This is a genomic window from Streptomyces sp. NPDC043427, from assembly GCF_056436655.1.
In genome coordinates this window covers 22,726-221,753 of sequence record NZ_JBWKCC010000002.1, presented here as the reverse complement: position 1 = coordinate 221,753, position 199,028 = coordinate 22,726, and the positions used below count along the sequence as shown (strand labels likewise).

175 protein-coding genes, 2 tRNA genes, 5 pseudogenes and 1 riboswitch are annotated in these 199,028 nt (G+C 71.0%); of the genes and pseudogenes, 89 read left to right on the top strand and 93 right to left on the bottom strand.

The features are described 5' to 3' along the window. Window positions 1-94 precede the first annotated feature (94 nt). From AC067M_RS04870 to moeZ, 4 genes are all read left to right on the top strand, one after another. Entirely contained in the window at window positions 95-1,258 is a 1,164-nt protein-coding gene (locus AC067M_RS04870; RefSeq protein ID WP_478695987.1) for a hypothetical protein, read from the top strand. Between the two features lie 150 nt (window positions 1,259-1,408). Next, entirely contained in the window at window positions 1,409-2,368 is a 960-nt protein-coding gene (locus tag AC067M_RS04865) for an NAD-dependent epimerase/dehydratase family protein (RefSeq protein ID WP_478695543.1), read from the top strand. Further along, window positions 2,356-3,105: a spherulation-specific family 4 protein gene (locus AC067M_RS04860; protein ID WP_478695542.1), complete on the top strand. Its 750-nt coding sequence runs from the start codon at window positions 2,356-2,358 to the stop codon at window positions 3,103-3,105. The genes AC067M_RS04865 and AC067M_RS04860 overlap by 13 nt, the downstream gene beginning before the upstream one ends. A 63-nt stretch (window positions 3,106-3,168) precedes the next feature. Further along, window positions 3,169-4,347, top strand: coding sequence for an adenylyltransferase/sulfurtransferase MoeZ (moeZ, locus tag AC067M_RS04855; protein ID WP_478695541.1), 1,179 nt, complete (start codon window positions 3,169-3,171; stop codon window positions 4,345-4,347). A 113-nt stretch (window positions 4,348-4,460) separates the two neighbouring features. Here the strand turns inward: moeZ and AC067M_RS04850 are convergent, their stop codons facing one another. Continuing rightward, window positions 4,461-4,634 (bottom strand): hypothetical protein, encoded by a 174-nt coding sequence (locus tag AC067M_RS04850; RefSeq protein WP_478695540.1) that lies wholly within the window; start codon window positions 4,632-4,634, stop codon window positions 4,461-4,463. A 415-nt stretch (window positions 4,635-5,049) separates the two neighbouring features. On the opposite strand from AC067M_RS04850, the gene AC067M_RS04845 reads away from it, so the two are divergent. Both AC067M_RS04845 and AC067M_RS04840 read left to right on the top strand, forming a co-directional pair. After that, window positions 5,050-5,712: a hypothetical protein gene (locus tag AC067M_RS04845; RefSeq protein ID WP_478695539.1), complete on the top strand. Its 663-nt coding sequence runs from the start codon at window positions 5,050-5,052 to the stop codon at window positions 5,710-5,712. 8 nt (window positions 5,713-5,720) lie between these two features. Then, window positions 5,721-6,137: a hypothetical protein gene (locus AC067M_RS04840; RefSeq protein WP_478695538.1), complete on the top strand. Its 417-nt coding sequence runs from the start codon at window positions 5,721-5,723 to the stop codon at window positions 6,135-6,137. A gap of 121 nt (window positions 6,138-6,258) precedes the next feature. On the opposite strand, the gene AC067M_RS04835 is transcribed toward AC067M_RS04840, so the two are convergent. Then, window positions 6,259-6,498 carry a hypothetical protein gene (locus AC067M_RS04835; protein WP_149548085.1) on the bottom strand — a complete coding sequence of 80 codons (240 nt, stop codon included), beginning with the start codon at window positions 6,496-6,498 and terminating at the stop codon, window positions 6,259-6,261. Between the two features lie 103 nt (window positions 6,499-6,601). After that, window positions 6,602-7,804, bottom strand: a pseudogene (locus AC067M_RS04830) (IS110 family RNA-guided transposase). 413 nt (window positions 7,805-8,217) lie between these two features. Here AC067M_RS04830 and AC067M_RS04825 point away from each other — a divergent pair. After that, window positions 8,218-8,520, top strand: a pseudogene (locus AC067M_RS04825) (site-specific integrase); the annotation flags it as partial. Between the two features lie 71 nt (window positions 8,521-8,591). Here the strand turns inward: AC067M_RS04825 and AC067M_RS04820 are convergent. The 3 genes from AC067M_RS04820 to AC067M_RS04810 form a co-directional block, all read right to left on the bottom strand. Next, the gene (locus tag AC067M_RS04820; RefSeq protein WP_478695537.1) at window positions 8,592-10,160 is read right to left on the bottom strand and encodes an alpha/beta hydrolase; all 1,569 of its coding nucleotides are present in this window, start codon (window positions 10,158-10,160) and stop codon (window positions 8,592-8,594) included. A gap of 135 nt (window positions 10,161-10,295) precedes the next feature. Continuing rightward, window positions 10,296-11,840 (bottom strand): alpha/beta fold hydrolase, encoded by a 1,545-nt coding sequence (locus AC067M_RS04815; protein WP_478695536.1) that lies wholly within the window; start codon window positions 11,838-11,840, stop codon window positions 10,296-10,298. A gap of 104 nt (window positions 11,841-11,944) precedes the next feature. Then, window positions 11,945-14,689: a lysylphosphatidylglycerol synthase transmembrane domain-containing protein gene (locus AC067M_RS04810; RefSeq protein ID WP_478695535.1), complete on the bottom strand. Its 2,745-nt coding sequence runs from the start codon at window positions 14,687-14,689 to the stop codon at window positions 11,945-11,947. 186 nt (window positions 14,690-14,875) lie between these two features. On the opposite strand from AC067M_RS04810, the gene AC067M_RS04805 reads away from it, so the two are divergent. The 5 genes from AC067M_RS04805 (at window position 14,876) to nudC (ending at window position 25,084) form a co-directional block, all read left to right on the top strand. Further along, window positions 14,876-15,262 (top strand): MGMT family protein, encoded by a 387-nt coding sequence (locus tag AC067M_RS04805; RefSeq protein ID WP_478695534.1) that lies wholly within the window; start codon window positions 14,876-14,878, stop codon window positions 15,260-15,262. A gap of 293 nt (window positions 15,263-15,555) precedes the next feature. Next, window positions 15,556-18,963, top strand: coding sequence for an ATP-dependent helicase (locus AC067M_RS04800; RefSeq protein WP_478695533.1), 3,408 nt, complete (start codon window positions 15,556-15,558; stop codon window positions 18,961-18,963). Window positions 18,964-18,998: 35 nt separating this feature from the next. After that, window positions 18,999-22,562 carry a UvrD-helicase domain-containing protein gene (locus AC067M_RS04795; protein ID WP_478695532.1) on the top strand — a complete coding sequence of 1,188 codons (3,564 nt, stop codon included), beginning with the start codon at window positions 18,999-19,001 and terminating at the stop codon, window positions 22,560-22,562. 10 nt (window positions 22,563-22,572) lie between these two features. After that, a complete protein-coding gene (locus AC067M_RS04790) occupies window positions 22,573-23,985 on the top strand; it encodes a dipeptidase (RefSeq protein WP_478695531.1) in 1,413 nt (470 codons plus the stop codon). A 157-nt stretch (window positions 23,986-24,142) separates the two neighbouring features. Then, window positions 24,143-25,084, top strand: coding sequence for an NAD(+) diphosphatase (gene nudC, locus AC067M_RS04785; protein WP_478695530.1), 942 nt, complete (start codon window positions 24,143-24,145; stop codon window positions 25,082-25,084). An 81-nt stretch (window positions 25,085-25,165) separates the two neighbouring features. On the opposite strand, the gene AC067M_RS04780 is transcribed toward nudC, so the two are convergent. Then, window positions 25,166-25,408: a mycoredoxin gene (locus AC067M_RS04780; protein ID WP_478695529.1), complete on the bottom strand. Its 243-nt coding sequence runs from the start codon at window positions 25,406-25,408 to the stop codon at window positions 25,166-25,168. A gap of 96 nt (window positions 25,409-25,504) precedes the next feature. Here AC067M_RS04780 and AC067M_RS04775 point away from each other — a divergent pair, with 96 nt between their 5' ends. From AC067M_RS04775 to AC067M_RS04755, 5 genes are all read left to right on the top strand, one after another. Continuing rightward, complete coding sequence (locus tag AC067M_RS04775; RefSeq protein WP_478695528.1) at window positions 25,505-27,811, top strand: ATP-dependent DNA helicase UvrD2; 2,307 nt, start codon at window positions 25,505-25,507, stop codon at window positions 27,809-27,811. 165 nt (window positions 27,812-27,976) lie between these two features. Further along, on the top strand, window positions 27,977-28,300 hold the full coding sequence (locus tag AC067M_RS04770; RefSeq protein ID WP_478695527.1) for a hypothetical protein: 324 nt from the start codon (window positions 27,977-27,979) through the stop codon (window positions 28,298-28,300). A 176-nt stretch (window positions 28,301-28,476) separates the two neighbouring features. Beyond that, window positions 28,477-28,854 (top strand): WhiB family transcriptional regulator, encoded by a 378-nt coding sequence (locus AC067M_RS04765; RefSeq protein ID WP_365672506.1) that lies wholly within the window; start codon window positions 28,477-28,479, stop codon window positions 28,852-28,854. Continuing rightward, complete coding sequence (locus tag AC067M_RS04760) at window positions 28,851-29,174, top strand: hypothetical protein (RefSeq protein ID WP_478695526.1); 324 nt, start codon at window positions 28,851-28,853, stop codon at window positions 29,172-29,174. The genes AC067M_RS04765 and AC067M_RS04760 overlap by 4 nt, the downstream gene beginning before the upstream one ends. A 147-nt stretch (window positions 29,175-29,321) precedes the next feature. Further along, entirely contained in the window at window positions 29,322-29,534 is a 213-nt protein-coding gene (locus tag AC067M_RS04755) for a hypothetical protein (protein ID WP_478695525.1), read from the top strand. Between the two features lie 19 nt (window positions 29,535-29,553). Here the strand turns inward: AC067M_RS04755 and AC067M_RS04750 are convergent, their stop codons facing one another. Together AC067M_RS04750 and AC067M_RS04745 are read right to left on the bottom strand one after the other, a co-directional pair. Continuing rightward, window positions 29,554-30,936, bottom strand: a complete 1,383-nt coding sequence (locus AC067M_RS04750; protein WP_478695524.1) for an ABC1 kinase family protein — start codon at window positions 30,934-30,936, stop codon at window positions 29,554-29,556. 140 nt (window positions 30,937-31,076) lie between these two features. Further along, on the bottom strand, window positions 31,077-32,201 hold the full coding sequence (locus AC067M_RS04745; protein WP_478695523.1) for a TOMM precursor leader peptide-binding protein: 1,125 nt from the start codon (window positions 32,199-32,201) through the stop codon (window positions 31,077-31,079). 252 nt (window positions 32,202-32,453) lie between these two features. Here AC067M_RS04745 and AC067M_RS04740 point away from each other — a divergent pair, with 252 nt between their 5' ends. The 4 genes from AC067M_RS04740 to AC067M_RS04725 all read left to right on the top strand — a co-directional run bounded on the left by AC067M_RS04740 (window position 32,454) and on the right by AC067M_RS04725 (window position 36,410). Beyond that, a complete protein-coding gene (locus AC067M_RS04740) occupies window positions 32,454-33,050 on the top strand; it encodes a M48 metallopeptidase family protein (protein WP_478695522.1) in 597 nt (198 codons plus the stop codon). A 202-nt stretch (window positions 33,051-33,252) separates the two neighbouring features. Continuing rightward, window positions 33,253-34,944, top strand: coding sequence for a TerD family protein (locus tag AC067M_RS04735; RefSeq protein ID WP_478695521.1), 1,692 nt, complete (start codon window positions 33,253-33,255; stop codon window positions 34,942-34,944). 11 nt (window positions 34,945-34,955) lie between these two features. Beyond that, entirely contained in the window at window positions 34,956-35,636 is a 681-nt protein-coding gene (locus tag AC067M_RS04730; RefSeq protein WP_478695520.1) for an AIM24 family protein, read from the top strand. Between the two features lie 18 nt (window positions 35,637-35,654). After that, on the top strand, window positions 35,655-36,410 hold the full coding sequence (locus AC067M_RS04725; RefSeq protein ID WP_478695519.1) for an AIM24 family protein: 756 nt from the start codon (window positions 35,655-35,657) through the stop codon (window positions 36,408-36,410). 44 nt (window positions 36,411-36,454) lie between these two features. On the opposite strand, the gene AC067M_RS04720 is transcribed toward AC067M_RS04725, so the two are convergent. Both AC067M_RS04720 and AC067M_RS04715 read right to left on the bottom strand, forming a co-directional pair. Further along, window positions 36,455-36,970, bottom strand: a complete 516-nt coding sequence (locus AC067M_RS04720) for an NUDIX hydrolase (RefSeq protein ID WP_478695518.1) — start codon at window positions 36,968-36,970, stop codon at window positions 36,455-36,457. Next, complete coding sequence (locus AC067M_RS04715) at window positions 36,967-38,400, bottom strand: zinc-dependent metalloprotease (RefSeq protein WP_478695517.1); 1,434 nt, start codon at window positions 38,398-38,400, stop codon at window positions 36,967-36,969. Before AC067M_RS04715 ends, AC067M_RS04720 begins: the two co-directional genes overlap by 4 nt. 192 nt (window positions 38,401-38,592) lie before the next feature. Between AC067M_RS04715 and AC067M_RS04710 the strand changes: the two genes are divergently transcribed. From AC067M_RS04710 to AC067M_RS04695, 4 genes are all read left to right on the top strand, one after another. Next, window positions 38,593-39,705, top strand: coding sequence for an SDR family oxidoreductase (locus AC067M_RS04710; RefSeq protein ID WP_393620394.1), 1,113 nt, complete (start codon window positions 38,593-38,595; stop codon window positions 39,703-39,705). 128 nt (window positions 39,706-39,833) lie between these two features. Continuing rightward, the gene (locus tag AC067M_RS04705; protein WP_478695516.1) at window positions 39,834-40,292 is read left to right on the top strand and encodes a molybdenum cofactor biosynthesis protein MoaE; all 459 of its coding nucleotides are present in this window, start codon (window positions 39,834-39,836) and stop codon (window positions 40,290-40,292) included. Between the two features lie 291 nt (window positions 40,293-40,583). Beyond that, the gene (locus tag AC067M_RS04700; RefSeq protein ID WP_478695515.1) at window positions 40,584-40,748 is read left to right on the top strand and encodes a hypothetical protein; all 165 of its coding nucleotides are present in this window, start codon (window positions 40,584-40,586) and stop codon (window positions 40,746-40,748) included. A gap of 48 nt (window positions 40,749-40,796) precedes the next feature. Next, window positions 40,797-41,894, top strand: coding sequence for a YlbL family protein (locus AC067M_RS04695; protein WP_478695514.1), 1,098 nt, complete (start codon window positions 40,797-40,799; stop codon window positions 41,892-41,894). Window positions 41,895-41,969: 75 nt separating this feature from the next. Here the strand turns inward: AC067M_RS04695 and AC067M_RS04690 are convergent, their stop codons facing one another. Continuing rightward, window positions 41,970-42,515 (bottom strand): PPA1309 family protein, encoded by a 546-nt coding sequence (locus tag AC067M_RS04690; RefSeq protein ID WP_478695513.1) that lies wholly within the window; start codon window positions 42,513-42,515, stop codon window positions 41,970-41,972. 164 nt (window positions 42,516-42,679) lie between these two features. On the opposite strand from AC067M_RS04690, the gene AC067M_RS04685 reads away from it, so the two are divergent. From AC067M_RS04685 to AC067M_RS04670, 4 genes are all read left to right on the top strand, one after another. Then, on the top strand, window positions 42,680-45,649 hold the full coding sequence (locus AC067M_RS04685; RefSeq protein ID WP_478695986.1) for a UPF0182 family membrane protein: 2,970 nt from the start codon (window positions 42,680-42,682) through the stop codon (window positions 45,647-45,649). A gap of 41 nt (window positions 45,650-45,690) precedes the next feature. Continuing rightward, window positions 45,691-45,764: transfer RNA gene (locus AC067M_RS04680), tRNA-Met, on the top strand. Between the two features lie 227 nt (window positions 45,765-45,991). Further along, a complete protein-coding gene (locus tag AC067M_RS04675; RefSeq protein ID WP_478695512.1) occupies window positions 45,992-47,875 on the top strand; it encodes a tetratricopeptide repeat protein in 1,884 nt (627 codons plus the stop codon). A 273-nt stretch (window positions 47,876-48,148) separates the two neighbouring features. Beyond that, window positions 48,149-48,222: transfer RNA gene (locus tag AC067M_RS04670), tRNA-Met, on the top strand. A gap of 131 nt (window positions 48,223-48,353) precedes the next feature. Here the strand turns inward: AC067M_RS04670 and AC067M_RS04665 are convergent. Further along, a complete protein-coding gene (locus AC067M_RS04665) occupies window positions 48,354-48,770 on the bottom strand; it encodes a Fur family transcriptional regulator (protein WP_478695511.1) in 417 nt (138 codons plus the stop codon). Between the two features lie 80 nt (window positions 48,771-48,850). On the opposite strand from AC067M_RS04665, the gene AC067M_RS04660 reads away from it, so the two are divergent. After that, window positions 48,851-48,991, top strand: coding sequence for a hypothetical protein (locus tag AC067M_RS04660; protein ID WP_478696012.1), 141 nt, complete (start codon window positions 48,851-48,853; stop codon window positions 48,989-48,991). A gap of 63 nt (window positions 48,992-49,054) precedes the next feature. Here the strand turns inward: AC067M_RS04660 and AC067M_RS04655 are convergent, their stop codons facing one another. Together AC067M_RS04655 and hisN are read right to left on the bottom strand one after the other, a co-directional pair. Then, window positions 49,055-49,447: a CBS domain-containing protein gene (locus tag AC067M_RS04655; protein ID WP_478695510.1), complete on the bottom strand. Its 393-nt coding sequence runs from the start codon at window positions 49,445-49,447 to the stop codon at window positions 49,055-49,057. A gap of 170 nt (window positions 49,448-49,617) precedes the next feature. Next, on the bottom strand, window positions 49,618-50,418 hold the full coding sequence (gene hisN / locus AC067M_RS04650) for a histidinol-phosphatase (protein ID WP_478695509.1): 801 nt from the start codon (window positions 50,416-50,418) through the stop codon (window positions 49,618-49,620). A gap of 291 nt (window positions 50,419-50,709) precedes the next feature. Here hisN and AC067M_RS04645 point away from each other — a divergent pair, with 291 nt between their 5' ends. After that, window positions 50,710-51,324 (top strand): TetR/AcrR family transcriptional regulator, encoded by a 615-nt coding sequence (locus tag AC067M_RS04645; protein WP_478695508.1) that lies wholly within the window; start codon window positions 50,710-50,712, stop codon window positions 51,322-51,324. 36 nt (window positions 51,325-51,360) lie between these two features. Here AC067M_RS04645 and AC067M_RS04640 read toward each other — a convergent pair whose 3' ends face one another. From AC067M_RS04640 to AC067M_RS04605, 8 genes are all read right to left on the bottom strand, one after another. Beyond that, window positions 51,361-51,684, bottom strand: a complete 324-nt coding sequence (locus AC067M_RS04640; RefSeq protein ID WP_478695507.1) for a DMT family transporter — start codon at window positions 51,682-51,684, stop codon at window positions 51,361-51,363. A 121-nt stretch (window positions 51,685-51,805) separates the two neighbouring features. Further along, on the bottom strand, window positions 51,806-52,816 hold the full coding sequence (gene rsgA, locus AC067M_RS04635) for a ribosome small subunit-dependent GTPase A (RefSeq protein WP_478695506.1): 1,011 nt from the start codon (window positions 52,814-52,816) through the stop codon (window positions 51,806-51,808). A gap of 11 nt (window positions 52,817-52,827) precedes the next feature. Continuing rightward, window positions 52,828-54,144 (bottom strand): 3-phosphoshikimate 1-carboxyvinyltransferase, encoded by a 1,317-nt coding sequence (gene aroA, locus AC067M_RS04630; protein ID WP_478695505.1) that lies wholly within the window; start codon window positions 54,142-54,144, stop codon window positions 52,828-52,830. Window positions 54,145-54,265: 121 nt separating this feature from the next. Beyond that, on the bottom strand, window positions 54,266-54,988 hold the full coding sequence (locus tag AC067M_RS04625) for a M50 family metallopeptidase (RefSeq protein WP_478695504.1): 723 nt from the start codon (window positions 54,986-54,988) through the stop codon (window positions 54,266-54,268). Between the two features lie 153 nt (window positions 54,989-55,141). Beyond that, on the bottom strand, window positions 55,142-57,400 hold the full coding sequence (locus AC067M_RS04620; RefSeq protein ID WP_478695503.1) for a peptidase domain-containing ABC transporter: 2,259 nt from the start codon (window positions 57,398-57,400) through the stop codon (window positions 55,142-55,144). After that, window positions 57,370-57,945, bottom strand: coding sequence for a hypothetical protein (locus tag AC067M_RS04615; protein WP_478695502.1), 576 nt, complete (start codon window positions 57,943-57,945; stop codon window positions 57,370-57,372). Before AC067M_RS04615 ends, AC067M_RS04620 begins: the two co-directional genes overlap by 31 nt. Window positions 57,946-57,963: 18 nt before the next feature. Next, window positions 57,964-61,272 (bottom strand): type 2 lanthipeptide synthetase LanM family protein, encoded by a 3,309-nt coding sequence (locus tag AC067M_RS04610; RefSeq protein ID WP_478695501.1) that lies wholly within the window; start codon window positions 61,270-61,272, stop codon window positions 57,964-57,966. 88 nt (window positions 61,273-61,360) lie between these two features. Continuing rightward, a complete protein-coding gene (locus tag AC067M_RS04605; protein ID WP_478695500.1) occupies window positions 61,361-61,591 on the bottom strand; it encodes a mersacidin/lichenicidin family type 2 lantibiotic in 231 nt (76 codons plus the stop codon). 371 nt (window positions 61,592-61,962) lie between these two features. On the opposite strand from AC067M_RS04605, the gene AC067M_RS04600 reads away from it, so the two are divergent. The 10 genes from AC067M_RS04600 to AC067M_RS04555 all read left to right on the top strand — a co-directional run bounded on the left by AC067M_RS04600 (window position 61,963) and on the right by AC067M_RS04555 (window position 71,995). Next, window positions 61,963-62,778 carry an SOS response-associated peptidase gene (locus tag AC067M_RS04600; protein WP_478695499.1) on the top strand — a complete coding sequence of 272 codons (816 nt, stop codon included), beginning with the start codon at window positions 61,963-61,965 and terminating at the stop codon, window positions 62,776-62,778. A gap of 19 nt (window positions 62,779-62,797) precedes the next feature. Next, window positions 62,798-63,445 (top strand): alpha/beta hydrolase family protein, encoded by a 648-nt coding sequence (locus AC067M_RS04595; RefSeq protein WP_478695498.1) that lies wholly within the window; start codon window positions 62,798-62,800, stop codon window positions 63,443-63,445. A gap of 256 nt (window positions 63,446-63,701) precedes the next feature. After that, window positions 63,702-64,385 (top strand): RNA polymerase sigma factor SigR, encoded by a 684-nt coding sequence (gene sigR, locus AC067M_RS04590; RefSeq protein WP_478695985.1) that lies wholly within the window; start codon window positions 63,702-63,704, stop codon window positions 64,383-64,385. Further along, entirely contained in the window at window positions 64,382-64,702 is a 321-nt protein-coding gene (gene rsrA, locus AC067M_RS04585) for a mycothiol system anti-sigma-R factor (RefSeq protein ID WP_478695497.1), read from the top strand. Before sigR ends, rsrA begins: the two co-directional genes overlap by 4 nt. A gap of 143 nt (window positions 64,703-64,845) precedes the next feature. Further along, entirely contained in the window at window positions 64,846-66,150 is a 1,305-nt protein-coding gene (locus AC067M_RS04580) for an HD-GYP domain-containing protein (protein WP_478695496.1), read from the top strand. Beyond that, the gene (locus tag AC067M_RS04575) at window positions 66,147-67,424 is read left to right on the top strand and encodes an HD-GYP domain-containing protein (protein ID WP_478695495.1); all 1,278 of its coding nucleotides are present in this window, start codon (window positions 66,147-66,149) and stop codon (window positions 67,422-67,424) included. The genes AC067M_RS04580 and AC067M_RS04575 overlap by 4 nt, the downstream gene beginning before the upstream one ends. Before the next feature lie 107 nt (window positions 67,425-67,531). Further along, complete coding sequence (locus tag AC067M_RS04570; RefSeq protein WP_478695984.1) at window positions 67,532-68,512, top strand: tetratricopeptide repeat protein; 981 nt, start codon at window positions 67,532-67,534, stop codon at window positions 68,510-68,512. A 77-nt stretch (window positions 68,513-68,589) separates the two neighbouring features. Beyond that, the gene (def, locus tag AC067M_RS04565) at window positions 68,590-69,240 is read left to right on the top strand and encodes a peptide deformylase (protein WP_478695494.1); all 651 of its coding nucleotides are present in this window, start codon (window positions 68,590-68,592) and stop codon (window positions 69,238-69,240) included. 278 nt (window positions 69,241-69,518) lie between these two features. Continuing rightward, window positions 69,519-70,628 (top strand): epi-isozizaene synthase, encoded by a 1,110-nt coding sequence (gene cyc1, locus AC067M_RS04560; RefSeq protein WP_478695493.1) that lies wholly within the window; start codon window positions 69,519-69,521, stop codon window positions 70,626-70,628. Beyond that, window positions 70,625-71,995, top strand: coding sequence for a bifunctional albaflavenone monooxygenase/terpene synthase (locus tag AC067M_RS04555; protein WP_478695492.1), 1,371 nt, complete (start codon window positions 70,625-70,627; stop codon window positions 71,993-71,995). The genes cyc1 and AC067M_RS04555 overlap by 4 nt, the downstream gene beginning before the upstream one ends. A 4-nt stretch (window positions 71,996-71,999) precedes the next feature. Here AC067M_RS04555 and AC067M_RS04550 read toward each other — a convergent pair whose 3' ends face one another. The 4 genes from AC067M_RS04550 to AC067M_RS04535 form a co-directional block, all read right to left on the bottom strand. Then, window positions 72,000-72,962, bottom strand: a complete 963-nt coding sequence (locus AC067M_RS04550) for a GlxA family transcriptional regulator (RefSeq protein ID WP_478695491.1) — start codon at window positions 72,960-72,962, stop codon at window positions 72,000-72,002. 219 nt (window positions 72,963-73,181) lie between these two features. Further along, window positions 73,182-74,195, bottom strand: a complete 1,014-nt coding sequence (locus AC067M_RS04545) for a ribonucleotide-diphosphate reductase subunit beta (RefSeq protein ID WP_478695490.1) — start codon at window positions 74,193-74,195, stop codon at window positions 73,182-73,184. Continuing rightward, window positions 74,195-76,564 carry a ribonucleoside-diphosphate reductase subunit alpha gene (locus AC067M_RS04540; protein WP_478695489.1) on the bottom strand — a complete coding sequence of 790 codons (2,370 nt, stop codon included), beginning with the start codon at window positions 76,562-76,564 and terminating at the stop codon, window positions 74,195-74,197. The genes AC067M_RS04545 and AC067M_RS04540 overlap by 1 nt, the downstream gene beginning before the upstream one ends. 121 nt (window positions 76,565-76,685) lie before the next feature. Next, window positions 76,686-76,814, bottom strand: a riboswitch (cobalamin riboswitch). A gap of 52 nt (window positions 76,815-76,866) precedes the next feature. Continuing rightward, a complete protein-coding gene (locus AC067M_RS04535; RefSeq protein WP_478695488.1) occupies window positions 76,867-77,373 on the bottom strand; it encodes a GNAT family N-acetyltransferase in 507 nt (168 codons plus the stop codon). A gap of 146 nt (window positions 77,374-77,519) precedes the next feature. Here AC067M_RS04535 and AC067M_RS04530 point away from each other — a divergent pair, with 146 nt between their 5' ends. Further along, window positions 77,520-81,110 carry an NACHT domain-containing protein gene (locus AC067M_RS04530; protein WP_478695487.1) on the top strand — a complete coding sequence of 1,197 codons (3,591 nt, stop codon included), beginning with the start codon at window positions 77,520-77,522 and terminating at the stop codon, window positions 81,108-81,110. A 134-nt stretch (window positions 81,111-81,244) separates the two neighbouring features. Here the strand turns inward: AC067M_RS04530 and mctP are convergent, their stop codons facing one another. From mctP to AC067M_RS04515, 3 genes are all read right to left on the bottom strand, one after another. Then, the gene (gene mctP / locus AC067M_RS04525) at window positions 81,245-82,873 is read right to left on the bottom strand and encodes a monocarboxylate uptake permease MctP (RefSeq protein ID WP_478695486.1); all 1,629 of its coding nucleotides are present in this window, start codon (window positions 82,871-82,873) and stop codon (window positions 81,245-81,247) included. Beyond that, entirely contained in the window at window positions 82,870-83,142 is a 273-nt protein-coding gene (locus AC067M_RS04520) for a DUF3311 domain-containing protein (RefSeq protein ID WP_478695485.1), read from the bottom strand. Before AC067M_RS04520 ends, mctP begins: the two co-directional genes overlap by 4 nt. 142 nt (window positions 83,143-83,284) lie before the next feature. Then, window positions 83,285-84,049 carry a GntR family transcriptional regulator gene (locus AC067M_RS04515; RefSeq protein WP_393620348.1) on the bottom strand — a complete coding sequence of 255 codons (765 nt, stop codon included), beginning with the start codon at window positions 84,047-84,049 and terminating at the stop codon, window positions 83,285-83,287. A gap of 367 nt (window positions 84,050-84,416) precedes the next feature. On the opposite strand from AC067M_RS04515, the gene AC067M_RS04510 reads away from it, so the two are divergent. From AC067M_RS04510 to AC067M_RS04495, 4 genes are all read left to right on the top strand, one after another. Next, window positions 84,417-85,700, top strand: coding sequence for an extracellular solute-binding protein (locus AC067M_RS04510; RefSeq protein ID WP_478695484.1), 1,284 nt, complete (start codon window positions 84,417-84,419; stop codon window positions 85,698-85,700). Window positions 85,701-85,774: 74 nt separating this feature from the next. Next, the gene (locus AC067M_RS04505; RefSeq protein ID WP_478695483.1) at window positions 85,775-86,761 is read left to right on the top strand and encodes a carbohydrate ABC transporter permease; all 987 of its coding nucleotides are present in this window, start codon (window positions 85,775-85,777) and stop codon (window positions 86,759-86,761) included. A gap of 5 nt (window positions 86,762-86,766) precedes the next feature. Beyond that, window positions 86,767-87,627 (top strand): carbohydrate ABC transporter permease, encoded by an 861-nt coding sequence (locus AC067M_RS04500; RefSeq protein WP_478695482.1) that lies wholly within the window; start codon window positions 86,767-86,769, stop codon window positions 87,625-87,627. A 10-nt stretch (window positions 87,628-87,637) separates the two neighbouring features. Beyond that, window positions 87,638-89,155 (top strand): glycoside hydrolase family 3 protein, encoded by a 1,518-nt coding sequence (locus AC067M_RS04495; protein WP_478695481.1) that lies wholly within the window; start codon window positions 87,638-87,640, stop codon window positions 89,153-89,155. Window positions 89,156-89,368: 213 nt separating this feature from the next. Here the strand turns inward: AC067M_RS04495 and nagB are convergent, their stop codons facing one another. Beyond that, the gene (gene nagB, locus AC067M_RS04490) at window positions 89,369-90,154 is read right to left on the bottom strand and encodes a glucosamine-6-phosphate deaminase (RefSeq protein WP_478695480.1); all 786 of its coding nucleotides are present in this window, start codon (window positions 90,152-90,154) and stop codon (window positions 89,369-89,371) included. Between the two features lie 714 nt (window positions 90,155-90,868). Here nagB and AC067M_RS04485 point away from each other — a divergent pair. Beyond that, window positions 90,869-92,335: a sensor histidine kinase gene (locus AC067M_RS04485; protein ID WP_478695983.1), complete on the top strand. Its 1,467-nt coding sequence runs from the start codon at window positions 90,869-90,871 to the stop codon at window positions 92,333-92,335. Window positions 92,336-92,534: 199 nt separating this feature from the next. Here the strand turns inward: AC067M_RS04485 and AC067M_RS04480 are convergent, their stop codons facing one another. Both AC067M_RS04480 and AC067M_RS04475 read right to left on the bottom strand, forming a co-directional pair. Continuing rightward, window positions 92,535-92,792, bottom strand: coding sequence for a WhiB family transcriptional regulator (locus AC067M_RS04480; protein WP_003992873.1), 258 nt, complete (start codon window positions 92,790-92,792; stop codon window positions 92,535-92,537). 316 nt (window positions 92,793-93,108) lie between these two features. Then, window positions 93,109-94,077, bottom strand: a complete 969-nt coding sequence (locus AC067M_RS04475; RefSeq protein WP_478695479.1) for a diacylglycerol/lipid kinase family protein — start codon at window positions 94,075-94,077, stop codon at window positions 93,109-93,111. 116 nt (window positions 94,078-94,193) lie between these two features. Here AC067M_RS04475 and AC067M_RS04470 point away from each other — a divergent pair, with 116 nt between their 5' ends. Then, a complete protein-coding gene (locus AC067M_RS04470) occupies window positions 94,194-94,658 on the top strand; it encodes a hypothetical protein (protein ID WP_478695478.1) in 465 nt (154 codons plus the stop codon). Between the two features lie 29 nt (window positions 94,659-94,687). On the opposite strand, the gene AC067M_RS04465 is transcribed toward AC067M_RS04470, so the two are convergent. The 3 genes from AC067M_RS04465 to AC067M_RS04455 form a co-directional block, all read right to left on the bottom strand. Continuing rightward, window positions 94,688-95,806 carry an RNA polymerase sigma factor SigF gene (locus tag AC067M_RS04465; RefSeq protein ID WP_478695477.1) on the bottom strand — a complete coding sequence of 373 codons (1,119 nt, stop codon included), beginning with the start codon at window positions 95,804-95,806 and terminating at the stop codon, window positions 94,688-94,690. Between the two features lie 17 nt (window positions 95,807-95,823). Further along, window positions 95,824-96,237: an ATP-binding protein gene (locus tag AC067M_RS04460; RefSeq protein ID WP_004925829.1), complete on the bottom strand. Its 414-nt coding sequence runs from the start codon at window positions 96,235-96,237 to the stop codon at window positions 95,824-95,826. A gap of 260 nt (window positions 96,238-96,497) precedes the next feature. After that, a complete protein-coding gene (locus AC067M_RS04455) occupies window positions 96,498-96,758 on the bottom strand; it encodes a UBP-type zinc finger domain-containing protein (protein ID WP_478695476.1) in 261 nt (86 codons plus the stop codon). 60 nt (window positions 96,759-96,818) lie between these two features. Between AC067M_RS04455 and AC067M_RS04450 the strand changes: the two genes are divergently transcribed. Continuing rightward, entirely contained in the window at window positions 96,819-98,417 is a 1,599-nt protein-coding gene (locus AC067M_RS04450; RefSeq protein ID WP_478695475.1) for a Na+/H+ antiporter, read from the top strand. A gap of 10 nt (window positions 98,418-98,427) precedes the next feature. Here AC067M_RS04450 and AC067M_RS04445 read toward each other — a convergent pair whose 3' ends face one another. Then, the gene (locus tag AC067M_RS04445) at window positions 98,428-99,336 is read right to left on the bottom strand and encodes a 1-aminocyclopropane-1-carboxylate deaminase/D-cysteine desulfhydrase (protein ID WP_478695474.1); all 909 of its coding nucleotides are present in this window, start codon (window positions 99,334-99,336) and stop codon (window positions 98,428-98,430) included. Window positions 99,337-99,447: 111 nt separating this feature from the next. Then, a complete protein-coding gene (locus AC067M_RS04440; RefSeq protein ID WP_478695473.1) occupies window positions 99,448-100,038 on the bottom strand; it encodes an N-acetylmuramoyl-L-alanine amidase in 591 nt (196 codons plus the stop codon). Between the two features lie 307 nt (window positions 100,039-100,345). Between AC067M_RS04440 and AC067M_RS04435 the strand changes: the two genes are divergently transcribed. From AC067M_RS04435 to AC067M_RS04425, 3 genes are all read left to right on the top strand, one after another. Further along, window positions 100,346-101,752 (top strand): family 2B encapsulin nanocompartment shell protein, encoded by a 1,407-nt coding sequence (locus tag AC067M_RS04435; RefSeq protein WP_478695472.1) that lies wholly within the window; start codon window positions 100,346-100,348, stop codon window positions 101,750-101,752. A gap of 112 nt (window positions 101,753-101,864) precedes the next feature. Next, the gene (locus tag AC067M_RS04430) at window positions 101,865-102,998 is read left to right on the top strand and encodes a family 2 encapsulin nanocompartment cargo protein polyprenyl transferase (protein ID WP_478695471.1); all 1,134 of its coding nucleotides are present in this window, start codon (window positions 101,865-101,867) and stop codon (window positions 102,996-102,998) included. Between the two features lie 393 nt (window positions 102,999-103,391). Beyond that, on the top strand, window positions 103,392-103,985 hold the full coding sequence (locus tag AC067M_RS04425) for a GNAT family N-acetyltransferase (protein WP_478695470.1): 594 nt from the start codon (window positions 103,392-103,394) through the stop codon (window positions 103,983-103,985). 39 nt (window positions 103,986-104,024) lie between these two features. Here the strand turns inward: AC067M_RS04425 and AC067M_RS04420 are convergent, their stop codons facing one another. Then, entirely contained in the window at window positions 104,025-104,615 is a 591-nt protein-coding gene (locus AC067M_RS04420) for a TetR/AcrR family transcriptional regulator (RefSeq protein ID WP_478695469.1), read from the bottom strand. A 119-nt stretch (window positions 104,616-104,734) separates the two neighbouring features. On the opposite strand from AC067M_RS04420, the gene AC067M_RS04415 reads away from it, so the two are divergent. Genes AC067M_RS04415 through AC067M_RS04405 form a run of 3 tightly spaced genes read left to right on the top strand, consistent with a single transcriptional unit; the run spans window position 104,735 to window position 105,867 of the window. Beyond that, window positions 104,735-105,319 carry a dihydrofolate reductase family protein gene (locus AC067M_RS04415; protein ID WP_478695468.1) on the top strand — a complete coding sequence of 195 codons (585 nt, stop codon included), beginning with the start codon at window positions 104,735-104,737 and terminating at the stop codon, window positions 105,317-105,319. Between the two features lie 26 nt (window positions 105,320-105,345). Next, window positions 105,346-105,555 carry a hypothetical protein gene (locus AC067M_RS04410; protein WP_478695467.1) on the top strand — a complete coding sequence of 70 codons (210 nt, stop codon included), beginning with the start codon at window positions 105,346-105,348 and terminating at the stop codon, window positions 105,553-105,555. A 45-nt stretch (window positions 105,556-105,600) separates the two neighbouring features. Beyond that, window positions 105,601-105,867, top strand: coding sequence for a hypothetical protein (locus tag AC067M_RS04405; RefSeq protein ID WP_478695466.1), 267 nt, complete (start codon window positions 105,601-105,603; stop codon window positions 105,865-105,867). A gap of 101 nt (window positions 105,868-105,968) precedes the next feature. Here AC067M_RS04405 and AC067M_RS04400 read toward each other — a convergent pair whose 3' ends face one another. Genes AC067M_RS04400 through AC067M_RS04390 form a run of 3 tightly spaced genes read right to left on the bottom strand, consistent with a single transcriptional unit; the run spans window position 105,969 to window position 107,592 of the window. Beyond that, window positions 105,969-106,730 carry a VOC family protein gene (locus tag AC067M_RS04400; RefSeq protein ID WP_478695465.1) on the bottom strand — a complete coding sequence of 254 codons (762 nt, stop codon included), beginning with the start codon at window positions 106,728-106,730 and terminating at the stop codon, window positions 105,969-105,971. Between the two features lie 43 nt (window positions 106,731-106,773). Beyond that, window positions 106,774-107,190: a VOC family protein gene (locus AC067M_RS04395; protein ID WP_478695464.1), complete on the bottom strand. Its 417-nt coding sequence runs from the start codon at window positions 107,188-107,190 to the stop codon at window positions 106,774-106,776. A 9-nt stretch (window positions 107,191-107,199) separates the two neighbouring features. After that, window positions 107,200-107,592 (bottom strand): helix-turn-helix transcriptional regulator, encoded by a 393-nt coding sequence (locus AC067M_RS04390; protein ID WP_133927148.1) that lies wholly within the window; start codon window positions 107,590-107,592, stop codon window positions 107,200-107,202. Between the two features lie 102 nt (window positions 107,593-107,694). Between AC067M_RS04390 and AC067M_RS04385 the strand changes: the two genes are divergently transcribed. Both AC067M_RS04385 and AC067M_RS04380 read left to right on the top strand, forming a co-directional pair. Continuing rightward, window positions 107,695-108,855 carry an inorganic phosphate transporter gene (locus AC067M_RS04385; RefSeq protein WP_478695463.1) on the top strand — a complete coding sequence of 387 codons (1,161 nt, stop codon included), beginning with the start codon at window positions 107,695-107,697 and terminating at the stop codon, window positions 108,853-108,855. Between the two features lie 18 nt (window positions 108,856-108,873). Beyond that, the gene (locus AC067M_RS04380) at window positions 108,874-109,110 is read left to right on the top strand and encodes a hypothetical protein (RefSeq protein ID WP_478695462.1); all 237 of its coding nucleotides are present in this window, start codon (window positions 108,874-108,876) and stop codon (window positions 109,108-109,110) included. 172 nt (window positions 109,111-109,282) lie between these two features. Here the strand turns inward: AC067M_RS04380 and AC067M_RS04375 are convergent. Continuing rightward, window positions 109,283-109,486, bottom strand: a pseudogene (locus AC067M_RS04375) (Lrp/AsnC family transcriptional regulator); the annotation flags it as partial. Here AC067M_RS04375 and AC067M_RS04370 point away from each other — a divergent pair. Next, window positions 109,484-110,095, top strand: a pseudogene (locus tag AC067M_RS04370) (M20/M25/M40 family metallo-hydrolase); the annotation flags it as partial. The pseudogenes AC067M_RS04375 and AC067M_RS04370 sit on opposite strands and share 3 nt — an antisense overlap. A gap of 160 nt (window positions 110,096-110,255) precedes the next feature. Here the strand turns inward: AC067M_RS04370 and sodN are convergent. Beyond that, window positions 110,256-110,651, bottom strand: a complete 396-nt coding sequence (sodN, locus tag AC067M_RS04365) for a superoxide dismutase, Ni (RefSeq protein ID WP_478695461.1) — start codon at window positions 110,649-110,651, stop codon at window positions 110,256-110,258. A 145-nt stretch (window positions 110,652-110,796) separates the two neighbouring features. Between sodN and sodX the strand changes: the two genes are divergently transcribed. Beyond that, window positions 110,797-111,249 (top strand): nickel-type superoxide dismutase maturation protease, encoded by a 453-nt coding sequence (gene sodX / locus AC067M_RS04360; protein WP_478695982.1) that lies wholly within the window; start codon window positions 110,797-110,799, stop codon window positions 111,247-111,249. Here the strand turns inward: sodX and AC067M_RS04355 are convergent. Further along, window positions 111,135-111,782 carry a CGNR zinc finger domain-containing protein gene (locus AC067M_RS04355; protein ID WP_478695460.1) on the bottom strand — a complete coding sequence of 216 codons (648 nt, stop codon included), beginning with the start codon at window positions 111,780-111,782 and terminating at the stop codon, window positions 111,135-111,137. The two genes, sodX and AC067M_RS04355, sit on opposite strands and share 115 nt — an antisense overlap. A 100-nt stretch (window positions 111,783-111,882) precedes the next feature. Here AC067M_RS04355 and AC067M_RS04350 point away from each other — a divergent pair, with 100 nt between their 5' ends. Beyond that, window positions 111,883-112,653, top strand: a complete 771-nt coding sequence (locus tag AC067M_RS04350) for a class I SAM-dependent methyltransferase (RefSeq protein ID WP_478695459.1) — start codon at window positions 111,883-111,885, stop codon at window positions 112,651-112,653. Between the two features lie 59 nt (window positions 112,654-112,712). Here AC067M_RS04350 and AC067M_RS04345 read toward each other — a convergent pair whose 3' ends face one another. Genes AC067M_RS04345 through AC067M_RS04335 form a run of 3 tightly spaced genes read right to left on the bottom strand, consistent with a single transcriptional unit; the run spans window position 112,713 to window position 115,419 of the window. Then, window positions 112,713-113,474, bottom strand: a complete 762-nt coding sequence (locus AC067M_RS04345; RefSeq protein ID WP_478695458.1) for an amino acid ABC transporter ATP-binding protein — start codon at window positions 113,472-113,474, stop codon at window positions 112,713-112,715. Then, window positions 113,471-114,415, bottom strand: a complete 945-nt coding sequence (locus AC067M_RS04340) for an amino acid ABC transporter permease (RefSeq protein ID WP_478695457.1) — start codon at window positions 114,413-114,415, stop codon at window positions 113,471-113,473. The genes AC067M_RS04345 and AC067M_RS04340 overlap by 4 nt, the downstream gene beginning before the upstream one ends. A gap of 38 nt (window positions 114,416-114,453) precedes the next feature. Then, window positions 114,454-115,419, bottom strand: a complete 966-nt coding sequence (locus AC067M_RS04335) for an ABC transporter substrate-binding protein (protein ID WP_478695456.1) — start codon at window positions 115,417-115,419, stop codon at window positions 114,454-114,456. Between the two features lie 547 nt (window positions 115,420-115,966). Here AC067M_RS04335 and AC067M_RS04330 point away from each other — a divergent pair. The 4 genes from AC067M_RS04330 to AC067M_RS04315 all read left to right on the top strand — a co-directional run bounded on the left by AC067M_RS04330 (window position 115,967) and on the right by AC067M_RS04315 (window position 119,349). Beyond that, window positions 115,967-117,190 (top strand): NAD(P)-dependent malic enzyme, encoded by a 1,224-nt coding sequence (locus tag AC067M_RS04330; protein ID WP_478695455.1) that lies wholly within the window; start codon window positions 115,967-115,969, stop codon window positions 117,188-117,190. Window positions 117,191-117,498: 308 nt separating this feature from the next. Further along, window positions 117,499-118,467: a zinc-binding dehydrogenase gene (locus AC067M_RS04325; protein ID WP_478695454.1), complete on the top strand. Its 969-nt coding sequence runs from the start codon at window positions 117,499-117,501 to the stop codon at window positions 118,465-118,467. A 109-nt stretch (window positions 118,468-118,576) separates the two neighbouring features. Beyond that, the gene (locus AC067M_RS04320; RefSeq protein ID WP_067002878.1) at window positions 118,577-118,786 is read left to right on the top strand and encodes a helix-turn-helix domain-containing protein; all 210 of its coding nucleotides are present in this window, start codon (window positions 118,577-118,579) and stop codon (window positions 118,784-118,786) included. Further along, window positions 118,786-119,349, top strand: coding sequence for a Clp protease N-terminal domain-containing protein (locus AC067M_RS04315; RefSeq protein WP_478695453.1), 564 nt, complete (start codon window positions 118,786-118,788; stop codon window positions 119,347-119,349). The genes AC067M_RS04320 and AC067M_RS04315 overlap by 1 nt, the downstream gene beginning before the upstream one ends. Window positions 119,350-119,409: 60 nt before the next feature. Here AC067M_RS04315 and AC067M_RS04310 read toward each other — a convergent pair whose 3' ends face one another. Beyond that, window positions 119,410-120,468, bottom strand: a complete 1,059-nt coding sequence (locus tag AC067M_RS04310) for a PadR family transcriptional regulator (RefSeq protein ID WP_478695452.1) — start codon at window positions 120,466-120,468, stop codon at window positions 119,410-119,412. 1 nt (window position 120,469) lies between these two features. Next, window positions 120,470-121,552 carry a DUF4097 family beta strand repeat-containing protein gene (locus AC067M_RS04305; RefSeq protein WP_478695451.1) on the bottom strand — a complete coding sequence of 361 codons (1,083 nt, stop codon included), beginning with the start codon at window positions 121,550-121,552 and terminating at the stop codon, window positions 120,470-120,472. A gap of 138 nt (window positions 121,553-121,690) precedes the next feature. Here AC067M_RS04305 and AC067M_RS04300 point away from each other — a divergent pair, with 138 nt between their 5' ends. Beyond that, complete coding sequence (locus AC067M_RS04300) at window positions 121,691-122,542, top strand: hypothetical protein (protein ID WP_478695450.1); 852 nt, start codon at window positions 121,691-121,693, stop codon at window positions 122,540-122,542. A gap of 103 nt (window positions 122,543-122,645) precedes the next feature. On the opposite strand, the gene AC067M_RS04295 is transcribed toward AC067M_RS04300, so the two are convergent. The 5 genes from AC067M_RS04295 to AC067M_RS04275 form a co-directional block, all read right to left on the bottom strand. Next, window positions 122,646-122,825 carry a DUF6104 family protein gene (locus AC067M_RS04295; RefSeq protein ID WP_023586593.1) on the bottom strand — a complete coding sequence of 60 codons (180 nt, stop codon included), beginning with the start codon at window positions 122,823-122,825 and terminating at the stop codon, window positions 122,646-122,648. A gap of 89 nt (window positions 122,826-122,914) precedes the next feature. Then, window positions 122,915-126,718 carry a multifunctional oxoglutarate decarboxylase/oxoglutarate dehydrogenase thiamine pyrophosphate-binding subunit/dihydrolipoyllysine-residue succinyltransferase subunit gene (locus AC067M_RS04290; RefSeq protein ID WP_478695449.1) on the bottom strand — a complete coding sequence of 1,268 codons (3,804 nt, stop codon included), beginning with the start codon at window positions 126,716-126,718 and terminating at the stop codon, window positions 122,915-122,917. A gap of 292 nt (window positions 126,719-127,010) precedes the next feature. Then, window positions 127,011-128,117: a HAMP domain-containing sensor histidine kinase gene (locus AC067M_RS04285; protein WP_478695448.1), complete on the bottom strand. Its 1,107-nt coding sequence runs from the start codon at window positions 128,115-128,117 to the stop codon at window positions 127,011-127,013. Continuing rightward, window positions 128,114-128,854 (bottom strand): response regulator transcription factor, encoded by a 741-nt coding sequence (locus AC067M_RS04280; RefSeq protein WP_478695447.1) that lies wholly within the window; start codon window positions 128,852-128,854, stop codon window positions 128,114-128,116. Before AC067M_RS04280 ends, AC067M_RS04285 begins: the two co-directional genes overlap by 4 nt. A 123-nt stretch (window positions 128,855-128,977) precedes the next feature. Further along, on the bottom strand, window positions 128,978-129,655 hold the full coding sequence (locus AC067M_RS04275; RefSeq protein WP_478695446.1) for a spermidine synthase family protein: 678 nt from the start codon (window positions 129,653-129,655) through the stop codon (window positions 128,978-128,980). 164 nt (window positions 129,656-129,819) lie between these two features. Here AC067M_RS04275 and AC067M_RS04270 point away from each other — a divergent pair, with 164 nt between their 5' ends. Further along, window positions 129,820-130,791, top strand: coding sequence for a rhomboid-like protein (locus AC067M_RS04270; protein ID WP_478695445.1), 972 nt, complete (start codon window positions 129,820-129,822; stop codon window positions 130,789-130,791). Here the strand turns inward: AC067M_RS04270 and AC067M_RS04265 are convergent. After that, window positions 130,763-131,437: a GNAT family N-acetyltransferase gene (locus AC067M_RS04265; protein ID WP_478695444.1), complete on the bottom strand. Its 675-nt coding sequence runs from the start codon at window positions 131,435-131,437 to the stop codon at window positions 130,763-130,765. The genes AC067M_RS04270 and AC067M_RS04265 overlap by 29 nt on opposite strands. Window positions 131,438-131,603: 166 nt before the next feature. Here AC067M_RS04265 and lon point away from each other — a divergent pair, with 166 nt between their 5' ends. Together lon and AC067M_RS04255 are read left to right on the top strand one after the other, a co-directional pair. Beyond that, window positions 131,604-134,036, top strand: a complete 2,433-nt coding sequence (gene lon / locus AC067M_RS04260) for an endopeptidase La (RefSeq protein WP_478695443.1) — start codon at window positions 131,604-131,606, stop codon at window positions 134,034-134,036. Window positions 134,037-134,239: 203 nt separating this feature from the next. Continuing rightward, window positions 134,240-134,701, top strand: coding sequence for a MarR family winged helix-turn-helix transcriptional regulator (locus tag AC067M_RS04255; RefSeq protein ID WP_478695442.1), 462 nt, complete (start codon window positions 134,240-134,242; stop codon window positions 134,699-134,701). A gap of 147 nt (window positions 134,702-134,848) precedes the next feature. On the opposite strand, the gene AC067M_RS04250 is transcribed toward AC067M_RS04255, so the two are convergent. Next, window positions 134,849-135,637 carry a hypothetical protein gene (locus AC067M_RS04250; protein WP_478695441.1) on the bottom strand — a complete coding sequence of 263 codons (789 nt, stop codon included), beginning with the start codon at window positions 135,635-135,637 and terminating at the stop codon, window positions 134,849-134,851. A gap of 404 nt (window positions 135,638-136,041) precedes the next feature. On the opposite strand from AC067M_RS04250, the gene AC067M_RS04245 reads away from it, so the two are divergent. From AC067M_RS04245 to AC067M_RS04225, 5 genes are read left to right on the top strand one after another with little or no spacing between them, the layout of a single operon-like run. Next, the gene (locus tag AC067M_RS04245; protein ID WP_478695440.1) at window positions 136,042-139,770 is read left to right on the top strand and encodes a sensor histidine kinase; all 3,729 of its coding nucleotides are present in this window, start codon (window positions 136,042-136,044) and stop codon (window positions 139,768-139,770) included. Then, window positions 139,767-140,270 carry a roadblock/LC7 domain-containing protein gene (locus tag AC067M_RS04240; protein WP_478695439.1) on the top strand — a complete coding sequence of 168 codons (504 nt, stop codon included), beginning with the start codon at window positions 139,767-139,769 and terminating at the stop codon, window positions 140,268-140,270. The genes AC067M_RS04245 and AC067M_RS04240 overlap by 4 nt, the downstream gene beginning before the upstream one ends. Beyond that, the gene (locus tag AC067M_RS04235; protein WP_478695438.1) at window positions 140,267-140,677 is read left to right on the top strand and encodes a DUF742 domain-containing protein; all 411 of its coding nucleotides are present in this window, start codon (window positions 140,267-140,269) and stop codon (window positions 140,675-140,677) included. Before AC067M_RS04240 ends, AC067M_RS04235 begins: the two co-directional genes overlap by 4 nt. Beyond that, a complete protein-coding gene (locus AC067M_RS04230) occupies window positions 140,658-141,314 on the top strand; it encodes a GTP-binding protein (RefSeq protein ID WP_478695437.1) in 657 nt (218 codons plus the stop codon). Before AC067M_RS04235 ends, AC067M_RS04230 begins: the two co-directional genes overlap by 20 nt. A 14-nt stretch (window positions 141,315-141,328) precedes the next feature. Further along, window positions 141,329-142,582: a styrene monooxygenase/indole monooxygenase family protein gene (locus tag AC067M_RS04225; protein WP_478695436.1), complete on the top strand. Its 1,254-nt coding sequence runs from the start codon at window positions 141,329-141,331 to the stop codon at window positions 142,580-142,582. Between the two features lie 59 nt (window positions 142,583-142,641). On the opposite strand, the gene AC067M_RS04220 is transcribed toward AC067M_RS04225, so the two are convergent. From AC067M_RS04220 to AC067M_RS04205, 4 genes are all read right to left on the bottom strand, one after another. Further along, entirely contained in the window at window positions 142,642-143,763 is a 1,122-nt protein-coding gene (locus AC067M_RS04220) for a C40 family peptidase (RefSeq protein ID WP_478695435.1), read from the bottom strand. A gap of 112 nt (window positions 143,764-143,875) precedes the next feature. Then, on the bottom strand, window positions 143,876-144,199 hold the full coding sequence (locus tag AC067M_RS04215) for a hypothetical protein (RefSeq protein WP_478695434.1): 324 nt from the start codon (window positions 144,197-144,199) through the stop codon (window positions 143,876-143,878). Window positions 144,200-144,213: 14 nt separating this feature from the next. Beyond that, entirely contained in the window at window positions 144,214-144,867 is a 654-nt protein-coding gene (locus AC067M_RS04210) for a TetR/AcrR family transcriptional regulator (RefSeq protein WP_478695433.1), read from the bottom strand. Window positions 144,868-144,942: 75 nt separating this feature from the next. Beyond that, entirely contained in the window at window positions 144,943-145,881 is a 939-nt protein-coding gene (locus AC067M_RS04205) for an AurF N-oxygenase family protein (protein ID WP_478695432.1), read from the bottom strand. A gap of 364 nt (window positions 145,882-146,245) precedes the next feature. On the opposite strand from AC067M_RS04205, the gene AC067M_RS04200 reads away from it, so the two are divergent. Next, complete coding sequence (locus AC067M_RS04200) at window positions 146,246-147,601, top strand: VCBS repeat-containing protein (protein WP_478695431.1); 1,356 nt, start codon at window positions 146,246-146,248, stop codon at window positions 147,599-147,601. Window positions 147,602-147,712: 111 nt separating this feature from the next. Here the strand turns inward: AC067M_RS04200 and AC067M_RS04195 are convergent, their stop codons facing one another. The 7 genes from AC067M_RS04195 to AC067M_RS04165 all read right to left on the bottom strand — a co-directional run bounded on the left by AC067M_RS04195 (window position 147,713) and on the right by AC067M_RS04165 (window position 154,423). Then, window positions 147,713-148,222, bottom strand: a complete 510-nt coding sequence (locus AC067M_RS04195; RefSeq protein ID WP_478695430.1) for a DUF3291 domain-containing protein — start codon at window positions 148,220-148,222, stop codon at window positions 147,713-147,715. Between the two features lie 45 nt (window positions 148,223-148,267). Next, window positions 148,268-149,725 (bottom strand): penicillin-binding transpeptidase domain-containing protein, encoded by a 1,458-nt coding sequence (locus AC067M_RS04190; RefSeq protein ID WP_478695429.1) that lies wholly within the window; start codon window positions 149,723-149,725, stop codon window positions 148,268-148,270. After that, a complete protein-coding gene (locus AC067M_RS04185; protein ID WP_478695428.1) occupies window positions 149,722-151,092 on the bottom strand; it encodes an FtsW/RodA/SpoVE family cell cycle protein in 1,371 nt (456 codons plus the stop codon). The genes AC067M_RS04190 and AC067M_RS04185 overlap by 4 nt, the downstream gene beginning before the upstream one ends. Window positions 151,093-151,156: 64 nt before the next feature. Further along, window positions 151,157-151,528, bottom strand: coding sequence for an SH3 domain-containing protein (locus AC067M_RS04180; RefSeq protein WP_478695427.1), 372 nt, complete (start codon window positions 151,526-151,528; stop codon window positions 151,157-151,159). Between the two features lie 70 nt (window positions 151,529-151,598). Next, entirely contained in the window at window positions 151,599-152,867 is a 1,269-nt protein-coding gene (locus AC067M_RS04175; RefSeq protein WP_478695426.1) for an ATP-binding protein, read from the bottom strand. Next, window positions 152,867-153,817 carry a hypothetical protein gene (locus AC067M_RS04170; protein ID WP_478695425.1) on the bottom strand — a complete coding sequence of 317 codons (951 nt, stop codon included), beginning with the start codon at window positions 153,815-153,817 and terminating at the stop codon, window positions 152,867-152,869. Before AC067M_RS04170 ends, AC067M_RS04175 begins: the two co-directional genes overlap by 1 nt. Before the next feature lie 99 nt (window positions 153,818-153,916). Then, the gene (locus AC067M_RS04165) at window positions 153,917-154,423 is read right to left on the bottom strand and encodes a protein-tyrosine phosphatase family protein (RefSeq protein WP_478695424.1); all 507 of its coding nucleotides are present in this window, start codon (window positions 154,421-154,423) and stop codon (window positions 153,917-153,919) included. Between the two features lie 98 nt (window positions 154,424-154,521). On the opposite strand from AC067M_RS04165, the gene AC067M_RS04160 reads away from it, so the two are divergent. Continuing rightward, window positions 154,522-155,325 carry a nuclease-related domain-containing protein gene (locus AC067M_RS04160; RefSeq protein WP_478695423.1) on the top strand — a complete coding sequence of 268 codons (804 nt, stop codon included), beginning with the start codon at window positions 154,522-154,524 and terminating at the stop codon, window positions 155,323-155,325. Between the two features lie 111 nt (window positions 155,326-155,436). Here the strand turns inward: AC067M_RS04160 and ligD are convergent, their stop codons facing one another. After that, window positions 155,437-156,318: a non-homologous end-joining DNA ligase gene (gene ligD, locus AC067M_RS04155; protein ID WP_478695422.1), complete on the bottom strand. Its 882-nt coding sequence runs from the start codon at window positions 156,316-156,318 to the stop codon at window positions 155,437-155,439. 72 nt (window positions 156,319-156,390) lie between these two features. Between ligD and ku the strand changes: the two genes are divergently transcribed. Beyond that, the gene (gene ku / locus AC067M_RS04150) at window positions 156,391-157,425 is read left to right on the top strand and encodes a non-homologous end joining protein Ku (RefSeq protein WP_478695421.1); all 1,035 of its coding nucleotides are present in this window, start codon (window positions 156,391-156,393) and stop codon (window positions 157,423-157,425) included. Between the two features lie 81 nt (window positions 157,426-157,506). On the opposite strand, the gene AC067M_RS04145 is transcribed toward ku, so the two are convergent. From AC067M_RS04145 to AC067M_RS04135, 3 genes are all read right to left on the bottom strand, one after another. Next, window positions 157,507-157,971 carry a hypothetical protein gene (locus tag AC067M_RS04145; protein WP_478695420.1) on the bottom strand — a complete coding sequence of 155 codons (465 nt, stop codon included), beginning with the start codon at window positions 157,969-157,971 and terminating at the stop codon, window positions 157,507-157,509. A gap of 2 nt (window positions 157,972-157,973) precedes the next feature. Then, window positions 157,974-161,852 (bottom strand): hypothetical protein, encoded by a 3,879-nt coding sequence (locus AC067M_RS04140; protein ID WP_478695419.1) that lies wholly within the window; start codon window positions 161,850-161,852, stop codon window positions 157,974-157,976. Between the two features lie 75 nt (window positions 161,853-161,927). Beyond that, complete coding sequence (locus AC067M_RS04135; RefSeq protein ID WP_478695418.1) at window positions 161,928-163,175, bottom strand: aminotransferase class III-fold pyridoxal phosphate-dependent enzyme; 1,248 nt, start codon at window positions 163,173-163,175, stop codon at window positions 161,928-161,930. 189 nt (window positions 163,176-163,364) lie between these two features. On the opposite strand from AC067M_RS04135, the gene AC067M_RS04130 reads away from it, so the two are divergent. Then, window positions 163,365-165,254 carry a type I phosphoribosyltransferase gene (locus tag AC067M_RS04130; RefSeq protein ID WP_478695417.1) on the top strand — a complete coding sequence of 630 codons (1,890 nt, stop codon included), beginning with the start codon at window positions 163,365-163,367 and terminating at the stop codon, window positions 165,252-165,254. Between the two features lie 41 nt (window positions 165,255-165,295). Here the strand turns inward: AC067M_RS04130 and AC067M_RS04125 are convergent, their stop codons facing one another. The 16 genes from AC067M_RS04125 to AC067M_RS04050 all read right to left on the bottom strand — a co-directional run bounded on the left by AC067M_RS04125 (window position 165,296) and on the right by AC067M_RS04050 (window position 183,544). After that, window positions 165,296-166,090 carry a PIG-L deacetylase family protein gene (locus AC067M_RS04125; RefSeq protein WP_478695416.1) on the bottom strand — a complete coding sequence of 265 codons (795 nt, stop codon included), beginning with the start codon at window positions 166,088-166,090 and terminating at the stop codon, window positions 165,296-165,298. A gap of 19 nt (window positions 166,091-166,109) precedes the next feature. Next, window positions 166,110-167,129: a glycosyltransferase family protein gene (locus AC067M_RS04120; RefSeq protein WP_478695415.1), complete on the bottom strand. Its 1,020-nt coding sequence runs from the start codon at window positions 167,127-167,129 to the stop codon at window positions 166,110-166,112. Next, window positions 167,122-167,358 (bottom strand): DUF6137 domain-containing protein, encoded by a 237-nt coding sequence (locus AC067M_RS04115; protein WP_478695414.1) that lies wholly within the window; start codon window positions 167,356-167,358, stop codon window positions 167,122-167,124. Before AC067M_RS04115 ends, AC067M_RS04120 begins: the two co-directional genes overlap by 8 nt. Then, window positions 167,355-168,023 carry a histidine phosphatase family protein gene (locus AC067M_RS04110; RefSeq protein ID WP_478695413.1) on the bottom strand — a complete coding sequence of 223 codons (669 nt, stop codon included), beginning with the start codon at window positions 168,021-168,023 and terminating at the stop codon, window positions 167,355-167,357. The genes AC067M_RS04115 and AC067M_RS04110 overlap by 4 nt, the downstream gene beginning before the upstream one ends. Further along, window positions 168,020-168,931, bottom strand: coding sequence for a radical SAM family protein (locus AC067M_RS04105; protein ID WP_478695412.1), 912 nt, complete (start codon window positions 168,929-168,931; stop codon window positions 168,020-168,022). The genes AC067M_RS04110 and AC067M_RS04105 overlap by 4 nt, the downstream gene beginning before the upstream one ends. Window positions 168,932-168,943: 12 nt before the next feature. Then, on the bottom strand, window positions 168,944-170,587 hold the full coding sequence (locus AC067M_RS04100) for an FAD-dependent oxidoreductase (protein WP_478695411.1): 1,644 nt from the start codon (window positions 170,585-170,587) through the stop codon (window positions 168,944-168,946). Window positions 170,588-170,818: 231 nt separating this feature from the next. Next, the gene (locus AC067M_RS04095) at window positions 170,819-172,624 is read right to left on the bottom strand and encodes an ABC transporter ATP-binding protein (protein WP_478695410.1); all 1,806 of its coding nucleotides are present in this window, start codon (window positions 172,622-172,624) and stop codon (window positions 170,819-170,821) included. After that, window positions 172,621-174,633: an ABC transporter ATP-binding protein gene (locus tag AC067M_RS04090; protein ID WP_478695409.1), complete on the bottom strand. Its 2,013-nt coding sequence runs from the start codon at window positions 174,631-174,633 to the stop codon at window positions 172,621-172,623. The genes AC067M_RS04095 and AC067M_RS04090 overlap by 4 nt, the downstream gene beginning before the upstream one ends. Before the next feature lie 37 nt (window positions 174,634-174,670). Next, the gene (locus AC067M_RS04085; RefSeq protein ID WP_478695408.1) at window positions 174,671-175,960 is read right to left on the bottom strand and encodes a glycosyltransferase family 4 protein; all 1,290 of its coding nucleotides are present in this window, start codon (window positions 175,958-175,960) and stop codon (window positions 174,671-174,673) included. A 249-nt stretch (window positions 175,961-176,209) separates the two neighbouring features. Next, window positions 176,210-177,370 carry a 2-deoxy-scyllo-inosose synthase gene (locus tag AC067M_RS04080; protein WP_478695407.1) on the bottom strand — a complete coding sequence of 387 codons (1,161 nt, stop codon included), beginning with the start codon at window positions 177,368-177,370 and terminating at the stop codon, window positions 176,210-176,212. A 35-nt stretch (window positions 177,371-177,405) separates the two neighbouring features. Beyond that, the gene (locus tag AC067M_RS04075; RefSeq protein ID WP_478695406.1) at window positions 177,406-178,683 is read right to left on the bottom strand and encodes a DegT/DnrJ/EryC1/StrS aminotransferase family protein; all 1,278 of its coding nucleotides are present in this window, start codon (window positions 178,681-178,683) and stop codon (window positions 177,406-177,408) included. Window positions 178,684-178,763: 80 nt separating this feature from the next. Further along, the gene (locus tag AC067M_RS04070; RefSeq protein ID WP_478695405.1) at window positions 178,764-179,783 is read right to left on the bottom strand and encodes a zinc-dependent alcohol dehydrogenase; all 1,020 of its coding nucleotides are present in this window, start codon (window positions 179,781-179,783) and stop codon (window positions 178,764-178,766) included. Between the two features lie 236 nt (window positions 179,784-180,019). Further along, window positions 180,020-180,877, bottom strand: coding sequence for a serine/threonine protein kinase (locus AC067M_RS04065; protein WP_478695404.1), 858 nt, complete (start codon window positions 180,875-180,877; stop codon window positions 180,020-180,022). A gap of 337 nt (window positions 180,878-181,214) precedes the next feature. Next, on the bottom strand, window positions 181,215-182,366 hold the full coding sequence (locus AC067M_RS04060) for an MAB_1171c family putative transporter (RefSeq protein WP_478695403.1): 1,152 nt from the start codon (window positions 182,364-182,366) through the stop codon (window positions 181,215-181,217). Continuing rightward, the gene (locus tag AC067M_RS04055; RefSeq protein WP_478695402.1) at window positions 182,359-182,862 is read right to left on the bottom strand and encodes a hypothetical protein; all 504 of its coding nucleotides are present in this window, start codon (window positions 182,860-182,862) and stop codon (window positions 182,359-182,361) included. The genes AC067M_RS04060 and AC067M_RS04055 overlap by 8 nt, the downstream gene beginning before the upstream one ends. Window positions 182,863-183,046: 184 nt before the next feature. After that, window positions 183,047-183,544, bottom strand: a complete 498-nt coding sequence (locus tag AC067M_RS04050) for a hypothetical protein (RefSeq protein ID WP_478695401.1) — start codon at window positions 183,542-183,544, stop codon at window positions 183,047-183,049. Window positions 183,545-183,867: 323 nt separating this feature from the next. Here AC067M_RS04050 and AC067M_RS04045 point away from each other — a divergent pair, with 323 nt between their 5' ends. From AC067M_RS04045 to AC067M_RS04000, 10 genes are all read left to right on the top strand, one after another. Next, the gene (locus tag AC067M_RS04045; RefSeq protein WP_478695400.1) at window positions 183,868-184,608 is read left to right on the top strand and encodes a class I SAM-dependent methyltransferase; all 741 of its coding nucleotides are present in this window, start codon (window positions 183,868-183,870) and stop codon (window positions 184,606-184,608) included. A gap of 2 nt (window positions 184,609-184,610) precedes the next feature. Next, entirely contained in the window at window positions 184,611-185,306 is a 696-nt protein-coding gene (locus AC067M_RS04040; protein ID WP_478695399.1) for an ABC transporter ATP-binding protein, read from the top strand. Between the two features lie 19 nt (window positions 185,307-185,325). Continuing rightward, window positions 185,326-186,993, top strand: coding sequence for a hypothetical protein (locus AC067M_RS04035; RefSeq protein ID WP_478695398.1), 1,668 nt, complete (start codon window positions 185,326-185,328; stop codon window positions 186,991-186,993). Window positions 186,994-187,057: 64 nt separating this feature from the next. Next, a complete protein-coding gene (gene lxmK, locus AC067M_RS04030; RefSeq protein ID WP_478695397.1) occupies window positions 187,058-188,107 on the top strand; it encodes a class V lanthionine synthetase subunit LxmK in 1,050 nt (349 codons plus the stop codon). Between the two features lie 113 nt (window positions 188,108-188,220). Further along, a complete protein-coding gene (locus AC067M_RS04025) occupies window positions 188,221-189,216 on the top strand; it encodes a T3SS effector HopA1 family protein (RefSeq protein WP_478695396.1) in 996 nt (331 codons plus the stop codon). A gap of 126 nt (window positions 189,217-189,342) precedes the next feature. Next, entirely contained in the window at window positions 189,343-189,492 is a 150-nt protein-coding gene (locus tag AC067M_RS04020; RefSeq protein WP_478695395.1) for an LxmA leader domain family RiPP, read from the top strand. Window positions 189,493-189,658: 166 nt separating this feature from the next. Beyond that, complete coding sequence (locus AC067M_RS04015; RefSeq protein WP_478695394.1) at window positions 189,659-190,891, top strand: M16 family metallopeptidase; 1,233 nt, start codon at window positions 189,659-189,661, stop codon at window positions 190,889-190,891. Then, window positions 190,888-192,234: a M16 family metallopeptidase gene (locus tag AC067M_RS04010; protein ID WP_478695393.1), complete on the top strand. Its 1,347-nt coding sequence runs from the start codon at window positions 190,888-190,890 to the stop codon at window positions 192,232-192,234. The genes AC067M_RS04015 and AC067M_RS04010 overlap by 4 nt, the downstream gene beginning before the upstream one ends. A gap of 45 nt (window positions 192,235-192,279) precedes the next feature. Continuing rightward, entirely contained in the window at window positions 192,280-192,876 is a 597-nt protein-coding gene (locus AC067M_RS04005; RefSeq protein WP_478695392.1) for a flavoprotein, read from the top strand. Next, a complete protein-coding gene (locus AC067M_RS04000; protein WP_478695391.1) occupies window positions 192,873-193,790 on the top strand; it encodes a hypothetical protein in 918 nt (305 codons plus the stop codon). Before AC067M_RS04005 ends, AC067M_RS04000 begins: the two co-directional genes overlap by 4 nt. Window positions 193,791-193,814: 24 nt before the next feature. Here AC067M_RS04000 and AC067M_RS03995 read toward each other — a convergent pair whose 3' ends face one another. From AC067M_RS03995 to AC067M_RS03985, 3 genes and pseudogenes are all read right to left on the bottom strand, one after another. After that, a complete protein-coding gene (locus AC067M_RS03995; RefSeq protein ID WP_478695390.1) occupies window positions 193,815-194,195 on the bottom strand; it encodes a hypothetical protein in 381 nt (126 codons plus the stop codon). Between the two features lie 131 nt (window positions 194,196-194,326). After that, window positions 194,327-195,421 carry a barstar family protein gene (locus AC067M_RS03990; RefSeq protein WP_478695389.1) on the bottom strand — a complete coding sequence of 365 codons (1,095 nt, stop codon included), beginning with the start codon at window positions 195,419-195,421 and terminating at the stop codon, window positions 194,327-194,329. A gap of 209 nt (window positions 195,422-195,630) precedes the next feature. Next, window positions 195,631-195,937, bottom strand: a pseudogene (locus AC067M_RS03985) (hypothetical protein); the annotation flags it as partial. 250 nt (window positions 195,938-196,187) lie between these two features. On the opposite strand from AC067M_RS03985, the gene AC067M_RS03980 reads away from it, so the two are divergent. Then, entirely contained in the window at window positions 196,188-196,979 is a 792-nt protein-coding gene (locus AC067M_RS03980) for a GNAT family N-acetyltransferase (RefSeq protein ID WP_478695388.1), read from the top strand. Then, window positions 196,976-197,200 carry a translation initiation factor IF-1 gene (gene infA / locus AC067M_RS03975; RefSeq protein WP_010981942.1) on the top strand — a complete coding sequence of 75 codons (225 nt, stop codon included), beginning with the start codon at window positions 196,976-196,978 and terminating at the stop codon, window positions 197,198-197,200. The genes AC067M_RS03980 and infA overlap by 4 nt, the downstream gene beginning before the upstream one ends. A 433-nt stretch (window positions 197,201-197,633) precedes the next feature. Here infA and AC067M_RS03970 read toward each other — a convergent pair whose 3' ends face one another. Together AC067M_RS03970 and AC067M_RS03965 are read right to left on the bottom strand one after the other, a co-directional pair. Continuing rightward, the gene (locus AC067M_RS03970; protein WP_478695387.1) at window positions 197,634-198,350 is read right to left on the bottom strand and encodes a cupredoxin domain-containing protein; all 717 of its coding nucleotides are present in this window, start codon (window positions 198,348-198,350) and stop codon (window positions 197,634-197,636) included. After that, window positions 198,335-198,862: a hypothetical protein gene (locus tag AC067M_RS03965; RefSeq protein WP_478695386.1), complete on the bottom strand. Its 528-nt coding sequence runs from the start codon at window positions 198,860-198,862 to the stop codon at window positions 198,335-198,337. Before AC067M_RS03965 ends, AC067M_RS03970 begins: the two co-directional genes overlap by 16 nt. Between the last annotated feature and the right edge of the window lie 166 nt (window positions 198,863-199,028).

Here is a 199,028-nt window from a genome sequence, read left to right as displayed (position 1 = left end):
TCCCGCTCGTAAGCCGGGGGCCGACGATGTGCCTCTCGCTCGTAAGCCGGGGGCCGACGATGTGCCTCTCGCTCGTAAGCCGGGGGCCGACGATGTGCCTCTCGCTCGTAAGCCGGGGGCCGACGACGTGCCTCCCGTTCGCAAGCCGGACGCTGGCTCGTCCCGTCGTGGTGCCGTCGATCCCGTCAAGGTCCTGGTGCACCGGCACCGCGAGCTGTGCGAACGGGCGGTGGACCCCCTGGAGATCGCCGCCGGCCTCGAGGCCCACGGCATCACCGACAGGACCGCGGCCCGATTCCGCCACCGGGACGTCTTCTCGCTCGCGGAGGAGATGTACGCCCGTGTGCCCCGGGACGGCGCGACACCCCCGCGCCCCACGTCACCCGCCGCCACCAGACCCCGCGTCGACCGAGCCCTGCTCACCCTCCTCCCCGGCGCGCTCTGCGCCGCGACGATCGCCGGCGTACGCCTCACCCAGGGGCAGCCACGTCTGATCGTCGCCGCCGCCGGCATCCTCGCCGTCGCCCTGGGACTGCGCGCGGCCCTCCGCCGTGGACCTCTGGGCCCCCGACAGGGCACGCACCCACGGCGGCACGTCTCCAGCATCTGGACCTGCTGGCTCCTCGCCTACGCCACCCTCGGCGACGGTCTGCTCCGCGCCGCCCTCGCCGGAGGCCCCGACGGCCTGCCCACAGGAGCGCCGGACGGCCCGTGGCCACTCGCCACCACCCCCTTGGCCGCCCTCACCCTCGCCTGTGCACCCGCGGCCTGGACGACCCACCTGTTCAGCGTGCGCGTGCGACGCAAACTGGCCGCCAGCCGCGGCCTGGAGGAGTTCGCCACCTCCGTACGACCGCTGCTCTTCGGCACGTTCGCCCTGTACCTCGGCGCGCTGACAACCCTGCTCGCGCTGTGCGCGGCGGTCCTTGACGAGCCCGCCTCCTACGCGTCGGTCCTCACCCTGGGCGCCCTCCTCCTGCTCGCCCGCCTTCTCGCCGTGCATGGCCGCACCCATGCCCCGGCGGTCGTCCTGGCCGCCGCCGTCACGGCCGAGGCGGCCGCCCTCGCCACGGTCTTCACGAGCCGCCTGCCCGGCTGCGCCGCCCTGGCCGTTCCCGTCGAGACCCTCGTGGAGGTCTGGGGCCCTGTCGGTGTCCCGGCCCTCGCATGCGGAGCGGCCGCCCTCATCCTTCTGACCCACGCCGCCCGCACCCTGACCAGGGCCTCGGCCCACGCTCACGCGGACCACCCATGGTGACCCGAAGACCGGCTCCCGAGCCGTCGCCCGACACCACTGACACCCCTGCCACCCATAAGGAGACCGCCAGATGACCACCTCCCGACCCGGCGCCACCGCAGCCGCCGGAGCGCAGACCCCGGGAGCCGCTCACACCCCGGGAGCCGCACGATGAGGGTCCTGCTGATCGGAGCCAACGGCTACCTCGGCCGCTTCGTGGCCGACCGCCTGCTCGCCGACCCGGCCGTCCAGCTCACCGCGCTCGGTCGCGGTGACGACGCCGACGTCCGTTTCGACCTCGCGTCCGGCAGCCCCGGCGCGCTCACCCGCTTCTTCGACGCCGTCCACCCCGGTGTCGTCGTCAACTGCGCGGGCGCCACCCGCGGCGGCGCCCGCGAACTGACCCGGCACAACACCGTCGCCGTCGCCACCGTCTGCGAGGCTCTGCGCCGCAGCGGCTGCGGGGCCCGCCTGGTGCAGATCGGCTGCGGCGCCGAGTACGGCCCGAGCCAGCCCGGCTCCTCCACCGCCGAGGACGCCGTCCCCCGCCCGGGAGGCCCGTACGGCGTCAGCAAACTCGCCGCGACCGAACTCGTCCTGGGCTCCGGTCTGGACGCGGTGGTGCTGCGCGTCTTCTCACCCGCCGGACCCGGCACCCCCGCCGGCTCCCCGCTCGGCCGCCTCGCCGAGGCCATGCGCCGCGCCATGCAGTCCGGCGACGGTGAGCTCAAGCTCGGCGGGCTCGGCGCCCAGCGCGACTTCGTCGACGTACGCGACGTCGCCCGCGCCGTGCACGCGGCCTCGCTCTCCGCCGCGCAGGGCGTCATCAACATCGGCTCGGGACGCGCCGTGCGCCTGCGCGACGCCGCCGCGATCCTCGCCCGCGTCGCCGGGTACGGCGGCGCCCTCCACGAACTCGACGGGCACCACGGCCCCCTGCGGTCCACCATCGGGCACCCGCGCTCCGAGTCCGACCACGCGGCCCCCGTCGCGTATCCGTATCCCGACGGTTGCGGCAGTTGGCAGCAGGCCGACGTGCGCACCGCACGCGACCGGCTCGGCTGGCGCCCCCGGATCAACCTGGAGGAGTCCCTCGCCGACATCTGGATGGAGGCGGCATGTCGTATCTGACCAGCTCGGCGACGGACAGCGCGAGCACCGACGTCTGCTTCCGCTTCGGCGTCCCCGGCTTCGCGCACCCCCTCGTCGCCCGGGCCGAGTGGGGCGAGCTCACCCGCCCCGGCACCCCTTTGCACTGGGTGGTCCTGAACGTGGCCGACGGCCCGGGCGTCCGCCCCGACCCGCACTGTCTGGAGGCGGCGGGGCGGCTGCGCAACGCGGGCGTCCGCGTCCTCGGCCACCTCGACATCGCCCACGGAGCCCGCGCCTTCGCCGAAGTGGTCTCCGACGCGCAGCGCTACCTCGACTGGTACCAGGTCGACGGCTTCCTCCTGGACCGCTGCCCCGGCGAACGCGCGGCCCTCCCCGAGATCCGCCGCACGGTCACCACACTGCGCACCCTCCGCGACGGTGCCCACGTCGTCCTCGGGCACGGCATCCACCCCTACCCTGGCTACGCCGAGAACGCCGACCAGCTGGTGACCTTCTCCGGCCCCTGGAGCGACTACCGCTGGTCCCAGGTGGCCGAATGGACCGCCGACTACCCGCCCGACCGCTTCTGCCATTTCGTCCACGGCGTGCCCCGCGCCCACCTCGACGAGGCGCTGCGCGTCGCCCGCTGGCAGGGCGCGGCGACGATCTACTTCACCGACCGCACGGACCGCGACGGCCTCAGCGACCCCTGGGAGACCATGCCCGGCTACTGGGACGACATCGTCTCGCGTATCGGAACGGGTGTCTCGGAATGAAGAAGGCCATGGCAGTGTTACGGAGAGAACAACTGTAGTGATTGACCGACCAACGGAGTCCCCGTGTCGTTGCCACCCCTGGTCGAGCCCGCCTCCGAGCTCACCGTAGACGAGGTCCGCAGGTACTCCCGCCACCTGATCATCCCCGACGTCGGGATGGACGGGCAGAAGCGGCTGAAGAACGCCAAGGTGCTGTGTGTGGGTGCCGGCGGCCTGGGCTCGCCGGCGCTGCTGTACCTGGCGGCGGCGGGCGTCGGCACGCTCGGCATCGTGGAGTTCGACGAGGTCGACGAGTCGAACCTGCAGCGCCAGATCATCCACAGCCAGTCCGACATCGGCCGCTCCAAGGCCGAGTCCGCGCGCGACTCCGTCCTGGGCATCAACCCGTACGTGAACGTGGTCCTTCACGAGGAGCGGCTCGAGGCCGACAACGTGATGGACATCTTCAGCCAGTACGACCTGATCGTCGACGGCACGGACAACTTCGCGACCCGCTACCTGGTCAACGACGCCTGCGTGCTGCTGAACAAGCCGTACGTATGGGGCTCGATCTACCGCTTCGACGGCCAGGCCTCCGTCTTCTGGTCCGAGCACGGCCCCTGCTACCGCTGCCTCTACCCGGAGCCCCCGCCCCCCGGCATGGTCCCCTCCTGCGCCGAGGGCGGCGTCCTGGGCGTGCTGTGCGCGTCCATCGGCTCCATCCAGGTCAACGAGGCCATCAAGCTCCTCGCGGGCATCGGCGAGCCGCTCGTCGGCCGCCTGATGATCTACGACGCCCTGGAGATGCAATACCGCCAGGTCAAGGTCCGCAAGGACCCGAACTGCGCGGTCTGCGGCGAGAACCCGACCGTCACCGAGCTCATCGACTACGAGGCCTTCTGCGGCGTCGTCTCCGAGGAGGCCCAGGAGGCGGCCGCCGGCTCGACGATCACTCCGAAGCAGCTCAAGGAGTGGATCGACGACGGCGAGAACATCGACATCATCGATGTCCGCGAGGTCAACGAGTACGAGATCGTCTCGATCCCGGGCGCCAGGCTGATCCCGAAGAACGAGTTCCTCATGGGCACCGCCCTGGAGAGCCTGCCCCAGGACAAGAAGATCGTCCTGCACTGCAAGACGGGCGTCCGCAGTGCGGAAGTCCTCGCCGTCCTGAAGTCCGCGGGCTTCTCCGACGCCGTCCACGTCGGCGGCGGCGTGATCGGCTGGGTCAACCAGATCGAACCCGACAAGCCGGTGTACTAATCGGCCTTTCCGCTGACCAGCGGGACTGAAGAAGCCCATGGCTCTGACCAGCTCAGATGTCGTGGGCTTCTGTCGTTGTTGGTTGGCGTCGGGTGCCTCGCACGGCCCGGACGTCACCTATTGCAGGCGGCGACGACACCCAGAATCACCAGAGCGAGCAGGAACATCGCCACGCAGCCGCCTACGGCACTCTCCGTCTCAGCGATGATCCCCTTGGGCTTCGGCCGAGACCTCTCGTAGTCGCGCATGCCCCGCGCCACCGCGCGCTTGATCTCTTCTTCGTCCACGTGCTTGCCCCCGCGTCACACAGCGCCCCTGAACGACCACGGACAACCTACCCGCTACAGCACCGCTCCTCTGACTTCTTCGTCCCGAAGCAACTTGGACGGGCGTCTGGCCTTGAGGCACTGCACCTCTCAACTGCGGTGATAGGGCGTAGGTGCGCGTCCTTGTCCGCCGTCGTCCGCTGCGGTTGTCAGTCAGTTAGACACTCAAGGGTTCTCCTTCAGGCCGGGACAGCTCCGGCTCGCAACCACTCCACCAGCCCCGCGCCTGGTGTCAGCTAGGATCGCGCGAAAGCGCCCTGTGTCCAGGCAAGTTGGGGGAACCTTGGAAGCAGCGCGGGTCTTCTTCGGCCTGACAGCACCGTTGGTCCTGTCCTGGGAGCGTAAGTGGTTCACGGCTCGACCTGGGCTAACGGTCTTGCTCACGCTCGTGTACGGCACCTGCGCCATTGCGCCATATATCGACGACCTTAGGTCTTGGAGTGCGTTAGCAACAGCAACACTGCTCGTACTGGGCTGCATCCTGCTTTACCGATCCCCATCGACGCCATCTCTCGGGTTCTCGATCACGACTCCACTGATCACGGGAGTTAGTATCACCAAACGGCTAGGCGCCGTGACGGTGATGCTCGCGGTGCTAGCCGGCATATGGACGGCGGGGGCTACAGCCTCGAAGTTCGTCGAGCAGCTGCTACGAAATGACACGCTGGCCGTGATGCTCTCCGCCCTGCTCATTGCAGTCTTCGGTGGAGGAGCCTTAGTCAAGGCGGCAACCGACCCCGTGGTCGAAGAGGTCTACAGGCTGCCTAACGGGTCGAATAGGGATGCCGCCCTAGCGTTGATCCGTAGCGGTGGTCGGGGTATCGGCCTCATCGAGCGTGGGCTGCTGTTCGCCTTCCTTGCCGCTGGTCAGCCCGAGGCTGCCGCCCTGGTGTTGGCGGCCAAAGCGTTGGCGCGCGCCCCAGTCGATCACGTCAATCATGCATCCAAGTACTTCCTCATCGGTACGCTGGCAAGTGTCATCGCAGCATTGGCCATGAGTGTGGCTGCACGCGCGGCAGTGGGGCTGCCTGTCCTCTAGGAGGTTCTTTGGGACTCCGGCAGCACTCATTCATCCGCGAGCTGCTCACCCTGCATCTGCCCATCGGTGACTATGTGGTGGCCGGAAGCGGCCCATTGCTTGCTCATGGCCTCAGGCAGGACGTGAGTGATCTCGACATCGTGGCACGAGAGGACGCCTGGAAAATCGCATTGACCATGGCCGACGCCACGGTACCTCCGTCAGGCCATGGTCTGATGGTGGTGCTGTTCGGCGGCGACATCGAGATCTTCGACCGGTGGTTGCCGGGGGCGCAAGATGCTGACGAATTGATCAATTCGGCCGAGCTGGTGGATGATATCCCTTTTTGTCCGCTTTCTCGGGTCCTGGAGTGGAAAACACGCTCGAATCGAGAAAAGGACAAGCGGGATATTAAGCTAATCAGGGAACATATGGATGCAAAGTAAGCACTCCCTTTGATTCCTGTCTGCCCCTTTGATTCCTGTCTGCGTTACATGTGCAGGTTGATGCGTAGGTCGGCGGAGTCTCAATGGCCGAGTCAAGGCCTTTGCTGGGCCGCTGGCACTGTCAGGCGTCGTGGTCGGCGGCCTCTTCGAGCAGGTCCATGGCGTGGTTGTGGAAGCGGCGTTCGGCGTCGCGGCACGGGGCGTTGAAGAAGGCTCGTTGGGCTTCGGCAAGATCGCAGTGCAGCAGGCCCATGGTCACGAACACGGCTTCCACTCCGTGACACCCGTTGTCCTTGAGGAACTGCTGGAGTGCGTCCGTGTCGCCGGTTGCCTCCCAGACGGGCCGGGCGGTTTCCTGCATGGCAGCGATGCGCGCTGATCGTTCTGCGTCGAAGCCCACTGGGGTCCGCCTCTCTGGTTTGGCCCGCAGGCTATCGCCAGGTAGGCGGGGCGCGCTGGTCCGTTTAGGCGGCTGGGGCGGCGGGTGGATGGAGGGTGAAAGGCCTGTCGTCACGCAAGAGCGCCCACAGGACATCGGCACGTCGGCGAGCGAGGGCGATGACGGCCTGGACATGCTTGCAGCGCTCGGCCCGCTTCTTCACGTAGTAATCGCGGTTGGGGCCTTCGCGGATGATGCTGGTCTGGGCGAAGAGATAGAAGACGCGGCGGAGGCGTCGGCTGTAGCGCTTGGGGCGGTGAAGGTTGCCGGTGCGGCGTCCCGAGTCGGCGTGGAACGGGCACGAGGCCGGCGGCGGAGGCGAGGTGGCCTGCGTCTGCGCAGGTGCTCAGGTCACCGGCTGCGACGATGAACTCGGCTCCCAGGATGGGGCCCATGCCCGGCAGGGACTCGATGATGTGGGCTTGGGGGTGGGTGCGGAAGGTCTGCCGGATCTGCTGGTCGATGTGCTTGAGCCGGTCGTCCAGGGCGAGGATCTGCGCGGCGATGTCCGTGGCAATGCCGGCCGCGACATCCTGGCCGGGCAGCGTGACGTGCTGAGTCCCGGCGACCTGCAGGGCGGTGGCGGCGACTGCGTCGGGGTTGCGGACGTTGCATCCCCTGAGCCAAGCGGTGAGGCGGGCTTGGCCGTGACGCCGTATGGCTGCCGGGGTCTGATGCCGGGTGAGCAGGATGAGCGCGCCTTTGTGATCGGCGTAGTCGAAGGCCCGTTCCAGAGCAGGGAAGATCCCGGTGAGCACGTCGCGGAGCCGGTTGAGCATGCGGACGCGGTCGGCGATCAGATCGGTGCGGTGGGCGGTCAACAGAGCCAGATCGGCTGCCAGCTGGGCGGGGACTGTGATGAAGGTGAAGTCCCGCCGCAGCCGGGCCGTGTCTGCGATCACGTAGGCATCCCGGGCGTCGGTCTTGGCTTCACCGGGTAGGACCCCGACATCCGGTTGACCGTCCGGCCGGGAACGTAGAAGGCCTGTTGGCCGTGGGCCGCGAGTAAGGCCAGCAACAGTGCGGACGCGGTACCGGCGATGTCAACGGCCCAGTGCACTGTTTCGGAAAGGGCGAGGATCTCGCCGACGGCGGTCAGAATCGCGCTCTCGTCGTTGGCAACCTTCTTGCTCCAGATCGTTGCCCCGGTTTCGTCGACCGCGGCAAGCCATTGATGGGCTTTACCGGCGTCGATTCCGACCCATAGCTGGGTCAGCTGCTCGGCCATGTGTGCGTCTCCTCGGTTCAGGCAGCATGCCGTTCGGCCCGAGGAACACCCGCCGTCAGCTCCGTAAACAGCGATCATGCGCAGATCTCAATCAGCGGCCAGGCGCCCCGAAGGACCGGACGGCCACTCCAGCCAAGCCACGGTCGGCAAGCTGCTTTGAAGCCACATCCGGCCCTCCCGGGTCACCGAACAACTTACGGAGCTGCTTTGGGGCGAGTGATCATGGCCCCGTAAGCTTCCGGCGAGTCGGGCAGTCTGTGGACCTGCCTGTTAAAGCACGACGTTGGGGCCATGATCTTAGAGGCTCGCCCCAAAGTGGCTGCCTAAAGCCGCGGAGTCGACCGCCCCAGCCACAGAGGGTGTCTCCCACTTCATGCCCGCAGCTCGCCAGCGCGCCGCCGGGCGCGGCCAGCCGGGGCGCAGACAGGAGGCAGGCCGCGCCGCAGAGGCGGCGCGCGCCCGCGCCGTGCGCGGGCCTTGACGCGGGGGAGAGCATCAAGGCTCTGTCCGAGTACCTGGGGCACCACGATCCGGGCTTCACGCTACGCACATACATGCACCTGATGCCCAGCAGCGAGAAGCGGACCAGGGAGGCGGTGGACCGTGCCTTGCGGACGGCCCGGACACCGATGACGGCCCCAAGACGGCCCAGGAGGCGGGAGGCTAGAGAAAGACCCAGTTCAGTCCCTACGCCGCCTGACTTGCCGGTGTACTGAGCCGCGGCTCGTTTCGCTCTCCCCTCGGCGGGGGCTTCGCGCACCTCGGGTGCTCGAAGCCCCCGCCGAGGTCATGAGCAGACCTTGCCGTCCTTCGGGACCGTGCCCTCGAGGAGGTAGGAGTTCACGGTGGAGTCGACGCAGTCGCTGCCACTGCCGTACGCGCCATGTCCCTCGCCCTTCCAGGTGAGGACGATGCCGACGTTCTTGCCCAGCTCGTCCGCCATCCTGCGGGCGCCCTCGTAGGGGGTCGCCGGGTCGCCGGTGTTGCCGACGACCAGGATCGGGGCCGCACCCGGGGCGCTCACCTCCGGGGAGTCGTACTGACCGGGCACCGGCCAGTCGTGGCACCAGCCGGCCGTGTCCCAGGCCAGGAAGTCCCCGAAGACGGGGGAGATCCTCTCGAACTCGGGGAGCCGCTTCTTCGTCTCCTCCAAGGTGGGCCGCTGCTTGTCGTCCAGGCACGATATGACCCGCTGAGAGTGGGTCGTCGTGCCGTAGTGGCCCGAGGCCTCGCGCTCGTTGTAGCCGTCGGCCAGGGTCAGCAGCCCGGAGCCGTCCCCTTGTTCCGCCGCCTTCAGTGCGCTGGTCAGGCTGGGCCAGCCGGCCTCGCTGTACAGAGGAAGGACGATGCCGGTGACCGCGAGGGTCTGCGTCAGCTTCCGGCCCGACGACGTCGCCAGCGGCTTGGCGTCGATGCGCTTCAGCAGGTCGGCGATCTTCTGTGAGCCCTGCCGCGGGTCCTGGCCGGTGGACTTCAGGTAGTCGTCCAGGGCGCGCTGGAAGCCCCTCGCCTGGTTCTCGGCGTGGCCGACGGTATCGGCGCTCGGGTCGACCACAGCGTCCAGGATCACCCGCCCCACGTTCCGGGGGAACAGATGGGCGTATACGCCGCCGAGTTCGGTGCCGTAGGAGATGCCGAAGTAGTGCATCTCGCGGTCGCCGAGGACCTGGCGCATCAGGTCCATGTCGCGCGCGGTGTCGGTGGTCGACACGTGGGCCAGCCGGTCCCCGGCGTCCTTCTGGCAGCCCTTGCCGAAGTCGTCGGCGTCCTGGAAGTACGCCCGTTCCTCGGCCGTGGTGTCCGGGGTGGCGTCGATCTTCTCCTCGGCCGCCTGGATCTCCTTGTCGCTGCGGCAGCGGACCCCGCCCGAGGCACCGACGCCCCGCGGGTCCCAGCTGACCAGGTCGTACCGCTCGCGCAACTGCGAGACCGTCGACGCGTACGACGGCATCGAGGACACGCCGGAGCCGCCGGGGCCACCGAAGTTGAACAGCAGCGAGCCGATGCGGTCCTTGCCGCTGGCCTTGGTGCGGATCAGCGCGAGTTCGATCGTCGTGCCGTCCGGCTTCGCCCAGTCCAGCGGCACCTTCAGCTTCGCGCACTGCCATTCACTGCCTGGCGCGGGGGAGTCGTCGGTCGCCCGGCATCGACCCCAGTCGAGCTTCTGTGAGGTCAGGGACGAGGGCAGGGCCTTGGTTCCGGTGCCCGACGACGGCGCGGAGGCAGAAGGGCGGTCGCTGCCCTTGCCCTTCCTCCCCTTGCCGTTCTTGCCGTCGGACGACGAGCCGCCGCTACAGCCCGTCACCAGCAATGCGGCGGCGGCGCCCAACGCCGTCCACCGGACGAAACGACCCATGCCATTCCCCCTCGCAAGCCGTCCGCACTCCGGTCGCAGACGGTGGTCAGGCCATAGTAGGCGGGCCGCGCCGCACCTGCCGAAGCCTGTGGATAACCCTTTGACCTGCACTCTTCCCCGGCAACAGGCGTCTCGCTAGGAGCAGACGGTCCCGGCGGCCGGCACCTTCCCGTCCAGCAGATAGCCGTTCACCGCGCCCTGCACGCACTTGTTCTTGCTTTCGTACGCGCCGTGCCCTTGCCCCTCGTACGTCAGCTCGACCCCGACGCCCGGGCCTAGGGCGTCGACCATCTTCCTCGCGCCCTCGTACGGTGTGGCCGGGTCCCCGGTGTTGCCCACGACGAGGATCGGCGCCGATCCGGGAGCGCTGACGTCCGGGTGGTCGGCGGCGCCCGGCACGGGCCAGTCGGTGCAGCTGATGAGCCCCCAGGCGAGGTAATCGCCGAACAACGCCGAGACGGCCCGGAACTCGGGCTGTTTCTCCTGCACGTAGCCGGTGTCGTAGCGAGGCTTGTCGTCGGCGCAGCTGATGGAGACGCCGGCGGCGGTGATGTTGCTGTACTCGCCGTTCTCTCTGCGCCCGTTCAGTGAGTCGGACAGCAGCATCAGGATCCTGCCGTCCCCGTCGTAGGCCTGTTCAAGGCCCTCGGTGAGGTACTGCCAGAACTCCTTGGAGTAGAGCGCCTGGGCGATGCCGCTCGTGGCGGCGGTCTGGGTCAGCTCACGGGGGAAGACGCCCGGGATGGGCTTGCTGTCGAGGTCCTGGAGCAGCCGGGCGATACGGTCCTTCACGTCCTGCGGGGTGTCGCCGACCGGGCAGTCCTCAATCTTCGAAGTGCAGTCCTCGGCGTAGTTGTCGAGCGCGCGCTGGAAGCCCCTGGCCTGCCCCAGCGAGCCCTGTTCCGGCGTCTGCGTCGGGTCGACGACCGCGTCGAAGACGGCACGGCCCACGTTCCGGGGGAACAGGTGGGCGTAGACGCCGCCCAGTTCGGTGCCGTAGGAGATGCCGAAGTAGTGCAGCTTGTCGTCGCCGAGGACCTGGCGCATCAGATCCATGTCGCGGGCCGCGTCGGTGGTGCGCACGTGCGGCAGCACCTTCTTGGAGTGCTTCTCGCAGGCCTCGTTGAACTGCTTGGTGGTGTCGACGAACTCGGCGCGCTCGGTGGCGTCGTCCGGCGTCATGTCCTGCTGGAAGTAGGCGTCGAGATGTTGGTCGTTCTCGCAGAGGACCGGGTCGCTGCGGCCGACCCCGCGCGGGTCGAAGCTCACCAGGTCGTACCGGGTGCGCAGGGCCGCGTAGTCCTCGCCGAAGGCGGGCAGTGTGGTGACGCCGGAGCTGCCGGGACCGCCGAAGTTGAACACGAGTGAGCCGATCCGTCTGCTCTTGTCGCCGCTCGCCTGCGCCCGGATCAGGGCGATCCCGATGGTGTCGCCCTTGGGCTTGTCCCAGTCGAGGGGCGCCTTGAGGGTGGCGCACTGCCACGGGTCGCCGTCCGGCAGGGGCGACGGGGCGTTGCCGCCGCCCTCCGCCTGGGACGGCGACGGGCAGTCCTTCCAGCTCAGCTGCTGCGCCGGCAGGTCCGCGTCCCCCGCGTCGTCGCCGCAGGCCGCCGCCAGGGAGGACAGCAGGACGGCGACGGCGACCAGGGCGGCGGCCCGCGGACGGGAGGAGGTCGGCATGAACCCATCCTGCGGTCGGGCCCGGAAGGGCGCTCGGGGCACGGGCCGTCCGAGGTACGGCCGCCGCCGTTTTCAAACGCTCCCCTGGTCAGGCCGACGCCGTCCTAGAGCGCGCCCTTTCGGGTCAACTGGTTGAAGGCCAGCCAGCCCGGCAGCACCGGGATCCACAGCGTCAGCAGCCGGAACAGCAGGACCGCGGGTGCCGCGACCTCCTTGGGCAGCCCGACGGCGATCAGACCGACCGTCAGGGTCGCCTCGACCGCGCCCACACCGCCCGGCGTGGGCGCGGCGGACCCGAGCGCGTTGCCGGCGAGGAAGACGACGGCGACGCTGGCGATGCTGAGGTTGGTCGACTCGTCGCCGAACGCGCGGATCGACGCGTCCAGGCACATCACGAAGCAGGCGGTGAGCAGCAGCATGCCGCCGATGCCGGTGATCAGCTTCTGCGGCCGCTGGAGCACGTCCAGCATGCGCGGTACGACACCCGCGAACAGCGACCTCACGCGCGTGACGACGAATTTCCGCAGGAACGGCACCGAGGTCACCACGAGCACCAGGACCGCCACGGTGAGCAGACCCGCGATGACCGTCCGGGACGGCGACAACGACGGCGTCTTCTCGGTGCCGGTCAGATAGCCGAAGGACAGCAGCATCAGGATGTGGCAGCCGAGCCCGAACAACTGGGAGGCGCCCACGCTGGCCACCGCGAGCCCCGGCCGCACACCCGCACGCTGGAGAAAGCGTGTGTTGAGGGCGACTCCGCCGACCGCGGCCGGGGCGACGATCTTCACGAACGACCCGGCGACCTGCGCCGCCACCGTCCGCGGGAACGGCACCCGCTCCGGCACGAACCCCAGCAGACTCATCGCCGCGGCGACGTAGCTCAGCGCCGAGAACAGCACGGCCGCGGCCACCCAGCCCCACTGGGCGTTGGCGACGAGCGGGCCGAACTCGATGTGGGTGAGCTGCGTCAGCAGGAAGTACGCGCCGATGGCGCCCGCGATGAAGCTGATCAGCGTGCGCGGTCGCACCCGCTCCAGGCGGGCCGGCTCGACCGGGGCCTGCGGCCTGATCCGCAGCACCTGGTGCCGGATCTGCGTCAGCAGATCGTCCTCGCGCGCCTCCTCCAACGCCTCGTCGATGGCCCGCTTCTCGGCCCGTGCCTCCGCGCGTACGGCCTTCTTGTCGGCCTTGTCGGGTACGGACGCGGCCTCGTCGTCCCTGCCCGTCTCCAGCCGGGCCTGCTTGGCCTGCCGGGACGCCTCCAGGACCGCCTCGCGTTCGCGCTGGGCCCGCTCCCGGGCCAGTTTCCGCAGTGTCGCGCGCGTGGAGCGGCTGAGGGCGATGGGCTGGAGCATCGGCAGACAGCCCGCCACGCTGTCGGGGCCGAGCACGGCCACCGCCGCGTCCACCGCGCGCTCGGCGCCCACGCGCAGGCCCAGCGTCACCAGCAGCTGGGAGATGTCCATGCGCAACAGCAGGTCACCGGCCGCGATCTCGCCCACGCGCAGGTCGGTGAGGATCACCGTGCCGGAACGATCCACCAGAATCGCGTCACCCACGAGCCGGCGGTGCGCGATGCGCCGGGACTGCAGGGCCCGCACCTGGTGCCAGGTGTCCCGCAGCAGTTCGTCGGTGATCTCCTCGTCCGCCAGCGAGTCGAGGGTGCGGCCCCCGGTGTGCTCGTAGACGAGCATCACGGCGTCGGGACCGAGTTCGGAGGTCGCGATCAGCTTGGGCGCGTTGGCCCCGGCCGCGATGGCCGCGTAGGCGAGCAGCGCCTCCTGCTCCAGGGCCTGGCGCAGCGACTGCAGGCTGCTGCGCGTGGCGAAGCCGCGCAGGGTGAGATTGCGCCACGCGCGGTAGAAGAAGCCCTGAGCCTGCTGCTCACGGTCGACCACCGTCACGTCCAGTGGCGGCCCGTCCTCGAGGGTGACGAAATACCGCCGGCCTCGGTCGCCGGTCTCCGGGGTGTCCGCGAGCTCCTCGCGTGCCGCGGTCACCGGGTGGAAGCCGACATGCCGCAGGCCCGCCATCAGGTTCCGTCCGGTGGGGCGGACGTTGGGCGAGCCGACCGCGTACAGCGTGCCGTAGGCCACGGTCCAGCCGATCAGCACCGTCAGGATGATCGAGAACGGTGTCGTGTAGCCGGTGACCAGCATGGAGAAGGCGTCGAGGAGCAGCACGATCCACAGCACCGCGCGCCAGCGCGGCCTGCGCGACATGCCGACGGCCGTCATGTACGCGATGACCGGCGCGAGATAGCCGTGCACCGGGTCGGTGAGGGCATGGATGTCGCCGGGGGAGGGCTGGGTGAGCGCCTCCTGGATCGAGTCGGGAGCGGCCTTGGCGACCCACAGGTCGGTGGCCAAGGTCACTCCGTGCGCGAGGACGGCCGCGAGGACACCGTCGGCGATGCGCAGCCCGTCGCGTTTGATCAGCCGCTCGATGGCGAACGCCACCGGGACCAGCAGGATCGCGATGCTGGAGGCCAGTCCCGCGATCTTGATCAGCAGGTCGGGCGCCTGCCCGGTGCCCTTGTTGATGTCCTGTTCCAGGCCCGAGGTGGTGCCGTGCGCGAACGCGGCGATCCCGAGCAGGACGACGATCGCGAGGACACCGACCAGGAGTCGCATCAGGTCGGAGGGGCGGTGCACGCGCGCGGGGAGCAGTGGTTCGTCGCCCTCGACCTCGTCGGCGTGCACCTCGTCCACCACGTGGGCGTCCGTCTGCTTCTCTGCGGCGTTCGGGTCAGTGACGCCCTGCTCGCCCGCCTTGGGCGTGTCCGGGCGTGACGAAGCCGCAGAGGTGCCCTCCCGGTCCCCGGAATGCGCACCCTGCTGCTTCATCGTCTCTTCTTGATCTCGTATCACCGATCACCGCCCGCACGATGGTGGCATGCCCCACCGACACACGGGGGCATCAGGGTGCAAATGCGGGGGCGCACAGTCTGCCTGAAGCACCGCTCCCGGGCGAGGGTCACGCACCGTCGCCAGCATGTCACCTTGTCGGTGGGGTGGGGCAGGATGGGACGGATGAGCGAGCAGAGCCATCCGGACGACGCCGACGCGGAGCACGCGGACGCGCTTCCCGAGTACGCCGAGCGCGTGCTCGAGGTCGCCGAACTGATTCCGCGGGGGCGTGTCATGACGTACGGCGACGTCGCCGAGTGGCTGGAGGAGGGAGGCCCGCGCCAGGTCGGCCGGGTGATGGCCCTCTACGGCGGAGCTGTGCCGTGGTGGCGCGTGGTGCGCTCCGACGGAGTGCTCCTCCCCGGCCACGAACTGCGGGCACTCGACCACTACCGCGCGGAGAGCACGCCCCTGAGGGAGGCGAGCAGGGCCGCCGAAGGCCATCTGCCCCGTCTCGACATGCGGCGGGCGCGATGGGACGGCGGCGAACGCGCGACGGGTCACACCTGACAGCTTCCGCCATCGGACCGGGTCGAGGGGAGTCCGTGGTCCGTACGGGGGAGACGAGGCTCGTCCGAGGCATGACGTACGTTCGTGAGGCGAGGGACTCGCGTGGCATACGCGCCTTGTGGGGCTGCCGGGAAGAAGGGGAAGCTCTCCTTCCGGTCCGCCCGTCGGCGTAGCGTCGGCTGCACGTGTCCCTCTCACCCCGCGGTCACCGCCCGCACCGCACGGCGGCCCGCCCCCGGCGTTCGCGCCGGCAGCGACAAGCCCATGCACAACCACCAGGACCGGCGAACCACGTGAGCTCCTCTTCTTCCACCAGGCGCCTGTCGCACCCCCAGGTGCGACAGGGGAACCGTGGCGCTTACCGACTGCTACGTACCCCGCCGGCCCGCGTCGACCCCCCTCGTTTGGACGCCGCACAGCGCGCCGTGGTTGACCACATGTCCGGCCCGCTGCTCGTCCTCGCAGGTCCGGGCACCGGCAAGACCACCACGCTCGTGGAGTCCGTGGCGTCCCGCGTCGCCCGGGGCGGTGACCCCGCGCGGATCCTCGTGCTGACGTTCAGCCGCAAGGCGGCCGTCGAACTGCGCGACCGCATGGCACTGCGCACCGGAGCCGCCCGCGCGCCACAGGCGACCACCTTCCACTCGTTCTGCTACGCCCTGGTCCGCGCCCACCAGGACAGCGAACTCTTCGTGGAGCCACTGCGGCTGCTGTCCGGCCCCGAGCAGGACGTGACCGTCCGCGAGATGCTCGCCGGCCAACCGGACCTGGAACGGCTCGGCCTGGCGCACGTGCGCTGGCCGGACGAGCTGCGCGCCTGCCTCACCACCCGCGGTTTCGCCGATGAGGTCCGCGCGGTTCTCGCCCGTAGCCGTGAACTGGGCCTGGGGCCGGACGCCCTGGACGCCTTCGCCCGCCGCACGGGCCGCCCCGACTGGCGTGCTGCTGCCGCCTTCCTCGCCGAGTACCTCGACGTGCTCGACCTGCAAGGCGTGCTCGACTACGCGGAACTGGTCCACCGCGCGGTCCTCCTCGCCCGCCGCCCCGAGGTCGCCGAGCAGCTCGCCGCCCGGTACGACGCCGTGTTCGTCGACGAGTACCAGGACACCGACGCGGCCCAGGTACGACTGCTGCACGCCCTCGCCGGCGGTGGCCGCACCCTGGTCGCCTTCGGTGACCCCGACCAGTCGATCTACGCCTTCCGGGGCGCCGACGTGAACGGCATCCTGGACTTCCCCGGAGCCTTCCCGCGCGCGGACGGGCGTCCCGCTCCCGTCGAGGTGCTGCGCACGTCCCGCCGCTCCGGCGCAGCACTCCTGGCCGCGACCCGGCTGCTCACCCAGCGCATGCCGCTGACCCGGCTGCCGGCCGACAAGGTGCGCGCCCACCGCGAGCTCGCGCCCGTCCGGGACGGGGGCCGCGTGGAGGTCTACACGTACCCGACGCCGGGCACGGAGCTGGACAACGTCGCCGACATCCTCCGCCGCGCGCACCTGGAGGACGGCGTCCCCTGGGGCGAGATGGCCGTACTGGTGCGCGCCGGATCCCGCTCGATACCGACGGTCCGCCGCGCGCTCACCGCCGCAGGCGTCCCCCTCGACATCGACGGCGACGACCTCCCCCTGCGCCACGAACCGGCGGTGGCGCCCCTGCTGACGGCCCTGCGGGCGGTGGCGACGGCGGCGGTCACTCACTCCGATGTGCCGACGTCCGGGTCGGGAGTCGCTGCCGAGGTGCCGACGTCCGGGCCGGGAGTCGCTGCCGCTGTGCCGACGTCCGAGCCGGGGGCCCCTGCCGAAGGGCCGAGGCCGGATCCCTGCTGGCTCGACACCGAGACCGCCCTCGCCCTCCTCGCCTCGCCCCTCGCCGGTATGGACGCCGCCGATCTGCGTCGCCTCGGGCGTGCCCTGCGGGAGGAGGAGCGCGCCGCGGGCAACCCGCTGCCGCCGCCCTCGGACGACCTGCTCGCGCGGGCGCTCGCCGAGCCGGAGCGCCTGGTCGCGCACGACCCGACGTACGCGCGCGGTGCTCAGCGCCTCGGCGCGCTGCTCGGGAAGGCCCGTGCGCGCCTCGCCGGAGGCGGTACGGCCGAGGAGGCGCTGTGGGACCTGTGGGAGGGCACTCCTTGGCCCACCCGGCTGGAGAGGGCTGCCCGGCGGGGCGGCGCGGCCGGGCGCAACGCCGACCGTGACCTCGACGCCGTGTGCGCGCTCTTCGCGACCGCGGCACGCGCGGAGGAGCGCGTCGGTGGCCGGGGCGCCCTGAACTTCCTGGAGGAGATCGACTCCCAGGACATCGCCGCCGACACCCTCACCCGGCGTGCCGTACGCCCCGACGCCGTCCGCCTGATGACGGCGCACCGCTCCAAGGGGCTCCAGTGGCGCATGGTCGTCGTGGCCGGCGTCCAGGAGGGCCTGTGGCCGGACCTGCGCCGCCGCGGCTCCCTCCTGGAGGCTGACCGCATCGGTCGCGACGGACTCGCCGAACCGCTCACTCCCGGCGCGCTGCTCGCCGAGGAGCGCCGCCTGTTCTACGTGGCCGCCACGCGCGCGCGTGAACGCCTCGTCGTCACCGCGGTGAAGGCCCCCGCCGACGACGGCGACCAGCCCTCCCGCTTCCTGACGGAACTCGGCGTCGAACCCAAGGACGTCACCGGCCGCCCCCGCCGACCCCTGTCGGTCGCCGCACTCGTCGCCGAGCTGCGCGCCACGACGGTCGACCCGCATGCCTCCGACGCGCTCAGGGAGGCGGCGGCACGGCGGCTGGCCCGGCTCGCCGCGCTCGCCGACGAGGACGGGCGCCCGCTGGTGCCGTCCGCGCACCCCTACCGCTGGTGGGGCATGTTCGAGCCGACCGAGAGCAAGGTGCCGCTGCGCAACCGCGACCAGCCCGTCGTCCTGTCCGGCAGCGCCCTCGACCAACTCGCCAACACCTGCGCCCTCCAGTGGTTCCTGGGCCGCGAGGTGAAGGCCGACGCCCCCGCGACCGCAGCCCAGGGCTTCGGCAACGTGGTCCACGTCCTCGCCGACGAGGTCGCCTCCGGACACACCCCCGCCGACCTCGCCGTCCTCATGGAACGCCTCGACTCCGTGTGGAACGCGCTCGCCTTCGACGCGCCGTGGAAGTCGCAGCAGGAGAAGGAACACGCGCGCGTGGCCCTCGAACGCTTCCTCCAGTGGCACGTCATGGACCGCGCGGGACGCGCCCCCGTGGCGAGCGAGCACGACTTCGACGTCACCCTCGGAGCCGGTGACTACGAGGTACGCATCCGCGGCCAGATGGACCGCGTGGAGGCGGACGGTGAGGGCCGCGCCTACGTCGTGGACTTCAAGACCGGCAAGCAGCCCGTGAGTTCCGCCGAGGTGGAACGCCATCCCCAGCTGGCCGTCTACCAGCTCGCCGTGCGCGAGGGAGCCGTCGACGACGCCTTCGACGGCGTACGACCCGAACCGGGAGGCGCCGAACTCGTCCAGCTGCGGCAGGGGGCCGCCAAGCGGGACGGCGGAGAGACCCTGCCCAAGGTGCAGGCGCAGGAAGCCCAGGAAGGCGTGGCGGGGGAGTGGGTCGGCGAACTGCTGGCCACCGCCGCCGGAAAGGTGCTCGACGAACGGTTCACGCCCACCACCGGCCAGCAGTGCACCCACTGCGCGTTCCGGGCGTCGTGCAGCGCACGGCCCGAGGGGCGGCACGTGGTCGAGTGACACGAGTGTCAGTGCCCGCGGTTAGCCTCTCCGACATGCCCGCCCGTATCTCCGATCCCGAGCAGCTCAAGGAGCTCCTCGGGATCCCGTTCACCCCCGAGCAGACGGCGTGCATCGTCGCGCCTCCCGCTCCCCAGGTGATCGTGGCCGGAGCCGGGTCGGGCAAGACGACGGTGATGGCGGCCCGCGTGGTGTGGCTGGTCGGCACCGGCCAGGTCGCCCCCGAACAGGTCCTCGGCCTGACCTTCACCAACAAAGCCGCCGGTGAACTCGCCGAACGTGTCCGCAAGGCGCTGATCAAGGCGGGCGTCACCGACCCCGACGCCATCGACCCGGACAACCCTCCGGGCGAGCCGGTGATCTCGACGTACCACGCCTTCGCGGGCCGCCTGCTGACGGACCACGGTCTGCGCATCGGCCTCGAACCGACCTCACGCCTGCTCGCCGACGCGACCCGCTACCAACTCGCCGCGCGGGTCCTGCGCGAGGCCCCCGGCCCCTATCCGTCGCTCACGCGGTCCTTCGCCGACCTGGTCAGCGACCTCCTCGCCCTCGACGCCGAGCTCGCCGAACACCTCGTACGGCCCGAGGACCTGCGCGCGTACGACGCCGAACTGCTGGGCGCCCTCCAGAACGCCAAGCTCACCAACGCCGACCTGCGCAAGGTCCCCGAGGCGGCCGCCGCCCGCCGGGAACTCGCCGAACTGGTGCTGCGCTACCGGGCCGCGAAGCGCGAGCGGGACCTGCTCGACTTCGGCGACCAGATCGCCCTGTCCGCGCGGCTCGCGAGCCTGCCGGAGGTGGGCCGTGTCCTGCGCGAGGAGTTCCGCGTGGTGCTCCTCGACGAGTACCAGGACACGTCGGTGGCCCAGCGCGTCCTGCTCGCGGGCCTGTTCGGGGACGGCACCGGGCATCCCGTGACCGCCGTCGGAGACCCCTGCCAGGCGATCTACGGCTGGCGCGGCGCCTCCGTGGCCAACCTCGACGACTTCCCCGAGCACTTCGCGCACGTCGACGGTCGCCCCGCGTCCCGGCAGGCCCTCAGTGAGAACCGCCGCAGCGGCGGCCGCCTCCTCGACCTCGCCAACGGCCTCGCCGAGCCCCTCCGCGCGATGCACGCGGGCGTGGAGGCCCTGCGCCCGGCCCCCGGCGCCGAACGCGACGGCGTGGTGCGCTGCGCGCTCCTGCGCACCCACGCCGAGGAGATCGACTGGATCGCCGACTCCATCGCCCACCTGGTGAACACCGGCAAGGCCCCCGGCGAGATCGCAGTGCTGTGCCGCACGGCGACCGACTTCGCGGAGATCCAGGGTGCGTTGGTCGCCCGGGACGTCCCCGTCGAGGTGGTGGGCCTGTCCGGGTTGCTGCATCTGCCCGAGGTGGCCGACCTCGTCGCCGTATGCGAGGTCCTCCAGGACCCCGGCGCCAACGCCTCCCTGGTCCGCCTGCTGACCGGCCCGCGCTGGCGCATCGGCCCGCGCGACCTCGCCCTCCTCGGTCGACGCGCCCGGCTCCTCGTCGCCCACGCGCGCGGGGACGACGACCCCGACCGTCGGCTCGCCGAAGCCGTCGAGGGCGTCGACCCGGCGGAGGTGATCTCGCTCGCGGACGCCCTCGACACGTTCCTGGAGACACCCCTGTACGGCGACGCCGGCACCGGGGACGACGACGGACTGCCCTTCTCGCCGGACGCACGCGTGCGGTTCGCCCGCCTCGCCGCCGAACTGCGCGACCTGCGCCGCTCGCTCTCCGACCCGCTGATGGACGTCCTGCACCGCGTCCTGGCCGTCACCGGCCTTGAGGTCGAACTGTCGGCGTCACCGCACGCCTTGGCCGCCCGTCGCCGCGAGACCCTGTCGAACTTCCTCGACATCGCCGCCTCTTTCGCCTCCCACGAGAGCGAGGCGAGTCTGCTCGCCTTCCTCGGCTTCCTGCGCACCGCCGCCCAGTACGAGAAGGGCCTCGACAACGCGCTGCCCGGCGGCGAGAACACCGTCAAGGTGCTCACCGCGCACAAGTCCAAGGGCCTGGAGTGGGACGTCGTCGCCGTCCCCGGCCTGGTCACCGGCACGTTCCCCAGCAGCCAGGGCCGCGAGAAGTGGACCGCCCAGGCCAAGGTGCTGCCGCACGAACTGCGCGGCGACGCCGACACGCTGCCCGAGGTCGCGGCGTGGGACTCGCGGGGCCTGAAGTCCTTCCACGAGGAGATGAAGGAACACCAGCACACCGAGGAACTCCGCCTCGGCTACGTCACCTTCACCCGCCCCCGCTCCCTCCTGCTGGGCTCCGGCCACTGGTGGGGCCCCACCCAGAAGAAGCCCCGCGGGCCGTCCGACTTCCTGCTGGCCCTCCACGAGCACTGCGCGGCCGGCCACGGGGAGATCGAGGCCTGGGCGGACGAGCCCCAGGAGGGCGAGGAGAACCCGGCCCTGCACCGCGCGGGAGCCGACCAGGTGTGGCCCCTGCCCTTGGACGACGCCGCCCTCGCCCGCCGCCGCGCCGCCGCCCGGACCGTCCTGGCCCACCTGGAGCACCTCGCCTCCCCCGAGGACGGCCACTCCGCCGCCACCCACGCCACGGACACCTACGACGACCCGGACTGGCCGCCGCCCCCGGAGGACGCCGAGCCGCCGTACGACGAGGGGGACCCCGTCGATGAGGCCGACCCCTTCGACGAGGCGGGCCCCTTCGACGAGCCCTCCTACGACGAGCCTGCGCACGGCGAGGACGTCACCTTCGACGAAGACCTCTCCGACTGGGACGCAATGCCCACGGGCCGCCCCACGGTCCCGCACCAGGCGACGGCCCCCGAACCACCCGCCGACACGCTCCCCTCGCGCCACACCGCCGAGCCCCGAGCCGCGCGCCTCACTCCCGAGGAAGCCCGCGCCATCGCCTCCTGGGACCGAGACCTCGACGCCCTCGCAGGCGAACTCCTGCGCGCTCGTCAGGGCGTCACGGACGTCCCCCTGCCGACGACGCTGACGGCGTCCCAGCTGCTGCGTCTGGCCGCCGATCCGGACGGCTTCGCGCAGGAACTCGCGCGCCCCATGCCGCGCCCTCCCCAACCCGCCGCACGCCGGGGCACCCGGTTCCACGCCTGGGTCGAGGCCCGCTTCGAAGCGCTGACACTGCCCATGCTGGAGCCGGAGGAACTGCCCGGCAGCGAGGCCGAGATCGCCGACGAGCGGGATCTGGAGGCGCTCAAGGACGCCTTCGAGCGCACCGCGTACGCGCACCGCACGCCCCACCGCGTCGAGGCCCCCTTCCAGATCGAGATCGCCGGCCGCGTCGTACGGGGCCGCATCGACGCCGTGTACAAGGAGGGCGACGGTGAGACGGCGGCGTACGAGATCATCGACTGGAAGACCAACCGCGCCCGCACCGCCGACCCGCTCCAGCTCGCCCTGTACCGCCTGGCCTGGGCCGAGCAGGAGGGCGTGCCCCTGGAGTCGGTCACGGCCGCGTTCCTGTACGTCCGCGACGGCGAGGTCGTACGGCCGGACGACCTGCCGGGCCGGGCCGCGCTGGAGCGGCTGCTCCTGGACGGGCGTTCGTGTGACGAACCGCCCAGCGAGGATGCCGGTGCGGGCCGATAGGGTCGTGGCCATGAGCCAGCCCGTTGACAGTGCCGTCAGCGCCGTCCGTACGTACATCGAGCAGCACCGTGCCGCCTTCCTCGACGACCTCGTCGAGTGGCTGCGCATCCCGTCCGTGTCGGCCCAGCCCGTGCATGCGCCCGATGTACGGCGCAGCGCCGACTGGCTCGCCACCCGCCTCAAGGAGACCGGCTTCCCGACCACCGAGGTCTGGGAGACCCCGGGCGCCCCCGCCGTCTACGCGGAGTGGCCCTCCGGCGATCCCGAGGCGCCCACGGTCCTGGTCTACGGCCACCACGACGTGCAGCCCGCCGCCCGGGAGGACGGCTGGGACAGCGAGCCCTTCGAGCCCGTCGTCCGGGACAACCGCCTCCACGCGCGCGGGGCGGCCGACGACAAGGGCCAGGTGTTCTTCCACACGCTCGGCCTCCGCGCCCATCTCGCCGCCACGGGCCGCACCGCCCCCGCCGTGAACCTGAAGCTCCTGATCGAGGGCGAGGAGGAGTCCGGCTCGCCGCACTTCCGCGCCCTCGTCGAGGAGAACGCCGAGCGGCTGGCCGCCGACACCGTGGTCGTCTCCGACACCGGTATGTGGTCCGAGGACACCCCCACGGTGTGCACCGGCATGCGGGGCCTCGCCGAGTGCGAGATCCGGCTCCACGGCCCCGACCAGGACGTCCACTCCGGCTCCTTCGGCGGCGCCGTCCCCAACCCGGCGACCGCCGTGGCCCGACTGGTCGCCGCCCTGCACGACGAGCACGCGCGCGTGGCGATCCCCGGGTTCTACGACGGCGTCGTCGAGCTCACCGACCGCGAGCGCGAACTCTTCGCCGAGCTGCCCTTCGACGAGGAGCGGTGGCTGCGCACCGCCAAGTCCCGCGCCGCCCACGGCGAGGCCGGGTACACCACCCTGGAGCGCGTCTGGGCCCGCCCCACGGCCGAGGTCAACGGCATCGGCGGCGGTTACCAGGGCGCCGGGAGCAAGACGATCATCCCGTCCTCGGCGATGGTGAAGCTGTCCTTCCGACTGGTCGCGGGCCAGGACCCCGGCCGCGTCGAGAAGGCCGTCCGCGCGTGGGCCGCAGACCAGGTGCCCGCGGGGATCCGCCCCGAGATCACCTTCAGTCCCGCCACCCGCCCGTGCCTGACCCCCCTGGACCACCCGGCGCTGCAGTCCGTGGCCCGCGCCATGGGCCGCGCCTTCGAGACGCCGGTCCGCTTCACCCGGGAGGGCGGCTCGGGACCCGCCGCCGACCTCCAGGACGTCCTCGGTGCCCCCGTCCTCTTCCTGGGCATCTCCGTCCCGTCCGACGGCTGGCACGCCCCGAACGAGAAGGTCGAGCTGGACCTGCTCCTCAAGGGCGTCGAGACCAGCGCGTACCTGTGGAGCGACCTCGCGGAGAACTGGCGTCGTGCACCCTGACCGCTCCGAGCCGCCCTTGGCGGCGCCGCGCGCGGGGCACACTGAGAGGGCCGCCCCGACCACCCAGCACCCGCCGGACCCGGTCGCCTCCTGCCGTACGTCCCGCTGAACCGCCCGCCGAAAACCATCCGTGCCACCGGGGGAGATGCAAATACCCGTGACCGCCTGGACCGACCACACCGCCGACCGACCCATTTCGCTGACCGCGCCCAGTGGCATCGACCGGGCCGCCCACCACCGGCTCGACGAGGCCTGGCTCGCGGCGGCGTGGAGCCACCCCTCGACGCGCTGCTTCGTGGTCTCAGGCGGCCAGGTCCTCATCGACGAGACGCCCGACGGCCGGACCGAACTCGTCATGACCCCGTCTTTCGAGGCCCCTCTCACCGAGGCGCACCGCTACTTCCTGGGCATCGACGAGGACGGCGTCAGCTACTTCGCCCTCCAGAAGGACGGGTTGCCCGGCCGCATCGACCAGTCCGCGCGCCCGGCCGGTCTGCGTGAGGCGGGCCTGCTGCTGTCGGCGCGCGACGCCGGTCTGATGGTGCACGCGGTCGGGCTGGAGAACTGGCAGCGCACGCACCGCTTCTGCTCCCGCTGCGGCGAGCGCACGGTCATCGCCGCGGCCGGGCACATCCGCCGCTGCCAGGCCTGCGGCGCCGAGCACTACCCGCGCACCGACCCGGCCGTGATCATGGCGGTCACCGACGACGACGACCGCATCCTGCTCGGCCGCCAGGTCCACTGGCCCGAGGGCCGCTTCTCCACGCTCGCCGGCTTCGTCGAGCCCGGGGAGTCCATAGAGCAGTCGGTGCGCCGCGAGGTCTTCGAGGAAGCCGGCATCGCCGTCGGGCAGGTCGAGTACGTCGCCAGCCAGCCCTGGCCCTTCCCGTCCAGTCTCATGCTGGGCTTCCTGGCCCGGGCCACCTCCACCGACATCACCGTCGACGGCGACGAACTGCACGAGGCCCGCTGGTTCTCCCGCGACGAACTGCGCGCCGCGTTCGAGTCCGGCGAGGTCCTGCCGCCGTACGGCATCTCCATCGCGGCCCGCCTGATCGAGATCTGGTACGGCAAGCCGCTGCCGACGCGCAGCATCTGACGCGGTATGACGTGAAACACGGAAAGGGTGGCCGTTCCCGCTCGGGAACGGCCACCCTTTCCGTGTTTCACAGCGGTGTGGTCACACGCCGATCTTCTGCTTCACCTGAGCCAGCGAAGGGTTCGTCAGCGTCGAGCCGTCCGGGAAGAGGACGGTCGGCACCGTCTGGTTTCCGCCATTCGCCTTCTCCACGAACGCAGCGGACGCCGGGTCCTGCTCGATGTTGATCTCGGTGTACGTGATGCCTTCGCGGTCCATCTGGCTCTTCAGCCGACGGCAGTAGCCGCACCACGTGGTGCTGTACATCGTCACAGTGCCCGACATGTCTGTGTCGCTCCTTCGGCGGCTCGGGGTGCGTGGTCGCAGAGGTGGAACATACGGGAAGGGGCCGCCATTCCCGCCGGCGCCCTCGAATCGAACGTGACGCCAGTCCCCATCGACGTGACGCCTGCCGCATTAGTACGACTGCGAGCGGCTCCCTGTGGACAACCGACTCACCCGTCCCGGGCGACCTGGCAGCATGGCCGTGTGACAGCAGCAACGCACTCCACGCTCTTCCCGCAGGCACCGGACACTGCCGACGCGGTGCTCGAAGGGCTCGACCCCGAGCAGCGCGAGGTGGCCACCTCCCTGCACGGGCCGGTGTGCGTACTGGCGGGCGCCGGCACCGGCAAGACCAGGGCGATCACCCACCGCATCGCCTACGGAGTACGCGCGGGGATCCTCCAGCCGTCCAGTGTGCTCGCCGTCACCTTCACCAACCGCGCCGCCGGAGAGATGCGCGGGCGGCTGCGCCTCCTCGGCGCGCAGGGGGTCCAGGCCCGCACCTTCCACTCCGCCGCGCTGCGGCAACTGCAGTACTTCTGGCCGAAAGCCATCGGTGGCTCCCTGCCCCGGCTCGTCGACCGCAAGATCCAGCTCGTCGCCGACGCGGCCGCCGCCTGCCGTATCCGGCTCGACCGGGGCGAACTACGCGACGTGACCGCCGAGATCGAGTGGTCGAAGGTCACCCAGACCGTCCCCGCCGACTACGCGCCGGCGGCCGCCAAGGCCGGCCGGGACACGCCCCGCGACCCCGCCGAGATCGCCCAGCTCTACTCCGTCTACGAGGACCTCAAGCGCGACCGCGGCGTCATCGACTTCGAGGACGTCCTGCTGCTGACCGTCGCCGTCCTGCAGGACCGGCACGACATCGCCGAACAGGTGCGCGCCCAGTACCAGCACTTCGTCGTCGACGAGTACCAGGACGTCAGCCCCCTCCAGCAGCGTCTGCTGGAGCTGTGGCTCGGCGACCGGGACAACCTGTGCGTGGTCGGCGACGCGAGCCAGACCATCTACTCGTTCACCGGGGCGACCCCCGACCACCTCCTCGACTTCCGCACCCGCCACCCCGGCGCCACCGTCGTCAAGCTGGTCCGCGACTACCGCTCCAGCCCGCAGGTCGTCCACCTCGCCAACGGGCTGCTCGCCCAGGCTCGCGGCCGCGCCGCCGACCACCGGCTCGAGCTGGTCTCCCAGCGCGCCCCGGGGCCCGAGCCCGCCTACACCGAGTACACCGACGAGCCCGCCGAGGCGGAGGGTGCCGCCCACCGCATCCGTGACCTCATCGACGCGGGCGTCCCAGCCGGCGAGATCGCCGTCCTGTTCCGCACGAACGCCCAGTCGGAGACCTACGAACAGGCCCTCGCGGATGCCGGGGTGCCCTACCAGCTGCGCGGCGCCGAGCGGTTCTTCGACCGGCCCGAGGTGCGCAAGGCGGGCATCGCCCTGCGCGCCTCGGCCCGCTTCGGCGGCAACGACTCCCTCCTCGCCGACGCCGTCGACCTGCCCTCCCAGGTGCGGGCCGTGCTCTCCGGAGAGGGCTGGACCACGCAGCCCCCGGCCGGCTCCGGAGCCGTCAGGGAGCGCTGGGAGTCGCTGGCCGCGCTGGTGAACCTGGCGCAGGACTTCGCCGCCGTCAAGCCCGGCGCCACCCTGGCCGATCTGGTTGCCGAACTCGACGAGAGGGCGAACGCCCAGCACGCGCCCACCGTGCAGGGCGTCACTCTCGCCTCGCTGCACTCCGCCAAGGGCCTGGAGTGGGACGTCGTGTTCCTGGTCGGGGTCGCCGAGGGCATGATGCCGATCACCTACGCCAGGACCGAGGAACAGATCGAGGAGGAGCGCCGCCTGCTCTACGTGGGCGTCACCCGCGCCCGGGAGCGGCTGCACCTCTCCTGGGCGCTGTCCCGCTCGCCCGGCGGCCGCCCGAACCGCCGCCCCAGCCGCTTCCTGGACGGGCTGCGCCCCGGCTCGGCCGGTGCCGCCGGGCGCGGCGGCACGGCCGCCTCCGGGGGCGTCGAGCGCGGCTTCGCGGGCCGGGGACCGACAGCCGTGCCGCGGCGGACGCAGCGGGCCCCCGCCCGGTGCCGGGTCTGCGGGCGCACGCTGACCGACGCCGGTGAGATGAAGCTGATGCGCTGCGAGGACTGTCCCTCCGACATGGACGAGGGCCTCTACGAGCGGCTGCGCGAATGGCGCGCGGAGCAGGCGAAGCTCAGCGGGCAGCCCGGATTCTGCGTCTTCACCGACAAGACCCTGATGGCGATCGCCGAGGCCGCTCCCGACGACCCGGGCGAGCTGGCGCGGATCCCGGGGGTCGGCGCGCGCAAGCTCAACCGCTACGGGGCCGATGTCCTGGCCATCTGCGCAGGCAGAGGCCCCGGGGAGGACGATCGCCGGATCTGACGCGAACTCGTCGAAAAAATAGTTTGCGCATGCCCCAGCAATCCCCATAGGTTCTTAGCCACGGGGACGGAGGCCTTCTCGGGGGCCCCGATTCCGTGCTGTACTTGCATACCCGCGCGGACTGGTTCACCCCAGTCCCTGAGACGCCGAGAGGAGGCGATTCCAGTGATCAGCATCGAGACCAGCTCCATCAGCACCGCCAAAATGACCGATCGCTCGGTCGTCTCCCTGTGCCTGCTCGGCGACTCCCCTCTGGGCACCGGTCTGTCCGGCATTCGTGCCGTGCGTCCGGCGTCCGCCCTGTCTCTCTCGGGCCTTCCCGTCCGTGAGCGCAATGAGCGACCGACCAAGGCACTGGAAGCAGCAGTAAAGGCACAGGCGCAGGCCTATGCCTTCACGGCGACCGGTGCCGGATTCCGGAAGCAGACGACGCAGCACCACCTGATGTGGGCCTTCCGTGGGCCAGAACCCTGGAGTGATCCAGCCTGACAGTCGATCAGGCCGGCGCCTTCAGGGCCGCGGAACCCCACCCGGGATCCGCGGCCCTTCTGTTTTCCCCGAACGGGGACGACGGAGCGAAGGGGCCTCGGGACAAGAAAAGAACCCGGTACCAGCCGCCACCCGGTCCAACAGGACCGGAAACGACCAGACGAGGAAGACGAACCGTGCAACTCGAAGCGCACGCCCCGTCCGTACCGCCTTCCGAAACGATCCCCCCGCCCGGCCTCACGGAGGACTCCACCTTGACCCCGCTCACTCCGCTCACCGCGCTCACCGCGCTCGACGACGCCATCGAGAACCTCGGCGTACCCGTCCCCTGCCGCTCCTACGACCCGGAGGTCTTCTTCGCCGAGTCGCCGGCCGACGTCGAGTACGCCAAGTCCCTGTGCCGCACCTGCCCGCTGATGGAGGCCTGCCTCGCCGGCGCCAAGGAACGGCGTGAGCCGTGGGGCGTCTGGGGTGGCGAGCTGTTCGTCCAGGGTGTTGTCGTCGCCCGGAAGCGGCCGCGTGGCCGCCCGCGCAAGAACCCGGTCACGGCATGAACACCGCAGGAACGATCGACCGCCCCCTCACGCACGACCCCAAGAAGCAGGCCCCGATGAAGCCGTCCACCAGCGAGCCCGCCGGCTCCGCGACTGAAGACGTCACCACCACCGGCGCGAACGACTCGCGCCAGAACAGGACCCGAGAGATGCAACTCATCCCAGAAGCCCTGGCTCGTGCGCATATGCACGAGCGACTGCACGAGGCGGAGCGGGAACGCCGGGCCGTGCGCCTGGCGACCGCCCGCCGGATGCAGCGCCGGGCCGAGCGCGCCTCGATGCGCGCCCGCCGCGCGCTCGCCATGGCGGTCATGCAGTAAGGCCTCACTCACCTGAAGCGGTGGCCTCCCGGCCCAGGGAGGCAGAGCTCTCCCGCGGGGGCCGGTCCGACCGAACGGACCGGCCCCCGCGGTGCGTTGTGCGCGCCGGGCAGCCGATCAAGCGAGCGCGGCGCTATGGTCGCCAAGGTGACGAGTCTTCCCGGAGGCAGTGCCGACGTCGGCTCCGCGAAGGAGCCCCACCCCCTCGTGTGCGCCCGCTGCGGCACTCCGGCCGAGAGCGCGCAGCCCGCCACCTGGACCTGTTCCGTGGAGAACGGCGTGCGCCGTTACTTCTGCGAGGGCTGCGCCCGGGAGCACCTCAGGGCGATCGAGGGGCGGCTGGACTCGGGCTGGTGGTGACGGCTGCGGCCTGCGGGCCTCATGCCTCCGCCGCCGACTCCTCCTCGCCCATGTCCTCGTCCAGGTCCCCCTCCGGCACGAACCCGGGGAGCCACTCCTGCAGTTCCTCGCGCATCCGCACCGTCGCACCGAGCTGGCACAGCACGCCGATCGTGCTCAGCGTCACCCGGTGTATGAGGAGATAGGCCGGAGGCAGGTTGAGGCGCTTGCCCAGCTGGTAGGCGGGGGAGCGGGGGTCGGCGATGCGGGCGGCCTGGCTGCGCATCCAGCCGCGGGTGAAGGTGAACTCGTCGACCTGAGCCGGCTCGATGATCGGCAGGAGGTAGTCGAGGACCGCGTCGGGTTCCAGGTCGATGGACTCCTTGACGAATCCCTCGGCGCACAGGAGCTCGTAGACGGCTTCCGCCTCGCCGTCGAGCGTCATCCGCAGGGAGTCGCCGATGGGCGTCGGCAGGCCGCCCGGGAGGCGGTCGACCGTACCGAAGTCCAGGACGCCCAGACGCCAGGACTCCTCGTCGTCCGGTCCACCGGGCAGGAGACGGAAGTTGCCGGGGTGCGGGTCGGCGTGCAGGAGGCCGGTGCGGGCCGGGCCGGAGAAGAGGAAACGGGCCAGGAGCTGCCCGGCGCGGTCCCGCTGCTCCTGCGTGCCGTCGGAGATGATCTCCGACAGCGGGATGCCGTCGATCCACTCGGTGACCAGGATCTGATCACACTGATGGACCACCGCCGGCACCACGACGTCGGGGTCGCCCGCGAACTCCTCCGCATGGGCCTGCTGCGCCTGGGCCTCCAGTTCGTAGTCGAGTTCCTCGGAGACACGGTCCCTGAGCTCGGAGATCAGGGGCTTGATGTCCATGCCAGGAATGAGCGGGCCCAACAGCCGGGCGAAACGGCTCAGTTGGTTCAGGTCGGACAGCAGGGCGTCACCGGCGCCCGGGTACTGCACCTTGACCGCGACCTCACGGCCGTCGTGCCACACGCCCCGGTGAACCTGGCCGATCGAGGCCGCTGCGGCCGGCTTGTCCTCGAACTCCAGGAACAGGCTCTGCCAGTCCTCACTGAGCCGCTCCTCGAGCACGGCGTGCACCGTGCGCGTCGGCATGGGCGGCGCCGCCTCCTGGAGCTTGGTGAGGGCCGCGCGGTAGGGACCCGCGACTTCCTCGGGCAGCGCCGACTCGAAGACGGACAGCGCCTGCCCGAACTTCATCGCGCCGCCCTTCAGCTCGCCGAGCACCTTGAACAGCTGCTCCGCGGTGCGCTGCTGCAGCTCACGGCCGACGAGCTCCGCCGACTCACCCACGATCCGTTTGCCGAGCCCCCAGGTGGCCCGCCCGGCGAAGCCGAGCGGAAGCGCGGCGAGCTTGGCGGTCCGTGTGACCGCCTTCCGGGGAAGATCAGACATGCGCCCTCCAAGTCCCAGCCGGCCGCGCCGCGCCTGCCTTACGGCATAACTCCGTTGACGGCCGTTGCCCCGCCATTGTCGCGTGCGAGCCGTCGGTCTCCGAAGTGTGTTCTCCCTCAGCTTCTTTCTCAGCTACTTTCTCAGCTTGGTCCACGGCTCTCCGCAGCTTCTTCCTCTGCCTTCCGCGCGGCCCCGCACGGGCATGCGGGGTGCGCCCGGACCGGTCGCGCGTGCCACTGCAGGCCCGGCACGGAGACCTCCCAGCGGGCTCCCGCGCTCGACGGCAGGTGACCGTCCAGGAAGGCGAGCGCGTGCGCGGCGGCCAGTCCGGCGACGGTCGTGGCCAGCGCCAGATCGCAGGGGCGGACCTGGCGCGGCTTCCCGGAGCGCCACTGCGCGACCAGCCGCGGCCAGGTCGGATCCCGGTCGGCGCGTCCCTCCTGAAGACAGCCCGCGCAGCCCGTCTCCCCGGGCAGGACGAAGGGGCCGACCACGCCGGTCCCTTCCACGACGCCCGTATAGAGGTGCGGGGTGCCGGAGGAGACGAGCGGAGCGGCGCCGGACGGGCACGGTGAGTGCACGGCGACGTCGTCCCGTGGGGCGAGGATCACCAGGGAGAAGCCGGGGTCCGCCTCCTCGGGCCGCGGGCGGGTGCCGTGGCGCGATGGCCGGTCAGGGGCGGCACGGCGCGCCGCACGGCGGGCCGCCTCGTCCCGGCGCTCGCCGACGGCCTCGGCGGGCAGCCCGCCCGGTGCCACGTCCCACGGCTCGACCCGGCCCCCGTCGCGGACGTCGACCTCGCCGACGCCTGCTCCGGCCAGCAGCGAGGCCAGCACCGCGCCCACCCTGCCCGCGCCCCTGACCTGCACCCGCAACGAGCGGCGGGCGGCCAGCCGGACGATGGCGTCGCCCGGTTCCCTGGTGATCAGGGAGAGTGAGGCGAGGTCCGGGCGGAGCCGGTCGAGGGCCTGCTTCCTGCCGCGCAGGGCGTCGGCGGCGGCCCCGCCTCCCTTCGCGTCGTCGAGGAGTCCCGCCCGCGACAGCCGTTCCACCAGCGTGTCGACCTGGCCGTCCGGCAGGCCCACGCGGCGGCCCTCCTCACGCAGCAGCGCCATGCCGCAGGTGCCGTTGAGCCGGTCGAGGAATTCGCCCGTGGCTCTGTCCATCGGACCGAGTGTCATGGCGTGCGCCGGAGTCATCCCGAACTGCACGGTGTCGAGGTCGCGCCAGCCGCGCCGCAACGCGGGCTTCACCGTCGGATGCATGTGTGTCCCCCCGTAGCCCTGGTAACTCCCCGTGAGCCGACGGAGCGGGGGCGTGGGGGCGTCCTCGCCCCGCCGGCGAGTGCCAGCATGCCCGGCCGGGCCGACGGACGTCGGAAGTTGTCCACAGGCTGTGGGGAATCTTCGTACAAATCACTCTTCGTGTCGGTCGTACTCATCGAACGCGCGGTGGGCGATCAGAATCGAAACATTCCGGACCGGGACTTCCCTGTGTGCAGCGGGTAACGTCGGGGCGTGCCCGCCGAACCCCTGCACAGCGCCGGAACGCCACAGCGCAGCGCGACGAGCCAGCCGCCCAGCGGCTCGGGGGCGAGCGCGATCGAGGTCCGCAGGAGTACCCGGCGCCGCCGGACGGTCTCCGCGTACCGCGAGGGCGATCGCACCATCGTGCTCATCCCCGCCCGGATGTCCGAGGCGGAGGAGCAACGCTGGGTGAGCGTCATGCTCGACAAGCTGGCCGCCCAGGAGAGCAAGCGGGCGCTCGGCGACACCGAGCTGGCCGAGCGCGCCGAGCGGCTGTCGGACCAGTACTTCGCAGGCCGGGCCCGGCCCACCTCGGTCCGCTGGGTCACCAACCAGAACACCCGCTGGGGCTCATGCACTCCGGCCGAGGGCAGTATCCGCCTGTCGCACCGGCTGCAGGGCATGCCCGAGTACGTCATCGACTACGTCCTCCTCCACGAGCTCGCGCATCTGCTCGTGCCCGGACACGGGCCGCGCTTCTGGCGCCTGCTCGAGGCGTATCCGAGGACCGAACGGGCCCGCGGCTATCTCGAGGGGGTGGTCGCCGCCGACCGGCTGCCTCATCCCCCCGGCGCGCGCGACGACTGACGTCCCGCGCGCGTGGGCACGTAGGGCACTCGGCACACCCGCGTGGGCACGTAGGGCGCCCGGCGCCCGCCCGCGCTCTGCGCCCGCCTCGCCGCTGATCGCGGGTTGTGTACCGGGTCTGTACCGACTTCGTGCGATGTCGGAGTTAGCCGTTAGCCTGGCGCGACGCACTCGCATTCGGGATGGGGGACGGTCGTTACGCATGGCCAGGGAATTCCAACGCGGCCACAAGGCCAAGATCAGTGACCTCACGCCGGGCACGGATCTGTACGTAGGCGTGCAGATCTCCGGCCCGGGGCTGACGTTCGACATCAGCTGCTTCGGTCTGGACGCCGATGAACGGCTCTCGGACGACCGGTACTTCATCTTCTTCAACCAGCCGAAGTCCCCCGAGGAGTCCATCCAGCTCCTGGGTGCGCAGGCGGGTGACACGGAGTCGTTCCGGGTCACCCTCGACCGGATCCCGGCGCAGATCCACAAGCTGTCGTTCACGGCGACGGTCGACGGCGCCGGCCAGATGTCGCAGGTCGGCCCCGGATACATCCGGATCGTCGCGGGCGGCGAGGAAGTGGCCCGGTACTCCTTCGACGGCTCGGAGTTCTCCACGGAGCGGGCCGTGATGCTGGGCGACTTCTACCTCAAGGACGTCTGGCGGTTCGCGGCCGTCGGACAGGGCTTCGACGGCGGTCTCGACGCGCTGCTGAAGAACTTCGGCGGCGAGGTGCTGGAGGAGGAGACGCCCGCGGCCCCGCAGCAGCAGTCCGGCGCCGCTCCCGGCTTCGCCCCGCCCGCCCAGGCCACCGCCCCTCCCGCGTTCGGCGCCCCGTCCGCCCCGGCCCCGGCGCCCACCCCGCAGCAGCCGCAGCCTGCCGCGCAGGGCTTCGCGCCCCCGCCCGGAGCCACTCCGCCCCCGGCGCCCACGCCCGGGGTGCACGCCGCGCCGACCATTGTCGCGCCCATGACCCCGCCCGGCGGTGCCCCACCGCCCCCGGCTCCCGCCCCCGCGCCCTACGGCCAGCCGCCCCAGCAGCAGCCGTACGGCCAGGCCCCCGGCCAGACCGCCCCCCTGCCCCCGGGCTACGCCCAGCCCCAGGCCCCCCACGCCCCGACGCCGCCGCCCGGGTACGGCCAGCAGCCGACCCCGCCCCCGGGCTACGGCCAGCAGCCCCCGTTCGGGCAGGTCCCCGGCCAGCAGACCGGCGGCTACGGAGTGCCGCAGGGCGCGCCCCAGGGCGCCGGTGTGGCTGCCGCGCTGCAGCAGTTCAAGGAGACGCCGACCGGGCAGCGCTGGACGCAGCAGAACAAGAAGCTCATCCGCGTCGACCTCGGCATGGGCGGCCAGCCCGTGCTGGCCCGCCAAGGCAGCATGGTGCTCTACCAGGGCAAGGTCGACTTCAGCTACAAGGGCGCGGGCTTCGCCGGCCGGATCGTGGGCAACGCGACCGGCCAGGAGATGCAGCTGATGCGCTGCACCGGCCAGGGGCAGGTCTTCCTCGCCGAGAACTCCACGATGCTGCACCCCATCGAGCTCCAGGGCGACGGCATCTGCGTGTCCGCCGAGAACGTCCTCGCCTTCGACGAGAGCCTCCAGTACGAGGTCCGCCGCATCGAGGGCCACGGCATTCCCGGCGGCGCGCTGTTCACGATGCAGTTCACGGGCACCGGCACGATCGTCGTGAAGACGCACGGCACGCCGGTCGTGCTGCCCGTCACGCCGACGACGTTCGCCGACTGCAACGCCGTGGTCGCCTGGTCGGCCGCCTCCCAGGTCGTCGTCTCCAGCCAGGTGCGGATGCGCCGCAACGCCTACCCGGGCGACACCGGTGAGAGCGTCAACCTCCAGTTCCGGGGCGCGCCCGGCAACTTCATCGTCGTCCAGCCGTACGAGGTCTGAGGGAGCCCGTCATGAACCAGCCGCTCGCGGGCTACGCCCCCGCACCCGTCACCGCCCGCATGGAGAACCACGGCAACCACATGCTGAAGGTCGCCATGCAGACCGGAAACGACCTCTTCGCACGCGTGGGCTCGATGGTCGCCTACGAGGGCTTCGTCCAGTACGAGCCCAACCCGCCGGCCGTGCGCCAGATCGCGAAGGACTGGATGACCGGCGAGGGCGCGCCCCTGATGAAGTGCTCCGGCGACGGGCTGCTCTACCTCGCCGACTACGGGGCGAACGTCGTCGTGATCAACCTCAACGGCGACGGCATCTCCGTGAACGCCACCAACCTGCTCGCCTTCGACGCGCACCTCACGTGGGGCGTCGAGCGGGTGAAGGGCCTGGCGAAGTTCGCCGGACAGGGCCTGTGGAACACCAAGATCTCCGGGCAGGGCTGGGTCGCGCTGACCTCCCGGGGCAAGCCCATCGTCGTCGACTGCGGTGGCGGCGAGAACGAGACGTACGTCGACCCCGACGCGCTCGTCGCCTGGTCCCCCAACCTCAAGGTCAAGGGCAAGCGCAGCTTCAAGGCGCAGTCGCTGATCGGCCGGGGCAGCGGTGAGGCCTACCAGATGGCCTTCTCCGGAGAGGGCATCGTCGTCGTCCAGCCCAGCGAGGACAGCACCGACCGCCTCCGGGTGCGGGGCTGAGGGGGAGCCAGAAACGCCATGCAGAGCCCGCTTTTCGCCTACAACGACCAGCAGACCCAGGAGCGCTGGAGCCTGCAGAACAAGCAGATGCTCCGCGTCACCCTGGAGGGTCACGACGACATCCTCGCCCGCAAGGGCACCATGGTCGCCTACCAGGGCCTCGTCGAGTTCGACGCCGAGTACCAGAGCAACCAGCAGTCACGCGCGCGTGCGCACACCGGGGAGGGCCTCGATCTGATGCGCTGCCACGGGCAGGGCACGGTCTACCTCGCCAACCTCAAGCAGCACGTCCACCTGGTGGACGTGGAGCAGGACGGGCTCACGGTCGACAGCAGCTACGTCCTCGCGATGGACTCCTCGCTGCACCACGAGGTCATCGCCGTCGACAGCCTGTACGGCATCTCCGGCTCCGGGAAGTACCAGCTCAACATCACCGGCCGCGGCAGGGTCGCCCTGATGACCTCGGGCGCGCCGCTGATGATGCAGGTCACGCCCGACAAGTACGTCAACTGCGACGCTGACGCGATCGTCGCCTGGTCCACCGGGCTGCGCGTGCAGATGCAGGCCCAGACGCACTCCTCCGGGGTGTGGCGGAGGCGTGGCAACACCGGTGAGGGCTGGGAGCTCAGCTTCATGGGCACCGGCTTCGCACTGGTCCAGCCGAGTGAACTGCTCCCGCCGCAGAACGCCCAGATCGGCTCCGGCCTGGCCGCGCAGTACGGCATGGGCCAGCAAGGCGCCCGGGGGCAGAACCAGGGCAACGTCTGGAGTTGAGCACGGGTAAGGGGTGACGGCAATTGCAGTCACCCCTTACATGTTCAGAGCCTGGCCCGTGTCGCCTCCAGCAGTCGTACGACGGAGTCGTCCGCGACGTCCGCCACCTCGTCGTACGCGAACCACCGCAGGTCCAGGGACTCGTCGCTGATCGCCTCCACCGCGTCGGCCGGGGCGAGCGCCGCGTACTGCACGTCGAGATGCCAGGCGCAGGGCGTCAGGTGCCGGTCCAGCCGCACCGGGCCGCCCGGCAGCAGTGTCAGCCCGGGGATGCCCGACTCCTCCGTGCCCTCTCGAAGGGCCGCCGACGCGAGTGTGGCGTCGTCCGGCTCGCAGTGGCCGCCCATCTGCAGCCACATCCGCAGCTTCTTGTGGAGGGTCAGCAGGACCCGGGCCCGCTCGGGGTCGATCACCAGCGCGCTCGCCGTGATGTGCCCGTCCGCGCAGGCCTTCCACATGCCGTCCGGGTGCTGCGCCAAGTGGTCGAGGTAGGTCTGGCGCAGCTCTCCCTGGTCCTCGTAGCCCTTGAGCACGAGGACCGCGTCGTCGTACAGGCTCACTCGGTGTCGTCGCCCTTGCTGTCGCCCTCGTCCTTCTTCTTCAGGTCGGGCTTGTCCGCCGCCTCGCCGAGCATCTTGTCCAGCTCGGAGAAGTCCAGCTGCTCGCGGTGGACGAAGCCGTCCGGGTCGTCCAGGTCGGACGCCGTCGGCAGCATGTCCGGGTGGGCCCACAGGCCGTCACGGCCGTCGACACCGCGCGCGTCCGTGAGGGAGGCCCACAGACGGGAGGCGTCACGCAGCCGGCGCGGGCGCAGTTCCAGACCGATCAGCGTGGCGAACGTCTGCTCCGCGGGACCGCCCGAGGCACGACGGCGGCGCAGCGTCTCGCGCAGCGCGTCCGCCGACGACAGACGGGGCTTCGCGGCCGCGTGGACCACCGCGTCCACCCAGCCCTCGACCAGGGCCAGGGCCGTCTCCAGACGGGCCAGGGCGGCCTTCTGCTCGGGCGTGTCCTCCGGCTGGAACATGCCCTGCTGGAGGGCGTCCTGCAGCTGCTCCGGGTTCTGCGGGTCGAACTGGCCGACCACGTCCTCCAGCTTGGCCGTGTCGACCTTGATCCCGCGCGCGTATCCGTCGACCGCGCCGAACAGGTGCGAGCGCAGCCACGGCACATGCGCGAAGAGGCGCTGGTGGGCGGCCTCGCGCAGGGCGAGGTAGAGCCTCACCTCCTCCTGCGGCACGCTGAGGTCCTTGCCGAACGCCTCGATGTTCACCGGGAGCAGCGCGGCCTTCCCGGCCGGGCCGAGCGGCAGGCCGATGTCGGTCGACCCGACGACCTCGCCCGCGAGGACGCCCACGGCCTGTCCGATCTGCGTGCCGAACATGGCGCCGCCCATCGAGCGCATCATGCCGATCAGCGGGCCGGCCATGGCCTGCATCTCCTCCGGCAGGACGTCGCCCATCGCCGCGCCGACGCGCTCGGCGACCGGGTCGACGAGCTCCTTCCACGCGGGCAGTGTCGCCTCGACCCACTCCGCGCGGCTCCAGGCCACCGCGGAGGCGGCACCGGACGGCAGCGACGTCGCGTCGTCCAGCCACAGGTCGGCCAGGCGGACTGCCTCCTGCACCGCGGTGCGTTCGGAGGGGCCGACACTGGTGTCCTTGGTGCCGTCTGCGGTCCCCTGGGAGACCGTCTGGCGGGCGATCTGCTTGGCCATGTCCCAGTTCACCGGGCCGCCCTCGTAGGAGAGCATCTGGCCCAGCTGCTGGAACGCGGCGCCCAAGTCGCTGGGGTTCAGGGAACCGAACATGGCAGCGAGCGGGTTGTCCGCGCCGGGGCCGCCAAAGCCTCCGGCACCGGGCAGACCGCCGAAACCGAACGGGTTGGCGGGTCCCTGACCACCACCGCTCTGCTGGTCCTTCTTCTTGCCCTCGTCGCCGTCGTCCGGCTCCTCCGGCGGAAGGCCGAATCCGAATGGGGTGTCACTCACGGGAATCCTCGGCTGGTAAGGCCGCCGGTTCTCTCCGACGGCGCGACTGCCCGACAACACCACCCAGCGTAGACACCACCGGCCGTTAGGGCCTCGGTGCTTCGCCGAGTCACGGCCTGCGGCAGGATGGATGCCACCTGGTACGTACGCGTCACTCGCGCTCGTACTGAAGACAACCGCTGGAGACGCCCGGTGAGTTCCCCAGATCCGCAGGTTCGCGCACCGCGAAACAACTCGACCAGTCCGGCCATCCGCGGCCCCGTCGTCGCGGTCACCGGTGCAGCGTCCGGCGTCGGCGCGCTGCTGACCGAGCGGCTCGCCGCGTCGGGTGAGATCAAGCAGGTCGTCGCCATCGACGAGCGCAGGGGCGAGTGCGCGGCCGCGCAGTGGCACATCCTCGACGTGCGTGATCCGGCCATCGCGGAGAAGCTGCGCGGCGCGGACGTCGTGGTGCATCTGGCGCTCGACCTGGACCTGGGGTCCGACACTTCCGCCCGGACGGCCTACAACGTGCGAGGGACGCAGACCGTACTCACGGCCGCGGCCGCGGCCGGGGTGCACCGTGTGGTGCTGTGCACGTCCGCGATGGTCTACGGGGCGCTGCCGGACAACGAGCTGCCGTTGTCCGAGGACGCGGAGCTGCGAGCGACCGCGGAGGCGACCGGGGTCGGGGACCTGCTGGAGATCGAGCGGCTCGCGCGCAGGGCTCCGCGGGCGCATCCCGGGCTGAACGTCACCGTGGTGCGGCCGGCCGTGCTGGTGGGAGGTACGGACACCGCGCTGACGAGGTATTTCGAATCGCCTCGGCTGCTGGTCGTGGCCGGGTCGCGGCCGGCCTGGCAGTTCTGCCATGTCGAGGACCTGGTGGGGGCGCTGGAGTACGCCGTCCTGGAGAAGGTCGAGGGGGAGCTGGCCGTCGGGTGTGACGGGTGGCTGGAGCAGGAGGAGGTCGAGGAGCTCAGCGGGATCCGGCGGATGGAGCTGCCGTCCGCCGTAGCGCTGGGCGCGGCGGCCCGGCTGCACCGTATCGGGCTCACGCCGTCCCCGGCGGGGGATCTGGCGTACACGATGTACCCCTGGGTGGTGAGCGGGAGTCGGCTCCATGACGCGGGGTGGCGACCGCAGTGGACCAATGAGGAGGTGCTCGCGGAGCTGTTGGAGGAGGTGTCCGGGAGGCACACGGTCGTCGGTCGGCGGTTGGGACGCAAGGACGCGACGGCCGCGGGGGCCGCGGGGGCGACGGTCGCGTTGTTGGGTGCGGCGGCAGTGGTGCGGCGGGCTCGGAAGGTGCGGCGGAGGATCTGAGAGCCGCCGCCCGGTGGCACGCGGTCATCTGTAGGACGCTCCGAACCGGTGCCCGCGCGTGCTGGTGACAGCCCTGTTCACCCACGTCCCTGTTCACCCGCGTCGCGCGCGTGCGGCACGATGGACACATGGCATCCAGGAACGATCACCCGGGCGAGCAGGCCGCTGAGGACCCCGTGAAGCTCATCGGCATTCGTGAGACACCCCTCTCTCTGGACGAGATCTTCCGAGCTGTCGGGGACGACGCCGCAGGGGGGACCGCGTTGTTCGTGGGGACCGTGCGCAATCACGACGCGGGCACTGACGTCGACGAGCTCCGGTATTCCTGCCACCCCAGTGCGGAGGCCGAGATGCGGCGGATCGCGGAGAAGGTGGTCGCCGCGTACCCGGTGCGGGCGCTGGCGGCCGTGCACCGGGTGGGGGACCTGAAGGTCGGTGACCTCGCTGTGGTCGTCGGCGTGTCGTGCCCGCACCGGGGCGAGGCCTTCGAGGCCTGCCGGAAGCTGATCGACGACCTCAAGCACGAGGTGCCGATCTGGAAGCACCAGAAGTTCTCCGACGGCACGGAAGAGTGGGTCGGCGTGTAGCGCCGTCGTTGAGGGGTGGTGGTCGGGCGACGGGAGGGCGGGTCGGCGTGTAGCGCCGTCGTTGAGGGGTGGTGGTCGGGCGACGGGAGGGCGGGTCGGCGTGTAGCGCCGTCGTTGAGGGGTGGTGGTCGGGTGACGGGAGGGCGGGTCGGCGCCTGCTGAGCCGGCCCGGTCGGGCCTCGGCATCGCTCCGGTTGCGTAACCGCACCCCTGGCATGAGCGTTGTCAGTGCGGATGGTTAATCTGCTGATCAGTCAGTTGCGGTCGCTCACTTGGGGTTGGGAGGTCGGGATGGCGGCGCTCGCCTGGTTGCTGATTCCGCTGATGGCTGCGATCGTCGCCGGAGTGTGGGGGAGTTGGGCCAACCGGACCCGCAAGGCCCGCGGCGACGGCCCTGAGCTCGACGGATACGCCCGTTTCCGCGCCGCGATGGAGAAGCCGCGCTCCGGTACCTGAGGGCGGCCCTGACGGTGTGCTGACAGAGGCGTCCCGTACTGTCGAGACATGCCACGCCGCACCGCGACGATGCTCGCCTCCACCCTGATGCTGATCGCGCTCCTGTGCGCGGGAGTGTTCATCCCCGTGCCGTACTCGGAGATGTCCCCGGGGCCGACGGTGAACACCCTCGGCGATCACGACGGCGAGCCGGTGCTGCAGATCTCCGGGCGCAAGACCTACCCGGCGAGCGGTCACCTCAACATGACCACCGTGCGGGTCACCAGCGCCGACTACCGGATGAACCTCGTCGAGGCCGTCTACGGCTGGCTCGCGCACGACAACAAGGTCGTGCCGCACGACACGCTCTACCCGGACGGCAAGACCGAGGAGGAGTCCACCCAGGAGAACGCCGAGGAGTTCAGCCAGTCCCAGGAGAGCGCCAAGGTCGCCGCCCTGAAGGAACTCGGCGTCCCGGTGAAGTCCTGGGTGATCGTCTCCACCGTCGGCAAGGCGACACCGGCCGAGGGCAAGCTGCACGCGGGTGACGTCATCAAGGCGGTCGACGGCACGACGGTGAAGGCACCCGACGACGTCGCCAAGCTGGTGACCAAGCACAAGCCGGGCGATGACGTCGTCTTCACGATCGTGCCGGCCAAGGAGCAGGCCGCCGCCGAGAAGGAGAACAAGACGGCGACGCGCACCCAGGACATCACGATCACCACCACGACCTCGAACGACCAGGGCGCCAAGCGCGCCATCGTCGGGATCTCCGCAGGAACCGACCACACGTTCCCGTTCACGATCGACATCAAGCTCGCCGACGTCGGCGGACCGAGCGCCGGTCTGATGTTCTCGCTCGGGATCTACGACAAGCTCACCCCGGGCGACCTCACCGGTGGCAAGTTCGTCGCGGGTACCGGGACGATCGACGACGACGGCAAGGTCGGCCCCATCGGTGGCATCGAGATGAAGACCGTCGGCGCCCGCGACAAGGGCGCCCAGTACTTCCTCACGCCCGCCGACAACTGCGCGTCCGCCGCCAAGGACACCCCCGCCGGGCTGCGGCTGGTGAAGGTGAACACCATCGAGGACGCCCTCGGCGCCCTCAAGGACATCCGCAGCGGCGACACCGCCGACCTGCCGAAGTGCACCACCAAGGGCTGACAAGCAAGCCGCCCTCGTACGACGAAGGGGGTGCCCCTCGAAGCAAGGGGCACCCCGTCGTCGTACACGCAGACCTCAGTCGACGAAGGTGGCCGCCAGCGCCTCCGCGAGGCCCGGAACCAGGTCGGAGCCGGTGAGGACCTCCGTGGGGGCGTCCTTCTCGCGCAGACGCAGGGCCGACTCACGGGCGCCGTCCCGCAGGACCGCGACCGTCATGCGGACCTCCTGGCGGTCGGGGTGCTCGGCGACCCACTGAGTGAGCTTCTTCTCGTTGAGCCCCTCAGGGACCTGGGCCTCGGCGGACGGCGGCAGCATCAGGCGCTCCACGGTGAGGGCGCAGCCGGCCACCGCGTCGGGCCAGGCGATCGTGCCCAGGAACTCGTCGAGCGCCTTGTCCGTTGGAATCTCGTCCTGCTCGATCGGGGTGAGGCCGGTGCTCTCCGGCTCGTCGTCCCCCAGGCCGAGCTGGGCCGCGAGCGCGGGTTCCTGGACCCGCAGCCGTGCGGTGTCGACGAGGGCGAAGAGGCGGGCGGGCTGGTCCCAGCCGAGGCCGGAGGCGTACTCGTCGATCTCGAGTACGGCCCGGGTGAGCGGGCTCGCTGCCATGGGAGTGTTGGACATGGTCACAATCCTGCCTCGTTCCCACCCGGAATCGGGAACCGAGTAAACGGTGAGTAAGTTGCATAGGTGTGGGCCCACGATCACGGGGGGCCCCGGACGGTCCACGAACACGCGGGCCTGACGAATCGACAGCGAACTTCGAGGGGCGCACCTTGGCTTTCCAGATGCCGGACCGCGGCGGAGGCCCGACAGGGCCGCGGATGAGAGTGGGCCGCCCGTCCCGGCGTGTCCGGACCCTGCTCATGACGCTGGGCGTCCTTGCCGTCCTCGGTATGGCGTTCACCATGTTCGCGGGCTTCTGGACGGACTGGCTCTGGTACCGCTCGGTGAACTACTCGTCCGTCTTCACCACCACGCTGTGGACCAAGATCGGGCTCTTCTTCGTCTTCGGTCTGTTGATGGCCCTCGCGGTCGGCTTCAACATCTGGCTGGCCCACCGGCTGCGCCCGCCGCTGAGCGCGATGTCGATGGAGCAGCAGAGCCTCGACCGCTACCGCATGGGCATCGCGCCGTACAAGAAGTGGCTGCTGCTCGGGATCACCGCCCTGGTGGGACTGATCGCCGGCGCCTCGGCGTCGGGCCAGTGGCGGACCTGGCTGATGTGGGTCAACGGCGTCTCCTTCGGACAGAAGGACCCGCAGTTCCACCTCGACGTCTCGTTCTACGCCTTCGACCTGCCCTGGTACCGGTTCCTGCTCGGCTTCGGCTTCGCCGCCGCGATCCTGTCGGTGATCGCCGCCGCGCTCACCCACTACCTCTACGGCGGGCTGCGCGTCACCAGCCCGGGCGCGCGCGCCACCGCCGCGGCCACCGGCCATCTCTCGGTGCTGCTCGGCGTCTTCGTCGCCCTGAAGGCGGTCGCGTACTGGCTCGACCGGTACGGCCTCGCGGTCAAGTCCAGCGACTTCAAGGCGACGGACAACTGGACCGGCCTGAGGTACGTGGACGCCAACGCCTACCTGCCGGCCAAGACGATCCTGTTCTGCATCGCCGTCATCTGCGCCCTGCTGTTCTTCGCCACCCTGTGGCGGCGCACCTGGCAGCTGCCCGTGATCGGCTTCGGCCTGATGGTGCTCTCCGCGATCCTCATCGGCGGGCTGTACCCGGCGATCGTGCAGAAGTTCCAGGTCCAGCCGAACGAGCAGGCCAAGGAAGCGCCGTACGTCGAGAAGAACCTCAAGGCGACGCGTGAGGCGTACGGCATCGACGGCGCCAAGGTCACCGAGTACTCGGGCAAGAGCAACGCCGATGACAAGACCAAGCTGCGCGACGACGTCGACGACACGGCGAGCATCCGCATCATGGACCCGAACGTCGTCTCGCCGACCTTCCAGCAGCTCCAGCAGATGCGGAAGTACTACGCGTTCCCGAACAACCTGGACGTCGACCGCTACAACAAGGACGGCCAGGACCAGGACACGGTCATCGGTCTGCGTGAGCTGAACCTCGCGGGCGTCGACAAGCAGAACTGGATCAACAACCACTTCCGCTACACCCACGGTTACGGCGTGGTCGCCGCCAAGGGCACCACGGCCGATGCCGAGGGCCGCCCGCTCTTCACCGAGTCCGACCTGCCGTCCCAGGGCGACCTCGGGACGTACCAGCAGCGGATCTACTACGGCGAGAAGACATCGACGTACTCGATCGTCGGCGGTCCCCAGAAGGAGATCGACTACTCCGACGACAACGGCGAGAAGACCACCACCTACACGGGCAAGAGCGGGGTCAACCTCTCCAACCCGGTGAACCGGGCCGCGTACGCGGTGGCGTTCGGTGAGCCGCAGATCCTCTACTCCGGTGCCATCGGCGAGGGTTCGCGGATCCTGTACAACCGCACGCCGAAGGAGCGCGTCGAGGCGGTCGCCCCGTGGCTGACCATCGACGGCGACGCCTACCCCGCGGTCGTGGACGGCAAGATCCAGTGGATCGTCGACGCGTACACGACCACCAACGGCTACCCGTACGCCTCCCGTACGACCCTCGGTGACACGACGGCCGACTCGCTGACCGCGACCAACAACTCGCGCGCGGTGGTGGCCCAGCAGAACCAGGTCAACTACATCCGTAACTCGGTGAAGGCGACCGTCGACGCGTACACCGGCGACGTCAAGCTCTACCAGTGGGACACCAAGGACCCGGTCCTGAAGACCTGGATGAAGGCGTTCCCGGGCACGGTGGAGCCCAAGAGCGACATCTCGTCGTCGCTGATGGCACATCTCCGGTACCCGCAGGACCTGTTCAAGGTCCAGCGCGAACTGCTCTCCCGCTACCACGTGAAGGACGCGACGACGTTCCTGAGCGGCAGCGAGGTGTGGCAGGTGCCGGACGACCCGACCAACAAGTCGGGCAACGCGGTGCCGCCGTACTACCTGAGCATGAAGATGCCCGACCAGACGCAACAGGCGTTCTCGCTGACGACGACGTTCACGCCGAACGGCCGTGACAACCTCAGTGCGTTCATGTCGGTCGACGCCGAGGCGGGCACCAGCGACTACGGCAAGATCAGAATCCTGAAACTGCCGACGAGCACGACCGTCGACGGGCCCAAACAGGTCCAGAGCCAGTTCAACTCCGAACAGGACATCGCCGAGTCGATCAGGCTGCTGAAAGGCGGCGACTCGGAGGTCGAGTACGGCAACCTGCTGACCGTGCCGCTCGACGGCGGACTGCTCTACGTGGAGCCGGTCTACGTACGCGGTGGTGGACTCAAATACCCGCTGCTGCGCAAGGTGTTGGTGACGTACGGCGGCACCACCGCCTTCGAGGACACGCTCGACGAGGCCCTCAACAAGGTCTTCGGAGCGGAGGGCGCGACGCCCGAGCCACCGGAGGAGGGCGGTACGACGCCACCGCCGACGTCGGACAACCCGACGGTCCAGGAGGCGCTGAACGACGCCCAGAAGGCCTTCGAGGACGGGCAGAACGCCCTGAAGGAGCAGGACTGGACGAAGTACGGCGAGGCGCAGAAGGACCTCGAGGACGCGCTGCAGCGGGCCGAGGACGCCCAGGCCGAGGCCGACAAGAAGGCCGGCAGCGGCAACAAGGGCACCAGCAGCCCGAGTCCGAGCGCCACTCCCAGCGGTAAGCCGGGCAGCACTCCCAGCGGTAAGCCGAGCGGTAGTCCCAGCGGTTGATCAAACCCACCCCGCGCCGTGATACGGTTGCAGAACAACGGCGCGGGGTGGAGCAGCTCGGTAGCTCGCTGGGCTCATAACCCAGAGGTCGCAGGTTCAAATCCTGTCCCCGCTACTGAAGTCGACGACGAGTCGTGCGACAGCGAAGGCCCGGATCCTCCAGAGGATCCGGGCCTTCGTGGTGTGCGAACGCATGTGCCGCGCCAAGTGATGGTCGCGCCGCTGTGGGGAGTTGAGGGAACTGTGTTTGACTTGTCTCTCTGTGGGCATGTCGACAAAACGCTGAAGTGACCTCACTGGCTGCGGTATACGAGGTGTACCCAGGTTGCAGGTGGTGCGACGATGGACGTTATGGGGGACAAGGCAACTCTGTTCGAGACAGGGCGATTTGTGCAGCCTTCCATGGGGGAGGAAACCCGGGACGAAACCGGGCAGACCGCCGAGGAGGCGGCTGAGGAAGCAGCCGAGGAGGTTCGGCAGCGGCTCGCGGCGGAGGCCGGCGACGTCGAGGCGATGAGCGTCCTCGGAAGCATGCTGCTGCGCCGCGGCGATCTTGACGCAGCCGAGCCCCATCTGCGTGCCGCCACCGCAGCCGGCGACCGGGCCGCGGCCAACAACCTGGGAGTCCTTCTTCACCAGCGTGGCTACGCCGACGACGCCGCCGGGTGGTGGCGGATCGCCGCCGTCGCCGGTTCCGCCGCGGCCGCGCACGCCCTCGGCCGCCACCACCGCGAGCGCGGGGACGAGCCGGCCGCCGAGTACTGGCTGCGCCAGTCCGCCGAGCAGGGGCACGCGCTCGGCGCCTACGCGCTCGCCGACCTGCTGGAGCACCGCGGGGACGAGCGGGCCGAGCGGTGGATGCGGGCCGCGGCCGAGCGCGGGCACCGCGAGGCGGCCTACCGGCTGGCCCGCGCGCTGGACCGCAGAGCCGGGCGGGCGGACGAGGCGCGTGCGGGTGAGATGCGTGTGGGTGAGGCGCGGGCGGGCGAGGCCGGGCCCGACAAGGGTGGCCCCCCGGGCGGGGGCGAGGCAGAGCAGTGGTACCGGCAGGCGGCCGCGCGCGGGCACAGACGTGCCGCGCTGCACCTCGGGACGATCCTGGAGAAGCGCGGGGAGCTCAAGGAGGCCGGGCGCTGGTACCTGACTTCCGCCAAGGACGGGGAGGCGCGGGCCGCCTGCGCCCTCGGGTTCCTGCTGCGGGACGCGGGGGACACCGAGAGCGCCGCCGTGTGGTGGCTGCGGGCCGCGCAGGACGGTGACGGCAACGCGGCGAACGCGCTGGGTGCGCTGCACGCCGAGCGGGGCGAGACGCAGACCGCGGAGCGGTGGTACCGGGCCGCGATGGACGCGGGCGACGTGAACGGCGCGTACAACCTCGGGCTGCTCTGCGCCGAGCAGGGCAGGACCGCGCCGGCCGAGCAGTGGTACCGGCGCGCGGCGTACGCCGGGCACCGGGAGGCGGCGAACGCGCTGGCGATCCTGCTGCTGCAGGGCGGGGACACCGCCGGTGCCGAGCCGTGGTTCTCCAAGGCGGCGGAGGCGGGCAGCGTGGACGCGGCCTTCAACCTGGGCATCCTCCACGCCGGGCGCGGCGAGGACGAGGCCGCGCTCCGCTGGTACGAGCGGGCGGCGGCCGCCGGGCACACCGAGGCGGCGCTGCAGGTCGGGATGGCCCGGCTGCGGGACGGGGACGAGCAGGCGGCGGAGCGGCATCTGCGGTGCGCGGCGGGGGGCGGCAGCGCGGAGGCGGCGTACCGGCTGGCCACCGTGCTGGACGCGCGGCGGCCGCCGACGTCCACGCACGAGCTCGGGGAGTCGGTGCACGAGAAGACCGAGTGCGAGGAGTGGTACGAGCGGGCGGCGTCCCAGGGGCACCGGCGGGCGCAGGTGCGGGTGGGGATGCTGGCCGCGGCTCGGGGCGATGTCGTGGAGGCGGCTCGGTGGTACCGGGAGGCGGCCGAGGCCGGGTCTCGCAACGGGGCGTTCAATCTGGGGCTGCTGCTGGCTCGGGAGGGGAGCGAGCCGGAGGCGGCGGTGTGGTGGACGCGGGCGGCTGACGCCGGGCATGGGCGGGCGGCGTTGCGGCTGGCCTTGGTCTACGCGCGTCGGGGTGAGCTGGCGGAGGGGCAGCGGTGGGCCGACCGGGCGGTGGGGCTGGGGCCTGCGGAGGTGGCCGAGCGGGCGGCGCGGTTGCGCGACGCGTTGCGGGAGGAGCTGTCGGCGTGAGGTTCTGTGGCGCCGGGTGAGTCTCGTCGGCCCTGGTGAGCCAGGTGTCCGGCGCCGGCGTCACCGTCGCGGTGTTTCGCCCTCGCAGCCCCTGCCCGTGCCGCCCCTGGGGGGCGCGCCCCCGGACCCCCGCTTCGGCCTGCGGCCTCGTCCTCGTTACCTCTCCCACGTCGAACAGTGACTGGCAGACGCCGGACGGGGTGGAGGAGGCCGGCCTGCGTTCTTATCGATTTGCTTCTCTGTGGGTCCTTCACGTAACGTTGCATTCATCGACGCGGGGTGGAGCAGCTCGGTAGCTCGCTGGGCTCATAACCCAGAGGTCGCAGGTTCAAATCCTGTCCCCGCTACTGAAGGCCGAGGGCCGGAATCCGAAAGGGTTCCGGCCCTCGGTGCGTGTGGTCGGAAGCAAGGCAAGGCCAGCGTCAGCACAAAGCCCCGGCACCCATGAGTGGGGCCGGGGCTTTCAGCTGGGAGCGGGCTATGCCGCCGCGCAGTTCGGGCAGACGCCGCGGTAGGTGACCTCGACGTCCGAGACCGTGAAGCCGAAGCGCTCGGAGTCGGGGAGGTCCGCCAGCGGGTTGCCGGCGGGGTGGACGTCGCGGATCGCGCCGCACTGGGCGCAGACGAGGTGGTGGTGCGGACGGTGCGCGTTCGGGTCGTACCGCTTCGCGCGCTTGTCCGTGGCGACCTCGAGCACCTCGCCGAGGGAGACCAGCTCGCCCAGCGTGTTGTAGACGGTCGCCCGGGAGATCTCGGGCAGCTTGGCGACAGCCCGCGTGTGGACCTCGTCGGCCGTCAAGTGGACGTGATCGCCGTCGAGGACCTCGGCCACGACGCGCCGCTGCGCGGTCATTCGCCAGCCGCGTCCGCGCAGCCGTTCCAGAAGGTCACTCATGAGAACCAGCCTAACAGCAAGGGCGACAAGAATCCGAACCTGTGTGACTTTGGACTTCTGCTTGAACTGGACTAAGTCCAATGTGGTGCTTTGCCGGCCACCTGCCGGTGAACCGCCCGCACGCCACCGAGGCGCGCATCGACGCGCGGGACGGCTTCCTCTACGACGGCGCCACAAGGGCGCGAAGAACTATGCAGGCGGCACGGGACCGCTTGTCGTGAGCGAACGGGCCGGGCTTCCTCGGTGAGGGGGCGTCCGGCCCGTTCGGCCCTTCAGGGAGGTGCTCAGGCCGGCGCGTGCTGTCGCGCCGGTACCCAGCAGCGGATGATGTCGCGGACGGAGACGATGCCGGTCGGTTCGCCGCCGTCCAGGACGATGAGGTGGCGGAAACCGCCGTGGGTCATGGCGTGCGCGGCCTCCTCCAGGGTCCAGGACGGAGTGGCGAACACGACGTCGTTGGTGGTGTGGGCGTGGGTGCGCTCCGTGTCCGGGTTCTGGCCGAGGCCCACGGAGTTGAGGATGTCGCGTTCGGTGAGGATGCCGATACCGCCGGCATCGGGGTCGAGGACCACGGCCGCGCCCACCCGACGGGCGGACATCAGGGCGGCGGCCTGGCGGAGGGTGTGGGCGGGTCCGATGGTGAGGACCACCGTGCTCATGGCGTCGCGGACGAGCATGGGTTCCGAGTCACCTCCTGGAGCCCCTGAATTCGTTCAGGGGTTCACAAGTTCACAAGTGAGGGTCCCCTCAGAGTGGCAGGTAAAGCGGAGGTCAACAAGAGGGCGTGCGCGGCCGATCGAGGGCGCGCACGCTCATCCCGTTCTTCGTACTTGGCGCGCCGTGCCGCTCACGCACGCTGGCCGAGATACCCCAGCAACTCGTCGTGCAGCAGCCCGTTCGAGGCGGCCGCGTTGCCGCTGTGCGGGCCCGGACGGCCGTCGAGCCCGGTGAAGGCGCCGCCGGCCTCCGTCACGATGATCGCGTTCGCCGCCATGTCCCACAGGGACAGCTCGGGCTCGGCGCACACGTCGACGGAGCCCTCGGCGACCATCATGTACGGCCAGAAGTCGCCGTACGCGCGCGTGCGCCACACCTGGCGGGTCAGGTCGAGGAAGCCGTCCAGCCGGCCCTGCTCCTCCCAGCCGCTCAGTGAGGAGTACGCGAAGGAGGCGTCCGCGAGCTGTGAGACGCGGGAGACGTGCAGGCGGCTCGCGGAGGACAGGCTGCGGCCGCCGAAGGCGCCGTGCCCCTTCGCGCCCCACCAGCGGCGGCCCAGGGCGGGCGCGGAGACGAGGCCCACGACGGGCTGGTAGCCGCCCTCTCCCGCCTCCATCAGGGCGATGAGGGTGGCCCACACGGGGACACCGCGGACGTAGTTCTTCGTGCCGTCGATGGGGTCGATGACCCAGCGGCGCGGGCCGGACCCCTCGACGCCGTACTCCTCGCCGAGGATCGCGTCCCGGGGCCGGGCGCGCTGGAGCTGGCCGCGGATGAGCTCCTCCGCCGCCTTGTCCGCCTCACTCACCGGAGTCAGGTCCGGTTTGGTCTCGACCTTGAGGTCGAGTGCCTTGAAACGGTCCATGGTGGCGGCGTCCGCGGCGTCCGCGAGAACGTGCGCGAGGCGGAGGTCGTCGAGGTAGTCCGGCATGGAGGGAACGGTATCTGCCTCCGGTGACGGCGGGCTACAGGGGCCCGGGGTGCCGGGGACGCGCTTCGAGGTGTCGCACGACCGGGGCGGCTCGGGTGGCAGGCGCTGTCGGAAAGGTTCGGGACGGATGCATGCCCGCGGCGGGGCCCGGGCAGGAGTGCCGACGATGTACCACCCCTCAACCTCCCGCGTGCGCCTGCCAATAGGCGCCCCCCGATGCCCTCGCGAACCCTTGACAGTGCCTCGGTACGCGTCAAATCTGGGCGCAGAGTCGCTCGCCCCGGGGAGGCGATGATGCCTGCAGCGCGGGAGTCCCTGTTGGATGCCGCTTACGAGGCGCTGGAGCGCCGGCCGTGGTCCGCCGTGCGCATGGTGGACGTCGCCGCGGCGGCCGGGGTGTCCCGGCAGACGTTGTACAACGAGTTCGGCAGCAAGGAAGGGCTCGCGCGGGCGCTCGTCCGCAGGGAGGCCGACGGCTATCTCGCCGGGGTCGAGCGCGCGCTCACCACCCCCGCCGACGCCCGGGACCGGCTGACCGCGACCGCCGAGTGGACAACGTCGGCCGCCCGCGAGAACGCGCTCGTACGGGCCATGCTCACCGGCTCCTGGAACGAGCGCCTGCCCTCGCCGACGCTCTCCGGGGTGCCCTCCTCCTCGGCCCTGCCGGCGCAGCGGCGGGCGGACGGCCCGCTGCCCTCGCCCGCGGACTTCGTGGCGATGGTCCGCGACCGTGCCGTGGCCGTGATCACCGGCCCCGGTGCCGGTGCGGTCAGGCCGGACACCGCCGACCTGGCCCGCTCCTGTGAACTCGCCGTGCGCCTGGCGCTGTCCTGTGTAGCGGCGCCGCCCGGCGACGGCGGGGTCGCGGAGCTCGTACGCGGAGCCCTGTACCGCCAGTCGGTCTGAGCGGCCCGGTGTTCGGCTCTCAGCGCGCCTCGCCTCTCAGTGCGCCGACCCCGACAACTGGAGCCCGATCACGCCGATGACGACCAGGCTGATCGAGACGATCTTCAGCGTCGACACCAGGTCGCCGAGGAAGACCATGCCGTAGATGGCGGTGCCCGCCGCGCCGATGCCCGTCCACACGGCGTAGGCGGGGCCCACGTCGAGCTTCCTCAGTGACAGGGTCAGAAGGCCGAAGCTGCCGAGGGCGAAGACGCAGAACGCGACGGTCGGCCAGAGCCTTGTGAAGCCGTGCGACAGCTTCAGACAGACGGCGAACCCCGTTTCGAGGAACCCGGCCACTATGACCAGCAGCCACGCCATGTGCTGTCCTCCCGTACTGTCCACGTCCGGTGACCGCTTCGTCATGCTTGGGCGGGCTTGGGATCCGACCCGGTGCGATTATGCCCTTGCCGGACCTGCGGGAAGACAAACAACGCGGAGGTCAGTCGCCTTCCGTGCGCTCCCGCGTCGCCAGCAGCCGGCGCAGCGAGTACAGCCGGGCCGGATCCGCGTGGCCCTCGGCGACCCACTCGTCCAGCGCGCAGTCCCGCTCGTCGTGACTGCACGCGCGGGGGCAGCCCTCCGTGCCCGGTTCCAGGTCGGGGAAGGCGTGGATGACGCGGGACGGGTCGACGTGGTGCAGGCCGAAGGACCGTACGCCCGGCGTGTCGATCACCCAGCTGTCCACGCCCGACAGGGGCAGCGCCAGCGCCGACGTCGTGGTGTGCCGACCACGGCCGGTCACCGCGTTGACGTGACCCGTCGAACGGCGGCGGTCCTTCGGCACCAGCGCGTTCACCAGGGTCGTCTTGCCCACGCCAGAGTGCCCCACGAACGCCGTCATCCGGCCGTCGAGGTGCTCCCGCACCCGGTCCGCCGCGTCGCCGTTCTCCAGCTCCTCGCGGCTGGTGACGACGTACGGGATGTCCAGGTGGCCGTACAGCTCCAGCAGCTTGTCGGGCTGGGCCAGGTCCGACTTGGTCATGACCAGCAGGGGCTCCAGACCGCCGTCGAAGGCCGCGACCAGGCAGCGGTCGATGAGGCGGGGGCGCGGCTCGGGATCTGCCAGGGCCGTGACGATCGCCAGCTGGTCGGCGTTGGCGACCACCACGCGCTCGTACGGGTCGTCGTCGTCCGCCGTGCGGCGCAGCACCGACGTGCGCTCCTCGATGCGGACGATCCGGGCGAGGGTGTCCTTCTTGCCGGACAGATCGCCGACGAGGGCCACCCGGTCGCCGACGATCGCGGCCTTGCGGCCGAGCTCGCGGGCCTTCATCGCCAGCACGATCCGGTCCTCGACCAGACAGGTCAGGCGGCCCCGGTCGACGGTGAGGACCATGCCCTCGGCGGCGTCCTCGTGCTTGGGGCGGATGTGGGTACGGGGTCGGTTGCCCTTGCGGTTCGGGCGGCTGCGGATGTCGTCCTCGTCGGTGTGCTTGCTGTAGCGACGCATGGCGGATGTCCCTAAGCCCCGAGCATCCCGGCCCACAGCTCGGGGAAGTCCGGCAGGGTCTTCGCCGTGGTCGCCACGTTCTCGATCCGCACTCCCTCGACCGCCAGGCCGATGATCGCGCCGGCCGTCGCCATGCGGTGGTCCTCGTACGTGTGGAAGACCCCGCCGTGCAGGGGGCGCGGGCGGATGTGCAGCCCGTCGGCCGTCTCGGTGACGTCGCCGCCGAGCTCGTTGATCTCCTTGGTCAGCGCGGCCAGCCGGTCCGTCTCGTGCAGGCGCAGATGGGCCACGCCCCGCAGCGTCGACGGGGAGTCCGCGAGGGCCGCGACCGCCGCGATGCCCGGGGTCAGCTCGCCGACGTCACCGAGGTCCACGTCGATGCCGTGGATGGCGCCGGAGCCGGTGAACTCCAGGCCGTACTCCGTCAGAGTGCAGGAACCGCCCATTTCGGTGAAGATCTCCCGCAGCCGGTCACCCGGCTGGGTGGTGCGGGCCGGCCAGTCCGGGACGAGGACCTTTCCGCCCGTGACCAGCGCCGCCGCCAGGAACGGCTGGGCGTTCGACAGGTCCGGCTCGATCGTCAGGTCCCGGCCGAGCAACGCGCCCGGCGTGACCCGCCACACGTTCTTCTCGCCGCCCGACTCCGGGGTGTCCACCTGGGCGCCGACGGCGCGCAGCATGTCCACCGTCATCCGGATGTGCGGCATCGACGGCAGCGTCGAGCCGATGTGGCGGACCTCCACGCCCTGGTTGAAGCGCGGGCCCGACAGCAGCAGGGCGCTCACGAACTGCGACGACGAGGACGCGTCGACCTCGACCGGGCCACCGTCCAGCGCCCCGCCCCCATGGACCGTCAGCGGCAGCGCGCCCCGGCCGTCGTCGTCGATCCGGGCGCCCAGGACACGCAGAGCGTCGATGACGCCGCTCAGGGGACGCTCGTACGACCTCGGGTCGCCGTCGAAGCGGACGGGACCGTCGGCCAGCGCGGCGACGGGCGGCAGGAAGCGCATCACCGTGCCGGCGTTGCCGACGTCGACGGTGGCCGGGCCGCGCAGGCCCGCGGGGATCACGCGCCAGGCCTCACCGGTGCCGTCGGGGCCCACTCCTTCTTCGATCTCGACGCCCATCACGCGTAGGGCGCCGACCATCAGGAGTGTGTCGCGGGAGCGCAGGGGGCGGCGCAGCCAGCCGGGCTCGGAGGCGAGGGCGGCGAGGACGAGGGCGCGGTTGGTGACCGACTTGGACCCGGGCACGTGGACCGTCGCGTCGACGGCTCCGCTCGCGTGCGGGGCGGGCCAGAGGGCGGTTTGTGCGGGGTTAACGGCCATGGGGCCCACTTTAGTGGGGGGCGCTCCTGGCCGTCGTTCGGCTGCGGGCCCGTCGGGGCTGGTCGCGCCCCGCGGCGGAGCCGCTGATCGACACAGCCCCGCGCCCCTTTCAGTGGCGTGTTCACACCTCCAGCAGCCAGCGGCCCCCACCTATCAGGGAGCACAGACTCACCGCGTGGAACAGGAACAGCCACAGGGCCGCCGGTGTGTGCGTCAACCTCGCCAGCTGGTCCGCGTCCGAGTCGCCCGCGCCTCCCCGGGACCTCTTCGCCTGGAGCTCGAACGCGGGGCGCACCCCGCCCAGCAGGAGGAACCACACCACCGCGTAGGCGAAGGCGGCCTGTACCTGGGGGCCGGTCAGCCAGGACACCAGAAGGAAGGTGCCACCCGTGACGACGACGGTCAGCGCGCCGTACGCGTTCCGGATCATCACCAGCATCGCCACCAGCAGAACCGTCGCCGCCCACAGCAGCAGAGTGATGTGGCCGGCCGCCAGGAGGGCCGCGCCGCCCAGGCCGAGGAGTGGGGGAGCGGTGTAGCCGGCGGCGGCGGTGAGGATCATGCCGATGCCGTGGGGCTTGCCGCGGCTGACGGTGAGGCCGCTGGTGTCGGAGTGCAGGCGTATGCCGGTCAGCGTGCGGCCGGTGAGCAGCGCGACCAGGCCGTGGCCGCCCTCGTGGGCGATGGTGATGGCGTTGCGGGACAGGCGCCACAGATGGTGCGGGACCACTATGGCGAGCGCGGCGGCCAGGGTGGCCAGCACCACCCACAGGTCGGGGTCGGGCTGGGTGCCGACGAGACGGTCCCACAGGTCGGGCAGCGCGGTGGCGGCGGTGCTGTCCATGTTCGGCGGTGGCTCCCTCTCGTCGTACGGAGTCAGGCAGTGTGGCACGTATGTGCGGACGCTGTCTGAGACGCCGACGTGGCAGCGATCGTTCCTGACGGAAAAAGTGCAGGTCACAGCGTTAGAGCCCCGGATTGGTCCGGGGCTCTTGCGTTACCTGCGCTGCTCGCGCGACTCCAGTTGCTGGCCCACGAGTCTCGCGTAGTGACCGGCCCGCTGGAGCAGGTCGTGATGGCTCCCCCGCTCCACGATGGTTCCCTGGTCGAGCACCAGGATGGTGTCGGCGTCGCGGATCGTGCTCAAGCGGTGCGCGATGATGATCTGGGTACAGGCCAGGGTGCGCAGGTTCTGTGCGACTCTCCACTCCGTCTGGACGTCCAGATGACTCGTGGCCTCGTCGAGCATGATGATCGCCGGTCTGTGCGCGATGGCTCGAGCTATGGACAGTCGCTGCCGCTGCCCGCCGGACAACGCGCTCCCGCCCTCGGAGACGAAGGTGTCGTACTGCATCGGCATGGCCATGATGTCGTCGTGGATGGCGGCCAACTCGGCGGCCGCGACCACGTGCTCGCGCTCGATCGACGGGTTGCTGAGGGCGATGTTGGACAGTATCGACCCGCTGAACAGCGCGCTCTCCTGCAGGACGACGCCGAACTGACGTCTCAGGTCACGCCAGTTGACATCGCGCAGCGAGACGCCGTCGTAGAAGATGTCCCCCTGTGTGGGGACGTGCAGTCCGAGCAGCAGTTTCCCCAGCGTGCTCTTGCCCGAACCGGAGAGTCCGACGATCGCGATCCTCTCTCCGGGCCGTGCGGTCAGGTCGATGTCACGCAGCACCTGGGGCCCTGTCTGCGAGTAGCGGAAACCGACCCGGTCCACCCGCAGGTGCCCCGACAGTCGTGGGGCGGGTCGTGACCCGCGCCGCGACTGCTCCGGCTCGGCCTCGGTCACGTCACGTATGCGGTCGAGGTTGGCACTGACGAGCTGGAACTGCTGGGCACTGGCCACGAGCGACGTGAGCGGTGCGAAGAAAGCGGCGGCCAGAGCCAGCAGGGCCACCATCGTGCCGACGCTGATCGATCCGTTGAGGACCTGCGTGGCCCCCACCCACAACAGCCCGAGCTGGCCGAACACGGGCAGGGAGCTGAGTATCGAGGCCACGGTGCCGGCGACGTAGTTGTGGCGCAGCGAGATGTTGAGGTGGTCGAAGAACAGGTTCGACCAGCGGTCGAAGGCCTGTGCCTCGGCGCCGGCTGCTTTCAGTGTTCCGATGCCGACGATCGCTTCGCCCAGGTATCCCTGGGATTTCCCGAAAGCGGTCAGCTCTCGGCCGGACAGCCTGCTGATCGTGCCGTTGCTGAGCATGAGGACGGCCGCGCCCACCAGGCCGATGCCCAGGGTGAGCGCGCCGAACGGCGGGGACTGCCAGAAAAGGAGGAGCAGGTAGAACGTGACCAGCCCGCTGTCCATGACGGCGGACAGGAGCTGGTTGCTCAGCAGCTCGCGCAGCAGGGCGTTGCTGGCCGCCCGTGCCAGCAGGTCACCGGTCGACCGCTGCTGGAAGTACTTGTAGGGCAGTTCGAGAAGGTGCTCGACGAAGCCGAGCATCATGCTGACGTCGATACGCGCCCGAAGGTATACCAACAGCCATTCCCGCAGCAGCGTCGCGACGGTCTGGGCAATGAAGATCACGACGATGCCGATCCCCAGGAGCGGCATGATGTTGTGCATGCGGAACGGGAGTACCTGGTCCACCACCACCCCGGTCAGGATGGGCAGGACGAGCCCGAGCAGGATCAGCAGCAGGGAGACCCCGAGCAGTTGCAGAGACGTTCCGGGGGCCTGACGCAGGAACTGAAGGACGTACCTGCGGAAAGTCGCGTGGTGTGGAGCGGGCGCACGTCGGTCGAAGGCCGCGCCCGGTTCGAGGAGGACGACCACCCCGGTGAATCCGGCGTCGAACTCGTCCGCGGTCAGCCGACAGCGTCCTCGGGCGGGGTCCACCACCTCGACGTGTCTGCGCGACCATCGTTCGACGACGAGGAAGTGGGTGAACTCCCAGTGGACGATCGCGGGGAGCGCGACGAAACGTAGATCGTTTCGCGGCAGGGAGATCGTCCTCACCCGCATTCCATGGTCACGCGCGATCCTGACGATCTCCAGCGCGGAGAGGCCGTCGCGGCCGACGCCGCTGCGCGTCCGCAACTCCGACAAAGAGGTCCCGCTGCCGTGGTATTTGAGCATCATCGCCAGGCAGGCGAGGCCGCATTCCACCTCACTCATCTGTCTGACCTCGGGCACCCTCCTGCGGTGCGACCTGCCAGTCCTCCCGGTCAGGGCGAAGAAGGGCCGGAGCAGTGCGCGAAGGGCGAACGGGTTCGTCACGAGGCACCGCCGACGGACTCGCCCCATCCGGGAAAGAGAGTCAGGAGCCGCTGCGACCCGGCCTCCACCCGCGCGGTCAGGAGACTCCCGCCGTAGGTGGCCGGTGGGAGTGACTGTCCGAGCCGCACGATGACGACGGTCCAGGGTTGTCGGACCGTACCCGGCCCGGGCTCGTACCGGTACTCGGCTCGGGCCGCGTCCGGGCCGATCACGCCCGGCTCGACTCTGACGACCGCACCCGATGCGGACGGACCCGAAGACCCGATCCGAGCGTGCACCGGCTGGCCGGCGCGCACCTGCGCCGATTGATCGGCCGGCAGGAACAGGGCGGCTGTCGTCGTTCTGCCGTCGGGTCCGCTCCGGGCACCGTGCGGGAGGATCGTGCCCCGGGCGTCGACGTACGCGGGCACCCGTACGGACCAGGCCAGAGCCGCGGTGACGATCAGCACGGCGAGCAGCAGCCAGAGGCAGACGATGATCGGTCGCAGGGTGAGGCGCGGCACGATGTCCTTCGCCGTACCTTTCCGGTACGCCTGGAGGGCGCTCTCCCGGAAGATCACACGGTCGGCCACGACCAATGGTCCTTTCTCTCAGCCCTGCGCCCGCCACCGTGGAGGAGCCAGGAGAAGAACGGACGGCACCTTGTCGGGCTCGGCCAGCCGGAGCAGTTCGTACCCGATCCCCGCAAGCCCGGTCATGAGCCCGGGCGTCTCCACTCCCAGGGGCACTCCCGTCACGAAGCCATGGGCCTCCACGCTCGCCACGACCGACGCCGTCGCTCGTTCCACAGCGTCATGATCCTCAGGTCGGTCCAGCAACCCCGCCGCCGTCAGGAGAAGCTCGACGTTCCCCAGCGCTCCGTGGCAGAGCGAGTGGCCCATGTCGAAGCCGTACCGCTTCGTGGAGCTCAGGGCGAGACCGATCTCGTCCCGGGTCGTCGCGTCGGCCATCTGATCCAGGGTGGCGAGGCGTGCCAGGCCGATGCCCGGGGCGCCGTGGCACCAGGCCACCATGCTCTTGCGAGGTGGCCCGGCGGCCGGGTCGAACGGGTCCGCCTCGATGGTCCGGGGCGGGAAGACACGCAGGTCGGCCCAGTTGTTCAGCTCGGGAAGGAAGAGGCTGCGGTCGTAGTCGAGAGCGCTGCGGGCAACCCGCCGAAAACGGTCGTCGCCGCACCGGGCAGCCAGTCGCAGCAGGCTCAACGCGATGCCGGCGGTGCCGTGCGAGAACCCACCCAGCGGCGGTTGATCCTCGAGCGTCCTCCAGGCGAGCCCGCGACGCACGGGCTGCGCCGTGGCCAGGAGCCGCTCGCCGCAGCGGATCGCCACGTCCAAGGTCCGGGGTGAGGGTCGGACCGAGTGGAGGCTGAGCAGTGCGAGCACGCACCCGGCCGAACCGTAGATCACATCCAGCGAACGGTCCGCGGAGATGAGCGGTGGCAGTCGCTCGGCCAGTGCGGCCGCTTCGTCGAGGAGATCCTGCTCGGCCCACAGGACGCCCAGGCTCGTGAGGACGTACACGACCGAGGCGAGGCCGTCGAACGCTCCGACCGTCGGAGGGGATCTGCTCGTGTCCGGCTGTTCCTGGAGCCACTCCCGCGCTTGGACTCGTGCCGACGTCAGTGCCCGACGTGCGAGGAGAGTTACGGAGGTGTCGCCGGTGACCGCGCCCAGGTAGCCCAGGAAGAGTGCGATTCCGCTGGTTCCGGAATAGAGGTCGCTGCCCGAAGGGAACAGCCCCCAGGTCGATTCGTCCAGTGGGCCCACGCCGAGCCAGTAGGCGCCGCCTTCGTTCTGAAGGGACAGCTCGCCGAGACGCCTCCCGACGGAGCTCGCCAGGGCGAGCAGCTGTTCTCGCTCCACCCGCCGCGTGACCAGGGAAGACCGGTGCCCCGACGGAACCTGTGCCGGCCGGCTGATCCTGTCCTCGGCGTCCATGAGCAGCGTGGCCAGCGACGCCTTGATGATCCAGCGCTGCTTGGCCAGGTCGTCATCACCGAGGTGCGCCACTCGCTGCCGGACCAGATCGAGGCTGGGCGCGTCCAAGAAGTCCTCGAAGCGCTCCCCCTCCGCGCTGAGGATCGCCCGGCTGCCCGGGCAGGTGGTGAACAGCGGGATGTCACCGTGCCACAGATCGCGCTGCTCCGCGGGGATGAGGGGAACCACATAGGGACGCTGCGCCGCTTCCAACCACAGGTGATCGAAGAAGCGATCACGTTCGAGCGCGTCACGCAACAGGTCCGGATGGAAGCTCTCGTACCAGAGAAGGCCGTAGACGTTCGTCGAGCGGACGACGACGCGCGTCTCGTCCTGGGCGAAGCGCGGCAGCTGCTCGGCCAGCAGAGCCGCTCTGTTCTCACACAGCAGTCGGTACATTCCGGTGAAGCCGTCCAGCACGGCGTCCCGGTACTCCCAGACCGTGACATCCCGGTCACCCAGACGGGGCCGATTCTCGCTGACGGGCAGCTCGGCACGCCGCCGACCCACCCGCATCTCATCCGTCCCCGGCCTGTCCCAGCTGACCAGCCGATGCGGGTTCATCTGCCCGGCGTGCCCGCCCAGGCCGCTCATGTCCACGCCGATGGAATCCTGGTCGGACCACATGCGCCGCGGGAGCAGCCCGACCTGCCACACGGAACGATCCAGCGCTCCCACCGCCGGGTTCTCCGAAGTCGCCCCCTTGTCGTGGACGTGAGGATGGAACAGGGCCTCCAGGTCGACGAGCATCGGATGCTCACCCGCAGCGAGCAGGTTCTCGTTGTGCAGGTCGGCGGCGTCCAGGGCGTACAACAGCGCCAGGTAGCTTCCCTGACGCTCGTAGAAACGCACGACCTCCTCCTCGCACGTACAGGAGGCCGCGTCGACGAACTCCGACCAGCCGTGCTTCCCGCAGTCGACCAGCTTCAGCGGCCGCAGGCCGGGCTCGGCGCCCCGGTCGTTCAACCAGCACAGCAAGTCCTGGAAGTGCACGTCCACACGCAGCGACCTCGGCTTGTACAGCAACTGCATCCCCGAGCCGAAGCGCAGCAGGAGCACACTGCGCCCTCGACGGTGCCGGTCGCCCTTTTCGGCCTCCACGTCGACCAACGGCCCGGGATCGCCGCCCGCGGCGAAGGTGGTGCGGATGGACTGCCAGTCAGCGCACAGATGCGTCAGGAACTCGTACAGGTAGTCGGCCCACTGCTGCGTCGTGAGCACCAGCTGATGTGCGAGCACCGGGTACTTGGCAAGAAGCCCCACGACGGAGCCTTCCTGACCGAGCCGCCGGATGAAGTCCTCGAAGCGGTCCTCCGCTGTCTCGCCTCGCAATTGTCCTTCCAACCGCGCAACATGCAGCTCGAGCAGGAGCGGTTTACTGAGCTGAAAGAGAAGGAGGGGCGCGAGATTCGCCAGGAAGACCCTGGGAAGCGTTTTCCTTTCGAAGGGGAGGAACTCGACCTCTGCGCGCAGCCCGCGCACCTTTTCCTGGAGACGGTCGAGAACATTTCCTAGAAGAGGGCCGATCGCCGGCAGGCACCCGGCAAGAGGGTGATCGTCCTCGATCTTCTCGAGCGAAGTCGCCAGTTCGGCGGAAGCCGGGCGTGTGAATGCCTGTCGGAGAACGATCAGCCAGTCGGGAGCGGCCTGGATGCGGGCCTTCAGACTCTCCGCAGGCTCCGCCAGCAGAGCCAGCAGATCACGTTCGGAGAGCGAGCCAAGCGCCAGCCGCTCAGCGAACAGCCCTTCCCGCGTGAACGGCCGCTGGCTCCGCCAAGCACGTAGACGACCCAGCGCTCCCTCGGGAAGAGGGTCCGAAGCGGTTGTCGTACCCGTGGCGCTGTCACTCGGTGCGCCGCCGCGTTCGGCCAGGGGAAAGGCCCGGTACCACTCGGGGGCCTGCCACACATCACGCGCTCTCATGGCCCGATGCTCCCTCGGCGTCCGCCCTGCCCAGGACGCAGCGAGGGCTGCTGGACAAACGTCTGGCAGCCCTCGCTGTGTTGCCCTGTCAGCAGTTGCGGCAGGGGTTCTGCGAGTTGCCGCGAGTCGTGACGCAGGTCTTCGTGTTACAGCCGACGCTGGCTCCGCTCTGGGCGCCGCCCAGAACCTGTCCCAGCTCGGCGTCGGTCAGCTCGATGGCGCCCGCCGGATTCTCCGGCAGGTCGGCCAGCTCTGCGGTGCTCAGGGTGTCGCGGTACTCCGGGTCCTCCCAGGCCCGGACAATCTTCCGGAGACTCATGGGACTCTCCCTGTTTTTTCCTCGACGTGTTTGTGCCCTGGCTACGCATCACCAGAGAATGATGGCGGTGGTGTGTTCGGCGTCATGCACAAACGCTCATGATTGAGGCCAGAATTATGCACACGCGCTGCGATGAACGCGGAACGCAGATGCCATGAGATTCGTGTCGACCCATACATTCCGCGTGCGAGTGGGAAAACATCCACTCGCTTCGAGGATCGGATGGTTGTCCGAACTCCCATACTCCACCACGCTTACCCCGGCCTCTGCGACATGTCAAGACGGCAGCTATTGGAGTTCCCCGATGGGGCACCGTGCTGCTTCGGTGGAGGATGAGCTAGCGTTTTCGCAGGGCGGAGGGGCGGTTTGACATGTGCGGACGGTACGCGGCCAGTCGTGGGCCCGAGGATCTTGCGGGAACCTTCGGGATCGAGAAATGGGAGCCGGAGGAGACCCTGGCGCCCGACTACAACGTGGCACCCACCAAGGAGGTGTACGCGGTCCTGGACCGTCCTCTGAAGGACGCCGACGACAAGCGTCCGGTCCGCCAGCTGAGGACGCTGAAGTGGGGCCTGGTCCCGTCCTGGTCGAAGACGCCCGAGGGTGCCGCCCGGATGATCAACGCGCGCGCCGAGACGGTCCACGAGAAGCCGTCGTACCGCCGTGCCTTCAGCTCCCGGCGCTGCATCATCCCCGCCGACGGCTACTACGAGTGGGTCACCGGCACACAGGAGCGGGACCTGGAGGTCGAGGGGAAGAAGAAGCGGCCCCGCAAGCAGCCGTACTTCGTGCTCCCGGCCGACGGGTCGGTCTTCGCGATGGCCGGTCTGTACGAGTTCTGGCGGGACCGCACACTGCCGGACGACCATCCGCAGGCCTGGTGGGTGACGTGCTCGGTCATCACCACGGAGGCCGAGAAGACCCCGCTCGCGGTGGCGCCTGCCGACGGGCCCCACGCGCTGGCCGACATCCACCCCCGGATGCCGCTGATGCTGACACCGGAACGCTGGGACACGTGGCTCGACCCGTCCCGCACGGACCCGGACGACCTGCGCGAGCTGCTCGCCCCGCCGCCCGAGGGGCTGATGCGGGCGTACCCGGTGACGACCGCGGTCAGCAACGTCCGCAACAACGGACCGGAGCTGCTGAAGGAGCTGGAGGGGCCTGAAGAGGGCACACTCTTCTGATGTGACGGACGTGAGTGGTGTGACAGACGTTAAGAAGGCGACCCGCGAGACCGTCGAGACCGACGCCGGTCCCGCCCGCATCACCTGGCACCCGGCGAAGAACGCCCGGCTCGTGCTCGCGGTGAGCCACGGCGCCGGCGGCGGCATCGAGGCCCGCGACCTCACGGCACTGGCGGCCGAGCTGCCCGGGCACGGCGTGACCGTCGCGCTCGTCGAGCAGCCCTGGCGGGTCGCCGGGAAGAAGATGGCGCCCGCTCCGAAGACGCTGGACGTGGGCTGGCGCGGGATCTGGCCCGCGCTCGCCGAGCGGGGGCTGCCCGTGATCTCAGGCGGGCGCAGCGCGGGCGCCCGGGTGGCCTGCCGCACCGCGACCGAGCTCGGCGCGCACGCCGTCCTCGCCCTCAGCTTCCCGCTCCACCCGCCGGGCAAGCCGGAGAAGTCCCGCGCCGAGGAACTGCTCGGCGCCGGGGTCCCCACCCTCGTCGTCCAGGGCGGCAACGACCCGTTCGGCAAGCCCGAGGAGTTCCCGGAGGGGACGTACGAACTGATCGAGGTGCCGTACGGCGATCACGGTTTCGCCGTGCCGAAGAGGGCGGACATCGGACAGGACCGCGCCCTGGAGACCATCACCGCCGGAGTCGTGAGGTGGGCCTCGTCACTCGCCTAGGCCCGGGGAATGCAGCGCGGCCGACCACTGTTGAGGCGGACAGAAGTGCTGGCAGACCAGCGCCGACGTCGTAGGAGAGGGAGTCCGCCGCATGGGTTCGACCATCTGCCCGAGCCGCAGCAGCCGCGCCGACCTGGACTGGACGGTGCTGCACGCGGCCAAGACCGCCCCTATTCGGGCGGCGGCGGGTGCGGATCGTGTTCTATCCTCCGATTCGAGTGGGGCCGGTTTCGGTGCCACGAGAAATCTTGAGGAGGTGGGTCCGGTCACTGGGACCGACGCAGGGACCGACAACGGCCAGGCGGAGCTGCCCGAGGGCCGGGGCGGCAGCGCGGAGTCGAACGCGGAGCGCAGCGCGCGCTTCGAACGCGACGCGCTCGAATTCCTCGACCAGATGTACTCGGCCGCACTGCGCATGACGCGCAACCCGGCCGACGCCGAGGACCTGGTGCAGGAGACGTACGCCAAGGCGTACGCGTCCTTCCACCAGTTCCGTGAGGGCACCAACCTCAAGGCGTGGCTGTACCGGATCCTCACCAACACGTTCATCAACTCGTACCGCAAGAAGCAGCGCGAGCCCCAGCGCAGTGCGGCCGAGGAGATCGAGGACTGGCAGCTCGCACGGGCCGAGTCGCACATGTCGACGGGTCTGCGCTCCGCCGAGTCGCAGGCGCTCGACCACCTGCCCGACTCGGACGTGAAGGAAGCACTCCAGGCGATCCCCGAGGAGTTCCGCATCGCCGTCTATCTCGCGGACGTCGAGGGCTTTGCGTACAAGGAGATCGCGGACATCATGGGGACACCCATCGGTACGGTGATGTCCCGGCTGCACCGGGGCCGTCGTCAACTGCGCGGCATGCTCGAGGACTACGCCCGTGAGCGCGGACTGGTCCCGGCGGGCGCCGGCGAGTCGAACGAAGTGAAAGGTTCGGGCTCATGAGCTGCGGAGACCCGCACGAGACGGACTGCAGTGAGGTCCTCGACCACCTCTACGAGTTCCTCGACAGCGAGATGCCGGACGTCGACCGCGACAAGTTCCAGCACCACTTCGAGGAATGCTCGCCGTGCCTCGAGAAGTACGGCCTGGAGCAGGCCGTGAAGAAGCTGGTCAAGCGGTGCTGCGGGCACGACGACGTGCCGACCGATCTGCGGGCCAAGGTCATGGGGCGGATCGAGCTGATCCGCTCCGGCCAGACCGTGCCCGAGCACGATGTGACGGCCGCTCCGGCCACCCCCGTCCCTCCCAGGGAGTCCTGAACTCCCGGGCAAGGCACGGCACCGGCGGCCCCCGGCCGTCACCCGAACGTAGTAATCCGCGGGTGATACGCCCGCGCACCCCCCCCTGGCCGCCCTAGGCTCCCAAGCCTGGTAGGGCACCGTCATGCCGGGGGAGGGGCGACATGGAGGCGGTTCCGGCACGGGCACGTGTGTACGTCGTCGCCGTCGGCCTCGTCGCCCTCCTCTGTCTGCTGCCCCCGCCGACATCACGCACACACGCGTGGGCGGTCCTTTCGCTCGCCGCGCTGTACGCGGGCTGCGAACAGGTCGCCGGGCGGCGCTTCGCCGGCACCTTCTACCCCGTCCTGCTCGCCGCGGCCTTCCTGCTGCCCCCGGCCGCCGCCGCGCTCGTCCCGCTGCCCGGGGCCCTGCTCTCCCACGTCGAGGCGCGCCCCTTCCTGCTGCGCCGCGTCTGGCGCGCCTCCCGGCTGATCCTCGGCGTGTGGGCAGCGGCCCACCTCCACGCCGCGCTCGACGGCTGCGACGCCGTCCGCACCTCCGACTTCCCCTACGCGCTCGGCCCGGCCGGGGCGGCCGTCCTGGTGTTCTGCCTGGTCCTCGCCCTGCTGGACGGCGGAATCCTCGCCCTGGCCGAGCAGGCACCGGCACGGCGGGCGTGGCGCGGGCTGCTGCCGCGCTCGCTGGCACCGGTCGCGGTGCACGGGACGGCCGGGCTGATGATGGCCGTGCTGTGGCGCAGCCCGTACGGGCCCGTCGCCGCGCTGCTCGTGCTGTTGCCGATGGGTGTGTCGTGGTGGGTGTACGCCCAGTACCACCGGGAGCGGGCGGCCCACCGTGCCACCATCCGGGCGCTGGTGCAGGCCGTCGACATCAAGGACGGCTACACCCGCGGGCACAGTGAGCGGGTCGGGCAGGCGTCCGTGCTGATCGCGCGCGAGCTGGGCATGGACGAGGAGCGGGTGGAGGTCCTCCGGCTCGCCGGGATCCTGCACGACGTGGGGAAGCTCGGGGTACCCACCCGGCTGCTGCGCAAGGACGGGCCGTTGACGCCCGAGGAGCGGCGCGTGATCGAGCTGCACCCCGAGTACGGGCACGAGATCGTGCGCGGGATCTCCTTCCTCGGCGAGGCCCGGACGGCGGTGCTGCACCACCATGAGCGGCTGGACGGGACCGGATACCCCTACGGGCTGGTGGGCAGTCAGATCCCGGAGTGCGCGCGGGTCGTGGCCGTCGCGGACGCGTTCGACGCGATGACGTCGACGCGGTCGTACCGCAGGGCCCGACCGGTTCCCACCGCGCTGGAGGAGTTGGAGCGGTGCGCGGGGACGCAGTTCGACCCCCGGATGGTGTCCGCCCTCGTCCGCGCGGTGGGCAGATCCGGCTGGCACCCCGCCGTGACGGCCGACGAGCCCGTCCGGCCCGGTGAGCGGCCGCCGGTCTCCAGCCTGCCGGGAGCGCGCGGATGACCCGGCATCGGTGCCCCGCGGCCCTCGCCCTCGTCCATGCCTCCGCCGCCCTCCTCGCCCTCGTCTCCCTCTGCGTCACCCTCTGGGACGGCGTCCACGAAGGCGCCCTCGCGCTCGCCTTCGGGCTGCTCGTCGCCGTGGGCGAGCTCACCCGGTGGAGCGGGCCCGGCGTGCGGGAGATCGCGCCGCTCGGGGCCGCCGGGGCGCTGGCGTACGCGCTGCTGGGCGAGAACGCCGGCCTGCCCCGGGCCCTCGACCCGGCCGGCGCGGAGGGGGCCCCCGTCGGCGTCTCCCAGGTCGTCACCGTCGTGCTCGCCGCCTCCCTGCTCGGCAGCGTGCCGCACATCGCGCAGGGGCGGAGCCCGACGCTCGACCACCTGGCCCGGCGGGTGCTGACCGTCGGGTTCGCCGCCGTGTGCTTCCAACCCCTCTCCCACAGTGGCACCTTGGCCGCCGGGGGCGGCCCCGCCCATGCCCTGCTGCTGCTCGCGCTGCTCACCCTCACCGTCCTGTGCGACACCGTTCTCGCCGCCGCGCTGGCGCACGCGCGCACCGGCTGGCCCTTCGGCCCGCTGCTGCGGGACGAACTGCGCGCCACCCTCGGCATCGGATCGGCCGTCTGCGCGACCGGTGCCGTGATGGCGCTCGCGGTGGACGTCGCGGGCCTGTGGGCCCTGCCCGTCTTCTCGCTCCCGCTGCTGCTCACCCAGCTGTCCCTGCGCCGCTACGCCGCCGTGCGGGCCACCTACCGGCAGACCATCGCCTCCCTCGCGCGCGCCACCGAGATCGCCGGGTACACACCGGCCGGGCACGCCCTGCGGGTCGCCTCCCTCAGCCAGGCCGTCGGCCGCGACCTGGGCCTGACCGAGCCCGAACTCACCGTGCTGGAGTACGCGGCCCTCATGCACGACATCGGCCAGCTCAGCCTCCTCGACCCGGTACCGGCGGGGGCCACCGCCGCGCTGCCCGTCGAGGAGCAGCGGCGCATCGCGCTCCTCGGCGGGGCCGTCGTACGGCAGACCGGGGTGGACCCGCGGGTCGCCGTCGTCGTGGAGCGGCAGGCCGACCCCTGCCGGGAGCAGCCGCCGGCCGCGCGCATCGTGCGGGCGGTGAACGCGTACGAGGAGAAGGCGCGGGACGCCGGGCCGGGCGGGCCCCTGAAGGCGCTGGAGGAACTGCGGCTGGGCACCGCCGACGACTACGCGCCCGAAGTCGTGGAAGCACTGGCCCGGGTTCTGTCGCGGGGCTGTCTTACCCTGCCCGGAGTGGGGTAACCCATGGGTAATGAGCGCCCTTCCAGCCGTACGTGGTTGGATGCGAAGGAGAGAGAGTGTCCGGGGGCACTGGCCAGCCCACACCACGGAACTGGCAGGCGGGAATCGTGAGGATCTTCGGCAAGGGACGGCACCGGCCCTCCGCCTCCTGGCGGCAGGCCACCGACCGCGCGTTCACCCTGATCGGTGATGGTCGGTACGAGGACGCCGGCGCGTTGTTGACACGCGCCGCCGATCTGGAGCCGTGGCTTTCGGAGTCCTGGTTCAACCTCGCCCTGCTGCACAAGTTCCGGCACGACTGGGAGCAGGCCCGGGCGGCGGGCCTGAGGGCCGTGGCGCTGCTCGACCGGGAGAGCGGGGCGCCCGACTGGTGGAACGTCGGCATCGCGGCGACCGCCCTCCAGGACTGGCCGCTGGCCCGGCGCGCCTGGCAGGCGTACGGGTTGCACGTGCCAGGGGGAGCTACCGCTTCGGGTGAGCCCCTCGGCATGGACCTCGGCAGCGCGGCGGTGCGGCTTTCGCCCGAGGGTGAGGCGGAGGTCGTGTGGGGGCGCCGGCTGGACCCCGCCAGGATCGAGGTGCTGTCCATCCCCCTACCGTCCTCCGGGCGGCGCTGGGGGGAGGTCGTGCTGCACGACGGCGTGCCGCACGGCGAGCGGACCACGGCTGCCGGACACGCGTACCCCGTGTTCGACGAGATCGAGCTGTGGGCGCCGTCGCCCGTGCCGACCTGGGTGGTGCTGCTGGAGGCGGCGACCGAGGCGGACCGGGACGCGCTGGAGCAGCTCGCGGCCGACGCCGGGTTCGCCGCGGAGGACTGGTCGTCGTCGGTGCGGTTGCTGTGCCGGATGTGTTCGGAGTCACGGATGCCCTCGGACGAGGGCGACGGTGAGCATCTCGACCCGCACGATCACAGCGAGCCCGGGCATCCCGGCCCGCTCGGGCACCGGACGGACGGGCAGTTGTGGGTGCCGGAACGGGAGTGCGGGGTGGCCGCGCCGGCTTCGCTGGTCCGGGGATTGTTGGACGGGTGGGTCGCCGACAGCCCGGATTCCCGGGACTGGCGGGATCTGGAAGAGGTCTGCTGAACCGCTGCCTCTCCTGAACCACCCTTAGGCTGTACACGCAGAAAATTCTCATGGTTGCAGGAAGGCTTACGTCGGTCATGGCGCAGCAGGACACCGATCAGCAGCACGTGGGCGTGCTCCCCGTGGACGACGAGGGCTTCGTCATCGACACGGAGGAGACGGAGGAGCGCGAGGCCGCCTGGCGTGAGGCCGGTACCTCGCGGCCGATCACCGTCGTCGGGAACCCGGTGCTCCACAAGGAGTGCAGGGACGTCACCGAGTTCGGTGAGGAGCTCCAGCAGCTGGTGGCGGACATGTTCGCCTCGCAGCGCACCGCCGAGGGCGTCGGCCTGGCCGCCAACCAGATCGGGGTCGATCTGAAGGTCTTCGTCTACGACTGCCCGGACGACGACGGTGTGCGGCACGTCGGTGTGGTCTGCAACCCGAAGATCGTGGAGCTGCCCGCGGACAAGCGCCGGCTGGACGACAGCAACGAGGGGTGCCTGTCGGTGCCGACCGCGTACGCGCCGCTCGCCCGGCCCGACTACGCCGAGGTGACCGGGCAGGACGAGAAGGGCAATCCGATCAAGGTGCGCGGCACCGGCTACTTCGCGCGGTGTTTGCAGCACGAGACCGACCACCTGTACGGGTACCTGTACATCGACCGGCTCTCCAAGCGTGAACGCAAGGACGCGCTGCGGCAGATGGCCGAGAACGAGCCCCGCTACCCCGTGGTCGCCAACGACTGAGGCCACGGAAGTCCCTTACGCACGGCGTCTGTTCAGCTGCCCCCGGCCGAACAGGCGCCGTTCGTGTGTCCGTCGCACGTTCGATCGTTTCCCGGGCTCCTAGTTGATCCAGAACCAGTCAGGCAAGGGGGATTCTCGGCACTGTGGGGTAGTGAATGGTGCAAATCCGTTCCCCGAGTGGTCAGTTGTAGGGCTGAATAGGAGTGGCGGATACGCAACGGCGCACGCCCGGCACAGCGGAGGGGCGTGCGGCCACGGGCGGCTGAGAGGGGTAGTTCGTGCCTGCTTTCCCACACAGCACCACTTACAGCACCGCGTACAGCACCACTTCGACGGCGACGGTGGTGGCGGTCCCACCCTCGCTCTCTCTTCCGGTGATCGAGGCCGCCTTTCCTCGGCGACTCCATGAGTATTGGCCAAGGCTCCAGGAGAAGACCCGCACCTGGCTCCTGGAAAAACGGCTGATGCCCGCGGACAAGGTGGCGGAATATGCCGATGGACTGTGCTACACCGACCTCATGGCGGGGTACTACCTCGGCGCCCCGGATGAGGTCCTCCAGGCGATCGGGGACTACAGCGCGTGGTTCTTCGTCTGGGACGACCGCCATGACCGCGACATCGTGCACGACCGACCAGCGGCCTGGCGGCGCCTGAAATCCAGGCTGCACAGGGCCCTCGACTCCCCACGGCCCCATCTGCATCACGAGGACCCGCTGGTCGCCGGGTTCGCGGACAGCATGGTGAGGCTGTACTCGTTCCTGCCCCGGACGTGGAACGAGCGGTTCGCCCGGCACTTCCACGCCGTGATCGAGGCCTACGACCGGGAATTCCACAACCGCAGAGAGGGGATCATCCCGACGGTCGAGGAATATCTCGCGCTGCGCCGGCTCACCTTCGCGCACTGGATCTGGACGGATCTGCTGGAGCCGAGCGCGGGATGCGAACTCCCGGACGCCGTGCGAAAACACCCGTCATATCGACGGGCGGCGCTGTTGAGTCAGGAATTCGCCGCCTGGTACAACGACCTCTGCTCGCTCCCCAAGGAAATAGCGGGCGACGAGGTGCACAATCTCGGAATCAGTCTCGTCACCCATGAGGGACTGACCCTGGAACAGGCGGTCGAGGAAATCAGGCGACGGGTCGACGAGTGCATCACCGAATTCCTGCTCGCCGAACGGGAAGCCTTACGGTTCGCCGACGGCCTCGACGACGGCACGGTGCGGGGAAAGGAACTGGGCGCCGCCGTGCGCGCCTGTCTGGGAAACATGCGGAACTGGTTCAGTTCCGTCTACTGGTTCCACCACGAGTCCGGCCGTTACATGGTCGACAGCTGGGACGACCGGTCCACGCCCCCGTACGTCAACAACGAAGCGGCAGGTGAGAAATGACCGTCGAGTCCGTGAAGCCCGTGGAACCACGCATGCCGGAGCTACGGGAGCCACCCCTCGCGGGTGGCGGAGTTCCGCTTCTCGGCCACGGCTGGAAGCTGGCCCGCGACCCGCTGGCGTTCATGTCCCGGCTGCGCGACCACGGAGACGTCGTCCGCCTGAAGCTCGGCCCGAAGACGGTGTACGCCGTCACCACGCCCGCCCTCACCGGCGCGCTCGCGCTGAGTCCCGACTACAAGATCGACGGGCCGCTGTGGGAATCCCTGGAAGGCCTGCTCGGCAAGGAGGGCGTGGCCACCGCCAACGGCCCCCGGCACCGGCGCCAGCGCCGCACCATCCAGCCCGCCTTCAAACTCGACGCGATCCCCGCCTACGGGCCGATCATGGAGGAGGAGGCGCACGCGCTGACCGAGCGCTGGACGGCCGGCGAGACGATCGACTGCACCTCCGAGTCGTTCCGCATCGCCGTACGCATCGCGGCCCGCTGTCTGCTGCGCGGCGACTACATGGACGAGCGGGCCGAGCGGCTGTGCGTCGCCCTCGCCACCGTCTTCCGCGGTATGTACCAGCGGATGGTGATTCCCCTCGGGCCGCTGTACCGGCTGCCCCTGCCGGCCAACCGTGAATTCAACCGAGCCCTGGCCGATTTGCATCTCCTGGTCGACGAGATCGTCGCCGAGCGCCGCGCATCCGGTCAAAAGCCGGACGATTTGCTGACGGCATTGCTGGAGGCCAAGGACGACAATGGCGACCCCATCGGGGAACAGGAGATCCACGACCAGGTCGTCGCGATAGTCACCCCCGGCAGCGAAACCGTCGCATCCACGATCATGTGGCTGCTCCAGGTCCTCGCCGAACACCCGGAACACGCGGACAAGGTGCGCGCGGAGGTGCAATCGGTGACCGGAGGACGTCCTGTGGCATTCGAGGACGTCCGCAAGCTCACCCACACCAACAATGTCGTCGTCGAGGCCATGCGACTGCGCCCCGCCGTATGGATTCTGACCCGTCGGGCCGTCACCGACACCGAACTCGGCGGGTATCGCATTCCGGCCGGGGCCGACATCGTCTACAGCCCCTACGCGATCCAACGCGACGCGCGTTCCTACGCGGACCACCTCGACTTCGACCCCGACCGCTGGCTCCCGGAACGGGTGAAGGACGTTCCGAAGTACGCCATGAGCCCCTTCAGTGTGGGCAACCGCAAGTGCCCGAGCGACCACTTCTCGATGGCGCAACTGTCTCTGATCACGGCGGCCGTGGCGACGCGGTACCGCCTGGAGCAGGTGCCCGGCTCCAACGACGCGACCCGGGTCGGCATCACGCTGCGTCCGCACCAGCTGCTGCTGCGACCGGTGCCGAGGTGAGGCGTCAGGCGGCCTGAGGTCCTCGGAACGCGCGCCGGTAGGCGTTCGGGGTCGTGTCCAGCGTCCGTACGAACTGGTGGCGCAGCGCGGCCGCGGTACCGAACCCCGTCCGGCCGGCGATCGCGTCCACCGTCTCGTCCGTCGCCTCCAGCAGATGCTGGGCCAGCAGCACGCGCTGCCGCAGCAGCCAGCGGTAGGGAGTGGTGCCGGTCTCCTGCTGGAAGCGGCGGGCGAAGGTGCGCGGGGACATGTGGGCGCGGGCGGCGAGCTGCTCGACGGTGACCTCCTCGTGGAGGTTGCGCTCCATCCACGCGAGCACCTCACCGACCGTGTCGCAGGAGGAACGCGGCAGCGGCCGCTCGATGTACTGGGCCTGGCCGCCGTCGCGGTGCGGCGGTACGACCATGCGCCGGGCGATCCTGTTGGCGACCTGCGGCCCCTGCTCCTTGCGCACGATGTGCAGACAGGCGTCGATGCCGGCCGCGGTGCCCGCCGAGGTGATCACCGGGTCGGCGTCGACGTACAGCACGTCCGGCTCGACGGTGATCCGCGGATGGCGCCGGGCCAGTTCCTCGGCGTGCCGCCAGTGCACCGCGCAGCGGCGGCCGTCGAGCAGTCCGGCGGCCGCCAGCATGAACACCCCGGAGCAGACGCTCAGCACCCGCGCTCCCCGGTCCACGGCCGCGCGCAGCGCCTCCAGCAGCTCCGGCGGATAGGCGCGCACCGCGTAGGTCTCCCCGGCCGGTACGGCGATCAGGTCGGCGCTCTCCAGCCGCTCCAGACCGTGCTCCAGCACCATGGAGAAGCCCGCAGGCGTGGTCAGGGTCGGGCCCTCCGCCGAGGCCACGGCGAAGTCGTAGACGGGCAGGCCCTCGTCGCTGCGGTCGATGCCGAACACCTCGCAGACGACACCCAGTTCGAAAGGGTGCACGCCGTCGAGGAGGACGGCGGCCACGTTCTTCAGCATGTCGGCAGTGTGCCCGAGGGTGGCAGGAATTTGAAGGTGTGCGGCAGTCCTGCCACTGTCATGAGTGTTCTTCGCGCACGATGCTTACCGCATGAACTCACTCAGTGGTTACGTGACCGTCCTGGTTCTCTTCGTCCTCCTGGCCGGCCCGGCGCTCGTGGGACTGGCCCGCGAGCGCCGGATCGACCGCCAGTTGCGAGAAGCCGAGGCCGTGGAGCCTCAGAAGTCCTCGTCCAGGTCGACCGTCCCCTCCACCGCGACCTGGTACGCCGACGGGCGCCGCTCGAAGAAGTTGGTCAGCTCCTGAACCCCCTGGAGCTCCATGAAGGAGAAGGGGTTCTCCGAGCCGTACACCGGGGCGAAGCCCAGGCGCGTGAGGCGCTGGTCGGCGACGCACTCCAGGTACTGGCGCATCGAGTCGGTGTTCATGCCCGGCAGGCCGTCACCGCACAGGTCGCGCGCGAACTGCAGCTCGGCCTCGACGGCCTCCCGGAGCATGTCGGTGACCTGCTGCCGCAGCTCGTCGTCGAACAGCTCCGGCTCCTCCTTGCGGACGGTGTCCACGACGTCGAACGCGAAGCTCATGTGCATCGTCTCGTCACGGAACACCCAGTTGGTGCCGGTGGCCAGACCGTGCAGCAGACCCCGGCTGCGGAACCAGTAGACGTACGCGAAGGCGCCGTAGAAGAACAGGCCCTCGATGCACGCGGCGAAGCAGATCAGGTTGAGCAGGAAGCGGCGGCGGTCGGCCTGGGTCTCCAGCCGGTCCAGCTTCTCGACCTCGTTGATCCACTTGAAGCAGAACTCGGCCTTCTCGCGGATGGAGGGGATGTTCTCCACGGCGTCGAAGGCGGCCGTCCGGTCCTCCGGATCGGGGAGGTAGGTGTCCAGGAGCGTCAGATAGAACTGGACGTGGACGGCCTCCTCGAAGAGCTGCCTGCTCAGGTACAGGCGCGCCTCGGGGGAGTTGATGTGCTTGTACAGCGTCAGCACCAGGTTGTTCGCGACGATCGAGTCGCCCGTCGCGAAGAACGCCACCAGACGGCCGATGAGGTGCTGCTCGGCGGGGCTGAGCTTGGCGAGGTCGGCGACGTCCGAGTGGAGGTCGACCTCCTCCACGGTCCAGGTGTTCTTGATGGCGTCCCGGTAGCGCTCGTAGAAATCCGGGTAGCGCATGGGGCGCAGAGTCAGCTCGAAGCCCGGGTCGAGCAGGTTCTTGGCTTCGCTGGTCATTACTGGCAGGCCTCGCAGGACTCGGGGTTTTCCAGGGAGCAGGCGACGGCGTCGGGGTCGGCGACCTGCTGGACGGGGATGGTCTTCTCGGGCTGGGCCTGGGCCTGGGCCGCGCGGGCGATCCGGGTCGCCGGGCGCGAGCGCAGGTAGTACGTCGTCTTCAGACCCGACTTCCAGGCGTACGCGTACATCGAGGAGAGCTTGCCGATGGTCGGCGTCTCCAGAAAGAGGTTCAGGGACTGGGCCTGGTCCAGGAACGGGGTGCGGGCGGCGGCCATGTCGATCAGGGCGCGCTGCGGGATCTCCCACGCCGTGCGGTACAGGGCTCGTACGTCCTCGGGGATCCAGGCGAAGTCCTGCACCGAGCCGTTGGCCTCGCGCAGCGCCTCACGGGTGCGGGCGTCCCACACGCCCAGCTCCTTGAGGTCCTTCACCAGGTACGAGTTGACCTGGAGGAACTCCCCGGACAGAGTCTCGCGCTTGAACAGGTTGGACACCTGCGGCTCGATGCACTCGTACACGCCCGCGATGGAGGCGATGGTCGCGGTCGGGGCGATGGCGAGGAGCAGGGTGTTGCGCAGGCCGCCGATCGCCATCTCGTCGCGGAGCGCCTCCCAGCGCTCCGGCCAGGTCAGCTTCACGTCGTAGTGGTCGGGATGCAGCCAGCCCATGGCGGTGCGGGTCTTCTCGAAGGCCGGTGCCGGGCCGTGGCCCAGGGCGAGGTCGACGGACGTCTCGTACGCGGCGAGCATGATGCGTTCGGCGAGTCGGGTCGACAGCTCACGGGCCTCGGCGGAGTCGAAGGGCAGGCGCAGCTTGAAGAAGACGTCCTGCAAGCCCATCGCGCCCAGGCCCACCGGCCGCCACTTCGCGTTCGACCGGCGGGCCTGCTCGGTCGGGTAGAAGTTGATGTCGACGACGCGGTCGAGGAAGGTGACGGCCGTGCGGACGGTGGCGTCCAGCCGCTCCCAGTCGATGTCGCCGTTGTCCACGAAAGCCCCGAGGTTGATGGACCCCAGGTTGCAGACTGCGGTCTCCCCGTCGTTCGTGACCTCCAGGATCTCTGTGCAGAGGTTGGAGGAGTGGATGACATGGCCCGGGAGCGCCGTCTGGTTGGCCGTCCGGTTGGCCGCGTCCTTGAAGGTCATCCAGCCGTTGCCGGTCTGCGCGAGGGTGCGCATCATGCGGCCGTACAGCTCGCGGGCGGGGAGGGTCTTCTTGGCGAGCCCGTTCGCCTCCGCCTTGCGGTAGGCGGCGTCGAACTCCTCGCCCCACAGGTCGACCAGCTCGGGCACGTCGGCGGGGGAGAAGAGGGACCACTGGCCGTCGGCGTTCACCCGGCGCATGAACTCGTCCGGCACCCAGTGCGCCAGGTTCAGGTTGTGCGTACGGCGGGCGTCCTCACCGGTGTTGTCGCGCAGCTCCAGGAACTCCTCGATGTCGGAGTGCCAGGTCTCCAGGTAGACCGCGGCCGCGCCCTTGCGCCGGCCGCCCTGGTTCACGGCGGCGACGGAGGCGTCCAGGGTCTTGAGGAACGGGACGATGCCGTTGGAGTGCCCGTTGGTGCCACGGATCAGCGAACCGCGGCTGCGGATCCGGGAGTACGAGAGACCGATGCCGCCGGCGTGCTTCGACAGGCGGGCCACCTGGTGGTAGCGGTCGTAGATGGAGTCCAGCTCGTCCTTCGGGGAGTCGAGCAGATAGCAGGACGACATCTGCGGGTGCCGGGTGCCCGAGTTGAACAACGTGGGGGAGGAGGGCAGATAGTCGAGGCGGCTCATGAGCCCGTAGAGCGCGGCGACTTCGTCGACGGACCGGGGACTGTCGTCCTTGGCGAGGCCCGCGGCCACCCGGAGCATGAAGTGCTGCGGGGTCTCCACGACCTTGCGGGTGAGGGGGTGCCGCAGGAGGTAGCGGCTGTGCAGGGTGCGCAGGCCGAAGTAGCCGAAGCGGTCGTCGGCGCCGGTGTCGACGAGGGCGTCGAGCCGGTCGGCGTGCACGCGCACGAACTCCGCGGTGCGGTCGGCGATGAGGCCTTCCCGGTGCCCCACGGCCACGGACCCGGTGAAGGACGTGACGCCCTGGGAGGCGGCCTCGGCACGGATGGAGATGGTGAGCAGGCGCGCGGCCAGCCGGGAGTAGACGGGGTCCTCGGAGATGAGGCCGGCGGCCGCCTCCGTGGCCAGCTGGCGCAGCTCCGCCTCGTCGGCCCGCGCCGACCGGCCCCGCAAAGCGGCGGCGGCGACCCGGCCGGGGTCGGCGTCGGGCAGGTCGGCGGTCAGCTCGGTCAGGGTCCGCAGCAGTGCGGCACCGGGACCGTCGTTCTCCAGCTCGGTCGCTGAAGCCGGTTCGGCTGGCGCGATGGTCACGTGGGGCTCTCCCTCGCTCGGCACGGGGCCTGGCGGAGGGCAGGGGGCAGCACGAGCGCACGCGGCGTCGCGTCCACCGACCCACTCCACGAGGCCCGGACGTCGGGCACCCGGACCGGACGGGCCGGGCGCGCTGTCGGCAGGTCCTCGGACTGACGCTCATACGCGGGCATACGCGCATGAGTACACCGTTGCGGGACAGTTCCGGATTCGCACCGGATTCCCCTGCGGCGACAGCGAGCATGAGCATACATCTTGTGCCGGGCTGCGGTGTCACCCCCAGATGTTGTGTTGCCGTGGTTTCACAGCGTCAACTCATAGGTGAGGAGAGTGATGTCGTCGAGGTGCGGAATCGGGTTCCAGTCACGCTCCGGGGTGCGGGTGAAGCCGAGGCGTTCGTAGATGCGGTGGGCGGTGTGCATGGTGGCCTGGGTGGAGAGGACCATGCCGGTGCAGCCCTCGACGGCGCGCGCCCGCTCGACGCAGGCCCGTACGAGAGCTTCGCCGACACCACGCCCACGCGCGGTGTGCGCGACCGCGAGCATCCGTATCTCGGCCTCGCCGGGCCGGGCGATGTCGGCCATGGGGCCGCCGTCCGGCACGAAGGTGACTCCGCCGAGCACCCGCCCCTGCTCCACCGCGACCAGCACCTCGGCGGCCGCGGCCCGCTTGGCCACGTCCCTCAACTCGCCCAGGTACGCGTCGCTCTCCCCGAAGTCGAGAAGGCCGTCCTGGAGGTAGGCCTGTGCGGTGATCTCGCCGACGGTGTCGTACTCGCGGGGTTCCACCTGCCGGATGATGATGTCCATGGGGCCGAGTCTGCCGGACGCGTTCGACAGCGAACCCCCGATGTCCGCACCGGTTGCGGGGCGGCCCGAGAGTGCTTCCATGGAAGTAGGCGCCGGCGCCCGCGGAGCCCTCCGCCCCGAGAACGCTCTCGGAGGGAGCACGCACGATGACGAATGTCGTCCGTCGCCCGCCCGGCAAGGAGCGGCCGCGCAACGCGCCCATGGCCACGCTGGGTCTGAGGCGGGCGGGGAACCGGGTCCGGAGCGTCCTCGTCGGCCGCTGGCACACCCTGACGATCCGTCTGGAGGCCCGGCGCGGCACCACCCGGCCCAAGAAGTGGCGGACCGGGTTCTCCTACGGCAACGCGACCAGGATTGTCTGGTTGATCGCCGTGCTCGCGGTCCTTGCCTGGTGCGGAGAGGGCCTGTACATCCTGATCACGGGCGAGTCGACCGGCTTCGAGGACCTGCGGAAGGACGATGGGTTCGACGCCTTCCTCCGCTTCGTCGGTCCCGTACTCACCGCATCCATCGCCGCCGCGCTCTTCCTGTTCTGCTGGTACGGCTGGACCAAGCGGCGTTACCTCGGGAAGGCACGCAGGAGACCCGGTCAACTGGTGCTCACCGCCGGCCAGGACACGGACGACATCGTGGGCCGCGACGAGGTCGCCGAGGTCATCGCCGAACGGCTGCGGGACCGCGACACCCGCCGGCCCTACCTGCTCGTCGGCGGCGTCGGCGTGGGGAAGACCGCCGTCCTCGTGCGGCTCACCGAACTGCTGGCCCAGCAGCACGCGGTGCCCGTGCCGATCCGGCTGAGGGACGCGGCCGGCGAGGCCGACCTGAACTTCGAGCGCATGGCCAAGCGGCGCTTCGCCGAGGAGACGCCCCAGGGGACCCTGGCACGCACCAAGATCGATCGGGTCTGGCAGCAACTGCTCGCCGACGACAAACCGGTCGTCATCGCCGACGGCCTGGAAGAGGCGCTCCTCGACGACGGTCTCCAGCAGAACCGGGACAACATCATCCGCCGTGCCATCGAGCGCGCTCACAAAGAGAAGCTGCCTCTGGTCATCGCCTCGCGGCCGCACAGCCCCCTGGAGAGCACCCCCGCCGCCATCGTGGAGCTGGAACCGTTGAGCGAGGAGGAGGCCCTGCACTTCGTCGAGGCACGCGCGTCGGGCAGCGACGAGCAGTACCTGGACAGGATCGTGGAATCGGCGGAGGTCACCGAATCACCCATCTACCTCCAGATCGTTCGGGAACTGCACCAGAACGGCCTCCTGAACCCGAAGGACCCGGAGCCTCTGGACGTCTCCGGCCGGGACCGCAGCATGCTGCGGCTGCAGTTGCTGGAGAGGTGGGAACGCAGGCTGTGCGAGGGCCGGCTGCGGGAGGACGTCGCGCTGAGCCGGCAGGAGCGCCTCGACACCGTCGAAGTGGTGTCCGCCCTGGCCTGCATCGGCCTGCTCCAGGACAACCTGGAGGTCGGCTTCGCCGAGTTGCTCGACACGGACGTGCACCCCGGCCCGGTGCGGCGGGCGACGGCCAGGGCAGAACACCTGTGGACCAGGGCGCGCGGCTTCGACCAGTACGGAAAGCGCGTGAACGTCTTCTCCGAGTGGCATCGGCAACGGATCTGGAACACGCTCTGTGCCAGGCTCGGCGACGAGGAGGGCAGGCGTCTGAGCGAGGCGAGCATGGACCAGTGCCACGCCGTCCTCGCCCGATTCGCGGCCCACGCGAACAAGCTCAGGCTGGTGGAAGGTCTTGAGCGCAAGGTCCGTTTCCCCCACAGCATCGTCCAGGCGTACTTCGGCTTCCGCATGCTGGCCGCCATGGGCGAGCGGGGCGCCGGAGAACTGGTCGACCAGGCGCTGCAACCGCCCGGTCCCAGCCGTGAGTTGCTCGTCGCCCTGGTGTTCCTGTCCCGTCGGCGGGCGGCGGAGCTCGCGGCTCAGGGAAGCGGCGTCCGGGCCGAGGCGAAGAAGGAGCTCGAGGAACTGGTGCGGCAGGCACCCCTGCACGGGCGCCCCCTGACCCACCGGCTCTGCGCGGCCGCGAGCCACCGCACGGACGATTCGAAGGTTCTGGACCTCTACGCGGCCGCGCTGGAGGTCGAAAGCGTGGAGGAGTCTCCGGGACGGCTCGGCCGCATCGTGGGCGCGGTGCACTCCTGCTGGACCGGCATCAAGGGGGACACGCGCACCATCGACGACGCCAAGCTGGCGCTGATCAAGCAGCTCGGCGCGGCGCTGCGCAGGGTCTCCGACAGGACCGACACCAGTGGACTGTACTGGCAGCTCTTCACACTGGGTGTCAATGAGCCGTCGTACTCCCTACGCCTCGCCGCCGCCCAGGAGTGCGGCAGCGGAGGCAGCGCGGCGTTCGCCGTGATACGCGAGAAGTTCGGCCTCCACAACGATCCCGTGCAGGAATACAACGGCGCGGTCACACGCCTGAAAGCCGCCAAGAGGCGGAAGTACCTGGAATGGGCCAAGGAGGCGGCACAGGAGGTGGATGCCCGCGGGTCCCCCGGGGCCGCGTCGTCCGAGCGCACCGAACAGCTCCAGGGCAAGCTGCGCGAACTCAACGAGGCATACCGCACGCAACGGGTTCGCCTGCTCCGGAACTTCGTGATGCGGGCCTGGATCCTCCCCATGCTGGTGGGCTCGGTCGACGAAGCCCACCGTGGCGAGGCCCAGGAACGCCTCGCCAGGTGGGTGCGCCACCTCGACCCGGTCCACGTCGGCGGCGCCCCGGACCTGCCGCTCGCCTTGGAAGCCGCCCTGGCCCAGGGCTTCAAGTACGCGGCCAACCGGCGCGTGCATCACCCGCACACGGACCGGGGCAGCCGCGCCGACCTGATCCGGCAGGCGGAGACGGTCCTCCAGCGGTCCCGGTGCTGGTATGCGCAGCTCAGCCTGCTCCAGGCGCTGTGCCTCTGGGAACTCCCGGAAAACGTCGGCCACCACGTGCACGACGACGGCGATGCGTCAGGTCCGCCGTCTCGCAGGGGCGGCGGAACGACCGCCGTGGACACCGTCAAGCGCTGGCTGTCGACGGCCGGCACGGTCAACCGGGCGCCCGGCCCTCCCGGCGTGAACACCGGGAACGGCGACTCGCCCCGGCAGTGTCTGCATCCTTTCGTCGCCGAGGCGGGAGACCTGGTGGCCCTCGCCCTGGAGACCGGGCAGCCCGAGCGCTTCCTGTGGATCGACGAGAAGGGCGTCGCCGACAACATCGGCTCCCGTGTGAGACACACCGGCGGACACAGCCGGCACAACCTGTGGGTCCCGCCATCGGTCGGCTGGAGATCGCTGGACGGGCGCGCCCAGCGCCTCGTCGCCGACGTGCTGGTCATGCTGAACCTCGTCGACCGGGACGGGAACCCCGACGAGGTCGAGGACCGGATGCTCCGCGCGGAGCAGCCGGGCATGCCCCTCCCGCCGTGCATCCGTACGGACCGTGAGCCGCTGGAGCCCAATGCGCCGGCCGGTGCCGCCGTCACGCCCGCACCGGGTTCGAACTGTCTGCCCGACTGCAAGTTCAAGCTCTGCCCGTACCCACCGCGCGGCAGTGTGCCCCGGGCCGAGATCCGCGAGCCGTTCTGCCGCCAGCAGCAGGCGCTGCTGCCCGGACGGCTGCGGCGGTGCTTTCCCAGGGTGCTGCGGAGGAAGACGCCGCACTGGGTCAGCATGCGGGTGCGGGAGCTGGACGGGTTCTGGGATGCGATGGCGCGACGTACGCGGGCGTAGGTCGCCGACGGGGAAACCGGAGCGGGCCGCCGTTGGGTTGTCGTCGGCGGCCCGCTGCGGGTTGTTCGTGGTTGATCGCGCCCTGCGGGGCGGAGCCGCGCATCGATGCGGCCCCGCGCCCCTATGGGAGCGTTTCAGTGAGCGGAGCCCGCGGTGGCCGGCGGCAGCTCCACCTGCACGCCCGGGTCGCCCGCGTCCGCCGAGTAGTCCTCCGGCCTGGTCTCGTCGATGCCCTCGGGGGCCTTCAGCGCCTTCAGGACGAAGGTGAGCACCACCGTGACGACGACGTTCAGTACGAACGCCGTCAGGCCGATGTAGCCGATCTCGCCGATGCCCGGGATCTCCTTCGCCGAGCCGCCGAAGTGCTTCTGCGTCGGGGAGGCGACGCCGTACGCGGCGACCGTGCCGTAGACCATGCCGACCGCCCAGCCCGCGAGCAGCGCCCAGCGGTGGAACCAGCGGGTGAAGAGGCCGCCGACGAGGGCGGGGAAGGTCTGGAGGATCCAGATGCCGCCCAGCAGCTGGAAGTTGATGGCGACCGTCTTGTCCATCGTCAGGACGAAGACCAGGGCGCCGACCTTCACCAGGAGCGAGACCAGCTTGGAGACGCGTGTCTCCTCCTTGGGTGTCGCGTCCGGCTTGATGAAGTCCTTGTAGATGTTGCGGGTGAAGAGGTTCGCGGCCGCGATCGACATGATGGCCGCCGGGACGAGCGCGCCGATGCCGATCGCCGCGAAGGCCACGCCCGCGAACCACGCCGGGAACATGTTCTCGAACAGCTGCGGGATGGCCAGCTGACCGTTGGTCACCTTGACGCCGGCCGCGATGGCCATGAAGCCCAGCAGGGCGAGCAGGCCCAGCATCAGCGAGTACAGCGGCAGGATCGTGGTGTTGCGCCGGATCACCTCACGGCTGCGCGAGGACAGCGTCGCCGTGATCGAGTGCGGGTACATGAACAGGGCCAGTGCCGAGCCCAACGCCAGCGTGGCGTACGTCCACTGGCCCGCCTCGGCCGGTGCCAGGGCGCCGCGCGGCTTGCCGGTCGCGGGGTTGGTCTGGCTGAACGCCTCGCCCGCCTTGGCGAAGACGTCGTCGAAGCCGCCGAGCTTGATCGGGATGTAGATGATCGCCACCGCGATGACGATGTAGATCAGCGTGTCCTTCACGAACGCGATCAGCGCGGGGGCACGCAGGCCCGAGGAGTAGGTGTACGCCGCCAGCACGCCGAACGCGATCAGCAGCGGCAGGTCCTTGACGAACCAGTTGGTGTTCTCGCCGCCGCCGACGCCCATCACGTCCAGCACCGCCTGGATGCCGACGAGCTGGAGCGCGATGTAGGGCATCGTCGCGAGGATGCCGGTCAGCGCCACCGCGAGGGACAGGCCCTTCGAGCCCCAGCGGCCGCGGACGAAGTCGGACGTCGTCACGTAGCCGTGCTTGTGGGAGACCGACCACAGGCGGGGCAGGAACGTGAAGATCAGCGGGTACACGAGGATCGTGTAGGGCACCGCGAAGAAGCCGGCCGCGCCCGCCGCGTAGATCGCCGCCGGTACGGCGACGAAGGTGTACGCCGTGTACAGGTCGCCGCCGAGCAGGAACCAGGTGATCCAGGTGCCGAACGACCGTCCGCCCAGGCCCCATTCGTCGAGGCTGTGCTCGTTCTCGGCCCTGCGCCAGCGCGCGGCCAGGAAGCCGACGACCGTGACGGCCAGGAAGAAGAAGATGAAGACGCCGAGCGCGACGCCGTTCACGCCGTCGTTCACTTCGACGCACCCCCGTCCGAGGAACCCGCGGCACGGGCCCGCTGGTCACGCTGCCACAACTTGTACGCGATCATGGTCAGCGCCGTGGAGAGGATCACCCACAGCATCTGGTACCAGTAGAAGAACGGGATGCCGATGAAGGCGGGGTCTGTCTTGGCGTACGAGCCCACCCACAGCATCGCCACGAAGGGCGCGAGGAGGCAGAGGGCGATGACGACGCGCACGGGCGTCACCACCGGCCCTCGGCTCACTTCCGGGGATTCTGACATTGTGACTCCGTCCCCTCACTGATCACCTGTAATGCGCAGGAAATCTAGGTGACGGCGTCCCGGCAGCGGAAGCCCCCGTCCGCATATCGGTCCCCAAATGTTGCCGTTGAGCTGCGGATACGAGGGCTCGGGCGTGGCGTGCCTACTCCGTGGGCCGCTTGAGTCGCGCGACGAACTTGTAGCGGTCGCCCCGGTACACCGACCGCACCCACTCCACCGGCTGCCCCTCCTTGTCCAGCGAGTGCCGGGAGAGCATCAGCATCGGCAGGCCCACGTCCGTGCCGAGCAGGCCGGCCTCGCGCGGCGTGGCCAGGGAGGTCTCGATGGTCTCCTCGGCCTCCGCGAGGTGGACGTCGTAGACCTCGGCCAACGCCGTGTAGAGGGACGTGTACTTGACCAGCGACCTGCGCAGTGCCGGGAAACGCTTGGCGGACAGGTGGGTGGTCTCGATGGCCATCGGCTCGCCGTTGGCCATACGTAGCCGCTCGATGCGCAGGACGCGGCCGCCCGCGGTGATGTCGAGGAGGTCGGCCAGGGTGTCGTCGGCCGTGATGTAGCCGATGTCGAGGAGCTGCGAGGTGGGTTCGAGGCCCTGGGCGCGCATGTCCTCGGTGTACGAGGTGAGTTGCAGCGCCTGCGAGACCTTCGGCTTCGCGACGAACGTGCCCTTGCCCTGGATGCGCTCCAGGCGGCCCTCGACGACCAACTCCTGCAGTGCCTGGCGGACGGTGGTGCGGGAGGTGTCGAACTCGGCCGCGAGCGTCCGCTCGGGCGGGACCGGCGTACCGGGCGCCTGGGTCTCCGTCATGTCGAGCAGGTGCCTCTTCAGGCGGTAGTACTTGGGCACGCGCGCGGTACGGACGGTCGCCCCAGCCTCGTTCTCCGCACTGCTGACGTCGGTGCTCATGGCCTGCCTTCCCGGCTCCGAATGCCGACATGGCCGACACACCGTCGGCCGCGGCTCACATCGTGGCACGTATACGGCGGTACTGCCCCGCCGCTTGCGCGATCTCTTCTGTATACCGCCCCAACCTTCGCTGGTCTAGTCCACCAAGGCAACTGGTCTACCGGCCTCGCGCCGCCATGGTCGATGTTTTCGACGGTTTCTTACTTAAAGGTTCCTGCATATGTAGGTCCCATAACGGCTGGTCGGAGCGGGTTCGACCGCCCTTGACAGGTCTATTGGTCTGAGCCAAGCTCTGCGCACTGGTCTACACCATTGGTCCAGGTCCCGGCCCGTGGGCGGGGGGTGTGGCATCCCTGAGGAGGGTGGCGTGAAGCGCAAGCTGATAGCCGCGATCGGTATCGCGGGCATGATGGTCTCCATCGCGGCGTGCGGGGACGACAAGGGCAGCGGGGGCTCGGACAAGGGCGCGGACGCGAAGGAACTGACCGTCTGGCTCACCGTCGACGCCCAGAACAACTGGCCGGACCTGGTGAAGGCCGCCGACGCGGCGGTGCAGAAGAAGCACCCCGGCGTCAAGATCAACCACGAGTACTACGGCTGGCCGGACAAGAACGCCAAGCTCGACGCGGTCCTCGCCACCGACAAGGCCCCCGACGTCGTCGAGATGGGCAACAGCGAGATGCTCAGCTACATGGTCAAGGGTGCCTTCGCCCCGGTCGACCCCGCCAAGTTCGACAACTCGGACCAGTGGCTGGACGGCCTCAAGACCTCGGTCACCTACGACGGCAAGACCTACGGCGTGCCGTACTACGCCGGCGGCCGCGTCGGCAACTGGCGCAAGGACCTCTTCGCCTCCGTCGGCGTCAAGTCCACCCCGAAGACGTACAAGCAGCTGACCGACGCCCTGGACAAGGTCCAGAAGAAGGAGGGCAAGAAGTTCAGCGCCTGGTACCAGCCCACCCGCGACTGGTACGCGGCCATGTCCTTCGTCTACGACGCCGGCGGCTCGATCGCGGTCGAGTCGGGCGGCCAGTGGAAGGCCAACCTCTCCTCGCCGGAGTCCGTCAAGGGCCTCAAGGAGTTCAAGAACGTCGTCGACTCGTACATGCACGGCGACAAGACCAAGGACGAGTCCGACCGCTACATCGTCTACGGCCAGGGCAAGTCCGCCATGATCTTCGGCGCCGCCTGGGAGGGCGCGACCTCCGAACTCCCGGACAACGACAAGAGCGGCAAGCTCAAGGGCAACCTCGAGAACTTCGTGATGCCCGGCCCGTCCGGAAAGAACCTCCCCGTCTTCCTCGGCGGCTCCGACCTCGCCGTCCCGGTGAAGTCCGACGCGCAGGGCCTCGCCGCAGAGTGGATCAACGCCTTCACCGGCCCCTCCGGCCAGAAGGGCCTGATCGCCAAGGGCAACCTGCCCAACAACAAGACCGACCTCGCGCCCCTGAAGAGCGACCCTGCGACGGCGGTCCCGGCCACCGCGGCCGAGTCCAACTGGTTCGTCCCGATGGCGCCCGGCTGGGGCCAGGTCGAGAAGGCCCAGGTCCTGCAGACCATGCTGCAGAGCATCGGCACCGGCAAGAAGTCGGTCGAGGCCGCCGCGAAGGAAGCGGACGCCGCGATCGACAAGGTCATCAACACGAAGTGACCTGAGCGCGGGGCCCTGTCCGGCGACGGGGCCCCGCTTCTCGTACGACCCGAGGGACCGCTGAGGAGCGCGCGATGAGTGCCGCAGACACGACCACCCACGCCAAGCTGCCACCGCCGCGCCAGGCGCCGCCGCCACCGGCCGTCGCGAAGCAGCCACCCACAAGGCCCCGCTCCGGCGCCGCCGCTCCCTGGCTGCTGCTCGCGCCCTGCCTGCTGATCCTCGCCCTCGTCATGGGCTATCCGCTGGTCCGCCTGGTCACCCTGTCCTTCCAGAAGTTCGGGCAGTCCCAGCTGTGGGGCTTCCAGCCGGCCGAGTCGGTCGGCTTCGACAACTTCACGAACGTGCTGGGCGACGCGGAGTTCTGGCAGGTCGTCATCCGCACGATCGTCTTCGCCGCCGGGTGCGTGATCTTCACGATGGTCGCCGGCATGCTGATCGCGCTGCTGCTCCAGCGGGTCTCCGGCTGGGTGAAGACGCTCATCAATATCGCGCTGGTGGCCAGCTGGGGCATGCCGATCATCGTCGCCACCACCGTCTTCAAGTGGCTCTTCGACGCCGACTACGGCATCCTCAACGCCCTGCTCAGCAAGCTGCCGGGCGTCGAGCTGATCGGCCACAACTGGTTCGCGAGCGGGCCGCAGGGCCTGGCCGTGATCATGCTTCTGGTGGTGTGGGGGGCGGTGCCCTTCGTCGTGATCACCCTCGGCGCCGGTCTCACCCAGGTCCCCGGCGAGCTGGAGGAAGCGGCCCGGCTCGACGGCGCGGGCTCCTGGGGCGTCTTCCGGTACGTCACCCTGCCCATCCTCAAGCCGATCATCGTGATGCTCACGACCCTGTCGGTCATCTGGGACATGGGCGTCTTCCCCCAGGTCTTCGTGATGCGGGGCGGCCATCCGGAGGCTGAGTTCCAGCTCCTCACCACCTACTCCTACGACCGCGCCTTCGTGGTCAACGACTACGCGCAGGGCTCGGCGATCGCCCTCATCACCGTGGTGCTGCTGCTCGGTGTGGTGGCCGTCTATATGCGACAGATGCTGAAGATCGGAGACGTCGAATGAGCGGCATGAGCAGCACGAGCAGCATAGGAGCGCTCCCGTCCGTCCCGCGCCGGAAGACCAAGCTCGGCTGGAACCTCCTCGGCCTCCTCGTCTTCGTCACCGCCGGCTTCCCCGTCTACTGGATGCTCAACACGGCGTTCAAGCCCGCGAAGGACGCGATCGACCCGGACCCGAGCCTCCTGCCCAGCAGCCTCACGCTGACCAACTTCCGCCGCGCGCTGGCCATCGCCGACTTCTGGGGCCCCGTCGGCCGCAGCCTGGTCGTGTCCCTGGCGGTGGTGGCGATCGGCATCGTGGTCGGCATGCTGGCCGCGCTCGCCATCTCCCGGTTCGCCTTCCGCGGCCGCAAGATCGTGATCGTGGGCATCCTCGCGGTCCAGATGGTTCCGCTGGTCGCCATGATCATCCCGGTCTTCCTGCTCCTCAACGACCTGGAGCAGTACGACAAACTCACCGGCCTGATCATCACCTACCTGACCTTCATCCTCCCGTTCACGGTGTGGACCCTGCGCGGCTTCATCGTCAACATCCCGAAGGAGCTGGAGGAGGCCGCGATGGTCGACGGCTGCTCGCGCACCGGCGCCTTCGTCCGGGTCGTCTTCCCCCTTCTCGCCCCCGGCATGGTCGCCACCTCCGTCTACGGTTTCATCCAGGCCTGGAACGAGTACCTGTACGCCCTCATGCTCCTCAGCCAGAAGCACCAGACCGCGACCGTCTGGCTCGGCAACTTCACCACCAAGCACGGCACGGAGTACGCCCCGATGATGGCCGGCTCCACCATGATGGCCGTTCCGATCGTGGTCCTGTTCCTCCTCGTCCAGCGCAAGATGGCCGCGGGTCTGACCGCGGGCGCCGTGAAGGGATGACACCCACCCGATGACGACAATCGCCCACGGCACCGACACCCTGACACGGGACGCCCTCACCGTCCTCCAGCCCGGTTTCACCGGCACCACCGCGCCCGACTGGCTGCTGCGCCGCCTCGGTGAAGGGCTGGCCTCCGTCGGCCTGTTCGGCCGCAACATCACCTCCCCCGATCAACTGGCCGCCCTCACTGCCCAGTTGCGCATCGAACGCGACGATGTGCTGGTCGCGATCGACGAGGAGGGCGGCGACGTCACCCGCCTCGAGGTGCGCACCGGCTCCAGCTTCCCCGGCAACCACGCCCTCGGCGCGGTGGACGACGTCACGCTCACCCTGGAGGTCGCCGCAGAGCTGGGCCGCCGGCTCGCCGCCTGCGGAGTCAACCTCAACTGGGCCCCGTCCGCCGACGTGAACTCCAACCCCGCCAACCCGGTCATCGGCGTCCGCTCCTTCGGCGCGGACACGGCCCTCGTCGCCCGCCACACCGCGGCCTACGTCACCGGCCTGCAGTCCGCCGGCGTCGCCGCCTGCACGAAGCACTTCCCGGGCCACGGCGACACCGCCGTCGACTCCCACCACGCCCTCCCTCGCATCGATGTCGACCCCACGGTCCTCACGGAACGCGAGCTGGCCCCCTTCCGCGCCGCGATCGCCGCGGGAACGCGCGCCATGATGAGCGCCCACATCCTGGTCCCCGCCCTGGACCCCGACCGCCCGGCAACGTTGTCCCGCCGCATCCTCACCGACCTGCTCCGCGGCGAACTCGGCTACCGGGGCCTGATCGTCACCGACGGCATGGAGATGCAGGCCATCGCCGGCACCTACGGCATCGAACGTGGCAGCGTCCTCGCCGTCGCGGCCGGCGCCGACGCGATCTGCGTGGGCGGCGGCCTGGCCGACGACGAGACCGTACGACGCCTGCGGGACGCCCTCGTCTCGGCCGTGCGCGCCGGAGAGCTGCCCGAGGAACGCCTCGCCGACGCGGCGGAACGCGTACGGGCCCTGGCGCGTTGGACGACGACGGCGGCCCCCGAGGACGGCGTCGGGGGACGGCCCGACGTGGGCCTCGTCGCCGCCCGCCGCGCCCTGCGCCTGACCGGTGCCGAGCCCTTCACCCCGCTCACCGAGGCGCCCTACGTCGCCGCCCTCGCGCCGGTCGCCAATTTCGCCGTCGGTGACGAGACCCCCTGGGGCGTCGCCGCGGAACTCGCCCGCCGACTGCCCGGCACGCAGACCGGCAGCTTCACCGGAGAGGACGCGGCGACCGAGGCGCTCGCGGCGGCCGGGGAGCGGCGGATCGTCGCCGTCGTCCGCGACGAGCACCGCCACCCCTGGATGACGCAGGCCCTGGACACCCTCCTCACGGCCCGCCCCGACACCGTCGTCGTCGAGATGGGCCTCCCTCAGGCACCTCCTCGCGGCGCCCTCCACATCGCCACTCACGGCGCCGCCCGCGTCTGCGGCCGAGCGGCGGCGGAGGTCATCACGGGGAACGGGGGCGGGGGGAGCGGCCCGGGGGAGGCGGAGTAGGAGCGGAGCAAGATCGGAGCCGGAGCGGGCCGGAGCCGGAGCCGGAGCCGGAGCGGGCCGGAGCCGGAGCCGGAGCCGGAGCGGGCCGGAGCCGGAGCCGGAGCGGACCGGAGCCGGGGCAGATCAAGAGCAGGCGCGGATCAAGAGCCGCGAGGAAGGCGCCGGGTTCCCCGAGGGATCCCGGCGCCTTCGCGCGTCGGCCCGCAACACGCCCTAGATTCCCTGCCAGTCCGGCTTGTTGGCGTAGGTGTGCCGGAAGTAGTCCGCGAGCTTCAGCTTGGACGCGGCGGCCTCGTCGACCACGACCGTCGCGTGCGGGTGCAGCTGGAGCGCGGAGGCCGGGCACACCGCCGCGACCGGGCCTTCGACGGTCGCCGCGACCGCGTCCGCCTTGCCCTCACCCGTGGCGAGCAGTACCAGGTGGCGCGCCTCCAGGATCGTGCCTATGCCCTGGGTGATGACGTGGTGCGGGACCTGCTCGATGTCGCCGTCGAAGAAGCGGGCGTTGTCGATGCGGGTCTGCTCGGTCAGCGTCTTGATCCGGGTGCGCGAGGCGAGCGACGAACACGGCTCGTTGAACCCGATGTGCCCGTCGGTCCCGATCCCGAGCAGCTGGAGGTCCACCCCGCCGGCCTCGGCCAGCGCCCTGTCGTACGCCTCGCTCGCCGCCTGCACGTCCTTGGCCGTGCCGTCCGGCCCCAGGAAGGCGCCCATGCCGATGCCCAGCGGCTCCAGCACCTCGCGCCGCAGCACCGAGCGGTACGACTCCGGGTGATCGGCCGGCAGCCCCACGTACTCGTCGAGCTGGGCTATCCGCGCCCGTGAGGTGTCCACGGCGCCGGAGCGCACTTTGGCGACGAGTGCCCGGTAGATAGGCAGCGGGGTCGAGCCGGTGGCCACACCGAGCAGCGCGTCGGGTTTGCGCCGCAGGAGCCCCGCCATGGCTTCGGCGATGAGCTCGCCGCCCGACTCGGCGTCCGGAACGATGACAACTTCCACGCTGGGCCTGCCGTCCTGGAGAGATCTGAAGAAACTGAGAGATCTGAAGAAGCTGAAGGGCCGAAAGAGGCTATGTGGTTTAGACCAATCTAGCAGAGGCCGGGTTATCGGGGCGTGGCGGGTGTGAGGCGAATCGGTGTTCCCCGGAGCGGCGATCCCCTTGGTGGACGTCGCCGACGTCGTGGCGTTCCTCGCGGGTGACGGAGGCCGGTGACGGAGGCAGGTGGGGCACGCCTGAGCGGGCGCGACGGGGCGAGCCGAGGGGAACTGGAGGCGCTCGCCGAAATTGCCATGGCCATCTGGCCCGCACATGAACCCACAAGCGTTAGGCTGCGTGGTGGATGTAGGCACCCCGCTGGCGGGGAACCGCCCGGGGAAAGCGCCAACAACAAACAGGCTCCAACGCATGGACACGCCTAGTGGTCTAGTCCACAATTGCGTGGGAGAAGTGCACAGCGATAACAACGCAGACCTCCGTCTTCCCCGCACAGGAAGACGGACCGAGGACCCGGAGCTCTCTGCCCTGACTGCCCCGGTTCCTCATCCTTCGGCCGACCGGGACCGCACACCCCGCGGCCGTTGTTGCTCCGGGCTGCGGTGCCGGGAGGGTTGAGGGTCCCTCCCAGGCGCCGCGGCCCGCGGGTGTTTTCAGGCCCCCGTTACTGGTTGCGAACCTTGTCCGTACCGCCAGGTACGCTCGCACACGTGCCCTCCATGAACGAACTCGTACGCCAGCACACCGCCCTCGACGACTCCGATCTCGAGTGGCTCCACCTGCTGGTCTCGGAGTGGCAGCTGCTCTCCGACCTCTCCTTCGCCGACCTCGTCCTGTGGGTTCCCACGCGCGACGGCACCCGCTATGTCTCCGTCGCCCAGATGCGGCCCAACACCGGCCCCACCTCCTACCAGGACGACATGGTCGGCCACCTCGTCCCGCGCGGCCGCCGCCCCCTGCTGGACGCCGCGCTCGACGAGGGCCGGATCGTGCGCGAGGGCGACCCCGAGTGGCGCGAGGAGGTCCCGGTCCGGGTCGAGTCGATCCCCGTACGACGTGACGGGCGCGTCCTCGGTGTGATCGCCCGCAACACCAACCTCCTCACCGTGCGCACTCCGAGCCGCCTGGAGTTGACCTACCTCCAGAGCGCGTCCGACCTCGCGCAGATGATCGCGGCGGGCTCCTTCCCCTTCCCCGACCAGCAGATGGACATGGACGCCGCGCCCCGCGTCGGCGACGGTCTGATCCGCCTGGACGCGGACGGCCTCGTCCAGTACGCCTCTCCGAACGCGCTGTCCGCCTACCACCGCATGGGCCTCGCCTCCGACCTGGTCGGTCAGCATCTGGGCCGGACCACCGCCGAACTCGCCCCGACCCGGGGCCCGGTGGACGAGGCGCTGTCCAAGGTCGCCAGCGGTTGGGCGCCGCGCGAGTTCGAGATCGAGGCCAACGACGGGGTCATCCAGTTCCGGGCGATCCCGCTCAAACCCAAGGGGATCCGCATCGGTTCACTGGTGCTGCTCCGTGACGTCACCGAACTGCGGCGGCGCGAACGCGAGTTGATCACCAAGGACGCGACCATCCGGGAGATCCACCACCGGGTGAAGAACAACCTCCAGACGGTCGCGGCCCTGCTGCGCCTCCAGGCCCGGCGCATCGAGTCCGAGCGCGGCCGGGAGGCCCTGGAGGAGGCCGTCCGACGGGTGGGCTCGATTGCGATCGTGCACGAGACGCTCTCCCAGAACCTCGACGAGCGCGTGGAGTTCGACGAGATCGCCGACCGCGTGCTCGCGATGGTCGCCGAGATCTCCCCGGGCAAGGTCACCGGCCGGCGCAGCGGCCGTTTCGGCATCCTGGACGCAGAGGTGGCCACCCCGCTGTCGATGGTCCTGACGGAGATCCTCCAGAACGCCCTGGAGCACGGCTTCCGCGAGGGCGAAACCGGCACCGTCGAGGTCTCGGCGGTCCGCGGCGGTACGACGAAGGAGGCCCGCCTCCTGGTCACCGTCCAGGACGACGGCGTCGGCCTGCCCGAGGGGTTCGACCCGCACACCTCCGGCAACCTGGGCCTGCAGATCGTACGGACGCTGGTGGAAGGCGAGTTGGGCGGAACCTTCGACATGGTCCCGGCACCGGATGGGGGCACCCGGGTCATCCTGGACGTCCCGGTGCAGGCGCAGAAGTAGCGGCGGCGACAGGACTTCTCACAGCCGAGGCGACTTCCGGACAGCAAAGAGCCCCGGCCCGTTCAGGGGGCCGGGGCTCAACAGCTCGTTGCCAGCATGTGCTGCGCATCGGGGGTACTGCGCGCTGCGGCTCGGGGGCGGGAGAAGCGTACGCGGTGTACGCGCCGCCAAGCTCAGGCTGTCAGCAGGGGTGGGTGTGTCAGGCGGATGCCTGACGGGCCCGGTTGCGGGCGGCGCGGCGCTTCATGGCGCGGCGCTCGTCCTCGCTGAGACCACCCCAGACGCCGGAGTCCTGGCCGGACTCGAGCGCCCACTGCAGACACTGCTCGATCACCGGGCAGCGACGGCAGACGGCCTTGGCTTCCTCGATCTGCAGCAGCGCAGGACCGGTGTTGCCGATGGGGAAGAAGAGCTCGGGGTCTTCCTCGCGGCAAACGGCGTTGTGACGCCAGTCCATGGCTGCTACCTCTCCTTGATTACGTGCAGGTTGCTTGTGAATGTGAACGCTTTCACGAATCCCTCAACAAGTGAAGGGCCGACTGCCAGGTTCCCTGGCGTGGTCCTGTGATTCGTGGAGGGTTCCGGTGATCAGTGGAGGCTGGTGTTCCGGGCCGTCCCGATCGCCACGTAGAGACTCGCAAACCTCAGCGGCGGATACAACCCCTTCTGGAAAGTTTTTTTTGATTCCTCGGTGTCGACTAGGTCACAGCCGTACTTCCATGGGGTGGATCCTGGCCTAAACGTTCGAGTGAAAGGAGTTTAGCCAGTTCTGCTCACACAATCACACGCAGTGCACGGCGTACGCCTGTGAACGTCACGCTCGTTCGTAGCCCGAGGTGGTCGCCGTCCATCTGGAGGGGGAGCGGGGCCTTCGAATGCAAGGTGAACTCGGTCAGGTCGTGCAGGGACACGGCGTGCTTTCCACGGGGTCCGCGCTCGGGGGACGAAGTGAGCAACTGGGTGCCATACCGGGCAACCGAGGCGGCGGACAGGCGGCTGAGACCGAAGAGATCGAGACCGGTATCGAACGAGGCCTTAGGTGACGCGTACACCGGGCGATTGCCCAGATAGGTCCACGGAGACGTGTTGCAGACTATGGACAACACCAAATCGGTCACCGGGTCCGCGTCCGGCCGCTCCAGCGTGATCGTCCCGTGCCGGCGGTGCGGCTCCCCCAGGAGTTGGCGCACGGCCTGGCGGACGTAAAGAGCGTGTGTGGATTTCTTGCCGCGTTCGCGGTGCTGTTCCACCCGGCCCACCACACCCGCGTCGAAGCCGAGCCCCGCGTTGAAGGTGAACCAGCGCGAGGGGACCGCCTCGTCCTCGGTGCCCGGCGTGCCCGAGGTCAGCCCCAGACCGACCGTGCGCTCGCTGCCCTCACGCAGGGCGTCCAGCAGGGCGCCGGTGGCCTCCACGGGGTGGTTGGGCAGGCCCAGGGCGCGGGCGAAGACGTTGGTGGAGCCGCCGGGGACCACGGCGAAGCCGGGCAGGCGGTCCGGGTCGGGGCCGGCGTGCAGCAGGCCGTTGACGACCTCGTTGACCGTGCCGTCCCCGCCGAGGGCCACCACCAGGTCGACGTCCGAGCTGTCCGCCGCCTGTCGGCCCAGGTCGCGCGCGTGGCCGCGGTACTCGGTGGTGACCGCGTCGAGCTTCATCTCGCTAGCCAGCGCGTGGATCAGGACATCGCGCGTACGTGCGCTTGTGGTGGTAGCCGCCGGATTGACCACGAGAAGTGCACGCATGCATGGCAGCGTACCTACTGGGTGGTACCGGGCACAGGGCGAGGTGGGGATCTGGTAAGAGATCGCCGCGTGAGCCTCGACACGGGTGCGCGCGGCATGCGGGCTACCCTTCAGGGGTGAGCCGTGAGCAGATCTCCAGCAGCCCCGAAAGCACCCCGGAAGGCAGCCCCGAAACCGAGGGTCCGCGTCCGCGGCGGCTGACGTATGCCGCCCTGCTCGCCGCGGCGGAGGGTCTCGCGCTGGTGGTCGGCGGGGTCTGGATCCTCGTCCTCGGACTCACGGGAGATCCTGACGACCGGCAGCAGGCCGTCACCGGCGGGGTGACGCTGGTCGTCCTCGCGCTGCTGCCGCTGCTCGCCGCCCGCGGGCTGCTCGCCCGGCGCAGCTGGAGCCGGGGGCCCGCCGTCATCACGCAGATCATGGCGCTGCCGGTGGCCTACAACCTGCTCCAGGCCGACAGCATGGCGATCCCGGCGGGCATCGCGCTCGCGGCCGTCGCCGTCACGGCGCTCGTCCTGCTCGTCAACGGCGAGACGACCCGGGCCCTCGGGATCCGCGGGCCCGGCAACGCGCAGAAGTAACCGTCACCCCTGCGCCCCGCGCTCCACCGTCACTCCTCCACGAGGAGCTTCTCCCGCAGCTGGGCCAGCGTCCGTGCCAGCAGCCGGGAGACGTGCATCTGTGAGATGCCGACCTCCTGCGCGATCTGCGACTGGGTCATGTTGCCGAAGAACCGCAGCAGCAGGATCCGCTTCTCGCGCGGCGGCAGGTCCTCCAGGAGCGGCTTGAGGCTCTCGCGGTACTCGACGCCCTCCAGCGCCTCGTCCTCCGCGCCCAGGGTGTCCGCGACCGCCGGGGACTCGTCGTCGGTGTCGGGGACGTCCAGGGACAGCGTGGAGTACGCGTTGGCGGACTCCAGGCCCTCCAGGACCTCCTCCTCCGAGATCGACAGTTTCTCGGCGAGTTCGTGGACCGTGGGGGAGCGGCCGTGCAGCTGCGACAACTCCGCCGTCGCCGTCGTGAGCGCCAGGCGCAGCTCCTGCAGCCTGCGCGGGACGCGCACCGCCCAGCCCTTGTCACGGAAGTGCCGCTTGATCTCGCCGACGACCGTCGGGGTCGCGTACGTCGAGAACTCCACGCCGCGGTCCGGGTCGAAGCGGTCCACCGACTTGATCAGACCGATCGTGGCGACCTGGGTGAGGTCGTCCAGCGGCTCACCGCGGTTGCGGAACCGGCGTGCGAGGTGCTCGACGAGCGGCAGGTGCATGCGGACCAGCTGGTTGCGCAGCTCCGCGTACTCGGGGCTGCCGTCCTGGAGTCCGCGCAGCTCGACGAACATCGCCCGCGCCCCGCTGCGGTCGTGGGGCTCGTGGCGCGTGGCCTCCACGGCCCGCGTCTGATGGTCGTCGTCTCGCTCGTGCTCGCTCATCGTCCCGCCCGTCGCCCTTCCCCGAGCCCTCGCCTCGTCCCCCACCGCCGGCTTCGCTCGAGCGGGGGCGCCTCCATGGACGTGGGAGCTCCCGATCCGCTGCTCCCGAGGCGCGCTGGGCACGGCACCTTCCCGATCCCACTGCCGGTCGTCGTCCGGGAAGCCGGCCTCCGCGGAGTCCTCCTCCGGATGCGGCCGGGCCTGTTCGGGGATGCCGTCGATGCCGTCCGCCATGCGTCGGGAACCCCCCGGAGCCTCCGCGGCCGGGAGCTCCCGTGTGCCGCGCTCTTCGTCCCGCACCGGCCCGTCCCCGTTCCTCACGCCGGCCCGGGTCCCGCGCCGCGCTGTTTGTAGAGGCTGATCGACACGGTTTTGTCCTCGTCCACGGCGGAGGAGACCTTGCCCGCGAGCGCGGACAACACCGTCCAGGCGAAGGTGTCCCGCGAGGGGGCGTGACCGTCGGTGGTCGGCGCCGAGACGGTGACCTCCAGCGAGTCGTCGACCAGTCGGAAGACACAGCTCAGCACGGAGCCGGGCACGGCCTGCTGGAGCAGGATCGCGCAGGCCTCGTCGACCGCGATGCGCAGGTCCTCGATCTCGTCCAGGGTGAAGTCCAAACGGGCCGCGAGGCCGGCCGTGGCCGTCCGCAGCACCGACAGGTAGGCACCCGCAGCCGGCAGCCGGACTTCGACGAAGTCCTGGGTCGCGGGCTCGCCTGCGATCTGGGACACCCTCACCTCCATGGTGGTACAAGCTTTTCGGGGCCGAGGGTCGCCCCCCGGGTAACGCGAAGTGTGGTTCAGCGGTGACGCTACCGCGCTCCGAACTTTCCTGTCCCCAGGACCCCAACCCCGTGCTGTCACTCATAGTAAACACATGAATACGCACAGTGGCTAGGGGTTCTGCGGGCCCAAATGGGAAGAGAGCGCGCCGGATTGACGTACCCAGACGTCAGACGGTCGAACCGTCCGGGTCCGAGGGCGTCCCGGAGTCATACGAGTACATGGTCCACGAAGCACCAACGCCAGTTCTCGCCGGGTTCGAAGGTCCTCATCACGGGGTGGTCGGAGCCCTTGAAGTGCTCCGTGGCGTGGCGCCCCGGTGAGGTGTCGCAGCAACCGACGTAACCGCAGACCAGACACTTCCGCAGCTGTACCGGGTGGGTACCGTCGACCAGGCACTCCGGGCACGTCTCGCTGAGCGGTTCGGGCTCGGGGTGCGGCAGCGCGTCGCCGTGCGTGCACTGTTTCATGATTGCCAGATTACGACGGGCGTGCGGGCAACCGCGCGGAAAAACGAGGGCGGGGCGGACATGGACGTGATGCCACTGCTGTTGTTGGTGGCGGGCAGCGCCGTGATCGCGGCGGCCGCCCGGCGCACTCCGGTCCCCGCACCGCTGCTGCTGGTCGCGGTGGGCCTCGCGGCGTCGTACCTCCCGGGGGTCCCCGACTACACCCTCGATCCCGACGTCGTCCTGCCCCTGCTGCTGCCGCCGCTGCTGTACACCTCGGCCACCGACAGCTCCTATCTGGACCTGCGGGCCCAGTTGCGGCCGGTGGCACTGCTGTCGGTCGGGTACGTCCTCTTCGCGACCTTCGTCGTCGGCTGGGCCGCCTATCTGATCGTGCCCGGGCTGCCGCTGACGGCGGCGCTGGTGCTGGGCGCGGTGGTGGCGCCGCCGGACGCGGTCGCGGCCACCGCGGTGGCACGCCGGGTGGGACTGCCGTCGAGGATCACCACGATCCTCCAGGGCGAGTCCCTGCTGAACGACGCCACCGCGATCACCGCCTACAAGGTGGCCCTCGCTGCGGTGGTCGGCGAGGGCGTGAGCTGGGCGGGCGGTATCGGCGAGTTCCTGCTCGCGGCGGTCGGCGGCGTCGGGGTCGGCCTGGTTCTGATGGCACCGCTCCACTGGCTGCGCACGCACCTGAAGGAACCGCTGCTGCAGAACACCCTCTCCCTGCTGATCCCGTTCGTCGCATACTCGACCGCCGAGCAGTTCCACGCCTCCGGCGTCCTCGCCGTGGTCGTCGTGGCCCTCTATCTGGGCCACCGCGCGTGGGAGGTCGACTTCGCCACCCGCCTCCAGGAGGAGGCGGTGTGGAAGATGGTCGCCTTCGTGCTGGAGTCGGCGGTCTTCGCGTTGATCGGGCTGCAACTGCAGGTCGTCCTGAGGGGCCTCGGCGAGTACGAGGGCGTCGACGCCGCCTGGTACGCGATCGCGGTCTTCCTCGTGGTCGTGGCGGGGCGGTTCCTGTGGGTGTATCCGGCGACGTTCCTGCCGCGCCTGCTGTCCGCGCGGATCCGGGAACGCGAGGACAACCCGACCTGGCGGGGCCCGATCGTCATCGCCTGGGCCGGGATGCGCGGCGTCGTCTCCCTCGCCATCGCCTTCTCCGTCCCGATCACCGTGCATCACGGCGACGCCCCCTTCCCGCAGCGCAACCTCATCCTGTTCCTGACCTTCACGACCGTCATCGGCACACTCGTCGTGCAGGGCCTCACGCTGCCCCCGCTGATCCGGCTGCTGAAGTTCCCCGAGCCCGCCCCGCAGCAGGCGACGCTCGCCGAGGCCAACGCCCAGGCGCAGGCGTCCCGGGTCGCCGAGGAGCGCCTGGACGCCCTCCTGTCCGACGAGCGCAACGCCCTGCCCGCACCCCTCGCCGACCGCCTGCGCAGCGTCCTGGAGCGCCGCCGCAACGCCGTCTGGGAGCGGCTGGGGCAGGTCAATCCCGTCACCGGCGAGACCGCGGACGACACCTACCGCCGACTCACCCGGGAGATGATCAGCACCGAGCGTGAGGTGTTCGTGCGGCTGCGCGACGGCCGCTACATCGACGACGAGATGCTGCGGACGCTGCTGCGCAGACTCGACCTGGAGGAGGCGGCGGCCTACCGGGAGGCGACGTAGGGCGTTCTTCTCAGCTCTCGGGTCGTCCCGTGACGATCGCCGCGAGCGTGGTTCCCCGGGGGAAGGCGCCCTCCACCGTGAGGGTGACAAGTCCGTAGAGCAATTTGGCGACATAGAGACGCTCGACGGACAGTCCGTGCCGCTCTTCGAAGTCGTCCGCGAAGGAGTGCAGTTCGGGGGTGGTACGGGCGTAGCCGCCGCAGTGGAAGCGGTCGTCGAGGGTCCAGTCGCCGTGGCGGGAGCCGAAGGCCCGTATCTGGAGGGCCTCGGTGTCGGCGGTCAGGAAGCCGCCCTTGAGGACGGGTATGCCGAGCGCGCGCTGACCGGGGGCGAGCCCGGCGGCCAGACCGGCGAGCGTGCCGCCGGTGCCGCAGGCGACGGCTACGACGTGGGCGTGCCCGCGCAGCTCCTCGCCGAGGGCCCGGCAGCCCCGTACGGCGGTCACGTTGCTGCCGCCCTCGGGGACGGTGTACGCGTCCTCGGCACCGGTCGCGCGGAGGATCGCCGCGAGGGTGTCGGGCTCGGTCTTGCGGCGGTACGTCGCCCGGTCGACGAAGTGCAGCCGCATGCCGTCGGCCGCGCAGCGGGCCAGGGACGGGTTCAGGGGGCGGTCGGCCAGCTCCTGACCCCGGACCACGCCCACGGTGCGCAGGCCCAGCAGGCGGCCCGCGGCGGCGGTGGCGCGCAGGTGGTTGGAGTACGCGCCACCGAAGGTGAGGACCGGCCGCCCCGCCGCGGCGGCCAGGTTGGGCGCGAGCTTGCGCCACTTGTTGCCGATCAGCTCCGGGTGGATGAGGTCGTCGCGCTTGAGGAGCAGCCGGACGCCGCGCCGGTCGAACCGCTCGTCCTCGACCTCCACCAAGGGGGAGGGCAGCCGGGGGCGCAGGGCGGCGAGGTCGGGGACGTCGTGGCTGCTCACGGCACCATTGTCGCGCGCGCCCTCGGGTGGTTCCCTGGGGGTTTCGGGCGACGCTCACCGTACAGGGGCGCCCGTGCCGGGGCGCTCCGTATCGGCGCCCTCAGGCGACGCTCACTTCAGGCGGTCGCGCACCCGCTTCCGCATCGACGCCATCGTGAACCCGCGCGGGTCGCCCTTTCCCGGTCGCCACTCCAGGTGCCCGATGACCGACCGTTCCGTCCAGCCGTGGTGCCGGCAGATCGCCGCGGCGGCCCGCTCGATGGCCTCCAGCTGGACCGCGGGCCAAGGGTCCTCGCCGTCGCCGAGGTTCTCGCACTCGAAGCCGTAGAAGTGCCGGTTGCCGTCGGTGTTCTTCTCGTTGTCCGGGGGCAGCGCTTTCTCTGCGATGACGGCGCGCAACACGTCGTCGTCCCCGGAACCCGCGTGGTTGGCCCGCCCGTAGCCGACGAGGTGGACGGTGCCGTCCTTGGCGATGACGCCGTGGCACAGGGGCCCCGGCAGGTCGTCGTGGCCGTCCCGGCAGATCCGCACGGTCCGGGCGGTGCCGTGGGTCACCGAGTGGTGGATCATCACGCCGTGGACGGGCCCCCAGGGCCCCTTGTGGTTGCGGTTGTGGTGCCGCCAGTCACCGACTTCGACGACCGTGAGCCCCTCGGCTCTCAGAGCCTCCAGGAACGTGCCCGCGGACATGGGAAGGGCCATGACCCCCTCCTTCGTGCTGCGGACAGCCGCCGGTCGCGGCCGCCTCGTACCGCATGTTTCTACCGAAACCGGACGTTCCGAGTCACCATCATTCGCACGGTGTGCGAGCGGATCAGGACAAGTCCGGAATCTCGCACTTGAACGGGTGCGTGCCGGGTGAAAGCCCTCTTTCTGCCCCGTCGGCCGATGATCCATTCCCGCTCTTTCGGGTAATAGCACCGGCACGCTCCGTGATGGAAGGCTTGCTCGCGAGATCAGTGCCCGGCGCAGATCGGCGCCGGTGCATTCCTTTGGAGGGCATTTCTCTATGTCGGTAGGCGAAGAGGTCCGCACGGATCAGGGCAAGCCGCAGCAGAGCCTCGGCACGGCGGCAGCGCGGAACCTGGCCACCACCACCAAGTCCGCACCGCAGATGCAGGAGATCAGCTCCCGCTGGCTGCTGCGGGTGCTGCCCTGGGTGAACGTGCAGGGCGGCACGTACCGGGTGAACCGGCGCCTGACCTACGCCGTCGGTGACGGCCGCATCACGTTCGTCAAAACCGGCGACCGCGTCGAGGTCATCCCTGCGGAACTCGGCGAACTGCCCGCGCTGCGCGCCTACGAGGACGAGGAGGTGCTGTCGGAGCTCGCCCAGCGCTGCCGGCAGCGCGAGTTCGCCCCCGGCGAGGTGATCGCCTCCTTCGGAAGCCAGACCGACGAGGTGTACCTGCTCGCGCACGGCAGGGTCGAGAAGATCGGCACCGGGCCCTACGGTGACGACGCGGTCCTGGGAGTGCTCGCCGACGGCGGCTACTTCGGCGACCAGGCACTGCTCGACCCCGACGCCATCTGGGAGTACACCGCCCGCGCGGACACCGCCTGCACGGTGCTGGTCCTGTCCCGCCAGGACGTCGACCAGGTCGCGGAGCGCGCCGACACCCTGCGCGAGCACCTCCAGCGGCTGCGGGCCATCCCCCAGCAGCGCACCAACAAGTACGGCGAGAAGGAGGTCGACCTCGCCGCGGGTCACTCCGGCGAGCCCGACATCCCGCACACGTACGTGGACTACGACGCCCGGCCGCGCGAGTACGAACTGAGCATCGCCCAGACCGTGCTGCGCATCCACTCGCGCGTGGCCGACCTCTACAACCAGCCCATGAACCAGACCGAGCAGCAGCTGCGGCTGACGGTCGAGGCGCTGAAGGAGCGCCAGGAGCACGAGCTCATCAACAACCGGGAGTTCGGGCTGCTCCACAACTGCGAGTACGACCAGCGGCTCCAGCCGCACGAGGGCGTGCCCGGCCCGGACGACATGGACGAACTGCTCAGCAGGCGGCGCGGGACGAAGCTGTTCCTCGCCCATCCGCGGGCGATCTCCGCGTTCGGCCGTGAGCTCAACAAGCGCGGACTGGTCCCCGAGACCATCGACGTGGGCGGCAACCGCATCCCGACCTGGCGCGGCGTCCCGATCTACCCGTGCAACAAGATCCCGGTCACCGAGGCCCGGACCAGCTCCATCATCGCCATGCGTCTCGGCGAGGAGGACCAGGGCGTCATCGGCCTCCGCCAGGCCGGCATCCCCGACGAGATCGAGCCGAGCCTGTCCGTGCGGTTCATGGGCATCAACGAGCAGGCGATCATCAAATACCTGGTGACGGCCTACTACTCGGCCGCGGTGCTCGTGCCGGACGCGCTCGGCGTCCTGGAGAACGTCGAGATCGGCCGCTGGCGGTGACCTTCCCGTCGCGCACGTTGTGTCCCCGCCCGGCAGGGCGGGTACACCCCGCGAGGAAGCGCCCAGCCGGAGCCGAGACGCCACCGTCCGCGGTCTTGCCGAGGGGGACCTCATGGCCGAGTTCCTGACGGACCTGACTCAGCCGCCGGTGGCCGGGTGCACCGAGACGCTCGAAGGGCGGAGGCCCATCGGGTCCCAGAAGGACAACCGGCCGGGCACGCTCGACGGGCACGAGGCAGCGGCGATCCTCGAGCGCGCCCGGGCGTCGGTCGACCCCGAGCTGCGCGCGGCGGTCGACTCGCTGCCCGGCTCGATACGGCGGATCGCGCTGTACCACTTCGGCTGGGAGCACGCCGACGGCACTCCGGCGGCCGGGCACGCGGGCAAGGCCATCCGCCCCGCGCTCGTCCTCACCGCGGCCGCGACGCTCGGCGGACCGACGGCCCGGTCGACCGCCGTACGGGCGGCCACGGCGGTGGAACTGGTCCACAACTTCACGCTGCTGCACGACGACGTGATGGACCGCGACACCACCCGTAGGCACCGGGCCACCGCGTGGACCGTGTTCGGCGAGGCCGACGCGATCCTCGCCGGTGACGCCCTCCAGGCGCTCGCGCTCAGACTGCTGGCCGAGGACCCGCACCCGGCGTCCTCGGCGGCCGCCGCCCGGCTCGCGGACTGCGTCCTCGAGCTCTGCGCCGGCCAGCACGCGGACAAGGCCCTGGAGCGGCGCCCACCCGCCGAGGTCACCCTCGACGAGGCGCTCGCCATGGCGGAGGCCAAGACCGGTGCGCTGCTGGGCTGCGCCTGTGCCCTGGGCGCGCTGTACGCGGGCGCGTCGGCCGACGACGTCGACGCCCTCGACGCGTTCGGCCGAGAGGCCGGGCTCGCGTTCCAGCTCATCGACGACGTCATCGGCATATGGGGCGACCCGAGCCGCACCGGCAAGCCGGCCGGCGCGGACCTCGCCGCCCGCAAGAAGTCCCTGCCGGTGGTCGCCGCGCTCGCCTCCGGCACCCCGGCGGCCGCCGAACTCGCCGAGCTGTACGGGGTGGCGTACGAGGAGGGTCAGCTGGAGCGCACCACCCTGGCCGTCGAGCGGGCGGGTGGCCGCGACTGGGCGCAGGGCCAGGCGGCCGACCGCATGGCCCGCGCGATGGACGAACTGTCCCGCGCGATCCCCGACCCGGAGGAGGCGGGCGGCCTGCTGGCCCTGGCGGAATTCGTGACACGACGCAGCACCTGAGTCGGCGGGCCGACGAGGACTGGCCGGCGCCGACCGACGAGGACCGGCCGGCGCCGACCCCACGAGGACCGATTGGTGTCGGGGGCGAGTGTCCGTCCGGTGCCGGGTGATGAGTGTCCGGCCGGTGTCGGTCGGATCGTGAACGTGGTCGTGGCGGCTGGTGAGGAACCGGTCGGTGTCGGCTGATCAAGACCCGGCGTACCCGGGCCGCGCGGCTCCTGACCCCGCGTGGTCGTCGGTGGTCCCGGTCCGGCGGGTCCCGCACATCCCCACGGTGTGCGGGGCCCGTCCTTGTCGCCGAGGCTGGGCCCAGCCCGCGCGGCTGTGTCCCAAGCCCCTCCCGATAGGCTCAACTTCCGTACGGTCGACGGTGATTGAGCGAAGGGGCAGAACATGGGCGTGGCGATCCGGGTGGCGGGCGAGGGTGATCGTGAGCTGGTCGTCCGGCTGCTGGACGAGGCCTTCCAGGACGACCCGGTGAGCGCCTGGGTGTTCCCCGGTGAGGAGCAGCGCCGTACGTTCCACCCCCGGCTCATGGCCGCGTTCACCGACATCGTGTTCGCCGAGGGCCGTATCGACCTCACCGAGGACGGTGCCGCGTGTGCGCTGTGGCTGGACGTACCGGCCGGAGGGGAGGAGGAGCACGACGACGGCCCCGCCCAGGTGCGCGAGGCTGTCGAACCGGCCAACGAACGCGTCGAGACGGTCGGTCGGCTGACGGCGGAGATACACCCCTCGGACCGTGCCCACGCCTACCTGTGGATGATCGGTGTGACGCCGGAGCGCCAGGGCGACGGGCTGGGCACCGCGCTCATCGCGCACGTCCTCGACCGCTGTGACCGCGAGGGGCTGCCCGCCTACCTGGAGGCGAGCAACGCCCGCAGCCGCGCCCTGTACGAGCGGCTCGGTTTCGAGTTCACCGGCCGCGTGCTGGACTTCCCGGAGGGCCCCAGCATGTGGCCGATGTGGCGCGAGCCGAGGGGCTGACCGGCCCCGAACCGGCTGCCCCGGACATGCCGGACGTATCTACTCCTCCGGCACGATCGTCGCCGCGATCCGTTCCACCAGCCCCTCCGGCACGCTGACGCCGGGCAGCACCCCGTCCAGCACGTCCGGCAGGGTCAGGTGCTCCAGGAGCAGGCCGAGCATCGCCAGGTAGAGCACGGTGACGGCCTCGTCCCCGCCGGGCAGCCCGGCGTCGCGGTGGAACTCCATGGCGTCGTCGAGGTCCCCGCGCACCGACTTGGTGAACGACGCCCGCAGTTCCGGGCGGCGGGTGGCCTCCAGGCGCATTTCCATCAGGGCCAGATAGCCGGTGCGATCCTTGGTCGCGCGCGCCATCAGGTCGTGCATGAAGGCCGTGACCAGCGAGCGGTCCCTCGGCCGTGCCAACAGCCCGCCGACCACCTCGGGATCGGGCGCGAGCCGTATGTGCAGCCGGGCGTCGATCTGGCGCAGCAGGTCGTCGCGGTTGGTGAAGTAGTTGGAGGCGGTGCCCACGGGCGCCCCGGCCGCGGCGTCGACCGCGCGGAACGTCAGCCCGCGTGCCCCCTCGCGTGCGAGCACCTCGACACCCGCGTCGACGAGGGCGGCACGACGCTCCGGATTGCCGGCCATGCGGAACCCCTTCTCTCACTTGACCCGTCGGGTGATCCGTTCCGGGAAACCCCTTGCAACCACTACAGTTGAAGTACTACAACTGACGTGGTTCACACACCTTACGGAAAGAGACCAGCTTGCGAAAGCTCACGTACTTCATCGCCTGCTCGCTCGACGGCTTCATCGGGGACGCGAACGGTGACGCCTCGGCGATGTTCCCCTTCGTCGACGCGGAGTTCCTCGAGTTCCTCAAGTCGGAGTACCCGGAAACCGTGTTCACCCCTGCGCGTAAGTCTCTCGGCATCGACGACCTGCCGAACAAGAGGTTCGACACCCTCATCCAGGGCCGGGCCAGCTACGAGGAGGGCCTCAAGGAGGGCATCACCAGCCCCTACGCCCATCTGCGCGAGTTCGTAGCCTCGCGCACCCTGGGCGAGTCGCCCGACCCGCACGTCGAGATCATCGCGGACGACCTGGTCGGCAGGGTGCGCGAACTGAAGGCCGAGGACGGCGAGTACGGCATCTACCTGTGCGGTGGCTCGCAGGTCGCGGGCGCGCTGCTCGACGAGATCGACGAGCTGGTGATCAAGACGTATCCGATCGTGTACGGCACGGGCATGCCGATGTTCGGCTCGGACTTCGCCGTCGCGGAGTTCACCCTCGACGAGGTGCGCGCCTTCGGCAACGGCGCCGTGGTGCGGACATACAGCAGGAAGCGCTGAGTCCGCTCGCGTCCTAGGCTGAGGGTATGGACAGCCAAGGACATGTCTGTCCCGCCTGTGGGCAGCCCGTCGAAACGGTCGTCCGGCGCCACAAGACCCTGGGTGCCTGGGTCCCCAAGTGGGTCGCCGGTCCCTGTCGGAACCCCAAGTGCGGCGCGCACGTCATGGAAGAGGGGGCCGAGCCCGAGGTACGGACCGCCGCGGAACAGGAGCACACGGTCGAGCCGGGGGACTAGCGTGGCCTCGAACTGCCGTCAGGTGGGTGGGCCGAAGGAGCGGGAGTGACAGATGCGGGGGGACGCCGCCGGTGGTGGCGCCGGGTCGTCGTGGGATGGGCGGTGACTGTCGCCGTCGCGGGCGGGGTGACGCTGTGGCTGCAGGACTCGGCCGAGCCGCCGGGACCGTACGTCTGGGAGCAGCAGGACCCGAGCGAGGCGCCGGCCCCGCTGCTGAGCCACGACGTCACGGACGACCCCTGCCCGACCGACGGGGCGGACCGGGACGGCACCTCCGTGCAGACCGTGTGCGCGTACGTGGAGGCCCACTAGAACGGCTGCGCGAGAGCCGCTGCCGGAACCCGCCGCCGTAGGACCGCCGCCGTAGGACCGTTGGCCGCGGAGCGCCGGCCGCAGACGCCCCCGCATGCCCCCTAGCCGAAGCCGCCCGCCCGTCGTGGCAGCCCGCCGGTGATCGGGTCGCGGCCCGTCAGGCAGTACGTGCCGCCCGCCGGGTCCCGCATGACCGTCCAGTGCCGTTCGCGGGCGACCAGGCTCGCGCCCAGGCGTTCGTGCTGGGCCCGGGTCGCCTCGATGTCCGCGCAGGCCAGGTCGATGTGGGCGGAGGCGGGGCGTTCCTCGCCGATGCGCTGGAGGAGGATGCGGATCGGCAGCCCGGGTGGCGGCGCGACCACGTGGAACTCGGGGAGCGAGCCCGGCTGGGAGTCCCAGCCGGGCAGCAGCTCGCTCCAGAAGTCGACCTCGGCGTCGTAGACGGAGGGCGCCACGTCGACGCACACCTGGTCGAGCCGGCTGCGGCGCACCACCGGCGGCCGGACCGACTCCCCGTGCCACCACGGACCGACGCAGAACAGAAGTCCGGCGGGCGAGCCGAGGACCGCCCACCGGCCGTGGTCGGTCACGAGCTCGGCGCCCAGGTCCAGCGCCGCCCGCACGAACTCCGGGACGCGGTCCACCGCGAAGTCCAGATGCGCGCCGCCCGCGCCCGACAGGACCCCCTGGACCTTCACACAGGCGTCGGCAGCGGCCGGCACCAGGGTGACGAACTCCTGCCGGTCGCCGCGCAGCCGGGACAGTCGCGTGTTCGTGACCGCCGACCAGAACGCGCAGGCGGGGTCGAAGAGTTGCAGGGGCCGGTCGATGAAGGCATGGGTCCACAGGATGGGTTGGGGCATGGGGACGATCGTAGGGCGGCGACGGGCCCGCTCGGCGCCCGCGTCACCCGCGCGGTCGCTCCAGGAACCGCAGTACGTTGCCGGCCGGATCCCGGAACGCGCAGTCGCGCACCCCGTACGGCTGGTCCGTCGGGCTCTGGAGCACCTCGCCGCCGGCCTCCTCGACCTTGGCGAAGAGCGCGTCGCAGTCGGTGGTCGTGAAGATGACGCCGCGGAGCACACCCTTGGCCAGCAGCTCGGCCATCGCCTGCCGGTCGGCGGGGGAGAAGTCCGGGCTGGCGGCCGGGGGCTCCAGGACGATCTCCACGTCCGGTTGCAGTGGAGAGGCGACGGTCACCCAGCGCATCCCCTCGAAACCGACGTCGTTACGGACCTCCAGGCCCAGTACGTCACAGTAGAAGTGCAGCGCCTTGTCGTGGTCGTCGACGGCGATGAAGCACTGGTGGAGTTTCAGGTCCATGGCGCGAGCCTAGAACCGCCTAGGGCGGGTGTACGTCCGCGCCACGCACGGCGGGATGACCGCGCCGGCCTCGTGCGACCGGGCCCGGTACGCGCTCGGTGTCTCGCCGACCAGTTCGGTGAAGCGGGAGCTGAAGGAGCCGAGGGAGGTGCAGCCGACCGCGAGGCACACCTCCGTCACCGTCAGGTCGCCGCGGCGCAGCAGGGCCTTGGCGCGTTCGACGCGGCGGGTCATCAGATAGGCGTAGGGCGTCTCGCCGTAGGCGCGGCGGAAGCTGCGCTGGAAGTGGCCGGGGGACATCAACGCGGTGCGGGCCAGCGCGGGAACGTCGAGGGGCTCGGCGTACTCGCGGTCGATCCGGTCCCGTGCCCGCCGCAGCCGGACCAGTTCCTCGGTGTTCACCACATCAGGGTCGCACGGTCTGCACCGAGTGCGCGCGGGGTCCTGTAGCAGCCTTTGCACGCAGTTCGCCGGGCATTGGTCTGGGACTGTTCGCATAAAGGAATGGATCACATCACGCTCCTGGTAGCGGTGGTCATCGTCACGGCGTTGGCCTTCGACTTCACCAACGGATTCCACGACACGGCGAACGCGATGGCCACGTCCATCGCCACCGGCGCGCTGAATCCCAGAACAGCGGTGCTGGTGAGCGGAGTTCTCAACGTCGTCGGCGCCTTCCTGTCCACCGAGGTCGCCAGGACGATCTCCGGCGGCATCGTGGACGACGCCCTCGTCACCCCGGGGATGATCTTCGCGGGGCTGGTCGGGGCGATCCTGTGGAATCTGCTGACGTGGCTGGTGGGACTGCCGTCGAGTTCGTCGCACGCGCTGTTCGGCGGGCTGATCGGCGCGGTCTGGGCCGGTGCGGGCTCGAACGGCGTGCACTTCGACAAGGTGGTCGAGAAGGTCCTGATCCCCGCCGTGGCCTCGCCGCTCGTGGCGGGCGTGGCGGCGCTCATCGCGACGTACCTCGCCTACCGGCTCACCGCCCGTGCCCGCGCCCGCGAGAAGTCCGTGACGAAGGGTTTCCGGGCCGGGCAGATCGCCTCGGCCTCACTGGTCTCCCTGGCCCACGGCACGAACGACGCACAGAAGACCATGGGCGTCATCACGCTGACCCTGATCTCGGCGGGCGCGCTGGGCCATGACGCCGGTCCGCCGGTGTGGGTGATCGCGTCGGCCGGTCTCGCGATCGGCCTGGGCACCTACCTGGGCGGCTGGCGGATCATCCGCACGATGGGCAAGGGACTGACCGAGATCCAGTCCTCGCAGGGCTTCGCCGCCGAGACTGCCTCCACGACGGTCATCCTCACCTCCGCCCACCTGGGCTTCGCCCTGTCCACCACGCAGGTCGCCTCCGGCAGCATCCTCGGCGCGGGACTCGGCCGACGGCTCGCCGAGGTGCGCTGGGGCGTCGCCGGCCGGATGGTGGTCGCCTGGCTGATCACCCTGCCCGCCGCCGCGCTGGTCGGCGGGGTCGCGGCGATCGCGGTCACGCACGGCGGGAACATCGGCACGGTGGTCGTGGCCCTGGTCGGCCTCGCCCTCGCCGGCGGCATCGTCCTGATCTCCCGTCGCAACCCCGTGAGCGCGCACAACGTCAACGACGCCCACGAGGTCACCCTCCGTACCGCGGAGCCGGCCAGCGTCGGTACGGCCGCCTGATTCACGGGAGTTCACAGCATGAGCATCGACTGGACCGTACTCGGCCAGGTCACCGCAGTGAGTGTCGGCGTCACTGTCGCCGTGGTCGTCGTTTTCGCGCTCGGCGTCCTGGGCCTGGCCCGCTTCGAGGGGGCGCAGGAACGACCGGACGGCGCCGGCTCCTCACTCGGCCTCGCACAGGCGGGCCTGTGCTTCCTCGCCTGCGCGGCGGCGGTGGGGTACGGGATCTATCTGATCGTGCCGCAGTTCCACTGACCTCGGTTCTGCCCGCGTCGGTTGCGCTGACCGGGTTCCGCCCAGGCCGGCCGCTTGCCCGTGCGGGAGCAGCGAAGGGGACCGGCCGGAACTCTCCGGCCGGTCCCCTTCGGGGCCTGTGTCGACCACTGCAGCCGATCTCCTGACTCCGCCGGCCGGCGCCGCCCTGGAGCTACAGCAGCGTCGGCGCGTGGAATTCCCCGAGCCCAGACGTCCGGTCCCGGTCCAGCCAGTAGCGGCGCGGTTCGGCGAGCATGACGGCGGTGCTGACCGTGAGGATGCCGGGGATCTTGGCGAGTTCGTCGTCGATGAAGACCGCGAGGGCGGAGCGGTCGGTGACCAGGCCGGCGCACAGGACGGACATGTCGCTGGCGACGGTAAGGGGTCCGGGATCTTCAAGGCCGCCGCGACCGGCGTCGAGGCTCACGCCGGGCTCGCGCCGCAGGACGGGGCGAGCGCGATCCTGGCACTGTCCGAATTCGTGATCGCCGCCGCGAAGGTCGCCCGCCCCGAGAAGGGCACGACCATCAACACCGGCCTGATCAGTGGCGGTTCGGCCACCAACGTCGTCGCCGGACAGGCCACCGCCAGCATTGACATCCGGGTCAGCAGCCAGTCCGAACAGGACCGCGTGGACGCCGAGTTCGCCGCCATCGAGGTCAGCGACCCGCGCGTACGCATCGAGGTCGACCACGCCTGGAATCGACCGCTGATGACGCTGAACGACGCCTCCGCCCCGCTCTTCGCCCTCGCCCGCGAGGTCGCCCGCGAGCAGGGACGCGCGGACCTTCCCGAGGCGGCCGTCGGCGGCGCCAGCGACGCCAACTTCGTCGCCGCACTCGGTCTGCCGGTCCTGTGCGGCATGGGCGCGGTCGGCGACGGCGCCCACGCGCAGGGCGAGTTCATCTACCCCGACACCGTGCCTGCCCAGACCGCCCTGGTCGCCGGGCTCCTCGGACGTCTGACGGAACCTCTGCGCGGCTGAGCCGTGGTGTCCCGACGGTGGCTGTTCACGATGGAGGACGGCAGAAAAAAGGCCGCACCCGGACCGTCATGGACGCCGTTCTCGGCGGCCTACGGGCCGGGTGCGGTCCAGCGAGACGCTGCAACCGAAGTAATCGCAGGTCAGAAGGCATGAATCGAGATCAGGCCTTCTTCGTCTCCCAGAAGATCTTGTCGATCTCGGCGATGAGCTGGAGAGCCTTCTCGCCCGTCGCCGGGTCCGTCGAGCCCTTGGCGGCGGACAGCGCCTTCAGGGTGTCGTTGACGAGCTGGTGGAGCTGGGGGTACTTCTCGAAGTGCGGGGGCTTGAAGTAGTCGCTCCAGAGCACCGAGACGTGGTGCTTCGCGAGCTCGGCGCGCTGCTCCTTGATGACGGTGGCGCGCGTCTGGAAGTGCGGGTCGTCGTTGGCGGCCATCTTCTCCTGCACGGCCTTCACCGACTCCGCCTCGATGCGGGCCTGGGCCGGGTCGTACACGCCACAGGGCAGGTCGCAGTGCGCGCTGACCTTGACCTTGGGGGCAAACAGGCGGGAAAGCATGGAGCATTCCTTCCTCGTGATCGTCTTCTCAGGTGGGACATTACTCCCTGCGAGACGGGTTTTCGCGAGTGCCCCCATGGGCTTAGGACAAAAGTCCGGGGTCAGACTGAGACTGGTGGAGGAACGGACCGGGGAGGTGCCGGGGATGCCGGAGCTGTCGCAGGAGACCGAGCGGGGGAGGTCGGCGGTGCCCTTCGGGCTGGCCGAGGTGACCGGGCCGTCCATGGTGCCCACGCTGCACCACGGGGACCAGCTGGTGGTGCACTACGGCGCCCGGATCAAGGTCGGGGACGTGGTCGTCCTGCGCCATCCCTTCCAGCAGGACCTGCTCGTCGTCAAGCGGGCCAGCGAGCGGCGCGAGGGCGGCTGGTGGGTGCTCGGGGACAACGCGTACGCCGGGGGGGACAGCACGGACTACGGGACCGTGCCGGACGAGCTGATCCTGGGCAGGGTCCGCTTCCGGTTCCGGCCGCTGGGGCCGGCTCAGCGCTCGCCGTTCGCGCTGGTGCGCTGGGCGCTGTCGGCGGCCAGGCCCGTGCGCGCGGGCCGCGCGGCCCGTTCTGAGCGATCGGCCTCCTGGCGCTTGCGGGCGCGGTAGGCCGCCACGTTGGCGCGGGTGGCGCAGCGGTCGGAGCAGTAGCGCCGGGACCGGTTGGTCGAGGTGTCGAGGTAGGCGTTGCGGCAGGGGGCGGCCTCGCACAGGCCCAGGCGGTCGACGCCGTATTCCGTCAGGTGGAACGCCAGGCCCATCGCGGCGATGGCGGCGTAGCCGGCGGTGACGTTGGACGGGTGGTCCGCCAGGTGCATGTGCCACAGCGGGCGGCCGTCGTCGTCGCGGAAGTCGTGCCCGGAGATCTGCGGGCTCACCGGGAACTCCAGCAGCAGGGAGTTCAGCAGGTCCACGGCGAGGGTCTCGTCGCCGGTGTCCGCCGCCTCGAAGACCGCGCGCAGCCGGCCCCTGACCGCACGGAACCGCGTCACGTCCGCCTCGGAGGCGCGGCGGGCGCTCTGCTGGTTGGGGCCGAAGAGATCGCGGACCACGTCGACCGAGGTGAGCGTGTCCTTGCCGCGCAACGGCTCCTCGCTGTTCACGAGCCGTACGGCATAGTCCGAGTAATAGGCCAGTTCCACTTGTAGTCCTTACGGCGGCGCTCTATGGTCGTGAGTGCGGTCGGGTAACAGCCGGTCGTGCTTCCAGGGTATTACGCGATGCATCTGGTGGAGGGTTTCGATGACGGACGCGCACATGACCACGACCGGCGCCGACTGGCCGGCCTGGCAGGAGAGCTGGGACCGGCAGCAGGAGTGGTACATGCCGGACCGCGAGGAACGCTTCCGGATCATGCTCGACATGGCCGAGGCCCTGGTCGGCACCGCCCCGCGCATCCTCGACCTCGCCTGCGGCACCGGCAGCATCACCGCCCGGGTCCTCGCCCGGTTCCCGGAGGCCACCAGCACCGGCGTCGACCTCGACCCGGCGCTCCTCGCCATCGCCGAGGGCACCTTCGCGGGCGACGAGCGCGTCTCCTTCGTCACCGCCGACCTCAAGGACCCCGACTGGCCGGCGAAGCTGCCGTACGACTCCTACGACGCCGTCCTGACCGCCACGGCCCTGCACTGGCTGCACAGCGAACCCCTCGCGGCCCTCTACGGTCAGGTCGCGGAGCTCGTTCGCGACGGCGGTGTCTTCATGAACGCGGACCACATGATCGACGAGACGACCCCCAGGATCAACGCGGCCGAGCGCGCGCAGCGGCACGCCCGCATGGAACAAGCCAAGCGGGACGGCGCCCTGGACTGGGCCGAGTGGTGGCAGCTCGCCGCCAAGGACCCGGTCCTCGCCGGCCCCACGGCCGAGCGCTTCGAGATCTACGGCGAACACGCCGACGGCGACATGCCGTCGGTGGCCTGGCACGCGCGCGTGCTGCGCGAGAAGGGCTTCACGGAGGCGCGCGGGGTGTGGGCCTCCCCCTCGGACACGCTCCTGCTCGCCCTCAAGTAGGCCGCGAAGACGAGGAAGGGGCGGTACGGGAATCCCGTACCGCCCCTTCCTGCGGATCGTTACAGCACCTTCGACAGGAACGCCTGCGTGCGCTCGTGCTGGGGGTTCGTCAGGACGTCCCTCGGGTCGCCGGACTCGACCACCACACCACCGTCCATGAAGACCAGGCTGTCGCCGACCTCGCGGGCGAAGCCCATCTCGTGGGTGACGACGATCATCGTCATGCCGGACTCGGCGAGGTCGCGCATGACGTCGAGGACGTCACCGACCAACTCCGGGTCGAGGGCCGAGGTCGGCTCGTCGAAGAGCATCAGCTTCGGGTCCATCGCCAGCGCCCGGGCGATGGCCACGCGCTGCTGCTGGCCGCCGGAGAGCTGCGAGGGGTAGTTGCTCGCCTTGTCGGCCAGACCGACCCGGTCCAGCAGCTGCTGGGCGCGCTCCCTGGCCCGGGACCTGCTCTCGCCCTTGACCTGGACCGGCGCCTCCATGACGTTCTCGACGGCCGTCATGTGCGGGAACAGGTTGAACCGCTGGAAGACCATGCCGATGTTCCGGCGCTTGAGCGCGACCTCGCTGTCCTTGAGCTCGTACAGCTTGTCGCCCTTCTGGCGGTAGCCGACCAGGTCGCCGTCGACGTACAGCCGGCCCGCGTTGATCTTCTCCAGGTGGTTGATGCACCTCAGGAAGGTCGACTTGCCGGAGCCGGAGGGGCCGATGAGGCAAAACACCTCGCCGGTCTTCACTTCCAGGTCGATGCCCTTGAGGACCTCGACCAGACCGAAGGACTTGTGGACGCCCTCGGCTTTCACCATGGCGGTCATGCGGTACCTCCCGCCGACGGACGGTTCGACAGGGACAGCAGGTTCGCCCTGATCTTCTGCAGCGGCGTCGCCGGCAGGCTGCGGCTGGAACCGCGGGCGTAGTACCGCTCCAGGTAGTACTGGCCGATGCTGAAGACCGAGGTCAGCACCAGGTACCAGGCCGCGGCGAGGAACAGCATCTCGGCCGGGGCGCCGGAGGTCTGGCCGATGTCCTGGGCGACGCGGAGCAGCTCCGAGTACTGGACCACGGACACCAGCGAGGTGGTCTTCAGCATGTTGATGACCTCGTTGCCCGTGGGCGGCACGATCACGCGCATCGCCTGCGGGACGACGATCCGGCGCAGCGTCTTGCCGTGGCTCATGCCCAGCGCGTGCGCCGCCTCGGTCTGGCCCTCGTCGACCGAGAGCAGACCGGCCCGGCAGATCTCCGCCATGTACGCCGCCTCGTTGAGGCCGAGGCCCAGCAGCGCCGTCAGGAACGGGGTCATGAACTGCGACCACTCGTCCTTGTAGATCGGCCCGAGGTTGATGTACTCGAAGACCAGGCCCAGGTTGAACCAGACGATGAGCTGGACCAGGACCGGGGTGCCGCGGAAGAACCAGATGTAGAACCAGGCGATGGACGAGGTGACCGGGTTCTTCGACAGGCGCATCACCGCCAGCAGGATGCCGCCGACGACGCCGATCAGCATGCACAGCACCGTGAGCAGGAGTGTCTTGCCCACGCCGCTGAGGATGCGGTCGTTGAAGAAGTAGTCCGGGATGGCTCCCCAGTTGATCCTGCCCTGGGAGAACGCGTAGATGATGCTGCCCAGCAGGGCGAGGGCGACGACGGCGGAGACATACCGGCCGTAGTGCCGGACCGGGATGGCCTTGATGGCCTCCGGTCCGGCCGGCGGCGTGTCGGCCGGACCCGTCGTCTTGTCGATGTCAGTTGTCACGGGTGTTGCCTTTCAGTGCCCGCTTGCTGGTCTTGCGGTCACTTGCCGCCGTTGACGACGGCTTCCTTGACGGCGCCGTCGGCGACGCCCCACTTCTGGATGATCTTGTCGTACTCGCCGTTCTTGATGATCGCGTCCAGCGCGTCCTTCAGGGCGTCCCGCAGCTGGGCGCTGTTCTTGGCGACTGCGATGCCGTACGGGGCGGCCTCGACCTGGTCGCCGACGATCTGGAAGTCGTTGCCGCCGCCGGAGGTCTTCACGGCGTACGCGGCGACCGGGAAGTCGGAGGAACCGGCGTCCGCGCCGCCCGCGCGCAGGCGGGTCTGGGCCTGCTGGTCGTTGTCGAAGGCCTGGATGGCGATGGTCTTGCCGCCGGCGCACTTCTTGGACTCGGCCTTGGCGAGGTCCTCGGAGACAGTGCCGCGCTGCACGACGATCTTCTTCCCGCACAGGTCGGACCAGGTCTTGATGCCCTGGTCGTCGCCCTTCTTCGTGTAGATCGACACACCCGCGGTGAAGTAGTCCACGAAGTCGACGCCCTCACCGACCTTCTTACCGGTCTCGGAGTCGATGCCCTCCTGGCGGTCCTTGGTGTCGGTCATCGCGGACATCGCGATGTCGTAGCGCTTGGAGCGCAGACCGGTGATCAGGGTGTCGAAGGTGCCGTTCTCGAACTGGAACTTCACGCCGAGCTGCTTGCCCAGCGCGTCGGCGACGTCCGGGTCGATGCCGACCGTCTTGCCCGAGCTGTCCTTGAACTCGACCGGCGCGTACGCGATGTCCGAGCCGACCTTGATGACGCCCTTGTCGCGAATGGCCTGGGGCAGCTTGTCGGCGAGCGGGGCCGAACTCGCGGCGGAGGCGGTGTCACTGCTCTTCGAACCGGAGTCGTTGGTCTGGTCACCGCAGCCGGCGAGGAGCAGGGTGCCCGCGACCGCGATTGCACCGACCGCTGCTAGCCGGGAGCGCGCGGCGGTCGTACGACGGGTGGAGCTTGCGGTCATTTTGGGTTCCTCCGGCGGATGGGTGGAGTTGCCGATGGGTCGACGAGTGCACACGCCATCGAGTGTCGCGACCTTGTGTGATTACGGCATCTTGCCATTCGGACTGAACCGTTCAGGGGACCGGCCATGTCAAAATCGGATAACGGGCGACCCCCGAACCGCACCACTCCGGTACAACACGGCCGGACCTTCTACAGGAATCCACCCTTCCGGCCGGAAAATCTGCGGCCTATCTCGCACTGTGCGACGTCCGGGTGTCTGACGTGTGACTACTTGAGCCCTTGTCAAGAGGTTGTCCAGAACTTGTCCCCATATTCAGTCATCGGTGCTCTCGTGACGTGTGACCTTGACGTTATGGACTCGTCCTGACCGTGGTCCGTCGGGTAAGAAGGTTCTTTACACCCCTATCCGGGGCCCAGGGCGCGTGTGCGGCGCGCCCGTCGCGTAGGCCCGTACGTATCACTGACAGGGCCGTACGTGGTGCCCGCCCACCCCTCACCAGGGAGTGGCCACCCTCAAACCATGAACATCTAAGGGGTAAGACACAGTGGCAGCGGAGATCGTCAATCCTCGCAGCGAGAACAAAACGGACCAGGAGGGCGGTGCGGAGCCCCTCGATTCCTTCGATCCGGCGTTCGCACTGCACCGAGGCGGAAAGATGGCCGTGCAGGCCACCGTCCCCGTCCGTGACAAGGACGACCTGTCCCTCGCGTACACTCCCGGCGTCGCGCGCGTGTGCACCGCGATCGCGGAGCAGCCGGAGCTCGTCCACGACTACACGTGGAAGTCGTCCGTGGTCGCCGTGGTGACCGACGGTACGGCCGTCCTGGGGCTCGGGGACATCGGCCCCGAGGCCTCCCTCCCGGTGATGGAGGGCAAGGCGATCCTCTTCAAGCAGTTCGGCGGCGTGGACGCGGTGCCGATCGCGCTGGCCTGCACGGAGGTCGACGAGATCGTCGAGACCGTGGTGCGGCTGGCTCCCTCGTTCGGCGGCGTCAACCTGGAGGACATCTCGGCGCCGCGGTGCTTCGAGATCGAGCGGAAGCTCCAGGAGCGGCTGGACATTCCCGTCTTCCACGACGACCAGCACGGTACGGCGGTCGTGACGCTGGCGGCGCTGCGGAACGCCGCGCGGCTGAGCGGGCGGACGATCGGGGATCTGCGGGCCGTCATCTCGGGTGCGGGGGCGGCGGGGGTCGCCATCGCGAAGATGCTGGTCGAGGCGGGTATCGGGGACGTCGCGGTCGCGGACCGCAAGGGTGTCGTCTCCCGTGAGCGGGGCGACCTCACGGCGGTCAAGGCGGAGCTCGCCGAGTTCACGAACAAGTCGGGGATCTCCGGCTCGCTGGAAGCGGCGCTGGAGGGCGCGGACGTCTTCATCGGCGTCTCCGGCGGTACGGTCCCGGAGGAGGCCGTGGCCTCGATGGCCGAGGGTGCCTTCGTGTTCGCGATGGCCAACCCGAACCCCGAGGTGCACCCGGACGTCGCGCACAAGTACGCGGCGGTCGTGGCGACCGGGCGGTCCGATTTCCCGAACCAGATCAACAACGTGCTGGCGTTCCCCGGCATCTTCGCGGGTGCGCTTCAGGTGCGGGCTTCCCGGATCACCGAGGGCATGAAGATCGCGGCGGCCGAGGCGCTGGCGGCGGTCGTCGGCGACGATCTCGCGGCCGACTACGTCATTCCCTCGCCCTTCGACGAGCGTGTCGCTCCGGCGGTCACGGCGGCGGTGGCCGCGGCGGCCCGTGCTGAGGGGGTCGCTCGGGCGTGAGGTGAGCTCGCGCTGAGCTCGCGCTGAATGGCCTCGCCTGTCTGGGCGAGGCCGTTTCTTTTGCCCATCCGCCTGTCCGTTCGGGTGTGTCGGTGGTAGCGGGTCGTGCCGCTGGGGCGGCACGGGTGGGCGCGGGCGGTGCCCATTCGGCGCCGGGCGCGGCCCACCCGCCCGGCCGCGGTGCCGGGTGCCCGATCGGCTCGGGAGACGGCTCGACCCGCCGCAGGTCGCGCAGCGCCGCGCAAGAGGGGATGTCTCACATGGCTGCGCGGTTTCGTCGGTGACGTCGGGACCCTATCGTCGGCTTCATGTTCGCCGTCTACGCCGCCCGAATCGACCGTGACCAGCCGCTTTCCGGCCTGGAGTTGGGGGAGCGTCCGGCTCCCGAGGCCCGGCCGGGCTGGAGTGTCGTCGATGTCAGGGCCGCTTCCCTCAACCACCACGACCTCTGGTCCCTGCGCGGTGTGGGCCTCGCAGAGGACAAGCTGCCGATGATCCTCGGATGCGACGCCGCGGGCGTCGACGCGGACGGCAACGAGGTCGTCCTGCACTCCGTCATCGGCCAGACCGGACACGGTGTCGGGCCCGCCGAACCCCGCTCCATCCTCACCGAGCACTACCAGGGCACCTTCGCCGAGCAGGTCGCCGTGCCGACCTGGAACATCCTGCCCAAGCCCAAGGAGCTCTCCTTCGAGGAGGCCGCCTGCCTGCCCACCGCCTGGCTCACGGCCTACCGCATGCTGTTCACCAACGCCGGCGTACGGCCGGGCGACTCGGTCCTCGTCCAGGGCGCCGGAGGCGGTGTCGCCACGGCCGCCATCGTTCTCGGAAAGGCGGCGGGGCTCCGCGTCTTCGCCACCAGCCGGGACGAGGCCAAGCGCAAGCGGGCCCTGGAACTCGGTGCTGTCGAGGCGGTCGAGCCGGGGGCGCGGCTGCCCCAGCGTGTCGACGCAGTCATCGAGACCGTCGGCGCCGCCACCTGGTCCCACTCGATCAAGTCGCTGAAGCCCGGCGGGACGCTCGTCATCTCCGGCGCGACGAGTGGCGACCGGCCCTCGCACGCCGAACTGACCCGCATCTTCTTCCTCGAGCTCAAGGTCGTCGGCTCCACCATGGGCACCAAGGACGAACTGGAGGATCTCCTCGCCTTCTGCGCCGCCACCGGCGTACGCCCCGTCATCGACGAGGTGCTCCCGCTGGACCAGGCCCGCGACGGCTTCGCACGGATGGCCTCGGGCGACCAGTTCGGGAAGATCGTCCTCACGAACCACTCCTGACGTTCTGCCTCGTGTCATGGGCGGGTCCGGGGCCCCGGACCCGCCTTTCGCATCCCTCCCGTGTCAACTGTGGTTGACATTACCTCGCGTGTCAACGTAAGTTGACGTCATGACCGAAGCAACGGATCTCGCCCAGCGCGCGGGTGACCGCGATCCGCGGGTCGGACTGCGCGCCGTCGCCGCGCTGCGCAGGCTGCTGGAGCAGCTGGAGGCGGTGCAGGTGCGCAGTGCGCGCAATCAGGGCTGGTCGTGGCAGGAGATCGCCGCCGAACTCGGCGTCAGCAGGCAGGCCGTGCACAAGAAGTACGGGAGGCAGTGATGTTCGAACGGTTCACGAAGGACGCGCGTGATGTGGTGCGCGGAGCAGTCGTTCACTGCGAGCGCTCCGGGTCGCGCCATGTCGACGGCGAGCACATCCTGCTCGCCGTGCTGGACCGCGAGGCCGGCCGCGCCGCCTTCGCGCTGACCGCGCTGGGGCTCGCCGCACGAGGGGAGTCGGTGCGGCGGGAGCTGGACGAGGCACGTCGGCGCGCGGGGCTGTCCCGGGCGCAGACCGACGCCCTCGCCGGCCTCGGCATCGACGTCTCCGAGATCGTCTCCCGGGTGGAGGAGGTGCACGGCGTCGGCGCCATGTCCGGTGACCGCAAGGACAGGCGCGGGTGGTCGGGGCGCCGTCCCTTCAGCCGGGACGCCAAGGACGTCCTCGTCAGGGCTCTGCGAGCCGCCCTGGCCCACAGCGACCGCCACGTCGGCGACGAACACGTCCTCCTGGCCCTGACCACCGGCCCCGGCGTCCCCGCCGAGGTCCTCGCCGACCACGGGGTGACCTACGAGTCGCTGACACGCGTGCTGTACGGCGGGGGAGAGGCGCGGGCGAGCTGAGCTCTCCGCCCGCGCCGGCGGCCGCCGGGCGGGGCGCCCGCTGGTCGTCCCTGCGGCCCCTCAGCCTCTCGGCGTCCGCAGTATCGCCCCGATGTGCGCCGCCGCCGTCGACAGATGGCGGCGGGCGTCACGGAGCTGGTCGGAGGTGATGCCGTGGTCACGGGCCGCGTCGCGGATGTCGTCGCGGAAGCGGTCGAGCAGGCGGTCCAGGTCACGGGCCGGATCGCCGGTGGGGTCCTCGTGGGCCCAGGCGGGCTCGTAGTCGGCGGGGAAGTCCTCCGGGGTCTGCCCGTACTCCGGCTCCGCGGTCGCCGTCCTGCCACCGGGGCCTGTCCGGCCGAACCCGAAGTCCTTGCCGAACTCGCCGAACTCCTTCGCCAGTTCGGTCAGCCCTTCCCGCAGTCCCGTGGGCCAGTCGCCCCGCGCGAAGTGGTCCTGCACCTGCTCCTGGACCCGCCGGGCGATGCGCTGCACCTCCTCCTGCGTCTGGGTCCGGGCCCGGTCCTGGGCCTCCTTGGCCTGGCGGCGCGCCCGCTGGGCCTCGTCACGGGCGCGGCGGCTCTCGTCCTTGGCCCGCCTCGCCTGCTCCTTCCACTCCTGCTTGACGCGGCGCATCTCCTCCTTCGCGGCGCGCCACGCCTCCTTGTCGGCGTACTCGCCGTATGCACCGTGGGCGCCGAACTCCCCGAAGGGGCCGCTCTCGCCGGTGCCGGTGCCGGTGCCGGTGCTCCGGCGGGCCTCGGAGGCCGCCGCGCGCATCTCGCGCCGCAGGTCGCCCGCCGCGCCCCGGACGTCGGCCCGGATCTCGGCGGCCAGCTCCGCGACCGACTCGCGGATCTCCAGCTCCAGGTCGGCCAGCTCACCGCTGCGGTCGGCCAGTTCGGCGCGGCCCGCGTCCGTGATGGCGTACACCTTGCGGCCGCCCTCGGTGGTGTGGGTGACCAGCCCCTCGGCCTCCAGCTTGGCCAGGCGGGGATAGACCGTGCCCGCCGACGGGGCGTACAGCCCCTGGAACCGTTCCTCCAGGAGGCGGATCACCTCGTAGCCGTGACGCGGGGCCTCGTCCAGCAGCTTCAGCAGGTACAGGCGGAGGCGGCCGTGGGCGAAGACGGGAGGCATGTCAGAGCACCTTCTTGTCGGTCGTGCCGTCGGCGGGGGCGTCGATCGCGCTCGCGTCCCCGCCCGGGCCGGAACCGGAATTGTCCCCCGGGGTGGCCCGCCCGCTGTCCGCAGGGTCCGTCGGGTCCACCGGGTCGGAAGCGGAGTCGAAGGCTGTAGGCGGGTCGGCTGCGGTCGCGGAGTCTTCGCCGGGGGGCGTCGGAGGCGCGGCCCGGCTCACCCGGTCGGCGTAGGGCGGCTCGGGCTCGGCCTCCCAGGGGCCGTCGCCCTCCTCGTCCTCCTGCGGTCGCCGCAGCAGCGCGATGGACCCGGACACCGTCGTCGCCTTCAGTCGCCCGTTGCCCGCTCCCAGGCGCCCGGTGATCCGTTTGGCGCCCCACTGGCCGCTGACCCGCAGGTCCTCGAAGGCGTTGGAGACCACGCCGCTGGCCGTGTTCGCCTCCACCTCCGCGTCCGCCGGATGGGGTAGCCGGATGGCGATCTCGCCCGAGATGCTGGTGAGGCTGACGTGGGTGGGCCGGGCCGTCGGGTCCAGGTCGACGATCATCGAACCGCTCACGGAGTCGGCCTTCACGGAGGAGCCCGCGCCGTCGACCACGGTCAGGTCCCCGGAGACGGAGTTGAAGCGCAGGTCGCCGGAGAGGGCCTGGGCCTCCACGTTCCCCGCGACGGTGTCCGCGCGCACCGGCCCCGCGAGGCCCACGAGCGTGGTGTCCCCGGAGACCCCCTTGACCTCGGCGCGCCCCTCGATCCCGGAGACCACGGCCGCGGCGCTCACCACACCCACCTCCACGCGTGTGGGCGCCGGAACGGCCAGGGAGACCACGGCGCTGCGGCGCCATCCCTTGCGGTCGAGCCACTTGAGGAAGCCCTTCCAGGGCAGGTCCTCGTACGCCACCGTGAGCGTGCCGCCCTCCTGGGTGACCACCAGGGGCGGGCCGTCGAGCTCGGAGACCTCCAGACGGGCGGAACCCTCGTCGGTCCCCACGACGTTCACCGTTCCATGGACGATGCGCACCTGGAGCTCGCTCACCGGCTCGTCGAAGGTGAGCTTCCCCGGCTCTGACACGGACCACTCGGACATGCTGACGACCTCCCCGTCGACACGACACGCCATATCGCGTCTTACGTAAAACACGATATATCGCGGACGTCGAAAGTCAAGACACCCTTTCTGGTGATCGACGAGCCCCAAAGGTGACAATTGTCCTAGCGTGTGAGCATGCCGACGGAACACCGATCCGCCCGCGCCCGGGCGGGCGCCGCGCCCGGTGCCCTGCTGCTCTGCCGGGCGGCCCCCGACTCCGTCGCCCCCGCCGCCCACCTCCTGCGGGAGCCCCTGCTGCTGGCGGGCGCAGGCGACGACTGGAGCGTCCTCGTCCCCGAGGGCACCCCGTGGCAGCGCGGCGGCGATCCGGTCGACCGCGTCCTCACCGGCTGGGCCACCGCCCTGGCCGTCGGCGCCTCCACGCCCGTACTGGCGCTCTGGTGGGACGCCGACCGCGCCGGCTACACCCTCGCCTCCGGCTTCCGCCGCACCGTCGCCTACGTCTGGCTCGCCGACGGCACCCCTGTAGGCGAGGACGAGGCCATGCGCACCTTCGCCACCCGTCTGGGCCTGGACCCCGTCCTGGACGTGCAGTCCCTCGACCCGCTCACGAAACCGGTCCCCGGCGCCGACGCCCCCGCCCGCCTGCGCGCCCTCCTCGCCGTCCTCACGCGCGCGGGTGTCTCCCTGCCGGCCGACCTCATCCCCGGCGCCCCCACGAGCCACCTGCGCGAGGCGGCCCGGGCCCAGTCGGGCACCCGGGAGATCGAGTGGCCGACGCGCCGCACGGAGCCGGAGCCACCGGTACCCCCCAGCCCCAGCAGCAGCAGTCCCCCGAACCCCTGGCTCCCCTGGTCCCCGACACCCCGTTCCCGCACCCTGGCCCTCGCTCAGATCGCCGCGGGCCTGCCCCTCGCCCTCTCGGGCCTACGGCGCCACAGGGGCGGCTGGGCGGCCGCAGGAGCGCTTCTCGTGGCTCACGGCGTGCTCGCCCTGGCGTACGACCTCGCTCACCCACCCGACTGACGGCCCGGCCCACGAAAACGGCAGCAAAAAGGGGCGCCGTCAAGGCGCCCCCAGGCAAACCGCTCCGAACGACCGACCTGTACGACCGACCTGTACGACCGATCTACTCCTCGTCCTCGTCGTCCAGCCGGGCCAGCCACGTCGCCAGCCGCTCCACCGGCACCTCGAAGTCCGGGTTCAGGTCGACGAACGTCCGCAGCTGCTCGGCGAGCCACTCGAAGGTGACCTCCTCCTCGCCGCGCCGCTTCTCCAGCTCTTCGATGCCACGGTCCGTGAAGTACATGGCTCAAGGATAAGTGGGCGGAAACGGCCGGGCCGCACCCCCGGAAGTGGGGGTGCGGCCCGGTCACGTACGGCCTGCGAGGGCGTTGGTTACGCCTCGAACACCTCGCGCACCAGCTGCTCCTGCTCGGCCTGGTGGCGCTTGGCGGAGCCGACGGCCGGGGACGAGCCGTGCGGGCGCGAGATGCGCCGCAGACGCTCGCCGTGGGGCACGTCGGCGCCGACCGCCAGGTCCAGGTGGTCGATCAGGTTCAGGGCGATGAACGGCCAGGCACCCTGGTTCGCCGGCTCCTCCTGGGCCCACAGGTACTTCTCGGCGTTCGGGTACTTGTTGACCTCCGCCTGGAGCTCGGCACCCGGCAGCGGGTACAGGCGCTCGACGCGGATGATCGCCGTGTCCGTGACACCGCGCTTCTGACGCTCGGCCTCCAGGTCGTAGTAGACCTTGCCCGCGCAGAAGACGACCTTGCGGACCGCGGCGGGGTCGACCGACACGTCGCCGATGACCGGGCGGAACTGGCCCGTCGTGAACTCGTCCGCCTTCGAGGCCGCGGCCTTCAGACGCAGCATCGACTTCGGGGTGAAGACGACCAGCGGCTTGTGGTGCGGGTTGTGCACCTGCCACCGCAGGAGGTGGAAGTAGTTCGACGGCAGGGTCGGCATCGCGACCGTCATGTTGTTCTGGGCGCAGATCTGCAGGAAGCGCTCCGGGCGGGCGGACGAGTGGTCCGGGCCCTGGCCCTCGTAGCCGTGCGGGAGGAGCAGGGTGACGCCGGACGTCTGGCCCCACTTCTGCTCGGCCGAGGAGATGAACTCGTCCACGACCGTCTGCGCGCCGTTGACGAAGTCGCCGAACTGCGCCTCCCACATCACGAGCGCGTCGGGCCGGGCCAGCGAGTAGCCGTACTCGAAGCCCATCGCCGCGTACTCGGAGAGGAGCGAGTTGTAGACGTTCAGCCGCGACTGCTCCTCGGAGAGGTAGTTCAGCGGCGTGAACTCCTCGCCGGTCGCCCGGTCGATGATCACCGCGTGGCGCTGGCCGAAGGTGCCGCGCTGGGAGTCCTGGCCGGCCAGGCGGACCGGCACGCCCTCGAGGAGCAGCGAACCGACCGCGAGCGTCTCGCCCATGCCCCAGTCGATCGTGCCGTCCTCGACCATCGCCGCACGGCGCTGCAGCTGCGGCAGCAGGCGCGGGTGCGCGGTGATGTGGTCGGGGACGTTTACCTGGGACTCGGCGATGCGCTTGACGACCTCGGCGGAGACCGCGGTGTTCACCGCGACGGGGAAGGTGTCCTGCCCGTCGTGGGAGTCGCCGGCGACGGGCTGCGAGGTGGCCTCGCGGACCTCGGTGAAGACCTTCTCCAGCTGGCCCTGGTAGTCCTGCAGGGCCTGCTCGGCCTCTTCCAGGGTGATGTCGCCGCGACCGATCAGGGACTCGGTGTACAGCTTGCGCACCGAGCGCTTCTTGTCGATCAGGTCGTACATCAGCGGCTGGGTGAAGGCCGGGTTGTCCGACTCGTTGTGACCGCGGCGGCGGTAGCAGATGAGGTCGATCACCACGTCCTTGTTGAACGCCTGGCGGAACTCGAAGGCCAGGCGTGCGACGCGCACGACGGCCTCGGGGTCGTCGCCGTTCACGTGGAAGATCGGGGCCTCGATCATCCTCGCCACGTCCGTCGCGTACATCGACGAGCGGGAGGACTCCGGGGCGGCCGTGAAGCCGACCTGGTTGTTGATGACGATGTGGACCGTGCCGCCGGTGCGGTAGCCGCGCAGCTGCGACATGTTCAGGGTCTCGGCCACCACGCCCTGGCCCGCGAAGGCCGCGTCGCCGTGGATCGCCACCGGCAGGACCGTGAAGTCCGTGCCGCCCTTGTTGATGATGTCCTGCTTGGCGCGCGAGACGCCCTCCAGGACCGGGTCCACCGCCTCCAGGTGCGACGGGTTCGCGACCAGGCTGACCTTGATCTGCTCACCGTCCAGGCCCGTGAAGGTGCCCTCGGCGCCCAGGTGGTACTTCACGTCGCCGGAGCCGTGCATCGACTTCGGGTCGAGGTTGCCCTCGAACTCGCGGAAGATCTGCGCGTACGACTTGCCGACGATGTTCGCCAGGACGTTCAGGCGGCCGCGGTGGGCCATGCCGATGACGACCTCGTCCAGGCGCGACTCGGCGGCCGAGTCCAGCACCGCGTCGAGCAGCGGGATGACGGACTCGCCGCCCTCCAGGGAGAAGCGCTTCTGGCCGACGTACTTCGTCTGCAGGAAGGTCTCGAAGGCCTCCGCGGCGTTCAGCCGGCGCAGGATGCGCAGCTGCTCCTCGCGCTCCGGCTTGGAGTGCGAGCGCTCGATGCGGTCCTGGATCCACTTGCGCTGCTTGGGGTCCTGGATGTGCATGAACTCGACGCCGGTGGTGCGGCAGTACGAGTCGCGCAGCACGCCGAGGATGTCGCGCAGCTTCATCAGGGACTTGCCGGCGAAGCCGCCGACGGCGAACTCGCGCTCCAGGTCCCACAGGGTGAGCCCGTGCTCGGTGATGTCCAGGTCGGGGTGCTTGCGCTGCTGGTACTCCAGCGGGTCGGTGTCGGCCATGACGTGGCCGCGGACCCGGTAGGAGTGGATCAGCTCGAAGACGCGGGCGGCCTTGGTGACGTCGTCGTCGTGGCTGGCGTCGATGTCCTTGAGCCAGCGGACCGGCTCGTAGGGGATGCGCAGCGACTCGAAGACGTCGTCGTAGAAGCCGTTCTCGCCGAGGAGGAGGTTCGCGACGGCGCGCAGGAACTCGCCGGAGGCGGCGCCCTGGATCACTCGGTGGTCATACGTCGACGTGAGCGTCATGACCTTGGAGATGCCGAGCTTGTTCAGGGTGTCCTGGGAGGTGCCCTGGAACTCCGCCGGGTAGTCCATGGAGCCGACGCCCATGATCACCGACTGGCCGGGCATCAGACGCGGCACCGAGTGGACCGTGCCGAGGCCACCGGGGTTGGTCAGCGAGACCGTGACGCCGGTGAAGTCGTCCATCGTCAGCTTGTTGTCGCGGGCGCGACGGACGATGTCCTCGTAGGCCTGCCAGAACTCGAAGAAGTTCAGCGTCTCGGCCTTCTTGATCGTCGCGACGACCAGCTGGCGGTCGCCGTTGGGCTTGACCAGGTCGATGGCGAGGCCGAGGTTGACGTGCGGCGGCTTGATGAGGGTCGGCTTGCCGTCCTTCTCACCGAACGCGTAGTTCATCGACGGCATGGCCTTGATGGCCTGCACCATCGCGTAGCCGATCAGGTGCGTGAAGGAGATCTTCCCGCCCCGGGCGCGCTTGAGGTGGTTGTTGATGACGATGCGGTTGTCGAAGAGCAGCTTCACCGGCACCGCGCGCACGGACGTGGCCGTGGGCAGTTCCAGGGAGGCGTTCATGTTCTTCGCGACCGCGGCGGACGGGCCGCGCAGCGTCACGAACTCGGGACCCTCCGCGGGCGCGGCCGGCTCGGCGGCCGGCGCGGCCTTCGGCTTGGCGGCCGCGGGCTTCGCGGGAGCCGGTGCCGGGGCGGCGGCCTGGGCGGGAGCCGGAGCGGCGGCCGCGGGCTTCGGGGCCGCGGGGGCCGGAGCGGCGGCGGGAGGCGCCGGAGCAGCGGCGGCCGGGGCGGCGGGTGCCGCCGGGGCCGTGGTGGTCTCTGCGGCCCCCGCGGCCGCAGTGCCCGCCGGAGCCGGGGCGCCCGCGGCGCCCGGCTTGTAGTCGGCGAAGAAGTCCCACCAGGCGCGGTCGACCGAATTCGGGTCCTGGAGGTACTGCTGATAGATCTCGTCGACGAGCCACTCGTTCGGACCGAACGCGGCAGCGGGGTTCTTGCCCGCTTGGTCTGCGTCGGTCGAGATGCTCGAGTTACTGGGGGACTGTGGCGACACGGCGGCAACCGCCCTCTTCCGCTTCACAAGGTGATGGACAGCGGGAATAAAGGCTACGCCCCCAACACGGTGAAGGTCAGGTCGGGCCCGTTCATCGTCGCGTAAGTCACATTACGAAGTGTGTTTCGGGGCTGGAAATGGCGGGAAACAAGCGTGGTTCCGCTTCAGAAGTGCCGCACAGGGATGCGGAGATGAGGGCCGTGCGCGCGCAGCGCGCAGACCTGGGCCCTGATCACACGTGTCCGTCAGCGCGGACAGTGGTGGATCTTGGGACTCCGGTTCGGACTTTACGTCAACTTGGCACGGATGTCTCTCCCGGAAGAGTGATAAGAATCCGGCAACCTCGCTCGGATTCAGCCACTCCGATCCGTCCCCCGTGCAGATCCACGGCCCAGCGGGCGATGGCCAGACCGAGCCCCGTACCGCCGTCGCTGCCCGGCCCGTGCGGCCGGCGCACCGCACCTCGGTTGAACCGCTCGAACACGCGGTGCCACTCCGACCTGGGAATGCCGGGGCCCTCGTCCAGGACTTCGATGGCCAAGGACTCCGGCTGCGGCCCGCGCCGCGCCTTGACCGTCACGCGGCCGTGCGGCGGGCTGTGCTTGACCGCGTTGTCGATCAGGTTGGCGACCACCTGGTGGATGCGCTCCGGGTCGGCGTGCGCGGTCAACTCCGGCGGGGAGACGTCCAGGTGCAGATGGACGTCGGTACGGGTGTGACTGCCGCCCGAGCCCATCGTCGCGCGCGCGGAGGCGACCATGTTGGCCTCCTTCAGCACGCCCGAGAGGTAGGGCCACACCTCGAAACGCCGCTTGCGCAGCGGCACGACGCCGTTGTCGAGGCGGGAGAGATCGAGGAGCGTCTCCACGAGACGTCCCAGTCGCTCGGTCTGCTTCAGGGCCGTGCGCATGGTCTCGGGGTCGGCCTCGGCGATGCCGTCCACGACGTTCTCCAGGACGGCGCGCAGACCCGCGATGGGCGTGCGCAGCTCGTGCGAGACGTTGGCCACGAGTTCCTTGCGCTGGCGGTCCTGGGCCTCCAGCTCGTCGGCCATCATATTGATCGTCTGGGCCAGGTCACCCAGCTCGTCCCAGCGGTTCTCCTGCACCCGGCGTGTGTAGTCGCCGTGCGAGATGGACCGGGCGACCGTGTTCATCTCGTCCAGCGGGGCGGTGAGCGAATGCGCCACGAACTGCGTAATGAGCAGTGTGGCGATCATCGAGAAGACCGTGATGAAGCGCAGTTCCGTCTTGGTGTGCACCGCGATCATCGACAGACCGGTGGTGATCAGCACCGAGATGACGACCAGCGCGCCCAGCTTGGTCTTGATCGAGAACGGGCGTACGCCGCCCCAGGGCTCCCCGGGGCTCCTCCGTGCGGCCGACCGCCCTTCGCTCATGGAGTCGGGGTCTCCAGCGCGTAACCCACGCCGTGGACCGTACGGATGCGCTCGGCGCCGATCTTCCGGCGCAGCGCCTTGATGTGGCTGTCCACCGTGCGGGTGCCGGAGGCGTCCGCCCAGTCCCACACCTCCGCGAGGAGCTGCTCACGGGACAGCACCGCGCGCGGGGTGTTGGCCAGGCAGACCAGCAGGTCGAACTCGGTGGGCGTGAGGTGCACGTCCTCCGAGCGCACCCTGACCCGGCGCTGCGCGTGGTCGATCTCCAGCTCGCCGAGCCGCAGGATGCCGCTGCGCGGAGTGGTCGCGGCGAGCGCGGCCCGCTCCACGCGGCGCAGCAGGACGTGCACGCGCGCGGCCAGCTCCCGCATCGAGAAGGGCTTGGTCATGTAGTCGTCGGCGCCGACCCCGAGCCCGACCAGCATGTCGGTCTCGTCGTCGCGCGCGGTGAGCATCATCACCGGCACCGGACGGGCGGCCTGCACACGACGGCAGACCTCCAGACCGTCGAAGCCGGGCAGCATGATGTCGAGGATCAGCAGATCGGGCTGCCAGGCCTCTGCGGTGTCGACGGCCGCCGGACCGTCGCCCGCCGTTTGCACGAGGAATCCCTCGGCGCGCAGTCGGGCTGCGATGGCGTCGACGATCGTCGGGTCGTCCTCGACCACCAGGACTCGCCGCTGAGCGCCCGGAGTCGCCGTGGTCGCGCCGTTGTGGGAGGTGTGTGTCTGCTCCATCGCCCGCCCCTGAGTGTGCTTTCCGGAACCAGTGGGGTGGTTCCTCGGTCTGCGCATGGTTGCGATTGACGCTTGAATGATCTGCGTCAGGGGAGCAGCGTACGGGGAGGCACCACGCCTTTGCTATCCAGGTCTTACAGCAACGTGCACGACGTCGGGAACGCCTCGGGCAACCGGGATCTCTTCGGTACGCACCTGTTGGAACCCGGCATTCCCCAAGGTTCCCTCGAAATCCGGCGACGGCTGTGCCGACCACACCGCGAGTACCCCGCCCGGTCTCAACATCCTTGCGCAGCTTGCCAGTCCGGCCGGACCGTACAGCCCGTGGTTGCCGTCGGTGACGGTCCAGTCGGGCCCGTTGTCGATGTCCAGGCACAGCGCGTCGTACGTGTCGCATCTCTCATTGACGAAATCGAGCAGGTCCGCTTCGACGATCTCCGTGCGCGGGTCGGCGAGTGCGTCGCGGGACAGTGCGGACAGGGGGCCGGAGCGGTGCCAGTCGATGACGGCGGGCTCACGCTCGACGACCGTGATCCGTCCCCAGCGGGGGTCGGCGGCGGCGTGGGCGAGGGAGAAGCCGACGCCGAGGCCGCCGATCAGGACGTGCGGTGCGGCCCGCCCGTCCAGGGCGTCCAGGGCGGCGTCGACGAGCAAACGCTCCGAGCGGCCGTCGGAGGTGTCCATGAGGAAACAGCCGTTGGCGATGATCTGGAGCAGCTCGCCGTGACGGCGCAGTACGACCTCGCCGTAGGCGCCCTCACGGCGGTCCAGCACTTCGGGAATGTCGTGAGCGGTGGGCATGTGCTCATCCTGGCACCGGTGTGACGGACCGTTGCAGGAATTAAGACGCTGGTGAGCGTGGGCTGGGAACTCGCTGTGAATCGGCGTCCGGGTGGCGTCGGTCACAGACAGGTGGTCGGTGCGGCGCGAAGGGTGGTGGGGCGATACGGAAGGAGCGCCTCACCTTGGAACGGACTGTGCGGGCGGAGCACACCGCGCGGGCCGACGCGCCGGCCTCGCCGGCGCCCGCGCCCTCGCCTTTGCTGGACGGCATACCGAGCCAGCGCGGGCCGGCGGACGCCGGGTCCGTGGCAGCCCCCGCGACCGTCACGGCCTCCGCGCCAGTCCCGGCTTCCGCCACCGACCCGGCTTCCGCCACCGTCATGGCTTCCCCCACCGTCCCGGCTTCCGCCACCGTCATGGCTTCCCCCACCGTCCCGGCTTCCGCCACCGACACGAGTCGCACGGCCGTCGTCGTCCCGTCCGAGGTGCCGCGCGTCCGCGTCCGTCGTGTCCCGCGTCCGTGGCGCCTGTTGCCGACTCCCACCGGCACCCCGTTCACCTTCGCCTACGCCGCCGTCCTCGTCGTCACCTCGTTCGTCGCCGAACATGCCGGTCCCGCGCTCGTGTACGCCCTGCACCAGGGGTCCAGTACGGATGTGGCGCATCTGGTGCGGACGCCGGTGCTGGTGCTGGTGGGGAGCGCGTTGTGGATCGCGGGCGGGTTCCTCTCGCCGTACGCGATCGGGTTCCTGCTGGTCCTGACCGGCCTGGAGCGGCGGATCGGCGGTGCGCGCACGGCCGGTGTGTTCCTGCTGGGGCACGTCCTGGCCACCCTCGCCACCGAGGTCCCGGTGGGCCTCGCGGTGCTGGCCGGCCACCTGCCCGACAGCTCCCTGCATCGCCTCGACTACGGCATCAGCTTCGGCGTCGCCACGGGCGTCGGCGCCCTCGCCGGCCTGCTCACGCCGTGGCTGCGGTGGCCCCTTCTGGCCGCGGTCGGCTGGACGCTCGTCCTGGACGTGATCGCCCTAACGGACCCGATGACGAACTGGGGCCACCTGATCTCCCTGGGCATCGGCATCGCCACATGGCCGGTGGTACGACGGTGGCAGCGGGGCCGCGCCCTCAGTCAAGCCCTTCCGGTCGCCCCGTGAACTTCGCGCTCGTCAGCGGTGCCACCGTCTGCCAGCCCAGGCTCTCGTACAGCGCTCGCCCCGCCGGAGTCCCCGCCAGCACGCCGGTCTCCGCGCCCTGTTCGACCGCTACGCGCTGCAACGCGCGTACGACGAGGCCGCCGAGGCCGCGGCGGCGGTGGGCGGGGACGGTTTCGATCTGATCGACGACCGCGGTGGCGCCGGTCGGCGCGACCTGGCCGCGCGCGGCGAGAGAACCGTCGTCGGCGGCGACCAGGACACGGGTCACACCGCCGCGCGACCAGGTGCGCAGCCGGTAGCCGTCGGGGACCGGCACATCCCCGGCGGCGTCCGCCAGGGGGACCGTCATCAGGTACCCGGGCTCGGGATCGACCCACCAGCCCGTGCCCAGCCAGTCCACGACGATCGACGGATCCTGGAACACCTTCAGCCATACCCCGGCACCGGTCACCGCCTCGGCCACCTTGCAAACCGTCTCCTCCTCGACGGCGTCGTTCATGGCGTCGAGGACGTGGCGCGACACGTGCTCCGCCTGCCCCACGTCGACGGTGAACCCCCAGGGCTCGCGCACCGGCGGGGCGGCCCCGCGCGACACGACCCACCCGTCCACCCACGTCCGCACGACACCGTCCACAGCCCACCCCATGTGTAATGGCCACTAGCCTATTTCGGTTATTACGGTGGCGACGTTATGCGGTGAGTCGGCCCCCGCGGCAGAGGTGATCGCTCAGAGCGAACGAGGGTTGGGGAACATCCGGGGCGCGCCATGCATTGAGTCGGCATAGCTCAACTTGACTGCCAAAGGGGAGATCATGGCTGCTGAGTCCACGCCGTTCACACCGCTCACCCTGCCCGTGCTGCCGCTCGACGACGAGGTCGTGCTGCCGGGGATGGTGGTTCCGCTGGACCTGAGCGACGCCGACGTACGTGCCGCGGTGGAGGCCGCCCAGGCCGCCGCCCGCTCGGAGCCCGGCAAGCCCAAGGTGCTGCTGGTTCCGCGCATCGACGGGACCTACGCGAGCACCGGCGTCCTCGGCACCGTCGAGCAGGTCGGACGGCTGGCCGACGGTGACCCGGGCGCCCTGATCCGCGGCCGAGGCCGTGTGCGCATCGGTGCCGGGACGACCGGGCCGGGTGCGGCGCTGTGGGTCGAGGGCACGCGGATCGACGAGAGCGTGCCCGAGCCGCTGCCGGGCCACGTCGCCGAACTCGTCAAGGAGTACAAGGCCCTGGCCACCGCCTGGCTGCGCAAGCGCGGCGCCTGGCAGGTCGTGGACCGCGTCCAGGCCATCGACGGCGTCTCCGCCCTCGCCGACAACTCCGGTTACTCGCCCTTCCTGACCGTCGAGCAGAAGGTCGAACTGCTCGAGACCGCCGACCCGGTGACCCGCCTCAAGCTCGCCACCCAGCAACTGCGCGACCACCTCGCCGAGCAGGACGTCGCCGAGACCATCGCCAAGGACGTCCAGGAGGGCGTCGACAAGCAGCAGCGCGAGTTCCTCCTGCGGCGCCAGCTGGAGGCCGTACGCAAGGAACTGCGCGAACTCAACGGCGAGAGCGACGGCGAGGAGTCCGACGACTACCGCGCCCGCGTCGAGGCGGCCGACCTGCCCGAGAAGGTCCGCGAGGCCGCGCTCAAGGAGGTCGACAAGCTGGAGCGGTCCAGCGACCAGTCCCCGGAGGGCTCCTGGATCCGCACCTGGCTCGACACCGTCCTGGAGCTGCCCTGGAACGAGCGAACCGATGACAGTGCTTCCGCGTACGACATCCAGAGCGCGAAGGCGATCCTCGACGCCGAGCACGCGGGCCTGGAGGACGTGAAGGAGCGGATCACCGAGTACCTGGCGGTGCGCAAGCGGCGCGGCGAGCGCGGCCTCGGCGTCGTCGGAGGGCGGCGCGGCGGTGCCGTCCTGGCCCTCGTGGGGCCGCCGGGCGTCGGAAAGACGAGTCTCGGCGAAAGCGTGGCCCACGCCATGGGCCGCAAGTTCGTCCGCGTCGCCCTCGGCGGCGTCCGCGACGAGGCCGAGATCCGCGGCCACCGGCGTACGTACGTCGGCGCGCTGCCCGGCCGGATCGTGCGCGCGATCAAGGAGGCCGGGTCCATGAACCCGGTCGTGCTCCTCGACGAGATCGACAAGGTCGGCTCCGACTTCCGCGGCGACCCGGCCGCGGCCCTGCTGGAGGTCCTCGACCCGGCGCAGAACCACACCTTCCGCGACCACTACCTGGAGGTCGAACTCGACCTCAGCGACGTCGTCTTCCTCGCCACCGCCAATGTCCTGGAGGCCATCCCGGAGGCCCTGCTCGACCGTATGGAGCTGGTCCGTCTCGACGGCTACACCGAGGACGAGAAGGTCGTCATCGCCCGTGACCACCTGCTCCCGCGCCAGTTGGAGCGGGCGGGTCTGGACAAGGACGAGGTGACCCTCGACGAGGGCGCGCTGCGCAAGCTGGCCGGCGAGTACACGCGCGAGGCGGGCGTGCGCAACCTGGAGCGGTCCATCGCGCGGCTGCTGCGCAAGGTCGCGGCCCAGCACGAACTCGGCGAGCGGAAGCTGCCGTTCACCGTCACGGACGACGACCTGCGCGCCCTGATCGGCCGGCCGCACCATGTGCCGGAGTCCGCCCAGGACCCGGCCGAGCGGCGGACTTCGGTGCCGGGCGTGGCGACGGGCCTCGCGGTGACCGGGGCGGGCGGTGACGTGCTGTACGTCGAGGCGTCGCTGGCCGACCCGGAGACCGGAGCTGCGGGACTGACGCTGACCGGCCAGCTGGGCGACGTGATGAAGGAGTCGGCGCAGATCGCGCTGAGCTTCCTGCGCTCGCATGGCGCCGAGCTGGAGCTGCCGGTCGGTGACCTGAAGGACCGGGGCGTGCACATCCACTTCCCGGCGGGCGCGGTCCCGAAGGACGGGCCGAGCGCCGGCATCACGATGACGACCGCGCTGGCCTCGCTGCTCTCCGGCCGCCTGGTCCGTACGGACGTGGCGATGACCGGTGAGGTCTCGCTGACCGGCCGGGTCCTGCCCATCGGTGGGGTGAAGCAGAAGCTGCTCGCCGCGCACCGGGCCGGGGTCACCACCGTGATCATCCCCAAGCGCAACGAACCCGACCTGGACGACGTCCCGGCCGAGGTGCTGGAGAAGCTCGACGTCCACACCGTCACGGACGTCCGCCAGGTCCTGGAGCTGGCGCTGGCCTCGGCCACGAACGGCGCGGCGCCGGAGGTTCCGGTGGCGGCGTGACGGACGCCTCCGGATGAGGCAGGGCCCGGGCCCCGTGAGGGAGACCCGGGCTTTGCCATGCCCGCCCGGGCACGCGAGGGGCCCGAAGGCCGCCATTGGTCCACTCCTGCGAAATACTGACGGAGCTGCGACGGCGACCCGGACAGGTCCTGGGCGCGGCAGGATTCTGCAGAAGAGCGGGAAACCGGATCAGGGGTGCTGACGTGCACGAGGACGCAAACGTGGACGCGAACGTGGACCAGGAGTTCCTGTCCCTGGAACGGGAGCTGACCGTCCTGCTGCGGCGCGCCCGGGCCAGCCAGGGTGAGATGGCCCGCGAGGTCCACCCGGACCTGGAGTCCGCCGCGTACGGGCTGCTCGTCCGGCTGGAGGAGTGCGGACGCCAGCGTGCCACGGAACTCGCCGGCTACATCGGCGTCGGCAAGGCGACCATGTCCCGCCAGTTGCGCGCCCTGGAGGAGCTCGGCCTGGTGACCCGCGAGCCGGACCCGGCCGACGGCCGGGCCTGGCTGGTCGACCTCACCCCGGAGGGCCGCTCCCGGGTCGGCAAGGTCCGCGAGGCCCGCCGCGCCCGCTATGTCAGCAAGCTCGCCCACTGGGACCGCGGCGAGGTCGCGGAACTGGCCCGACTGCTGCACGAGCTGAACCGGGGCATGGAGAGGTAGGGCCTGTCGTTCGGATCACGCCGCAGACGCGGGGCCTGGCACGCGCTCCCCACGCTGCGCTGACCGGCCGGCCTCGATTGCCTGCGACCTGACCCGAACGACCGGCCCTGGCCCACCGGGCCGCCGAGCGCCGCCCCCGGCGCGGGCTCACAGCTCGACGTACACCACGCTCGCGTCGTCGTGGGTCTTGGCGCGGCCCAGGAACGCCCGCTCCTCGGCGTCGGCCCGCTCCAGCGCCCGTACCCGGTCCACCAGGGACCCCGGGCCCTCCTTGCGCAGGAAGGTGAACAGGTCTGTCCAGTCGCCCTCGCGGAATGTCTCCGCCCATCGCGTCGCGCCGTCGGTCAGGCCGGCCAGGGAGCGGACCTCGGCGCGGGGCAGGACGCCGGTGACCGCACGGCCGGCCACCGCGGGATCCGCGGCCGCCGTGAAGAACCCGCCCTGCTTGTTGCGGAGCGTGGCGTCGATCACGGCGTCCGAGCGCAGGGCCGAGCGGGGCAGCCGGGACAGGCGGTCGTCGAGGACCGGCGTGATCAGGCCGCCGGGGGACTCCAGCAGCAGGGCCGCGTCGGACAGGACGAGGTACTCGACCGTGTCCGGGGACCAGCGGGCGACGGCCACAGTGGCCTGTGGGGTGCGCGGGTGAGAAAGGTCACAGGTTTTGGCGTGGGCTTCGGAGGTACGCGCGATGGCGCGGGCCAGGGCGTCGGACAGGGGAACATCCGTGAGTGAAACGGTCAGTTCGGTCAACGCCCCGCCGAGGCGCGCTGTGTACCAGGGGACCGAATGCAGACAGCCCGTACCGCTCGACGGTGGCGTCACACCGTCGAGGACGACGAGCGAACCGCCCTGTCCGGAGGCGGGCAGTCCGACACTCGCGAAGTCCTCGTTGGGGTACGCCCTGTCGCCGGGCTCCGACACAAGTTCCGTTCGCATCCGGCCAGTCTGCACGAGGTCCCCACAAGGTCCGCAAAAGGCTGGCATCGGGCGCAGGACGGGTGCACCGAAGCAGGTCAGGCGCCCGGTTTGAGGCGGAATGCTGAGCTCCGGGAAGATGTGGCGGCGAATACTGTCAAAGCCCGTCGCCCACGTCCAACCGGCAGGCCGTGCAAGGCAGTCGCACACGCCAGAGAAACTTGCCCGCCAACTCTCCTTGGATGTTCACTCCTTCGGGTGGCGGGTCAGGTGATGCGCGCCCCCCGCCCATCGGCGCTGGGAGGGTCGGGGACCGGTGGGGCCCCCTGCTCCGACGACGCCGAGAGCATGGGGGAAGGCATACGCAGCAGTTGACGAAAAGTCACCCCGTCCCATGGGCACACGAGTCAGGAATGCGAGCACCGGTGCAGAAGACGCGGCCGCGGCGCACAGGCAGGCAGACAACCCCCGACAGGGGCGCGGAGCGCACCCCCGTCGGCAAGGGCCGCCCCACCCACGTACGCAACCGGCTGATCGTCGCCGTGGCCGTGGTGGCCGCCGCCATCGCCGGGGCCGGCGCCCCGTCGGTCCTGGCTGCCTCCGGGCAGCTCAAGGACTCCCAGGACCTGGTGGTTCTCGCCGAGCAGACCCAGGACGCGCTTGCCCTGGCCCACTCCCTCGCCGACGAACGCGACGAGATCACCTCCTACATCGCGGCCGGCCGCGTCAAGTCCGAGGCGCCCTCCGAGCAGCGCAGCGCCCGTGTCGACCGGCAGGTCGAGGAGATGCGCGCCAACTCGGACACGCCCCCCGCGGTGCGCCAGGACCTCGACGCGATCGCCTCCGTCCGCAGGTCCGCCCTCACCGGCAAGGACACCGCCCTCCAGGCGCACCAGGCGTACTCCGCCACCATCACCGCGCTGCACGGTCTCGCCGAGCAGCTGGCGGCTCAGATGCCGCCCCGCGCGGGCTCCGGCACCTACTCCCTCGCCGAGCTCGACGCGGCCGTGCAGCAGTCCGCCGCCGCCCGCGGACTGCTCCTCGCGGCCCTCAACGTGCCGACGAGCAAGCAGACGGTCGTCAACCCCGTCACCGGCGTCGCGAGCACCGAGGTGGTCTCCTCCGACACCAAGCAGCGCGACGCCCTCAGCGCCGCCGCCCAGCAGGCCCGGCTGCGCTCCGACGCCGCCCTCGCCGACTTCCGGGACAGCGCGTCCAAGACGGCGGTGACGTCGTACGACTCCACGGTCACCGGCTCCGACGTCCAGTCCGCCGACCGGTACCTCGCCTCCCTCACCGACCAGCCGCAGCTGAGTGACGACGAGCTCGACACCGACGCCAAGAAGCTGGACGAGGCCCTGTCCGCCCGCGTCGACGCGATGGTCGGGGTGGAGTCGTCGCTCTTCGACCACCGCACCAAGGACCTCGAGAAGCTGCGGGACGACGACGTCACGGCGCTGGAGATCCGGATCGCGGCGCTGGGCGTGCTGATGCTGGTGGCCGTCGGCATGGCCACCGGCATGGCCCGCAGCCTCACCCGCCCGCTCGCCGTCCTGCGCCTCGGCTCGGCCCGGCTGGCCGCGGCGGAGGACCCGGCGGCGGAGGAGCCGGTGAAGTTCACCGGCCGCAACGACGAGTTCGCCCAGGTCGTTCGCTCCGTCAACGCCCTGCACGCGCACGCCACCGCCCTCCACGAGCGCGTCACCACCCTGGAGGACGACCGCAAGCACCTCGTCGGGCAGCGCCAGAAGATGGCCGACGCCCGCGAGGAACTGCGCGCGGAACTCAGCGACTCCGCCGCACAGTTGGAGCGGCTTCGGGGCAGCATCGGCGGTACGTTCGTCAACCTCGCCCTGCGCACGCTGGGTCTGGTCGAGCGGCAACTCGCCGTCATCGAGAACCTGGAGGAGCGCGAGCAGGACCCCGACCGTCTCGCCACGCTCTTCAAGCTCGACCACTTCGCCACGGTCATGCGCCGGCACAGCGAGAACCTCCTCGTGCTGGCCGGTACGGAGCATGTGCAGCAGAGCGCCGGCCCCGTGCCGCTGGTCGACGTGGTCCGCGCGGCCGTCAGTGAGATCGAGCGCTACGAACGCGTCCGCATCGCCGCGCTGCCGCCGCACGCGCACATCGCCGGGTTCGCCGCGGACGACCTCTCGCACCTGCTGGCCGAACTCATGGAGAACGCGACGTCGTTCTCGCCGCCCGACCTGCCCGTCGAGGTCTCCGGCTGGCTGCTGGAGAACGGCGAGGTCATGCTCTCCGTCCAGGACGAGGGCATCGGGATGGCGGGCGACCGCCTGACCCGCCTCAACACCCGCCTCGCCGAGTTCGACCCGGAGACGCCGTACGACCAGGAGGGCGAGGAGGGTCTCGGTCTCGGCCTCTACGTCGTCGCCCGCCTCGCCCACCGCCACGGCGTCCGCGTGCAACTGCGCGAGCAGAAGCAGGGCGGTGTCGCGGCGGTCGTCGTCCTCCCGCAGTCCCTCCTCGCGGCGGCCCCCTCCGCCGCGGTCCCCTCCTCGTCCTCCTCACCCCTCGCCGGTACGACCCACAGCTTCTCCCTCCCGGGCGCCGACGCCGAGGTCAATTCCAACGTCCTCTCCGGCCGCTCCACGAGCGGCGACCCGATGGTGAGGCTGGCGGAGAAGACGGTGCGGGACGCCGACGAGGCCGACGCGCAGTCCGGGGTGGCCGAGGAGGGCGTACGGGAGTCCGAGGGGACTGCTGCTCCCGAAGAGGTACTTGCGGAGCCCGGAGAGGGCGCGGAGGCAGCCGAGGGTGCCGTACGTGAGGCCCCGGCGGCCGAGGGCGTTGTAGAGACGACCGGGGACGCGCAGGAGGCCGTACCCGAGACGGCGGAGCAGGAGCCGACGGCGCTCGGTACCGACTCCGAGCCGGAGACCGCCAACGAGCCGGAAGCGGCCTCCGCCGAGCCGGAGCCGGCCCCGAAGGCCCCGGAGCGGCCCGCCGAGATGACGATGGAGCTGCTCCTCCCGCCCCAGGCGTCCACCGAGCCCACCACCCACGAGCGGGGACCGGCCGAGGACGCACCCGCCGAGCCCGAGCCCGACGCAGGGGCGGAGACCGGGAACACTGCCCGTGAGCGTCGGGCGGCCTTGCGGGCCGCCCTTGAAAATGCGTCAGGCGCGCCCGCTGGGCCTGCGTCGGCCGCGGGTGAGTCCGGCGAGTCCGCGTGGACCGCTGGCGAGCCCGCCGAGAGCGCGGCTCGCGACCCGTGGGCGGCCGCGCGTGCGAGCGAAGCTGAGCCCCCTGAGCCCGCGCCCGTCGGCCCCGTGGCAGGCGAGCCCGCGCCCGCTGAGCCCGCGCCCGCCGGGAACACTGCCCGTGAGCGCAGGGCGGCTCTGCGGGCCGCCCTTGAAGCGGCGTCCGGCAAGCCCCAGCCCGCTGGGCCTGCATCGGCCGCAGGCGAGGCCGCCGGGACCGGCGCGTCCGCGTGGGCCGCTGGTGAGCCCGGCGAGGGCGTGGGTCGTGGGCCTTGGGCGGCTGCGGCTGCGGGCGGAGATGCTCCTTCCGAGTCCGAGTCCGAGTCCGAGTCCGAGTCCGGGTCCGGGTCCGGCGCGTCCGTGTGGGCCGCTGGCGAACCCACCGAGAGCGCGGCTCGTGAGTCTTGGGCGGCTGCGGGTGCGGGCGGAGATGCGGCCCCCGAGACCCGGCCTGCTGGGCCCGTGGCAGGTGAGTCCGAGTCCGTCGGGGCCACTGCCCGGGAGCGGCGGGCGGCTCTGCGGGCGGCGCTTGAAGCCTCGGCCGGGGAACCTGCGGGTGCCGCGTCCGCTTCCAGCGGGCCCGCGGGGGTCGGCGGGGAAGCCGAGGCGGTGCATGAGCGGGTACCCGACGAGCCCGAGGAAGTACTCACCGACAAGGGGCTGCCCAAGCGGACCCCGAAGATCAACGCGCCTGCCCCGCCGCCGCGGCAGCGCGGCGGTTCCGTGGATGCCGAGGCGCTGCGTCGCCGTCTCGGTGGCTTCCGCCGGGGGGCGGAAGCGGGGTACCGCGACGTGGAGGCGGAGATCGCCGAGAAGACCGGCCAGAACCAGGTGCCCCCGGCACCCGGCGAGGCCACCTCATCCGCACCGCAGCACGCACACGCCGAAGAAGCCACGGGGGGCACAGCCGAGGAGGCAAGCAGTTGACCGCGCCCAGTACCTTCGGACTGAGCAGTGAAGCCCGCAACCTGCACTGGCTACTGACGAATCTCGTGGAGGAGGTGCCGGGCATCCAGTCGGTCGCGGTGGTTTCCTCCGACGGCCTGCTCCTCCTCTCCTCCGACGCCGGCCACAACGCCGAGGCCCGCAAGGCGCAGACCGGCAAACCCACCGGCCCGCGCGGTTCCTCCGCCGACCTCGCCACCATCGTCTCCGGCATCGGCAGCCTCACCATCGGCGCCGCCAAGCTGATGCAGTTCGGCGGGGTCAGGCACACGATGGTCGCGATGGACGAGGGCAGCCTCTTCGTGATGTCCATCAGCGACGGCTCCCTGCTCGGCGTGCACGGTTCCGCGGACTGCGACATGAGCGTGGTGGCGTACCACATGGCGCTCTTCGTCGGCCGCGCCGGCCACGTCCTGACGCCCGAACTCCGCAGCGAGCTACGGCAGTCCCTGGAGAACGAGTCGGCCGGGAGTACCCGATGAGCACCGCGCCGAAGAGGCTCCCCACCCGCGGCGGCGACCGCAAGCCCGCCCGCGTGCGCCCCTACTCGCTCACCGGCGGCCGTACCCGCTTCGGCCACGTCCTCCTCGTCGAGACGTTCGTGGCCGCCCTGGAGGCCCCCGAGGAGCGCCGGGAACTGACGAACGGTTCGCTGAAGACGGCTGTGATGCCGGAGATGCGGGCCATCGTCGAACTGTGCCGCCGTATGCGCACGGTGGCCGAGATCGCCGCGCTGTTGAGGATGCCGCTCGGCGTGGTCCGCGTGCTGCTCAGCGACCTCGCGGACCAGGGAAAGATCCGTGTGTACGGAACCGGGACGGGGCACGGCACCGGCCGCCCGGACCGAGCTCTGCTGGAAAGGGTGCTGAGTGGACTCCGTCGTCTCTGACGCCGCTCGTGGTGTCTCCCCCCGCTTCGAACCTCTTGTCGAGCCCGAAACCGACGAGACGTTGCTGCCCTGGCAGACGGACCGCACCCGAGCCCCGATCGCCACGAAGATCGTCGTGGCGGGCGGCTTCGGCGTCGGCAAGACCACGCTCGTCACCGCCGTCTCGGAGATCACGCCCCTGCAGACCGAGGCGCTGATGACCGAGGCCAGCGAGGAGGTCGACGACCTCACCGCCACGCCCGGCAAGCTCACCACCACCGTGGCCATGGACTTCGGCCGCCTCACGCTCGACGACGACCTGGTGCTCTACCTGTTCGGCACGCCGGGCCAGCAGCGGTTCTGGTTCATGTGGGACGACCTGGTGCGCGGCGCGATCGGCGCGGTCGTCATGGCCGACACCCGCCGCCTGAAGGACTGCTTCCCCGCGCTGGACTACTTCGAGAGCTGCGGGCTGCCGTACGTCGTGGCCGTCAACCACTTCGACGGCAGCGAGCGGTTCCAACCCGAGGATGTTCGCGACGCGCTCACGATTCCCGCGCATATACCTGTCATGATCATGGACGCGCGGCGCCGGATCTCGGTGATCGAGACCCTCCTGGCCCTCGTCGGCCACGCGCTCGACGAAACCCCCGAGTAGGAGAAGTTCCCCGCATGCGGAAGATACTCGTCGTCGGAGCCGGCCAGTCCGGACTCCAGCTCGCCCTCGGCCTCCAGTCGCACGGGTACGAGGTCACCCTGATGTCCAACCGGACGGCGGACGAGATCCGCTCCGGCCGGGTCATGTCGACGCAGTGCATGTTCCACACGGCACTCCAGCACGAGCGTGACCTCCAGCTGAACTTCTGGGAGCAGCAGGCCCCGAAGATCGAGGGACTCGGCGTCTCGGTCGCGGCTCCCGGCTCGCACGACCCGGGGCCGACGCAGCGCGCGATCGACTGGGTGGGCAAGCTCGACGGCTACGCCCAGTCCGTCGACCAGCGCGTGAAGATGGCCGGCTGGATGGAGACCTTCGCCCAGCGCGGCGGCCAGCTCGTCATCCACGGCGCGGCGGTCTCCGACCTCGACTACTTCTCCCGTACGTACGACCTGGTGCTGGTCTCGGCCGGCAAGGGTGAGCTGGTGTCGATGTTCGGCCGCGACGCCGAGCGCTCCCCGTACAGCGAACCGCAGCGCGCCCTCGCGGTGTCCTACGTCCACGGGCTGGGCCCGCGCCCGGAGCACCCGGAGTTCGAGGCGGTCCGCTGCAACCTGGTGCCCGGCGTCGGTGAGCTGTTCATCATGCCGACGCTGACCACCTCCGGCCGCGCCGACATCCTCTTCTGGGAGGGCATACCCGGCGGCCCGCTCGATGTCTTCAACGGCGTCAAGGACCCGGCGGAGCACCTCTCCCTGACCTTGGAACTCATGGAGAAGTTCACGCCCTGGGAGTACGCGCGGGCCACCGAGGTCGAGCTGACGGACGCCGGTGGCACGCTGGCCGGCCGGTATGCGCCGACGGTGCGCAACCCGATCGGTCGTCTGCCCGGTGGGGGCCTGGTGCTCGGTGTGGCTGATGTCGTCGTCGCCAACGACCCGATCACCGGGCAGGGCTCCAACTCGGCGTCCAAGTGTGCGGCGTCCTATCTCTCCTCGATCCTGGAGCGCGGGGAGAAGGCGTTCGATGAGGAGTGGATGCGGGGGGCTTTTGAGCGGTACTGGGACACGGCGCAGTATGTGACGAAGTGGACCAATGCGATGCTGGCCCCGCCGCCGGAGCACATCCTCAATTTGATCGGTGCGGCCGGGCAGCTGCAGCCTGTGGCGGATCGATTCGCCAATGGGTTCAACGATCCGGCGGACTACGAGAACTTCTTCTACGAGCCCGAGAAGACTGCTGCTTATCTTGCGTCGGTTTCCGGGGCCTAGGGCCTCTCGTTCGGATCATGCCGGGCTCGCGGGGTCCGGCATGATCCGAACGAAAGACCCTAGGGGGTTGTGGGCGGCTGCGGGTCGTCCGTGGCGGGTCGCGCCCCGCGGTGGAGCCGCATATCGACACCGCCCCGCGCCCCTTGGGTGTGCTGGTCCGGGCGTACTGCTCCAAGGACCGGGTTCGACGCCATCGGCGAGAGCTTGATGTTCTCTCCTGGGCGGGGGGCCTGGACCACCCAGCCCTCGCCCACGTACATCGCCACGTGGGTGGCGTCCGGGAAGTAGATGACGAGGTCGCCGGGGCGTAGCTCCTCCAGGGGGATTCGGGGGAGTTGCGCCCACTGCTGTTGGCTGGTGCGGGGGATCGGGGTGCCGGCGTCGGCCCATGCCTGGGAGGTCAGGCCGGAGCAGTCGTAGGACGTGGGGCCCTCCGCCCCCCACTCGTAGGGCTTGCCGAGTTGTCGGACGGCGTAGCGCAGGGCGCGGTCGCCGGCCGGGGACGGGGCGCGGGTGGCGCTGAGGGCGCCGGAGGTCATGAGGGTGTGCTGGGCCTCGGCGACGCCGGTGCGTTCGAGGTCGGCGAGGGCGGTCAGCTGGTCGGTGGTGAGGGAGGCGAGGAGTTTCTCGACCTCGTCGAGACGTGTGCGGACCTGGTCCCGCTCCTTCTTGCGGTGCTCGGTGAGGGTGAGTTGCTCGTCCAGTGCCTTACGGGCCTTCCGGGCGAGGTCGTCGGCCCGGCGTTCGGTGCCCGTCAGACGGCCCACCGTCTCGGCGCGCTCCCGCGCCAACTGGCCGATGACGTGGCCCTGGTCGAGGGCGTGCTGGGGGTCGCGGGCGAGCAGGAGGCGTACGTAGGGGGAGATGTCGGAGGCGCCCTGGTACTGCTGGCGGGCCAGCCGTCCGGCCGCCCCCCGGCTGTCGTGCAGGGAGAGGCGGGCGCGGGCGAGCTCACGCTCCAGCCGGTCGGTCTCGGCGCGCTGCCGCTTCAGCTTCTCCTCGGTGGCGTTGTAGGACTCGGTGGCCTGTTCGGCCTCGCGGTACAGCCGCTGAAGGTCCGTCAGCAGCTCGGCCACGGAACGCTCGCCGGGTTCCGGGACGGCCGCCGCGGACACCGGTGCGAGGGCGACATGCGCCGCCACCGCCACCGTACAGACCAGACGCAGCACCTTGCCTGACACGTCATCACCTCCGGTGCGGGGGAGGCGGCCCCTCCGCCTTCCTCCGCACCGTGAGCATCAGGCGAGCGCTCGCGCCTCGCGCGTCGAGCGTGCGCGGTTCGGCGCAACGCTGTCACTCGTCCGCGTCATCCGGCTTGCCGGGCGGCGTGGTGTCCGGATCGGTGCGCGGCGGCGTGTCCGGCTTCGACCAGGGCCATTTCAGGCGGCCGCTCGCCCCTTGGGGGTCGTACTCGTACTTCCATCCCTGCGGCACGCCCAGCCGCTTGCTGTGCCCCCGGGGCGCGCGTCGGTAGACGAGCACGGTGGGCGGCCCGCCTGCCGCGTCGGGGACGGGGATGCGGTACGTCTTGGGAGGCTGGCCGGTGGGGCCGACGAGCACGGGCAGGACGCGGCCGTCCATGGGCCCGCCCTCGAAGGGGGTGTCTTCGCTCTTCACCGCACCAGTGTCGATCAGGTCTCGGCCGCGAGCGCACGCCGCACGAGCGCGTCGGTCTGCGGGTCCCGGCGCGCGGTGACGGTGAGCAGGGCGACGAACTGGTCCACGAGCCAGTCCCGCAGCTCGTCGGCGGGCGGCTGCTTGTCCTCGTCGAGCCAGATCAGGGAGGCCGCCTCGACGGCGGTGATCCACATCCGGACGGTCATGCGCAGCCGGGGGCCGGGGTCGGTGATCTCCAGGTGGCGCAGGATGTGCTCGGCGGCGGCCCGCCGTACGCCGTCGACGATGGCGGTCGTCCGGGAGGTCTCCACGACACTGCCGCCCTGGAGGAGGGCGCTGAAGCCGGCGTCGTGCTGGTCGACGAAGGCGAGGTAGCGGTCGAGGGCGCGACCGAGGCGGGGGAGGAGCGGGCCCTCGCGCGGCTCGTCGAAGCACTGGCGGAGTTCTTCCGCGGCGGACCTCAGGGCGGCCTCGTACAGCTGCTGCTTGCCGCCCGGGAAGTACCGGTAGACCAGCGGCCGTGACACCCCGGCCGCCTCCGCCACGTCGTCCAGCGAGACCTCCTCGGGGGCGCGGTGCGCGAACAGTTCGAGCGCGGCGTCGAGAAGCTGGCTGCGCCGCTCCTCGACACTGAGGCGGCGGTAGGCGGGGGTGGCGGCGGGGGTCATGACTCGCAGCGTAACCGGCGGGCCCGCACCGACACCCGCGCCGAGGGTCCCGGTGCCGCGTGCCGGGCGATGGCTTCAAGCCAGCAGGCCCGACGACTTCCACAGGCGCCGTCCGACTCCGCGCAGCACCCCGATGTCGTCCAGGAAGTCGGTGAGCCGCTTGGCACCCGTCTGCATGACCTCGCGGCGGTGTCCGCTCGCCTGTACCTGCGCCACGGCCTCCCGCTTGTCCAGGCCGACGTTCGTGTAGACCTCGGGGTTGACGAAGGCCAGCGAGAACACCCGGGCGACCTCGCCCGACGTGACGCGCGTGAACTCCTGGGACCACCTCGGCGCCGTCACCATCTGCCGGCGCAGCTCCTCGCGGGCGTAGCGCACGTGCCGGGCCTCCTCAACGACGTGGATCCGCGTCACGCCCCGCACCAGCGGCTGCACGCGCTCGTCGGGGAAGGTCAGCCGCTGCATCCAGTCGAGGACCTCCTCGCCGAGCAGCGTGGCCGTGAAGGATCCCGGTGTCGTGGAGACGGTCTTGAAGAAGCGCCCCAGCTGATGGTGCGTCCGGCTCACCGGGTACCACGGGGTGTCACCGCGGGAGATCAGCCGCGCGAACATCTTCGAGTGCCGGCACTCGTCCTCGATCTCGGTGAGGGCGTACCGCACGTGCGCGCTCGTGGCGGCCTTGTCGTAGATGTGCCGCACGAGCAGCTGCATCAGGATGATCTCGAACCAGATGCCCAGCGAGGCCAGCGAGGCGGCCTCGTGCCGGGACAGCAGCAGCCGCTGCTCCTCGCCCATCCGCTTCCACAGCGGCGTGCCGTACAGCGACACCAGCTCCGGCGGCCAGAACCACTTGCCCTCCTCGAAGGGCGCGTCCCAGTCGAGTTCCTCGTCCGGGTCGAAGGAGTGCTTGGCGGAAGAGACGAGCAGCCGCTCGGCCACCTGCTCGCGGTCCTTGAGCAGGCCGAGCGCGTCCCGCAGCCCGTCGAGCGCGTCGGCTTCCGTCGTGGTCGTCATGGCTGTTCCACCTCGTCGTACGGGGGCGTGTCCGGTTACCCGCGGTTCACTCGCTCCTTATGAGACTGCTTGTCAGCAAGCTCGTCAATCCCCTGCGCGCGACTTGTCGACCCCGGGTCCGACGGCGGTGGAGCCACGCCGTCGCCCGCCGCGGCCCCGAAGGTCCCGTCTCCGGCGAGGCGTTCGGAGAGACCCGTCCTCAGCGGCGTCATGTCGCCGGCGCGCAACACTGGCGAGCGGTGGGTCGACCGAGGACACAACCTCTGGGCGCGGTGAGGCGTCTTGTGGGGTGACGGTGTTGCCGTAACCAGGGGGTCTCCGCGTGTTGTCCAGGAATTCGTCCGCCCGTTGGGCCGTGCCGCTCGTGGCGAGTCTGCTCGCGCTGGGTGCGGTCCCGGCGGGTCTGGTGGGAAGCGCACAGGCCGCGCCCCGGGTCCCGGTCCGCGACGACTTCAACGGCGACGGGTACGCCGACCTCGCCGTCGGCGCCCCGGGAGGCTCCGTCGGCGGGCAGAGCAAGGCGGGTTACGTGGCGGTGACGTACGGCGGACCGCACGGGCTCTCCAGCAGCCGACGGGCCGTCATAAGCCGTGCCACGGCCGGTATTCCGGGCAGCCCGGTCAAGGGCCAGGGCTTCGGCGCCCAGTTCGCCAAGGGTGACCTGGACGGCGACGGATACGCGGACCTGGTCGTCGGGGGCGCGACCCGGGCGGGCGACGCGGTCGTGGTGTGGGGCGGGCCGCGGGGCCTGTCCGGCGGCGGGGTGTCCATCCCGGCCTCGCTCACGGTGACCGGTGACTTCGACGGCGACGGCCGGCTCGACCTCGCCCTGTTCCGCACCGGCGGCTCAGCGGGCGACGACCCGCGCGGCACCACGGCCACGGTGTGGACCGGCCCCGTCGGCCGCTCCGGCACCCCCGCCCGCAGCAGCGCCCTGGACCCCGACCACCTCCAGTACGTCGACGTCAGGGACGGCACCACCGGGGACGTGAACGGCGACGGCCGGGACGAGCTCGCGCTCAACACGTACTGCGGGGACGGCAACTACTGCACGGACTTCTACACCGGCTCCGCCTCGGGCCTGGAGTACGGGCGCGACAAAGTCCCCAGCGGTGACGGCGGTGTCGCCCTGGGCGACCTGAACGGCGACGGCCACGACGACGTGGCCGTCGGCTTCGCCAACGACTCGACGGTCACGGTGGCCTACGGCTCGGCGTCCGGGGTCCGTCCCCGCAGCACGTGGAAGTCGTACACCCAGGACACGCGGAGTGTGCCCGGAGCGACCGAGACCAACGACGGCTTCGGTGCGGCCCTGTCCGCCGGCGACGTCACCGGCGACGGCATCGACGACCTCGCGGTCGGCGTCCCCGCCAAGGCGGTCGGCGACGACAACGGCGCGGGCGCCGTCGTCGTCCTGCGCGGCAGCCGGGCCGGGCTGACGGGCCGGGGCGCCCAGGCCTTCACCCAGGACACGGCCGGCGTACCGGGCACGGCCGAGCTGGACGACGCCTTCGGCACGCGGGTCGCTCTCCTCGACATCAACGGCAACCGGTACGCCGACCTGGCCGCGGCCGCTCCGGGCGAGGACGGCGGGAACGGGGCGGTCTGGGTCCTGCGCGGCCGGCCGACGGGCATCGTGACGGATGCGGCGACCGTCATCGGGCCGAGGGCGATCGGCGCACCGTACGCGAAGGCGGTGTTCGGCCTGGAGCTGGGGTGACGCGATGACGGGTCCGAACCCCGAGTCCGGACCGCCGAGTTCGGACCCGAGAGTTCGGACCCGCGAGTTGGGATCCGCGGGTCCGGGCCCGGTGTGATCCCGACGACGCCGCTAGACGGGGCAGCCCAGGTCGTCGGGGACGTCCAGGGCGACCGGCTCCCCGGCACCCGGCGGGAAGGACGTCCGCAGGGTGAAGGCGTACGGGGTCGGGCCGTGGGTGCGCAGGTGCAGCAGGCGGGACTCCGCCTCGGCGACCGTGGGACGGTGGCCCGCCGGGACCCACCACAGGGTCGCCATCGCCTCCTGCACCCGCTCGAACCACTCGCGGCGGCGGGCCAGCATCTCGCGGTGCCGGCCCTGGTACATGTAGGCGGTCAGGGCGTCGGCGTCCCGCCACACCGACATGTTGATGATCAGCCAGTCGTCGCCGAAGACCGCGATGTCCGTCGCGTCGCCCTCCTCGCTCTGCAGCCGCCAGACGAAGCCGTCGGCGGTGTCGGCGTCGGCGTTGACGGGGTCGAGGGCGTCGACGAAGTCCTTCAACTGCGGTGAATCCAGAGGGGCCTTGAGGCGGGCGAGATTGACCTGGGCGAGTTCGAACGCGGCTGCGGCATCAGTCATGACCGAACGTTAGGTCGGCCCTTTCCTCCTCCGGTAGCCCCCGTCTCACGAGGTGAGCACCGCCTCCATCACGGCCCGTGCGATCGGCGCCGCCATCCCGCCCCCGGTGATCTCCCCCCGGTTGCCGGAGGCGTCCTCCACGACGACCGCGACCGCGACCTTCGCCTCCAGGTCGGTGTGGCCCTGCGCCCAGGACACGAACCAGGCGTACGGCGTCCCGGCGTTGCCGATGCCGTGCTGGGCGGTGCCGGTCTTGCCGCCGACCGTCGCGCCGCGGATCGCGGCGTTCGTCCCCGTGCCCTTGCGCACCACGTCCCGCATCAGTTGCCGCATCCGGGCCGCGGTCGCCGGGAGCATCACCTGGCGCGTGGGACGCGAACCGGCCGTGGACACCGTCGCCCCGTTCGCCCGGAGCCTGCGCTCCACCAGGTACGGCGGCCGTAGCTGCCCGCCGTTCGCGACGGCCGCCGCGACCATCGCCATCTGCAACGGCGTGGCCCGCGTGTTGTACTGGCCGATCGACGACAGCGCCAGCTGCGCCCGGTCCACGGACGCGTCGAAGGTGCTGCGCGCCACCGGGAACGGGATCCGCAGGTCCGTGTCGTTGAAGCCGAAGGCCTGCGCCGTGTACACCATGTCGTCCGCCCCGACGTCCACGCCGAGCTTCGCGAACACCGTGTTGCACGACCACTGGAACGCCACCCGCAGCGGCGCGTTCTCGCAGCCCTCGGACTCGTTGGCCAGCCTCGTCGTCGTCCCGGGCAGCGTGTACGGGTCGGGGGAGCCGGTCGGCGCGTCGACGTCCCGGACCACACCCGCGTCCAGCGCGGCCGCCGCCGTGACCACCTTGAACGTCGAACCCGGCGGATACGTCTGCCGTACGGCCCGGTTGAGCATCGGCTGGTCCGGATCTCCGGTCAGCCGCGCCCACGCGCCGGCCGCCGCCGGGCCGTTGCCGGACAGCTCCGCCGGGTCGTAGGAGGGGGCGGACACCAGCGCCAGGATCCGCCCCGTCGCGGGTTCGATCGCCGCGACGGCGCCCTTCCGGCCCCCCAGCCCCTCGTACGCCGCCTGCTGCGCGGCCCGGTTGAGGGTCGTGACGACGTCGCCGCCGGGGTTGCGGGCGCGGGTCACGTCGTTGAAGAGGGGGAGCGGGGTGAGCAGCGGGTCGGTGCCGGAGAGGACGCCGTCCTCGGTGTGCTCCAGGAAGGTGGTGCCGTACCTCTGCGAGGCGTAGCCGGTGACGGGCGCGTACAACGGCCCTTCGGGGTACGTCCGTTCGTGGCGGAGCCGGCCGCCGGTGTCGCGGGAGCCGGTGACCGGCCGGTCGCCGACCAGGATGTTCCCGCGCGGCTGCCGGTAACGGGCGATGTCGGGGCGGCGGTTGGCCGGGTTGTCGTCGTAGGAGGGGGCCTGGACGACCTGGACGCGGGCGGCGTTGACCAGGAGCGCCAGGAGCAGCAGGGCGCAGAAGGCGGCCGCGTGCCGGATGTGCCGGGTCACAGCGCCCCCTGTCCGTCGAACTGTCGGCGGGCCGAGTGGCTCACCCGGATCAGCAGGGCCACGATCGCCCAGTTGGTGACGACCGACGAGCCGCCCTGCGCGAGGAAGGGCATCGCCATGCCGGTCAGCGGGATCAGGCCGGTCACCCCGCCGGCGATCACGAACACCTGGAGCGCCCAGATCGACGCGAGGCCCACCGCGAGCAGGCGTCCGAAGGGGTCGCGCAGGGCGAGGCCCGCCCGGTAGCCGCGCTCCACGAGGAGGCCGTAGAGGAGGAAGATCGCGGAGAGGCCGGCCAGGCCGAGCTCCTCGCCCGCGGTGGCCAGGATGAAGTCCGACTTGGTGGCGAAGCCGATGAGGACGGAGTGGCCGAGGCCGAGACCGGTGCCGAGGACCCCGCCGGCCGCGAAGGCGAACAGGGACTGCGCGAGCTGGTTGGGGCCCTGGCCCGCCTCGATCGACGCGAACGGGTGCAGCCAGTCCTCGACCCTGCTGTGCACGTGCGGCTCGAGGCGGCCGACGGCGACCGCGCCGAGCACCGCGAGGAGCAGGCCCACCGCGATCCAGCCGGTGCGGCCGGTGGCGACGTACAGCAGGACCACGAACAGGCCGAAGAAGAGCAGGGACGTACCGAGGTCGCGCTCCAGGACCAGGACGCCGACGCTCAGCAGCCAGATGGCGAGGATCGGGCCGAGCGCGCGGCCGGTGGGGAGCTGGAGCTTGGTGAACCTCCAGACCGTGCGGCCGGTGTGCGCCAGCGCGCTGCGGTTGGCGGCGAGATAGGCGGCGAAGAAGACGGCGAGCAGCACCTTCGCGAACTCGCCCGGCTGGATGGAGAACCCGGCGATCCGGATCCAGATGCGGGCGCCGTTCACGGCCGGGAAGAAGATCGGCAGGGTGAGCAGGACGAGGGCGGCGACCACGCACACGTAGGCGTAGCGCTGGAGGATCCGGTGGTCGCGCAGGGCGGCGACGACCACGATGAACAGGCCCACGCCGAGCGTGGACCACACGAGTTGGGTGGGCGCGGCCGAGTCGTCCGGGGTCTCCAGGTCGAGCCGGTAGATCAGCACCAGGCCGAGGCCGTTGAGCAGGACGCCGATGGGCAGCAGCAGCGGGTCGGCGTACGGGGCACGCAGCCGTACCGCGAGATGCGCCAGCAGAGCGAGTACGCCGAGCCCGGCACCGTAACCGGCGGCGCCGGGCGGGAGGGTGCCGCTGCGGGCGATGCCCACGTTGCAGTATCCGTACACGGACAGCAGGAGGGCCACAAGGATGAGGGCGAGTTCGACGCCCCGGCGCCGGGAGAGGCGCGCCGCGGGAGCGGGCGCGTCCGTCGCTGCCACGGTGGTGCCGACCTTGGTCATGTCCGGAACTTACCCAAATAGTGCTTCTCGTGGGCTTTGTGCGGCTTGAGTGTTGCCCGGGGGGTCAGCACCACCGCGGCGTCGCGCCGATGGTGTTGATGTACCGGGCCGAACCCCAGGCCCAGGTGCCGTCCGTGAGGAAGTACCAGGTGCGGTTTCCCTGGACGCTCTGGCCCGTGGTCCTGCAGAAGATCGTGACGTAGTCACCCCGCTGGACGGCCCGGATCACCTGGCTGCCGCGGGTCGGCGCACTGCGCAGGAGCAGTCGGTTCGCCGTGACGATGCCCTTGTACAGGCGCGGGGCGCGGGTGTCGGAGCCCTGGGCGGTGCTGTCGTCGCTCGCGGCGGCGGGCGTGACGGCGGCGGCGGTGGCGAGGGCGGTGGCTATGAGCAGGCGGGTGGCACGCGAGCGCACGGACAGGGGGCGCACGGACATGGGGGTACCTCCCTGAAGGGGGCAATGCTGATCAATCGCCACATTAGGTGCGGCGTTCGGGGGGTGCCCGTCACGCTGCGCCATCGGGGGCGCCCGGCCCCCGCCGAGGCAGCGTCAGGGTCGCCACCGCTCCGCCGTCCGGCGCGTTGGCGAAGTCCAGCCGCGCGCCGAGCACCTCCGCCTGCCCCAGGGCGATCGTCAGCCCCAGCCCGTGCCCCTTCGCCCCGCCCTCGGTGCGGAACCGCTGCGGCCCGTGCACCACGAGGTAGTCCGGATAGCCGTCCCCGTGGTCCCGCACGGTCACCACGGGCCCGTCGACCGTCACCATCACCGCCGGGCGCCCGTGCGCGTGCGCGTTCGCGATCAGGTTGCCGAGCACCCGCTCCAGCCGCCGCCGGTCGGTCTCCACGCGCGCGTCCCGCACGACACGGACCTCCGTGTCGGTTCCGGAGGCCCGCACGACCCGCTCGGCCAGCGCCCCGAGCTCCTCGGTGTCGACCTCCAGCCGCTCCCGCCCGGTGTCGAGGCGGGAGATCTCGAGCAGGTCCTCGGTGAGGGTGCGCAGCGCGGCGACCCGGTCGCGCACCAGCTCCGTCGGCCGGCCCGCGGGCAGCAGCTCCGCCGCCGCGTGCAGACCGGTCAAAGGAGTGCGCAGCTCGTGCGCCACGTCGGCGGTGAACCGCTGCTCGCTCAGCAGCTTGCCCTGCAGTGAGGACGCCATGGAGTCCAGCGCGGTGGCGACCGCGGCCACCTCGTCCTGCGGGCTGGTGGTCTCCTTCGTGCGCGGGTCGTTCACGCGCGCGTCCAGATCGCCGGCGCTGATCCGCCGGGCCACCCGCGCGGTCTGGTGCAGTCGTCCGGTCACCCGGGTCACCGCGAACGCGCCCACCATCAGCGTCGCCCCGATCGCCAGCGCCGACGACCACAGGATGGCCGAGTCCAGCCCCTGGATCGTACGGGCCTGCTGGCCGTAGTCGACCGCGACGGCCAGTGCCCGTCCGCCGTCGGCGGGGCCCGCCGCCCACATCGTGGGCCGCCCGCGGTGCTCGGCGACCATCGTGCCGCGCTCCCCGGCCGCCGCCAGCTCCCGCAGCGGCTCCGGCAGCCCCTCGGGGTCGACGCCGGCACCCGGCCGCAGCGAGTCCCCGGCCTCGAACGCCGCCGTCGCGTCCGTCAGCCGGGACAGCGCGAGGTCACGGGCCTGGCCGACGGTCTGGTTCGTCACCTGCACATGCACGAGCACGCCGAGCAGGGCGGCCAGCGCGCAGCACATCACGGTGATGAAGACCGCGGCCTTCACGGCGAGCGTGGCGGTCCACTGGGGGAGCGCGAGTCTCATCAGAGGGCCGCCGCGGAGGAGACGGCGGGGGAGGTGGCGGTCGCGTCGATGGTGGCCGGGGAGGCGGCGGTCGCGGAGAAGCCGACCGTGGAGGAGTCGATCGGAGGGGAGCCGGTCGCGGAGAAGCCGGCCGTGGAGAAGCCGGCCGTGGAGGAGTCGATGGGAGGGGAGCCGGTCGCGGAGGAGTCGGTCTCGGAGGGCTCCTCGGTCGAGGCGGGGGACCGGGACGGCTGGGGGGAGCGCGAGGAGCGGGGTGCGTGCGGAGGGTGTCTCCTGCCGTCGCTGCGCAGCATCTCGTCGTGGGTGAGCAGCATCGACTTCTGCTCCTCGTCCCAGGTCCACTGCAGGCGGTACTCGTATCCCGCGATGTCCGACGGCGAGCGGACGATCACGGACCGCCCGGCCAGCTCGACCGCGCTCACGGCGTCCTCGTAGTGCATGACCCGCACCAGCCGGTGCTTGTCCACGGTGTAGACGCGGACGGCCGTCAGTGTGCCGGGCAGCAGCCGGAAGCCGAGCGTCAGGTCGTCGCGTCCGTCGCCGGTCAGGTCCCGGTAGTACGGCTTGAGCACGGGGCACCGGGCGCGGTCCCCGCCCGTACCGCAGTCCGCCATCCGCGCCGCCGTCTCGCGGTACGGCGCCTTGTCGCCGTCGTAGTCGCCCGGGTTCCCGGCTATCTCCTCGCGCACGATCGCGGCCGGGTCCACCCTGCGGAGATCGTCGTCCGGGACGGCGACCCCCTTCACCACCTCGGTCTCCGCCTCGTCGAAGTCGAAGGCGGGGGAGGACGCCGGCGGGAGGTCCGGCCAGAGCCGGGCCGGGCTGATCGCGGTCGGGGTCGCCCCGGCGCCCCGCAGCCCACCGGCGTCACCACAGGCCGCCGTGGCGGCTGCGAGAAGGGTGACGGCACCGAGGGCGAGAACTGCGCGGAAGGGACGTCTGGGAGGCACGGGGCTCCTGTGGTCGGGGAGGGCATCGGCCCCGTACACCTTATTCGTAGGGAAGTCCTATTTGCGTTCGCATGGTCTCGGCGCCCGCGCCGCCCCGGGCTACTCGGCGAGCTCCTCCAGCAGCCGGGCCGTCGAGAGCCCGGCCCGCAGGTACTCGACGAACAGCTCGTTGTGCAACGCCCACGGAGAGCGGCGGGAGCGTATCAGCCGGATCGCCTCCTCGGCGGAGTGGCCCCGGCGGGCCAGGGCGTGGGCGACGACCAGGCCCGAGCGGTTGTACCCGTGGTAACAGCGAACGAGGACCGTGCGCCCCGCGTCCAGCGCGTCGCTCGCGGCCTGCGCGAGCCGCATCACGCCCGCGAGCTGCGTCCCGTCGAGCGGGCCGTCGGGGATGGGCCACACCTGGTGCTCCACGCCTGGTTTCGGCCCGTGCCCCGGCAGCCGCAGCAGCGTCTGGACGAGGTCGAACTCCTCCCGCACGACGGCGAACTCCAGCTGCCCGGCGTGGCTGAGGAACTCGTGCCCACCCATCCACAGACCGGGCACGATCTCGCTCCACGCGTGGTCCGGAGCCGGTACGTCGGGCTGCTTCCCGCGAGTACGCAAGCGCGCCTCCCCAAGTCCCGCTCCCAACTCCTCTCAAAGGTAGCCGGGTTCTTGCCCCTGGAGCACCCCGCCTGTTCCCATGGTGGGGGGTGATGCTCATGAGTGGACTGCGCGTCATACCGACCTGGCGCCACGGCCAGGAACGGCTGTACGTCTGTCTCCCGGACGGCAGGAACGTCGCCTGGTACGACCGTGAGGCGGCCCGGGTCAACCTGCTGAGCGAGGACCGCGCGGAGGATGTCCTCGAAGCCCTCCGCCCCTTCCTGACCGGCCAGGTCACGGTGGGCCCGCCGCCCGTCCCGACCCCCGCCGAGCTGGCCCGGCTCTCCCTCCACCCCGACGACGACCTCGCCCCCAACCGCCCCGGCGAGGCCCTGCTCGTCGCCCTCGACCGCGACCCCGGCCCGCCCCGCCGCCTCCGGCCCGACCCCCGGCGCCGGGAGCTCGCGGCACAGCAGGCGGTCGGCGACGCCCTGGACCGGCTGGACGGCGCGGGCTGGCACACCCTGCACTCCGTCCCGCTGCCCGGCGGCGACCTCGTCCACCACCTGGCCATCGGCCCGGGCGGCCTCTTCGCCGTCCACGCCCTGTACGCCCACAAGCACCGGGTCCTGATCACCGACCCCATGGTCTCCCTGGGCCGCCGGGACCCCCACCCCCTCCTCCGCCACCTCCGCTCCACCGCCCACCGCGCCTCCTACGCCCTCACCGCCGAGGTTCACCCCGTCCTCGCCCTGACAGACCCGACCGAGATCACGGTCACCGGCCCGCTGCGCGAGGTCCGCGCCCTCAAGGACACAGAAATCGGCGCCCTGGGCCGCCTCGGCGGCGTACTCAAGCCGGCAGACGTGGAGGCCCTGCACGCGGCGGCGAGGGACAGGAGGACATGGGCGCGGGTGTGATGCGACCCAGGCGAGTGGATGTGCTCCTGGGGGCGCGGGGCTGATTCGAGGTGCGGCCCCGCCACGTGGGCGCGACCAGCCCCAACGAACCCGCATCCGCCATACGACGGATCAGGGCAGCACCCCGGCGGCCTCCGCATCGAGAAGCGGTGCCAGCAAATCTCCGTGATCCCGCACACGCGACGCGACGTCCGACGCCAGAAACGCCAACCCCGCCGCCTCCCCACACCCCTCCACCTCGTCCCAAGTCACCGGCGCCGACACCAGGGGCTCCGCCCGAGCCCGCAACGTGTACGGCGTGGCCGTCGTCTTCCGCGCGGCGTTCTGGCTCCAGTCGACGAACACCTTCCCCGGCCGCAAGCTCCGCGTCATCCGGTGCACGACCAACCGCGGCATCACCTTCTCCGCCTCCACGGCCAGCGCCTTGGCGTACTCCGTGGCCCGCTCCGAGGACACCGGCCGCAGCGCCGCCAGCAGATGCAGCCCCTTCGAGCCCGACGTCTTCGCGTACGCCTCGATCCCGTCCGCCGCCAGCCGCTCCCGCAGCCAGAGCGCGACCTCACAGCACTCGACGACGGTCGCGGGCGCCCCCGGGTCGAGGTCGAACACCAGCCGGTCGGCGCGAGCCGGTGCCTGAATCAGCCACTGGGGCGTGTGGAACTCGGTGACCAGGTTCGCCGCCCACATCAACGAGGCCAGGTCCTGCACCAGCACCATCCGCGCGGGCCCCTCCGACCGCGGCACCTCGGCGGTCGTGACCCACTCGGGCGTACCCGGCGGCACGTTCTTGGCGAAGAACACCTGCCCGTCCGGCCCGTCCGGGTAGCGCAGGAAGGACAGCGGCCGATCGCGCAGATGGGGCAGGAGGGCGTCGGCGGTCGTGGCGTAGTAGTGCAGCACCTCGCCCTTGGTGAAGCCGGTCGCCGGATACAGCACCTTCTCCAGATTGCTGAGCGCGAGCCGCCGCCCCTCCACCTCTGTGATCGGCGTCATACGATGAGAATCCCAGACATGACGGCGGAAAGTCATACGAACAATCCCGAACCGATCGAAAGGGTGCCGCACGTGAGATCCATCTGGAACGGCGCGATCTCGTTCGGGCTGGTCAGCATCCCGATCAAGCTGGTGAACGCCACGGAGAGCCACTCGATCTCCTTCCGTCAGATCCACATGGAGGACGGCGGCCGCATCCGGTACCGCAAGATCTGCGAACTGGAGGACCGCGAGGTCAGCGGGACGGAGATCGGCAAGGGGTACGAGGACGCGGATGGCACCATCATCCCGATCACCGACGATGACCTGGCGCACCTGCCGATCCCGACGGCCCGGACGATCGAGATCGTCGCCTTCGTGCCGGGTGACCGGATCGACCCGCTCCAGATGGACGCGGCGTACTACCTCCAGGCCGGTGGCGCCCCGGCCGCCAAGCCGTACACGCTGCTGCGCGAGGCCCTCAAACGCAGCCAGAAGGTCGCCATCGCGAAGTACGCGCTTCGCGGCCGCGAACGCCTGGGCATGCTACGGGTGGTCGGCGACGCCATCGCCATGCACGGGCTGCTGTGGCCGGACGAGGTCCGTGACCCCCAGGGCGTCGCCCCCGACACGAACGTCACCGTCCGCGACCAGGAGCTCGATCTCGCGGACGCCCTGATGGACACGCTGGGCGAGGTCGACCTGGAGGACCTGCACGACGAGTACCGCGAGGCCGTGGAGGAGGTCATCGCGGCGAAGGCGGCCGGCGAGACCCCGCCCGAGGCCCCGGAGCCCGCGGCGAGCGGCAAGGTGCTGGACCTGATGGCGGCCCTGGAGAAGAGCGTGCGGGCGGCGAAGGAGTCGCGGGGCGAGGAGGCGGAGGTCGCCCAGCTGTCCTCCCGCGCCACCCCGAAGCAGACCGGCGGCAAGAAGTCGACGTCCACGGCGAAGAAGACGGCCGCGAAGAAGACCGCAGCGTCCGGCGCCGCGAAGAAGTCCACGGCGAAGACGGCGAAGTCGGCGCAGGGCGCCAAGAAGACGGCGGCCAAGAGCACGGCGAAGAAGGCGACGTCCACGGCGAAGAAGACCACGGCGAAGAAGACGGCGTCCCGCAAGCGCACCGCCTGAGCGCAGACCCGCGGCCGGGACGACGACCCCCGCCCACCCTCGTGGTGGAAGCGGGGGTCGCACCTCACGGGCGTACGCCTGTCACGATCCCTCGGTCCGGGTGAGGGCCGGGAAGGCGAGCCGGGCCAGCCGGCTGTCGGAATGGCCGGCTCTGCTCGCCTCGCGCACGCTCAGCCGCAGCTGTTCGACGCTGTGTTCCAGGGCCCGCCGGGCGCGGAGCACCTCCTCCCGGTGGGCCTCGACGGCGGCGATCTCCGCGGGGACGGGATCCGGATCGTCGATCAGCGCCACGACGTGCGAGGGTTCGGGCACCTCGGAGCCGACGCCCTCCCGCGCCCCCCGCTGTGCCTTTGGTTCCGGTGCCGCCCACACCTGGACCCGGGCGCTGCCCAGGCGGTCCGGAGCCTCGCTCAGGTAGGCGGCGAGCAGCCTGCGGCCGAGGTCGCTGGCCGTTCCCGTCAGTGCCTCCACGTGCTCGGTGCGGACCGGCCGCCAGGTGCGTGTCACCGGGTCGAGTATCTCGATGCGGGCCTGGTACGACGTCATGGTCACCCTCCGATCGGCGCGCTGTCGTGGGCGTCCGCCAGGGCGCGCGCCCGCGCCGCACGGAACGCCGGGTCGGTCTCGTCCGTCTTGGAGCGGATCGACGCCCGGAACCGGACGCCGGCGTCCACGCGACGCAGCGCGTCGGCGACCGCCTTCTCCTGACGGGGGGAGAACCCCCGGGGGACGGTCTCCAGATCCGTCACGAGCCGGTCCAGGGCGTCGGCGTCGAGGACGTCGGCGTACCGGTGGACCAGGTACTGCTTGCAGCGGCGGAACGACTTGGGCCGCTGGGTGAGCGCGGCCGCCACGAGGTCGGCGTTGCCGGGCCGGACCACCGCGGCGGGCGCGTGCCGGTGCAGCAGTCCGGGCAAGCCGGTGAGCGAGGCGGCCTCCTTGTCGTCGTACTCCGAGGCGAGCGAGTCCCGTACGTCCTGGCGTCGCAGCAAGCTCGTCGCCAGGGTGTCCGCCCACGGCCGGTCGCCCGCCCGCAGTACCCCGGCCGACTCCTCGGGCCACAGGGCGGCGGCGGCCAGGGTCAACTGCTGGAGCCGTACGAAAAGGGTGTTCCAGTCCTCCGGCGAGCCCTCCCGGCCGAACTCGTCCCACAGGACGTCGAGCCGGTCGAACGTGGCGGCGGCACCCTCGCGCACGCAGCGCGCCACATCCTCCCGCGTCACCTGGTCCAGGCAGAGCGCGGCCATCGTGGTGGCCGACGGGAGCGTCTCCACGGTCTCGTACTGGGCGGAGTCGTCCAGCTGCCGGCGATAGGCGACGAGCGCGCCGAAGTACTCCTTCCACACGTCGTCGGCGAACGCCTCGTCGAGACCCTCGACCTCCTCGTTCTCGATGTAGGAGAAGTCGTACGACGCGTCGAGCATGGTGCGCAGCAGCTCCAGGGCCAGCCGCATCCGCGGGAAGGTGAAGCGGTCGGCGCCGCTCGGGCGCACCTCGATGCGCAGCGTCCAGGTGCCGGCCATCAGCAGTTTCTCGGCGCGGAACGCCACATCGGGGAACCAGTCGCCGAAGCGGCGCAGCAGGACCGTGAACGCCAGGAGACGCCCGGTCTCGCCCTCCTCCACGCCGGGCTGCTCGCTCCACTCGACCTCGATCCGGTCCGGCCGGAACAGCAGGCTGGCCTTGTGGATCGACAGGGGGATCTCCAGCTCGAACGAGTCGCGGGTGAACCGCAGCAGCTTGTTGCCGCCCCGGCAGAAGCGGTCGGAGAAGCGGTGCAGTTCGGCGAGGCGTGCGGGGGCCTGCTCGACCGGGAAGCGCTCGACGCGGGACAGCAGCCACTGGTGGAGGAGGTTGTGGAGCTGGTGCGGATTGTCCGGCGCGACCGTGTCGCCCTCACCGGCGGCCGCCAGGTCCACGACCAGAGCGGGCTGGGTGAAGTGCTCGATCGTGTAGTCGGCCAGGGGCTCCGCGTCCCGCCACTCGCCGATCCACTCGCGGAAGACGGCGACGGCACGCCGCTCGTTCTCGGTGAACCCGGCGATCTCGGCGGCGTCCAGCCAGGCCGCCATCACGTCCAGGTACAGCCGGTACAGGAACGGCTCCGGCCCGTCCACCAGCTGCAAGAGGATCTTCTTCAGCGCCGCGTCGTACACCTCGACGAGGTCGCAGTGGACCAGGTCGAGCAGCGGCTGGGCCTGCGGTGTCCACCAGGCGCCGACCGTGAACTCCCGGTACGCGCCGTTGAGTTCGCGGGCCCGCTCGGGGGCCTCGCCGAGGCAGGCAGCGGCCGTGAAGGCGCTCTCGAGTTCCTTCAGCCGCAGCTGGCCCGCTGCGAAGCCGTCGTCGGAGGCGGCCAGGGCGAGCAGGCGCGGGGCCTCGCCCGGCGGCATCGACGAGGACAGCAGCAGGGCGCACAACCGCTCGGCGCGCCCGGGGTCGGCCGACGGGAGCAGGGCGAGCGTGCGCAGCAGCGCCTCGTCCCGCTCGTCGTCGGTGTAGACGCACAGCGCGTCCATGTCCCGCGTCATCCGCTGCACGACCCGCAGCAGTCCGAAGGCGGCGCGGGCCGCTCCGGCCGCGACGAGGGCGGCGGCGGCGCGCACGGTCTCGACACGCACCGGGGCGCTCACGCGGCCGTCGTCGTCGAGTTCGGCGAGGGCCACGGCGGGGCGCAGGTCGACGGCCGTGACGACGCGGGTCAGCTCGTCCGTGCCGTCGGCCGGTGTCAGGGCTTCGGCGGTGGCCGGGAACGCCTCCGTGAGGGAGAGGGTGCCGTGGGCGGCGAGCGCGGCGCGAAGGGAGGGGCGTGCGGTGTCGGGGGACGCTGCGAGCAGCGTGCGGGCGGGGGTCTCCTCGTCGGCCAGGCAGGCGGCGAGCTGCGCCAGGAAGGCGGGCGACTCGACGCGGTCGCCGTGGCGGCGGAAGGAGGACGACGACGGCAGCAGGCTCTGCTCCAGCACCCGGTCGCGGACGACCGGGGGCAGGCCGGACAGGGCCCGTACGGCGGCGGCGCCCGGCATGAGCTCCACGGCCGGCGGCCGCCCCTCGTCGCGTACGGCGGCGGCCGCGTCGGCACACGCGTCGGGCGTGAACAGCAGCCGGGCACCCGCGGGCACGTCCGCGACCCGGCGCGGCCGGGTGCGGATCCTCGGGGGTTCACCGTCGCCGAAGAAGCAGGTGCGCGTCCACGGGTCGGCCAGGGTGTAGGAGGCCCAGCCGGGCAGCTCGTCGAGACGTCCGCGCAGCACCGCGACGCCGGTCTGGCGGAACATCACCGCCGCGTGCTCGGCGGGGCTTCCGCGCTCCACGAAGACATGGCCGACCCGTGCGCGTTGCGGACCGTCGAGGCCCAGATAACGGGTCCAGGCCTCGTCCAGCGTGGTGGCGGCGAGGAACGCCGTGGCGGCGATACGGCGGGGCGGCACCAGGAACTCGGCGGACAGCGCGGTACAGGCGTCCCGCCAGAGCTGGTGGCAGTCGTCGGTGAGTACGTCGACGGTCGGCTCCGGGTCGAACGCCGTGGCCGGCCGCACCTGCACCAGGCGCAGCGCCCTCGTGCGCACCAGCCGCAGCGTCTCGCCCTGCCAGAGGACGGTGCCGGCCGCGTCCCCGGCCAGCCACGCGACACTGTTCCCGTGCGCGTCGACGCGCTGGGCGGCGGCGAAGCCGAACCCCAGGGCGAGCTGCCCGGTGACCCCTGCCACCGGCCCCGGATCAACGACCTCCTCGTCCTGGCCGTCCCTCGCCTCGCTCAGGCTGGTCACCGACACCGGCCCGGCGTCGGTCTCCACCACCCACTCGCAGTCCAGCCGCGCCTCTGCGAACGTCCGGTGCAGACGGCGCAGCCAGCGGGCGATGCCGGTGACGGTGGCCTCGTCGAGCAGGGGCAGCTCGTCCGGGCCGGGCCGCACCCCCTCGGCGACGGACGGACCGGCCAGTGGCTGGACGAACACCGGAATGGGGCCCGGGCGGTGCTCCGGGTCGGCGAGCCGCTGCTGGGCCACGGCCCGCTCGGTGCAGCCGCTCCACACCACCGCGGCGACCGTGTCGTACAGCTCCGCCTCGGTGGGGCACTTGACGCTGTCGTAGCCGCCCGCGTTGACGTTCACCGCCGAGTCCTCGGCGCCGGAGCTGCGCACGATCCACGGCGCGGGCCCGCACACGGCACGTACCTCGGCACCCAGGCCGGGGCGGTGCTCCCGCAGGAACGCGGCGTAGGAGCGGACCAGGGCGGTGTGGTCCGGCTCGCCGTCGGCCGCGGGCCGGGCCGTGGCCTCGAAGGCGCGGGCGTCGGACTCGTCCAACGGGAAAACGGGGAGGGCGACCGGCTGATAAACCGGATCGGCGGCCAGCAGGAGCAGACGGGCGCTTTTCGTGCCGTAGCGCCCCTCCAGGGCACGGCGTTCTTCGGAATCCATTTCCATGCTCTCGGAATAATCCTCACGTCGGTGCACGCAATGTATCGCTGCGGGTGGATCTCGTCGTACGAGAAAAGCCCGTCAGTCGTCGGCAAGCATGAGATCCAGCCAGTTTCGGGTCTGCTCGGGAGTTCTCGGCGCCTCACGCAGACCGTCCATGACCCGCCAGCCCGCCTCGTAGTGGGCCAACTCCCCGATCTCCACGCCCCGCCAGTGCCCGGCGAGGGAATCGCACACGCGTGAGAAACGCTCCGAGGCGTCCTTGACGACCTCCTCGTCGAAGGCGGCGGACACCCCCTGGTTGTCGCCCTTGTAGAACAGCAGGTGTTCCCGCGCGGTCGCCGAGTGGAATTCCCTGCCCACCTCGCGGGAGGCCGGGACGAACTGGAAGAAGGTGCCGTCGCCGACGACACCGACGGGAATGCCGGCCGCGTCGAGCGCCTGACGGGCGTGGGCGAGGAAGCGGTCGCCGTTCTCCCGCGCCACCCGCTGCGGGACACCCGTCGCGACCTGTTCCAGCGTGGCCTCGGCGGCGGCCAGGATGGTCGGCTCGAAGAAGGAGGTGAAGGAGATCTCGTCGAACGGCGCGAGCAGGTCCCGCGAACCGCCCACCGCCGCCACCGCGCAGCCGTTCGCCACGGCCTTCGCGACCACCCACACGTCCGGGGCCAGAGACTGCGCGGTGGACAGCCCCGGCCCGTACCGCAGACCCACCTTCACCTCGTCCGCGACGAGCGCCACACCCGCCTCCCGCACCAGGTCACGCAGCCGCGCGTACCAGCCCGGGCTCAAATGCATGTGGTCCGGCGAGACCACGACCGCGGCCGTGCGCTCCGGTCGCCGCAGCAGGCCGGCGAGGAGGTCGAGGTCGAAGAAGAAGTCGACGACACCGTCCGCGTTCGGCTCCAGCGGGGTGCCGCTCGGCGCCCACATCGGGTCGTATCCGTGGTACCCGGCGCTCAGCACGAGCGGCCGCCCGGTGGCTTCCCTGACAGCGAGTACGGCGGCGCGCAGCGCGGAGGTGCCGGTGCGGAACAGTGCCACGCGCTCGCCGCCGCACAGGGCGTGCAACCGGTCGAGGACCGCGTCCAGGGCGGGGCTCCAGCCGGTGGCGGTGCCCCTGCGGCCGAGCGCCGCCTCGGACACGGCGTGCGCCACCGCGGCGTCGCCGTGGCCGAGCAGAACGGATCCGCGCGCGTTGTCGAAATCGATCCATCTGTTCCCCGCGTCGTCCGTCACATAGGCGCCGCTCGCCTCGCGCAGAACGCGGGGCGTCTTGTCGTCGCCCTTCGGGCAGGTGGGGTCCTGAGCGAGAAGGCTTTTCCGCATCACGTCACCATCTTTTTCCGCAGTTTTCTGTTCTCGGGTTCGGTTCGCTTAATTCGGATAATGCGCTGTTGACTTTTCCGGCCCCCTTCCGGAATCCTCACCGAAAGGGGAATCACTTGTCCATGGAAAGGGATTCGGATGATTGCGCGCATTTCCGCGCCACCTGTTCTCGGCGATTCGCTTCCGGGTGTGTACCGAGCGGCCGGGGACGTCCTTCGGGCGCGCCCGTCGGCCTGGGACGTGTTCGCCTGGGCCTGCTGCGCCGAGCAGATCCTGTCCGACACCCTGGCCTGCCCGGGCGCCGACGCGGCGCTGCGGGAGACCGTGCGGCGGCTGCGGGGGCTGGCGGTCGACCTCGCCCAGAGCGTGGCGGACGGCGCGGATCCGTCCGGCGAGGGTCTGCGGAGCGGGGCCGCGGTGGTCCGGGACGCGCTGGCCGCGGCCGGCGCGCAGACGCGGCGCCTGTGGCTGCGGGGAGCGGCCCGCGCCGACCCCGCAGCCGGGGCGCTGCTGCGCCACGCCACGGACTGGAAGACGCCCGAGTGCTTCCAGTACGACCTCGCCGATCCCGAACTCTGCCGCGACCAGGCCGCCGAGTGGGCGCGCGGGCTCCCCGACGGCACACCGGTGGTGGTCGTCGGCATCCGTACCAGCGGCTCCTACCTGGCACCGTTCTGGGCGGCCGGAGCCGAGCGCGCCGGGCGCCGGCCCGTGGCCTTCGTGACGCTGCGTCCGCTGCGCCTCGCGGGCGGCATCACCCTGCCCGCGACCGAGACCGACCTGCTCCCGGAAATCCCGTCCGGCGCCGCCGTGGCCGTCGTCGACGACCAGCCCGACACCGGCCGCACGGTCATCGCCGTCCACGACGAACTGTCCCGCCGCTGGCCGCACGCCGACAACATCGCCGTCTTCTCCCCGGGCCGCCGCTTCCGCGTACGGGCGGACACGCTGCACCGGGAGGCCGAGCGCCCACCGGTACGCCTGCCCGGTCACCGCCTGTGGCAACTGCTCGCCCCGGACGACCACCCTCGGTTGCTGTCCCGCGCGGCGACCGGCGGGGTACCGCTCACGCCGGACCGCCGGTGGCGGGTCGTACCGTTCCGCGGGGCTGCCCGCACCGGCCAGGTCCGGGGGGCCGCCGTCGCGGACGGGTTCCGGGAGGGGACCGCCGACTGCGGCGGGGAGGGGCCTGGCGAGGAGACCCCCTCCACGGCCGTAGCCCCCCGCACCACCCGCCCCCAGCGCGTACGCCCCGGCGATGCCCCCTTCCTGGTCGTCCCCGAGGAAGATCCCGGCCCCGCCTACCACTTCCGCTTCATCGGCACCGGGCCCCACGGGGAGCACTGTGCGCGAGGGCTGGAGGAGCTGGCCGCGTTCCTGCCCGAGGAGCGGTACTACGTCGACGGCTACCTCGTCACCCGGTACGAAGAGGAGCTCACCGCGCTCGCCCCGGCCCTGCCCGGGCTGCCGGAAGGCACGAGGGCGGCGGTGCTGGCGGAGGTCGTGCGGTACTGGACGACGCTGGCGCGGGTGACCGACGTGGGACCGGTGGACCCCGCCGCGAAGGTGCCGCTGCGGTCCCGACTGGCCGTCGCCGCCGAGGCGTTGGGCACCAGGCTGGGCGGCGGGCCGGTGCTGGACGAGGTCTGGCTGCACCGGCACGCGCCGGCCGTCTGCTCTCTGGGCGGGTCCGCCGCGCGGCTGTTCAGGACCCCGCTCCCCTACGCCCACCAGTACTGGCACTGGCAGCTCGGCCACGCCGAAACCGCCCTCCCGGTCGTCCGCCGGTTCGGCCCCGACTGGATACGGGGCGGCACCGGCTGTCTGGAGTCCGAGGTGGCGTCCTTCGTGGTGGAGCACCGGCTCGACGCGGCCGCCCTCGGTCAGCTGCGGCACGCCCTCGGGGACGACGAGGTGTTCCACGGGGCGCTGGAGCGCGGGGCCGAGGCCGTCCTGTGGAGCCTCAAGACCTGGAAGCGGCGCCTCGGCAGTCGCCCGGACCCGGCGACGGCGGACCGCGTCCGTCAGGAACTGCGCGGTATGACGCGCTACGTCGAGGAGCTGACAGCCGGCGCCTGAGCGGGCGCGTAACGGGCCGCGGCGGTGCGGCGGGCGGGTGGTCATCCCCGCGCCGCCGTGCCGGACGCGGTCGGCAGGAACCACAGACGCTCGGCGTACCCGTCGCCGGGCTCGGCCGTCCGGCGGGCGTGCAGCTTCATCTCCCCGACGCACTCCTCGTCGGTCTGACTGGCGTACAGCCACATGTCGCGGACCTTGGTCTCGACCGCCGCCGTGAAGTCGTGGCGTGCCAGCGGGGCCAGGCCGCGATCGGCGGCGAGCACCTTGGAGACCATGGCCGACGGCAGCTGGGCCGCGTAGGGGAGGTCCTCGTAGAACAGCTTGTGCGGGCCGCCGTCCGGCAGCAGCCGTACGGCACGGTGCACGAGGAGGTGGTCGATGTGGTCGCCGACGGCGGCCGGGGCGAGCACCGCGTCCGCCCCGCTGCGGCGCACCACGTCCGCGATCGCCGCGGCGACCTTGTCGGCGAGTGGATCCGCGTCGACGGACGAGGTCAGCTCGGTGTCGTCGTCGTAGCCCCGCAGGCTCGCGTCGGCGAAGTCGAGCGCCTCGTAGGCCATGCCGTGGGCGGCGCAGTAACTCAGGTCCTCCTGTCGGCGTACGGCGCTGATCTCGTCGACACCGGCGGCGCGCAGCTTCTTCGGCAGGGCCCAGGCGGAGCGCGAGAAGACGGTCACCAGGGTGAAGCGGCCCGGCGAGACGTGCGCGCCGACCGTGCCCGAGCAGGAGTAGGCGACGTCGTCGGGGTGCGGGGACAACAGCAGGACCCGGCCGGAGAGCAGACCGGCCGGCGAGAACACGTCCCTGTTCACTTCCTGGTTCGCTGCCTGATTCACTTCCTGGTCACCTTCCTCGTCAGGGACGGGCCGCTATGAGGGCCGCGTAGCGCTGGGCGACGTCACGCCACCCCGGACCGGTCCTGGCCGGGGCCGGGAGGGCGCCGGGGCCGCCCGTGGCCACCAGCGCGTCCACCAGTTCGTCGACGGTGCCCGCGGTGAGCGAAGCGAAGTGGGACAGGGCCCCGGAGGAGCCGAGCACCGCCACGGGAATGCCGACCTGCACCGCCTCGGCCGCCGCGAAGTTGAACGTCTCGTGGAAGCGGGAGGGCAGCATCAGCAGGGAGGCGCCGCCGTACACGGTCTTCCAGTCGGTGCGGACGTCGTAGGAGCCGATCACGTCCACGGCGGCGCTGCCGGTGCCGCCCTCCAGCAGGGCTCTGGTCTCGCGTCCGATCCGGGACCAGTTGGCGAAGATCACCCGCAGCGCGAAGCCGGCGGCGGTGAGCCGCGCGAGACAGTGCTCCGCCAGGGCCGGGTTGATCTTGCCCAGGTGGAGGACGACCGGACCGGTCGGATCGCGCAGGTCCTCGGCGGGCACATGGTCGGCGGCCCACGGGATGTAGTGGCGGTCGGGGAAGCAGCGGGTCCACGGCATGTCCCGCAGGAACACCTCCCGCATCGGCCCGTCCGGATGGACCCGGGCGGCGACGCACTGCGCACCCGGGCCGCCCGGGGCCCCGGCGGGCCCCGGAGCGTGCACCGGGCAGACGGGCGGGGAGTCCATGGCCGTCGACAGGCGGCTGACGTCGTGCCAGATGCGCACCACGCGCGCGTGGAGCCCGGGACGGAGCCGCCAGTCGTCCGACTGGAACAGGTCGCTCTCCACCAGCGGGAACACCGCGTTCACCCGCTCCTCGACGACCCGGCGCTCCAACGCGGCCGGGCCGGCCTCGGCGGCGGTGTAGAAACCGACCTCCGCACCGAGGTCCTCCAAGGCGCGGGTGAGGTTCCACAGCGCCGTCTCCACCCCGCCCCAAGCGGAGGGGGCGAACCCCTCGTCGTAGATCTCGAACAGGGCGCGTAGCCGCTCAGCCACGGCCGGCCGTCCGCGACTCCTCGGGGATGCTCGCGAGGACGTCCTCGACCACGATGCGGCGGCTGCCCGTGCCGAGCAGGTCGAGGGTGCAGTCGAAGGAGGACTCCAGACGGTTGACGATGCCCACGTAGTCGCGGTCGTCGACCTCGATGTACCCCGCCGCCGCGATCTCCTCGGCCTCCTCGCCGGTCTCGTCGCTCAGGCACTTCAGGACCAGCATGCGTGTCATGTCACCGCCCTCAGGTGCTCCTTGGAGTTCGCGGCCACCAGAGAGATCCATTTCTCCTCCGTTCTGTCGACGATGAAGACGCCGGTTCTGCTGACCCGGAAGCGGAACGCGGTCAGGACGGTGTCGTCCAGTCCGAGCAGTTCCAGCACCAGGGCCTGCAGCGTCTCGGCGTGCGTGATGACAACGAAGACGCCTGCCTGCTCAGACGCACGTTTATCGGCCAAGAAGGCGGCCGCGCGGGCCCGTTGGGATGCCCACGGTTCGACCCCGGGCGCGACCTCCGCGTGCGGCGAGAGCAGCCGGGCCTCCAGGGTCCGGTCCCACTCCCGGGAGGTCACCGGGGACGGGAAGACCGCGGGCGCGCGCAGCTCGGCGAGCCGGTCGTCGGTGACGACGTCGACCCCGAGCCGCCGCGCCACGATCTCCGCGGTACGGGCGGCGCGCCGCAGCGGGCTGGCGAACAGGCTGCACGCCCCGCCGACGCCCTCGCGGCTGCCGTCGCCGACGACCTCGACGAGGCCGTCGGCGAGGGCGTGCGCCTGACGCTCGCCGAGTGCGGTCAGGTCCGAGTCCCGGTCGTAGCCGGTCATCAGGTCGTCGTCCCCGAGCACGTTGACCCCGGCCTCCGCGTGCCGGACGAGGACGAACCGCTGTCGAGCGGTCATACGACCGTGACGGGCAGCAGGGGCCGGTTCTGCGCCAGTTGCATGCGGTCGCGGGAGTTGTTGAACTCCTGGTTGGCGATGCAGGTGCCGCAGGGGAAGTTCTCGTATTCCCGGGGCTCGCCGAGCTCGTGGTAGAGGTGCGAGGGAACCGAGTAGCAGTCGCACTTCACCATCTGGACCTTGCCGTCGGAGATCGAGTAGTTGTAGCCGTTGGTTATCTGGTCGCAGGTGAAATCGCGCCGACCGTGCTCGAAGATGTGGTTCCACCGGCGGAAGTACTCCGGCGGCGCGAGGAAGTCGGCCGGATGCAGGTCCTCGTAGCGCAGGTTGACCGTCAACGGCCGTCCCTTGAAGGCGAGCAGCGGCATGAAGTGCAGCAGTCCCTTGTAGCCGCGCGCCTTGAGCAGGTCGATCCACTCGTTGACCTCGTCGACCGTCTGGTCGTGGTAGACGGCCTGGAGTTCGGCGTCGAGCTCCACGGCGGCGTCGATGATGCGGTCCACCTGCTCCTGCGTCAGACCGCGCTTCTCGTTCATGCGGGCCGTGTGGCCGTCCACCGAGAACACCCACATCAGGTCGGGGTGGCCCTCCAGCATGCGGGGCAGCTTGGTGCCGTTGGACAGCACCTCGATGACATGGCCCTCGGCGGCCCGCTTCTGCAGGTGGTCGAGGATCTTCCGGTAGAGGCCGATCTCGCCGTCGCACTCGACGCGCAGCAGCGCCGACCCGTGCGGGTAGCGCTCGAAGACGGTGTCGAGGGCGCGGATGGTGGCGGCCTGGTCCACCTTGGTCTTCTTGATCTCGCAGTACGTACAGCGGATGTTGCACGCGGACTCGATCACGATGTTGCGGTACTTGCGGACCTCGCGGGTGGCCGGTGGCCAGATGACGTCGGTGTCGTTCGGCACGGTCTTCTCCTTCTAGGTGGGGGTGTGCTGTGCGTCCTGCGCGGGGCGGGCCGCGAGCCGGTCGGCGATGGCGCCGGCCGTGCGCAGGGAGTGGGCCTGGAGGGTGAGGGTGGGGCTGAGGCCGCCGGGGTAGGGCATGAAGCCGCCGTCCACCACATGGACGTTGTCGGCGGAGTGCACCCGGCCCCACGGGTCGGTGACCGAGTACCGCGGGTCGTGCCCGCCCCGGCAGGTGCCGTGCAGGTGGGTGCTGCCCCGGGCGAAGCCGCTCGCCTCGTGCTTGACGTCCTCGGCCCCGGACGCGCGCAACAGGTCCGCGCACCGGTCCGCCATGTACGCCAGGCGCCGCAGGTCCCGCGGGTCGGTCGTGTAGTCCATGACGACGACGGGCACGCCGTCCTCGTCCACACGGTCGGACAGCCGCACGGCGTTGGCGACCGAGGGGTGGTCGGACAGGATCGTCTCGACCCTCAACTCCAGGGCGTCGTCCCGCAGTTCGTCCGGCTCGTCGTTCTTGGCCTCGTAGATCAGGCCGCCCACCCCGGTCGGGCAGTCGTCGTCGAGGTAGTGGTCGAGCAGGGCGACGGTCGAGAACGGGCCGGTGTGGGCCGCCCGGAGCGCTTCCGGCCCCAGGCCGTGGTCGCGCACCGTGCCGCTGACGTACTCGCTGAGCTTCATGCACAGGCCCCGGCCCAGCAGCCCGGAGTGGTTGCCGATGCCCTCGGGGGCGTAGCGGGTACGGGAGCGCAGCAGCAGGGCGGCGCTCTGCACCGCGTTGCAGGCCACGACGTAGACCCGCGCCCGCACCCGGTGGGTCTCCCGGGTGAGGCGGTCGAGGACGAGCAGGCGGTCCGCGCGACCCGGCACGTCCTGCTCCAGGGCGAGGGCGCGCATGCCGGTACGCAGCGTGAGGTTGGGGCGGTCGGCCAGCGGTGCCAGGAACACGGAGACCACGTCCGCCTTGGCCCGGGTGGGGCACTGGAAGCTGATGCACAGTGAGTCGCCGGCGCAGGCCGGGCGGTCGCCGTACGGAGCCGGGTTGATCGCCAGCGGGGTGGAGAAGGGCGAGTACCCGAGAGAGGTGCCCGTCCGCCACAGCACGTCCGCGGCCGGCGTACGCGGGTGCGCGGGGCGGCGCGCCAGGGAGCCGTCGGACGGGCCGCCGCTGACGCCGAGCCGGTGCTCCAACTCCTCGTAGTAGGGCGCGAGGTCGTCGAGGGTGTACGGCCAGCGGATCTCCAGGCCGTCGGCGTCGATCCGGGACGTGGCGTCGAAGTCGAAGGGCTGGTAGCGGAAGGACGCGGCGCCGTAGAAGACCGTGCCGCCGCCGAGGTTGGAGGTCGTCCACGGCCAGCCGCGGTCGGCCCACTCGCCCGCCTCGTCGCGGACGAGGGAACGCCGGCACAGCTTGTCGAGCTGCCCGTTGGTCACCCCGGGGGCGAGCCGGAATCCCTCCTCCAGGACCACGACGTCCAGTCCCGCGCGGACCAGGTGGTCGGCGGCCACGGCCCCGCTCGCCCCGCTGCCGATGACGCACACGTCGAAGACCCGGTCGTCCTGCGGGAGGTGCCAGCCGTCGCGGTGGGCGGGGCCGAGCGGCTCCGGATGCCAGGCGTGCGCGCTCTCCTGCGGCCGCGGCGCCCGCAGCCGCTTCACCGGGCCCTCCGACGGGCCCGCGGGGGCACCTCCCCGGGGTGCGGGGTTTCCTTGCGCATGGTGGGTCCTCCTGGTCTGTTGCCTGGTCTGTTGCCTGATCTGGGGCGGAAGCGGTGGTTGTGGTGGGCGGCCGTGGAGGGGGTGTGGTGGTCGGCGGTGGGCGGGTGGTCGTGGCGGGACTGTCGTGGTGGGCGGTCGTGGGCGGTGGTCGTGGTGGTCAGCCGGTGGCCGTCAGCCGGTGGCCGTCAGCCAGAGGCGGCGCATGGCCGCGAAGCGGCCGTCGGCGCGGGCGAGTTCGGCGGGCGGACCGTCCTCGACGACGGCGCCGGAGTCGATCACCAGGACGCGGTCGGCGATGGAGACGGTGGACAGGCGGTGGGCGATGACCAGCGCGGTACGACCGGTGAGCAGCCGGCGCAGCGCCTGGTGGACGACGCGTTCGGTCGGGATGTCGAGGCTGGAGGTCGCCTCGTCGAGGATGAGCACGGCCGGGTCGGCGAGCAGCGTGCGGGCCAGGGCGATCAACTGGCGCTGCCCGCTGGAGAGCCTGGTGCCCCGGGCGCGGACATCCGTGTCGTAGCCGTCGGGCAGCGCCTCGACGAACGCGTGGGCGCCGACGGCCCGGGCCGCCGCCCGGATGTCCTCGCGGGTCGCCGAGGGCCGGCCCAGCGCGATGTTCTCGGCGACCGTCCCCGAGAACACGAATGGTTCCTGCGGCAGCAGGCACACCGCGCGCCTGAGGTCCTGGTCGGCCAGGTCGCGCAGGTCCACGCCGTCGAGCGTGACCGTGCCGTCGGTGGGGTCGTAGAACCGGGCGAGCAGCTTGGCGAGGGTGGACTTGCCCGCCCCGGTGGGGCCGACCAGGGCGACGGTCCGGCCGGCGGTGAACTCCAGGTCCACCTTCTCCAGGACGAGGGGGCCGGTGTCGTCGTAGCGGAACGAGACGTCGTGGAAGCGCACCTGCCCGCGGGCGGTGCCGGTCGGCAGCGCGACCGGGGTGGCCGGTTCGGGGACGGTGGAGGTGGTCCCGAGCAGTTCGGCGATGCGTTCCAGCGCGGTGGAGGCGGCCGAGTAGGCGTTGGCGAAGGAGGCCAGCTCGTCGATGGGGTCGTACAGGCGCTGGACGTACAGCAGGAACGCCGTGAGGACGCCGAGACGGAGCGTGCCGTCGTCGATGCCGACGGCGCCGACCACGAGCAGCGCCACGAGGGTGACGTTGCCGATGAGCCTGACCCCGCCGGTGAAGACGCCGCTGACCCAGCCGGACGCCCCGCGCGAGGAGGCGTACTCGCGGTCCATCTCCACCAGGTCCGCCTGCGCGGCGGGCTCACGGCGGAACGCCTGGACGGCGCGCACCCCGCCCAGCGTCTCGACCAGGTGCTGGGTGATGCGCTCGGTGGCCGCCCTGGTCCGGCGGTAACTCCTGCGGGACGCCCGCCGGAACCACTGGGTGAGCAGCGCGAGCGGCAGGAACAGGGCGACGACCACACCGGCCATGCCCGGGTCCAGCCAGACCATCACGGCGACGATGCCGACCGCCGAGAACACGGCGGCGAACAGCCCGTCCAGGCCCATGTCCAGCATCTCCTCCAGCGCCTCGATGTCGCTGGACAGACGGGTGATCAGGCGCCCGGAGGTGTAGCGGTCGTGGAAGGCGACCGGCAGGGACTGGGCGTGCGCGAAGGTGCGGCGGCGCAGCGTCAGCAGCACGTCCTGGGCGATCCTCCCCGAGAAACGCAGGAAGCCATATTTCAGCCCGGCACCCGCCAGGCCCGCGACGACGTAGCCGGTCACGCACAGCACCAGCGGCGTCCAGTCACCCCCCGTGGCGGCCGGAAGGGCGTCGTCGATGGCCGCCGCGATGATCAGCGGCGTGGCGAGGCCGGCCGCGATCTCGGCCGCCGCGAGCAGCACGGCCAGCGTGAGCCGCCCGCGCAACGGCGTCAGCAACTCGACGAGCAGTCGGCGCCGGGTGGTCGGCTGCGCGGCACGCGGGGGCGCCGGCGCCTTCGGCGTGGTGATGACCTCCTGACTCACGATGTGCTGGTCTCCGATTCCGGGCGGGCGGCGGGTTGTTGACGGAGGGGATTGGGGTGGTTGGCGGAACGGGGGGCGTCCGCGGGGGCGGCCTGGGCGGTGGCTTCTTGGCGGTGGGGAGCGGGGTGGGCGGCGGTGGTCGGCGTGTCCGTGGGGGCGGCCTGTTCGGTGGTCGTCGGCGTGTCCGTGGGTGAGGCCTGTTCGGTGGTCGTCGGCGTGTCCGGAGGGGCGATCAAGTCCGCGTACGCCGGGCACCCGCGCAGCAGTTCCTCGTGGGTGCCGACGGCCGTGACGCGGCCCTCGGCGCAGTAGGCGATGCGGTCGGCCAGGCGCAAGGTGCCGGGTTTGTGGGCGACGATGACGGTGGTGACGCGGCCCAGTACCTCGCGCAGTGCCTCCTCCACCTCGTGCTCGGTGTGTACGTCCAGCGCGGACAGCGGGTCGTCGAGGACGAGCAGCGCGGGCGCGGCCAGCACACCGCGGGCCAGGGCGAGGCGCTGGCGCTGGCCGCCGGAGAGGGCCATGCCCTCCTCGCCGAGCGGGGTGTCGAGGCTCTGCGGGAGCGCCGAGACGAAGCCGTCGGCATGGGCGACGCGCAGCGCCTCCCAGACCCGCCCGTCGTCGGTGCGGACGCCGTCCGGGGCGCCCAGGGTGACGTTCTCCCGCACGGTGCCCGCGAACAGCAGCGGGTCGTCGAAGACGGGCACGATCGCGGACCGCAGCTCGGCGAGCGACAGCCTCCGCAGGTCGACGCCGTCGAGCGTGATACGGCCCGACGTGGGGTCGGCGAGGCGGGGCAGCAGGGACAGCAGGGTGCTCTTGCCGGAACCCGTGGGGCCGGTGAGGGCGAGGGTGGTGCGGGGCTCCACCGTGAGGCTCACCCGGTGCAGGGCGTCGGTCGTGGCACCGGGGTGACGGTAGGTCACGTCGTCCAGGACGAGCCTGCCGCGCGCCGGCCGGGGCAGGGGCGCGGGACGGTCCGGCTCGCGGGTCGTGACGGGGGCGTCGCGGACCTCCCAGTAGCGGTCACTCGCGGTCGCCGCGGTCCCCGCGTCGGCGAACAGCCAGCCCAACGTGTCGGCGGGCCAGCGCAGATACGTCGCGACGGTGACCGCGGCGACCAGTGTGCCCAGGCTCAGGTCGCCGTCGGCGACCCCGTGACCGCCCACGGCGAGCAGCAGGGCGACGGCGGCCTCCGGCAACGCCGTGATGGCGCACCACAGCGCGGCGGTCAGCGACAGTTTGCGCAGCTCACTGCGGCGCAGCGCCTCCGCGAGCGCCGTGAACCGCCGTACGGCCGCGGCGCCGCCGCCGAACGCCTTGACGACCCGGATGCCGAGGACGGACTCCTCGACATGACCGGTGATCTCGCCCGCCTGGTCCTGGGCGAGCCGGGACACCACCCGGAACCTGTCCTCGAACGCGGTCGTCACCAGGATCATCGGCGTGTACGTGACGAACACGATGAGCGCCAGCCACGGGTCGAGCCACGCCAGCACACCGAGCCCGACCACCAGGGTGAGCACGTTGACCACGAGGAACACCGCGGAGAAGGCCATGAACCGGCCGATCTCCGCGATGTCGGAGACCGCCCGGGACAGCAACTGCCCGGAGTGCACGCGGTGGTGGAACGACAGCGGCAGCCGCAGCACATGCCGCTGGAAGTCCTCCCGCATGTCCGTCTCCAGCCGTGTCGTCGGCCGGATCACCAGCACCCGCCGGGCGCCCAGGAGCACCGCCTCGGCGAGGCCGAGCAGGCCCAGTACGGCCACCAGGCCCGGCAGCGCGCCCGTGTCGGAGTGCGCGAGGGGGCCGTCGACGATGCGCTGGAGCACGGTCGGTATGGCCAGCCCGGCCAGCGTGGAGCCGAGGGCGGTGGCGCAGGCGCCGATCATCCACCAGCGGTGCGGGCGGACGTAGCACCAACAGCGGCGCAGCCGGGAGAGGGCCGGGCCGGGGCGCGGGCCCGGCCCCCGCGCCGGCGCGGTCGGTGCTGCTGGACTGTTCATGGTCACCCTTTTCGTCGCCTGTCGGGCCGTCGGCCGGTCAGCGGGCGGCCGCCCGCGGGGAACGCCGGCCCGCGCAGGAGCGCGCGCGGTCCAGCACGCCGAGGTAGTGGTCCTGGAGCAGGTCGACGGCGTGTTCACCGCCGTACCGACTGACCAGCAGGGGGCGGGCCGTGGCCAGTTCCTCCTGGTAGCGCGCCGGTGCGTCGAGGACTTTCGCGACGGCCCGCGTGAACGCGTCCCGGTCGCCGGGCGGCACCAGCAGGGACGGGGTGGCCGAGCCGACGGTGTCCCGCAGGCCACCGACCCCGTAGGCCACCACGGGAGTGCCCGCCAGCATCGCCTCGATGGCGCTGCCGCCCAGTTCCTCGTGCCGGGACGGCATGGCGAGCGCGTCCAGCGCCCCCATGGCCGCGGGCACCGCGGAGTTGTGCACGAACCCGGTGAACCGGAACCGGTCCGCGAGGCCGACCCGCTCCACCTCCCGCTCCATCAGGGCGCGTTGCGGCCCGTCACCGACCACGACGAACGCGGGCCGGTGCGCGGGGTGCCGGTCGACCAGGCGGCGCGCCGTCGACACGAAGTCGCTCCAGCCCTTCTCGTGGGCGATCCGCCCGACGAACCCGAGCAGCGCGGAGCCCTCGGGAAGGCCGAGCCCCGCCACGAACCGCGCGCTGTCCTCGGGGCTCGGCACACAGGTGGCCTCGTCCACGGAGTCCGGGATGACGTCGATACGGGGGGAGGCGGCGCCCAGCGCCGACGAGATCACGTCGGCGGTGCGCGCGGTGAGCGCGGAGACGCCCGCGGCGCCCCGCAGGACCCGTCTCTCCACGTCCCGCACCAGCCCGTGCTGGGCCCGGTCGAACGCGGACATGGGCTGGTAGCCGGCCAGCCGCGAACAGTGCACGGTGACGCAGTAGGGCACGGAACCGAACATCCGCGAGGCCGGCGGTCCGGCGAGCAGCGCCCACAACTGCCCGTCGGCGTGCACATGGATCAGGTCCGGCCGCCACCCGCGCCGCAGCCGCGCGCACTCCGCGAGCATCCCCGCGAGCCACGCCTGGTTCAGCCCGACGATCCCGGTGATGCTCGACCGCAACGGCGGCAGCGGCGCCCTCGTGACCCGCACGGTCAGGTTCTTCCGGTCCACCCGGCGCCGGGGCAGCCCCGGAAAGCCCACCGTGAGCACCTCCTGCTCCACCCCACGCTCAGCCAGAGCACGGGACAACCGCAGAATCTGCACCTGCATGCCACCCACCGCGTCGTACTCGGCGGGCCAGGAATCAACGCAGTCGTGATGGAAGAACGGCGTCAGCCGTAAGACACGCACGGGAGCTCCAAGCGGTGGGCGGGCTGGGCGGGAGGGGCGACGAGTCGGGAGGGCTGGGGGAGGGGCTGGTGGAGTTGGCCGCGCCGGGCAGCCGGACAGCCGGGCATCCGCCCAGCCGGGCGCCCGGTCAGGGCGGCGCCGGGCTCGCGAGAGCCTCGTGCGCGTGCGGACGGCGCACAGCGCGTGAGGCTGGGGCGCTGTGCGCGGTCCGCGGAGGGGTGGCTGGGTCGGGCGCGGTCCGTGGCGGGGTCAGGTGTGGGCGGGCAGGCCGGACAACTCCCGGTCGCTCGTGACGTCCGAACCGGCGAGTCGGTCGACGGCCTCTTCCATCAGTTCCGCCGGGACGGAGGTCAGCGGAAGCGCACCGGTGCCGAGCACCTGTCCGGGGCCGGACAGCAGGATCATGGGGCGGCTGCCCTCCGGGCTGTCGAGATAGCCCCGCTTGTTGTCGTAGGACAGCCAGAGCTTGACCTGGTCGAGGTCCACGTCCGCCGGGATGGCGAGCGGGACTCCGGCCTTGGCGACCAGTTCCCGGTGGAGTGCGGCGAAGGACTCGTCGGCGAAGCCGAGCCGCCCGGCGATGTCCACCGCCGCCAGCATGCCGAGCGCCACCCCGGCGCCATGGGCGACGGCACCCCGCGAGGCGTGCTCCACGGCGTGGCCCACGGTGTGCCCGTACTCCAGCACCAGACCGGTCTTGCGCTCGTGCTTGTCCTTCTCCATCACCTGCGCCTTGGCGGCCAGGCTCTCCTGGATCATCCAGCGCAGCATCTCGTCGCCGTACCGGCCGTCGGGGCGCAGCCCGTCGGCGAGACCGTCGATCATCGACGGACGGATGGCGAGACCGTTCTTGACGACCTCGCACACCCCGGAGCGGATCTCCCGCGCCGGCAGCGTACGCAGCATGGCCGTGTCGGCGAGGACCTCCACGGGCGCGTAGAAGGTGCCCACCAGGTTCTTGCCGTACTGCGAGTTGACGGCCTGCTTCAGTGAGAGCACGGAGTCGAGCATCGCGACGACCGTCGTGGGCACGTGCACCATCGCGATACCGCGGAAGAGCAGCGCGGCGACGAGTCCGGCGATGTTCCCGGTGACCCCTCCGCCGAGCGCCACGATCACGCTGCGCCGGTCGGTGCCCTGCTCCAGTGCCTGCTCGGCCAGGGACTGGACCACCGAGAGGTGCTTGTGCACCTCGCCGGGCTCGTGGGTGAGCAGACAGGCGGGTCCCGCGTCCTTCTGGAGCCGGGCGGTCAGGTCACGGCCGTACAGCTCCGCGACGGTGGTGTCGGAGACCACCACGTACCGGCTCGCGCCCATCTCGCCGAGCCGGGCGACGATCAGGTCGAGGCAGTCGGTGCCCAGCCGGTACGGGTAGCTGGTCTCCTCCAGGCTGACAGTGGTGACGTCCATCGGTGCCAATCCTCGGGGGCTGTTCGGGGCGAGCATCAGGCCGCCAGGGCGGGGCCGTGGCGGAGCACCTTGCCGAACGCGGCGGCGATGTCGCGCATGTCGCTGTCGTCGCCGAGCAGCGCGGCGTGGTGCAGGGTCAGGGTGCGGCGCACGACACGGTCGCTGACCGGCAGGTCGAACCGCTTGGGGTCGATACGCGCCTCGTGCTCCATGCCCAGGGCGAAGCGCCGGCGGCTCGCCGGGTCGTACAGCAGGCTGGAGGGGATGGCCGTGTACGACGGCTGGACGGCGAAGCCCAGTTCGGCGGTGAGCGCGTCGGCGACGGAGGCGATGGGCGCGTCGGTCAGCTCGCCCTCCGGCAGTTCGGCGGCGTAGGTGTAGTAGACGCGGGTGGTGGTGCCCGGGGACGTGCTCTGCGGGCGGTAGCCGTGCTCGGTGAGCAGCTCGTCCAGCAGGACGGCGTTACGGCGGCGCACCTCGTTCTGGGAGTCGAGGATCCGCAGCTGTTCGAGGAGGACGGCGGCGTGGAACTCCGACAGGCAGCGGTTGTTGCCCATGAGCTCGCCGGTCTCCTGGAGTTCCATCTCGCCGGGCGCCGGGGGAGTGGCGCGCAGGCACCGCCCGTCGGCCCTGAGGTGCTCGGCCCGGCGGGCGATCTCGGCGTCGCCGGTGAGCAGCGCCCCGCCCTCGCCGCTGGTGAGCAGCTTGGCGTTCTGCATGCTGAAGGTGCCGGCGGTGCCCAGGGTGCCGGCCTTGCGGCCGCGGTACTCGGCTCCGTGCGCCTGGGCGCTGTCCTCGATCACGGGGAGGTTGTGGCGTGCGGCCACCGCGAGCAGGGCGTCCATGTCGGCCATCGCCGAGTACAGGTGCACCACCACGACGGCCTTGGTGCGTTCGGTGACGGCCGCTTCGACGGCGGCCGGGTCGACGCACAGCGTGACCGGGTCGACATCGGCGAACACGGGCACGGCGTTGACGCCGAGGACGGTCGTCCCGGACGCCACCCAGGACAGCGCCGGGACGATCACCTCGTCGCCCGCTCCGACCCCCAGCGCCTCCAGGGCGAGCATGAGGCTCGCGGTGCCGCTGGCGGCGGGCACGCAGTGGGCGGCGCCGGTGTATTCGGCGAAGGCGCGGGCGAACCGCTGGTCGTAGGAGCGCGTACCGCGGTAGGGGCCGCTGATGGACCAGCGGCCGGAGTCCAGCACGTCCTTCAGGACCTGCTCGACACCGTCCGCGGGCTGCGGCCAGACCGGCCAGGGGCGGGTACGCACCTTGGGGCCACCGTTGACTGCCAGGTCGTCATGGGCCATGACGTCGGTCCTTTCGCTCGGTCGGGGGGAGGGGGCGGAATTGCGGGGGAGTTCCGCAGGGGTTCCTTTTCCGAAGGCTTTCAGACCCGCAGATTGAAGATCGAGCGAGTGTTTCCGTCGGCCCGCCGCAGAGCCAGATCCAGGGCGCTCGAGAATTCCTCCAGGGCGAATTCGTGACTGAGCAGCGGCGTGACGTCCACCGCCCCCGACGCCAGCAGTTCCGCCGCCTCGCCGAATTTGTCCCCGGGGCCCATGGAGGCCTGGACGGTCAGCACCTTCAGCACGATGTGCTGGGGCGCCATGACCGCCGTTTCCTCGATGCGGTACCCCACCAGTCCGACTTTCCCGCCGGGGCGTACGGCCTCAATCGCCTCCTGCACCGCGAGCGGATATCCCGACGCCTCCAGCACCACGTCCGGGACCAGATGCGGCCGCCGCTCCAGCAGCCCCGTCAGGTCACCGGGACCACCGGACGCCACCGCACAGCCGAACAGTCCCTCCGCGATCTCCCGGCGTTCCGGCACCGGCTCGGCGAACGCGGTGATCTCGGCGCCGCGCTGTCCGGCCGCGAGCGCCAGCAGCAGTCCGATGCCGCCCGCACCCGTGACGGCCACCTTGTCGCCCGCCCGGACGCCGACGCGGTCGACCGCGTTCAACGCCACGGCCAGCGGCTCCACCTGGCACGCCGCGCGCAGCCCGAGACCGGCGGGCAGCCGCAGCAGGTTGGCCGCCGGGATCGTCATGTACTCGGCGCAGGCACCGTCCCGGGTGAACCCCAGCTCCTGGAGGTCCTGGCAGAGGATGGGCGTACCGGACCGGCACGGCTCGCAGCGCCCGCACGAACAGGTGAGGTCACCGACGACGTCCGCGCCGACCAGATCCTCCGGCACGTCGTTGCCGGCCACCACCGTGCCGCTCCATTCGTGGCCCGGCACCACCGGGTACGTGAATCCGTGCCAGACCCCGCGATAGAACGACAGGTCGCTGCCGCACACGGAGTTGTAGGCCAGGCGGACAAGACACTCTCCCGGCCCCGGCTCGGGTATCTCCTTCTGCTGAAGGGACGCCTTTTCGGGCTCTTCGAAGACTAATGCTTTCACCCTGTTCAGTCCTTCACTCGGGTTACGGCGAATACTGGACGACTTGCGCAGGTGAGAATGACCCAGGCGGTGTACCGCAATGGGTTGGACAATCGGCGACTGGAATCCCGACAACTGTAAACCGGGCAGGAGAGCGTCCGGCAAGGGCGCATGGGCTGGCCGGACCGACGGTGGCGCGAAGATGTGCCCGGCCCGGACTTCCGGCGGCCCTTATCGACGCGTCTTTTGGTCCGTTTTCACCGGTTCAAAACCGAGTTTCTGGCCCCTTTGTCGGGATTCGCGCTGTGGTCCGTCGTGGCCCGGGGGGCGTCCGAGTTCGTGTCCTCGCACGCGACAGGAGGGGCCTCGGTGCCGGGGGAGGCGGGAAGCAGATCGAGGTGGCGCTCACGGACGAGGTCGTGGCGCAGGGCGATGGAGACCAGGGCCTCGCGCTTCCAGCGCATCCGGTCCTCGCCCGGGTGGTCCCCCCACTCCTCCAGCGGCAGCTTGGTGGAAGCCAGGTAGTCGAGGTGGTAGTTGACGGCGGCACGGGTGATGCTGCGGCAGCTGGGCAGCGCCTGCAGACGCTCGACGATCTCGTTGTCCGTCGGCACCCCGTGCAAGGAGCTGGCCCGCAGGCGCGGTTCGCACAGGGCCACCAGGACCAGGAAGTACTTGGTGTCCTCGGGCAGGCTGAAGGTGCGGGAGGCCAGGCTGGGACGCAGCGCCGAGTCGGACACGCGGCGCGGGGCGGGCGCCAGCACGCTGAACCGGGTCAGCCGCGGCTGGTCGGGCAGGATGACCCGGGACAGCTCGAAGGGGATGGGCGCGTGCTCCCGCCCGGGCAGGACCTTGACGAACTCGCCCCGCCCCTCGATGTTCTCCACGATGTAGCTGGCGGCCGGGCTGAAGTTCGACAGCAGCCAGTGGCCCTGGCTCGCGGTGATCCGGCCGGCCGGCTCCGAGATGTTCTCCTCCCGCACGTCGATGCGGTTGCTGGAGGCGGCGTCGTAGCCGAAGACCGTACTGCTCCCTGGGAGCAGCTCCGTGGTGCGGCGTCTGCCGTCACCGCTGCTGCGACCCAGATGGACGATGATGGCGCGCGAAGAATCCACGGCGTTGTTCCCCCGGTTCTCTTCCGGTTCTTCCGGTTCTCTTCCGGTCGGCGGCACGCTCGTGGCGCCGACTCGTCGAGTGAAAGTGGTGTCGGCCCCCGAGGTGGTCAGCCCCGGGGCCGGTCTTCCTTCTCAACTGTTCAGTTGAGCGGACAGCGGCGCAGCGAGTGTAGGCACGCGCCGAGTTGCGGTGTCAATGCGATAACGCCCGCCTCTGAGCTGCTGTGATTGTCCGAAAAGCCGCTGCTGAAACGGTAGTTGAGTGGGAAACGGGCAGCGACGCGCGGCACCGCTGACGCGACCCGCGCCGGATCCTGTCCGCTGAAGCGGACGTTCCTCAAGAGGAGCCGGCCAACGCCGAGTCGTAGAACTCGGCCACGCGCAGCAGGAACCGCTCGTCGCTCCACTGCTCGCCGTCCACCACCGCGTAGGCCGTGGGCGTCTCGGCCCGCTGCTTCCCGGCGCCCGGATCCGGCGCCGGGACGGCCCGCAGCCAGCAGGCCATGACCGCGGCGGCCGACCGGTCGGGGGGGACCCGGTGTGCGTCGACCCGACGGCGCGCCTCGTCGATCAGCGCCCCGGGGGCCGAGGACCCGAGGGCGAGGAGCGCGTCCTGGATCTCGATGGTGCACCGGTACAGCTGGAGCCGGGGATGGCACAGCGAGGCGAACACCCCCCTCGCCCGCCCCCGCCCCGGCGAGAGCACGACGTGCGGGACCTTGCGCGTGAGGTCGCGCCACAGGGGATACAGCCGGTGCAGCGTGCGGACGTCCTGCGCCCTGCGCAGCACGCCGACGAGCAGGGGCACCGCCATGCCCAGGCCCAGGGCGAGGGCCTCCGCGCTGGACAGCCAGGGGAACAGGGGCACCAGACAGGGGTCGTCGGTGACGGAGAGGTGCAGCGCGAGGAGGGCCAGCAGGGCGGACAGCAGCGCGCCGGCGCCGTACAGCAGCAGGCCCGCCCGAACGGCCCGGGCCGCGGCGCGGGCGGCGTGCACCCAGCACAGGATCCCGCAGCTCAGACCGGTGGCCAGGTGGTAGCCGAGCAGCAGGAGCCAGTACACGCAGGTCAGGAGCAGGCGCGGATCCAGGCCGACGGGCCGCAGCGGTGTCGCGTGCACGTCGACGGTGAGGGCGATGGCGGTCAGCGCCGCGGCCAGGCCGAGAGCGAGAGCGTGAAAGGCACGTATCAGGTGGGCGCGCCCCGTCAGCCGCAGCAGGAACCCCCACACGGCACTCGCCGCGAGCACGCCGACGAGTTCCTGGAGCGTCGCCACTTCCATCCTGCCGACGGGCGGTTGGCCGGGGATGTGGTCCCACGCGACATCCAGCGCCAGCACCACCCCGGCCAGCGCCGCGGTGGTCCACAGCGGCCGCTGCTGCGCCGAGCGCAGGGCCGCCGGCGCGCGCAGGAGCGACACCCCCAGCAGCACGCCCAGACTCACCGCCTCGAACAGGGCGAGCGCGAGCGGTTTCCCAGGGTCAGACATCCAGGCCCAGCGCCTGTTCCGCCTGGCCGGGCCGGGGCGGACGGTGCGCCGCGAAGGGATGGCCGGCCTTCACCCGGATGAGACTGGCGAGCATCTCGGCCTCCTGCTCCTGGCGCGTGGAGTACGCGGTCCGCGCCAGCAGACGCCCCACCAGACGCGGGCTGAGGTCGGGCAGCAGCTCGGCGAGATCCGGTGCCGGGTCGGTGCCGCGGTGGTCGAGGAGCATGTGACCCACCTCGTGCAGCACGATGTGCTCCTGGTGCAGCCTGCTGGTGCGCCGCTCGAAGAAGACGTGGTCGGCGTCCTCGGTGGCCAGCCACACCCCGCACGCCCCCGCCCCCGCGGTCTCCTCGGGCAGCGGATGCAGGTACAGCCGGCGGCCGCGCCGCCGGGCCAGTTGGGCACACAGCGCCTCGATGGAGAAAGGCGTCGGTAACTCGATGTCCTTGAGCAGTGTGTGACAGCGGCGCCGCAGCGCCGCGTAGCGGTACAGCATGGATCTTCCACCGGGCCTGTTCGTGGGGGTGGTCGTGGTGGTGTGCGTGGGGGTGTACGACGGAGTCGCGGACGAGCGGACGAGGACGAGCGGGTGGGCCAGGACGAGCGGGCGGGCAGGAGGACGAGCGGACCGGCGGGAGGACGAGGACGAGCGAGCGGGCGACCGGCCGGCACGCGGTGGGTCACTCGGCGGTGGCGTCGTCCTCCGGCGTGCCCGACCGCGCGGCCCGGGGCGCCTCGTCGTCCGGCAGGTTCTGGAGCTTACGGGCCTCGGTCACCATGGCGAGGAGCGCGTCGAGGCTCGCGGGCGGCAGCCCGTCGGCCCGCAGCGCGATGCTGCGGATCTTGGCGTTGCGCAGCGCCACCGCCAGGGCCATCTGGGAGTTGACCCGCTGGTAGACCTCGTCGTCGAGGAAGTAGGGGAGGGGGACCCCGAAAAACTCGGCCAGGACGTCGAGTTGGGCCAGCGTGATGTTGTGCTTCTTGCCGGTCGCCAGTTCCCACAGATAGGTCCCCGAGATGGTGCTGCCCGTGGCCTGACGTATCTCCTTGGCGAGGCGGGCGAAGCCGGGACGGGTCCGCTCGTCCGGATAGAGCACCGCGATCAGCTCGTTGATGCGCCGGTCCAGTCCCCGCAGAACAGGCCGGCTCTCCCCTCGCGGCGCTGCACCGTTGCTCATCTGACGGCCTCACTGCTCGAGTCGGGGAGCCCACTGCCCGGTTCGTCGTTGCGGACGGAGTGTAGTCCGCTGCCCGAGCACCACCTGTGGCCATCTCGTTCCCTCTGCGCGCGCGACGAGGCGTTCCGGTTCGCCGAGGCTTTCCGGTTCGAGGTCAACTCTCACTCCTCAGGGTCATCGGTGGAACGGGGGTTTTCGGTCACGTGATCTTCCGGGAAGCGATCCTCGTCGCTGTCAGGGGCCGCCGCCCCGGTGATCGGGTAGCTTTCCGAGCGGTCCGACCGGCCCCACCTCGGTCGGAGTCCGCGAACCCGGGAGATGATGTGGAGTCACAGCTCGCCTACGACGCCCTGGCCGACGTCTACGACCTGATGTACCCGCCCGAGTCACCGGACGCCGTCGACGCCGTCGACTTCCTCGCCGCCCTGGCCCCCGCCTCGGGCCGGGTACTCGAACTGGGCGTCGGCAACGGCCGTATGGCGATCCCGCTCGCCGGGCGCGGGCTGACGGTACACGGCATCGACGCCTCCGCACAGATGCTCGCGCGACTGAAGGAGCGCGACCCGGACGCCACCGTGGTGACGCACACCGGCGACTTCACCACCGAGACCACGGGCGAGCGGTACGACGTCGTGTTCATCGCCCTCAACACCTTCTTCGCGCCCACCACGGCCGACGCGCAGGTCCGCTGCATGCAGCGGATGAGCGAACAGCTCGCCCCCGGCGGACGCGTGGTCGTCGAGGCCTTCGACCCGCTGCCCTACCACCAGCTGGAGGGCGAGAAGACCAGCACGCGATACCTGTCCCCGGCCTCCGTCATGCTCGACAGCACCCATGTCATGCGGGACCGTCAACTCATGCTGGTCATCCACACCGTGCTCGACGGCGGCACCCCGCGCCCCACCCAGGAGGTCATCCGGTACGCCTGGCCCTCCGAGATCGACCTCATGGCCCGCCTCGCCGGCCTGCGCCTCACCGAACGGTACGCGGGCTGGAAGCGCGAGCCGTACGGACCGGACAGCCCCCGTCACGTCTCGGTCTACGAGGCCGCCGAGAACGGCTGACCATGAGCTCCACAGGCACCTCGGACACACCCCCGCTGCTCCGGCTGACCGACGTGGGCCGCACCTACGGCGACCACGCCGTCCTGCGCTGCGTCACCCTCGACGTCCGTCCCGGCGAATTCGTCGTGATCATGGGGGACAACGGCTCGGGCAAGTCGACGCTGCTGCGCCTGGCGTGCGGCAGGGAGCAGCCGACCTCCGGGCAGGCGCTGTTCGACGGGCGCCCGGTCGACGAGGACGCCGTCGACGTGCGGTCGAGGGTCGCCACGGTGATCGACCCGGGTGCCTGCTACCCCGACCTGACCGTGCACGAGCACCTGATGCTGGTGGCCCTCGCCCACGGCCACGGCGACGCGGCGGACGACATCGTCGAGGAGGCGCTGGCCGAGCACCGGCTGACCGACCACGCCGACGCCGTGCCGACGGCCCTGTCGTCGGGCCAGGTCCAGGCGATGCTCCTCGCGGCCGCCTTCGTCCGCCCGCACGACCTCCTCGTCCTGGACGAGCCGGAACAACGCCTCGACACCCGGGCCCGACACGACCTGGCCCGCCGCCTCGCCGACCACCGCGACCGCGGCACCGCGGTCCTCGCGGTGACCCACCACGAGGCGGTGGGCGCGGCCGCGGACAGGGTGCTCACGTTGGAGGACGGCGTGCTGGCCACCGCGCAGTCCGCCGAGCGACGGGGTGTGCGATGAGTGTGCGGCGTGGTGTGCGATGAGCCCGCTCCTGCGCACCTCGGGGGCCGACACGAGTCCCCTCGCCGCGAACGAGTCCACCGCGCGGGTGATGGCCCACCTCCACGAGGCCCGCAGCGCCACCCGCGAGGAGAAGCGCCGCAGCCTGGCCTTCACCCTCTACGGCATCGCGCTCGTCGGCGCCTTCTGGGGCATCCCGGGCCTCCTCGCCGCCGCCAAGGCCGGGCACACCGGGCAACGCCAGTCGGCCGCCATGACGCACGTCGTGACGAGCCTCCCCGTGACGTACCCGGTCCTGCTTCTCCTGGTCGTGCTGGGCATGGCCCGGGCGGCTGTGTGGCGCGGACCCGTCCTGGTGGACCAGCCGACCGTGAGCTGGCTGCTGAGGACGCCTCTGCGGCGCGGCCCGCTCCTGCTGCCCCGGCTCGCCGCGTCCGCCGCGACGACCACGGCGGTGGGACTGACGCTGGGCGCGGCCACCGGCTTCCTCCTCTACGGCTCCGGCCCCCACCCCTGGCCGGCCGCCACCCTCGCCGGGGCCTGGGCGGGCGTCGCCGCCGGGATCATGACCAGTGCCGTCGGCGTCTGCGTCGAGTGCTACGACCGTCACGTGCTGCGGCACGGGGCGCGACTCTTCGCCCTCGCCTGGACGGCCCTGGCGGTCGTGTCGGCCGTAGCGGCACTCGCGCTGGCCCGGGGAACGCCCAGCTGGTCCGCCGCCGTGTTCCTCTGGTCGGGGCCGTGGGGCTGGGCCGCACAACCCCTCGTCGCCGCGGTGGGCGGCCCGGCCCCCTGGTGGCAGGTCGGGGCGGCACTGTCCGTGGCGTCCCTGGCCGCACTCGCCCTGCTCGCCGCCCGGGGAACCCCGCTCATCTCCGTCGGCGCGCTGCGCCGCCGGGCGACGGTGGCCTCCTCCGTCGCGACCTCCCTGGTGATGCTCGACCTGCGGCAGGCCAGAGCCGGACTCCCCTCCCTGAAGGAGAGCCGGTCCCGTCCCGCCGTACGACTGCCCATGCCCCGCCACCCCCGACTCCTGGTGCCCTGGCGCGACGCGACCGCGCTGCTGCGCGCCACCGGCCGCCTCGGCTGGGCGGCGGTGTGGACCACCACGACGGTCGCGCTCACGGTGACGGCCACGCAAGTCCGCGCGGACGCACGCGAGTTGATGTGTGTCGTCGCCCTCGTGGCCCAGTACCTGGCCGCCGCCCAGCTGACCGAGCCGGCCCGCCTGGAGAGCGACGACGTACGCCGCTCCACCGGACTGCCGTGGACCGCACGCCAACTCGCGCTGTGGCACGCGGTCGTTCCCGCGGTCCTGCTCTACGCCGGACTGGGCATCGGTGCCGCGGTGTGCGCGCTGGGCGGAGTGGCCCGGCCGGGACTGGCGGTGCTCGTGGCCGCCGTGCCCGCGTTCGTCGCCGCCGCGCTCGTCAGCTCCTACCGGGGCGTCATCCCCGCGCACATCCTGGTCGGCACCCAGACCCCCATGGGCAGCACAGCCCCGGTGCAGACCTTCGTGTGGTACCTGCGAGGTCCGCTGGCCGCACTGATCGTCACGGTGCCCGTGCTGGTGAGCGTGGTCCACGACGGGACGTACTCGCCGCTGCGGCTGGTCGGCCAGCTCGCGGCCGGCGCGGTCGGGTTGTGGTGGGCCGGGCGGACGGCGCATCGATTGCTGAGGGGGTGAGGGCTCAGTTCGCCTTCTCGCTCCGTCTCCTTTCCGCCCTCGACCTCGACCTCGGGACGGCACGTTGACCACGACAGCGAAGACCCCCCTTCTCGGCAGACTCGGGCTCGGAGTCCTGGCCGCCGACGAGCACACGGCCCCCAAGGGCCGCAACCACAACCGCGTCGGGACGACCGACACGGGGCACCCCGTCTTCCTCAAGCGCCTCGACCCCGAGCAGCCCGACGCACGGGCGCGCTTCCAGCGGCTCCTCCGCTTCGAGGCGCTCGCGGCCACCACGGAAACAGCCCTGTGCACACCGCCCTGCCTGGGGTGGGACGAGGACGAGCTGACCATCGCCTTCCAGTGGCTGCGCACCGCACGCTCAGGCGCCGACCTCGCCGAGGAGGAGGCGTTCACCGACGACCTCGCCCGGCGCGCGGGCCGGGCCGTGGGGGCGCTGCACACGCTGCCCGCCCCCACACAGGCCGAGGCGCCGCCGTTCCTGCCTCCGCTGGAGTTCTTCCACGCCCTGCCCGCCAGGTACTACGCCCAAGCCAGCGGGGCTTCGCTGGAAGCCTGGCGGCTGCTCCAGAATGACGACGAACTGACAGCCGCCGTAGGGGAGTTACGGCGCCTGGAGGCAGCGGCGCCGCACACCCCGGCCCACTGCGACCTGCGGCTCGACCAGTTCCTGTGGGACGGCGACACCCTGTGGCTGTCCGACTGGGAGGAGTTCCGCCGCGCCGACCCGGCCCGCGACGTCGGCGACTTCGTGGGCGAGTGGCTGTACCGGGCCGTACTGGACCTGCCGTCGAAGGAGTTGGGCCACTCCGGCGCGCAAGAGGCGACGGCACACCGTGACGTGGTGGAGCGGGGCGTACAGGAGCTCTCCCGGTTACGCACCAGGAACATCGCCTTCTGGGCCGGATACAGGGAGCGTGTCCCGCAGCCGGACCCCGGCCTCACCGAGCGGGCCACGGCGTTCGCCGGCTGGCACCTGCTGGACCGGATGCTCGCGGCGGCCGAGCGCCGCCCCCGACTGAGCGCGCTGGACCGGGCGGCGGCCGGGATCGGCCGGTCGGCGCTGCTGCATCCGGGGCGCTTCGTGACGACGCTCGGACTGGGGGACTGAGATGAGAGCGGCTCGGACTGGGGGACAGCGATGAGAGCGGCTCGGACGGGGAGACATGACAGCGGCTCGGACGGGGGGACGGACATGACAGCGGCTCGGACGGGGGGACTGGGATGACGGCGGCTGCCTCTCCACCCGACACGCGGCTCGATCCGCGCCTCACGGCGATCCTGACCGAGGTCGAGGTCTCCCCGGACGGCCGGCACGCCACCGTGGCCGGCCGCTCCCTGGACGCGGACACGCCCCGCAAGCTGCGCCAGGACCTGGTCACCGCCCTCTACGAGACGTTCCACGTCGGGCACGCCTTCGGCGCGGGGCACGACGAGGGCCGCCCGCTGCGGGAGCCGGACTTCGAACACCGACTGGCGGCGTGCACACCCCACACCGAGACGCTGGTCGCGGCGGAACCGGTGGAGCGCGGCGCGCCGGATCACGACGCCTCACCCGCCGCGCCGATCGCAGTCGTCGACGGCCTGCGGATCCGCCTCGACGACACCGTCCGACAGATCGGTGACACCGTACGACTGCCGGCCCGCCGCCCGGGTCTGTCCCCCGGCTTCTTCCTGGTGGACGGCAGCCGGGGCAGACCCTTGGGCGGCCCTCTGCTGCGCCTGTACCAGCACATCGACGACGCCGACGAGGCCGTCCACCGGTGGACCCGCACCCTGCGCACCCTGGAGGACGCGGGCGTGCGGTACCGGGCCAAGGTGACCTCCGCGCAGTGGCTGCTGCCCCGCCGGGACGGACTCGTCGTCTACCTCGGCGCGGACGCCTGGGACGTCATCCCCGCCCTCACCGCAGCGGCACAGCCCACCGAGAAGGCCCGACGCGGCGACCTCTCCTCCTCGTTCGCCCGCGTGCTCGCGCCGGGCATCAGCCTGGCCTGGGAGCCCGACGACCGCCGACCGGGCCGCCGCGGCCTGAGCTTCGGCCAGCACCGGGCCGCCATCGTCGCCGAGGCACTGCTCGACGGCACGGCCGGCGCATCCCTCCCCGCCCGCCTCCGGGAGGCCCGCGTCGATCCCTCCGCCGTCCACAGGAATACCGATTCGCCGAGCATCGCGCGAATTGGGGAATGTGGCCCGCGTCACGCCGATGAATTCGGTTGACGGCTACCGCGGAAAGCTCGAAGATGATTACCTGATAAAGCGCGATGGATGGCACGTAATTCTCCGAATCGCTCTCGGAGTAATCCTCGCGTATTCCTTTGTCGATTTCACGGAAAGGAGACGGTCATGGAATCCGTCGAGCTCATCGAGGGGTATGCCGCGTACACCACCGCCGAGGAGATCGCCGCGGCCGACGCTACCGACGCACCGGCCATCACCAGCACCATAACCTCCTCGGAGATCTGCATCACGATCACCGCCGGCATCACCTGCTGAACCGGCCGACCGGCTCGGCACCTCGCTGTGACGGCCACCCCTTCGGGTCCGCTTTCCGGGCTCGAAGGGGCCCCAGGCACACCCTCTATTCATTTCGCGGAGAGCTATGAAACCGGTGCGGCACCCGGTCCTTCGGAATACGTTGCCGAATGGACTGGAACTGGTGATGAGCCCGCGGGAGGAAATGCCGCTCGTCGCCGTAGGCGTGCATTACGGCGTGGGTTTTCGCTCCGAACCGGAAGGGCGCAGCGGATTCGCCCACCTCTTCGAGCACCTGATGTTCCAGGGGAGCGCCGCCGTCGAACCCGGCGAACACCTCAGGGGCGTCCAGGCACTCGGCGGCACGGCCGGCGGCTCCACGCACCAGGACTACACCGAGTACCACCAGATCGCCCCCGCCGCCGCCCTCGAACGCCTGCTGTTCCTGGAAGCCGACCGCATGCGCTCCCCGCGCCTCACCCGGGACGCCCTCACCACCCAACTCGCCGTGGTGAAGGAGGAGATACGCCTCCAGGTACGGGACCGCGCCTACGGCGGATTCCCATGGACGACCCTGCCCGTCGCGCTGTACCGCACGTACCCCAACGCCCACGACGGCTACGGGGACTTCACCGACCTCGACCGCGCCACCGTCGACGACTGCGTCGCCTTCTTCGACCGCCACTACCCGCCCGGCAACGCCGTCCTCACCGTGACCGGCGCCATCGACCCCGACCGCACGGCCGCACTGGTCGGACAGCACTTCGGCGACATCCCGGCGAGACCCGTCGCGCCTCCACCGGACCTGAGCGAACCCCGCCCCACCGACCGGGCACTTCACGCGTACGACGACCCGCACGCCCCCTTCCCGGCGACCGCCGTCGGCCTGCGCCTCCCCGACCCGGCCGACGACCACGACCGCTACCTCGCGTGCGTCCTCCTGGCCCACCTCCTGGCGGGCGACGGCCCGGCAGGACTGCGCACCCGCGCCCACGAGCAGGGCCTGGAGCTCTCCTCGGTGACGTCCCGCTGCGGCTTCTTCGGCCCCTTCGACGCCCGCGATCCCGACACCCTCGTCGTCACGGCCCGCCACCCCGCCCCCGCCCACGACGACGTCGCCGACCTGGTCGTACGCACCCTGAAGCACATCGGCGAAGGAGCCCTCCCCGAGGAGGAACTCCACCACGCCGCCACCGCCCGCGCGGCCCACTGGAACCGCCGACACGACCACCTGCTGACCCGAACCCGCGCCCTCGGCGCCTGGACCCTGCTTTACGACACCCCCGACCGCCTTCACGACGTCCCCGCCCGACTCCGCACCCTCGACCTGAACCTCGTACGGACCACCGCTGCGGAACTGAGCCGCGAGCGGGCGGCACTGCTGGTGGTGCGGTCGGTGCGGGAGAGGGCGGCGGCATGAGCGCGACGGATCGTCCCCCCGCGGCCGGCCAGTGGGCCGACGCCGCCCCCCTCCTGCCTCAGGCAGAAGCCCTCCACCTCGACACCGGCGTACGCGTACTCACCGTCCCCCGCACCGGCACGGAAACCGTCGAGGTGCGCGTCCAGATCCCGTACACCCCCTCGGACGGCCGGGACGCGGCCGTGGCCGAACTGCTCGCCGCCACCCTCTTCACCGGCACGACCCGCCTCGGCACCCGGGACGTCCGCTGGGACACCGCCCTACGCACCGGACGCCTCCACGCGGGCCGCACCGCCGAGTGGCTGATCCTCGCCGGCCACTGCGAGGCATCCGAACTGCCCCGACTCCTCTGCCTGCTCGGCGAACGCCTGGCCCACCCGACGTACGACGAGGCCTGGGTGACCCGTGAGGCCCGCCGTATCGCCCAGGCGACGGAGGCCCTGCGCGACCAGCCACGACTCCTCGCCCTGCGGGCCCTCAACCGCATCCGGCGCGGCGACCTGGGCTGTTTCGAGGAACCGCCGACCGACGGCACCCCCGCCGCCCTCACCGCCCACCAGGTGGCGCAGGCCCACCGCCGCATCCTCACCCCCCATCGCGCCGAGGTCCTGCTGGTCGGCGCGGTACCTCCCGACACCGCCCGGGACCTGGTGGAGCGCGCGTTCGCCGCCTGGCAGCCCCGTGGGGCGGCGGCCGCCACCCCCGAACCCGCGCCTGAGGCCTCGCACACCGGGCCCGACTCCCGACGCCTGATCCACCGCCCCGCCTCCGCCCAGTCCACCGTGGCGATGTCCTGGTCGTGCCTGCCGTTCGAAAACCCGGGATACACCGCGCAGGCCGTGGCCAACGCGGTCTTCGCCGGCTACTTCTCCTCACGACTGGTGACCGACCTCCGCGAGCGCAAGGGCCTGACCTACCACGTGGCGTCCCGCTTCGACCGGGTGCTCGGCACGACCTCGATCACGCTGGAAGTGGCGTGCGCACCGCCCGCCACCGAGCAGGTGGTCGAGGAGATCCTCCAGACGGCCCGGCGCATGGTGACAACGGCTCCACCGACCCCGCAGGAGACCGCGCACGCCCGCACCTTCCTCGCCGGTTCGCTGCTGATGGCGACCGCCTCACCGACCGACCTCACCAACCTCCTCTCCACCCTGGGCTGTTGGGGCATCTCACCCGACTGGATCGAGGCGTATCCCCACCGCCTCTCCGATACCACCGCCGACGACGTCGGACACGCCGCCGCCCGTGTCCTCGCCCCGCCCCCGGAGGCCGCGGTCGTCGTCGGAGACCTGCCCACCCTGACGGCCCCGCTGACCCGCCTCGGCTTCACCCCGCACAGCTGACGGAAGGAACGACACGTGCCCCCCCGCCCACCCGACGATGTCCACGTGGCGGCACCGCCCTTCGGCGCCGAACGCCTGCTGCTGGTCGGCACCGGGGCGGTCCACGTGGCGCTCCTGCCCACCTGGGTCAACTGGCTGCGCGTCTCCTACCCCGACCTGGACGTACGGATCGTCGTGACCCGCAACGCCGAGCGCTTCGTCTCCCGTACGGCTTTGGCCGCGATCGGCGGGGGAGAAGTACTGCTCGACACCTGGCCCGAGGACCCCACCGCAGGCGCCTTGCACATGGAACTCGCCGAGTGGGCCGACGCGGTGGCGGTCTACCCGGCCACCGTGCACTTCGTCAGCCGCCTCGCCCTGGGCCTCACGGACACCCCGGTCCAGCTGGCCCTCCAGTGCACCCGGGCCCCGATAGCCGTGGCACCGGCGCTCCCACCGGGTTGCCGTGACAACCCGGTCCTCACCGGCCACCTCCAGTCCCTCGCCGCCCGCCCGAACATCACCGTGCTCCCCACCGTGCCCGGCCGCTCCGTCAGCACCGACCGCCCCGACGGCGCCTCCCCACCCCCGCTGCCGGTGCTGATGGACCGACTGGAACGCCTGCGCCGCGACTGCGCACCGGCCAGGGACGACGCCGCATGACCCGGGATCCGCAGACCCGCACCTTCGGCACACGCCAACTGCGCACCCGTATCGAACCGGTGGACTCGGGCCGCTTCCGCTGGACGAGAACCCGCCTGCACGGCGACCTCGGCCCCCTGGCACCCCCCGGCTTCCCAGCCTCCGAGCCCCACATCCTCCTGGGCGCCCGGTCCGGACAGGACACCGTCTACCTCAGCCGAGGCGACCTCTCCCTGGCCCAACTGATCTGGCCCCCGGGCCGCTTCACCTTCCCCCCGTCCGCGGCCGCCACGGCCACGGCCGCCGCGGGCCAGGCGCTCCGCCACATCGCGGACCACCCCGCCACCCCCCTCCCTCCACCACCGGCACTCACTCGCCTGGATGCCTGGCTGACCACGGGAGAGGGCCCGGGCGAGGCACCGCGCCTCCACGCACTGACGCGCACGCACCTGGGAGCGCACCGCCTGCGGACCCTCGCCGAATGGATCCACGACCTCCAGCACCGCACCCCCGTACTCCTGCACGGAGAACCCTCCCTCGGCCTCATCGTCCTCCCCCGCGAGGGCACCTCCCCTCCCGTCCTCCTCACCGGCGAAAGCCTTTCCTCCGGCCCACCCGAGTTCGACACCGGCTGGCTGCTCGGCGAACTGGCCGAAATGGCAGACATCGCCCACCGCAACGCCCCCCACCAGGAGACGGTCCCCCTCCTCAGCACCATGGCGAAGACCCTTCTGGATGCTCGGGGCCCCCTCGACACCCCCCTCCTCGCCCGCGTGGCCACGCTCCGCCGCTTGACCCATCTGTTTGACTTCGCCGCCCACGTGAACTGGAACCCGGGCGTGGAGTCGTCACTGCTCCCCCTGGCTTCCCTGATCGACGAGGAGGGGACCCCGGCCCTCGACCTGCTGCGGGTGCCTCAAAAGACGCTCCCCTGACGGCACTTCGTTCCCGCCGCCCTGTCAAGCGCTTGAGCGCGCTTTCAGGCCCTGACGGAAGTCGAGGTACGACAGCGCTATGACCAGCAGCGGAATAATGATCCACAGCAGAGCGACGCGGAGCCGGCCACCTGTCAGGACAGCGACCAGGACCACTGCGACTGCGCTGACGACGAAGCCGAAGAACTGCCGGTAGGAGCGGAAGCCACCCCCCACAGTCGCGTCCATCACGTCAGGATGGTCTTCCTCGGCGAGCGCGGCACGCAGGGGATGGCTGTCACCCTCGCGTCGGGCCTGTCGCCAGGCGAAGAAGCAACGGCCGAGTACATAAAGCACGAACGTGCCCAGGAAGATCCACCACTCGGTTGCGTCATCGGGTAAGGAGCGAGCCAGTGTCATGAGCACCGCGTGCCCCTGGCCTGAGGGAGTAGACGATTCCACATACGGGCGGGAGCCAGAGTCGGCGCACGCGGAGACCCACAACCATCGTCTGGCCACAGACGGACGGGGTCGATGCCCGGCGGGCCGACCGCTGCTCACGCCAGGGTGACGTGCACGCCACCCTGGGCCAGGGCCTCGAGGACCACGCCGAACAGGTCGTAGGGCTGGCCATCCGGTGTCAGGGCCTCGGACAGGTGCTCGCGTGCGGTCACGGCGTCCCGCCAGAACAGAGTTGCGGGGGCGGTGTACCCGAAAGTGCCGCGCAGGCAGTCGTCGAGGGCGGCCAGGCAACCGCCGAAGTAACCGCCCGGCCCGTTCACCGCCTCGCCGAGCGCCAGGTAGAGGCCCGGTTCGTCGGTGACGTGCCGGCCGTCGAGTTCGTATGCGTGACCGGCCGGCCGGTCACGGGGGGTGCGCCGGCAGGCCCGCTCTCGGACGAGGTCGAGCCAGGCCCCGCGGCACCGGGTGTCGAGGCCGGCCCAGGCACCCTGGGTGTCCGGCGGCCCGGCGAGCCACCGCTCCCAAATGGGGCGGGCGTATCCGGGAACGGGCGGGAAGAACCTCCCATCGAGCTCCAGGTCGATCAGATCCGTCCCGTAGGAGGATGGGCCCCAGGCGCTGACTCTGGTCCAGAGCAGGCGTTCGGCGAGCGGCTCGCCCTGATCGTCCTGTATCTCCAGGACGGCCTCCTCGAGGTCCAGCGCCCGCCGGGTGCCCTTCATCAGTGCCGCCCGCAGCTGATCCCCCTGGGCGAGACCCCGCAGGACGAGCGGGGGCCGCGTCCGCTCGGGCGGCAGGACGCGGGCGAATTCCCGGCAGGAGCCCAGCCGGCGGTGACCGTCGTGCACGCGAACGCGACCCCTGTGTCCCTCGGGCGGGCCTTCGTAGTCGTCCAGGCCGGTGAGTACGAAACTGTCCGTTCCAAAGAGTTGACCCGGGCTCTCCGCGTCCTCAAGCAGCCATGGGCCGAGTGTCTCGTCGTCCGGCACCAGCCACACCCGGTTGCCGACCCAGCCGCGCACTTCCGCTTGTGGAACCCAGCCGAACAACTCGTAGGTCCCCCGCTGGGGTTCCCCGAACAGCCCTTCCACCTCGGCGCAGACGCCCCAGGGATGCCCGTGCTCCGTCTCAGCCAGCGTGTACCGCCTTCGACCGCGATGGTCCTCGTCCTCATGCACGGTGGGAATCATGCCGGGACCGGGTCCCACGGCGAAGGCATTTCCCCCAAGGGTGAGGTTTCCTGGAAATTCAGCAATGGTGTAGAGCCCCGCACAGGCGGCGGGGACGGCCTACGTCCCGAACAGGTGTCACACCGTCGAGCCGGGCCAGACCGTCCGCGCCAGCTTGCCGTTCTGGCTCGGGGAGCGTTACGTGGGGCTCCTCCCCTGCTGAACCGTTCCTAGAGGCTGAGCGGGAGTGAGTCCTGTTGCCAGGACTCGTGCTCAGCCGAACGCCCCCGAATGTGTTGGGCGTTCTGGCCGACTGCGTTCGCTCCGCATCCGGCGCGTACGGATCGTGTCCGTGGTCCGGGGATGCGGGGGCGACCGCGGCCGAAGGCCGCTGATCGGCAGCGCCTCACACCCTGGGGTGCCCGGGCCGGCCTGGACGGTCCGATGCCCCTGCTCATCGCTCCGGTGAGCAGGGGGCGGTGCCGTCCGTCGCCGGGCCGGGTGCCCCAGGGCGCGTCTTCCGATCGCCACGGCGGCATGAGGAGGCGTTGTTACTGGGGGCGGAGGGTGTGCTCACGAAGACATCTGCAGCGCTCATAGGAAAAGGGTTTGAGCGAGGCGGCGCCCCGCTGCTACTTTCGCGGTGGACCGTGAAGTCGTCGTATGGAGGTGAGCCCCGTGAACACAGTTACGCAGGGGTGCTCCCTCAACCCGTCACGGTCCGGCGGCTGACGTTCGGTGTCGCCAGGAGCGCCTGAGATCGAGGCACTCCTGGAGGGAGACTCCGATGAACACGAAGCCTTTCACATCTGGCCTGAGCGAGAACGCGGTGATGATCACGCGCGTCGCGGACAGGCAATGGCATGCACTGGATGACGACCTGGTGGTCGGCCGCGGGCATGCACAGCATCGGCCCGACGGACGCTTGTTCGTCAGCATCGACGCCTGGCACGACGTCACCTTCGACCGGCTCGCCGAGGCGATGCTGGCGGAACTGCCGGCGCCGCTGTACACGGTGGTCGACGAAGCCGACGTCGAGCTGACGGCCGGCTGGCGGCGGGCCGGTTTCACGATCCGGCGCCGCGAGTGGGAGTACGTCGTGCCGACCGACCCGCGGGTCACAGGGCTCGAAGCAGTCCTGCCGCCTTCGGGCGTGACGATCGTGCCCGCCGGTCAGGCGGACGAGAGTCTGCTGCGGGCGGTGGACCGTGCGATCCGTGACGAAGTCGAGGCGAGGGTCGGGTGGCAGTCGATGCCCGCGGAGGTCATTCCCCTCCCCGAAGGGGACACCATCGTCGACCCGTCGAAGTACGCGGTGGCCGCGGCGCCGGACCGCTACCTGGGTCTGATCCGGGTGGTGACGGTGAACCGGCCGCGCATCGGACTGATCGCGGTCCGGGACGGCGAGCAGCGCCGCGGCATCGCGCGGGCGCTGCTGGCCCACGCGCTGGGGACGCTGCACCGCTCCGGGTTCGCCGCGGCCTGGACCGAAGTCCAAGAGTCCAACCAAGCAGCCTCGGCGCTGTTCGAGGGCATCGGCGCCCGGCCGATGAGCAGCAACCTGGAGCTGGTGCGATGACGAAGAACAAGAACGTCATCGAAGTCGAGGGCAAGGTCGTCGAGTGCCTGCGCAGCGCCATGTTCACCGTGGAGCTCGAGAACGGCCACCAGGTGCTCGCGCACATCAGCGGGAAGATCCGCAAGAACTACATCAAGATCATGCTGGAAGACCGGGTTCTGGTGGAGCTCCCGCCGTACGACTTGACGCGCGGCCGGATCGTGTTCCGGTACCGGAACTAGCGCCGGTCGGCACCTTCCCCGGTAGCTGATCCTGGGGCCCCGGTCATGGCGTTCTCGTGACCGGGGCCCCGGATGCGGCTCGCAGGGCCGCGGCGGCCACCGCTCCAGCCGCCGAGACAAAGCGCCGAAGTCCGCTGCCGGGGTCCGTGCCATCTCGTTCCCCGCCGAGCTGCTCGACGACGTGACGCGCCACCTGGAATGCTCGACGGCTCCCGGGCACCGCTGCGGGCGGCGAGCGCCGGGCGGTGGTCGCCTCGTGGGTCGATGTGGTGCGGTCATGCGAGGGTACGGCGGGAGTGATCACCTGGTGTCCTTCTCGGGCCGTCCGGGAGGGAGCGGGGAAACGTGCCTGGGCCGTGCCCTGGGGTCTGCCCTGGCGTGACCAGGCTTCGGTCGGTGCCGCATGTGCGTCGCCTGCCGCGTCCCGGTGGCGTCAGCTTTGTTTCGAGTTGTCGGAGGCCGCGGCTGCTGCGGCTGCGGAGCGGGAGCCGACCAGGAGCAGGCACAGGACGGCGACGCCGGCGATGACACCGGCCAGGACCAGGAGCGGGTCCAGTGGGCGGGCCGCGTAGGCGGGCTGCGCCGCTGGTGTCGCCTCCGGCTGGGCGGGGGCGGTGGCGGCGGCCGGGGCGGTGGAGGGGGTGGGGCTGTCGCTCGCAGCGGGCGCGGCGGCCGTACCGCTGTGGTGTGTGGGTGCGGCGGATGCCGGGCTCTGGGTATGTGCGGAACTCGGCCCGGGCGCCATCGGCATGTCGTGGTGGGAGGTCGGGCTCGGTGCCGGAGCACGGGTGGCGGCGGCCTTGACGGCGATCTGCGCGGTCATGCCGGGGTGGACGGTGCAGACGTAGCTGTACGTTCCGGCGGTGGTGAAGGTGTAGCTCCAGGTGCCGCCCTTGTTCAGCATCGGTGAGTGGAACGAGGCCGGGCCCGAGGTGGTCTTCACGTCGTGCGGTGCGGTGTCCTGGTTGACCCAGGTGACGGTGTCGCCGGCCGTGATGGTGAGCGAGCGGGGGCCGAACGCGTAGCCGGACATGACGATCTGGTGGCTGGCGGCCTGTGCGGCCGGCGCCTGCAGGAAGGTGAGGGCGGCCGTGAGAAGCAGCGCGGCGAGCAGGGCGCGTGAGATGCGGAGGGTCAGGCGGGGCGGCATGTGAACTCCGCTGCGATGAGCAGACGCAAGCGGTCTGCGGGGCGGATGCGGGACAGGGCGAAGCCGGTGGTGCGGCGCAGCGGGCCGTAGGGAACGCGGGTGGTGCCGAGGACGAGGAGGCTGGTGTCGGTACGTTCGACGACGCGCAGGGCCAGCGTCACGGGAACGCCGGGGACGGTCGTGTCGCCGGTGGCGAGTTCGCCCGGGACGCGCAGCCGCGAGTCGTTGGCGTCGGGTTCGATTGTGGTGCCGGCGAAGGTCAGCTCCTCGCCGCCGAGAGCGGTGCCGGTCAGTTTCAGGCTCAGGACGCAGTCGTCGGGGGACGGCGCGACCGTGAGGGTCGCTTCGTCCGCGGTGACGCGGCGGCGCAAAGTCGGTAGGGGGCCGAGGAGGGCGGTCAGTTCGACGATGCAGCGGTCGTCGGCGGCGCCGTAGATGCCGGGGTGTGGCAGCCAGGAGGGGCCGGGGACGGGAGGGGGAAGGGCCTGGGTGGGAAGAGTCTGTGTGTTCATGGCGGGCACCTCGGTGTGCGAGGGAGGGGACAATGGCCGGGGGGGGGGGGGGGGGGGGGGGGGGGGGGGGGGGGGGGGGGGGGGGGGGGGGGGGGGGGGGGGGGGGGGGGGAGGGGGGGGGGGGGGGTGGGGGGGGGTGGGGTGGCTGAGCAGACAGTGGTCGCGC

Excerpts from the sequence above, each read along its gene's own strand:
- AC067M_RS04250 (WP_478695441.1), bottom strand. The coding sequence starts at position 135,637 with ATGCGAACGGAACTTGTGTCGGAGCCCGGCGACAGGGCGTACCCCAAC.
- AC067M_RS04750 (WP_478695524.1), bottom strand. The coding sequence starts at position 30,936 with ATGTCTGATCTTCCCCGGAAGGCGGTCACACGGACCGCCAAGCTCGCC.
- AC067M_RS04730 (WP_478695520.1), top strand. The coding sequence starts at position 34,956 with ATGAACCAGCCGCTCGCGGGCTACGCCCCCGCACCCGTCACCGCCCGC.
- AC067M_RS03980 (WP_478695388.1), top strand. The coding sequence starts at position 196,188 with ATGAACACGAAGCCTTTCACATCTGGCCTGAGCGAGAACGCGGTGATG.
- AC067M_RS04685 (WP_478695986.1), top strand. The coding sequence starts at position 42,680 with ATGCCGGACCGCGGCGGAGGCCCGACAGGGCCGCGGATGAGAGTGGGC.
- AC067M_RS04080 (WP_478695407.1), bottom strand. The coding sequence starts at position 177,370 with ATGGACGTCACCACTGTCAGCCTGGAGGAGACCAGCTACCCGTACCGG.
- AC067M_RS04620 (WP_478695503.1), bottom strand. The coding sequence starts at position 57,400 with ATGGGGCGAGTCCGTCGGCGGTGCCTCGTGACGAACCCGTTCGCCCTT.
- AC067M_RS04860 (WP_478695542.1), top strand. The coding sequence starts at position 2,356 with ATGTCGTATCTGACCAGCTCGGCGACGGACAGCGCGAGCACCGACGTC.
- AC067M_RS04535 (WP_478695488.1), bottom strand. The coding sequence starts at position 77,373 with ATGGACATCATCATCCGGCAGGTGGAACCCCGCGAGTACGACACCGTC.
- AC067M_RS04300 (WP_478695450.1), top strand. The coding sequence starts at position 121,691 with ATGCCGACGGAACACCGATCCGCCCGCGCCCGGGCGGGCGCCGCGCCC.
- AC067M_RS04420 (WP_478695469.1), bottom strand. The coding sequence starts at position 104,615 with ATGGCCGGCAATCCGGAGCGTCGTGCCGCCCTCGTCGACGCGGGTGTC.
- AC067M_RS04380 (WP_478695462.1), top strand. The coding sequence starts at position 108,874 with ATGAGCATCGACTGGACCGTACTCGGCCAGGTCACCGCAGTGAGTGTC.
- AC067M_RS04580 (WP_478695496.1), top strand. The coding sequence starts at position 64,846 with ATGGAGGCGGTTCCGGCACGGGCACGTGTGTACGTCGTCGCCGTCGGC.
- AC067M_RS04115 (WP_478695414.1), bottom strand. The coding sequence starts at position 167,358 with ATGACACGCATGCTGGTCCTGAAGTGCCTGAGCGACGAGACCGGCGAG.
- AC067M_RS04610 (WP_478695501.1), bottom strand. The coding sequence starts at position 61,272 with ATGAGAGCGCGTGATGTGTGGCAGGCCCCCGAGTGGTACCGGGCCTTT.
- AC067M_RS04455 (WP_478695476.1), bottom strand. The coding sequence starts at position 96,758 with ATGAAACAGTGCACGCACGGCGACGCGCTGCCGCACCCCGAGCCCGAA.
- AC067M_RS04555 (WP_478695492.1), top strand. The coding sequence starts at position 70,625 with ATGACCGTCGAGTCCGTGAAGCCCGTGGAACCACGCATGCCGGAGCTA.
- AC067M_RS04285 (WP_478695448.1), bottom strand. The coding sequence starts at position 128,117 with ATGAGCGAAGGGCGGTCGGCCGCACGGAGGAGCCCCGGGGAGCCCTGG.
- AC067M_RS04430 (WP_478695471.1), top strand. The coding sequence starts at position 101,865 with ATGGCCGAGTTCCTGACGGACCTGACTCAGCCGCCGGTGGCCGGGTGC.
- AC067M_RS04135 (WP_478695418.1), bottom strand. The coding sequence starts at position 163,175 with ATGCGGAAAAGCCTTCTCGCTCAGGACCCCACCTGCCCGAAGGGCGAC.
- AC067M_RS04485 (WP_478695983.1), top strand. The coding sequence starts at position 90,869 with ATGAACGAACTCGTACGCCAGCACACCGCCCTCGACGACTCCGATCTC.
- AC067M_RS04550 (WP_478695491.1), bottom strand. The coding sequence starts at position 72,962 with ATGCTGAAGAACGTGGCCGCCGTCCTCCTCGACGGCGTGCACCCTTTC.
- hisN (WP_478695509.1), bottom strand. The coding sequence starts at position 50,418 with ATGCCGGACTACCTCGACGACCTCCGCCTCGCGCACGTTCTCGCGGAC.
- AC067M_RS03965 (WP_478695386.1), bottom strand. The coding sequence starts at position 198,862 with ATGAACACACAGACTCTTCCCACCCAGGCCCTTCCCCCTCCCGTCCCC.
- AC067M_RS04450 (WP_478695475.1), top strand. The coding sequence starts at position 96,819 with ATGGACGTGATGCCACTGCTGTTGTTGGTGGCGGGCAGCGCCGTGATC.
- AC067M_RS04725 (WP_478695519.1), top strand. The coding sequence starts at position 35,655 with ATGCAGAGCCCGCTTTTCGCCTACAACGACCAGCAGACCCAGGAGCGC.
- AC067M_RS04795 (WP_478695532.1), top strand. The coding sequence starts at position 18,999 with ATGCCCGCCCGTATCTCCGATCCCGAGCAGCTCAAGGAGCTCCTCGGG.
- AC067M_RS04495 (WP_478695481.1), top strand. The coding sequence starts at position 87,638 with ATGACGACAATCGCCCACGGCACCGACACCCTGACACGGGACGCCCTC.
- AC067M_RS04790 (WP_478695531.1), top strand. The coding sequence starts at position 22,573 with ATGAGCCAGCCCGTTGACAGTGCCGTCAGCGCCGTCCGTACGTACATC.
- AC067M_RS04050 (WP_478695401.1), bottom strand. The coding sequence starts at position 183,544 with ATGAGCAACGGTGCAGCGCCGCGAGGGGAGAGCCGGCCTGTTCTGCGG.
- AC067M_RS04640 (WP_478695507.1), bottom strand. The coding sequence starts at position 51,684 with ATGGCGTGGCTGCTGGTCATAGTGGCCGGGTTCCTCGAAACGGGGTTC.
- AC067M_RS04675 (WP_478695512.1), top strand. The coding sequence starts at position 45,992 with ATGGACGTTATGGGGGACAAGGCAACTCTGTTCGAGACAGGGCGATTT.
- AC067M_RS04805 (WP_478695534.1), top strand. The coding sequence starts at position 14,876 with ATGAGCGAGCAGAGCCATCCGGACGACGCCGACGCGGAGCACGCGGAC.
- AC067M_RS04185 (WP_478695428.1), bottom strand. The coding sequence starts at position 151,092 with ATGACCAAGGTCGGCACCACCGTGGCAGCGACGGACGCGCCCGCTCCC.
- AC067M_RS04040 (WP_478695399.1), top strand. The coding sequence starts at position 184,611 with ATGAGCTCCACAGGCACCTCGGACACACCCCCGCTGCTCCGGCTGACC.
- AC067M_RS04500 (WP_478695482.1), top strand. The coding sequence starts at position 86,767 with ATGAGCAGCACGAGCAGCATAGGAGCGCTCCCGTCCGTCCCGCGCCGG.
- AC067M_RS04480 (WP_003992873.1), bottom strand. The coding sequence starts at position 92,792 with ATGGACTGGCGTCACAACGCCGTTTGCCGCGAGGAAGACCCCGAGCTC.
- AC067M_RS04315 (WP_478695453.1), top strand. The coding sequence starts at position 118,786 with ATGTTCGAACGGTTCACGAAGGACGCGCGTGATGTGGTGCGCGGAGCA.
- AC067M_RS04140 (WP_478695419.1), bottom strand. The coding sequence starts at position 161,852 with ATGGAAATGGATTCCGAAGAACGCCGTGCCCTGGAGGGGCGCTACGGC.
- AC067M_RS04780 (WP_478695529.1), bottom strand. The coding sequence starts at position 25,408 with ATGTCGGGCACTGTGACGATGTACAGCACCACGTGGTGCGGCTACTGC.
- AC067M_RS03990 (WP_478695389.1), bottom strand. The coding sequence starts at position 195,421 with ATGATTCCCACCGTGCATGAGGACGAGGACCATCGCGGTCGAAGGCGG.
- AC067M_RS03970 (WP_478695387.1), bottom strand. The coding sequence starts at position 198,350 with ATGCCGCCCCGCCTGACCCTCCGCATCTCACGCGCCCTGCTCGCCGCG.
- AC067M_RS04025 (WP_478695396.1), top strand. The coding sequence starts at position 188,221 with ATGACGGCGGCTGCCTCTCCACCCGACACGCGGCTCGATCCGCGCCTC.
- AC067M_RS04035 (WP_478695398.1), top strand. The coding sequence starts at position 185,326 with ATGAGCCCGCTCCTGCGCACCTCGGGGGCCGACACGAGTCCCCTCGCC.
- AC067M_RS04530 (WP_478695487.1), top strand. The coding sequence starts at position 77,520 with ATGACGAATGTCGTCCGTCGCCCGCCCGGCAAGGAGCGGCCGCGCAAC.
- AC067M_RS04320 (WP_067002878.1), top strand. The coding sequence starts at position 118,577 with ATGACCGAAGCAACGGATCTCGCCCAGCGCGCGGGTGACCGCGATCCG.
- AC067M_RS04335 (WP_478695456.1), bottom strand. The coding sequence starts at position 115,419 with ATGACCGCAAGCTCCACCCGTCGTACGACCGCCGCGCGCTCCCGGCTA.
- AC067M_RS04645 (WP_478695508.1), top strand. The coding sequence starts at position 50,710 with ATGATGCCTGCAGCGCGGGAGTCCCTGTTGGATGCCGCTTACGAGGCG.
- aroA (WP_478695505.1), bottom strand. The coding sequence starts at position 54,144 with ATGGCCGTTAACCCCGCACAAACCGCCCTCTGGCCCGCCCCGCACGCG.
- def (WP_478695494.1), top strand. The coding sequence starts at position 68,590 with ATGGCGCAGCAGGACACCGATCAGCAGCACGTGGGCGTGCTCCCCGTG.
- AC067M_RS04015 (WP_478695394.1), top strand. The coding sequence starts at position 189,659 with ATGAGCCCGCGGGAGGAAATGCCGCTCGTCGCCGTAGGCGTGCATTAC.
- AC067M_RS04020 (WP_478695395.1), top strand. The coding sequence starts at position 189,343 with ATGGAATCCGTCGAGCTCATCGAGGGGTATGCCGCGTACACCACCGCC.
- AC067M_RS04520 (WP_478695485.1), bottom strand. The coding sequence starts at position 83,142 with ATGTCAGAATCCCCGGAAGTGAGCCGAGGGCCGGTGGTGACGCCCGTG.
- AC067M_RS04475 (WP_478695479.1), bottom strand. The coding sequence starts at position 94,077 with ATGCGTGCACTTCTCGTGGTCAATCCGGCGGCTACCACCACAAGCGCA.
- AC067M_RS04410 (WP_478695467.1), top strand. The coding sequence starts at position 105,346 with ATGGACAGCCAAGGACATGTCTGTCCCGCCTGTGGGCAGCCCGTCGAA.
- ligD (WP_478695422.1), bottom strand. The coding sequence starts at position 156,318 with ATGACGCCGATCACAGAGGTGGAGGGGCGGCGGCTCGCGCTCAGCAAT.
- AC067M_RS04010 (WP_478695393.1), top strand. The coding sequence starts at position 190,888 with ATGAGCGCGACGGATCGTCCCCCCGCGGCCGGCCAGTGGGCCGACGCC.
- AC067M_RS04690 (WP_478695513.1), bottom strand. The coding sequence starts at position 42,515 with ATGTCCAACACTCCCATGGCAGCGAGCCCGCTCACCCGGGCCGTACTC.
- AC067M_RS04275 (WP_478695446.1), bottom strand. The coding sequence starts at position 129,655 with ATGCCCACCGCTCACGACATTCCCGAAGTGCTGGACCGCCGTGAGGGC.
- AC067M_RS04280 (WP_478695447.1), bottom strand. The coding sequence starts at position 128,854 with ATGGAGCAGACACACACCTCCCACAACGGCGCGACCACGGCGACTCCG.
- AC067M_RS04735 (WP_478695521.1), top strand. The coding sequence starts at position 33,253 with ATGGCCAGGGAATTCCAACGCGGCCACAAGGCCAAGATCAGTGACCTC.
- AC067M_RS04545 (WP_478695490.1), bottom strand. The coding sequence starts at position 74,195 with ATGACCAGCGAAGCCAAGAACCTGCTCGACCCGGGCTTCGAGCTGACT.
- AC067M_RS04145 (WP_478695420.1), bottom strand. The coding sequence starts at position 157,971 with ATGACGTCGTACCAGGCCCGCATCGAGATACTCGACCCGGTGACACGC.
- sodX (WP_478695982.1), top strand. The coding sequence starts at position 110,797 with ATGCCGGAGCTGTCGCAGGAGACCGAGCGGGGGAGGTCGGCGGTGCCC.
- AC067M_RS04745 (WP_478695523.1), bottom strand. The coding sequence starts at position 32,201 with ATGCATCCGACGGTGAAGCCCGCGTTGCGGCGCGGCTGGCGCGACCTC.
- AC067M_RS04395 (WP_478695464.1), bottom strand. The coding sequence starts at position 107,190 with ATGGACCTGAAACTCCACCAGTGCTTCATCGCCGTCGACGACCACGAC.
- AC067M_RS04305 (WP_478695451.1), bottom strand. The coding sequence starts at position 121,552 with ATGTCCGAGTGGTCCGTGTCAGAGCCGGGGAAGCTCACCTTCGACGAG.
- sodN (WP_478695461.1), bottom strand. The coding sequence starts at position 110,651 with ATGCTTTCCCGCCTGTTTGCCCCCAAGGTCAAGGTCAGCGCGCACTGC.
- AC067M_RS04425 (WP_478695470.1), top strand. The coding sequence starts at position 103,392 with ATGGGCGTGGCGATCCGGGTGGCGGGCGAGGGTGATCGTGAGCTGGTC.
- AC067M_RS04625 (WP_478695504.1), bottom strand. The coding sequence starts at position 54,988 with ATGGACAGCACCGCCGCCACCGCGCTGCCCGACCTGTGGGACCGTCTC.
- AC067M_RS04310 (WP_478695452.1), bottom strand. The coding sequence starts at position 120,468 with ATGCCTCCCGTCTTCGCCCACGGCCGCCTCCGCCTGTACCTGCTGAAG.
- AC067M_RS04865 (WP_478695543.1), top strand. The coding sequence starts at position 1,409 with ATGAGGGTCCTGCTGATCGGAGCCAACGGCTACCTCGGCCGCTTCGTG.
- AC067M_RS04700 (WP_478695515.1), top strand. The coding sequence starts at position 40,584 with ATGGCGGCGCTCGCCTGGTTGCTGATTCCGCTGATGGCTGCGATCGTC.
- AC067M_RS04345 (WP_478695458.1), bottom strand. The coding sequence starts at position 113,474 with ATGACCGCCATGGTGAAAGCCGAGGGCGTCCACAAGTCCTTCGGTCTG.
- AC067M_RS04235 (WP_478695438.1), top strand. The coding sequence starts at position 140,267 with ATGAGCACCGCGCCGAAGAGGCTCCCCACCCGCGGCGGCGACCGCAAG.
- infA (WP_010981942.1), top strand. The coding sequence starts at position 196,976 with ATGACGAAGAACAAGAACGTCATCGAAGTCGAGGGCAAGGTCGTCGAG.
- AC067M_RS04210 (WP_478695433.1), bottom strand. The coding sequence starts at position 144,867 with ATGACCCCCGCCGCCACCCCCGCCTACCGCCGCCTCAGTGTCGAGGAG.
- AC067M_RS04515 (WP_393620348.1), bottom strand. The coding sequence starts at position 84,049 with ATGAGCACCGACGTCAGCAGTGCGGAGAACGAGGCTGGGGCGACCGTC.
- AC067M_RS04205 (WP_478695432.1), bottom strand. The coding sequence starts at position 145,881 with ATGACGACCACGACGGAAGCCGACGCGCTCGACGGGCTGCGGGACGCG.
- AC067M_RS04665 (WP_478695511.1), bottom strand. The coding sequence starts at position 48,770 with ATGAGTGACCTTCTGGAACGGCTGCGCGGACGCGGCTGGCGAATGACC.
- AC067M_RS04600 (WP_478695499.1), top strand. The coding sequence starts at position 61,963 with ATGTGCGGACGGTACGCGGCCAGTCGTGGGCCCGAGGATCTTGCGGGA.
- AC067M_RS04090 (WP_478695409.1), bottom strand. The coding sequence starts at position 174,633 with ATGAACAGTCCAGCAGCACCGACCGCGCCGGCGCGGGGGCCGGGCCCG.
- AC067M_RS04295 (WP_023586593.1), bottom strand. The coding sequence starts at position 122,825 with ATGTACTTCACGGACCGTGGCATCGAAGAGCTGGAGAAGCGGCGCGGC.
- AC067M_RS04695 (WP_478695514.1), top strand. The coding sequence starts at position 40,797 with ATGCCACGCCGCACCGCGACGATGCTCGCCTCCACCCTGATGCTGATC.
- AC067M_RS04225 (WP_478695436.1), top strand. The coding sequence starts at position 141,329 with ATGCGGAAGATACTCGTCGTCGGAGCCGGCCAGTCCGGACTCCAGCTC.
- rsrA (WP_478695497.1), top strand. The coding sequence starts at position 64,382 with ATGAGCTGCGGAGACCCGCACGAGACGGACTGCAGTGAGGTCCTCGAC.
- AC067M_RS04435 (WP_478695472.1), top strand. The coding sequence starts at position 100,346 with ATGTCGGTAGGCGAAGAGGTCCGCACGGATCAGGGCAAGCCGCAGCAG.
- AC067M_RS04195 (WP_478695430.1), bottom strand. The coding sequence starts at position 148,222 with ATGACTGATGCCGCAGCCGCGTTCGAACTCGCCCAGGTCAATCTCGCC.
- AC067M_RS04265 (WP_478695444.1), bottom strand. The coding sequence starts at position 131,437 with ATGGGGTGGGCTGTGGACGGTGTCGTGCGGACGTGGGTGGACGGGTGG.
- AC067M_RS04160 (WP_478695423.1), top strand. The coding sequence starts at position 154,522 with ATGAGTGGACTGCGCGTCATACCGACCTGGCGCCACGGCCAGGAACGG.
- AC067M_RS04810 (WP_478695535.1), bottom strand. The coding sequence starts at position 14,689 with ATGAAGCAGCAGGGTGCGCATTCCGGGGACCGGGAGGGCACCTCTGCG.
- AC067M_RS04660 (WP_478696012.1), top strand. The coding sequence starts at position 48,851 with ATGTGGTGCTTTGCCGGCCACCTGCCGGTGAACCGCCCGCACGCCACC.
- lon (WP_478695443.1), top strand. The coding sequence starts at position 131,604 with ATGGCTGCTGAGTCCACGCCGTTCACACCGCTCACCCTGCCCGTGCTG.
- AC067M_RS04575 (WP_478695495.1), top strand. The coding sequence starts at position 66,147 with ATGACCCGGCATCGGTGCCCCGCGGCCCTCGCCCTCGTCCATGCCTCC.
- AC067M_RS04505 (WP_478695483.1), top strand. The coding sequence starts at position 85,775 with ATGAGTGCCGCAGACACGACCACCCACGCCAAGCTGCCACCGCCGCGC.
- AC067M_RS04175 (WP_478695426.1), bottom strand. The coding sequence starts at position 152,867 with ATGAGACTCGCGCTCCCCCAGTGGACCGCCACGCTCGCCGTGAAGGCC.
- rsgA (WP_478695506.1), bottom strand. The coding sequence starts at position 52,816 with ATGCGTCGCTACAGCAAGCACACCGACGAGGACGACATCCGCAGCCGC.
- AC067M_RS04350 (WP_478695459.1), top strand. The coding sequence starts at position 111,883 with ATGACGGACGCGCACATGACCACGACCGGCGCCGACTGGCCGGCCTGG.
- AC067M_RS04385 (WP_478695463.1), top strand. The coding sequence starts at position 107,695 with ATGGATCACATCACGCTCCTGGTAGCGGTGGTCATCGTCACGGCGTTG.
- AC067M_RS04815 (WP_478695536.1), bottom strand. The coding sequence starts at position 11,840 with ATGCCGACCTCCTCCCGTCCGCGGGCCGCCGCCCTGGTCGCCGTCGCC.
- AC067M_RS04055 (WP_478695402.1), bottom strand. The coding sequence starts at position 182,862 with ATGCTGTACCGCTACGCGGCGCTGCGGCGCCGCTGTCACACACTGCTC.
- AC067M_RS04400 (WP_478695465.1), bottom strand. The coding sequence starts at position 106,730 with ATGCCCCAACCCATCCTGTGGACCCATGCCTTCATCGACCGGCCCCTG.
- AC067M_RS04325 (WP_478695454.1), top strand. The coding sequence starts at position 117,499 with ATGTTCGCCGTCTACGCCGCCCGAATCGACCGTGACCAGCCGCTTTCC.
- AC067M_RS04060 (WP_478695403.1), bottom strand. The coding sequence starts at position 182,366 with ATGTCTGACCCTGGGAAACCGCTCGCGCTCGCCCTGTTCGAGGCGGTG.
- AC067M_RS04075 (WP_478695406.1), bottom strand. The coding sequence starts at position 178,683 with ATGGCCCATGACGACCTGGCAGTCAACGGTGGCCCCAAGGTGCGTACC.
- AC067M_RS04440 (WP_478695473.1), bottom strand. The coding sequence starts at position 100,038 with ATGGCCCTTCCCATGTCCGCGGGCACGTTCCTGGAGGCTCTGAGAGCC.
- AC067M_RS04605 (WP_478695500.1), bottom strand. The coding sequence starts at position 61,591 with ATGAGTCTCCGGAAGATTGTCCGGGCCTGGGAGGACCCGGAGTACCGC.
- AC067M_RS04000 (WP_478695391.1), top strand. The coding sequence starts at position 192,873 with ATGACCCGGGATCCGCAGACCCGCACCTTCGGCACACGCCAACTGCGC.
- AC067M_RS04760 (WP_478695526.1), top strand. The coding sequence starts at position 28,851 with ATGAACACCGCAGGAACGATCGACCGCCCCCTCACGCACGACCCCAAG.
- AC067M_RS04110 (WP_478695413.1), bottom strand. The coding sequence starts at position 168,023 with ATGACCGCTCGACAGCGGTTCGTCCTCGTCCGGCACGCGGAGGCCGGG.
- AC067M_RS04655 (WP_478695510.1), bottom strand. The coding sequence starts at position 49,447 with ATGCTCGTCCGCGACGCCATGAGCACGGTGGTCCTCACCATCGGACCC.
- AC067M_RS04180 (WP_478695427.1), bottom strand. The coding sequence starts at position 151,528 with ATGTCCGTGCGCCCCCTGTCCGTGCGCTCGCGTGCCACCCGCCTGCTC.
- AC067M_RS04835 (WP_149548085.1), bottom strand. The coding sequence starts at position 6,498 with ATGCAGGAAACCGCCCGGCCCGTCTGGGAGGCAACCGGCGACACGGAC.
- AC067M_RS04705 (WP_478695516.1), top strand. The coding sequence starts at position 39,834 with ATGGCATCCAGGAACGATCACCCGGGCGAGCAGGCCGCTGAGGACCCC.
- AC067M_RS04820 (WP_478695537.1), bottom strand. The coding sequence starts at position 10,160 with ATGGGTCGTTTCGTCCGGTGGACGGCGTTGGGCGCCGCCGCCGCATTG.